Origin of the sequence: Rhodoplanes sp. P11, from assembly GCF_964266735.1 — a bacterium.
Lineage (GTDB): Bacteria > Pseudomonadota > Alphaproteobacteria > Rhizobiales > Xanthobacteraceae > Rhodoplanes > Rhodoplanes serenus.
Genome location: NZ_CAXWGY010000012.1, coordinates 114836 through 343200 on the forward strand (window position 1 = coordinate 114836; position 228365 = coordinate 343200).

At 68.3% G+C, this 228365-nt stretch carries 204 protein-coding genes, 3 tRNA genes and 1 pseudogene (2 of these 208 running past the window's edge); 82 read left to right on the forward strand and 126 right to left on the reverse strand.

The features are described from left to right. Both ACFQUV_RS09765 and hisN read right to left on the reverse strand, forming a co-directional pair. Positions 1-10 carry the start of a recombinase family protein gene (locus ACFQUV_RS09765; protein WP_129610950.1) on the reverse strand. The gene continues 293 nt to the left of window position 1, outside the view, so only the first 10 of its 303 coding nucleotides appear in the window; its start codon is at positions 8-10; its stop codon lies off the left edge, out of view. A 90-nt stretch (positions 11-100) separates the two neighbouring features. Then, a complete protein-coding gene (gene hisN / locus ACFQUV_RS09770) occupies positions 101-886 on the reverse strand; it encodes a histidinol-phosphatase (RefSeq protein WP_111383495.1) in 786 nt (261 codons plus the stop codon). A gap of 256 nt (positions 887-1142) precedes the next feature. Here hisN and ACFQUV_RS09775 point away from each other — a divergent pair, with 256 nt between their 5' ends. Next, positions 1143-2390, forward strand: a complete 1248-nt coding sequence (locus ACFQUV_RS09775; protein ID WP_129610911.1) for a nitrate/nitrite transporter — start codon at positions 1143-1145, stop codon at positions 2388-2390. Positions 2391-2816: 426 nt separating this feature from the next. Here ACFQUV_RS09775 and ACFQUV_RS09780 read toward each other — a convergent pair whose 3' ends face one another. After that, a complete protein-coding gene (locus ACFQUV_RS09780; RefSeq protein WP_129610912.1) occupies positions 2817-3704 on the reverse strand; it encodes an N-formylglutamate amidohydrolase in 888 nt (295 codons plus the stop codon). A gap of 508 nt (positions 3705-4212) precedes the next feature. On the opposite strand from ACFQUV_RS09780, the gene cpdR reads away from it, so the two are divergent. From cpdR to ACFQUV_RS09800, 4 genes are all read left to right on the forward strand, one after another. Beyond that, positions 4213-4575 (forward strand): cell cycle two-component system response regulator CpdR, encoded by a 363-nt coding sequence (cpdR, locus tag ACFQUV_RS09785; protein WP_111383498.1) that lies wholly within the window; start codon positions 4213-4215, stop codon positions 4573-4575. Positions 4576-4720: 145 nt separating this feature from the next. Next, positions 4721-4795 (forward strand) — tRNA-Val (locus ACFQUV_RS09790). A gap of 230 nt (positions 4796-5025) precedes the next feature. Then, positions 5026-5859, forward strand: coding sequence for a DNA damage-inducible protein D (gene dinD / locus ACFQUV_RS09795; protein ID WP_378394717.1), 834 nt, complete (start codon positions 5026-5028; stop codon positions 5857-5859). Positions 5860-6013: 154 nt separating this feature from the next. Then, entirely contained in the window at positions 6014-6955 is a 942-nt protein-coding gene (locus tag ACFQUV_RS09800; RefSeq protein WP_129610914.1) for a hypothetical protein, read from the forward strand. 44 nt (positions 6956-6999) lie between these two features. Here the strand turns inward: ACFQUV_RS09800 and ACFQUV_RS09805 are convergent, their stop codons facing one another. The 8 genes from ACFQUV_RS09805 to phnG are packed head-to-tail and all read right to left on the reverse strand — an operon-like array spanning position 7000 to position 13220. Next, the gene (locus ACFQUV_RS09805; RefSeq protein WP_129610915.1) at positions 7000-8154 is read right to left on the reverse strand and encodes an alpha-D-ribose 1-methylphosphonate 5-triphosphate diphosphatase; all 1155 of its coding nucleotides are present in this window, start codon (positions 8152-8154) and stop codon (positions 7000-7002) included. Next, complete coding sequence (phnL, locus tag ACFQUV_RS09810) at positions 8151-8846, reverse strand: phosphonate C-P lyase system protein PhnL (protein ID WP_129610916.1); 696 nt, start codon at positions 8844-8846, stop codon at positions 8151-8153. Before phnL ends, ACFQUV_RS09805 begins: the two co-directional genes overlap by 4 nt. Positions 8847-8857: 11 nt before the next feature. Continuing rightward, positions 8858-9640, reverse strand: a complete 783-nt coding sequence (gene phnK, locus ACFQUV_RS09815; protein WP_129610917.1) for a phosphonate C-P lyase system protein PhnK — start codon at positions 9638-9640, stop codon at positions 8858-8860. After that, the gene (locus tag ACFQUV_RS09820; protein ID WP_244601707.1) at positions 9637-10161 is read right to left on the reverse strand and encodes a GNAT family N-acetyltransferase; all 525 of its coding nucleotides are present in this window, start codon (positions 10159-10161) and stop codon (positions 9637-9639) included. The genes phnK and ACFQUV_RS09820 overlap by 4 nt, the downstream gene beginning before the upstream one ends. Further along, positions 10154-11029 carry an alpha-D-ribose 1-methylphosphonate 5-phosphate C-P-lyase PhnJ gene (locus ACFQUV_RS09825; protein WP_111383504.1) on the reverse strand — a complete coding sequence of 292 codons (876 nt, stop codon included), beginning with the start codon at positions 11027-11029 and terminating at the stop codon, positions 10154-10156. The genes ACFQUV_RS09820 and ACFQUV_RS09825 overlap by 8 nt, the downstream gene beginning before the upstream one ends. Continuing rightward, complete coding sequence (locus ACFQUV_RS09830; RefSeq protein WP_129610919.1) at positions 11026-12207, reverse strand: carbon-phosphorus lyase complex subunit PhnI; 1182 nt, start codon at positions 12205-12207, stop codon at positions 11026-11028. Before ACFQUV_RS09830 ends, ACFQUV_RS09825 begins: the two co-directional genes overlap by 4 nt. Position 12208: 1 nt before the next feature. Further along, positions 12209-12805 (reverse strand): phosphonate C-P lyase system protein PhnH, encoded by a 597-nt coding sequence (gene phnH / locus ACFQUV_RS09835; protein ID WP_129610920.1) that lies wholly within the window; start codon positions 12803-12805, stop codon positions 12209-12211. A gap of 1 nt (position 12806) precedes the next feature. Further along, on the reverse strand, positions 12807-13220 hold the full coding sequence (gene phnG / locus ACFQUV_RS09840; protein WP_244601710.1) for a phosphonate C-P lyase system protein PhnG: 414 nt from the start codon (positions 13218-13220) through the stop codon (positions 12807-12809). Between the two features lie 148 nt (positions 13221-13368). Between phnG and phnF the strand changes: the two genes are divergently transcribed. After that, positions 13369-14163, forward strand: coding sequence for a phosphonate metabolism transcriptional regulator PhnF (gene phnF / locus ACFQUV_RS09845; protein ID WP_129610922.1), 795 nt, complete (start codon positions 13369-13371; stop codon positions 14161-14163). 157 nt (positions 14164-14320) lie between these two features. On the opposite strand, the gene phnE (ACFQUV_RS09850) is transcribed toward phnF, so the two are convergent. The 4 genes from phnE (ACFQUV_RS09850) to phnC all read right to left on the reverse strand — a co-directional run bounded on the left by phnE (ACFQUV_RS09850) (position 14321) and on the right by phnC (position 18014). Beyond that, complete coding sequence (gene phnE, locus ACFQUV_RS09850; RefSeq protein WP_129610923.1) at positions 14321-15253, reverse strand: phosphonate ABC transporter, permease protein PhnE; 933 nt, start codon at positions 15251-15253, stop codon at positions 14321-14323. Beyond that, complete coding sequence (gene phnE / locus ACFQUV_RS09855) at positions 15250-16134, reverse strand: phosphonate ABC transporter, permease protein PhnE (protein ID WP_129610924.1); 885 nt, start codon at positions 16132-16134, stop codon at positions 15250-15252. The genes phnE (ACFQUV_RS09850) and phnE (ACFQUV_RS09855) overlap by 4 nt, the downstream gene beginning before the upstream one ends. Before the next feature lie 68 nt (positions 16135-16202). Then, the gene (gene phnD / locus ACFQUV_RS09860) at positions 16203-17138 is read right to left on the reverse strand and encodes a phosphonate ABC transporter substrate-binding protein (RefSeq protein WP_129610925.1); all 936 of its coding nucleotides are present in this window, start codon (positions 17136-17138) and stop codon (positions 16203-16205) included. A 60-nt stretch (positions 17139-17198) separates the two neighbouring features. Further along, on the reverse strand, positions 17199-18014 hold the full coding sequence (gene phnC / locus ACFQUV_RS09865; protein ID WP_129610926.1) for a phosphonate ABC transporter ATP-binding protein: 816 nt from the start codon (positions 18012-18014) through the stop codon (positions 17199-17201). Positions 18015-18304: 290 nt separating this feature from the next. Between phnC and ACFQUV_RS09870 the strand changes: the two genes are divergently transcribed. Genes ACFQUV_RS09870 through ACFQUV_RS09885 form a run of 4 tightly spaced genes read left to right on the forward strand, consistent with a single transcriptional unit; the run spans position 18305 to position 21552 of the window. Continuing rightward, the gene (locus ACFQUV_RS09870) at positions 18305-18970 is read left to right on the forward strand and encodes a chloramphenicol acetyltransferase (RefSeq protein WP_244601711.1); all 666 of its coding nucleotides are present in this window, start codon (positions 18305-18307) and stop codon (positions 18968-18970) included. Continuing rightward, the gene (locus ACFQUV_RS09875; RefSeq protein WP_129610928.1) at positions 18967-20184 is read left to right on the forward strand and encodes an alpha-D-ribose 1-methylphosphonate 5-triphosphate diphosphatase; all 1218 of its coding nucleotides are present in this window, start codon (positions 18967-18969) and stop codon (positions 20182-20184) included. Before ACFQUV_RS09870 ends, ACFQUV_RS09875 begins: the two co-directional genes overlap by 4 nt. Beyond that, complete coding sequence (locus ACFQUV_RS09880; protein ID WP_129610929.1) at positions 20181-20915, forward strand: DUF1045 domain-containing protein; 735 nt, start codon at positions 20181-20183, stop codon at positions 20913-20915. The genes ACFQUV_RS09875 and ACFQUV_RS09880 overlap by 4 nt, the downstream gene beginning before the upstream one ends. A 25-nt stretch (positions 20916-20940) precedes the next feature. Next, complete coding sequence (locus ACFQUV_RS09885) at positions 20941-21552, forward strand: pyridoxamine 5'-phosphate oxidase family protein (RefSeq protein ID WP_129610930.1); 612 nt, start codon at positions 20941-20943, stop codon at positions 21550-21552. A 24-nt stretch (positions 21553-21576) separates the two neighbouring features. Here ACFQUV_RS09885 and ACFQUV_RS09890 read toward each other — a convergent pair whose 3' ends face one another. After that, on the reverse strand, positions 21577-22428 hold the full coding sequence (locus ACFQUV_RS09890) for a DUF1206 domain-containing protein (RefSeq protein WP_129610931.1): 852 nt from the start codon (positions 22426-22428) through the stop codon (positions 21577-21579). Positions 22429-22708: 280 nt separating this feature from the next. Between ACFQUV_RS09890 and ACFQUV_RS09895 the strand changes: the two genes are divergently transcribed. From ACFQUV_RS09895 to ACFQUV_RS09905, 3 genes are all read left to right on the forward strand, one after another. Then, positions 22709-24535: a glycosyltransferase family 2 protein gene (locus tag ACFQUV_RS09895; protein WP_165364132.1), complete on the forward strand. Its 1827-nt coding sequence runs from the start codon at positions 22709-22711 to the stop codon at positions 24533-24535. Then, positions 24532-25377 (forward strand): NAD(P)-dependent oxidoreductase, encoded by an 846-nt coding sequence (locus tag ACFQUV_RS09900; RefSeq protein WP_129610933.1) that lies wholly within the window; start codon positions 24532-24534, stop codon positions 25375-25377. The genes ACFQUV_RS09895 and ACFQUV_RS09900 overlap by 4 nt, the downstream gene beginning before the upstream one ends. A 473-nt stretch (positions 25378-25850) precedes the next feature. Beyond that, a complete protein-coding gene (locus ACFQUV_RS09905) occupies positions 25851-28166 on the forward strand; it encodes a S8 family serine peptidase (RefSeq protein ID WP_165364133.1) in 2316 nt (771 codons plus the stop codon). A gap of 302 nt (positions 28167-28468) precedes the next feature. On the opposite strand, the gene ACFQUV_RS09910 is transcribed toward ACFQUV_RS09905, so the two are convergent. Continuing rightward, on the reverse strand, positions 28469-29224 hold the full coding sequence (locus tag ACFQUV_RS09910; protein WP_129610935.1) for a hypothetical protein: 756 nt from the start codon (positions 29222-29224) through the stop codon (positions 28469-28471). Positions 29225-29513: 289 nt separating this feature from the next. Between ACFQUV_RS09910 and ACFQUV_RS09915 the strand changes: the two genes are divergently transcribed. Next, positions 29514-29981: a tetratricopeptide repeat protein gene (locus ACFQUV_RS09915; protein ID WP_129610936.1), complete on the forward strand. Its 468-nt coding sequence runs from the start codon at positions 29514-29516 to the stop codon at positions 29979-29981. Positions 29982-30014: 33 nt separating this feature from the next. On the opposite strand, the gene ACFQUV_RS09920 is transcribed toward ACFQUV_RS09915, so the two are convergent. After that, positions 30015-30677, reverse strand: a complete 663-nt coding sequence (locus ACFQUV_RS09920) for an A24 family peptidase (RefSeq protein ID WP_165364134.1) — start codon at positions 30675-30677, stop codon at positions 30015-30017. Then, on the reverse strand, positions 30664-33054 hold the full coding sequence (gene gspD / locus ACFQUV_RS09925; protein WP_165364135.1) for a type II secretion system secretin GspD: 2391 nt from the start codon (positions 33052-33054) through the stop codon (positions 30664-30666). The genes ACFQUV_RS09920 and gspD overlap by 14 nt, the downstream gene beginning before the upstream one ends. Positions 33055-33102: 48 nt before the next feature. On the opposite strand from gspD, the gene ACFQUV_RS09930 reads away from it, so the two are divergent. The 13 genes from ACFQUV_RS09930 to ACFQUV_RS09990 all read left to right on the forward strand — a co-directional run bounded on the left by ACFQUV_RS09930 (position 33103) and on the right by ACFQUV_RS09990 (position 46901). Then, positions 33103-33408: a hypothetical protein gene (locus ACFQUV_RS09930; RefSeq protein ID WP_129610938.1), complete on the forward strand. Its 306-nt coding sequence runs from the start codon at positions 33103-33105 to the stop codon at positions 33406-33408. Positions 33409-33442: 34 nt separating this feature from the next. After that, positions 33443-35128, forward strand: a complete 1686-nt coding sequence (locus tag ACFQUV_RS09935) for a GspE/PulE family protein (protein ID WP_129610939.1) — start codon at positions 33443-33445, stop codon at positions 35126-35128. A 3-nt stretch (positions 35129-35131) separates the two neighbouring features. After that, on the forward strand, positions 35132-36340 hold the full coding sequence (locus tag ACFQUV_RS09940; protein ID WP_129610940.1) for a type II secretion system F family protein: 1209 nt from the start codon (positions 35132-35134) through the stop codon (positions 36338-36340). A gap of 5 nt (positions 36341-36345) precedes the next feature. Further along, positions 36346-36804 carry a type II secretion system major pseudopilin GspG gene (gspG, locus tag ACFQUV_RS09945; protein ID WP_129610941.1) on the forward strand — a complete coding sequence of 153 codons (459 nt, stop codon included), beginning with the start codon at positions 36346-36348 and terminating at the stop codon, positions 36802-36804. Between the two features lie 49 nt (positions 36805-36853). After that, complete coding sequence (locus ACFQUV_RS09950) at positions 36854-37255, forward strand: type II secretion system protein GspH (RefSeq protein ID WP_244601708.1); 402 nt, start codon at positions 36854-36856, stop codon at positions 37253-37255. A 40-nt stretch (positions 37256-37295) separates the two neighbouring features. Beyond that, positions 37296-37754 carry a prepilin-type N-terminal cleavage/methylation domain-containing protein gene (locus tag ACFQUV_RS09955; protein ID WP_378394729.1) on the forward strand — a complete coding sequence of 153 codons (459 nt, stop codon included), beginning with the start codon at positions 37296-37298 and terminating at the stop codon, positions 37752-37754. Positions 37755-37810: 56 nt separating this feature from the next. Next, positions 37811-38497 (forward strand): general secretion pathway protein GspJ, encoded by a 687-nt coding sequence (locus tag ACFQUV_RS09960; RefSeq protein WP_129610944.1) that lies wholly within the window; start codon positions 37811-37813, stop codon positions 38495-38497. Beyond that, positions 38494-39402 (forward strand): general secretion pathway protein GspK, encoded by a 909-nt coding sequence (locus tag ACFQUV_RS09965; RefSeq protein WP_129610945.1) that lies wholly within the window; start codon positions 38494-38496, stop codon positions 39400-39402. The genes ACFQUV_RS09960 and ACFQUV_RS09965 overlap by 4 nt, the downstream gene beginning before the upstream one ends. Further along, entirely contained in the window at positions 39399-40463 is a 1065-nt protein-coding gene (locus ACFQUV_RS09970) for a PilN domain-containing protein (RefSeq protein WP_129610946.1), read from the forward strand. Before ACFQUV_RS09965 ends, ACFQUV_RS09970 begins: the two co-directional genes overlap by 4 nt. Continuing rightward, positions 40460-41014: a type II secretion system protein GspM gene (gene gspM, locus ACFQUV_RS09975; protein ID WP_129610947.1), complete on the forward strand. Its 555-nt coding sequence runs from the start codon at positions 40460-40462 to the stop codon at positions 41012-41014. Before ACFQUV_RS09970 ends, gspM begins: the two co-directional genes overlap by 4 nt. Next, on the forward strand, positions 41011-41568 hold the full coding sequence (locus ACFQUV_RS09980; RefSeq protein WP_378394732.1) for a hypothetical protein: 558 nt from the start codon (positions 41011-41013) through the stop codon (positions 41566-41568). The genes gspM and ACFQUV_RS09980 overlap by 4 nt, the downstream gene beginning before the upstream one ends. A 291-nt stretch (positions 41569-41859) precedes the next feature. Further along, positions 41860-44766: a glycosyltransferase gene (locus ACFQUV_RS09985; protein WP_129610972.1), complete on the forward strand. Its 2907-nt coding sequence runs from the start codon at positions 41860-41862 to the stop codon at positions 44764-44766. A 287-nt stretch (positions 44767-45053) separates the two neighbouring features. Then, positions 45054-46901, forward strand: coding sequence for a glycosyltransferase (locus ACFQUV_RS09990; RefSeq protein ID WP_165364144.1), 1848 nt, complete (start codon positions 45054-45056; stop codon positions 46899-46901). Between the two features lie 38 nt (positions 46902-46939). On the opposite strand, the gene ACFQUV_RS09995 is transcribed toward ACFQUV_RS09990, so the two are convergent. Further along, a complete protein-coding gene (locus tag ACFQUV_RS09995) occupies positions 46940-47251 on the reverse strand; it encodes a hypothetical protein (protein ID WP_165364143.1) in 312 nt (103 codons plus the stop codon). A gap of 9 nt (positions 47252-47260) precedes the next feature. Here ACFQUV_RS09995 and ACFQUV_RS10000 point away from each other — a divergent pair, with 9 nt between their 5' ends. Beyond that, positions 47261-47797: a bifunctional 2-polyprenyl-6-hydroxyphenol methylase/3-demethylubiquinol 3-O-methyltransferase UbiG gene (locus ACFQUV_RS10000; protein WP_207211571.1), complete on the forward strand. Its 537-nt coding sequence runs from the start codon at positions 47261-47263 to the stop codon at positions 47795-47797. A gap of 352 nt (positions 47798-48149) precedes the next feature. Here the strand turns inward: ACFQUV_RS10000 and ACFQUV_RS10005 are convergent, their stop codons facing one another. The 7 genes from ACFQUV_RS10005 to rfbC form a co-directional block, all read right to left on the reverse strand. Then, positions 48150-48809: a class I SAM-dependent methyltransferase gene (locus tag ACFQUV_RS10005; RefSeq protein WP_129610969.1), complete on the reverse strand. Its 660-nt coding sequence runs from the start codon at positions 48807-48809 to the stop codon at positions 48150-48152. A gap of 74 nt (positions 48810-48883) precedes the next feature. Next, a complete protein-coding gene (locus ACFQUV_RS10010) occupies positions 48884-49966 on the reverse strand; it encodes a class I SAM-dependent methyltransferase (RefSeq protein WP_165364141.1) in 1083 nt (360 codons plus the stop codon). A 108-nt stretch (positions 49967-50074) separates the two neighbouring features. Beyond that, positions 50075-51046 carry a glycosyltransferase family 4 protein gene (locus tag ACFQUV_RS10015; protein ID WP_165364140.1) on the reverse strand — a complete coding sequence of 324 codons (972 nt, stop codon included), beginning with the start codon at positions 51044-51046 and terminating at the stop codon, positions 50075-50077. An 89-nt stretch (positions 51047-51135) separates the two neighbouring features. Further along, positions 51136-52185, reverse strand: coding sequence for an NAD(P)-dependent oxidoreductase (locus tag ACFQUV_RS10020; RefSeq protein ID WP_129610966.1), 1050 nt, complete (start codon positions 52183-52185; stop codon positions 51136-51138). Positions 52186-52193: 8 nt separating this feature from the next. Next, positions 52194-52964 (reverse strand): glucose-1-phosphate cytidylyltransferase, encoded by a 771-nt coding sequence (rfbF, locus tag ACFQUV_RS10025; RefSeq protein WP_129610965.1) that lies wholly within the window; start codon positions 52962-52964, stop codon positions 52194-52196. Positions 52965-53012: 48 nt separating this feature from the next. Continuing rightward, a complete protein-coding gene (locus ACFQUV_RS10030) occupies positions 53013-53948 on the reverse strand; it encodes an NAD-dependent epimerase/dehydratase family protein (protein ID WP_129610964.1) in 936 nt (311 codons plus the stop codon). Beyond that, positions 53945-54568: a dTDP-4-dehydrorhamnose 3,5-epimerase gene (gene rfbC, locus ACFQUV_RS10035; protein ID WP_307719474.1), complete on the reverse strand. Its 624-nt coding sequence runs from the start codon at positions 54566-54568 to the stop codon at positions 53945-53947. The genes ACFQUV_RS10030 and rfbC overlap by 4 nt, the downstream gene beginning before the upstream one ends. Positions 54569-54833: 265 nt before the next feature. Here rfbC and ACFQUV_RS10040 point away from each other — a divergent pair, with 265 nt between their 5' ends. The 3 genes from ACFQUV_RS10040 (at position 54834) to ACFQUV_RS10050 (ending at position 58480) form a co-directional block, all read left to right on the forward strand. Beyond that, positions 54834-55607 carry an ABC transporter permease gene (locus tag ACFQUV_RS10040; RefSeq protein WP_244601714.1) on the forward strand — a complete coding sequence of 258 codons (774 nt, stop codon included), beginning with the start codon at positions 54834-54836 and terminating at the stop codon, positions 55605-55607. A gap of 166 nt (positions 55608-55773) precedes the next feature. Continuing rightward, entirely contained in the window at positions 55774-57057 is a 1284-nt protein-coding gene (locus tag ACFQUV_RS10045) for an ABC transporter ATP-binding protein (RefSeq protein WP_244601713.1), read from the forward strand. Continuing rightward, positions 57035-58480: a methyltransferase gene (locus tag ACFQUV_RS10050; RefSeq protein ID WP_129610962.1), complete on the forward strand. Its 1446-nt coding sequence runs from the start codon at positions 57035-57037 to the stop codon at positions 58478-58480. Before ACFQUV_RS10045 ends, ACFQUV_RS10050 begins: the two co-directional genes overlap by 23 nt. Positions 58481-58529: 49 nt before the next feature. Here the strand turns inward: ACFQUV_RS10050 and cysN are convergent, their stop codons facing one another. The 5 genes from cysN to ACFQUV_RS10075 form a co-directional block, all read right to left on the reverse strand. Then, the gene (gene cysN / locus ACFQUV_RS10055) at positions 58530-60410 is read right to left on the reverse strand and encodes a sulfate adenylyltransferase subunit CysN (protein ID WP_129610961.1); all 1881 of its coding nucleotides are present in this window, start codon (positions 60408-60410) and stop codon (positions 58530-58532) included. Further along, the gene (cysD, locus tag ACFQUV_RS10060; RefSeq protein ID WP_129610960.1) at positions 60410-61318 is read right to left on the reverse strand and encodes a sulfate adenylyltransferase subunit CysD; all 909 of its coding nucleotides are present in this window, start codon (positions 61316-61318) and stop codon (positions 60410-60412) included. The genes cysN and cysD overlap by 1 nt, the downstream gene beginning before the upstream one ends. Before the next feature lie 116 nt (positions 61319-61434). Continuing rightward, entirely contained in the window at positions 61435-61968 is a 534-nt protein-coding gene (locus ACFQUV_RS10065; RefSeq protein ID WP_129610959.1) for a hypothetical protein, read from the reverse strand. Between the two features lie 30 nt (positions 61969-61998). Continuing rightward, on the reverse strand, positions 61999-63828 hold the full coding sequence (locus ACFQUV_RS10070) for a glycosyltransferase (protein ID WP_165364139.1): 1830 nt from the start codon (positions 63826-63828) through the stop codon (positions 61999-62001). A gap of 52 nt (positions 63829-63880) precedes the next feature. Beyond that, the gene (locus tag ACFQUV_RS10075) at positions 63881-64216 is read right to left on the reverse strand and encodes a multidrug efflux SMR transporter (RefSeq protein WP_129610973.1); all 336 of its coding nucleotides are present in this window, start codon (positions 64214-64216) and stop codon (positions 63881-63883) included. A 193-nt stretch (positions 64217-64409) separates the two neighbouring features. Between ACFQUV_RS10075 and ACFQUV_RS10080 the strand changes: the two genes are divergently transcribed. Further along, complete coding sequence (locus tag ACFQUV_RS10080; RefSeq protein WP_129610958.1) at positions 64410-65579, forward strand: acyl-CoA dehydrogenase family protein; 1170 nt, start codon at positions 64410-64412, stop codon at positions 65577-65579. A gap of 38 nt (positions 65580-65617) precedes the next feature. On the opposite strand, the gene ACFQUV_RS10085 is transcribed toward ACFQUV_RS10080, so the two are convergent. After that, complete coding sequence (locus ACFQUV_RS10085) at positions 65618-65959, reverse strand: hypothetical protein (RefSeq protein WP_129610957.1); 342 nt, start codon at positions 65957-65959, stop codon at positions 65618-65620. Positions 65960-66180: 221 nt separating this feature from the next. On the opposite strand from ACFQUV_RS10085, the gene ACFQUV_RS10090 reads away from it, so the two are divergent. The 6 genes from ACFQUV_RS10090 to tcmP all read left to right on the forward strand — a co-directional run bounded on the left by ACFQUV_RS10090 (position 66181) and on the right by tcmP (position 70901). After that, entirely contained in the window at positions 66181-67347 is a 1167-nt protein-coding gene (locus ACFQUV_RS10090) for an alanine racemase (RefSeq protein ID WP_129610956.1), read from the forward strand. Between the two features lie 111 nt (positions 67348-67458). Continuing rightward, positions 67459-67683: a hypothetical protein gene (locus ACFQUV_RS10095; RefSeq protein ID WP_129610955.1), complete on the forward strand. Its 225-nt coding sequence runs from the start codon at positions 67459-67461 to the stop codon at positions 67681-67683. Positions 67684-67905: 222 nt separating this feature from the next. After that, entirely contained in the window at positions 67906-68031 is a 126-nt protein-coding gene (ykgO, locus tag ACFQUV_RS10100; RefSeq protein ID WP_111359374.1) for a type B 50S ribosomal protein L36, read from the forward strand. A gap of 233 nt (positions 68032-68264) precedes the next feature. Then, complete coding sequence (locus ACFQUV_RS10105) at positions 68265-68939, forward strand: tetratricopeptide repeat protein (RefSeq protein WP_129610954.1); 675 nt, start codon at positions 68265-68267, stop codon at positions 68937-68939. Positions 68940-69175: 236 nt separating this feature from the next. Beyond that, positions 69176-70105, forward strand: a complete 930-nt coding sequence (locus ACFQUV_RS10110; RefSeq protein ID WP_129610953.1) for a DUF5131 family protein — start codon at positions 69176-69178, stop codon at positions 70103-70105. 4 nt (positions 70106-70109) lie between these two features. After that, on the forward strand, positions 70110-70901 hold the full coding sequence (gene tcmP, locus ACFQUV_RS10115; RefSeq protein ID WP_165364138.1) for a three-Cys-motif partner protein TcmP: 792 nt from the start codon (positions 70110-70112) through the stop codon (positions 70899-70901). Between the two features lie 29 nt (positions 70902-70930). Here the strand turns inward: tcmP and pyk are convergent, their stop codons facing one another. The 3 genes from pyk to ACFQUV_RS10130 all read right to left on the reverse strand — a co-directional run bounded on the left by pyk (position 70931) and on the right by ACFQUV_RS10130 (position 74295). Next, positions 70931-72361 (reverse strand): pyruvate kinase, encoded by a 1431-nt coding sequence (gene pyk / locus ACFQUV_RS10120; RefSeq protein WP_111388115.1) that lies wholly within the window; start codon positions 72359-72361, stop codon positions 70931-70933. Beyond that, positions 72358-72906: a DUF1036 domain-containing protein gene (locus ACFQUV_RS10125; RefSeq protein WP_378394880.1), complete on the reverse strand. Its 549-nt coding sequence runs from the start codon at positions 72904-72906 to the stop codon at positions 72358-72360. The genes pyk and ACFQUV_RS10125 overlap by 4 nt, the downstream gene beginning before the upstream one ends. 102 nt (positions 72907-73008) lie before the next feature. After that, entirely contained in the window at positions 73009-74295 is a 1287-nt protein-coding gene (locus ACFQUV_RS10130) for a glycerate kinase (protein ID WP_129609390.1), read from the reverse strand. A gap of 234 nt (positions 74296-74529) precedes the next feature. Here ACFQUV_RS10130 and ACFQUV_RS10135 point away from each other — a divergent pair, with 234 nt between their 5' ends. Next, positions 74530-74841, forward strand: a complete 312-nt coding sequence (locus tag ACFQUV_RS10135) for a DUF1244 domain-containing protein (RefSeq protein WP_207211489.1) — start codon at positions 74530-74532, stop codon at positions 74839-74841. A gap of 197 nt (positions 74842-75038) precedes the next feature. Then, on the forward strand, positions 75039-75323 hold the full coding sequence (locus ACFQUV_RS10140) for a DUF2312 domain-containing protein (protein ID WP_111384870.1): 285 nt from the start codon (positions 75039-75041) through the stop codon (positions 75321-75323). A 370-nt stretch (positions 75324-75693) separates the two neighbouring features. Here ACFQUV_RS10140 and ACFQUV_RS10145 read toward each other — a convergent pair whose 3' ends face one another. The 3 genes from ACFQUV_RS10145 to ACFQUV_RS10155 all read right to left on the reverse strand — a co-directional run bounded on the left by ACFQUV_RS10145 (position 75694) and on the right by ACFQUV_RS10155 (position 81757). Next, the gene (locus ACFQUV_RS10145; protein ID WP_165363920.1) at positions 75694-77589 is read right to left on the reverse strand and encodes a DUF882 domain-containing protein; all 1896 of its coding nucleotides are present in this window, start codon (positions 77587-77589) and stop codon (positions 75694-75696) included. Positions 77590-78020: 431 nt separating this feature from the next. Next, positions 78021-80027, reverse strand: a complete 2007-nt coding sequence (locus ACFQUV_RS10150) for a L,D-transpeptidase family protein (RefSeq protein ID WP_129609387.1) — start codon at positions 80025-80027, stop codon at positions 78021-78023. A 212-nt stretch (positions 80028-80239) separates the two neighbouring features. Further along, positions 80240-81757 carry a sigma-54 dependent transcriptional regulator gene (locus tag ACFQUV_RS10155; protein WP_129609386.1) on the reverse strand — a complete coding sequence of 506 codons (1518 nt, stop codon included), beginning with the start codon at positions 81755-81757 and terminating at the stop codon, positions 80240-80242. A gap of 177 nt (positions 81758-81934) precedes the next feature. On the opposite strand from ACFQUV_RS10155, the gene ACFQUV_RS10160 reads away from it, so the two are divergent. Next, positions 81935-83773 carry a M3 family oligoendopeptidase gene (locus ACFQUV_RS10160; RefSeq protein WP_129609385.1) on the forward strand — a complete coding sequence of 613 codons (1839 nt, stop codon included), beginning with the start codon at positions 81935-81937 and terminating at the stop codon, positions 83771-83773. Positions 83774-83922: 149 nt separating this feature from the next. Here the strand turns inward: ACFQUV_RS10160 and ACFQUV_RS10165 are convergent, their stop codons facing one another. From ACFQUV_RS10165 to tesB, 4 genes are all read right to left on the reverse strand, one after another. Beyond that, the gene (locus ACFQUV_RS10165) at positions 83923-85368 is read right to left on the reverse strand and encodes an ammonium transporter (protein ID WP_129609384.1); all 1446 of its coding nucleotides are present in this window, start codon (positions 85366-85368) and stop codon (positions 83923-83925) included. A gap of 28 nt (positions 85369-85396) precedes the next feature. Next, positions 85397-85735: a P-II family nitrogen regulator gene (locus ACFQUV_RS10170; protein ID WP_111387379.1), complete on the reverse strand. Its 339-nt coding sequence runs from the start codon at positions 85733-85735 to the stop codon at positions 85397-85399. A 440-nt stretch (positions 85736-86175) separates the two neighbouring features. Beyond that, positions 86176-86514: a P-II family nitrogen regulator gene (locus ACFQUV_RS10175; protein ID WP_111387381.1), complete on the reverse strand. Its 339-nt coding sequence runs from the start codon at positions 86512-86514 to the stop codon at positions 86176-86178. 236 nt (positions 86515-86750) lie between these two features. After that, positions 86751-87620: an acyl-CoA thioesterase II gene (tesB, locus tag ACFQUV_RS10180; protein WP_129609383.1), complete on the reverse strand. Its 870-nt coding sequence runs from the start codon at positions 87618-87620 to the stop codon at positions 86751-86753. A 191-nt stretch (positions 87621-87811) separates the two neighbouring features. Here tesB and ACFQUV_RS10185 point away from each other — a divergent pair, with 191 nt between their 5' ends. Further along, the gene (locus ACFQUV_RS10185) at positions 87812-88021 is read left to right on the forward strand and encodes a hypothetical protein (RefSeq protein WP_129609382.1); all 210 of its coding nucleotides are present in this window, start codon (positions 87812-87814) and stop codon (positions 88019-88021) included. A 20-nt stretch (positions 88022-88041) separates the two neighbouring features. Then, positions 88042-89259: a ubiquinone biosynthesis hydroxylase gene (locus tag ACFQUV_RS10190; RefSeq protein WP_129609398.1), complete on the forward strand. Its 1218-nt coding sequence runs from the start codon at positions 88042-88044 to the stop codon at positions 89257-89259. A gap of 28 nt (positions 89260-89287) precedes the next feature. On the opposite strand, the gene ACFQUV_RS10195 is transcribed toward ACFQUV_RS10190, so the two are convergent. The 5 genes from ACFQUV_RS10195 to ACFQUV_RS10215 all read right to left on the reverse strand — a co-directional run bounded on the left by ACFQUV_RS10195 (position 89288) and on the right by ACFQUV_RS10215 (position 92588). Continuing rightward, positions 89288-89920, reverse strand: a complete 633-nt coding sequence (locus ACFQUV_RS10195; RefSeq protein ID WP_129609381.1) for a glutathione S-transferase family protein — start codon at positions 89918-89920, stop codon at positions 89288-89290. 92 nt (positions 89921-90012) lie between these two features. Beyond that, positions 90013-90213, reverse strand: coding sequence for a Trm112 family protein (locus tag ACFQUV_RS10200; protein WP_111388168.1), 201 nt, complete (start codon positions 90211-90213; stop codon positions 90013-90015). 151 nt (positions 90214-90364) lie between these two features. After that, positions 90365-91039 (reverse strand): LON peptidase substrate-binding domain-containing protein, encoded by a 675-nt coding sequence (locus ACFQUV_RS10205; protein WP_129609380.1) that lies wholly within the window; start codon positions 91037-91039, stop codon positions 90365-90367. 34 nt (positions 91040-91073) lie between these two features. Next, on the reverse strand, positions 91074-91985 hold the full coding sequence (trxA, locus tag ACFQUV_RS10210; RefSeq protein WP_129609379.1) for a thioredoxin: 912 nt from the start codon (positions 91983-91985) through the stop codon (positions 91074-91076). An 84-nt stretch (positions 91986-92069) separates the two neighbouring features. Beyond that, on the reverse strand, positions 92070-92588 hold the full coding sequence (locus tag ACFQUV_RS10215; protein WP_129609378.1) for a prolyl-tRNA synthetase associated domain-containing protein: 519 nt from the start codon (positions 92586-92588) through the stop codon (positions 92070-92072). 214 nt (positions 92589-92802) lie between these two features. Between ACFQUV_RS10215 and ACFQUV_RS10220 the strand changes: the two genes are divergently transcribed. Both ACFQUV_RS10220 and ACFQUV_RS10225 read left to right on the forward strand, forming a co-directional pair. Then, positions 92803-92877 (forward strand) — tRNA-Gly (locus tag ACFQUV_RS10220). 400 nt (positions 92878-93277) lie between these two features. Beyond that, positions 93278-94177: a LysR family transcriptional regulator gene (locus ACFQUV_RS10225; RefSeq protein ID WP_245896992.1), complete on the forward strand. Its 900-nt coding sequence runs from the start codon at positions 93278-93280 to the stop codon at positions 94175-94177. Here ACFQUV_RS10225 and ACFQUV_RS10230 read toward each other — a convergent pair. The 20 genes from ACFQUV_RS10230 to ACFQUV_RS10325 all read right to left on the reverse strand — a co-directional run bounded on the left by ACFQUV_RS10230 (position 94150) and on the right by ACFQUV_RS10325 (position 116519). Further along, positions 94150-94338 (reverse strand): DUF2274 domain-containing protein, encoded by a 189-nt coding sequence (locus tag ACFQUV_RS10230; protein ID WP_107396102.1) that lies wholly within the window; start codon positions 94336-94338, stop codon positions 94150-94152. The two genes, ACFQUV_RS10225 and ACFQUV_RS10230, sit on opposite strands and share 28 nt — an antisense overlap. A 4-nt stretch (positions 94339-94342) precedes the next feature. Further along, on the reverse strand, positions 94343-95206 hold the full coding sequence (locus ACFQUV_RS10235; protein WP_107396101.1) for an exonuclease domain-containing protein: 864 nt from the start codon (positions 95204-95206) through the stop codon (positions 94343-94345). Positions 95207-95432: 226 nt separating this feature from the next. Then, positions 95433-95675: a DUF2274 domain-containing protein gene (locus tag ACFQUV_RS10240; RefSeq protein ID WP_107396080.1), complete on the reverse strand. Its 243-nt coding sequence runs from the start codon at positions 95673-95675 to the stop codon at positions 95433-95435. Between the two features lie 3 nt (positions 95676-95678). Then, positions 95679-96905: a TrbI/VirB10 family protein gene (locus ACFQUV_RS10245; protein WP_107396079.1), complete on the reverse strand. Its 1227-nt coding sequence runs from the start codon at positions 96903-96905 to the stop codon at positions 95679-95681. After that, the gene (gene trbG, locus ACFQUV_RS10250) at positions 96902-97951 is read right to left on the reverse strand and encodes a P-type conjugative transfer protein TrbG (RefSeq protein ID WP_107396078.1); all 1050 of its coding nucleotides are present in this window, start codon (positions 97949-97951) and stop codon (positions 96902-96904) included. Before trbG ends, ACFQUV_RS10245 begins: the two co-directional genes overlap by 4 nt. After that, positions 97948-98631 (reverse strand): conjugal transfer protein TrbF, encoded by a 684-nt coding sequence (gene trbF / locus ACFQUV_RS10255; protein WP_107396077.1) that lies wholly within the window; start codon positions 98629-98631, stop codon positions 97948-97950. Before trbF ends, trbG begins: the two co-directional genes overlap by 4 nt. Beyond that, complete coding sequence (gene trbL, locus ACFQUV_RS10260) at positions 98631-99977, reverse strand: P-type conjugative transfer protein TrbL (RefSeq protein ID WP_107396076.1); 1347 nt, start codon at positions 99975-99977, stop codon at positions 98631-98633. The genes trbF and trbL overlap by 1 nt, the downstream gene beginning before the upstream one ends. A gap of 5 nt (positions 99978-99982) precedes the next feature. Continuing rightward, entirely contained in the window at positions 99983-100282 is a 300-nt protein-coding gene (trbK-alt, locus tag ACFQUV_RS10265) for a putative entry exclusion protein TrbK-alt (protein ID WP_107396075.1), read from the reverse strand. A 22-nt stretch (positions 100283-100304) separates the two neighbouring features. Further along, positions 100305-101066 (reverse strand): P-type conjugative transfer protein TrbJ, encoded by a 762-nt coding sequence (gene trbJ / locus ACFQUV_RS10270; RefSeq protein WP_107396074.1) that lies wholly within the window; start codon positions 101064-101066, stop codon positions 100305-100307. Beyond that, positions 101063-103501: a conjugal transfer protein TrbE gene (trbE, locus tag ACFQUV_RS10275; protein WP_107396073.1), complete on the reverse strand. Its 2439-nt coding sequence runs from the start codon at positions 103499-103501 to the stop codon at positions 101063-101065. Before trbE ends, trbJ begins: the two co-directional genes overlap by 4 nt. Before the next feature lie 9 nt (positions 103502-103510). Next, a complete protein-coding gene (locus tag ACFQUV_RS10280) occupies positions 103511-103771 on the reverse strand; it encodes a VirB3 family type IV secretion system protein (RefSeq protein ID WP_107396072.1) in 261 nt (86 codons plus the stop codon). Further along, on the reverse strand, positions 103771-104103 hold the full coding sequence (locus tag ACFQUV_RS10285) for a TrbC/VirB2 family protein (protein ID WP_107396071.1): 333 nt from the start codon (positions 104101-104103) through the stop codon (positions 103771-103773). Before ACFQUV_RS10285 ends, ACFQUV_RS10280 begins: the two co-directional genes overlap by 1 nt. After that, complete coding sequence (gene trbB, locus ACFQUV_RS10290) at positions 104100-105032, reverse strand: P-type conjugative transfer ATPase TrbB (RefSeq protein WP_342749183.1); 933 nt, start codon at positions 105030-105032, stop codon at positions 104100-104102. The genes ACFQUV_RS10285 and trbB overlap by 4 nt, the downstream gene beginning before the upstream one ends. 294 nt (positions 105033-105326) lie before the next feature. Then, positions 105327-105872, reverse strand: a complete 546-nt coding sequence (locus ACFQUV_RS10295) for a DUF5710 domain-containing protein (protein ID WP_129609377.1) — start codon at positions 105870-105872, stop codon at positions 105327-105329. A 175-nt stretch (positions 105873-106047) separates the two neighbouring features. Further along, complete coding sequence (locus tag ACFQUV_RS10300; RefSeq protein WP_107396069.1) at positions 106048-106482, reverse strand: CopG family transcriptional regulator; 435 nt, start codon at positions 106480-106482, stop codon at positions 106048-106050. Positions 106483-106490: 8 nt separating this feature from the next. Next, positions 106491-108476 (reverse strand): conjugal transfer protein TraG, encoded by a 1986-nt coding sequence (locus tag ACFQUV_RS10305; RefSeq protein WP_107396068.1) that lies wholly within the window; start codon positions 108474-108476, stop codon positions 106491-106493. A gap of 267 nt (positions 108477-108743) precedes the next feature. Beyond that, the gene (locus ACFQUV_RS10310; protein ID WP_107396067.1) at positions 108744-110681 is read right to left on the reverse strand and encodes an ATP-dependent endonuclease; all 1938 of its coding nucleotides are present in this window, start codon (positions 110679-110681) and stop codon (positions 108744-108746) included. Positions 110682-110705: 24 nt separating this feature from the next. Further along, positions 110706-113414, reverse strand: a complete 2709-nt coding sequence (locus tag ACFQUV_RS10315; RefSeq protein WP_107396066.1) for an AAA family ATPase — start codon at positions 113412-113414, stop codon at positions 110706-110708. Next, positions 113411-114553, reverse strand: a complete 1143-nt coding sequence (locus ACFQUV_RS10320; RefSeq protein WP_207211486.1) for a metallophosphoesterase — start codon at positions 114551-114553, stop codon at positions 113411-113413. The genes ACFQUV_RS10315 and ACFQUV_RS10320 overlap by 4 nt, the downstream gene beginning before the upstream one ends. A gap of 226 nt (positions 114554-114779) precedes the next feature. Further along, positions 114780-116519, reverse strand: coding sequence for a VirD2 family relaxase/mobilization nuclease (locus tag ACFQUV_RS10325; RefSeq protein ID WP_107396065.1), 1740 nt, complete (start codon positions 116517-116519; stop codon positions 114780-114782). A gap of 255 nt (positions 116520-116774) precedes the next feature. On the opposite strand from ACFQUV_RS10325, the gene ACFQUV_RS10330 reads away from it, so the two are divergent. Genes ACFQUV_RS10330 through ACFQUV_RS10340 form a run of 3 tightly spaced genes read left to right on the forward strand, consistent with a single transcriptional unit; the run spans position 116775 to position 119584 of the window. Next, complete coding sequence (locus ACFQUV_RS10330; RefSeq protein WP_129609376.1) at positions 116775-117644, forward strand: IS66 family insertion sequence element accessory protein TnpA; 870 nt, start codon at positions 116775-116777, stop codon at positions 117642-117644. Next, entirely contained in the window at positions 117641-117994 is a 354-nt protein-coding gene (tnpB, locus tag ACFQUV_RS10335) for an IS66 family insertion sequence element accessory protein TnpB (RefSeq protein WP_129609375.1), read from the forward strand. The genes ACFQUV_RS10330 and tnpB overlap by 4 nt, the downstream gene beginning before the upstream one ends. A 60-nt stretch (positions 117995-118054) precedes the next feature. After that, complete coding sequence (locus tag ACFQUV_RS10340; protein ID WP_129609374.1) at positions 118055-119584, forward strand: IS66 family transposase; 1530 nt, start codon at positions 118055-118057, stop codon at positions 119582-119584. A 101-nt stretch (positions 119585-119685) separates the two neighbouring features. Here ACFQUV_RS10340 and ACFQUV_RS10345 read toward each other — a convergent pair whose 3' ends face one another. From ACFQUV_RS10345 to ACFQUV_RS10415, 15 genes are all read right to left on the reverse strand, one after another. Then, a complete protein-coding gene (locus ACFQUV_RS10345) occupies positions 119686-120447 on the reverse strand; it encodes a lytic transglycosylase domain-containing protein (RefSeq protein ID WP_107396064.1) in 762 nt (253 codons plus the stop codon). 4 nt (positions 120448-120451) lie between these two features. Then, complete coding sequence (locus tag ACFQUV_RS10350; RefSeq protein WP_107396063.1) at positions 120452-120799, reverse strand: DUF736 domain-containing protein; 348 nt, start codon at positions 120797-120799, stop codon at positions 120452-120454. A gap of 67 nt (positions 120800-120866) precedes the next feature. Next, positions 120867-121412 (reverse strand): S26 family signal peptidase, encoded by a 546-nt coding sequence (locus tag ACFQUV_RS10355; protein ID WP_107396062.1) that lies wholly within the window; start codon positions 121410-121412, stop codon positions 120867-120869. Then, positions 121409-121927: a DUF2840 domain-containing protein gene (locus ACFQUV_RS10360; protein ID WP_107396061.1), complete on the reverse strand. Its 519-nt coding sequence runs from the start codon at positions 121925-121927 to the stop codon at positions 121409-121411. Before ACFQUV_RS10360 ends, ACFQUV_RS10355 begins: the two co-directional genes overlap by 4 nt. Further along, positions 121928-122179, reverse strand: a complete 252-nt coding sequence (locus tag ACFQUV_RS10365; RefSeq protein ID WP_107396060.1) for a hypothetical protein — start codon at positions 122177-122179, stop codon at positions 121928-121930. It lies immediately after the preceding gene. Continuing rightward, entirely contained in the window at positions 122176-122814 is a 639-nt protein-coding gene (parA, locus tag ACFQUV_RS10370) for a ParA family partition ATPase (RefSeq protein ID WP_107396059.1), read from the reverse strand. The genes ACFQUV_RS10365 and parA overlap by 4 nt, the downstream gene beginning before the upstream one ends. Beyond that, a complete protein-coding gene (locus ACFQUV_RS10375) occupies positions 122811-123956 on the reverse strand; it encodes a replication initiator protein A (RefSeq protein ID WP_129609373.1) in 1146 nt (381 codons plus the stop codon). The genes parA and ACFQUV_RS10375 overlap by 4 nt, the downstream gene beginning before the upstream one ends. A gap of 11 nt (positions 123957-123967) precedes the next feature. Next, on the reverse strand, positions 123968-124249 hold the full coding sequence (locus tag ACFQUV_RS10380; RefSeq protein WP_034465387.1) for an AlpA family transcriptional regulator: 282 nt from the start codon (positions 124247-124249) through the stop codon (positions 123968-123970). 133 nt (positions 124250-124382) lie between these two features. Continuing rightward, positions 124383-124892: a DUF2285 domain-containing protein gene (locus ACFQUV_RS10385; protein WP_107396057.1), complete on the reverse strand. Its 510-nt coding sequence runs from the start codon at positions 124890-124892 to the stop codon at positions 124383-124385. A gap of 40 nt (positions 124893-124932) precedes the next feature. Beyond that, positions 124933-125157 (reverse strand): transcriptional regulator domain-containing protein, encoded by a 225-nt coding sequence (locus ACFQUV_RS10390; protein WP_129609372.1) that lies wholly within the window; start codon positions 125155-125157, stop codon positions 124933-124935. Positions 125158-125268: 111 nt separating this feature from the next. Continuing rightward, positions 125269-125532, reverse strand: coding sequence for a DNA -binding domain-containing protein (locus tag ACFQUV_RS10395; protein ID WP_034468224.1), 264 nt, complete (start codon positions 125530-125532; stop codon positions 125269-125271). 132 nt (positions 125533-125664) lie between these two features. Beyond that, positions 125665-125919, reverse strand: a complete 255-nt coding sequence (locus tag ACFQUV_RS10400) for a helix-turn-helix transcriptional regulator (protein ID WP_107396056.1) — start codon at positions 125917-125919, stop codon at positions 125665-125667. Positions 125920-126109: 190 nt separating this feature from the next. Continuing rightward, positions 126110-126436 (reverse strand): DUF736 domain-containing protein, encoded by a 327-nt coding sequence (locus tag ACFQUV_RS10405; protein WP_107396055.1) that lies wholly within the window; start codon positions 126434-126436, stop codon positions 126110-126112. A 635-nt stretch (positions 126437-127071) separates the two neighbouring features. After that, on the reverse strand, positions 127072-127512 hold the full coding sequence (locus tag ACFQUV_RS10410; protein ID WP_107396054.1) for a hypothetical protein: 441 nt from the start codon (positions 127510-127512) through the stop codon (positions 127072-127074). A 144-nt stretch (positions 127513-127656) separates the two neighbouring features. Continuing rightward, complete coding sequence (locus ACFQUV_RS10415) at positions 127657-127824, reverse strand: hypothetical protein (RefSeq protein WP_165363918.1); 168 nt, start codon at positions 127822-127824, stop codon at positions 127657-127659. 312 nt (positions 127825-128136) lie between these two features. Here ACFQUV_RS10415 and ACFQUV_RS10420 point away from each other — a divergent pair, with 312 nt between their 5' ends. The 3 genes from ACFQUV_RS10420 to ACFQUV_RS10430 all read left to right on the forward strand — a co-directional run bounded on the left by ACFQUV_RS10420 (position 128137) and on the right by ACFQUV_RS10430 (position 130394). Next, a complete protein-coding gene (locus ACFQUV_RS10420; protein WP_244601601.1) occupies positions 128137-128889 on the forward strand; it encodes a hypothetical protein in 753 nt (250 codons plus the stop codon). 75 nt (positions 128890-128964) lie between these two features. After that, on the forward strand, positions 128965-129714 hold the full coding sequence (locus tag ACFQUV_RS10425) for a PGN_0703 family putative restriction endonuclease (protein WP_129609371.1): 750 nt from the start codon (positions 128965-128967) through the stop codon (positions 129712-129714). A 164-nt stretch (positions 129715-129878) separates the two neighbouring features. Continuing rightward, positions 129879-130394 carry a hypothetical protein gene (locus ACFQUV_RS10430; protein ID WP_129609370.1) on the forward strand — a complete coding sequence of 172 codons (516 nt, stop codon included), beginning with the start codon at positions 129879-129881 and terminating at the stop codon, positions 130392-130394. A gap of 12 nt (positions 130395-130406) precedes the next feature. Here the strand turns inward: ACFQUV_RS10430 and ACFQUV_RS10435 are convergent, their stop codons facing one another. The 8 genes from ACFQUV_RS10435 to ACFQUV_RS10470 form a co-directional block, all read right to left on the reverse strand. Next, on the reverse strand, positions 130407-131330 hold the full coding sequence (locus ACFQUV_RS10435) for a DUF2493 domain-containing protein (protein WP_129609369.1): 924 nt from the start codon (positions 131328-131330) through the stop codon (positions 130407-130409). Between the two features lie 306 nt (positions 131331-131636). Beyond that, positions 131637-132680 carry a toprim domain-containing protein gene (locus ACFQUV_RS10440; protein WP_107394281.1) on the reverse strand — a complete coding sequence of 348 codons (1044 nt, stop codon included), beginning with the start codon at positions 132678-132680 and terminating at the stop codon, positions 131637-131639. Then, on the reverse strand, positions 132681-137036 hold the full coding sequence (locus ACFQUV_RS10445) for a strawberry notch family protein (RefSeq protein ID WP_129609368.1): 4356 nt from the start codon (positions 137034-137036) through the stop codon (positions 132681-132683). A gap of 124 nt (positions 137037-137160) precedes the next feature. Beyond that, complete coding sequence (locus ACFQUV_RS10450) at positions 137161-137805, reverse strand: antitoxin of toxin-antitoxin stability system (protein WP_129609367.1); 645 nt, start codon at positions 137803-137805, stop codon at positions 137161-137163. After that, complete coding sequence (locus ACFQUV_RS10455; protein ID WP_129609366.1) at positions 137789-138217, reverse strand: hypothetical protein; 429 nt, start codon at positions 138215-138217, stop codon at positions 137789-137791. Before ACFQUV_RS10455 ends, ACFQUV_RS10450 begins: the two co-directional genes overlap by 17 nt. A gap of 115 nt (positions 138218-138332) precedes the next feature. Then, positions 138333-140468 (reverse strand): ParB/RepB/Spo0J family partition protein, encoded by a 2136-nt coding sequence (locus ACFQUV_RS10460; protein ID WP_129609365.1) that lies wholly within the window; start codon positions 140466-140468, stop codon positions 138333-138335. 161 nt (positions 140469-140629) lie between these two features. Beyond that, entirely contained in the window at positions 140630-141157 is a 528-nt protein-coding gene (locus tag ACFQUV_RS10465; RefSeq protein WP_107394286.1) for a hypothetical protein, read from the reverse strand. Further along, positions 141157-142119 carry an ArdC family protein gene (locus ACFQUV_RS10470; protein ID WP_107394287.1) on the reverse strand — a complete coding sequence of 321 codons (963 nt, stop codon included), beginning with the start codon at positions 142117-142119 and terminating at the stop codon, positions 141157-141159. The genes ACFQUV_RS10465 and ACFQUV_RS10470 overlap by 1 nt, the downstream gene beginning before the upstream one ends. Before the next feature lie 326 nt (positions 142120-142445). On the opposite strand from ACFQUV_RS10470, the gene ACFQUV_RS10475 reads away from it, so the two are divergent. Further along, a complete protein-coding gene (locus ACFQUV_RS10475; protein WP_244601600.1) occupies positions 142446-142850 on the forward strand; it encodes a thermonuclease family protein in 405 nt (134 codons plus the stop codon). 4 nt (positions 142851-142854) lie between these two features. Here ACFQUV_RS10475 and ACFQUV_RS10480 read toward each other — a convergent pair whose 3' ends face one another. From ACFQUV_RS10480 to ACFQUV_RS10515, 8 genes are all read right to left on the reverse strand, one after another. Then, entirely contained in the window at positions 142855-143037 is a 183-nt protein-coding gene (locus tag ACFQUV_RS10480) for a hypothetical protein (protein WP_129609364.1), read from the reverse strand. A gap of 21 nt (positions 143038-143058) precedes the next feature. Continuing rightward, complete coding sequence (locus tag ACFQUV_RS10485; protein ID WP_129609363.1) at positions 143059-144291, reverse strand: patatin-like phospholipase family protein; 1233 nt, start codon at positions 144289-144291, stop codon at positions 143059-143061. Next, positions 144288-146552, reverse strand: a complete 2265-nt coding sequence (locus tag ACFQUV_RS10490) for a ThiF family adenylyltransferase (RefSeq protein WP_129609362.1) — start codon at positions 146550-146552, stop codon at positions 144288-144290. Before ACFQUV_RS10490 ends, ACFQUV_RS10485 begins: the two co-directional genes overlap by 4 nt. Before the next feature lie 3 nt (positions 146553-146555). After that, positions 146556-147689: a hypothetical protein gene (locus tag ACFQUV_RS10495; protein WP_107394290.1), complete on the reverse strand. Its 1134-nt coding sequence runs from the start codon at positions 147687-147689 to the stop codon at positions 146556-146558. A 144-nt stretch (positions 147690-147833) separates the two neighbouring features. Beyond that, the gene (locus ACFQUV_RS10500; RefSeq protein WP_107394291.1) at positions 147834-148397 is read right to left on the reverse strand and encodes a hypothetical protein; all 564 of its coding nucleotides are present in this window, start codon (positions 148395-148397) and stop codon (positions 147834-147836) included. A 22-nt stretch (positions 148398-148419) separates the two neighbouring features. Beyond that, positions 148420-149334: a sensor histidine kinase gene (locus tag ACFQUV_RS10505; protein ID WP_129609361.1), complete on the reverse strand. Its 915-nt coding sequence runs from the start codon at positions 149332-149334 to the stop codon at positions 148420-148422. Positions 149335-149475: 141 nt separating this feature from the next. After that, positions 149476-152898 carry an exodeoxyribonuclease V subunit beta gene (locus tag ACFQUV_RS10510; protein WP_129609397.1) on the reverse strand — a complete coding sequence of 1141 codons (3423 nt, stop codon included), beginning with the start codon at positions 152896-152898 and terminating at the stop codon, positions 149476-149478. Then, positions 152898-155555 carry a PD-(D/E)XK nuclease family protein gene (locus ACFQUV_RS10515; RefSeq protein ID WP_129609360.1) on the reverse strand — a complete coding sequence of 886 codons (2658 nt, stop codon included), beginning with the start codon at positions 155553-155555 and terminating at the stop codon, positions 152898-152900. The genes ACFQUV_RS10510 and ACFQUV_RS10515 overlap by 1 nt, the downstream gene beginning before the upstream one ends. Before the next feature lie 296 nt (positions 155556-155851). On the opposite strand from ACFQUV_RS10515, the gene ACFQUV_RS10520 reads away from it, so the two are divergent. The 8 genes from ACFQUV_RS10520 to brxL all read left to right on the forward strand — a co-directional run bounded on the left by ACFQUV_RS10520 (position 155852) and on the right by brxL (position 169804). Beyond that, the gene (locus tag ACFQUV_RS10520) at positions 155852-156733 is read left to right on the forward strand and encodes a WYL domain-containing protein (protein ID WP_107394295.1); all 882 of its coding nucleotides are present in this window, start codon (positions 155852-155854) and stop codon (positions 156731-156733) included. 135 nt (positions 156734-156868) lie between these two features. Next, positions 156869-157711 carry a hypothetical protein gene (locus ACFQUV_RS10525; protein WP_129609359.1) on the forward strand — a complete coding sequence of 281 codons (843 nt, stop codon included), beginning with the start codon at positions 156869-156871 and terminating at the stop codon, positions 157709-157711. Continuing rightward, the gene (locus ACFQUV_RS10530) at positions 157698-158243 is read left to right on the forward strand and encodes a DUF1788 domain-containing protein (RefSeq protein ID WP_107394297.1); all 546 of its coding nucleotides are present in this window, start codon (positions 157698-157700) and stop codon (positions 158241-158243) included. Before ACFQUV_RS10525 ends, ACFQUV_RS10530 begins: the two co-directional genes overlap by 14 nt. An 11-nt stretch (positions 158244-158254) precedes the next feature. Beyond that, complete coding sequence (gene brxC, locus ACFQUV_RS10535) at positions 158255-161677, forward strand: BREX system P-loop protein BrxC (RefSeq protein WP_107394298.1); 3423 nt, start codon at positions 158255-158257, stop codon at positions 161675-161677. A 4-nt stretch (positions 161678-161681) separates the two neighbouring features. Beyond that, a complete protein-coding gene (locus ACFQUV_RS10540; RefSeq protein WP_107394299.1) occupies positions 161682-165020 on the forward strand; it encodes a restriction endonuclease subunit M in 3339 nt (1112 codons plus the stop codon). Next, on the forward strand, positions 165017-165475 hold the full coding sequence (locus ACFQUV_RS10545) for a hypothetical protein (RefSeq protein ID WP_107394300.1): 459 nt from the start codon (positions 165017-165019) through the stop codon (positions 165473-165475). The genes ACFQUV_RS10540 and ACFQUV_RS10545 overlap by 4 nt, the downstream gene beginning before the upstream one ends. Next, the gene (gene pglZ, locus ACFQUV_RS10550) at positions 165472-167754 is read left to right on the forward strand and encodes a BREX-1 system phosphatase PglZ type B (protein WP_129609358.1); all 2283 of its coding nucleotides are present in this window, start codon (positions 165472-165474) and stop codon (positions 167752-167754) included. The genes ACFQUV_RS10545 and pglZ overlap by 4 nt, the downstream gene beginning before the upstream one ends. Before the next feature lies 1 nt (position 167755). Next, on the forward strand, positions 167756-169804 hold the full coding sequence (gene brxL, locus ACFQUV_RS10555) for a protease Lon-related BREX system protein BrxL (RefSeq protein WP_207211485.1): 2049 nt from the start codon (positions 167756-167758) through the stop codon (positions 169802-169804). A 32-nt stretch (positions 169805-169836) separates the two neighbouring features. On the opposite strand, the gene ACFQUV_RS10560 is transcribed toward brxL, so the two are convergent. The 5 genes and pseudogenes from ACFQUV_RS10560 to ACFQUV_RS10580 all read right to left on the reverse strand — a co-directional run bounded on the left by ACFQUV_RS10560 (position 169837) and on the right by ACFQUV_RS10580 (position 175205). After that, positions 169837-170586 (reverse strand): nucleotidyl transferase AbiEii/AbiGii toxin family protein, encoded by a 750-nt coding sequence (locus ACFQUV_RS10560; RefSeq protein ID WP_129609357.1) that lies wholly within the window; start codon positions 170584-170586, stop codon positions 169837-169839. Positions 170587-170718: 132 nt separating this feature from the next. After that, positions 170719-172254, reverse strand: coding sequence for a group II intron reverse transcriptase/maturase (gene ltrA / locus ACFQUV_RS10565; RefSeq protein WP_244601599.1), 1536 nt, complete (start codon positions 172252-172254; stop codon positions 170719-170721). A gap of 598 nt (positions 172255-172852) precedes the next feature. Next, a pseudogene (locus ACFQUV_RS10570) lies at positions 172853-173095 on the reverse strand (nucleotidyl transferase AbiEii/AbiGii toxin family protein); the annotation flags it as partial. Then, positions 173092-173880, reverse strand: a complete 789-nt coding sequence (locus tag ACFQUV_RS10575; protein WP_378394775.1) for a DUF6088 family protein — start codon at positions 173878-173880, stop codon at positions 173092-173094. The pseudogene ACFQUV_RS10570 and the gene ACFQUV_RS10575, both read right to left, overlap by 4 nt. Further along, positions 173877-175205: a site-specific integrase gene (locus ACFQUV_RS10580; RefSeq protein WP_129609356.1), complete on the reverse strand. Its 1329-nt coding sequence runs from the start codon at positions 175203-175205 to the stop codon at positions 173877-173879. Before ACFQUV_RS10580 ends, ACFQUV_RS10575 begins: the two co-directional genes overlap by 4 nt. Before the next feature lie 305 nt (positions 175206-175510). Here ACFQUV_RS10580 and ACFQUV_RS10585 point away from each other — a divergent pair, with 305 nt between their 5' ends. Continuing rightward, entirely contained in the window at positions 175511-175702 is a 192-nt protein-coding gene (locus tag ACFQUV_RS10585; protein ID WP_129609355.1) for a hypothetical protein, read from the forward strand. A gap of 49 nt (positions 175703-175751) precedes the next feature. Here ACFQUV_RS10585 and ggt read toward each other — a convergent pair whose 3' ends face one another. Further along, positions 175752-177506, reverse strand: a complete 1755-nt coding sequence (gene ggt / locus ACFQUV_RS10590) for a gamma-glutamyltransferase (protein ID WP_129609354.1) — start codon at positions 177504-177506, stop codon at positions 175752-175754. A 32-nt stretch (positions 177507-177538) separates the two neighbouring features. Beyond that, on the reverse strand, positions 177539-178123 hold the full coding sequence (locus ACFQUV_RS10595) for a peroxidase-related enzyme (RefSeq protein ID WP_129609353.1): 585 nt from the start codon (positions 178121-178123) through the stop codon (positions 177539-177541). A 174-nt stretch (positions 178124-178297) separates the two neighbouring features. Here ACFQUV_RS10595 and ACFQUV_RS10600 point away from each other — a divergent pair, with 174 nt between their 5' ends. Then, a complete protein-coding gene (locus ACFQUV_RS10600) occupies positions 178298-183121 on the forward strand; it encodes an NAD-glutamate dehydrogenase (protein WP_129609352.1) in 4824 nt (1607 codons plus the stop codon). A gap of 116 nt (positions 183122-183237) precedes the next feature. Continuing rightward, entirely contained in the window at positions 183238-184137 is a 900-nt protein-coding gene (locus ACFQUV_RS10605; RefSeq protein ID WP_129609351.1) for a radical SAM protein, read from the forward strand. 63 nt (positions 184138-184200) lie between these two features. Here ACFQUV_RS10605 and ACFQUV_RS10610 read toward each other — a convergent pair whose 3' ends face one another. From ACFQUV_RS10610 to ACFQUV_RS10630, 5 genes are all read right to left on the reverse strand, one after another. After that, on the reverse strand, positions 184201-185562 hold the full coding sequence (locus tag ACFQUV_RS10610; protein ID WP_129609350.1) for an amidohydrolase family protein: 1362 nt from the start codon (positions 185560-185562) through the stop codon (positions 184201-184203). A gap of 6 nt (positions 185563-185568) precedes the next feature. After that, entirely contained in the window at positions 185569-186369 is an 801-nt protein-coding gene (locus tag ACFQUV_RS10615; protein WP_129609349.1) for an ABC transporter permease, read from the reverse strand. Positions 186370-186446: 77 nt separating this feature from the next. After that, entirely contained in the window at positions 186447-187277 is an 831-nt protein-coding gene (locus ACFQUV_RS10620; protein ID WP_129609348.1) for an ABC transporter ATP-binding protein, read from the reverse strand. A gap of 85 nt (positions 187278-187362) precedes the next feature. Next, positions 187363-188358, reverse strand: coding sequence for an ABC transporter substrate-binding protein (locus ACFQUV_RS10625; protein ID WP_129609347.1), 996 nt, complete (start codon positions 188356-188358; stop codon positions 187363-187365). Between the two features lie 377 nt (positions 188359-188735). Then, entirely contained in the window at positions 188736-189584 is an 849-nt protein-coding gene (locus ACFQUV_RS10630; protein WP_129609346.1) for a LysR substrate-binding domain-containing protein, read from the reverse strand. 102 nt (positions 189585-189686) lie between these two features. On the opposite strand from ACFQUV_RS10630, the gene ACFQUV_RS10635 reads away from it, so the two are divergent. The 4 genes from ACFQUV_RS10635 to ACFQUV_RS10650 all read left to right on the forward strand — a co-directional run bounded on the left by ACFQUV_RS10635 (position 189687) and on the right by ACFQUV_RS10650 (position 195367). Beyond that, a complete protein-coding gene (locus tag ACFQUV_RS10635; RefSeq protein WP_129609345.1) occupies positions 189687-190094 on the forward strand; it encodes a 4-oxalocrotonate tautomerase family protein in 408 nt (135 codons plus the stop codon). Between the two features lie 216 nt (positions 190095-190310). Continuing rightward, entirely contained in the window at positions 190311-191474 is a 1164-nt protein-coding gene (locus ACFQUV_RS10640) for an efflux RND transporter periplasmic adaptor subunit (protein WP_111385565.1), read from the forward strand. Between the two features lie 15 nt (positions 191475-191489). Next, entirely contained in the window at positions 191490-194669 is a 3180-nt protein-coding gene (locus tag ACFQUV_RS10645; protein ID WP_129609344.1) for an efflux RND transporter permease subunit, read from the forward strand. A 125-nt stretch (positions 194670-194794) separates the two neighbouring features. Next, complete coding sequence (locus ACFQUV_RS10650; RefSeq protein ID WP_207211487.1) at positions 194795-195367, forward strand: TetR/AcrR family transcriptional regulator; 573 nt, start codon at positions 194795-194797, stop codon at positions 195365-195367. A 27-nt stretch (positions 195368-195394) separates the two neighbouring features. On the opposite strand, the gene ACFQUV_RS10655 is transcribed toward ACFQUV_RS10650, so the two are convergent. Together ACFQUV_RS10655 and ACFQUV_RS10660 are read right to left on the reverse strand one after the other, a co-directional pair. Then, positions 195395-197035, reverse strand: a complete 1641-nt coding sequence (locus tag ACFQUV_RS10655; protein WP_129609342.1) for a lysine--tRNA ligase — start codon at positions 197033-197035, stop codon at positions 195395-195397. A gap of 149 nt (positions 197036-197184) precedes the next feature. Next, positions 197185-198036 (reverse strand): transporter substrate-binding domain-containing protein, encoded by an 852-nt coding sequence (locus ACFQUV_RS10660; protein ID WP_129609341.1) that lies wholly within the window; start codon positions 198034-198036, stop codon positions 197185-197187. Positions 198037-198215: 179 nt separating this feature from the next. On the opposite strand from ACFQUV_RS10660, the gene ACFQUV_RS10665 reads away from it, so the two are divergent. Next, the gene (locus tag ACFQUV_RS10665) at positions 198216-200264 is read left to right on the forward strand and encodes a glycosyltransferase (protein ID WP_165363914.1); all 2049 of its coding nucleotides are present in this window, start codon (positions 198216-198218) and stop codon (positions 200262-200264) included. Here ACFQUV_RS10665 and ACFQUV_RS10670 read toward each other — a convergent pair. Both ACFQUV_RS10670 and ACFQUV_RS10675 read right to left on the reverse strand, forming a co-directional pair. Further along, positions 200153-200671 carry a hypothetical protein gene (locus ACFQUV_RS10670; RefSeq protein ID WP_129609339.1) on the reverse strand — a complete coding sequence of 173 codons (519 nt, stop codon included), beginning with the start codon at positions 200669-200671 and terminating at the stop codon, positions 200153-200155. The genes ACFQUV_RS10665 and ACFQUV_RS10670 overlap by 112 nt on opposite strands. Positions 200672-200746: 75 nt before the next feature. After that, a complete protein-coding gene (locus tag ACFQUV_RS10675) occupies positions 200747-201259 on the reverse strand; it encodes a GNAT family N-acetyltransferase (RefSeq protein ID WP_111387054.1) in 513 nt (170 codons plus the stop codon). Positions 201260-201415: 156 nt separating this feature from the next. Between ACFQUV_RS10675 and ACFQUV_RS10680 the strand changes: the two genes are divergently transcribed. Next, complete coding sequence (locus tag ACFQUV_RS10680; protein ID WP_129609338.1) at positions 201416-202402, forward strand: glutathione S-transferase family protein; 987 nt, start codon at positions 201416-201418, stop codon at positions 202400-202402. 17 nt (positions 202403-202419) lie between these two features. Here the strand turns inward: ACFQUV_RS10680 and ACFQUV_RS10685 are convergent, their stop codons facing one another. Next, a complete protein-coding gene (locus ACFQUV_RS10685; protein ID WP_307719461.1) occupies positions 202420-203007 on the reverse strand; it encodes an NUDIX domain-containing protein in 588 nt (195 codons plus the stop codon). A gap of 562 nt (positions 203008-203569) precedes the next feature. On the opposite strand from ACFQUV_RS10685, the gene ACFQUV_RS10690 reads away from it, so the two are divergent. After that, positions 203570-204358: a response regulator transcription factor gene (locus ACFQUV_RS10690; RefSeq protein WP_207211484.1), complete on the forward strand. Its 789-nt coding sequence runs from the start codon at positions 203570-203572 to the stop codon at positions 204356-204358. 54 nt (positions 204359-204412) lie between these two features. On the opposite strand, the gene ACFQUV_RS10695 is transcribed toward ACFQUV_RS10690, so the two are convergent. Then, entirely contained in the window at positions 204413-205111 is a 699-nt protein-coding gene (locus tag ACFQUV_RS10695) for a DUF1013 domain-containing protein (RefSeq protein ID WP_129609337.1), read from the reverse strand. 169 nt (positions 205112-205280) lie between these two features. On the opposite strand from ACFQUV_RS10695, the gene ispH reads away from it, so the two are divergent. From ispH to rnhA, 3 genes are all read left to right on the forward strand, one after another. Further along, positions 205281-206294, forward strand: coding sequence for a 4-hydroxy-3-methylbut-2-enyl diphosphate reductase (gene ispH / locus ACFQUV_RS10700; RefSeq protein ID WP_244601597.1), 1014 nt, complete (start codon positions 205281-205283; stop codon positions 206292-206294). Between the two features lie 177 nt (positions 206295-206471). Then, entirely contained in the window at positions 206472-207458 is a 987-nt protein-coding gene (locus ACFQUV_RS10705) for a homoserine kinase (RefSeq protein ID WP_129609336.1), read from the forward strand. Positions 207459-207538: 80 nt separating this feature from the next. Further along, positions 207539-208000, forward strand: a complete 462-nt coding sequence (gene rnhA / locus ACFQUV_RS10710) for a ribonuclease HI (RefSeq protein WP_129609335.1) — start codon at positions 207539-207541, stop codon at positions 207998-208000. Between the two features lie 762 nt (positions 208001-208762). Here the strand turns inward: rnhA and ACFQUV_RS10715 are convergent. Together ACFQUV_RS10715 and ACFQUV_RS10720 are read right to left on the reverse strand one after the other, a co-directional pair. After that, positions 208763-208839 (reverse strand) — tRNA-Arg (locus tag ACFQUV_RS10715). Between the two features lie 125 nt (positions 208840-208964). Next, on the reverse strand, positions 208965-210341 hold the full coding sequence (locus tag ACFQUV_RS10720) for a HAMP domain-containing sensor histidine kinase (protein ID WP_170300962.1): 1377 nt from the start codon (positions 210339-210341) through the stop codon (positions 208965-208967). 856 nt (positions 210342-211197) lie between these two features. Between ACFQUV_RS10720 and rpmH the strand changes: the two genes are divergently transcribed. The 5 genes from rpmH to ACFQUV_RS10745 all read left to right on the forward strand — a co-directional run bounded on the left by rpmH (position 211198) and on the right by ACFQUV_RS10745 (position 214932). After that, positions 211198-211332: a 50S ribosomal protein L34 gene (rpmH, locus tag ACFQUV_RS10725; RefSeq protein ID WP_111388455.1), complete on the forward strand. Its 135-nt coding sequence runs from the start codon at positions 211198-211200 to the stop codon at positions 211330-211332. Positions 211333-211362: 30 nt separating this feature from the next. Then, complete coding sequence (rnpA, locus tag ACFQUV_RS10730; RefSeq protein ID WP_129609333.1) at positions 211363-211824, forward strand: ribonuclease P protein component; 462 nt, start codon at positions 211363-211365, stop codon at positions 211822-211824. After that, complete coding sequence (yidC, locus tag ACFQUV_RS10735; protein WP_129609332.1) at positions 211821-213659, forward strand: membrane protein insertase YidC; 1839 nt, start codon at positions 211821-211823, stop codon at positions 213657-213659. Before rnpA ends, yidC begins: the two co-directional genes overlap by 4 nt. Before the next feature lie 246 nt (positions 213660-213905). Next, positions 213906-214523 carry a ribosome biogenesis GTP-binding protein YihA/YsxC gene (gene yihA, locus ACFQUV_RS10740; RefSeq protein ID WP_129607643.1) on the forward strand — a complete coding sequence of 206 codons (618 nt, stop codon included), beginning with the start codon at positions 213906-213908 and terminating at the stop codon, positions 214521-214523. A 40-nt stretch (positions 214524-214563) separates the two neighbouring features. After that, on the forward strand, positions 214564-214932 hold the full coding sequence (locus ACFQUV_RS10745; RefSeq protein ID WP_129607637.1) for a DUF423 domain-containing protein: 369 nt from the start codon (positions 214564-214566) through the stop codon (positions 214930-214932). Positions 214933-214948: 16 nt separating this feature from the next. Here ACFQUV_RS10745 and ACFQUV_RS10750 read toward each other — a convergent pair whose 3' ends face one another. Both ACFQUV_RS10750 and ACFQUV_RS10755 read right to left on the reverse strand, forming a co-directional pair. Continuing rightward, positions 214949-217285 (reverse strand): xanthine dehydrogenase family protein molybdopterin-binding subunit, encoded by a 2337-nt coding sequence (locus ACFQUV_RS10750; RefSeq protein WP_129607638.1) that lies wholly within the window; start codon positions 217283-217285, stop codon positions 214949-214951. Between the two features lie 77 nt (positions 217286-217362). Next, positions 217363-218169: an undecaprenyl-diphosphate phosphatase gene (locus ACFQUV_RS10755; protein WP_129607639.1), complete on the reverse strand. Its 807-nt coding sequence runs from the start codon at positions 218167-218169 to the stop codon at positions 217363-217365. Positions 218170-218513: 344 nt separating this feature from the next. Between ACFQUV_RS10755 and ACFQUV_RS10760 the strand changes: the two genes are divergently transcribed. From ACFQUV_RS10760 to mepA, 4 genes are all read left to right on the forward strand, one after another. Continuing rightward, positions 218514-219206: a glutathione S-transferase family protein gene (locus ACFQUV_RS10760; protein ID WP_111387255.1), complete on the forward strand. Its 693-nt coding sequence runs from the start codon at positions 218514-218516 to the stop codon at positions 219204-219206. Then, positions 219203-220432 (forward strand): tRNA epoxyqueuosine(34) reductase QueG, encoded by a 1230-nt coding sequence (gene queG, locus ACFQUV_RS10765; RefSeq protein ID WP_129607644.1) that lies wholly within the window; start codon positions 219203-219205, stop codon positions 220430-220432. The genes ACFQUV_RS10760 and queG overlap by 4 nt, the downstream gene beginning before the upstream one ends. A gap of 138 nt (positions 220433-220570) precedes the next feature. Next, complete coding sequence (locus tag ACFQUV_RS10770) at positions 220571-221476, forward strand: NAD-dependent epimerase/dehydratase family protein (RefSeq protein ID WP_129607640.1); 906 nt, start codon at positions 220571-220573, stop codon at positions 221474-221476. A gap of 51 nt (positions 221477-221527) precedes the next feature. Further along, positions 221528-222451 (forward strand): penicillin-insensitive murein endopeptidase, encoded by a 924-nt coding sequence (gene mepA, locus ACFQUV_RS10775; RefSeq protein ID WP_244601438.1) that lies wholly within the window; start codon positions 221528-221530, stop codon positions 222449-222451. Between the two features lie 38 nt (positions 222452-222489). Here the strand turns inward: mepA and ACFQUV_RS10780 are convergent, their stop codons facing one another. The 5 genes from ACFQUV_RS10780 to ybgF all read right to left on the reverse strand — a co-directional run. Next, a complete protein-coding gene (locus tag ACFQUV_RS10780; protein WP_129607641.1) occupies positions 222490-222819 on the reverse strand; it encodes an AzlD domain-containing protein in 330 nt (109 codons plus the stop codon). Then, positions 222803-223543, reverse strand: a complete 741-nt coding sequence (locus ACFQUV_RS10785; protein WP_129607642.1) for an AzlC family ABC transporter permease — start codon at positions 223541-223543, stop codon at positions 222803-222805. The genes ACFQUV_RS10780 and ACFQUV_RS10785 overlap by 17 nt, the downstream gene beginning before the upstream one ends. A 362-nt stretch (positions 223544-223905) precedes the next feature. Further along, positions 223906-225834, reverse strand: coding sequence for an ATP-dependent zinc metalloprotease FtsH (gene ftsH, locus ACFQUV_RS10790; RefSeq protein WP_129607871.1), 1929 nt, complete (start codon positions 225832-225834; stop codon positions 223906-223908). 204 nt (positions 225835-226038) lie between these two features. Continuing rightward, positions 226039-227250: a tRNA lysidine(34) synthetase TilS gene (gene tilS, locus ACFQUV_RS10795; protein WP_129607872.1), complete on the reverse strand. Its 1212-nt coding sequence runs from the start codon at positions 227248-227250 to the stop codon at positions 226039-226041. Between the two features lie 79 nt (positions 227251-227329). After that, positions 227330-228365, reverse strand: partial view of a tol-pal system protein YbgF gene (gene ybgF / locus ACFQUV_RS10800; RefSeq protein WP_129607870.1) — the 3' portion only. 188 nt of this gene lie beyond the right edge of the window; only the last 1036 of its 1224 coding nucleotides appear in the window; the start codon falls outside the window, past its right edge — the gene reads right to left on this strand; its stop codon occupies positions 227330-227332.

A 228365-nucleotide genomic window follows, 5' to 3' on the forward strand; every position in this document is an offset into this window, starting at 1 on the left:
CGAGGGGCATCTTAGGGGCCTCAGCGGTCACCGGGGCTCCCTCCGGGGCGTTTGCACAAGAACTATACGCTGAAAAACACCCCGAGGCCCGTATTCGCCCTCACCCCGCCTTCAGCATCTCCAGGGCGGCGGCGTGGACGCGGCGGTCGCCGGCCGCCACCAGGCGGCCGCCCTGCTCGGGCGCCTCGCCCTCCCAGGTGGTGACGATGCCGCCGGCCCCGGTGATGATCGGGATCAGGGCGGCGACATCGTGCGGCTTCAGCTCGGTCTCGATGACGAGATCGATGTGGCCGGCCGCCAGCATGCAATAGGCGTAGCAGTCACCGCCGTAGCGCGACAGCCGCACCTTCTCCTCGATCCGCGCATAGACGGCGCGATCGGCCTGGTTCATCAGCCGCGGGCTGGTGGTGAACAGCACGGCGCGATCGAGGCTCTCGCAGGGGCGCACCATGAGAGTCCGCTCGCTGCGCGGCCCGCGATAGCGAGCCGTCTTGCCGTCGCCGCTGAACCGCTCGGCGAAGAACGGCTGGTGCATCATGCCGAACACCGGGTGCCCGTGGCGGGTCAGCGCGATCAGCGTGCCCCAGGCCGGCATGCCGGCGATGAACGACTTGGTGCCGTCGATCGGGTCGAGCACCCAGACGTATTCGGCGTCCGGCTTGTCGGCGCCGAACTCCTCGCCGACCACCCCGTGGCTCGGAAAGGTGTCGCGGATGAGCGCCCGCATGGCGAGCTCGCCGGCCCGGTCGGCCGCCGTCACCGGATCGAAGATGCCGCCCGCGCTCTTGTCGTCGACTGTCAGGGCGGTGCGGAAGAACGGCAGGATCGCCTCTCCCGAGGCCGTCGCCAGACGGTCGATGAACGCCGAAAACTCGATGGCCGTCATGATTGGTGGTCCCCCGCCCCGCCGGGCCGTCCGGCCCCGTTCGCGGCGTCCCGCCGAGGTCCTGCCCCGGCGCACTCCGCGACCTCACCCCGATGCCGTATAAGACGCCGCGGCGGCGAGCAACCCGCCCGTTCGTCGCGTGCCGCGAGGGTCGCGTGCCGCCACGTCCGCCGGCCCACCGCCCGGCTTGCCTCGGCCCGCGACCGCGTGCGACGACAGGCCGGGCCGGATCGGCCGGCCACCCGCGGAATGCACCATGACCGAGACCACCTCCCGCCCGTCCGTCGACGGGCGGACGACCGTCGCCGTCGGCCTCGTCGCCACCCTCGGCGCCAGCTACGTGGTCAGCCAGTTCCTCCGTAACAGCATCGGCGTGCTGGCCCCCACCCTGACGACCGAGATCGGCCTCACGGCGCGCGACCTGGCCTTGATCTCCAGCCTGTTCTTCTTCGTCTTCCTGGCCGTGCAGATTCCGCTCGGCGTGGTGATCGATCGCTTCGGGCCGAAGCGCTGCATGCTGGCCTGCGCGGTCCTGGTGGTCGGCAGCACGCTGCAATTCGCGGTCGCCACCGACGCCGCCGAGATGCTGGCGGCCCGCGCCCTCATGGGGCTCGGCACCTCGTGCTTCCTGATGGGGCCGCTCACCTATTACGCCCGCACGGTGGCGCCGGAGCGGTTCGCGGCGCTCGCCGGGCTCCAGCTCGGGGTCGGCACCCTCGGCTCGCTGCTCGCCACCGCACCGCTCGCCGTCGCCACCGCCCTGGTCGGCTGGCGCGCCGCCTTCGTGGCCATCGCGCTGGCCATGGCGGTGATCGGCGTGCTCATCGCGCTGCTGCTGCGCGAGCCGCCGGCGCCACCCGAGGCCCGCCACGAGACGGTGGCGGAGGGCCTGCGCGGTGTCGCCGCGGTGTGGCGCCAACCCGACATTCCGCGCCTGTTCGTGATGCATCTCACCGCCTATGGCGGCTACGTGATGATCGTCGGCCTGTGGGGCGGCCCCTACCTGACCCATGTGTACGGCTACGACCTGACCGAGCGGGGCACGCTGCTGTTCATCCCGGCCCTGACCCAAGCGATCGGCATGATCGCCTGGGGGGCCGCCGACCGGGTGTTCGGCGGCTACCGGGCCGCCACCCTGGCGGGGGCGGGCAGCACGGCGGCGCTGCTGCTCATCCTCGGCGTGCTCGGCGCCCTGCCGGCGTGGGGACTGTGGGCCTGGCTCGGCGCCTTCGGATTCTGCTCGGCTTTTCTGCCGGCCGTCATCGCCCATGGACGGGCCTTGTTCCCCCCGCATCTGATCGGGCGCGGCATGACCTTGATGAACATGGGCACCATGGGGGGCGGCTTTCTGTCGCAGCTCATGGGGGGAATTCTGATCGATCGCTTCGATTCGGTCGGGGGCACCTATCCGCTGGCCGCCTACCAAACGGTATTTCTTGCACAATTCGTGTTCTGTCTGGCCGGACTGCTGGTTTATCGTGCAGTCCGCGAGCCCCTACGATAGTCTAATGCAACGAAGCAACGGTTGTAGAGAAACCCTCGGCAAGCTGATCAGCCATGACCCCGGCGTCTTGCATTTTGTGCGCCGCGATGACATATTTCGGCGGTGCGGTAGCGCGATGACTCGTGTTACCGCCGCCCTCCTTGGGCGTTTCCTCCCTAGACTTGGGCCGCTGGCACACGCTGGCGGCCTCTTTTTTTGTGGCTACACTTGGGCAGGTGGCCGCTAGATCTTTATCAACCATAGCTGGACGCTGGAATACAGACGGGCCGGTTATGGCGGATCAGCCCCAGGGCCAGTGGCCCCGACAAGAATCTATGGGCGCGTCGTCCCCGGTTATGAGCGCGACGGCGTGCGGGACCGAGAGGGCTGGACGGAATGCCGTCGCGCCGGCCGGCAGACGGACGCCGCGCCGCGCCATCCGGCACCTCACTCGGCGGCGGCGCGCCATGGCTTGAGCGACTCGACCGGGATCGCCGCCAGCCGCTCGACCACCACGGCGAGATCGGCCACCACCGCCCCGAAGCCCGGACCGCGAAGCTGGCGGCGCTCGTCCATGTAGAGGGCGCGGTTGATCTCGAACTGCACGGTGTGAAGCCCGGTGGCGGGATGGCCGTAATGCTCGGTGATGAAGCCGCCCGCATAGGGCTTGTTGCGGCCGACCGCATAGCCGAGGCCGCGCAGCGCCACCTCCAGCGTGTCGGTGACGACCGGGGCGCAGCTCGTGCCGTAGCGATCGCCCAGGATGACGTCGGCGCGGGGGCGCTCGTCGCGGGGACCGGCATTCGAGGGCATCGAGTGGCAGTCGACCAGCACCGCCACGCCGAAATCGCGATGGGTGCGGATGAGCAGGCGACGCAAGGCCCGGTGGTACGGCTTGTACAGCGTCTCGATGCGATCGAGGGCGTCGTCGACCGGGATGCGGCCGCCATAGATCTCCTGGGCGTCGCCGACCACCCGGGCCACGGTGCCGAGCCCGCCGGCGACCCGCATCGAGCGGGTGTTGGCATAGGACGGCAGCCGGCCGATGAACATCCGCGGATCGAGCTCGTAGGGCTCGCGGTTCACATCGACGTAGCAGCGCGGGAAGAAGGCCCGCATCAGCGGGAAGCCGCGCGCCACCACGCCGGCGAACAGCTCATCCACGAAGGTGTCCTCGGAGCGCCGCAGGGTCGGCAGGTCGAGCCGGGTCGTCTCCAGGAAGCGGCGCGGATAGATGAAGCCGCTGTGCGGGGAGTTGAACACCAACGGTCCGCGCCAGTGCGCCGGCTCCAGCACGTCGAAGGGGGGGTCGAGCTCGTCGTGCGGATCGGTCATGCGGCTCCGGCGGGATCGGGGGGCGACGGTCGGCGGGGCGGATGCGGCATCGAGGGCGGACGCGACTTCGAAGACGGACACGGCATCACAGGTGGACGCACCGACGGGATGGCGCGGCCGGGCAGCATTCGGCACGGCTCCGGGCGCGGGCACCCGGCGGCGAGCGCCCCGGGTGGAGGGCCGAGCGATCGCGCCGGGCCCGCCGCCCTGCTGGCGCGAGCGCCCCTATGGGCCCCCTGTGAGCCCGGACCGGCCTCCTCTGCCGAAACCGACCCGGCGGCCCGGAGTTCGGTCGACAGGACCTCCGCAGAAGCCCGGTCGGCGTGCCGACGGCGGGCGGCGCCTTCGGCAGGCGCTCATTGTCCATGATGTGACAGTCGCTGCCAAGATCGTCGACGGCTTCACCTCGTGTTTACCAGGACTCGCGCTTATGGAATCCTGAACAAGGGACCGGGGCACGACCGCGCCACAGCGCCGGGCGTGCGGAAACCACGACCGGGTGCGGGGCATGTCTAGAATTCTGCTGGCCGAGGACGACAACGACATGCGGCGCTTTCTGGTGAAGGCGCTCCAGAATGCCGGCTACGAGGTGACCTCGTACGACAACGGCCTCTCGGCCTACCACCGGCTGCGCGAGGAGCCGTTTCAGCTCCTGCTCACCGACATCGTGATGCCCGAGATGGACGGCATCGAGCTGGCGCGGCGCGCCTCCGAGCTCGACCCCGACATCAAGATCATGTTCATCACCGGCTTTGCGGCGGTCGCCCTCAACCCCGATTCGGCCGCCCCCAAGCACGCCAAGGTGCTGTCCAAGCCGTTCCATCTGCGCGAGCTGGTCACCGAGGTGCAGAAGATGCTGCCCGCGGCCTGAGGCCGCGGCGCACGACATCGCCATGGCGCCGGGCCGGCTCCTCACACCACACCCTTGCCCCGGCCGAAACGAGCCGATATAGGAACCGTCACCGTCGACCGGCGGCCCGGGACCTCGCGAAGGCCCCTCCGATCCGGACCGACACGGGCGCGTAGCTCAGCGGAAGAGCACTACCTTGACATGGTAGGGGTCACAGGTTCGATCCCTGTCGCGCCCACCATCCCGGTCCAGTCCCGTCATCTTACGATTCTTGCCAGCCGCCGACCCATTTGGCGAACGTCCGGCCCGTCAAAGGGGAACCATGCGCATGGCATCGCCGTGACAGCGATCGTGCCCGGCACGACAACCTGTCGTTGACGCGCTCGCACCAGACTTCAATACTGTCCTTTTGCATCGGCTTGATGGCTCTTCCTATGCCTTGATCATCTTGGGGCCGAGATGAAGTACGAAATGATCGCCCAGCTCACGGACGCATTCGAAGGACATGCCCAACAGACTGAAGCAGGCGTCGAATATTGGCTGGCTCGCGATATCCAACATCTTCTTGGATATGCCGAGTGGCGTAACTTTCAGAATGTCTTGTCGAAGGCAAAGACGGGCTGCGAAGTTGCTGGGCATACAGTTGCCCACCATTTTGTTGACGTCACCAAAATGGTCGAACTCGGTTCCGGCAGCCGCCGCGAGATCGACGATGTCCTGCTGACCCGGTTCGCCTGCTACTTGGTCGCCCAGAACGGCGACCCTTCGAAGCCGGAAATCGCCTTTGCCCAAAGCTACTTCGCCATTCAGACGCGACGCGCCGAGCTGATCCAGCAAAGAATGCTGGAGGTCGAGCGGCTCCACGCGCGGCGGAAGCTCACGGCAACAGAAAAAGACCTCTCCAGCCTGATCTACGAGCAGACAGGCGGGAACCAGGACTTTGCGCTCATCCGAAGCAAGGGCGACCATGCACTGTTCGGCCGATCGACCCAGGCCATGAAGGCTCAGTGGAAGGTCCCAGACAGTCGCCCGCTCGCCGACTTCGCCCCGACGATCATCTTGAAGGCGAAGGACTTCGCGACCGAGATCACCATCTTCAACGCCCGCGCTCACGCCATGAAGACCGAAACAGCCATCTCGGCGGAGCACGTTACCAACAACCGAGCCGTCCGCAGCACGCTGCTCGATCGCGGCATCCGGCCAGAATCGCTGCCGCCGGACGAGGACATCAAGAAGGTCGAGCGGCGCGTCGCGTCGGATCAGCGGAAGGCTATCGGTAAGCCGGATCGGCTCGACGAGGATTGAACGCACGAATCATCGGGGGCCCCGCATCGATGGCGGCACCACATACCCGCCCCCATGCGGGAAAACCCGTGGCCTGTGCCGGACGCTTGTGGGCGAGGCGGCCCGGTGACATAGGATCGAGCCGGGGCGGCGCGGATGCCGCCCGGGCCCGACCATGACCGACCTGCATCATCGCCTGCTCGACCGTCTCGGCCTGCTCCTCGGCGCCGCCGCCCTGCTGGGCGTGCTGTGGCTCGCCCTGCGGGGCGGCCTGCCGCCGGCGCTCGCCGCGACGCCCGGCACCGCGCTGGCCGAGCTCGCCGAGGCGACCGCGCTCCTCGCGGTTGCCGCGGTGCTGGCCGGCGGCGCCTTCGTGGTGCTGCTGCGCCTCACCGTGCGGCCGACCATGCGGCGGAGCTGCCTGTTCGGCATCTTCCTGCTGACCCAGCTCGACCGCTACCGCCCGGTCGCCGGGGCCCACTACGCCGCCCGCCACGCCGCCCTCGCCCCGTTCGGGGTGACGCGCGGCGAATCCGCCACCGCCGCCATGGCCGAGGCGCTGTGCCTGCTCACCGCGGTCGGCCTGCTGGTCGCCGTCGCGGCCGCCGCCGGGCGGATCGACTGGAGCCTCGGCCTGCGGGTCGCCTCCGAGTTCGCGCTGCTGACCACCGGGCTCGCCGGCGCCGCCCTGCTGGTGATGGTGGTGCTGCAACGCTCCGTCGTCGCCCGCCTGTTCGCGTCGCGCCGCGCCGTCGTCCGCATGCTGGTGGCGGTCGGCCACTATGCCGCCATGCTGGTGCTGACCGGCGCCGCCCTCCAGGGGCTGACCGCCCTGGTGGCGCCTGCGGCCCCGCAGGATCTCCTGGCGATGTCCACCATGGTGGCGGCGGCCTGGCTGGCCGGCCTGGTGATGCCGGGCACACCGGCGGGTCTCGGCGTGCGCGACGTGGTGCTGACCGCGCTGCTCGCGCCCACCACCGGCCTCGACGCTGCGGCCGCGGCGACCATCGGGCTGCGGCTCGCCGGCCTGCTGGCCGACGCGCTGGCGGCCGGCGCCGGCCTCGTCATGGTGGCGCTCGCCCATCCGAAGCCGTCGGTCGGCGTCGACGTTCGCTGACGCGGGCGGCTGACCCGCCGTGCGACCGGCCAGAGGACGGCCGCTCAGGCGACCCGCCGGCCCGCGCACCACACCCGGCGCACCGCCGCGACGCCGTCGACATCGCGCACCCGGATCAGGTCAGCCCGCTTGCCGGGCGCGATCTCGCCGCGGTCGGTCAGGCCCACCGCCTCGGCCGGCGTCTTGCTCGCGGTGCGCACCGCCGCGGCCAGGTCGATCTCCGGCGCCACCTCGGGCAACCGCAGCACCGCCGCCAGCAGGCTCGCCGGCACATAGTCGGACGACAGGATGTCGAGCACGCCCGTGTGCGCCAGGTCGACGGTGGCGACATTGCCGGAATGCGAGCCGCCGCGCACCAGGTTGGGCGCCCCCATCATCACCCGCACGCCGGCGGCGTGCAGGCCGGCGGCGGCCTCCGGCGTGGTGGGGAACTCGGCGATGGCGATGCCGTCGCGCACCGCGTCGGCCACATGGTCGAGCGTGGTGTCGTCATGGCTCGCCAGCGGCACCCCGCGGGCGCGCGCGAGTCCGACGAGGGCCCGGTAGTTCTCGTCCGCGTGGGCGGCCTGGAAGGCGATCCGCTGGGCGAACAGCGCGTCGAGCTCGGCGTCGGAGAGCCCCGCCTTCTTGCCGCGATAGTAGGTGCGCAGCTTCGTCTCGTCGCGGAACTGGCGCTGCCCGGGCGTGTGGTCCATCAGCGACAGGAGGCGCACGTCGGGGCGGTGGATCAGCTCCTCGGTCTGGGCCACCGCATAGGGCATCGGCACCTCGCAGCGCAGATGCAGGAAGTGATCGACCCGCAGGAGCCCGGCATCGCGCGCCGTGTCGATGGCGGCCGCCAGCGTCGCCGCCTCGCCGCTCACCTCGTCGGCGCCCTCCTCGCGCCACACCCGCAGCGAATCGAGCACTGTGGTGATGCCGCTCACCGCGATCTGCCCGTCATAGGCGACCACCGCGGCGGCGGCCGGCCAGGTGACGGCCGGGCGCGGCATGTAGTGCGCCTCGATGTGATCGGTGTGCAGCTCGACGAGGCCGGGCATCAGAAGCTCGCCGGCGCAGTCCTCGCCCCGCTCGGGCGCCGCGCCCTCGCCGACCTCGGCGATGCGGCCGTCGGCGACCGCGATATAGCCGCGCTCGATCACCCGATCGGCGAGCACCACGCGCGCATTGGTGAGAAGAAAATCGGTCGGGTCGCTCATGCTGCACTCTTCGGGATGAAGGCGGTGACGTCGACGACGCGGTCGGCGATCCGCTCGCGGACGTCGTCGTCGTGGACCACCGCGACGACCGCGGTGCCCTGGCGCTTCTTCTCGCCGATCAGCTCGACCACGCGGGCGCGGTTCTTGGCGTCGAGCGAGGCGGTGGGCTCGTCGAGCAGCAGGATCGGCCGCGCGGGCAGGAAGCCGCGGGCGATGTTGACGCGCTGCTGCTCGCCGCCCGAAAAGGTGGCGGGGGGCAGGCCCCACAGCCGTTCCGGCACGTCGAGCCGGCGCAGCATGGTCTCGGCGGCGCGCCGCACGGCGGGGTCGGCGGAAGCACCCACCGGCTCCGCCACCACATCGAGCGCGGCGACGCGCGGCACCACCCGCAGGAACTGGGTGACGTTGGCGATCACCCGGCGGCGCAGGCTCAGCATGCGACGCGGCGGCGCCGTGGCGACGTCGACCGTGTCGTCACCGTCGCGCACCAGGATGGCGCCGCGGTCGCACCGATAGGTGCCGTAGATCATCTTGAGGATCGACGACTTGCCGGCCCCCGAGGGACCGGCCAGGACGATGCATTCACCGGGCTCGACGGTGAACGACACGTCAGCCACCACCGGCAGGCGGAGCCCGCCACGCAGATGCATCGTGAAGGTCTTTTCGGCTCCGCAGAGCGCGAGCGCAGTCATCGGCGGTTCTCTCACGGCGGCAGGATCGAGGAGACGAGAAGCTGGGTGTAGGGCTCGCGCGGATCGTCGAGCACCTGGTCGGTAAGGCCGCTCTCGATGACGGCGCCACCCTTCATCACCAGGATGCGTTGCGACAGCAGGCGGGCGACGGCGAGATCGTGGGTCACCACCACGGCGGCGAGCCCCAGCTCGGCGACCAGCCCGCGCAGGAGATCGAGCAGGCGCGCCTGCACCGACACGTCGAGCCCGCCGGTCGGCTCGTCCATGAACACGAGGCGCGGGCCGGTGACGAGATTGCGGGCGATCTGGAGGCGCTGGCGCATGCCGCCCGAGTAGCGGGTCGGCGGCTCGTCGATACGGCCGGTGTCGATCTCGACCCGCGTCAGCCAGTCGAGCGCGGTGCCGCGGATGCGGCCGTAGTGGCGCTCGCCGATCGCCATCAGCCGCTCGCCCACATTGGCGCCGGCCGACACAGCCATGCGCAGGCCGGCGGCGGGGTCCTGATGCACGTAACCCCAGTCGGTGCGGAACAGGAAACGGCGCTCCGCCTCGGAGAGCGCGGCGACGTCGCGGGTGACGCCGTCGCGCATGCGGTAGCGCACGCAGCCCGCATCCGCCTCCATCAGGCCGGCGAGAATGCGCAGCAGCGTCGACTTGCCGGAGCCGGACTCACCCACGATGGCCAGCACCTCGCCCTCGTACAGTTCGAAGGAGACGTCGCGGCAGCCGAGCTGCCGGCCATACCACTTGCTCAGGCCCTCGGCGATCAGGAGGGGCGTGTCGACGGGTGTCATCGCACGCGCTCCTCACCGACGGCTGCGGCCTTGCTCGCGGCGACGTAGCTCACGGCGTCGTCGTTGCCGAGATCGACCCGGAAGCTGTAGCCGTGGCGCTCAAAGCCGAGCCCTTCATAGAAGGCGTGGGCGCGCTCGCGCCGGGCGTTGGAGGACAGCATCATCTTGTAGCAACCCTTGTGTCGGCTGGCGCCCAGCGCGAAGCGCATCATAGCGGCGCCGACGCCGCGCCCTTGCGCGTCCGGGGCCACGACGACATCCTCAACGATCGCCGAGGGCGCGCCGCGATGGCCGATATTGTCCATGACCAGCAGCGCGAAGCTGCCGACGATCGCGCCGCCGGCCTCGGCGACGAACAGCGTGTAGTCCGGATAGGCGGCAAAGCGATCGAGAAAGCCGACCGCCTCCGCCGGCGTCATCACGTCGCCGTCGTCGAAGTCGGGCTGGGCATAGAGTGCCAGCACGGCGGGAAGATCCGCCATCGTCGCCGGCCGGATGACGAGATCGGAGCGGTCAGCCACGGGCCACCTCCGCATCTTGGACGGTGGGCTGTGCCGGCGCGGCGCGGCGGCTCTCGCAATGGTCGGTGTCGGAGCAGACGAACATGCGGCCGCCGCGGTCGTCGGTGATCACCTCGTCGAGGAAGCTCGCATCGTCGCCGCACAAGGCGCACGACGCCGGATGCCGCCACTGCTCGAACGGATGATCCTCGAAGTCGAGCGACACCACCGCGGTATGCGGCGGGATGGCATAGATGCGCTTCTCGCGGCCGGCGCCGAAGAGCTGGAGGGCGTCGCTGTTCGACAGCTTCGGATTGTCGAACTTGGGGATCGGCGAAGGGTCCATCACGTAGCGACCGGCGACCTTCACGGGATACGCATAGGTGGTGGCGATATGGCCGTGGCGGGCGATGTCCTCGTACAGCTTCACGTGAACGAGGCCGTACTCCTCGAGCGCGTGCATGCGGCGCGTCTCGGTCTCGCGCGGCTCCAGGAAGCGCAACGGCTCCGGGATCGGCACCTGATAGACGAGGATCTGCCCGGCTTTCAGCGGCGTCTCCGGCACGCGGTGACGGGTCTGGATCACCGTCGCCTCGGTGGTGTGCGTGGTGGTGCGCACGCCCGCGGTCCGGCCGAAGAATTTTCGGATGGACACCGCGTTGGTGGTGTCGTCGGAGCCCTGGTCGATCACCTTGAGCACGTCGGCGGGGCCGAGGATCGCGGCCGTCACCTGCACGCCGCCGGTGCCCCAGCCGTAGGGCATCGGCATCTCGCGGCTGGCGAACGGCACCTGATAGCCGGGGATCGCGATCGCCTTCAGGATGGCGCGGCGGATCATCCGCTTGGTCTGCTCGTCCAGATAGGCGAAGTTGTAGGCGGGGGCATTCATTCGGCGGCCTCGCGGGTGTGGTCGGCAACGGTCGCGTCGGCAACTGTGGCATCGGACAGCGTCGCGTCGGCGGGGCTCTCGCCGCCGGCAGCGGTCCGTGCCGCGTGCTCGCGGCGCATCTGGCGCACCAGCCCCAGCTCGGCCTGGAAGTCGACATAGTGCGGCAGCTTGAGGTGCTCGACGAAGCCCGTCGCCTGCACGTTGTCGGAGTGCGACAGCACGAACTCCTCGTCCTGCGCCGGCGCCCCCACCTCCTCGTCGAGCTCGCGGGCCCGCAGCGAGCGGTCGACCAGCGCCATGCTCATCGCCTTGCGCTCGCAATGGCCGAACACTAGGCCGTAGCCGCGGGTGAAGCGCGGCGGCTCGCTCGCCGAGCCGTGGAACTGATTGATCGACTGGCATTCGGTGACGGTGATGCGGCCGACCGGCAGCACGAAGCCGGCATCCTCGGCGAACACCTCCAGCGCCACCTCGCCGAGCCGGATCTCTCCGGCGAACGGATGGGTGCGGCCGAAGCCACGCTGGGTCGAGTAGGCGAGCGCCAGCAGAAAGCCCTCGTCGCCGCGCGCCAGATTCTGCAAGCGCAGATCACGATCCGCCGGGAACGACAGCGCCTCGCGGGTGAGATCGCCGGGCGGCGCGGCGTCGTCGATCTCGCCGGCGCCCGGCGACCGCTCGATCAGGTCGTCGGCGGCGAGCAGGTCGGTGACGCGCGGCATCGGTGTGCCGGCGCTCTCGGCAACAATACTCTCCGCCGTGGCGGGCTGCGGCGGATCGGCGGCGGGCATCTCCAGCAGGCGGTGCGTGTAGTCGAAGGTCGGGCCGAGCACCTGGCCGCCCGGCAGATCCTTGAAGGTCGCCGAGATGCGGCGGCGCACCCGCATGGCGGCGGTGTCGACCGGCAGCGTGGCACCGAAGCGCGGCAGCGTCGCCCGGAAGGCGCGCAGCAGGAAGATCGCCTCGATCAGATCGCCACGCGCCTGCTTGATGGCGAGCGCCGCGAGATCGCGGTCGTAGAGCGAGCCTTCCGTCATCACCCGGTCGACCGCGAGGCCGAGCTGGCCCTCGATCTGGTCGAGCGAGATTTCCGGCACGGCGCGGTCACCGCGGCGCTCGTGCGCCAGCAGCCGATGGGCATTCTCGATGGCGCGCTCGCCACCCTTCACGGCCACATACATGTCAGCGCTCCGTCACCGGCATCACCGAGCGCGGCAGCGCCGCGACCGCGTGGCCGGCGGTGAGAATCAGATCGACGCCGCGCGGGAACAACGCCCGGTTGGCGGCGAGGCGCGCCACCATGTCGGGCGGCAGCGGCGCGGCGCGCAGCGTCGCTCGGTCCGCGATGCCCGGACCCGACAGCACCAGCGGCGCGCCGTGGTCGAAGCGCTCGACCTGGAGGATCAGGGTGGCGGAGCGGTCCGGATCGTCGAGGGTGCCGAGCGAAAAGTCCTCGAACGGCGGCGCCGCCGCCGGGTCGGCCAGGATCGCGAAGGCAGCATCGGCGGGCCGATCGACGAGCGGCGCGCCGGTGTGGAAGCGCAGCCAGGCGGCGACCTCGGGCGCAGCGGCGAGCCGCGGGTCGAGCCACACCGGGGTGTCGCCGTCGACGAGCATCAGGGCGACCGCCGCGGTGGCGGCGGCGAGCGGCGGCGGTGCCGCTACGGTGTCGATCACCGGCACCACGGTGCCGGGGCGGGCGGTCGCGTCCATCACGGCCCGGAAGGTCGCCTGGGCGGCGAGCACCGGATCGGCGAAGCCGGCGGTGAGCGTGTCCATCTCAATCCTCTCCGCGCACCAGGGTGAAGAAGTCGACCCGCGTCGCCGCCGTGCGGGCCTCCGCAAGGCGCTGCGCGGCCTCCTGGGCGGCGCGCAGCGGCGCTACCACGTCGCGCTCGACGGCATCGCCGTGCGTGGCGGTCTGCACCAGCGCGTCGCACAAGGCGACGAGCCTGGCCTTCTCGGCATCGCGGCCGAGCACGCAGGCGAAGCCGGTCTCGCCGCTGGCGAGCCGCACGGCGGCGCGCGTCACCGCGACCTCGCCGACATTGAAGGCGCGGCCATCGCCGCCCATGCGGCCCTGCACCATCAGGAGACCGGCCTCGGGCGGGCGAATCACGGTGTGATCGGGCGGCGCCAGCCGCGCCACATGGGTGGCGAGCGCGTCGGTCGGCGCCTCGACCAGCACCGCCATGGCGGTGCGGCGGATGGCGATGTCGCCCGCCAGGGCGGCGGAAGCGGGTGCCGTGGCGGCGGCGGAAGAGGAAACGGCGGTTTGCTGTGGCATGACCATGTTGTCTATGATACTAGACAACTTCATAAGGTCCACTCTTGACCGCAAGATGACAGCGACCACCGATCATCGACGTGCCCGAACCGGCCCTCCGGCCGCCGGCCACCGCGACGCTGCCGCGCCCGCCGGCGCGACGCTGCCGGGCGTGACCCTATGGCGGCGCGTCGCCGACCAGATCGCCCAGGCGATCGCCGTTGGCACCTATGGGACGGGCACGCGGCTACCGGCCGAGACCGAGCTGGCGGCGCATTACGGGGTCAACCGTCACACCGTGCGTCGGGCGCTGGCGGTGCTGCGCGAGCGCGGCCTGGTGCGGCCGGCACGCGGCAGCGGCACCTATGTGGAGGCGCCGCGGCTCGCCTATCCGATCGGCACGCGGACGCGGTTCTCCGAGATCGTCGGGGCGAGCGGCCGCCAGGCCGGCGGCCGGCTGATCGCCGGCGCCCAGGAGCTGGCATCGATCGAAGTGGCGCGGCGGCTCGGCCTGAAGCCCGGCGCCCCGGTGGTGCGGCTGGAGCTGATGCGAGAGGCCGACGGCGTGCCCCTGTGCGTCGCCACCACGTTCCTGTGCGCGACGCGGTTTCCCGGCGCCGACCGCGTCTATGCGGCGCGCCGCTCGATGACGCGCACCCTCGCCCAGTTCGGCATTGCGGACTACCGACGCGGTGCCACGCGGGTGACGGCGACGACCGTCGACCTCGGCGACGCGGCGCGGCTGGACGTGCGGCCCGACAGCCCGATCCTGGTGGTCGACAGCATCGACGTCGATGCCGACGGGCGCCCGCTGCTCACCACCCGGACGCGCTTCGCGGCCGAGCGCGTCGAGCTGGTGCTGGAGAGCTGACGGGAGCCCGCCGGCGCGGCACGCCCTCCGGGCGCCGCGAACCCGGAACCCAGCGGAACACGTCATCCCGCGGCAAACTCTGGACTCTCGGCTGGATTCCGGACAGCCGCTTCGCGGCTTCCGGAATGACCACCGAATCGATCAGCCGGACCTCGGATCAGTCGACGGCGATGGCGCTCCGCCCGATGATGGCGAAGCGCAGCTTGCCGGAGGCGAAGTCGATGATCGCCACCGTGACCAGGATCATCAGCACCAGGAACGCCACCTTGCCCCATTCGAGCACGCGGATCTGCTCGGCGAGGTGCAGCCCGATGCCGCCGGCGCCGACGATGCCGATGATGGTGGCGGAGCGCGTGTTGGATTCGAAGTAGTACAGCACCTGGCTGGCAATCACCGGAATCACCTGCGGCACCAGCCCGTAGCGGACCGCATGGAGCTGCGAGCCGCCGGTCGACAGCACGCCTTCCACCGGCTTGCGGTCGGCATTCTCGATCGCCTCGGAGAACAGCTTGCCGAACGAGCCGATGTCAGAGGCCGCGATGGCCAGGATGCCGGCGAACGGCCCGAGCCCCACCACGTTGATGAAGATCAGCGCCCAGATCAGCACGTCGACGCCGCGGATGGTGTCGAGCCCGCGCCGCACGGTGAAGTGAGCGAACACGTTGGGAATGACGTTCTTGGCGGCGAGCAGGCCGAGCGGGAAGGCGATGACGGCGCCGACCAGCGTGCCGAGCAGCGCGATGGCGAGCGTCTCGCCGAGCGCGTGCAGGAACACGGCGAGATGCGACCCCGGGGTCGGCGGAAACATCTGGCCCAGGATGGTCGCGATCTGCACCAGGCCGGAGCCGAGGCGCGCGAACGACACGTCGAGCCGCCATACGGCGAGCACCGTGAGGCCGACCAGGATGGCGACGATCGCGACCGGCCGAAGGCGGCGGACGAGCGGCGCATCGAACAGGGCGCGATGGCGGGCGCGGATCGCCGCCGGGTCGGCCTTGTCGCGCAGGTTGCTGCGCGGCTCCACCGGACCGGGCGGCGGAAGGGCGGACGGTGCGCCGTGATCCGGCGCGCCGACGGGCGGGACGCTCATGGCCGCTGCTCCAGTCCGATCAGGTGATGACGCAACCGCTCGGTGACGAGATCGATGATCATCACGGTGGCGATGATCATGACGAGGATGGCGGAGACGTCCGTGTAGTAGAACTTGCGGATCGCCACCATCAGGTCCTGGCCGATGCCGCCGGCCCCGACGAAGCCCATCACGGCGGCGCCCCGCACATTGATCTCGAAGCGCAGCAGCGCGTAGGACGCGAAGTTGGAGAGCACCTGCGGCAGCACCGCGTAGCGGATGCCGTCGAGCCGCCCCGCCCCGGTGGCGATCGCCCCCTCCACCGGCTTCATGTCGATGTTCTCGACCACCTCGGCGAACAGCTTGCCGAGCGCTCCCATGGTGTGGATGGCGAGCGCCAGCACGCCCGGCAATGCGCCGAGGCCGAACGCCATCACGAACAGGAGCGCGAAGACGAGCTCCGGCACGGTGCGGCAGAACTCCAGCGTGCGCCGCGCCAGGAACCGCACCCACCGGCGCTTCTCCAGGTTGGCGCTCGCCGCGAAGCACAGCACGAAAGCGCCGAGCGCACCGAACAGCGTGCCCAGATAGGCGATCAGCAGCGTGTCGCCGAGCAGCAGCAGCCAGCCGTCGAGATTCCAGAACCATTCGGCGAGATCGCGCCCGAGCGTCGCGAGGGCGAGCGGCGGCGTCAGGTTCCACACATAGGTGGGCAGCCGGTGGGCATTCGCCGCGAGCGTGCCGAGATCGACCTCGCCGCCGATGCCGGCCAGCACGACGGCGCCGGCCAGCAGCACGGCGCCGAGTGCGAGCCGCATGCGCTTGGCCGCGACGGCCTCGCGATAGCGGGCGAGAAGCTGCGCCGCCTGTTCGGGCGGCAGGCGAACCACGGTGGAGACCATGACGGAAACCGATGGACGAAAGCCCGGGGGCGGCGGGCCACCCCCGGGCAGAGACCGAAGCGAGAGTGTCAGGACGAGCGCTTCTTCTTGCGCAGCGCGTCGACGAACTTGATGAGGTCGACGACCGGCTCGTACTCCTTGTGGGTGACAGCCTGGAAGGGCAGCTGCTTGCCGTCGTAGATGGCGTTGAACGCCGCCGGGTCCTTGGTGGCGACATCGAGCACCGCCGTGCGGATCGCCGCCTTCAGGTCGGGCGGCAGGCTCGTCAGATAGGCCATCGGCGAGTTCACGATCAGGTCGGATTTGAAGATGATGCGGAAGTCCTCGGCCTTGGCCATGTTCTTGCGGGCCATGCGCAGCAGGTTCGATTCCTTCTCGTCGTTCCACCAGTTGAAGGCGGCGTCGCAGGTGCCCTGCTGCACGCCGATCACCGCGTTCTCGTGGCTGCCCGCATAGACGATCTTGCCGAAGAACGCCTCCGGATCGATGCCCATCTTGTCCATGGCGTAGCGCGGCACGTTGTTGCCGGAGGTCGAGTTGGGATCGACGAGGCAGAGATTCTTGCCCTTGAGATCCTGGATCGCCTTGTAGGGCGCATCGGCCTTCACGTAGAGCACCGAGTAGTAGCCCTTGGTGCCGTCGGCGCTGACCTCGATGGCGAAGGGCTCGACCTGGGCGCCGGTGAGATAGGCGCGCGCATAGGACGCCGGGCCGTACATGGCGATGTGGATATTGCCGGCGCGCTGGCCCTCGACCACGGCGGCGTAGTCGTTGGCGATGCGCAGCGTCACCTTCATGCCGAGCTGCTTCGACAGGTAGTTGACGAACGGCGTCCAGCGGTCGGTGGTGCCGGAGGCGTTCTCGTCCGGGATCTTGGCGAACACCAGCTCCGGATAGCGGGCCTTGTAGTCCTGCGCCTGCACGGTGCCGGCGAGCGACAGAGCGCCGGCGAGAACGGCGCCGGCCGCGAGGGCTCCGGCCACGAGGGTGCGACGGTCGAGCATCGGGTCTCTCCTGCTGAAGACGGGTCTTTTCTGTTTGATGGGCGGCGGACGCCGCCGCGGTCAGGCGGCGGCGGCTTCGCCGAGCGCCGCCGCGGGCAGCCGCGGACGCGGCGCCGCATGGACGCCGTCGGCGATCTGCTCGGAATCGAGGCCGTAGATGTCGCGGGCGATCGCGTCGGTGAGGTGCTCGGGCGCGCCGTCGAACACGATGCGGCCCGCCGCCATGCCGATCAGCCGGTCGCAATAGGTGCGGGCGAGGTCGAGCGAGTGCAGGTTGCACATCACGGTGATGCCGTAGTGCTTGTTGATGCGCAGCAGCGCGTCCATGACGACGCGAGTGTTGCGCGGATCGAGCGAGGCGATCGGCTCGTCGGCGAGAATCAGCTCGGGCTCCTGCACCAGCGCGCGCGCGATGGCGACGCGCTGCTGCTGGCCGCCGGAGAGGTGCTCGGCGCGCTGCGCCGCGAGCCCGGCGATGTCGAACTGCTCGAGGGCCGCGAGCGCGATCACCTTGTCGTCCTCCGGCCACAGGCCGGCGAGCGAGCGCCAGGCCGGCACGGTGGCGACGCGCCCCATCAGCACATTGGTGAGAACGTCGAGCCGACCGACGAGGTTGAACTGCTGGAAGATCATGGCGGCGCGGCGCCGCCAGCGGCGCAGCTCGGCGCCCGACAGCGCCGTCACATCCTCGCCGGCGAACCGGATGCGGCCCTCGCTGGGGTCGACCAGGCGGTTGATCATCCGCAGCAGCGTCGACTTGCCGGCGCCCGAGGGACCGATCACGCCGACGAACGAGCCGCGCTCCACCACGAACGAGGCATCCGCCACCGCGCGATGATTTCCGAAACGACGCGACAATCCTTCGACGTGGAGCATGGGCAGGTTCCTTTCGGAGCCATGCCTAGCGCCGCTGCTCGACAGTCGTGTGACAGCCGCGCGACGATCGACCGATCTTCGGCGCAATGGTGGCGCGTGCGGCGATCTGTCCGGCGCGCAGCGTCCTCGCGCCGTCCCTTCCTTGTCATCGAACCGACATCGTCGTGTCATCGAACCGTGTGCAGCGATGGCGTCCCGCTCACTGGACTCGATCTCTCATGCCCCAGCCGCTCGCGACCACGCCGCCCGTTACCACGCCGCCTGCGACCACGCCGCCCGCCACCAAGAAGATGCTCTCGACGACGCCCCTCGTGCATCCCACCGCCGAGCTGACCGACGCGCGCCTCGGCGCCTACACCGAGGTGGCGGCACGCACCAAGTTGCTGGAGACGAGCCTCGACGATTACTCCTATGTGATGAACGACAGCGACATCGCGTATGCGACCATCGGCAAGTTCTGCTCCATCGCGGCGATGACCCGCATCAACCCCGGCAACCACCCGATGCACCGCGCCAGCCAGTCGCACTTCACCTACCGGGCCAGCGCCTACTTCCCGGGCGAGACCGACGACGCCGCGCTGTTCGCGTGGCGGCGCTCGCATCAGGTGACCATCGGGCACGACGTGTGGATCGGCCATGCCGCCATCGTGCTGGCGGGGCGAAACATCGGCACCGGCGCCGTGGTGGCGGCCGGCGCGATCGTCACCAAGGACGTGCCCGACTACACCATCGTGGCCGGCAATCCGGCCCGTATCGTCCGCCGGCGCTTCTCCGAGGAGATCGCTGCGCGGCTGCACCGCCTCGCCTGGTGGGACTGGAGCCCCGCACGGCTGCGCGCTGCGCTGCCGGACTTCCAGACGCTCGCGATCGAGGCGTTCCTCGATAAGCACGAGGCCGACACCACGGCGGCCGCGCCGACCCGCGCGGTCGCGGCGAGCGCGGCGACCGCGCCATGAGCGGGATCGACAGCAGGCGCAGCGGCGGCGTGCGGATCGAGGGCGGCCGCGTCCTCGCCGACGGCGCTCTCGTCGCCGCCCCGGTGGCAGCGGCGGCGTCCGGCCTGGTGGCGCCGGCGCGCGGCGACGAGCCCTGCGTGCTCGATGCCGACGGCCTCCTGGTCCTCCCCGGCATTGTCGACATTCACGGCGACGCCTTCGAGCGTCAGCTCATGCCGCGGCCCGGCGTCGACTTTCCGATCGACCTGGCGCTCGCCGAAAGCGATCGCCAGGCGATCGCCAACGGCATCACCACGGTGTTCCACGGGATCACCTGGTCGTGGGAGCCAGGCCTGCGCGGTCCCGAGAACGCCGTCCGGCTGCTCGCGGCGGTGGAGCGGCTGCGGCCGCAGCTCTGCGCCGACACCCGCCTTCACCTCCGCCACGAGATCTTCAATCTCGACGCCGAGCCGACCCTGGTGGAGTGGATGGCGGCGGGACGCATCGACGTGCTCGCCTTCAACGACCACATGACCCTGACGGTGGAGGCGGCCGGCCGCCGCAGGAGCCTCGACCGCATGGTCGAGCGGTCGGGCCTCTCGCACGATGCGTTCTGCCGGCTCGCCGACGACGTGGCTCGACGGCGCGACGCGGTGCCCGCCTCGGTGGCGCGGCTCGCCGCCGCCGCCCGTGCCCATGGCGTGCCGATGCTGTCGCACGACGACACCAGCCCGGCCCAGCGCGCCCACTACCGCGCGCTCGGCTGCCGCATCGCCGAGTTCCCGACCACGCTGGAGACCGCCGAGGCCGCCGCCGCGGCCGGCGACGCCATCGTGTTCGGCGCCCCCAATGTGGTGCGCGGCGGCAGCCACACCGGTTGGACGAAGGCGTCCGACATGGTGGCGCGTGGGCTGTGCTCGGTGCTCGCCTCGGACTATTACTATCCGGCGCCGCTGGTCGCCGCGTTCCGCCTCGCCGCCGACGGCGTCGCGCCGTTGGCGCGAGCCTGGTCGCTGGTCTCCGAGGCTGCCGCCGCGGCGGTCGGCCTCGCCGATCGCGGCCGGCTCGCGCCCGGCCTGCGCGCCGACATCGTGCTGGTCGATGCCGCGGCGATCGACCGACCCCGCGTGGTCGCCACCCTGGTGCGTGGCCGCATCGTCCATCTCGCCGACGCGGCGCGCCTCGTCCGCCGCGACGCGCGACACGCCGTGCCGGTCCAGGGAGCCGCGTCGTGAGTGATGCCCCGCGTTACGCCGTCTATTTCGTGCCGCCGATCGACAGCACGCTGTATCGCCTCGGCAGCGCTCTCGTCGGCTACGACGCCTACACGGGCGCCGAGCTGGCGCCACCGGCCGACGCCGACGTGCCGGACGACTGGCCGGCCGTGACGGCCGAGCCGCGCCGCTACGGCTTCCACGCCACCCTCAAGGCTCCCTTTCGGCTCGCCGCCGGGTCCGACGAGACGGCGCTGCGCGATGCCGTCCTGGCGCTGGCCGGAGAGGCGCGGCCGCTGCCGGTGATCCGCCCGGTGGTACGCAGCCTTGACGGCTTCGTCGCGGTGGTGCCGGCCGCGCCCGATGCGGCGCTCGCAGGGCTCGCCGCCGATTGCGTCACAAGGCTCGACGGCTTCCGCGCCCCGCTCTCCGCCGAGGACCGGGCGCGCCGCGCCGGGGCGCTCGCCACCGCGCGGCAGCGCGAGAACCTGGAGCGGTGGGGCTACCCTTGGGTACTCGACGACTTCCGCTTCCACATGACGCTGACCGGCCGCATCGCCGACGAGCACCGACGCGCCACCGTCGCGGGCCGAATGGCGGCGCTCGTCGCCCGCCACCACGGCGACGGGCCGCTGGCGATCGACCGCCTCGTGCTGCTGCGCCAGGCGCACCCCGACGCGCGCTTCCGGGTGATCGCGACGGCACCGTTGCGCGCCACCATGCCGACCACCGCGCAGCCGGCGACCCCGTGACCACCGCCGCCGAAAGGACCACCCGATGGCCAGGATCACCACCGTCGAGGAGCTCGAAGCGATCTACGGACGGCCGGAGGCGGCCTCGACCGTCAAGGAGGTCGATCGGCTCACCCCGCACTATCGCGCCCTGATCGCCCACTCGCCCTTCGTGCTGCTCGCCACCGCCGGCCCCGACGGGCTCGACTGCTCGCCGCGTGGCGATCGCGGCCCGGTGGTGCGCATCGCCGACGACCGCACCCTGCTGCTGCCCGACCGCCGCGGCAACAACCGCATCGATTCGCTGCGCAACATCGTGGCGGACCCGCGCGTCGCCCTGCTGTTCCTCATCCCGGGCTTCGGCAACACGCTCCGGGTCAACGGCCGCGCCCACCTGACCACCGACGCCGATCTCCTCGCCTCGCTGGCGGTCGACGGCAAGCCGCCTCGCTGCGTCGTGGTGATCACGGTGGAGACGGTGTTCTTCCAGTGCGCCCGAGCGGTGGTGCGGGCGGCGCTGTGGAATCCGGACCTGCATGTCGATCCCGCGGCGCTGCCCACCATGGGGCAGATCCTCGCCTCGCTCAGCGAGGGCCGGGTGGGTGGGGCGGACTACGATCGGGCCTGGCCGGAGCGGGCCCGCCAGACCATGTGGTGACGGCGCCGCATCGGCTTGCGCATATCATCTCGCCCGCATCATCCGCCGCGCCCCGCGGGCGACGGCCTCGCCCAGCCGGGCGCCGGCCGGCGCATCGATGCGGCGGAACCGGGCGAGCGCCATCTGGAACAGGCCGAAGGCGAACAGCCCGGCGGCGGTGAGCGCGAGCAACGCCCAGCCATAGGGCTGCGCCTGCAAGCTGCGCAGCGCCCCGGCGAGGCCGTGCGCCTGGCGGGCGTCCACCGTCAGGGCCGCCATCACCAGGAACACGCCGATCAGCCCGAACACGACGCCGCGGGCCACATGGCCGGCACGGCCGAGCGGCACCACCCAGCGGCGCGTCGTCGGGTCGAGGGCGAGGTGCGCGTCGACCCGGCTGCGCAGGCCCTTGACCACGAACGCCACCCCGGCCGCCACCACCGCGACCCCGAGAGCCCCGACGATCCAGCGCCCGAACGGGGCCGAGAGCAGATAGGCGGTCCAGTCACGGGCCGACGCCTCGCCGTCACCCGACGCCCGGGCGAGACCGAGTGCCCAGGCGATGGTGCTGCCGGCCAGCACCGCATTGGCCCCGGCGCTGATGCCGAAGCCGGCGCGGCGCAGCATCGCCCGGCGATCGGTGCCGAGGCGGTCGGCGTCGAACACCGCCTGGAGCACCCGCCAGGCCGCGAAGCACAAAAGCCCGAGCGCCACGATCCACAACCAGGCCCAGCCGAGCGGCTGGCCGAGCAGCGTCTGCAACGCGCCCTGAGAGCCGGTGGTGCGGCCGCCGGTGCCGAACGCCGCCAGCACGGCGAGGCCACCGACCAGCAGGTAGACGACGCCGCGGGCCGCGTAGCCCAGGCGCGCCAGTCGCTCGGTGGTGCGGTGCTGCATGTGGGCAGGCTCCGGAGACGGCGGGATGGCGGCACAGGGCCGCGGCCCGGGTCAACGTGGGACCGCCGGCGGCGTTCCGTCCCGGACGGCCGCCGCCGTGCCCTCGACCATCGGCGGGTCCCGTGGCGCCGCGAAATGCTCTAGGGTCGGGATCATCGGGCGAGCAAGCGGCCGGACGAGGCGCGCCGGAGACGCGGACGATCTGCGGGTCATGACGACTGCGGCACCATCAGGGGCGGAGTGCAAAAGCTCGGCAGCGGCGGCGGCGCCGCGTTGCGCCGTGGTAGTTTGCTATCGTCCGGATGCCGCCCTGCTCGACCGGATGCTCGCCGCCCTCGTCCGACAGGTCGACCGCGTGCTGCTGATCGCCAACGACGGGGTCGCCCCGCCCGGCCCCCTGCCGCCCGGCGTCGAGATGCGGCTGGCGCCGTACAATCTCGGGCTCGCGGCCGCCTACAATCTCGCCGCTCGCTGGGCCGCCGAGGCCGGCGCGACGCATCTCCTGCTGCTCGACCAGGACAGCGTGCCGGCACCCGACATGGTGGATGCGCTCGCCGACGCGATGCGGGCCGCGCCGGCGCCGGTGGCGGCCGCCGGGGCGCTCTGGCACGACCGCGCCACCGGCCGCGCCGGGCGCTTCGTCCGCATCGGCCGGTTCCGACTCCGACGTCACCGGCCGCCGCCCGGCACCGTGATCGAGACCGATTTCCTGATGTCGTCGGGGTCACTGGTCACGCTGGCGGCCCTCGCCGCGACCGGCCCGTTCGACGAGGCGCTGTTCATCGACCATGTCGACACCGACTGGTGCCTGCGCGCCCGCGCCGCCGGCTGGGCGCTGCTCGGGGTCGCGGCGGCCCGGCTGGAGCACGGGCTGGGTGACGGGCCGCTCCCCGGCGGGGTCGGCCGCCTCCTTCCGGGTCTGACGCTGTACGAACCGGAGCGGCACTACTATCTCGTCCGCAACAGCCTCGCGCTCTGGCGCCGTCCTTACGTGCCGTGGCCACTGGCGCTGTCCGACCTGCGCCGCACCACCGCCCTGGTGATGGCGCATCTCCTGCTCGCACCGGCGCGCGGGCAGCGGCTGCGGGCCGTCTGGCGCGGCCTGCGTGACGGCATCGCGATGGCGAGCACGCCCGCCGGCGCCGCCCCGCCGGGTCCGGACCACCGCGCGCCGGCGCCGCTCGACTCGCCGCTGCCGTCCCGCTCTGCGGCCGCCAGCTCCGCGGCGCCGGGGTCGGCCTGCGATGTCGTCGTCGTCAACTACAATGCCGGGCCATTCCTGGCCGAGGCGGTCGACGCGCTGATCGGCAGCGCCGGCGTCGCCCGGGTGATCGTCGTCGACAACGCCTCGTCGGACGGCAGCCTCGACACCTTGCCCCGCGCGGCCGCCGGCGACCGCCTGATGGTGATCCGCAACGACGCCAATCTCGGCTTCGCAGCCGCCGTCAATATCGGGCTCGCGCGCATGAGCGCGCCGTTCGTGCTGCTGTTCAATCCCGACGGCAGACCGCTCGACGACGCCGTCGCGCGCCTGATCGCCGTGCTGGAGCAGCACCCCGAGGCCGGCATGAGCGGGCCGCTGCTGCTCGATCCCGACGGCTCCGAGCAGCCCGGTGGTCGCCGTGCCATCCCGACGCCGCGCCGAACTCTGGTGCAGGCGTTCGGGCTCCAGCGGCTCGCCCGCCGCTTTCCCGCGGCGTTTCCCGATTTCGGCCTGCACGATCGGCCGCTGCCGCCCGGGCCCGAGCCCGTCGAGGCGATCTCGGGCGCCTGCATGATGACGCGGCGCGACGCCATCGCGGCGGTCGGCCCGATGGACGACGGCTACTTCCTGCACTGCGAGGATCTCGACTGGTGCGTCCGCTTCCAGCGCGCCGGCTTTCGCATCCTGTTCGTGCCCACCGCCCGCGTGGTGCACCAGAAGGGTGTCAGCAGCCGCGGCCGGCCGGTCGCGGTGGAGTGGCACAAGCACCGCGGCATGCTGCGCTTCTATCGCAAGTTCTTCCGCCACGAGCAGTCGACCGTGACGACGCTGCTGGTCACCGTCGCGGTGTGGCTGCGCTTCGCCGCGGTGGCGACGCGCCGGCTGACGATGGGACGTCGATGACGCCCGCGATCGAACCCGCCGACGGACCGGCGGCGCCGGTCGGCGTGCTCGGCGCCGGCAGCTTCGTGGCCGACGCCCTGCTGCCGCGGCTCGCCGCCGCGCGGCCCGTGGTGGCGCTGTCGCGCCGCCGGCCGGACCCGCCGGCCGGATCGCCGACAGAGATTCCGGAGTGGATCGCCCTCGCGCCGATCTGGACGCTGCCGAATTGGTTCGACCGCCTGGAGACCCACGGGGTGCGGCGGATCGTGGCGCTGTCGTCGACCAGCGCAGTGAGCCGCGCCGCCTCGGCCGATGCAGGCGAGCGGGAGGTCGCGGCCCGGCTCGTCGCGGCGGAGGAGCGCCTGGCGGCCTGGGCCGATCGGCGCGGCATCGCCTGGATGGTGCTGCGCCCGACCCTGATCTGGGGGCGCGGCGACCGCAATGTCGGCGAGATCGCCCGGCTGATCCGCCGGATCGGCGTCGTTCCGGTGGCCGGTGCAGCTTGCGGACGGCGCCAGCCCGTGCATGTGGAGGACGTCGCCGACGCCTGCCGGGCGGCCCTCGCGCTGGCGCGGCCGGGCCGCATCTACACGGTTTCGGGCAGCGAGACGCCGACCTGCCGGGCGATGGTGGAGCGGGTGTTCGCGGCGCTCGGCCGGCCGCCCCGCATCGTGCCGGTGCCGGTGCCGCTGATCCGGGCCGGCGTGACGGCTCTCCGGCTGGTGCCGCGCTTCCGCGGCTGGTCGCCCGGGATGGCGGACCGCATGAATCGCGATCAAGTGTTCGACCATGAGGACGCCGCCCGCGACTTCGGCTTCGCGCCGCGCGGCTTCGCGCCGACGACGGCGGATCTCCCTGCTTGAGCGGTGAGCATCCGTCGGTCTCGGCATGCGGTCACATGCGACTTGGCAAGGATGGCCGTTCCAACCGAACCTTGTGAGCGGTCCCGGATACAAAAGTGACATGCGAGAGCGGACAAACCACCGATAACAGAGGGTACGCTCGGCGATCCCTGATCTGATCACGACGTCTATTTGCCCCGGACGGGGCCAGTGCTACATTGCCGCTCCGTGCAGAAGCCACCTCGCCGAGCCACCGGCAATACGAACTGCTTGATCGACCCGATCGTCGAACTCTGATTGGACTGAATGAACTGCTTGCAACGCCACAAGCCACGTAATGTGGCGACGAGGTTGGGAGCTCTCGCTTCCGCAGGAGAACAACCATGAAGTCTGGTTTCACGTCCATGGTTCGTCATTTCGCCTTCCAGAACCCGAGCAGCACGGCTCGAACAATGCCGCCGCCCGGAATGTCGCTCCGGATACTTGCATCTACTATGGCCGGCACCGCGCTCGTGTGGGCGATGGTCCTCGCCGATGCTTCGGCGGTGCGGGCTCAAGACGCCGCACTGCGTCAGAAGGCGACTGATTTCACGGCCATCTCTTCGACTCTCGACAGCACCGGCCACGCGGCCATTATTGTCGAGTTCGAGTCTCCGACCCCTCGCAGCGAGTTCAGGAACGATCCCGACTTCCTCGCCTCGCTGAAGGCCAGGATCGCGGCGCAGCAGGCGGCAATCATCAACACGCATTTCGGCAGCGTGGCGACCCCGCGGGCCGGCGTCGGTTTCAATCGATCGCTCCAACTGATGTCGATCAGCCCGATGTTCGCCATCAACGCCACCAGAGCCGAGATCGACGCGCTAGCTGCCGATGGACGTGTCGTCCGTATCCATCCCAACAGGCTCGACACGATCCGGCTCATCCAGAGCGTTCCGCTGGTCGGGATGACGGGCGCCGGCGGATACTCGTCCGGGGCGAGCGGCAACGGCCAGGCCGTCGCGATTCTTGATACTGGCCTCCAGACGAATCACGAGTTCGTGAGCGGCCGTGTCGTGGCGGAAGCCTGCTTCTCCAACGGAGGCAGTGGTGGCACGACCTTGTGCCCGAACGGCCTGACCAGCCAGACCGGGACAGGCTCGTCCAGTGTCGACGTCGCATCCTGCATCGTCGGCTCGACCCAGCTCTGCGATCACGGCACGCATGTCGCCGGCATCGCGGCCGGCTACAACACGTCGTCGAACGCCGGCGAGCCGTCGAACGGCGTGGCCAAGAACGCCAAGATCGTCGCCGTTCAGGTGTTCACGCGGTTTACTGGACCCGATGACGTCCGCGCCTATGTCAGCGACCAGATCCTCGGCCTCGAATGGGTCGCCGCCAACGCGGTGAATCTGGCGAACGGCGTCAAGCTCGCCGCCGTCAACATGAGCCTCGGCGGCGGAAACTACACGACATATTGCGACGGCGATTCACGAAAGACCGCCATCGATGCGCTGCTCGCGCTCGGTGTCGCCACCGTCATCGCCTCGGGCAACGACTACTACACCAACGGTGTCGGCGCGCCGGGATGCATCTCATCCGCCGTGACGGTCGGCTCCTCGACCAAGTCGGACGGGATCTCGAGCTTCTCCAATATGGGCACGCCGGTCGACATTATGGCGCCCGGATCGAGCATCCTGTCGTCGATCCCGACTGTGCCGTCGAGCACCACCACCTACGCCATCTTCAACGGCACCTCGATGGCGACCCCGCATGTCGCCGGCACCTTCGCGGCCATCCGCAGCGTTTGCCCGAGCAAGACCGTCGCGGAGATTCTCTCGGCATTGCAGAGCACCGGCGTCGCGATCAGCGACTCACGGAGCGGTGGTACACTGACTCGAAACCGAATTCGCGTCGGGCTGGCGGCGCAGCAGCTCGGCTGCGGTTCTTCGGTCGCCACCCACGATTTCAGTGCCGAGCAGCGGAGCGACATCCTCTGGAAGCACTCGGGCGGCAGCGTCGCCATGTGGCTGATGAACGGCGGCACGGTGACGTCGTCCCTCGCCGTCGCGACGGTGGGCGCCGGCTGGTCGGTGGTCGGCACCCGTGACTTCAACGGTGACGGCAAGAGCGACATCCTATGGCAGAACGGCAGCACGGTCGCAATGTGGCTGATGAACAGCGGAGCCGTCTCTCAGTCCCTCAGTGTCGCATCGGTCGGCGCCGGCTGGTCGGTGGTCGGCACCCGTGACTTCAACGGGGACAGCAAGGGCGACATTCTCTGGAAGCACTCCGGTGGCGGCGTCGCGTTGTGGCTGATGAACGGCGCCACGGTTTCGCAGTCGCTGACGGTGGGGTCGGTCGGCACCTCGTGGTCGGTGGCCGGCATCGCCGACTTCAACGGCGACGGCAAGGCCGACATCCTCTGGAAGCACGACACCGGCGCATTGGCGATGTGGCTGATGAACGGCGGGACGGTGTTGCAGTCCCTCGCCGTCGGCTCGGTCGGCACGGGCTGGTCGGTCGCCGGAACCGGCGATTTCGACGGTGACGGGAGGGGTGACATTCTCTGGCGGAACTCTAGCCACGTCATCGCCATGTGGCTGATGAACGGGGCCACCGTGACGCAATCTGCGGCGGTCGCCACCGTCGACGGCAACTGGACGATGGAGCAGACCGGCGACATCAACGGCGACGGCAGGAGCGACCTTCTCTGGCGTCACACAAGCGGCGTGCTGGCAGCGTGGTTCATGAACGGCGCGTCGGTAGCCTCATCCGCCGGGATCAGCACCATCGACGGCAACTGGGTCGTCCAGAAGGCGAACTCCATGTGAGAGGCAGCAACCTCCGCCCCACCGCCCCCAATCGGCGGCTCGCTGACGAGATTTGCGGGCTTGGAGAGTCTCTGGAACAAGCGGCTGGCGAGGGCAACTCGCCGGCCGCATCGCTTATATATTATCAAGGGCGCCAAAGGGCGTGCGCCCCCTGGTCCGGCGACGGCGGGCGAGGGCCGAGGTTCAACCCAGGCGAAACCTGGCGCTGCCACGCCGAAAGCGGACACTGCGATCAGCTCACGCTCGGAGGCTCGGGACGGGCTCGCCGAGGCCGAGGCGAGCTCATCGCCGAACCCGCCGGTCTACTCGCTGGCCAGCGCTGGAGCCGGGAGAACGATCCCCTCGGCGATCGGTCCGGGCATCGGCGGCTCGATGCTCTCCACCGGCGTACCCGGCATCATGGCTGCAATGCTGATCTCGACCGGATGGGGCTCGGGCACCAGCGCGGAGGGAGACGGATTCGCAACCGGGCTCCCCGCCGCAGTCTCCGGAAGCACTGCCGATCGCGGGTCGGCCGCCAGCCTGATCGGCAGATCGCTCGATAACCGCGAGGGCTGCGGTGGGGCCGCTGGCAGAGCGACAACGCGACTGGGCCGATCCAGAGTCGGATCGGTCGGATGGGGCGATGGCGCGCTGACGCCGCTCGCCCGGCTCGCCGGCCGCTCGTCCCGATTCGCGACCACAGGCGCCGCGGAGCCTCCCGGCTCTGCCCGGGTCTTGCCCATGACGACGAGACGAGACAGGCGGGGCGCTTCACCTGCGGTGTAGCTCATCACGTAGTTGGCCTCGCCGAGCAGCCGACGGGCGACCTGCGCCAGAGACCCCCGAAAGACGCCACTCACCGGCTCGGCCGCGAATGCCGGATCGTGCCACTCAAGCACCACGTTGCGCCCATCGAACAGGCGCTCGATGACCTCCCGCCGCGAGACACCGTCGACCCGGATGTGAACGGTGCGGCTGTCGGGACTCACCTCGAAACGGCTCTCGGGCGGCGCGGCCGTCGCGATCCCGGTCGACAGGCTGGCGGCCGCAGCGGCGACGGCTGCTCCGATCATCATCGCTCGCCATCGTGCTCGCCGCGATCCCATCACGCCCTCGCTACGGCGGCCCGGGCCACCGCCTCTGCCGCCTCGGCACCAGGCTAGCATTTCGGGCAGCCCACCGAAACGTTTCGCCACCCCCCAAAGCCTAGCGCCGGTTGAGTGGTCGAAGGCCCCATGGCATGCTTCTGAGACGCTGTCGCGGACGGGCGGTGGCCGCGACTCCGACGTGCCGACCGCAAGGCCGTCCCGGGTATACTGACGGCAGCTCTCGGAGGCAGGTGTGACGCGCACGACACGGCGGGGCATGCTCCGGATCGCCGCATGGACGGCCTCGACCGTGCTCGTCGCCCTTGCAGTGTCGGGTCCCGGACACGCGGCGTCAGATCCGACCGGCGGCATCGCTGGTCTCGTCCGGCGGGCCGAGCGAGGCGACCCGCAGGCTCAGACCCGCCTCGGATTCCTCTATCAGATCGGCCGGGGCGTCCCGCAGAACTATGTCGAGGCGGCGCGCTGGCAGACACGCGCAGCCTGCCAGGGCGAACCGCGGGCGCAATATCTCCTCGGGCTTCTCTACGACAAGGGCCACGGGGTGCCGCAGGACTACGTGCAGGCCTACATGTGGCTGTCGCTGGCGACCGCTAGCGCGCCGCCCGGCCAGGCCGAGATCAGCGCTCGCATTCGTGACGCGGTGGCGACCAAGCTCAGCCCCATCGCGCTCGCCCAGGCTCAGTTCCTCGCCGCCTCGTTCCGACCGCGGCGCGAAGGCTTCTGACTACCCGAAGGCGCCCGCAACCGCACCTCTCGGCTACAGCAGGCCGATGATTCCCTCGAACAGCCACCCCGCCCAGATGGTCGGGGCGAGAAACAGGCCGAACGGTATCCGGTCCATCATCGCCGGGCGACGACCTGCCGCGAGCCGTCGTCCGGCATAGACGGCCAACGCCGCCAACGCCGCCACCTCGAGCGTCAGTACCAGTGTGGTCCAGTCGAGCCACACCCCGGCAAGACCAGCGAGCTTGACGTCGCCGAGACCGAAGCCCTCGCGCCGGCGCACCACGCGGTAGAGTTCGCGAAAGACCAGCAGTGTCAGTGCAGCAGTACCGCCGCGCAGCAGCACCGCGCCAGCCGTGATCCACGGCTCCGCCGTTCCGATGCAGGCGGCGACGAGGCCGAGCGCCCCGCCGAGCACGATCAGCCTATCAGGGATGATGAAGTGCCGCGCATCGACCACCGCGATGGCGATCGCCACCACGCCCAGCCCAGCGCCGAGGACACCACCGAGGCTCGGGGCAACCACAATGCTGGCGGCGACGACACCACCGACCGCAATCGCGGCCGCAACCGTTTCGGAGCGCAGCACCGCCGCCGACTCGGGTGGCGCTTGGCCGAGACCGCCGGCGGCATCGTCCCGCCGATCGTCGATCCGCGGAGGCCCGGCGGGTTCCGCCGCGCCCTCAGCGGACCGCATCGGGGAACCAGTCGCCGACCACCCGCCCACCCATCTTGGCGCGCAGCTGCTCGGCGATGACATGAGCATCGACGCTGTCGCGGATGATCTGCGGCCGGATGAAGATGACCAGCTCGGTGCGCTTCTTGCGGTTCTTGCTGCTGGAGAACGCATCGCCGATCCCCGGCAGCGCGTCGAGCACTGGGATGCCATCCTTGTTGCGGCTGCTCTCGTCGCTGATCAGGCCGGCGAGCACCACGGTCTGACCGCTCGCCACCGAGATCGAGCTCTTGACCCGCCGCTGCGAGACGGTCGGGGTCAGCGTGGCGGCCGACGGGGTTGGCGCGACGTTGCTGATCTCCTGTTCGATGTCGAGCACCACCTGGCCGTTGTGGCTGATCCGCGGGATGACACGTAGGATCACGCCGGTGTTGCGATAGTCGATGGTGTTGACGATAGGCGGCGTGGTGGTTCCAGTCAGCACTGTGGCGGTGCCGGTGGCGATCGGAACCTGGTCGCCGACTTGAAGAATCGCGAGCTGATTGTCGAGCACCACCAGAGTCGGATTGGACAGCACCTTGACGTCGGTCACTTGGTGCAGCGCGTCGAGAATGAGGCGGGGCGCCGCCTCCGGCCCGAGCAGCAAGTTGAAGCCCGGTAGAGCCCGCTGCAACACAGCGCCCCCCACCGTCTGGAGAATCGAACCCTTGTTGGGACCGAGCCCGAGATTGGCGCTGTTGAGGAAGAACTGGACGCCGTAGTTGAGCTGGTCGTTGAGGGTGACCTCGGCGATGGTCCCCTCAATGGCCACCTGGCGCTGCGGACGATCGATCTGCTGGATGGTCTGTTCGATGATCCGGTACTGCTCCTGGTTCGCGTAGATCAGAATTGAGTTGTTGGCCGCGTCGGCGGTGATGCGGACATTCGGCAGAATGCCGGGTCCAGCCCGCACGGCGCCGCCGCCGAGCCCACTGCCGAGCGGACCGCTCGCCGGATCGATGATGCTCGGATCGCGGCCGCCCGCGATGGTGAGCCCGCCGGGCGTCATTCCGGAGCCGGTGCCCTGTCCGAGCGCCCCGAAGCCCGCCGCGATGGGATTTGAGACGGCGCCCGCCCCGCTTCCGGTGCCGGTCGGCACGGTCCCGCCAGCCGAGCGACCGAACGAGGCACCGAAGCCCGTTCCGCCGGCACTCGTTCCGCCCCCACCCGCGCCCTCCGCCGTCCCGGCTGCGGTCATGCCGCTGCCGGGCGCGACCGGACTGGCGGCATCCACCTCGCCGCCGCGGCCGACGAAGATCTCGTTGAGCAGCGACGCGATCCGTCGGGCGTTGCCATAGCGCACCCGGTAGACCTTCAGGCTGTTGGTGGCGGCGTCCGAATGGTCGAGCCGGGCGATCCACTTGCCAGCCACGGTGAGTAACCCCGGCTTCTTGGTCACCACCATGACGGCATTCATCCGAGCCACTGGCACCAGCTTGACGAGCTGCTGGCTGAGGCCGCCCTCGCCCGAGTCCATGATGCGCTCGAGCTCGGCGATGATCGGCTCCGGGGTGCTGCTGCGCAGCGGATAGATCCCGACCGACTGACCACGCATCCAGTCGACATCGAAGCTCAGCACCGTGTCGAGGGCAGCCCGGCGATCGCTGCTGGTGCCCTGGACAAGCAGCAGATTCCGCGTCGCCTCCGCCCGGGCAGCCCCCGATCGAACCGCGAAGCCGTCGAGCAGCCGCAGCGCCGTCTGGGCCGAGACGTGGCGCAACGGGATCACGGTGATGCCATAGCCGGCCTCGGCGCTTGCGCCGGTCTCGGCCGTGCCGGTGCCGAGGGCATCGCTGGCGGGGATCAGCCTGTACCCGGAAGCGTCCCGAACCATGACGACGCTGCTCATGCGCAGCGCGTTCTCAAGCACGAAGGGCAGCTCCGACCTGGGGATCGGCCGGCCGGAGGCGAGCGTCACGGTGCCTTGGACACGCGGATCGATCGTGTAGCCGACACCGAGAATGTCGCCGAGCACGGCCTTCGCCACTGTGGTGACCGGGGCTCCTTCGAAATTCAAATCATATCCATCGGTGCCCGCCGGAACGTCACCGCCGACCAGCCCGTCGGCGCGCTCCTGCGTCACCGTAACGGGCTCAGTGCCGGGATAAATCACCGGCCGAGGTGTTGCCGACATGCCCGAGGAACCGGAGCCGGCGTCGGTGGGCTGACGAGGTTGAATGTCAAGGCGGCGGATCGATTCGACGACGTCGGGGGGCCGCGTCTCGCCGCGATAGAAGGGCACGTCCGGCATGCTGCAACCGATCAGCACCGCGGCAACCGCGACGGCGCCGATGACTATGCTGATCGACCGGGCCGTCCAGTCCCTAAACGAGGCCCTCGCGGCGACCCGATCATCCATGGAGCGCAACACCTTCGTGCGCGTAACTCAAATTGACTCTGAGAATTTATGTTGGTAAATAAATCTTTAATTGTCAAGACGTTCCACACATACGAAGTCATCCTAAGTATACTTAGCTGCCCGGCCGGTTGTGGCGAGTCAACTCCGAATGTTGCAACCATTGAACTCTCGATCTTATGGCAGGAGCCGCCCCTGCTCGATCAGATCAGCATGATGCCATACGCAGCAGAGCCTACCGGCGGAACTCACGCCCCCATCGAGCTGCTGGTCGCGGGCCGGCAGATCAACGGCAGTGCGCTCGACCGTCCACATATGGCTGGCGGCAGCGTCGCCGAAGCGGCAATCTCCCCCTGAGCCAGCCCTCTTGCCGATGGCGAAACGAGCCGCCATGCCGATAGAGCAGACCTCAGCTGACTGCTTCCGCGCCCATATTCGGGCTGCCTTCGCGACGCGTGCGGATGAGCACGGCCAGGGTGCTCAGACCGGACCGACCCCGGTCGGTGCATCATCGCTGCGGATGCTGTGGGAAGCCACCGAGCTGTCGGCGCACGACTTTGCCGACGAGGTCGCCCGCTTTTGGAAGCTTTCGCGACTGAGCCTGCCCGAGCTTATGGCGTTGCCAGCCGCCACGTCCCAATTCTCCGTCCGCTTCCTTCAGGAAGCCTGCGTGCTTCCCGCCCGGACCGCCGACGGCCGCCATCTGCTCGTGGTCGCTGATCCGAGCGACGAGGCAGCCGTGCGGGCAGCTGCGATCGTCTTCGGCGCGCCGCCCCGTCTGGCGATCGCCTCCTTCGAGGACATCGCCACGGCATTGAGCGAGCACCTCGGTCGACAGACCGCGGCGGTTCAGCCGGCGGCGCCGACCGACGACGACGACGTCGAGAGCCTGCGCGATCTCGCCAGCGGGGCTCCAGTGGTGCGCGCCGTCACCGAGCTGATGGAGCGCGCCGTCGAGCTGCGGGCGAGTGACATCCACATCGAGCCGTTCCGCAACAGCCTCGTGGTCCGCATGCGGGTGGACGGCCTGTTGCGGCCTGTGCCCGATCGCATCGGTGCGCTGCCGCAGGCGCTGGTCTCCCGCATTAAGATCCTCGCCGGGCTCAACATCGCCGAGCGCCGGCTGCCGCAGGACGGCGCCGCCCGCCTGCGCGTCGGGCGCACCGAGATCGACATCCGGGTCGCCACCATGCCGACCCAGCACGGCGAATCGGCAGTCATCCGCCTGCTGCCGCGCGACCGCGGCGTGCTGGAGATCGGCAAGCTCGGCCTGTCGGTCGCCGACGAGACGAAGATCCGGCGGATGCTCGACCTGCCGCATGGGATGGTGGTGGTCACCGGCCCGACCGGCAGCGGCAAGACCACCACGCTCGCCACCATGCTCCACCGGCTGAACGAGCCGAGCCGGAAAATCCTCACTATCGAGGACCCGGTCGAGTACGAGATTCCGGGAATCAACCAGTCGCAGGTGAAGCCCGCGATCGGCCTCACCTTCGCGTCCGCGCTCCGCGCCTTCGTGCGCCAGGACCCCGACGTGATCATGGTGGGCGAGGTGCGTGATCCCGAGACCGCCCACATCGCCGTGCATGCGGCTCTCACCGGCCATCTGGTGCTCACCACCCTCCACACCGAGACGGCGGCAGCCGCCTTTGCGCGATTGCTCGATCTCGGCGTCGAGAGCTTCCTGCTCAGATCCACCCTGCGAGCGGTGATCGCTCAGCGTCTGGTCCGTGTGCTGTGCGAGCGCTGCAAGGTGCGGCAAACGCTCGACCAGGAGGACCTTGCCGCCGAGCCGCGCTACGGCCTGCTCGGCTTCGCCGCCGGCGACGTGGTGCACGAGCCGGGCGGCTGCGAGCGCTGCCAGGGCACCGGCTATCGCGGACGTCTCGGGGTGTTCGAGGTGCTGGAGATGAGCGACGCGGTGCGCCAAGCCGTCGGCCCGCACACCGACGCCGCCACTATCGAGGACGCCGGCCGCCGCGAGGGCATGACCCTGATGGTCGAGGACGCCGTCGCCAAGTGCCGTGCCGGCATCACGGCCGCCGCCGAGGTCCTGCGGGTGACGACGGTGAGGTGAGGCGTGCCGACGTTCCGCTATCGCGCCATCGCGCCCAACGGTGAGCTGGTCACCGGCTCGATCTCGGCACCGAACGCCGCCGAGGTGATGCAGCGCATCGAGTTCCTCGGGCTGGTGCCGATCGAGACCGTCCCCGAGGAGACGCCCACGCGCCGGCGCGGCGACGTCTCCCTGTTCAACCAGCCGCGGCCCGAGGACGTGACCGCCTTCACGCGCGACCTCGCGATGCTGCTCGACGCCGGCGCCCGCATCGACGAGGCGCTCGAGCTGATGACGACCGATCTGGACGTCGGCCGGCTTCGCCGGACGATCGCCGGGTTGCGCGCCGAGATCCTGGCAGGTGAGAGCTTCGCCGATGCGCTGTCGCGCTATCCGGGGCTGTTTCCTCCCGTCTATGTCGCGCTGGTGCGAGCCGGCGAGACGGCAGGCTCGCTCGAATCGGTGCTCGACACTATCGCGACCGAGCGGGTCCGCGCCGAGGCGCTGCGGCGGCGGGTGGCTGACGCGCTGCGCTATCCCGCTTTCGTGTTCTTCGCCGCGGCCTGCGTGCTCGTCTTCTTCCTGATGTTCGTGTTGCCGCAGTTCGCCGCCGTGCTGCGCGATTTCGGTGCCAAGGTCGATCCGATCGTCGCGATGTTCCTGTCGCTGTCGACGGCTCTCGAGGACGAGCGCGACGCCGTCGCGGCCTCCCTCCTCGTCGTGCTGCTCGGCGGCTGGCTGGCGTTGTCGCGGCCGGCTGTGCGGGCCGCCGTCATGGCGGCGCTGTCGCGGCTTCCGGGCATCCGCCCGATTGTGACGCTCCGGCGGGCCGCCCTGTTCAGCCGCAATCTCGGCATCTTGCTCGCCAGCGGGGTGCCTCTCACCGCCACGCTGCGGATTCTCGCCGACATCATGGCACAGGGCGGTGATCGCGCCGTGTCGGACGCGCTCGGTCGGGTCCGGCAGGGCGGCAAGCTCTCCGACGCGCTCGCCGACGGCGGCCTGCTGCCCCCGATGGCGATCCGCATGATCCGCATCGGCGAGGAGACCGGCAAGCTTCCGGCGATCGCCGGACGTATCGCCGATCTCTACGAGGCCAAGCTCCAGCGCAGCACCGAGCGGGTGGTGGCGATCGTCGGTCCGCTCGCCATCGTCGTGATCAGCATCGTGGTCGGCGGCCTGATCGTGTCGATCATGACCTCGCTGCTGTCGGTGACCCAAGTGATAGGATGAGACGAATGAGGTCCTGGTTCCTGCTATCCCGACGTGCTCGGCGGGCGCGGCACGCCGAACGCGGCTTCACGCTGGTCGAGATCCTCGTCGTCATCACCATCATCGGGCTAATCATGGGCCTGGTCGGCCCGCGGGTGCTCAACTATCTGACCGACTCCAAGGCCAAGGCCGCCAAGATCCAGATCGAGAGCCTCGCGAGCGCGCTCGATCTGTTCTATCTGGACACCGGCCGGTATCCGTCGACGTCCGAAGGCCTCGCCGCGCTGGTGCAGCGGCCCGGCACCGCGGCGTCGTGGAACGGCCCCTACCTCAAGGGCGGGGCAGTTCCCGCCGATCCGTGGGGCAACCCTTACGTCTACCGCTCGCCGGGGCAGCATGGAGCCTTCGACATTGCGTCGTTCGGCGCAGACGGCCAGGAGGGCGGGGCTGGCAGCGGCACCGACATCACCAGCTGGTCCCGTTGAGGCGGGGTCGGCCGGCTTCACGCTGGTCGAGACCGTCTGCGCTCTCGCCATGGTGGCGCTGCTCGCCGCACTGGTGCTCCCGGCGTTGCCGCGCGGCACCTCTCGGGCGCGGCTGGAGGCCTATGCGGTGGAGACGGCAGCACTGCTCAAGGCCGACCGCGCCGCCGCCATCCGTCGGCGCATCGCGGTCGCCACCCATGTGGACGCCGAAGCCCGCCTCGTCTCCTCGCCGGTGACCGGCCGCACCGTGCGGCTGCCCGCCGATGTCGACGTCCAAGCGATCCTGGCGGCGCGTTGCAATCAGCAACGCACCGAGCGCAGCATCCATTTTTTTCCGTCCGGCGTCTCCTGCGGCGGCGCCATCACCCTGCGCCGGGCCGGGCAGAGCTACCGGGTGCGGGTCGACTGGCTGACCGGAGGGATCGATGTCGCGCCGCTTCGTTCTCTCTAGAGCATTTTCCGGCGAAGTGGACGCCGGCTCACCGTCGACCATGCGATCACGCGAGGGCTTTCGGATGCTGCGGCCGGGGGCGCTGCGGCCGCGCCGGGACGGCGCCCGCCGCGACGGCTTCACGCTGGTCGAGGCCCTGGTGGCCCTCGCGGTGGTCGCGGCATCGCTCGCGGCGATCGGCACGCTGATCGCCACCACGGTGCGCAAGGCGGCCGGGCTGGAGACCCGGCTGGTCCTGGTGGAGACCGCGCGTGCGGTGGAGGCCGGGCTCGCGGACCGCCGGCGCCTGGAGCCGGGCAGCTTCGGCGGCATGCGCGCAGGCTATCGCTGGCGGGTCGACGCGGTCGCGCTCGCCGAGCCCCCGCCGGACCCCGCCCGACCAGCGGCGGAGCGCGGCCGCCCGGCGCGCCCGCCACTCGCCATCGTGATCCGGGTCGAGGCCCCCAACGGCCAGGTCCTCCGTGTCGACACCGCCCGGCTCGGCCGGAGGCCGGGGTGAACCGGCCGGCTGCCACACCCGGCGGTGGACGGTCCGGGTTCACGCTGATCGAGGCCATGATGGCACTCGCGCTCACGGCCGCCATCGTGGCGGCGCTGGCGACCGTCGCGGCCCAGTGGTTGCCGAGCTGGAACCGGGGCATGACGCGCGTCCAGCGCGGCGAGGCGATGGCGCTCGGGCTCGAACGGCTGGTCACCGATCTCGCCGCCGCCGAGATCGTGCCGATCGCCGGTGAGGCGGGCGATCTGCTGTTCGAGGGGACGGCGTTGGCCGTCACCTTCGTGCGCAGCGCCAGCGGCCCCAATACGGTCGGGCTGGAGATCATCCGCCTGGCGGAGATCGGCAGCGAGCGCGGCGTCACGATGGTGCGGGTCCGCGCACCCTACCGCCCAGCAGAGCGGGCCGCCATGGCGTCCCTGCAACCGAGCTTCCGCGATCCGGTGGCCCTGGTGACGGCCCCCTATCGGGTATCCTTCGCCTACGCGGGACCGGATGGCCGCTGGCGCGACGCCTGGCCGGCCGGCCGCGAGCTGCCACGCGCCGTGCGGGTGACGGTGCGAGACAGCGGAAGCGCCCGGGTACTGCCACTCTCCACCACGGTCGAGATCCGCACCGAGATCGCGGCCCGCTGCGCCAGGATGGAGTCGCTCGCCGCCTGCCTGGAGGGGCGGCCGGCCGCCCGGCGTGCCATCGACGGCATAGACGACGGGCTTTCGTCCCCGCGAGGAGGCTCACCGCAATGACGACGGCGACACGGCGATCCGGCCAAGACGGCTTCATGCTGGTCGCGGTGCTGTGGATGATGGCAGCGCTCGCCACGCTGGCGACCGTCTATGCGGTGTTCGTCACCGACACCGCGGCGCTCTACGGCACGCTCGGCGAGCGGCTGCGGGCCGAGGCGGCAGCCCGCGGCGCCGTCGAGCTCGCCGTCCACCGGCTGACGGCCGCGCCGCGCCACCCCTCGGCCTCGTCCTACACGTTCCGCATCGGCACCGCCGTGCTGCGGACCGAGGTGACGGCCGAGGCCGGCCGGATCGATCTCAACACGGCCCCCAAGGCGCTGCTGGCCGGCCTGTTCGCCGCCATCGGGGCCGACCCCCGACAGGCGGAGAGCCATGCGGATCGCGTCCTCGCCTGGCGCAAGGCGCCGAGCCGTCCCGAGGAGGGCGCCGAGGAGCAGGCGCTGTACCGCGCTGCCGGACGCGATTACGGGCCGCGGCAGGCCGCATTTCCCCATGTCGAGGAGCTCTGGCTCGTGCTCGACCTGCCGGACGCTCTCGTCGCGCGGGCGCTGCCCTTCGTCACCGTGCTGAGCGGTCAGCCGACCGTCAACATCCTTGCGGCCCCCCCGGGGGTCATAGCAAGTTTGCCCGGCATGACGGCCGAGACGACATACGCGCTGCTGGCGCAGCGGGGACGCGGCGTCGACGAGGCTCGCTTGCTCGCGCTGCTCGGCCCGGCGGCACGCTACGCCGGCGCCGAGCCCGGCCGGACTTTCCGGCTGATCATCGACGGCACGCTCGACAGCGGCCGCCCCATCGCGGTCGAGACTGTGGTGCTGATCGACCCGCAGGACGAGGAGCCCTACCGGACGCTCTCCTGGGCCGACCGCAGCGACGCGCCGGCTCGCCCGGATACACGCCGATGACCAGCCTGCGCCCCCTGCTGGCTCCGCTGTCGCGATGGATCGACTTGGTCGCGGCTACGCTGGTCGAGCTGGTCGAGCAGCTGTCGCGGCGCCGCGCCGTCCGCCTCGTCGAGCTCGAGCCGGGTGTGTTCGTCGCCGAGGACGGCGGCCGACCACCGCCACGGCTCGCCGAAACCGACCTCATGGGCGCACCGCCCCTGGCTCTCCGAACGCTGGCGAGCCGCAAGACCGTTGCGCTCGTGCTGCATCCGTCGCGATTCCTGTTCCGGCCTCTGGAGCTGCCGCGCCAGGCCGCCGACTTCCTCGACGGGATCGTGCGCTCGCAGATCGACCGGCTGACGCCGTGGAGCGTCTCCGAGGCAGCGTTCGGCTGGTCGCCGCCGGCCCCGCAGGGGGCCGAGCGGATCGTCGTCACCGTGGCGGCGACGGACCGCAGCCGGATCACCGCCGTGGTCGAGACCCTCGCGGCGGCGGGCGCCCGCGCCGTGACGGTGTTCGCCTCGCCGCCGGACCCGGCCGCCGACGGACCGGCCGTCCGGGTGCTGGAGCACCGGGCACGCGGTGGCTTCGACCACGGACGTGCGCGGCGAGTGCTGATCGGCGGGCTCGCCGGGGCGGCGGCGGCCGCCGCCGTCGGCATCGGTGCCGGCGCGACGGCGTCGGTGGTCCTCGGCGCCCGTCAGGACGAGCTCGCCCGCGAGGTGTCGCGGCGGCGCGCCGTCCTGATGACCCGTCAGAGCCCTGCCACCGACCCGGCCACCCTGGCGCGGCGCTCGCTCGAGCGCCGCAAGCACGAGACACAGCCGACCGTGCTGGTGCTCGAGGCGGTGTCGCGGCTCCTGCCCGATCACAGCTACGTCACCGAGTTCCGCATCGAGGGCAACGTCCTGCGGCTCACCGGCTTCACCCGGGATGCACCGGGGCTGATCCGGGCGATCGAGCAGTCCTCGGAGTTCGCCCGGGCGAGCTTCTTCGCCCCGACGACCCGCGGCCCCTCCGACCCCGGCGAGCGCTTCCATATCGAAGCCACCATCCAGCCGCGCCAGGGGCCACCGTCATGAGCGCCAGCCGCATCGCCCCCACGTCGGCCGCGGGCCGGCGTCTCGCCACCGCCGCCTATGCGCTGACGGTAGCCGGCCTGCTGCTGGTCGCGGCCGACAGCGTCGCCGGCATCCTCGATCGCATGCGCACCGTGGCGGTGATCTCCGACCTGCTGGACCGGCTGGAGGCGCGTCGCCCGACCACTCCCGGCACCGACATCGCGGCGACGGCAGCCGGCGACCCCTTCCTCGAAGGCACCACCATCGCGATGGCCGGGGCGGCCCTGCTCCAGCGGGTGACCAGCGCCGTGGCCCGGGCCGGTGGCACCGTCCAGTCTTCCCAGGTCGAGCTCCCGGGTGCAGGATCGGCTCAGGGCCTCGTCTCACTCACGGCCAGCTGCGAGATGCCCGAACGGATGTTGCAGGCTTTCCTCTACGACCTCGAGGCGGGAATGCCGTTCCTATTCATCGACCAGCTCGTCGTCCAGGCACCGCAGACCGCGGGGGGTCCCGAGCATGCGCCGACGCGCGTTCTGCTGTCCGTGACGGGGCGCTGGCGAGGGGCGTCATGACCGGCCACCGCCGAAGCTCGGTCGCGCTCGTGACCGTCGTCGTGCTGGCGACATGGGGCGGCGCCACCCTTCCGCTGGATGCCCGTACCGGCTTCGATCCATCCGCCTCCGTCTCGGCTGATTCCGTCTCTGCCGAGCCCGGCCGATCGGGCGGGGACCCAGCTATGCCGAGCGGCATGACCGGCAATCCCCTGTGGGCCATCCCGTTGAGCACGCTGCGCCAAGCCCGCGAGCGCCCGATCTTCCTGCCGTCGCGGCGGCCGCCGGCACCGGCCATCACCGGATCGGTGCCACCAGCCCGACCGGCACCGCCCCCGCCAGCCCCGACTCCACCCGCGCCGCCCCCGCTCTCCCTGGTCGGTTCGGTGGTGAGCGGCGACGACCGTGTCGCCGTGTTCCGCGACGACCGAACTAGGGCGTTCGTGCGGCTGCGTCCCGGCGAGTCACACGCCGGCTGGGTGCTGCGAGACATCGGCCGCCTGGAGGCGATCCTGGAGAACGACCGCGAAACCATCACCCTGGCACTGCCGAGGCGATCGGGCGGCATGCCTTGACGGGGCCATGCAAACCGTCTGTGATCCCCGGGAGCACGGGTGTAGCGCTGGCCGAGGTCGACGCGAGCGCGAGGGATATCGCCAAATGTCATTGACATACCATGAGCCTGATCGTCTTGGATGCCCCTGCAACGTGTTAAACAGCAGCACCCAACCGTCTTGGCTCGGATATAGCGCGACATCGGCTGGCACATTGCGCCAGCTCTTCGGCTTATCGACGAGACCCAGCAACCGCCCTACGGCATCGCCCAGCGGCGGCTTGTGCCAGGACGCGACATAACGGAATTCGACATGGATGCCACGGAGGCCCCCCCGGACAACGAATCGGCAGCGACACCGCCTCTTCCGATACCGACGTATTCTTCCGGCACGACTCCCCGGCCCAAGATCGCGATTCTCGTCGTTGGGATGCATCGGAGCGGCACCTCCGCGCTCGCCCGAACCCTGAACGCCTGCGGCTGCGACCTGCCCGAGAACCTCATTCCGCCCCTGCCCGGCAACGAGACCGGCCATTGGGAGTCGCGTGTGAGCGTGGCGCTGAGCGACGAGATCCTCGCCTCGGCGGGCACGACTTGGGACGATTGGGAGCCCTTCAACACGGCTTGGTACGATTCGCCCGTCGCCGACACCTTCCGGGACCGCGCCCAGGAGGTTCTCGCCGGTGAATTCGGAGCGAGCCGGCTGTTCGTCCTGAAAGACCCTCGCCTGTGCCGCCTGCTGCCGTTCTGGGTCGACGCCGTGCAGCGGTTCGGCGCCGTGCCGCTGGTGGTGTCGCCGATCCGCAATCCGTTGGAGGTCGCGGCCTCCCTGGCGGCGCGTGACCTGTTCGATCCCGAAGTCGGGAAGCTCATCTGGCTGCGCCACGTCATCGACGCCGAGGCGAGCTCGCGGGAGCTGAAGCGGGTTCATGTCCGTTACGACGATCTGCTGGTCCGGCACCGGACGGTGACCGACCTCATCGCCGACAGGCTCGGGATCGTCTGGCCGCGCCGATCGACTGCGGTCGACCTCGAGCTCGACGGCTTCCTGTCGCCGACTCACCGGCACCATCGCAGCGAAGACGCTCTGGTGATCGGCGACTCGGCCATGTCGCCTTGGATTCGCACCGCCTTCGCGATCCTCGACCGCTGGACCCGCGACGACGTGCGGGACGACGACACAGCCGCGCTCGACCGCATCCGCACCGCCATGGACGAGGCGGGACGAACCTTCAGCCGGGCCGTCATCGTCGGGCGCCGGGTCGCACGCCACGCTGGCGAGCTGACCGCGGCACTCGACTCGACCCGGCAGCAGGTCGCGCAACTCTCCGAGGCCGTCGCTCAGCGCGACGCACAGATCGGCGGCGATCGGGCCCGCATCGAGGCCCTGGAGGCGGCCGTTCGCGCCGCGACCGAAGCCGAGCAGGCCGCCGTGACGAACAGCGACGTTCAGAGGGCGGCGCTCGAGGCTCGCATAGCGGAACTGGACGCAGCGATCCGGGAGAGCGAGACGCAGCTTGCCACGCTCCACACGACCGTCGACCATCGAAATGCCGAGGTTGCTGCTCTCCACACGACCGTTGCTGCGCGGGACGCCGAGATTGCTGCTCTTACCAGGAGCGTCCACGATCGGAACGCCGAGATCGGTGCTCTTCATTCCGCGATCTCCAGCCGAAACGAGCAGCTCGTGGCAGCGGGGACCGAGCTGGCGAGCCGCAGTGACGAGCTGGCCCGTTGGACGGCGCGCGAGACGGCTTCGCAGGAGCGAACAGCCGAGCTCGAGCGGGCTGTCGCCTGTCGCGACGAGCAGATCGGTGCTCTCGAGACGGCCATCAGCCAGCGTGACCTCCAGATCGGCGCCATCCACCAGGCCGTCGCCGCGCGGGATGCCGAGATCGCCGCCATGCGGTCCTCGACCTCCTGGCGCATCACCGCGCCGCTGCGCGAGACGAGGCGGGCGGTCGCATCCTTCCCGTTCTCCGCCGTCGGCTTTCCGCTGATGCTCGGCGCCCGCGCGCTCCGTCAGGGACCGCGCGGGCCGCTGCGCGACTGGCGAGGTGCCCGCGCGGTGGCACGCTCCGACCTGTTCGACGCCGGCTGGTACCTCGCGACCTATCCGGACGTCGCCGCCGCCGGCATCGATCCGGCGCGACATTATGTGGTGTTCGGCGCCCGCGAGGGGCGCGATCCAGGACCTAAGTTCAGCACGCGCGACTATCTCGTGCGCAATCCCGACGTCGCGGCCGCCAGCATCAATCCGCTGGTGCATTTCCTGCTGTTCGGTGGGCGCGAGGGGCGATCCGCCCTTCCCCCGATCGCGCCGCCACACCGAGCGGAACGGCGATCGCGCGCCGAGCCCGAAAGCACCCCATTCGGTGACGTCTACGCCGGTTCCGACAATCTCGCACGAGCCGAACGGGTGATGGCGGCCCGCATGCCGGCCGCTCGCGCGTTCCTGCCCGGCGTTTCGGTCGTCATCCTCAACCTGAACCGTCCTGATCTGATCGTTCCCTTGGTCGACGATCTCAGCCGCGTGCGCGAGCGGTTCTTTCCCGACGGGAACTTCGAGATCGTGATCGGCGACACCGGCAGTCGCGATTCCGACGTGCAGGCCCTCTACGACGCGGCGCCACCCCATCTCACCGTGGTTCGGGATCTCGTTTACCAGTTCTCGCGCTCCAACAACATCTGCTTCTTCGGCCACGTTCATTTCGATAAGGTTCTGTTTCTCAACAACGACGTGCGCATCAGCGAGAACATCGCCTGCATCGCAGACATGGCGGCCGAGCTGGACCGCGACCCGAATGCCGGCGCGGTAGGGCTGTGCCTGTACTTTGAGGACGGCACCTTGCAGCACGGCGGAATCGACTTCTTCACGAACGGCCCGCTCAAGGGATTCTGCCACCATCCCGGCGCGCGCACCCGCCCGACCGATCGTCAGGATCGACGGCAGGTGCCGGCCGTGACCGGGGCGTGCCTGATGACACGTTCATTGCTGTTCGCACAGCTCGGGGGCTTCGACGAAGGCTACGAGGCCGAAGCTCAGGATATCGATCTTTGTCTGAAGATCGGCCGGCTGGGTCACGGCATCACTATCCTCGATCGCGGCCCCATCGTGCACCTCGAGAACGCAACGCGCCCGCGGGGTGACGAGCATTGGGATGATCGTCGGCGCTTCATGCGAAGGTGGTCGTCGTGGATCGAGACGTCGCTGCTCTGAGAACGGCCGAACCGCGGGTGACCGGCATGACGCCAGGAGATCGAGAATCGCCCCCGGGACTGCTAAACGCCGTGCGGCGCATGCTCGGCCGGCTTGCCGGCGGGCAGCGTACGCGCCCGCCCGCCGCCCCGAGCGATCCAACCCCGACCGAATGCTCGACAGAAGATCTTGCTCCCATCGATGACGACCGCTCGCTCGTTCGCCGCTCGGGGCTGTTCGACGGAGCCTGGTATCTCGCCCGCAACCCGGACGTGGCCGCGGCAGGTCTCGACCCGTTTGAGCATTTCATGGCGTTCGGCGCCCGGGAGGGACGCGATCCCGGCCCGCAGTTCGACATGCGGGGCTATCTCGGGAGCCGCCCGGAGCTGGCGACCGGCACCATCAACCCGCTCGCACAGTTCCTCCGGACCCACGGAACCGAGGGATCGATCGCCGACCGCCTGTACGACGCCTGGGTCACAGCCTACGACACCCTCGGTGAAGCCGACCGTGCCGTGTTCCGCGACGCGGTCGAGCATCTGACCGTGCGCCCGGAGATCACCGTCATCGTCCCGGCCGCCGGCGATGAGGCGGCGGCGATCGAGCGCACTCTCGATTCGCTCGTGCGACAGTTCTATCCGCACTGGGAGCTTCGTGTCGCCGTCCCGGCCGCTTGCAACGCAGACGTCGTGGCGATGGCGGCGAGGCGCGGCGAGCCGCGCCTCCGGATCATCACCGCGTCGGACGCCAATGTCGCGAACCTGGCCAATGCGGCGTTGGCTGCTACCGAGGCCCCGTTCGTGCTTCGTCTAGCGCCCGGCGACGTTCTGTCCGAGCACGCACTGTACTGGCTGGTCGATGCGCTCGCTCAGAATCCCGACGCCGATCTCGTCTATGCGGACGAGGACCGGATCGACGCCGCGGGGCACCGCCACGACAGCCACTTCAAACCCGACTGGAACCCGGCCCTGCTGCTGGCGCACGACTATGTCGGCCGCCCGGTCCTCTATCGCCGCACCTTGATCGAGGTGGTGGGAGGCTTCCGCAGCGGCCTCGTCGAACACGCGGACCACGATCTGCTGCTCCGATGCAGCGAGCACACGACGCCATCTCGCATTCATCACGTTCCGCGTGTGCTGTGCCATCGCGGGGCAGAGGAACACGGTGCCGACCCGGTATGGGAGATCGGTGCCCGCGTGGTCGCCGAGCACCTGGAGCGCCGTGGCATCACGGCCGACGTGCGGCCCGGCCCTGGCGGCGCCTATCAGGTCGCCTATCGGTCACGCGCGCCGCTGCCGCGCGTCAGCATCGTGATGCCGTCGGGTTGCAAGCTGCACCTGGTCGAGCCGTGCCTTCGGCATCTGCTGGAACGCACCACATACCCGGACTACGAGGTGCTGCTCGTCGTCAACGAGATCCGCCATTGGGTGCCGGAGCAGGCTCGCTTCCTCGCCACCCTCCGGCACGACCCGCGGGTGCGGGTGCTGACCTATCCGGACCGGCCGTTCAATTTTTCCTGGATCAACAACTGGGCGATGGGCCAGGCGGAGGGGTCGGTCGTCTGCCTGATGAACGACGACATCGAGGTGACGACGCCCGACTGGCTGGAACGATTCGTCGCCCGCCTGCGGCTCGACGGCGTCGGTGGCGTCGGGCCGATGCTCTATTATCCAAACGACACGGTGCAGCAGGCGGGCGTCGTGCTCGGCCTCGGCGGTCTCGCGGCGCATGCGTTCGTCGGGCTGCCGCGCGGGGAGGCGGGCTATCGCGGCCGCGCGGCGCTCGAGCAGGATCTGTCCTGCGTCACCGCCGCCTGCTTGGCACTTCGCCGCGAGGTGATCGACGCCGTCGGGGGCTTCGACGAGACCCTCGCAATCGCGTTCAACGATGTCGACCTGTGCATCCGGGTTCGCGAAGCCGGCTGGCGCATCCTGTGGACGCCGGACGTCTGGTTCTATCATCACGAGTCGGCCACCATCGGGCCGCACAACGCCGATCGGCAGCAGGATTTCGACCGCGAGGCCCGCCAGGTGCGGGAGCGATGGGCGGCCGTGCTGTCGCACGATCCGGCCTACAACCCGAACCTCTCGATCACCTCGCAGCACTTCGCGCCGGCATTTCCGCCGAGAATCGCGCGGCTGCCGACGATGTGTTAAGGCTATTCCGATCGTGCCTCGGCCCGTCCTCATGATCTCTAAAGATGCAGGATATCAATATGCGCTCGATCACGTTTTAGATCGCGAAAACCGCCGACGTTACCTTCGTCGATGCACTGTCGATTGAGCCGAGCGGGCTGCTGCGTGTCAGTGGCTGGACCAAGACGACCGATGGCTTTCCGGACCACATCCAGGTCCGCGTAAATGGTAGCGTCGCTCGCCGCATCGCCGGCTTCCGCGTCGTTCGCGAGGGCCTTGTACCACTCGGCCTGGAACTCGCGGGGTACACGATCGAGTTTCTCGCAGAGGGCACGCACATCCAATCCGTCGAGGTTCTTGCGGGGGACCAATCGTTGTTGGTGACGTCGACCGACTACAAGACGCAGACTGGGCACTACAACGGCCTGTTCACAGCCGGGAGCGTGCACCGTCGAGACGACATTTATGGCTCGGCCCCGATTCCGCCCCTCGAGGTGAATGGCGACATCCGCCGGCTTTCGTCGTTATTGACAGGCCGCATCCTCGACTTCGGATGCGGCCGCGGTGGCTTGCTCCGCGAGTTGCGCCAACGAGGTCTCGACGCGCAAGGCATCGAGGTGAAAAACGACCTTCTCCGCAGTTCGCTCGCTGAGGGTGTCGCGCCGCATGTCCGCTTCTACGACGGCTCGCTTCCCTTGCCGTTCGAAGACCGTGCCTTTGGCTCCGTCGTCGCAGCCGAGGTCATCGAGCATATCCCTCACTCTGAGGCGATCATCGCCGAGATCGCCCGCATCACCGCCACGACGTTTATCGCGACGGTGCCGGACATGTCCTCAATCCCTACGTGCTTTCCTCACTATGTCGTTCCCCTGGCATCTGCTCGAGCGCGATCACCGCAACTTCTTCACGCAGGATAGCCTGGACAAGCTGATGCGTGCACATTTCGACTTGGTCGAGTTCTTCCGGATCTGCCTTCACATCCTGAACGGCACAGCATTTAACGGAAGCCTGGCAGTCGTCGCCCGTAAGTGGCAGCTGACGATCTTGAAATATTTGGAGTCACAGCCGCTGGAGCCAAAGCGCACCACCGCTGTTCCTGAGGAGACGCGGATAAGTCTCTTCAATCAAGCGACGTTCCAGCTTGGCGAAATAGTCGTTGAAAAACAGAACGCGCCACGCCTTGTTGTCGCTCAGGAACGCCCTAACAGCATAAAGCTCATTCCAAGATCGATTTTCGTCAATGACCCATTGCCAAGGGTACTCGAAAGGTCAGAACATGTCGTGGAAGTGAACCAGGACTCCAGGGGAGAGTCGCGGCAGTATCTCGAACAGCTCCATGCATACATCACTGCCTGTCCGCAAAACATGCGTCGAGTCTATGAACAGAACATCTCCGTCCTGCAGGACGTCAAATGTATCTAAGGGAACATTTTGAACTTCCACGCCTAGCACAGTTACGGGCACCGATGTTTTTCCAATCAATCCCTGCACCAAAGCCGGATAAGGATCGATAAACGTGATTTGACACTCGCCATTTAGATAATGTTCGACCGTATCCAACGTGCAGGCCGACGACCAACCGCACCCAATCTCGATCATTCGCCGAGGGCGATATAGGCGAATCATAGCATGCAGGACACTTGCATCGCCCCAGGAGTATGAAGGATTTTCGAAGGCGTATCGGAAAGGAGAAGTCACCGCATCTGGAAACGGATTTGTTGTCAAGAATGGAAGAAGCCTTCCCCATAAATCGACCATCTCCGATCGCTCTATAGGAATATTCGGAATTGAGGCAGGTATTTGCTTCTCGCGAAGAGTAAGAAGATGCCGCTCCGCCTCAGACCGCTTTACGATAGGCGAGTAGAAGTGACCCGCTGGAACATATAGCTTCTCAGAAGAAGCTTGGCTTCTACGCTCTTCATCAACCATAATACCGCCTCTTCGACCCGCCCCACCGCCGGAGAGAATAGCTACACAATGGCAGAACTTAACTACCTGCCGGCTCAAAAGATCGCTGCATTGTGTAGCTCGAACCTTGCTCGGTCAGCAGACTCTGAAACCTCAACCTCAACTTCAAGTCGAGCCAACCCAGTCCACTCTGGGATTCCAGCTATAGCGACTCTTGCATAGGCAGAGTGGAGCCCGGTCCAGCCTACCTTCTGGGGTATGGTGACAATGTCGCTTTCGACAGAGCCGCGGCCTTCAGGAATAACAAGACGGAAGCAGGCCTTAGCTGTGCGGTAAAGATCGGGGGCTCCCACGAGAAACGTGATATTCCGTTCATTTCGCAAATTGATAGCCACGTTCGCTTTTGACGTCGAGCCAGTTACGGCAAAATCCAGTAGTCTAGGGATGAAGGTCAGATGACCTTCACCAATTTTGGAGACGACGTAAGTATCCTGGATACCCATCAACCCACTTCGGGGCTGATATTGCAGGATTCGAAATGGCGAAAATATAGTTTCGAAGACATGGGCTGTTTCCATCGTTCCTGTGGAATTCGGCCCATCCTCCGACGACGTGCATAGAAAGATCTGCTCGTCGATAAGGACGGTCTGTGTCCTCTTCGCGTTCTCGCCGCCAATGTTAGGCAACCACATCGGCAGCAGAGACGGACCGCAGATCGTCAGCACAGCTCGACCGCCGGGCTTAAGAATCCGCCACAACTCACACATCCACAGATACTGTGTCTCGAACGTGAGATGGGTCAGAACCGAGATCCCATACACCACATCGAAATGAGAATCAGGAAAAGGAAGAGGCGGCTTGACACCACAATCCATGAACGATCCAAAGCCGAGATTATCTCGGCACCAACCGACAACCTGACGATTGATATCGCATCCGTGGAAGTCCACCGAAGGAGAATGCGACTTCCAGTGTCTAGCGATCCGGCCGCATCCGCAGCCCCAATCCAATACCCTCAGGTCGCCTCCTCCCATATCGAGGCCAGCGCTGGTTAAGGCTTTGACAATCTGATGCTTATCAGCCTCGCCTGTCGCCAAGAACGTTTTGGCGTCTGGAGCCCCGACCGAGGTGACGATCAATTCGTCCGGAGGCACGGGAGTTTGATGATCTGTCAGCAATATGGCCTCCATTCTGGTCCCAGACTGCCGTGATCGACGGCCGTTCGTTCAACACCTTGGGGCAATACCCGTGGACAGCTGTGCCCACGTGGATAGACTAACCTGACATTATCCGCATAGAAGTTTAGACACATCCTCCGCCGCCCTCCCCCACGAGAAGCGATCACGGACGAAGTGATAGCACAGCCGCGAGTGGCGCCACAGCAGCTCTGGGCTGCCCGCATAACGCGCGATGGCGACGAGCAGCTCGTTGAGATCCGAGAAGACGAACGGCGTCACCTCGGGATGCGCTCCGGTGTCGAAGGCCGCACCGAGCGTGCCGGCCGCCTGCGCCTCCACCAGCGGCAGGTTGAAGCCTTCCCACAGGCTCGGGCTGACGAACACGTCGAGGCCGCGCAGATAAGCGAGTCGCTCGGCGTCCGAGCCGTTGAGCTTCACCGCAATGCCCTGGGCTCGCAGTGCCTCGGCGTCCTCCGGCGTGCCCCGCCCCATTGCCAGGAACTCCGCGCGTAGCCCGCCGGCATGGGCCCGTGCTGCCAGCTCGCAGAAGAGGGCGTTGCCCTTGTAGCTCGCCTCGCCTCGGCCCAGCCGCATCAGAGTTCCGACCCGCAGCGGCCGCCCTCCTGAGGACGTCAATTCGGCAATCTGCTTGCAGCCGCGATCGACGATATGATCGCAGCCATTGCTCACCACATGCGCGTCCGGCCACTCGATATCGTGACGAATGAACTTCGAAATGGCGACGACGCCGTCGATGGCCGGATAGACCTTCTCGATCTTGTGCAGGCGCGTGCGGAGCCGCTCAGAAGCCGAATCGGAAAACATTGCCGGAGTCGGGTCGCCGTGCTCCCAAACCCAGCGTCGGAACGTGGGCGGCAAGTGCGGTAGGAGCTCAATGAAGGGCGACGTATGTGCGACGACGGTATGTGCCTTCTTCTCCCGCAGCCAGGCCACGATGGCGGCCGGGGTAGGATCAACTTCCGTGATGTCGAGCCCGGCGATACTGCCGTCGTGCTCGACGCACCCGATCGCCATTCCGTGCCCGTTCTGGTTCCAATTGCGCGCCAGCTGATCGACCACGACCGACACCCCCCACCCCATGCTCATCCGAACGGCTAGATGCGCGACGATCACGTGAGCCCCCACGAAGCCAGGTCGGTCGGCGACATCTACGGCGCGGCACGACGGAGCGTTTGGTCGAGATATCCTGTCGCCATCAGCCGCTCCAGCGTGCGCAGCCGAATGAACTGCGAGGTCCTGAAATCGCGATCCGCAAAGGCGATCCGCTGCAAGCCTTCGCGCAGCCCGGCGATGGTGTCCGTGAGCGACCGGCGCGGCTGATGATCCGGCGCGAGTCGCGCGTAGAGGCCGAAATCGACCTTGTAGGAGCGCCGGTCGGGCGCCGCCGCCGTATTGATGCTCACCCGCGTGCCCGGCACCGCCGCCGCGACTGCTTCGGCAAGATCGCGCACCTGCACGTTCCAGTCGTCGCGACCAACATTGACGGCGACGAACCGCTCGGCATCTTCGGAGGTGGTGGCGGCCCAGTCGATCGCCCGGGCCATGTCCTCGACATCGATCAACGGCCGCCAGGGCGTTCCGTCACTCAGCACCGTGATTTCACCAGCCGCCAGCGCACCCGCCACGAAGTCGTTGAGGACGAGATCGAGGCGCAGCCGCGGCGACATCCCGCAGGCGGTGGCGAAGCGCAGGCAGCGCACCCGCATGGCGCCGAGATCGTCCTGCCGCAGCGACGCCTCGGTGGCGATCTTGGATCGCGCATAGGCGGTGAGCGGATTGAGCTCGTCCTGCTCGCAACGAGCCCGCCCGTCGCCGGAGGCGCCGTACACGCTGCACGACGACGCGAATACGAACGTCTTCACGCCCGCGGCCGCTGACTTGTGGGCGAGGTCGACGCTGGCCCGGTGATTGACGGCCTCAGTCACTTCGGCGAAGCGGTCGCCCATCGGATCGTTGGACACGGCGGCGAGATGCACCACCGCGTCGACGCCGTCCAAGAGTTCCGGTGGAAAGTCGCGAACATCACCGAAATGCTGACGGTCGAGCGCCGTCTCGGGCAGCGGGTCCGGGCTCGACAGACAGTGCCCGAACCAGCCGGCATCATAGCCGATCAGCACGGCGTCGGGATGCGTTCGCCGCAAGTGCCTCACCAGCACCGGCCCGACATACCCCATGTTTCCCGTGATCAGAATCCGCATGGCTCGATTCACCACACCTTCCAGGGCGCACGGCCCGTACTCCAGAACTCTTCGAGCTGGCGCTTGTCGCGCAAGGTGTCGACCGCCTGCCAGAATCCCGCGTGATGGTAGACCGAGAGGTGGCCCTCGGCCGCCAGCCGCTCGAGCGGCCCGCGCTCCCACACGGTGGCGTCGCCCTCGATGTAGTCCCCTACCTTGGGCGACACCACGAAGAACCCGCCGTTGATCCAGCCACCGTCGCCTGGTGGCTTCTCCTGAAAGCTGAGCACCCGGGCCCCCTCGGTGTGCAGGGCGCCGAACCGGCCGGGCGGCTGGACGGCCGTGATGGTGGCGAGCCGACCCTCGCGCCGGTGCAGCGCGAGCAAGGCGCCAATGTCGATGTCGGCGACGCCGTCGCCGTAGGTCAGGAAGAAGGCGTCCTCGTCCTTCACGAACGGGATGATACGCTTGATGCGTCCGCCCACCATCGTGTGCTCGCCGGTATCGACCAGCGTCACTCGCCACGGTTCGGCGTAGGCGTCATGGACCTCCATGGCGTTGCTGCGCAGATCGATCGTCACGTTGGACATGTGCAGAAAGTAGTTGGCGAAATACTCCTTGATCACATACCCCTTGTAGCCCAGACAGATGACAAAGTCGGTCACCCCGTGAGCGCTGAAAATCTTCATGATGTGCCAGAGCAGCGGGCGCTCGCCGACCTCCACCATCGGCTTCGGCTTGGTCGAAGTTTCTTCCGACAGCCGCGTGCCCAGGCCGCCCGCCAAGAGAACCGCTTTCACGACACTCTCCTCTCCGTCGAGCCGGAGTGACGCCGGCCACACGGTTTGTCAAGGTCGGAACTGGAACTCTCGATAGTATTCCACGAGCGCCTCCCATGCGGCGTTCTCGTTCCAGTCAGGGCAGTCCAATGCGGCGGGCTCGGTGTTGAAACGCGCCATCGGCTCGGCGAAGTCCGTCTGTGCCTTTGCCTCGACGACGCAGTCGTGGCCGAGTCGTCGGCTGAATTCCGCCGCAAACCGGCGGGCGAATACGTCCTGTCGCTCGACATACCCGCTCGGGTTGACGCCTGCGGGCCCGGCGCCCTGCGCGACTGCCGCGACCACCACGGCATAACGCTCGGCCAGCAACGACACGTGGATGTTGTCGCGCACATAGTCGGGCGTACGAACCTCGGCCGCCCGTCCTGCCAGAAACGAGCGGGCCAGATAGGCGGTGAACCGCTCCTCCTCGTACGGCCCGAATGGATTCGGAATGACGAACTTGGTCAGCGGCACCGCCATGATCTCGCACCAGAAACGAAACACCTGTCCGGTGAGGCCCTTGGAGAGGCCGTACGGCGAGAAGGCGCGCCTGCTGCCGTCGCCACGCCCCTCATCCGGCTCGAAGACACTGCCCGTCAGAACGACGCCGGCGAGCGTTCCGGCGCGATCGAGGACGGCGCGCAGCCGATGCGTGTTGGTCTGTACCGCCCCCATCACGTCGAAATCGAGACTACGGTAATTATTGACCTCGGCTGCATGGTGGCACAGCACGGCAGGTCGTGCCTCGCTGACAAGATCGAGGAACCGATCACTGCCGAATGGGCAATCCCATACCACCTCCGCGATATCCGCGAGCCGGCTCACGCGCGCCGCTCGCGCGCCGTCAGAATAGCCCCCGAACGGACGGCGCAGCGGCGCGACCACGTGGATGCCGCGGCGCGCCAGCACGGTCGCGAACCAGAACCCGGTGAACGAGCTGGCTCCCGTCAGAACGACCTTCACGGCAGCCCCCTCAACTGATCGCTGCCGTGGTATTTCGGATCGAAATCCGGCCAGGCTCGATCCTTGTCCGATACCTCCGCGGGCGTGATTGGCCAAGCCACCGCGAAGCGTGGGTCGTCGAAACGGACACCGCGCTCCTGAGCCGGCGCATAAGACGCATCGACCAGATAGAGAGCCTCGGTGTCGTCCCGCAAGGTGACGAAGCCATGGGCGAACCCGCGCGGGACATACATCATCAGCCTGTTCTCGTCGTCGAGTTCAGCCCCGAAGGATTGGCCGTAAGTGGGGCTATCGGGACGCAAATCCAGAATCACGTCGTAGAACGCGCCGCGGACACAGCGGACCAGCTTGGTCTCAGCGGCCGGCGGAAGTTGATAATGAAGCCCACGCAACGTCCCACGCTTAGCCGTAAGCGAATTGTTGACCTGGACGAACCGGCCGGACAGTCCCGCGACCGCGAACTCCTGCTCGCAAAACAAGCGCGCAAAAAAACCGCGCTGATCGCCCCGCCGATCGAGTTCGACCAGGAAGGCATCTTTCAAGGGCGTGGGATGGAACTTCATCGCTTTGTTCGTTTCGATTTGCAGGTTTTGCGCGTCAAGGGCATTTTTGGTGTGCACCCTATCACATCCTAGCGCACCTCCATCGCTGCGTCTCCTCTTCTATCGACTGGTCAGAATGGGCGAGAATTCTGACGGCTCGCGCTCGGCGGCTGCCTCGTCATATCTTGGATCGCTGCCTTCTGCATGATAATGGAACCCACGAGTCGCTGCTGACCCGGCAGTACTCGGCCAGCCGCAAGGACGCTGCAAGGACGAAGTCGTGTCGAGTCACCCTGCCGTTCCGTTCGGCATGCGCGTACGCCTGATCGGGAGCCGCCTCCGCTTGGCCGTCCAGCTCGCCCAGCGGGAGATTTCGGCTCGCTATCGCGGCTCGGTGCTCGGCATCGGCTGGTCGTTGCTGACGCCGCTGTTGATGCTGGCGGTTTTTACCTTCGTGTTCGGCACGGTGTTCAAGACCCGATGGACTCCCCCCGGAGGTAGCGAGGCGAGCCACTCGACCGCCGATTTCGCCGTTATCCTGTTCGCTGGGCTGAGCGTTTTCCAGCTGTTCGCCGACGTCGTCACCCGCGCGCCCAGCCTCGTCCTGTCGAACGTCAACTACGTCAAGAAGGTGGTCTTCCCGCTGGCGGTGCTGCCGCTGGCCGCGCTCGGATCGGCGCTGTTCGACACCGCCGTGCGGCTCGTGGTGCTGCTGGTCTTCGTCGTGCTCGCGCGCGGCAGCCTGCCGGCCACCGCGCTGCTGCTGCCGCTGGTGCTGGCACCCTATATCCTGCTCGTCCTCGGGCTGACCTGGTTTCTGGCGGGCCTCGGGGTCTATGTGCGCGACGTCGGCCAGTTTCTCGGCCCCCTGGTGACGGCGCTGATGTTCCTGTCGCCGATCTTCTTCCCGTCGAGCGCCTTGCCCGATTGGCTCCAGCCCTATCTCGTGCTCAACCCGATCGCGCTGCCGGTGGAGGGGACACGGGCGGTGCTTATCTGGGGAACCGCGCCAGACTGGACCGGCCTCGCCCTCTACAGCGCCATCGCGGCCGCGATCGCAATTCTCGGGCTCGTGTGGTTCCAGAAGACCCGCAAGGGGTTCGCCGATGTCGTTTGAGGAAACCGCTGGCGACGTCGCGATACGGGTGTGCGACGTGTCGAAGCACTTTCTGCTGTTCGACCGCCCGCAGGACCGTCTCAAGCAGTCGATCGTGCCGCGACTCCAGCGCCTCGTCGGACGCCCGCCGACACGATACTACCGCGACTTCGCGGCGCTGTCGGGGGTGTCCTTCGAGGTCCGCCGCGGCGAGACGGTCGGCATCGTCGGCCGCAACGGCTCCGGCAAGTCGACGCTGCTGCAAGTGGTCTGCGGCACGCTGCGGCCCAATGCCGGCAGCGTCGCGGTGAACGGCCGCATCGCGGCACTGCTCGAGCTCGGCGCCGGCTTCAATCCCGAGTTCACCGGACGCGAGAACGTCTACCTCAACGCCGCGATCCTCGGCCTGTCGCGGGAGGAGACCGATGCGCGCTTCGACGACATCGCCCGCTTCGCCGACATCGGCGATTTTATCGGCCAGCCGGTGAAGACCTACTCGTCCGGCATGTATGTGCGGCTCGCCTTCGCCACCGCCATCAATGTCGATCCCGACATCCTGGTGGTCGACGAAGCCCTGTCGGTCGGCGACGAGGCGTTCCAGCGCAAATGCTTCGCCCGCATCGAGCAGATCCAGGAGCGCGGCGGCACCATCCTGTTCGTCACCCACTCGGCGCAGCTCGTCGTCCAGCTGTGCAGTCGCGCGCTTCTGATGGATCGCGGCGAGCTGATCATGGATGGGAAGCCGAAGGCCGTGGTCAGCAACTATCAGAAGCTGCTGAATCTCTCCGGAACCGAGGCCGCGGTCAGGCGGGCCGCCATCCTGGCGACGAAACAACCCGGCAACGAGCCGTACGCCAACGCACTCGCCACCGGAACGGTCGGCAGGCCCGACTCGCCGAGTGCACCCGGCTGCGGCGGCGACTCGAACGAGGACTTCGATCCCTGCCTAGTCTCCAAGTCAGCCGTGGCCTATGTCCAACAGGGCGCCTCCATCCACAACCTCGGCATCACTACTCCGTCTGGTCGCCGTGTCAATATCCTGCGATCGGGCAGACGCTATGTGCTGGACTATCGTGTCGACTTCCACTCCGACAGCACCGATGTAATTTTTGGAATGCAGGTCAAGACAATGAGTGGAGTTGTGCTGGGTGGCGCAAACACCTCTCATCGTCGGGAGATGCAGGTTCGTCGGGCGAAGTCGGGTGACCAGCTGATCGTTCGATTCGACTTTCAGTGCGTTTTCCTGCCGGGTGTCTATGCGATCGACGTCGGGGCCCTCGGCCAAGTCGATGGTGACGTCCGTTTCCTACACCGGATCCTGGACGCGACAGTGTTTCGGGTCGCTCCCGAGGCCAACACCCTGAACTTCGGTCACATCGGGATTGATGCAAAGCTGACTATCCGGGCCGACGGCGCATCGACGGCGCCAAGCTGCCCCACCGACGTCGATGAATCCGCACAGGGCATCTGATGCCATGACCAGAATTAGCTTCTACTCCGATACGTCGAGCATCGATTCTGCTGTCGCGGCTGGAGATCACCGCACGATCGTCGGCGGGCTGTGGGACGAGATCGGCGCGCTTCAGCTCGACACCTTGGTCGCACACGGACTAAAACCTCATCATCGATTGCTCGACGTTGGATGTGGCGCCCTGAGGGGTGGAGTCCATTTTGTTCGCTATCTCGAATCGGCCCACTACTACGGGCTCGACATCAATCAATCGCTGCTCGATGCTGGATACAACCTCGAGCTTAGCGCTGCCGGCCTCCAAGATCGACTCCCCCGCTCACATCTGGCCGTCGATGCACAGTTCGACGCAACCGGATTTGGCGTCCCGTTCGATCGTGCGATGGCCTTTTCGCTGTTCACACATCTCCCGCTGGATCTGATCAGGATCTGCCTCGAACGAGTCGCGGATGTCATGACACCAGGCGGGATCTTCCATGCGACCTATTTCGAAGCGCCGGAACACCGACCGACGCGGCTCCCCATCCAGCACGCACCGACCGGGCTGACTACTTATGCCGGAAGCGACCCCTATCATCAGAGATTAAGCGATTTTGTGCATCTCGCCGACGGCCTCGCTTGGGATGTTGTCTACGCCGGCGACTTCGGACACCCGCGAGGCCAAAAACTGGTCAGCTTCGTTCGGCGACCCAGAACATCGGCTCAGCCATCCGAGACGACCCGGACCCTCGGTCTTGACGCCGCACGGTCATTGCTCGCCGGCGCCGAGCACTATCGCGCCTTCGTCGGCCCTCCCGAGCGTTACGACCTCATCGGCGCATCGCAGTTCGCACTGCTGTTCCAGCTCGGACTCAGGGATCATCACAAGGTCCTCGATTTCGGCTGCGGCTCGCTCCGACTCGGCCGGTTGCTGATTCCGTTCCTTCAGCCCGGCCGCTACCACGGGCTCGATCCGAACGACTGGCTGATCGACGACGGATTCACCCGCGAACTCGGTCACAGCGCTCTCGCCGTCAAGCACCCCCGCTTCTCCAACAACTCCGATTTCGACTGCGGTGTGTTCGGTACAAAGTTCGACTTCGTGATTGCTCAATCGATCGTCACACACACTGGTCCAGATCTGCTCGCGCGGTTGTTGCAGTCGGCCTCCAAAGTAATGACCGACACCGGCATCTTCATCTTCTCTTGCATCGAGACCCCGCAGCGGCAGGTCATCCCGCCCCCCGGCTGGCATTATCCTCATTGCGTCGGCTATGACGAAGCCCAGCTTCGCGACGCGTTATCTGCGGCGGGCCTTCATGGCGTGCGGTTGCCGTGGTTCCACCCGGGCGCTGTGTGGTGGCTGGCCAAGCGTCGCGAATCGGCCCTGCCGAACCCCTCGTTCCTGGAATCCCTGACAGGTCGCGTCCTGGGTGTGAGTCCCTGACCTTCTCCGATGACCGAACGCATGGGGGCGACCACCTGGAGCGCCGCAACTACCTCCTTACCCACCCCACCACCCGCTCGGCCAGCGCCTCGGCGGTCTCGGTGGCGGTGTCGAGGCGAAGGTCGGGCGCCTCGGGCGGCTCGTAGGGTGAATCGAAGCCGGTGAAATTCTTGATCGTGCCAGCCCTGGCCTTCGCATACAGCCCCTTGGGATCGCGCGCCATGCAGACGTCGAGCGGCGCGTCCACGAAGATCTCGACGAACTCGCCGGGCTCGACCAGGTCGCGCACCAGGCGGCGCTCGGCGCGGAACGGCGAGATCAGCGCGCACAGCACGATCAGGCCGGCGTCCACCATCAGCTTCGCCACCTCGCCGACGCGGCGGATGTTCTCCACCCGGTCGGCATCGGTGAAGCCGAGATCACGGTTGAGGCCGAACCGCACATTGTCGCCGTCCAGCATGTAGGTGTGCAGCCCCTCGGCATGCAGCCTCCGCTCGACCAGCCGCGCGATGGTCGACTTGCCGGCCCCCGACAGGCCGGTGAACCACAGCACGCAGGGGCGCTGCCGCTTCTGCGCGGCCCGCGCCGCCTTGTCGACGGCGAGCCGCTCGGGATGCAGGTTGTCGGCGCGGCGCAGGCCGAAATCGATCATGCCGGCCGCCACCGTGTCGTTGGTCTCGCGATCGACCAGCACGAACGCCCCGGTGGTGCGGTTGTCCGCGTAGGGGTCGAAGGCGACCGGCGCCGCGGTGGAGAGGTTGCACACCGCGATCTCGTTGAGCAGCAGACGCCGGGCAGCGAGCGGTGCCAACGTGCGCACGTCGATGCGATGCTTGATCTGGGTCACCGTGGCGCCGATCCAGCGGGTGCCGAGCCGCATCAGATAGGAGCGGCCGGGCAGCAGCGGCTGCTCGCCCATCCACAGGAGATGTGCCGCCATCTGGTCGCCGACGGTCGCCGGCCTATCGGCCGCCGCGAGCAGATCGCCGCGGGCGACGTCGACCTCGTCGGCCAGCACCAGCGTGACGGCGTCGCCCGCCGTCGCCACCTCGCGGTCGCCGTCCGCCGTGACGATGCGGGCGAGCCGCGCCCGGCGGCCGCCGGGTTGCACCACCACGGTGTCGCCCGGCGTCACGCGGCCGGACGCCACCGTGCCGGCGAGGCCGCGGAAATCGGCGTTCGGGCGGGCGACCCACTGGACCGGCAGCCGGAACGGCGCCGCGACGGCGTCGCTCTCGACGTCGGCGGTCTCCAGCAGATCGAGCAGCGTCGGCCCGCCGTACCAGGCCGCTGCCGTCGACGGCCGCACCACGTTGTCGCCGAAGCGCGCCGACAGCGGCACCGCCGCGATGCCGGCGAAGCCGAACGGCGCCGCGAAGTCGCGGAAAGCCTGGGCGATGCCGGCGAACACCGGCTCCGACCAGTCGACGAGATCCATCTTGTTGACCGCCAGCACCACATGTCGGACCCGGAAGAGAGCGCAGATCGCGGCGTGGCGGCGGGTCTGGTCGAGCAGGCCCTTGCGGGCGTCGATAAGCAGCACGGCGAGATCGGCGGTCGAGGCCGCGGTCGCCATGTTGCGGGTGTATTGCTCGTGGCCGGGCGCATCCATCACCACGAAGGAGCGCCGCGGGGTGGCGAAGAAGCGGTGCGCCACGTCGATGGTGATGCCTTGCTCGCGCTCGGCCTCGAGCCCGTCGAGCAGCAACGCGAGGTCGATGTCGTCGCCGGTGGTGCCCCAGCGGCGCGAGTCGCGCGCGAGCGCGGCGAGGTGGTCGTCGAACACGCGCCGGGAGTCGAGCAGCAACCGGCCGATCAGCGTCGACTTGCCGTCGTCGACCGAGCCGCAGGTGAGAAAGCGCAGCTGTCCGCGCGCCACCGCGGTGCCGGCATCGTCCACTTGGTCGGCGATCGGCGTCGGCTCCGTCATCAGAAGTAGCCTTCCCGCTTCTTGCGCTCCATCGAGGCGGCCTCGTCGCGGTCGATCAGCCGGCCCTGGCGCTCCGACGTGGTGGCGGCCTCCATCTCGGCGATGATGGCGTCGAGGGTCGCGGCGGACGATTCGATCGCGCCCGTCAGCGGCCAGCAGCCGAGGGTGCGGAAGCGCACGCGGCACGGCCGTGGCGTCTCGCCCGGCCGCAGCGGCAGGCGGTCGTCGTCGGCGACGATCAGCATGCCGTCGCGCTCGACCACGGGCCGCTCGGCCGCGAAGTAGAGCGGCACCACCGGAATGCCTTCGGCCCGCACATAGTGCCACACGTCGAGCTCGGTCCAGTTGGAGAGCGGAAACACCCGCATGGATTCGCCCGCCGCCAGCCGCGTGTTGTAGAGCCGCCACGGCTCCGGCCGCTGCCGGCGCGGGTCCCAGCCGTGGCTCGCCGAGCGCAGCGAGAACACCCGCTCCTTGGCGCGCGAGCGCTCCTCGTCGCGACGCGCCCCGCCGATCGCACAGTCGAAGCGATGCGCCGCGAGCGCCTGCTTGAGCGCCTCGGTCTTCATCACTCGCGTGTGGACCGCGGAGCCGGAGTGGAACGGATCGATGCCGGCCCGCACGCCCTCCTGGTTCACATGCACGATCAGATCGAGCCCCAGCTCCCGCGCGGTGCGGTCGCGGAACGTGATCATGTCGCGGAACTTCCAGGTGGTGTCGACATGCAGAAGCGGGAACGGCAGCGGACCGGGGAAGAACGCCTTGCGCGCCAAGTGCAGCATGGCGCTCGAATCCTTGCCGATCGAGTAGAGCATCACGGGACGCTCGAACGCCGCCGCCACCTCGCGGAGGATGGCGATCGATTCGGCTTCGAGCTGGCGCAGGTGAATCGGCAGCGATGACGACATGATCGGGATCACGGCGGGCGGCGACGAGCCGGGCTCGGGTCCGCAGCTATGGCATGGCGAGGCGGCGGGCGGAAGAGCGGGCTCCGCGGCCCGGCGCCCGTCGCCGCGCCCGCGGCTCAGCAGCCGCCGATTGCCACCTGCGAGGCGATCACGGCGTATTGGCGGTCCTGGGTCACCGCCACCGCATAAGGCCGTGCCTTGGCGGTCGCGCAGTCGATGCGGTGCTCGAAGGTCGCGTCGAAGCCCGGCGTCATGTAGCCGGGCGGAAACAGGAGCGCATCGGCGACATCGGGCCGGGCGTTGCCGGTTTGCACCACGAAAACGGCCACTCGCGGTGCGACGAGGAACACCCAGGCGGGCTTGCGGGTTTGCCGGGTGTCGACCGCCCAGCCCGCGAAGCGCAGGCGTCCGCCGTCGGCGAGCGCGACGATGTCGACCGCACCCTTGAGGGTCTCGGAGCGAGCCAGCCCGGCGGCCGCCGCCGCGCGTTCGAAGCTCCACAGGTCGACATTGCCGAGCCGGCCGATCTCGTCGGCGAGGTCGCCCCGACCGCGCACCTCGCGCCAGTACAGCGCCGTCTCGATCCGCTCGATGATCCGGTCGGCGAGCACCGCCCAGGCGAGCGCCGCACCGAGTCCGGCGAAGACCATCAGCAGCGTCCGCCGCGTCACGGCGACACCTCAACGCGGCGTTTCGGCCGGCCGCGGCCGGCCGGTGCGCGGCGGAAAGGCCGGCGCATCGGGGCGTGCGAGGCTCAGATTCGGGTTGTGGAACGGGTCCCGCTCCAGCGCGTCACCCCATCGCTCCCGCATCAGCCGCACATCCGTCGCCCAGCGTTCCGCATGGGCGACATCGTGCCGGCCGAGCGAGGCCGATTCGTGGTGGACGAGCGCCGCCGCCGGAGTCCACACGATGCGCCAGCCCGCGCCGCGCAGCCGCAGGCACAGGTCGACGTCGTTGTAGGCGAGCGGCAGCGCCGCGTCGAAGCCGCCGACGGCGCGGAACGCCTGCGCCCGGATCGCCATGCAGGCGGCGGTCACGGCGGAGACGTCGCGGTCGAGGACGAAGCGCCCGAACGGGCCGGGGCTCGCGCCCGGCTCCCGATGGCCCGTATGGCCGGCGATCCCGCCGAGCCCGAGCACCACCCCGGCATGCTGGATGGTGCCGTCGGGGTAGTGCAGCATGGCACCGGCGGCGCCGACGCCCGGCTGCATCACGCGGCCCACCAGCGCGGCCAGCCAGTCCTCGCCGATCGCTTCGGTATCGTCGTTGAGGAGGCACAGCACCGTGCCGGCGGCCACTTCGGCGCCGCGGTTGTTCACGGCCGCATAGTTGAACGGCTCGTCCGGCCCCCGCAGCACCCGCACCCGCGGGTCGGCGGCCAGCCGGTCCAGGAAGGCGGCGCGCTCCGGCATGGCCGCATGGGCAGCCGAGACCAGCACCAGCACCTCGAAGGGATCATACCGGGTCCGCCGCAACAGCGTGTCGAAGCAGGCCGCCGCGACGCGCGGACAGGCCGTAGTGGGCACCAGGATGCTGACCCGCGGGGCCGGCCGCGGCAGCGGTGGCACCACCCGCTGGCCCCAGGGCGCGGGAGCGACCTCGGCCGCCACCCCGGTGGCGGCGAGATGGGCGCTCACCGCCCGGCGGGCGGCGGCGGCACCGTCCGCGCTGCGCCAGCCCCCGGGATGGCGGGTGCCGGCGCGACGATGGTAGAGCGGCCAGGCGACATGGCGGAGAGCACCGGGCGGGGCGAACTGGGCGCAGCGCAGCACCAGGTCGTACTCCTCGGCGCCGTCGAAGCCCGGCCGGAAGCTGCCGGCCTGCTCCACCGCGGTGCGGCGGATCACGGCGAGCCGGCCGACCGCGTCACAGCCGAGCATCAGGGCCGGGTTCCAGTCCGGCTTGAACCATGGGGCGACCCGCCGCAGCGGGCGCAGGCGGCCGCCGGCCAGCAGGTCCTCGTCGGTGAAGGCCAGCACCGCGTTCGGATGCTCGGTGAGAGCCTGCACCGTGCAGGCGAGCGCGTCGGGCGCGAGCCGGTCGCCCTCGCCGATCACCGCGACGAGATCGCCCGGCGTCGCCGCCAGGCAGGCGGCGGCCGCCGCCGCCCAGGATCGATCGGAGAACCCGCCCTCCACGAGGGAAGCTCGCGGCTCGTCCCGCAGCATAGCGGCGAGCGCGGCCCGCCGGTCCGGCAGCGCCGTGCCGGGCACCGCGGCGCGCAGCTCCCAGTGCGGCCAGCTCTGGGCCCGCAGCGCATCGAGCGTGACGGCGAGGCGGGTCGGATCGGTGGCGTCCGGCAGCAGCAGCGAGACGCACGGTCCGCCGACCGCGGCCGACGCGCCTGGCTCGATCGCACGGGGGGCGGGGGGGCGGTCGAAGCGGCGAACCCAGGCCCCGTAGCCGTGCCAACCGAGCCGGCGGCCCAGCCGGCCGCCGATCCGGCGCACCAACTCGCCGGCGCCGTGCGCCCTGGCGAGCGCGACGGCCCGCCGCAAATCGCCCATGAGCCGGCCCGCTCTCACGCCACATCCCCCTCCCGGACGCGCCGGACGTCCGTCACCCCCGCACCGACTCCGAGAACACGTTGACCACCACGACGCCCGCCACGATCAGGCCGAGCCCGATGATGGCGGCGAGATCGAGCGTCTGGCGAAACCACACCCAGGCGACCGCCGAGATCAGCACGATGCCGACTCCGGACCAGATGGCGTAGACGATGCCGGTCGACATGGTGCGCAGCGTCAGCGACAGGGCGTAGAAGGCGATTCCGTAGCCGACCAAAACGACGAGGCTGGGCCACAGGCGGGTGAAGCCGTCCGACGCCTTGAGGGCCGAGGTGGCGATGACCTCCGCCACGATGGCGATGCCGAGATAGACGAGATCGGGTCGGATCGACACGGCTGGCTCCCTGCTGCTGCGATTCGCGCGGCCGCGCCCCGCCCGGTCCGCTTATCATCCGGGTGGAGGCGAGGCGAGCGGCGCTCGCGGGCGCGATCGCGCCAGAACATCGCTTGCGGGCCACCCTGGCGATGCGACACGGTACACCGGCCCCGCGATCCAACCCGAGCCTGCCCGAGCCCGCCCGATGCCCCTTTCGCTGCCGACCGCGACCGACCACGAGGACATCCGCACCGCGGTGCGCGCCCTGTGCGCCGACTTTCCGGCCGAATACTGGCGCCGGCTCGACGAGACGGCCGCCTATCCGGAGGCGTTCGTCGACGCCCTCACGCGGGCCGGCTGGCTCGCCGCGCTGATCCCGCAGGAATACGGCGGTGCCGGGCTCGGCGTCGCCGAGGCGTCGATCATCCTGGAGGAGATCAACCGGGCGGGCGGCAACTCGGGCGCCTGTCACGGCCAGATGTACAACATGTCGACGCTGCTGCGCGCCGGCTCCGAGGAGCAGAAGCGCCGCATCCTGCCGCGGCTGGCCGCCGGCGAGCTGCGCATGCAGTCGATGGCGGTCACCGAGCCGACCACCGGCTCCGACACCACCCGGCTGAAGACCACCGCGGTGAAGAAGGGCGACCGCTGGGTGATCGACGGCCAGAAGGTGTGGACGTCGCGCCTTCAACACTCCGACCTGATGATCCTGCTGGCGCGCACGACGCCGCTCGCCGCGGTGAGCAAGCGGTCGCACGGGCTCTCGGTGTTCCTGGTCGACGTCCCCGCGGCCCTGACGGCCGGCATGACGGTGCGGCCCATCCGCAACATGGTCAATCACGAGACCAACGAGGTCTTTTTCGACGGGCTCGAAATCCCGGCCGAGAACCTGATCGGCCGCGAGGGCGAGGGCTTCCGCTACATCCTCGAAGGGCTCAATGCCGAGCGCACGCTGATCGCCGCCGAATGCATCGGCGACGGCCGCTGGTTCGTCGACAAGGCGGTCGCCTACGGCAACGAGCGCGTCGTCTTCGGCCGACCGATCGGCCAGAACCAGGGCGTCCAGTTCCCCATCGCCCAAGCCCACATCCGCATCGAGGCGGCGAGCCTGATGCGCTTCAGCGCCGCCGCCCTGCACGATGCCGGCAAGCCCTGCGGGGCGGAGGCCAACATGGCCAAGCTGCTCGCCGCCGACGCCTCGTGGGAGGCCGCCAACGCCTGCCTCCAGACCTTCGGCGGCTTCGGCTTCGCGGCCGAGTACGACGTCGAGCGCAAGTTCCGCGAGACGCGGCTCTATCAGGTGGCGCCGATCTCGACCAATCTCATCCTCGCCTATGTGGGCGAGCATGTGCTCGGGCTGCCGCGCTCATATTGAGCGGCGGAGCGTGGCGACCACCGCGGCGCCGACGCGCCTCAGTCGATCTTGCGCAACGGGCCGAGATCGATCTGTTGCTTGGGCAGCGCCTTGGCCTCACCGGCGATCTGGAGGCAGGTGAGCAGCTCGACATAGCTCGCCATCTCGCGTCCGGCCTCGGCGATGCAGCCGCGCCGCTGCGCGGCCGGGAACTGGGCCCACTGGGCGACGAGCTGGGTGCGCGCCTCGGCCTCCGACTTCAGGCAGCTCTCCAGCGCCGCCGGATTGTCGGAGCCACCGCGGCAGCTCTGCCGCACGTCGAAGGTCGGCACCTGGTCGGCGGCGCCGACGGGTCCGGCGAAACCGAGAACGACGACGGCGAAGGCAAGCGGCAGACGCATCGGAACCTCCCAGACGGAACGATCCCTGTAGCGGATCGGAATGACCATATCCTTACGGTCGTGCTCCGGCGGGTTCCGGCGCAGCGTCCATAGGGCCGCCAGTGTGGCGCGCCGCCGCGACGCCTCCAATCACAAAGTCGCCGGGATGCCTGGGCGGCCGAAACATGCTTTATGTCGATGCCCTGGCCGCCGCGTCCCCGGCGGCCGTGCCGGACCCCGCCATGCCCGATCATCCGCCTGTCCCCGTGAGCGACGCGCCACGCTGGCGCGACGTCGTCCCGACGCCCGCCCTGGTGCTCGATCGCGATGCGCTCGATCACAACATCGCTCTGATGGCCGTAGCCTGCCGAGAGGCCGGCGTCGCGCTGCGGCCGCACGCCAAGACCCACAAGTGCAGCCGCATCGCGGCCCGCCAGATCGCCGCCGGAGCCTGCGGCATCGCCTGCGCCACACTGGACGAAGCCGAGGTGATGGTGGCGGCGGGCCTGCCCGGCGTGCTGATCACCTCGCCGTTGGTCGGCGCCGGCAAGCCCGAGCGGCTGGCGCGGCTCGCCGCACGGGCACCCGACCTGCTCGTGGTCGCCGACCATCCGGACGCCGTGGCGGCCCTCGACCGCGCCGCCGCGGCGGCGGGGGTCCGCCTCGGCGTGCTGGTCGACGCCGACATCGGCCATCACCGCACCGGGGTCGCCGGACCCGCCGAGGCGGTGGCGCTCGCCCGCGCCATCGCGGCCCGGCCGGCGCTGCGCTTCGCCGGGGTGCAGGGCTATGCGGGGCACATCCAGCATATCGGGAACGTCGACGCGCGGCGGAGCGCCGCCGCGGCGGCGGCCGGGCAGCTCGCCGCGGTGGTCACCGCGCTGACGGCGGCTGGGCTGCGCCCCGCCATCGTCACCGGGGCCGGCACCGGCACCCATCGGTTCGACGCCGCCGGCCCGTTCACCGAGCTGCAAGCCGGCTCCTACACCGTGATGGACGCCGAGTACGGCGCCGTCGACTACGCGGCCGGCGAGCCGTGGCCGTTCCGGCCGGCGCTGGCGGTCGCCGTCACGGTGGTCAGCGCCAATGTGCCGGGCCAGGTGACCACCGACGGCGGCACCAAGGCGTTCGCCCTCAACGGCCCGCTGCCGCGGATCGCCGACGGCCCCTTGGCCGGCGCCGCCTATGCGTTCAGAGGCGACGAGCACGGCTGCGTGACACTGCCGACCGGGGCGGCGGCGCCGTCCCCGGGCACGGTGCTGACCTGCACGGTGCCGCACTGCGACCCGACCATCGCGCACTACGACGCCGTCCACGTCGTCCACGGCGACCGCCTGGTCGACGTCTGGGCGATCGACGCCCGCGGCCGCCGCGCCGCCGCGGGGCTCGCACCGCACATGCTCCGGTAGTTTTCGCGCAACGCTCCACCGTTTACCGATTGGTCATCATCCGCTTTACCGGCGCCGCGGTTTGCGGTGGAACTGGCGCGGCCGGCTGGGGAGCCGGCGGGGACGTGACCGATGTTCTTCCGCACGCAATCGACCACGACGGCAGCCAAACGCACCACCTACTCCCGCGGCACGGTCCATTGCGGCCGCTGCGGCGCGCCTAATGATCTCTACCGGGTCGAGGCGGTGGCCGACGAGTTCTCGGTGCGGTGCGGAAGCTGTGGCCATCGCGGGTTCTACCGCAAGAGCGAGCTCGGGGTTTCGCAGCTTCCGGAGCGCCGGCGGCGGCCCCGCTGAGGGGGATCGCCGGGCCGGCGCGGCTCGACGGGCGCGGCTTGACCGGCGCGGCCGTCCTGCCTATGGTCCGCCGCGTTCGCGTGCCATGGGCGGCCCCGGGCCCTCTCGCGCATGCGTCCACCGTTAACCGCTCCCCGCACCGCCGGCTTTCCGGGCCGGCCGCGTCGGGGACGTTTGCGAATTCACCCGTGGTCTCGACCCACGGCGTGCCGAGGACGAGCCATGAAGATCCGCAACTCGCTGAAGTCCCTGCGCGGGCGCCATCGCGACAACCGTCTGGTTCGCCGCAAGGGCCGCGTCTACATCATCAACAAGACCCAGCGCCGCTTCAAGGCCCGCCAGGGCTGAGCGCAGGCGCGTCTGCTCGCTCCGGCAGCGCCGCCCGAACCCGGGCTGGCGTGTCGTCAGCATGACTCCCGCACGGCCGCGCTCGCGGCGGTGACGTTTCCATGCGGCTCTCTCGGCTGTGACGCTGTCCGCGCGGGTCGCGCGGTTCGGTCTTGCCGCGCTCGCGCGGCTGTGACGCCCCGCCGAGGTGGCCGGGCTTGTCGGCCCCGCCCCGCCGGCCCTAGATTGGCGGCATGGACCGCCGATCCGGCCACCCCCGCCTGACCACTCCTCGCCGCCTGGCCGCCGCGGCCACCGCCCGCGGCCGGCATCTCGCCTGCGCCCTGGCGTTCGTGGTCGCGCTCGCCACGCCCGGCGTCGCACCCGCCCAGGACACCGATTGGGTGGAGCCGCCCGCCAGCGTGCCGAAGGCGCCGCGCGGCGATCCGACCCGCAATCTCGACATGCTGTTCGGCGCCCTCAAGGCGGCGCCCGACGACACCACCGCCAAGGCGGTCGAGAATCGCATCTGGGCGGTCTGGCTCGCCTCCGACAGCGACACCGTCAACCTGCTGATGGCTCGCACCAAGGCGGCGCTCGACAAGGACGACCACGCGCTGGCGCTGCGGCTGCTCGATGCCATCGTCGAGATCCGGCCCCAATATGTCGAGGGCTGGAACCGGCGCGCCACGGTGGCCTTCCTGCGCAAGGACTATGCGGGCGCGCTCGCCGACCTACGCCAGGTGCTGCGCCGTGAACCGCGCCATTTCGGGGCGCTCGCCGGCCTCGGCACCATCATGCAGGAGATCGGCGACGAGACCAACGCGCTCGCGGCCTTCCGCAAGGCGCTCGACATCAACCCGCGCCTCAAGGGCATGGCCGACAAGGTCCGCATCCTCACCGACAAGGTCGAGGGCCGGCCGATCTGACGAGGAACCGACGTGCCCGCGCCGAGCCGGTCGGGGCCGGCGACGAAAGGCGTTCGCCTGCTACACCGCAACTCTGGCGCGTTTGTCGACCGCAAGCCGCGACCGGGCCGTTGGAGCAATCAGGTGGGCAGAAGACACCCGAAACGAACGCCCTTCGTTCATCTTTTGTTCCGTGTTAGAGTATCGGATGATCCTGCAATGGGGGAGTTGTTCAGCCCCGATGAAGGGCGGACTGCATGGCCGGCCGATCGAAGATCGAGTGGACCGATTCGACGTTCAATCCTTGGGTCGGCTGCACGAAGGTGGCTCGGGGTAAAGGCGCCCCGTCAGCCTGTGATTTCTGTTACGCGGAGAAATGGGCCAAGCGGAGTGGCCAAGTCGAGTGGGGCAACCATTCGCGCCGACGTACGACCGATGCCTATTGGCGCAGCCCGTTGTCGTGGAACGGTCGGGCGAGCGCGTTCCAGGCTGCATACCGGCGCCGGCAGCGCGTGTTCTGTGCATCCCTCGCCGACGTGTTCGACAATCAAGTCGATCCCGCGTGGCGGGCCGATCTGTTCAGCCTCATCCGCACATGCGACCAGCTCGACTGGCAGCTCCTGACCAAGCGGCCCCAGAACATCCTTAAGATGCTGCCCCCTGATTGGGGCGACGGTTATCCAAACGTCTGGCTCGGAACGACGACGGAAGACGCCCTCGCCTACAAGCAACGGGTGCCTTTCCTTCTCGATGTGCCGGCCGCGATTCACTTCGTCAGCTACGAGCCCGCGATCGGTCCGATCGAGCGACTCGTCGTTGACGGACGGTGTCCCGACTGGGTCATCATCGGCGGTGAGAGTGGCGTCCGCTCGGATCGCTTTCGCCCGACAAATCCGCAATGGGTGCGGGACGCGATCATCGAATGCTGCCGCGTCGGAGCCGCACCGTTCTTGAAGCAGTGGGGCTCCTACAAGAACAACCCGCTGGTTGTCGAGGAGGGCTTGATCGAGTCCCAAGCCATCGACATCGATCCGCCAGAGAATGGAAAAGGCGGCGGAAAACTAGATGGGGTTTTGTGGCGTGAGTTTCCTGAGGTAAAGTCCCGAAACAAGCAAGCGAGTGTCCTGCGACTGAGGGGCGCCCGGAATGCCTCAAAGGGACTTGGAGCGATATACGCTGGGCGATGACGGCTTGATCGCCGAAACGGTCGGCTCCTGGGCCGTCGAGAAACTCAAGCTCGTGACTGATTATGTTTACATATCTGGTGCGCCCCGCAAAGGTTTTTTGGGTACGGGCGCAGCCTACATCGATCCGTTTTGCGGGGCCGGCCGCTCACTGATCCGTGGCACGAAGACGTTTATCGATGGCAGCCCCGTCGCGGCATTCAAGCGATCGCTTCAATCGCCGGGACGGTTCACGTCGATCGCCATCTCGGACGGCGACGAAGAGCTTCTCGCCGCCGCGACGAAACGCCTGACGGTCTTGGACGCTCCGGTTCGTGCTTTTGGCGGAACCGCGAGCGAGTCGATGCCGAAGATCGTCCGGAGCTTGGACAGATACGGATTGCATCTGGCCTTTCTCGATCCGTACAGTCTCGGCGCATTGTCGTTCGATCTGTTCGAAGAACTCGCGAAGCTCAAGAACATCGACGTGATCGCCCATGTCAGCGTGTCGGACCTTCAGCGCAATGCGGACCGCTATACCGACAAGGCTTACGAACAGTTCGACAGATTTGCTCCCGGATGGCGCAGCAAGGTGAAGGTCGACACGAATCAGGCGGCGTTTCGTGCGGCCATCCTCCAATACTGGTCCGAGAAGGTGACGGCACTCGGGCTCCCGCAGGCGAAGCATCGGGAGCTGATCCGCGGCGGGAAGGGACAGCGTCTGTATTGGCTGATACTGCTGTCGCGGCATCAGCTCGCTCACAAATTTTGGGCAAAGGTGAGTTCGGCAGCGAGATCGCCAATGTTCGATGGCATCTAACGACGAGAACTCGATCCATTCGGCCGCACTTACTCCGCCGCCTTCGGCCCCACATAGGTGATGCGCACCATGTTGGTGGCCCCCGGCATGCCGAGCGGCACGCCGGCCACGATGATGATGCGCTCGCCGGCACGGGCGAAGCCGTGCGCGAAGGCGGTGCGGCAGGCGCGCTCCACCATGTCGTCGGGATCGCGCGCATCGGCGTCGACCACCGCGTGCACGCCCCACACCAGCGCCAGCCTGCGGCCGGTGGCGAGGCTGGGCGAGATCGACACCACCGGCACGGTCGGCCGCTCGCGGGCGACCCGGAACGCGGTGGCGCCCGAGGAGGTCCACGACACCACCGCCGACAGGTCCAAGGTCTCGGCGATCTGCCGGGCGGCGGCCGCGATGGCGTCGGCGCCGGTGCGCTCGGGCGGCGCCCGCAGCCCCTCGATCACCGTCGCGAAAGTGGGGTCGCGCTCCACCTCCTCGGCGATCCGGTTCATGGTGGCGACCGCCTCGACCGGATACTGGCCGGCGGCCGATTCGGCCGACAGCATCACGGCGTCGGCCCCCTCGAAGATGGCGGTGGCGACGTCCGACACCTCGGCGCGGGTGGGCACCGGGCTCGAGATCATCGATTCGAGCATCTGGGTGGCGACCACCACCGGCTTGCCGGCGCGCCGCGCCTCGCGGGTGATCTGCTTCTGAAGACCCGGCACCTTCTCCAGCGGCATCTCGACGCCGAGATCGCCGCGCGCCACCATCAGCGCGTCGGCGGCGTCGAGGATGTCGTGCAGGTCCTTGATGGCCTGCGGCTTCTCGATCTTGGCGAGGAGCCCGGCGCGGCCCCGGGTGATCTTGCGGGCGGCGGCCAGATCGGCGGCGCGCTGGATGAACGACATGGCGATCCAGTCGACGCCGGCGTGCAGGGCTGCCTCGAGGTCGCGGTGGTCCTTCTCGGTGAGGGCCGGGAACGCGATGGTGGTGTCGGGCAGGCTGAGGCCCTTGCGGGCGGTCAGCCGGCCGCCGACCTCGACCCGGGTCACGGCCCGTCCCGGCATCGCCTCCAGCACCGTCAGGCGCAGCTTGCCGTCGTCGAGCAGCAGGCAATGCCCGGGCTCCAGCGCCTCCAGCACCTCGGGATGCGGCACATGGACCCGGCCGGCATCGCCCGGGGTCGGATCGGCGTCGAGCACGAAGGTGGCACCGCGATCGAGCATCACTACCGGCTCCGCGAAGGTGCCGATGCGCAGCTTCGGTCCCTGGAGGTCGGCCAGGATGCCGACCGGACGGCCGAGATCCTCCTCGACGGCGCGGATCATCCGCACCATCTCGCGCATGCGATCCGGGGCCGTATGGCTCATGTTGATGCGGAACACGTCCGCACCGGCCTGGAACAGGCGGGCGATCGCCGCCTGGTCGGCGCTCGCCGGGCCGAGGGTGGCGACGATCTTGACGCGCCGCTGTCGTCTCATCGGGAGGTTCCGGGGAATTGCGGGGGAGCGGACGGGCGGCCCGGGGCGGGCGGCACCGTCATGAAGGGGGTGGGGCTGCCGGGCGTCGATCCGGCCGGCCGCTGCGAGGTCTGCTCGTTCGAGTCGGTCAGCTGAACCGTCCAGGTCTGCTGCTCGCCGGTGTCGACCTCGAAGAAGCCGGTCCGATCATAGCCGCGGGCCAGGCAGTCCTCGGTGCCGCGAATCGTGAACTCCTTGTCGCGCGTGCACATGTACGCCTGACCGGACCATTCGCCGCCACGGTCGTAGTCTACGGCATAGATGTAATAGTATCGTGCAACGAGGGTGCCGCGGAGCAGCGTCTCGCAGGTGCGGGCCGGCAGGTTCCACCAGCCCTCGGTCGCCCAGCCGTCGCCGTCCTTGTAGCCGACGGCGACGCCGACCCGTCCGGCCGTATTGTTGCACAAGCGGAAATCGGCATGCGCCGGTCCCGCCAGGCCGACGGCGGCAAGCCCCAGCGCCGCCACTCCCAGCCTGGCAAAGCCCAGCCTCGCGGCCGCCAGCACGGTGGCCGCGCCGGCTCTCCGCCGCCGCGCCGGGACCGGCGCGGCCGTCGTGTTCCATTCTGTCGCTCTCGCCATGCCGGCCAGCGTGCCCCGGAGGGCCGATCACCGTTCGACCAGGATGGCCCGAAAGTCGTTGATGTTGGTGCAGGTCGGACCCGGCCGCAACAGGTCGCCGAGTCGCTCGAAGAAGCCCGTGGAGTCGTTGTCGGCAAGAAACGCGGCGGGATCGAGGCCGAGGGCGCGGGCGCGGGCCACTGTGGTCTCGTCCACATAGGCGCCGGCCGGGTCGTCGGCCTTGCCGCCGCCGCCGTCGATGCCGTCGGTGTCGGCCGCGATCGCCGCCACCCCGGGCATGCCGTCGAGCGCCGCCGCCAGTGCCAGGACGTATTCCTGGTTCGGCCCGCCGCGCCCCTTGCCGCGCAACGTCACGGTCAGCTCGCCGCCCGACAGGATGACGGCCCGCCGTCCCTGCGCGGCGAACTCCTTGGCGATGGCGGCGTGCTGGGCCGCCACCGTGCGGGCCTCGCCCTCCAGCCGGTCGCCGAGCAGCAGGCAGTCGAGCCCGGAGGCCCGGATCTTGGCCTCGACCTGCTCGAAGGCAGCTTGCGGGCGGGCCACGATGCGGTAGTCGAGATCCGCGAAGGCGGGATTGCCGGGCTTGGGCGACTCGTTGGCCGGATTCTCCAGCGCCTGCCTGATCTCGTCGGGGATCTCCAGCCCGTAACGCGCCACGATGGCGCGAGCGTCGGCGAGGGTCGAGGGGTCCGGCACCGTCGGCCCCGAGCCGATGACGCTCGGGTCGTCGCCGGGCACGTCGGAGATGGACAGCGTCACCACCCGGGCCGGATGCGCGCGCGCCGCCAGCCGGCCGCCCTTGAGCCGCGACAGGTGCTTCCGCACCGTGTTGATCTCGCCGATATTGGCGCCGCAGCGCAGCAGCGCCCGGGTCACCGCCTGCTTGGCGGCGAGCGTGATGCCCTCGGCCGGCGCGATCCAGTTGGCCGAGGCGCCGCCCGAGACCAGCACCAGCACGAGGTCGTCGGGACCGGCCGAATCGGCGAGCTGCAAGGTCTTCTCGGCGCCGGCGAGACCGGCCGCATCGGGCACCGGATGGCCGGCCTCGACCACCTCGATCACCCGGCCGGGGCGGCCGTGGCCGTGGCGGGTCACCGCGACGCCGGCGAGCCGCGCCGCCGGCAGCCCCAGCCGGTCGAGATAATGGGCCTCGACCGCCTCGACGCTGGCGCCGGCGGCCTTGCCGGCGGCCAGCACGATCAGGCGGCCATCGGGAGGCGGCGGCGGCAGCTCCGGCGGCAGGCAGGTGGCCGGGTGGGCGGCCGCGACGGCCGCCTCGTAGAATCGCATCAGCAGATCGCGGGTCGGGCTCATGACAACCTCGAACTCTCTCGCGGGCCGCGACGGCGCCGCCCGGCCCAATCGCCTTATAGTCGCGAACGCACGATCGTGCCCCGGGCGACGACGCGCAGCCGCCGTGCGCCGGGCGCACTGGCCGGCCCGGCTGGTGGCACGGCCCGCCACGGCCTATCCTGGCCGCTCCGCGGAGGACCTCCGATGACCCCCGACCCGACCCCTGTCGACCCGACCTCTGTCGATCCGGCGACCTTGGACCCCACCACCCGCACCGCGCTGGAAGCGGCCGTGTTCCGCCGGCTGGTGGAGCACCTGCGCCAGCGCTCCGACGTGCAGAACATCGACCTGATGAACCTCGCCGGCTTCTGCCGGAACTGCCTGTCCAACTGGCTGAAGGAGGCGGCGGAGGCGCACGGCGTGCCGCTGTCCAAGGAGGCCAGCCGCGAGGCGGTCTACGGCATGCCCTACGAGGACTGGAAGGAGAAGCACCAGCGCGAGGCGACCGCCGCCCAGAAGGCGGCGTTCGCGGTCTCGCATCGGCACGAGCCGCATGACCACGGCTGAGCGCCCGGCCGGCCGAGGCCCGGCCAGCACGGTTGACGGAGCCTTAACGGGACGCCTGTAGTCCCAGGGCTCCGACTTTTTTCACTCGGGCATGTGGATGATGTGAATCGGTCGGGCCCTGCCCTGCCCTCGCCTTGACGGCCCGGCAAAATCGGACCGTATCACCCGCAGCCTTCCTGTTCCGCCGAGGACCGTCCATGCCGACCAGCGCCGCCGCCACCGACGAACGTGCCGAGAAGAATCGCGCGACGCGGTTCGCCCAGGACCAGCTCCGCGCCTTCGTGGAGCGCATCGAGAAGCTCGAGGAAGAGAAGAAGGCGATCGCCGACGACATCAAGGACGTGTTCGCCGAGGCCAAGGGCAACGGCTACGACGTCAAGGCGCTGCGCGCCGTCATCCGCCTGCGCAAGCAGGACAAGGACGAGCGCGCCGAGCACGAGGCGATCCTGGAGACCTACCTGGCCGCCCTCGGCATGGCGTGAGGACGCCGCCGGCCGCTCGCCGGCCGGCCGCCCGCCGCATCGATGCACATGAAAACAGCCCGGCCGCTGAGCCGGGCTTTTTTCATGGATGCGGCTTTCATGGATACGGCCGTGCAACGTCGGCCCCGGCTCCGATCCGGTTGGGCCGGGCCAGCAGCCGTGGTTGCGCGGGGGCCCCGCGCCTCACCTCTCCCCGCTGGCGGGGAGAGGTCGGATCGCAGGCCAAATGCCTGCGATCCGGGAGAGGGGGCGCCGCCACTCGTCGAGATACCGGGGCGGCCGCAACCGCCCTAGCCCTTACCTGGGGCGCCATCGCGCGCCTGCCCTCTCCCCACTCCACGGGGCGAGGGAGCACCAGACGTGCCCCGAGTCAGCGCAGGGCGGCGGTGCGGCGGAACGTGACGGTCGCCAGGAACACCACGGCGCCGCCGCTGAAGCGGTCGTTGGCCAGGCCCGGATAGGGCTCGGGCGCGAACGCCATCACCACGCTGCCGACCGGCTTGCCCATCAGGCTGCGCAGCTCGGTGTAGTCGGGATCGCCGGAGGGCGTCACCGTCAGGGCGGTGGTCAGGCTCGGCGCCAGCATCACGGCCCGCAGCCACGGATCGTCGAAGCGAGTCCCGGGCGCCACCGGGCGCACCGCCGCGGTCTGCGGCGCCGGCGCGGAGGCTGCCGCCACCGGGCGCTCGACGGGCGCCGGAGCCGGGGCCGGCTGGCGTCCACCCACCGGCACGCGGGCGGCGGTCTTCTTCACCACGGTGAGGGGATCGGCGTCGGCCGCAGCCGGGGCCGTGGTCGGCGCGACGGTCGGCGGCTCGGCGGTCAGCCGGGCGCGATCGACGAGCGAGCCCATGGCCGGCGTGCGGGCGACCGGCGCCGGAGCGGCGCGGCGGTCGGGCTCGGACGCATAGGCGAGGGCCAGCTCCAGCGGCACGCGATCGGCGGTGTCGCCGCGCTGGCGCGACCACAGCGAGCCGGTCTCGCTCGGCGTGCGGTCGCGGCCGGTCGGCACGATCACGTCGCCGGCCGAGGCGGTGCGGTAGGGCTGATCGCCGGCGGCGATCTGGCCGGGCGCCGCGCCGATCGACGCCGGCGGACGCGGCGGCTCGCCGATCAGCTCGACCGCCGTGCTGGTCGAGGCGGCGAGCTGGAACATCTCGGGCTCGGGCGCCGGCGCGGCGGCAGCAGCCACGGGGGCCGCCGCGGCGGCGCGCGACGGAGTCGCCACCGCGACCCGGACAGTCTCCGGCTTGGCGACGACGGGCTTCGCCGGCTCTGCCTTGGCGGTCTCGGCCTTGCGGGCGTCGGTGCGGGTCGTGTCGGCGCGGGCGAGATCGAGCTTGACGTCTACGCGGGTCGCATCGGTGGGGGCGGTGTCGGCCTGCGCGACGCGAGTGCGCCCGGCACGCGCGGTGTCCGGCTTGGTCGGGTTCGGCTTGGCGCCGGCTGCCGGCGTGGCCCGCGCGGCGTCCTCGTCCTCCTCCGGGTCCTTGGTGCCGCCGAACAGCGCGGTCAGCAGGTTGCGGCCGGACTTGGCGGGCGCCGCCGTGTCGAGACCCGCGAAGGCCGACGACGAGCCGCGCTTCTGGATGTCGGCCAGCGCGAGCTGATAGCCGGGCAGCGGCTTGCCGTTGGACGGGACGTGGACGGTGCGGCCGTCCGGGAACACGCGGGCGAGCTGATCGTAGCTCATCTTCGGCCAGTGGCGGACGCTCGCCACGTCGACATGGATGAACTGCGAGCCCGGATAGTAGCCGACGCCGCCGCGATGCAGACGCAGCGCCGCCTCGCGCTGCTTGTCGAGCGGCACGTTGCGAATCTTCAGGTCGATCGCCTTGCCGAGCATGTGCTGGCTAAACTGGGCGACGCCGCCGCTGCGCCGGCGCAGCATCGAGTTGGTCTCGGGCGCGCGGTAACCACAGATGATGTCGACCTCGCCGCCGCCGACCGCGCGGGTCAGCTCCCACACCGCATCGATCACCAGCGGGTCCATGCGGACCGACTGGTTGCGGCGCCAGTCGCGCATCACCCAGTCGATCTTCTTCATCGCGTCGGGATCGTAGCGGCCGTCACGCTTGTAGGTGACGGTCAGCGTCTCGCCCGTATGGGTGTGGTGAAACGAGAGCGTGCGGGTGTCGCCCACCGCCGATGCGGTCTGCAAGCTGCCGCAGCCGATGACGATCAGCAGGGTGGCGAGGCCGACCCGGCGACCGGCACGCGATACGATGCCGGTCGCCGTGTCGCGGCGGACGTCGCTGACAGCCACGTTCGATCTCATTCAGACAAAGCTCCACCGTCTTCGCGAACGGTGTTCGCGAAGCGTGCCGTCATGCCGCGCCCCCGTGCACGGCACGACCGCAGGGCCATTTTCGTCTTTATGGGATCGGTTAACGCAGCGTCGCTGCCCCCCTCTCCCCCATCACGACAACTTCACTAAACTGTGAGTATGGCGAAAAGAAGCCACCTGTCGCCCCCGCATCACGCCCGCGATAAATCTGAAGTTCCAGGGGTTTTTCCAGACTTGCGCAATGCGCGCAACCGCGGCAGCCGAACGCGAATCAGCCGACCCTCGTGATCGGACGCCGTCGCGGACACGCACGCGCCGGCGTCACACAGACTCCGCTCCACACACGACGACGGCCGGGCTCGGGCCCGGCCGTCGTGATCACGATCAGACTGAGCGCAGCGCGCCAGCGCTCAGCGGAAGATGTTGAACAGCGGGAAGATGCTCGCCCGCGGCTCCTCCTGGGGCAGCCGCACATTGGCGCGACGCGGCGCCGCCGACGCCTCGCGGCGCTGCTCCACCGGCGTATCGGCGACCTTGCGCTCGTCGCTCTTGAGCGCCGCGATCACCCGCGAGTCGCGCCCGTAGACGTCGTCGCGCAGCACCAGCTTGCCGGCGTCGTCGACGAAGGCGGTCTGATAGGTGAGATGCACCGGGATCGGCGTCGGGAAGGTCAGGTTGACCTCGCCGCGCCCATACATGCCGCGGATGCGATCGGCCGAGTAGCTATCCTTCGGCAGGGCGATCGACAGCAGCACCTCGGCATACTTGTCGGGGTCCTTCACCCGCATGCAGCCGTGGCTGTAGGCGCGGCGGTCATGCCCGAACATGTGCTTGTCCGGCGTGTCGTGCTGATACACCAGGAACTTGTTCGGGAAGTTGAAGCGGATGCGGCCGAGCGCGTTGCCGGCGCCGGGCGGCTGGGAGATGTGGATCGAGCCGTCGCGGTTGCGCGACACGTTCAGCCCCATGCGGGCCAGCACGGTCGGGTCCTGCTGCATCGCCGGCAGATACTCGTTGTAGACGATCGACGGCGGCACGTTCCAGGTCGGGTTGACCGTGATGAACTTCATCGTCTCGGTCAGCAGCGGCGTCGGCGTCGACGGCTTGCCGACCACCACGCGGGTCGACCACAGGACGTCGTCGTCCCGGTAGACGCGCAGCATGAACTCCGGGATGTTGACGACGACGTGCGACTTGCCGAGATCGTGCGGCACCCAGCGCCACCGCTCCAGGTTGGCGGCGATGATGTCGGCGGTGCGATCGTTGCGCGGACCGTTGAGCGCATCCACGGCGGCCGAATCGAAGGTGCCGGTCGGCTTGAGGCCCTTCTTCTTCTGGAACGCCTTGACGGCGTCGGCGAGCGCCTTGTCGTAGGTGGTGCCGGTGCCGGCGGCGCCGAGGCGCTCGCGCAGCTCGGGCACCCGCTCGTCCTCCATGCCGACCTTGAGCGACGGACCGTAGGCGACCCGCTTGCTGCCGTCGCCCTTGACGCCGCGGATCTCGGCGAGCTTGGCCTTGAGGGCCTTGTAGGCGCGATGCTGCGGGAGGTAGCTGTCGAGGGCCGCACGGGCATCGGGCGCCGTGGCGAGCCGGCCGAGCACCTCGGCGGCCTCCGGCGGCTTCACCTCGTAGACGATGTCCTTGGCGATGCGCGACCAGTGCACGCGGCCGACGGCGGCATGGCGCGCATAGGTCAGCACCGACTGGTCGAGCTTCAGCTCGAACTCGGCGATCTCGTCGGGCGAGGCGTCGGCCTTGAGCTGCGGCACCGGATAGTCGTCGGGATCGAGACCGTCGGCGGCGGCCGCGGTGAGCTGCGCCATCACGGCGCGGGCGCGGGCGTTGACGGCGCCGTTGTCGGTCCACAGCGGGGCGCGGTCACGCGCCGCATAGAAAGTGTCGAGCGCCGCGCGCGTCTTGGCGTCGAAGCGCCGGTCGGTCTTGCGGCCGAGCATCTCGGCAAGCTTCTCGCCGACCTGCTGGTCGAGGGTCAGAACCTTGTTCAGCGGAGCGACCGGGATGGCGCCGGTCGCGGCCGGATCGCTCGCCGCCGTCTCGGCCTTCGGGCTTTCCGTCTTCGGGCTCTCGGGCTTCGCCGCCGCATCGATCTTGGCGGTATCGGCCGGCGTCACCACGGTTTGAGCCGGCGTCGTGGGTGGCACCGCGGCCGTCTCGGTCGCCGGCGCAGCCGGCGACGGGGGAGCCGCCGCGGCAGTGTCAGGCTTCGGCGCCGCGGCTGGCGCGAGGTCGTCGGCCGTCACCGTGACGGGCGCCGGCTCGGTCGCCGGCACGAGCGCCTCGACCGCTGCCGGGGCGCCAGTGTCGGACACCGCCGCTTCGGTCGATTGGGCGTTGGCAGCCCCGACCGCGAGAACCAGCGCGAGGGCCGTTCCGGCCAGCAGACGATCGAAGCGCATAGGCGATGTCCTCCCCAGGGCAAACGTCAGCACCACGTCGGTCGAGTTGTCGCGACCCTCGGTTCACGAGAACCGAACTCGGGCCTGATGCCGGGGCGACTCGCTCGCTTCCGGCAACGCGCGGAACCGCGCCTTCGGTCCAAGACCTTAGCCCAGCCGTCGCCGGCCGAGCCCCAATTTCCAAACCATGGCGGCGCTTTTCGAGCCGCCTGTCACCGGACGGCCACGTCGCCGGCCAGCGCCTCGCTCTCGGCGCCATCGCCGAGGACGTCGCCGAGGCCGTCGAGCTTGCGGTAGAGGGTCGACCGGCCGATCTTCAGTTTTCGAGCGACTTCAGACATTTGGCCGCCGTAATGGGCGACCGCGAAGCGGATCGCCTCGGCCTCGATCTCGTCCAGCGGGCGGACCTCGCCATCACTGTCGAGCAGCCGCAGCAGGCCCGCCCCGGCAGGCGGCTCCGTCACGTCCAGCGAAACGAAGGGGGTCTCGGCCGGGCTGGTTTGCGGCAGATTCGCGGCAAGATCGGCCGCGGCGTCGACCGGCGGATTCGCCGCGCCGGCGATCTGCGGGAACTCGGCGAGCCCCACCTCCTCGCCGTCCGCCAGCACCACCGCACGGAACACCGCATTCTCGAGCTGGCGCACATTGCCGGGCCACGGATGACGCGACAGCACCGCCAGCGCCTCCACCGAGACGCGCCGCACCCGCCGCCCCTCCTCGGCCGCGAAGCGCAGCACGAAGTGGCGGACGAGATCCGGAATGTCCTCGGCGCGCTCGCGCAGCGGCGGCACCGTGACGGGGAAGACGTGCAGCCGGTAGAACAGGTCCTCGCGGAAGCGACCGGCCGCGACGTCAGCGATCAGATCGCGATTGGTGGCGGAGATCACCCGGACGTCGACCTTGACGGCACGGCGGCCGCCGACCGGCTCGACCTCGCCCTCCTGGAGCGCCCGCAGCAGCTTCACCTGGGCGGCCGGCGGCAGCTCGCCGACCTCGTCCAGGAACAGGGTGCCGCCCGAGGCTTCGACGAACTTGCCGAGATGGCGGTCGGAGGCGCCCGTGAAGGCCCCCTTCTCGTGGCCGAACAGGATCGACTCGACCAGCGTGTCCGGCATGGCGCCGCAGTTCACGGCGACGAACGGCTTCGCCCGCCGCTCGCCCGAGCCATGGATGGCGCGCGCCACCAGCTCCTTGCCGACGCCGGATTCGCCGCCGATCAGCACCGGAATGGTTGAGGCGGCCGCCTTCTCGGCGGCGCGCAGCACCGCCCGCATGCGCGGGCTGCGGGTGACGATGTCGCGAACCGTCAGCGTGCCGGCGCGACTGCGCTTGAGCCGCGACAGCTCGCCCGCCAGGGCACGGGTGGCGAGCGCATTGCGCAGCGAGACGAGCAGCCGCTCCGGGCCGACCGGCTTGACCACGAAGTCGACCGCGCCGGCCCGCATCGCCGACACCACATTGTCGATGCCGCCATGGGCCGTCTGCACGATCACCGGAACGGCGTGGCCGGCCTCGCGCAGCTTGGCCAGCACGCCGAGGCCGTCGAGATCCGGCATCACCAGGTCGAGCACCACGGCGTCGATGGCCGGCGCGTCGGGATCGGCGAGCAGCGCCACGGCGGCGTCGCCGCCCGTCGCCACCACCGGCTCGAACCCCAGCTTGCCGACCAGACCTTCGAGCAGGCGGCGCTGCACCGGGTCGTCGTCGACGATCAGAACGCGCTCCGGCATGGCGAGGACTTCGGCCCGACTGTCTCGATTTGGGGCATTGTCCGGGCTCAGGATTAACGCCGGCTTACCCGGCCGCAGGGCCGGCCGGAGGCGCGGCGGCGAACACCGCCATTGCTTTGCCATGTCGGCACCGGATACGACCGGACGTCCCGTTCACAGGTCCGGACCCTCGCCGCCATGCAGCCTTCGCCCGTCCGCTCGGCCGTCGCGACCAGCGATCCCGCTCCCGCCGCCCTCGGGGCGTTGCCGGAATGGAACCTCGCCGACCTCTATCCGGGGCTCGATTCACCCGAGGTGCGGCGCGATCTCGACCGGGCGCGGGCCGAGTGCATCGCGTTCGAGGAGACCTACAAGGGCCGGCTCGCCGAGATGGCGGCCGCGGCCGATGCCGGGCAGGCGCTCGCGGCGGCGATCCGCCGGCTGGAGACGCTCGACGACCTGCTCGGTCGCCTGATCTCCTATGCGAGCCTGGTCCACGCCGGCGACACCACCGACCCGGTGCGGGCGAAATTCTACGGCGACGTGCAGGACCAGATCACCGCCGCGTCCTCGCACCTGTTGTTCTTCGCGCTGGAGCTCAACCGCATCGACGACGCGCTGATCGAGGCGGCCATGCAGGACCCGGCGCTCGGCCACTTCCGGCCGTTCATCGAGGATGTCCGCAAGGAGAAGCCCTATCAGCTCGAGGATCGCGTCGAGCAGCTCTTCCACGAGAAGTCGGTGACCGGCTACGCGGCTTGGAACCGGCTGTTCGACGAGACCATCGCGGGCCTGCGCTTCAAGGTCGCCGGCAAGACGCTGCCGCTGGAGCCGACGCTGACGCTGCTCCAGAACCCGAGCGAGAAGACCCGCCGGGCCGCCGCCGAGGCGTTGGCCGACACCTTTCGGCAGCATCTGCGCACCTTCACGCTGATCACCAACACGCTCGCCAAGGACAAGGAGATCTCCGACCGCTGGCGCGGCTTCGCCGACATCGCCGACTCGCGCCATCTCGCCAACCGGGTGGAGCGCGAGGTGGTGGAGGCGCTGGTGAGCGCGGTCCGCGATGCGTATCCGCGGCTGTCGCACCGCTACTACGCCCTCAAGGCGAAGTGGTTCGGCAAGGAGCGCCTCGCCCATTGGGACCGCAACGCGCCGCTGCCGAAGGTGGCGACGCCGACGATTCCCTGGGAGCAGGCCAAGGACGCGGTGCTCTCCGCCTATGGGGCGTTCTCGCCCCGGATGGCCGAGATCGCCGAGCGCTTCTTCACCGAGCGCTGGATCGACGCCCCGACCCGGCCCGGCAAGGCGCCGGGCGCCTTCGCGCATCCGACGGTGCCGTCGGCGCACCCTTACGTGCTGCTCAACTACCAGGGCAAGACGCGCGACGTGATGACGCTCGCGCACGAGCTCGGCCACGGCGTCCACCAGGTTCTCGCCGCCAAGAACGGTCCGCTGATGGCGCCGACGCCGCTGACGCTCGCCGAGACCGCCAGCGTGTTCGGCGAGATGCTGACGTTTCGGAAGCTGCTCGCCGCCACCAAGGACAAGAAGCGCCGCCGCGCCATGCTGGCCGGCAAGGTGGAGGACATGCTCAACACGGTGGTGCGGCAGATCGCCTTCTACACGTTCGAGCGCATCATCCACAGCGAGCGTCGCGACGGCGAGCTGACCGCCGACCGCATCAGCGCGATCTGGATGCAGGTCCAGGGCGAGAGCCTCGGCCCGGCGATCGAGCTGCATCCCGGCTACGAGACGTTCTGGGCCTATATCGGCCACTTCGTCCACGCGCCGTTCTACGTCTACGCCTATGCGTTCGGCGACTGCCTGGTGAACGCGCTGTACGCGGTCTACGAGAACGCCCACGAGGGCTTCGCCGACCGCTATCTGGCCATGCTGGCGGCGGGGGGCACCAAGCCGCATGCCGAGCTGCTGGCGCCGTTCGGTCTCGATGCGCGCGATCCGGGCTTCTGGCAGGGCGGGCTCGGGCTGATCGCCGCCATGATCGACGAGCTGGAGGCGATGGAGGTCCGGTAGGGCGAGAGCCGATCCAGCCGGATCGGAGTCCGCTCGCGTCAGGCCGCAAAAAAGAGGCCCCGACACGAGGTCGGGGCCTCCCACCGGCCGGAGCGGTGCCGGGTCTCCGCTCCGTCCGTGAGCTCGTCACCTCACCTCGTCGCGTCACCTCACATGGTGTAGGCGCGCTCGCCGTGATCGGCGAGGTCGAGGCCCTCGCGCTCGGCTTCGGGCGTCGGCCGCAGGCCGACCACGAGGTCGACGATCTTGTAGAGCACCAGCGAGCCGACGCCGGACCACACGATGGTGAGGCCGACCGCCTTGGCCTGTGCCAGCACCTGGGTGACCATGTCGTAGTCCGCCACCTTGGCGGCGACGTAGTCGTAGACGCCGGTGCCGCCGAGCGCCGGGGCGACCAGGATGCCGGTCGCGAGGGCGCCGACGATGCCGCCGACGCAGTGGATGCCGAACACGTCGAGGGCGTCGTCGTAGCCGAAGGCGTTCTTCACCACCGAGCAGAAGAACAGGCAGACCACGCCGACCACGAGGCCGAGCACGATCGAGCCCATCGGACCCGCGAAGCCGGCCGCCGGGGTGACGGCGACGAGGCCGGCGATGCAGCCCGACAGCGCGCCGAGCAGCGACGGCTTGCCCTTGACGACCCACTCGGCGAACATCCACGACAGCGCCGCCGCGGCGGTGGCCACGAAGGTGTTGGTCATCGCCAGCGCGGCCGCGCCGCTCGCCTCGAGGGCCGAGCCGGCATTGAAGCCGAACCACCCCACCCACAGCAGCGCGGCGCCGATCATGGTCTGGGTCAGCGAGTGGGGCGGCATCAGCTCCTTGCCGAAGCCGATGCGGCGGCCGACCAGCAGCGCCCCGACCAGGCCGGCGATGCCGGCATTGATGTGCACCACCGTGCCGCCGGCGAAGTCGAGCGCGCCCCACGAGAAGATCTGACCCGCATCGGCCATCACCTCGTCGAGCTTGGCCTGCGCGGCGGCCTTGGCGGCCGCGTCGGTCGCGGCGGCGACGGCCGCGGCGGCATCGGCGATCGCGTCGGGGCCGGCCCAGTACCAGACCATGTGGGCGATCGGGAAGTAGATCAGCGTGATCCACAGCGGGATGAACAGGGCGAGCGCCGAGAACTTCATCCGCTCCGCGAAGGCGCCGACGATGAGGGCGGGCGTGATCGCCGCGAAGGTCATCTGGAAGCAGACATAGATCAGCTCCGAGATGTTGGCGCCGACCGAGAAGGTCGCCGCCTTGGTCTCGGGCGTGACGCCGGCGAGGAACAGCTTGGAGAAGCCACCGATGAACGGCGAGCCGCCCGTGAAGGTGACGCTGTAGCCGTAGATCGCCCACAGCAGGATGGCGACGCACACCGTGTAGAAGACGTGTGCCAGCACCGACAGCATGTTCTTGCTGCGCACCAGGCCGCCGTAGAACAGCGCCAGCCCGGGAATGATCATCAGCAGGATCAGCACCGCCGAGGTCATCACCCAGGCGTTGTCACCCTTGTTGACGGTCGGCTCGGCCGCTAGTGCGGGTACCGCCGCCAGCATCGCGACCGCGAAGGCCGTGATCCCGGCACGAATCGGAAGTCTGAGTGTCATCGTTTCGCTCCTGTCCGATGGGTGCGGGTCACAGCGCCGCGTTGTCGGTTTCGCCGGTCCGGATGCGGACCGCCTGGTCGATGCCGAGGACAAAGATCTTGCCGTCGCCGATCTGGCCGGTCTTGGCGGCACCCGAGATGGTCTCGATCACCTTCTCGACTTGATTGCTCGGCACCGCGATCTCGACCTTCACCTTGGGCAGGAAGCTCACGGCGTATTCGGTGCCGCGATAAATCTCGGTGTGGCCCTTCTGTCGGCCGTAGCCCTTCACTTCGGTCACGGTCATGCCGTAGACGCCGATGGACGTGAGCGCATCGCGAACTTCGTCGAGCTTGAATGGCTTGATGACCGCCATGACGATTTTCATGAATTCGATCCCCGCTGGTGCCCCCCTCGCGGAGGACGGGCTGAAATGAGCGGCTCCGCACGCGAGATCGCCCCCCGCAGGCTTTGCCTGGGCTCTCCAAATCAAGCCGCGTGCCAACACTGATCTGATGGCGCGAAAGCGCGATTCCGCGCCGCTTTGCCGCGGCTTGGCGGTGACGCAGGGGGACGCATCGGCGCCAGGCGGGCGACCGTCGGCCGGCGCGTGAGCTAAGAGGTGTGCGCAATCAAAGGGCGCGGGCTGCCTGAATCTTGGTCAGACGTGCACGTGGCCCAGGGGGCCGGCAGCCGCGCCGCGAGGCGACAGGCGGGGCTCGGCGACCGCCGGGCCTGCAAGGCCGCTGAATGGACGAGGACACGATTCGACCGGCGCGGCCACAGGCGTCGCGCCGGGACCCGGGACCGGATCAGACGGCGCCGTGCCTACAGCGCCTCGGCGTCGGCCTCGCCGGTGCGGATGCGCACGGCGCGCTGAATGTCGGTCACGAAGATCTTGCCGTCGCCGATCTGGCCGGTGCGGGCCGCGGTCGAGATCGCCTCGATGACGGTCTCGACCTGCTCGCTCGGCACCGCGACGTCGATCCGCACCTTGGGCAGGAAGCTGACCGCGTACTCGGCCCCGCGATAGATCTCGGTGTGGCCCTTCTGCCGGCCGTAGCCCTTGACCTCGGTCACCGTCATGCCGCTGACTCCGATGCGGGTCAGCGCTTGGTGCACCTCGTCGAGCTTGAACGGCTTGATGACGGCGATGACGAGCTTCATCCGGCCCCCCTTCCACAATGTTCGGCGATGCGCCACAGCCCTATGGCCACAGCCCTATGCCATAGTCCCGCGGCGCCGGGACCGACGACGCCGGCATCGACGACGCCGGCCCCCTCGATCCCTCGCTGTCGGCGCGCCGGCCGGATGCCGGCGACGCAACGACGCGCCGCACCCTACGACAAGCCGCGGCCGCCGTCAGCTGGCGCGTCGCCGGTGCGGACCGGCCGATCGCCGGCTCAGCGGGTGCGGGTGCGGATGACGCCTTCCTGCGCCACCGACGAGATCAGCGTGCCGTCGCGGGTGAAGATCAGCCCGCGGCCGAAGCCGCGGCCGCCGCCCCCGCTGGGGCTGTCCTGGCAGTACAGCAGCCAGTCGTCGGCGCGGAACGGCCGGTGGAACCACATGGCGTGATCGAGGCTCGCCGCCATGATGTCCTTCTCGAACAGGGTGCGGCCGTGCGGGATCATGGCGGCGTCGAGCAGCAGCATGTCGGACGCATAGGCGAGCACGCAACGGTGGATCGCCGGCTCGTCGGGCAGCCGCCCGGTGGTGCGAATCCAGACGTGGAAGCGCCCTTCCGGATGCGCCTTGCCGAGATAGCGCTCGAACTCCACCGGCCGCAGCTCGATCGGCCGCTCACGCTCGAAATAGCCGCGGACCGGATCGGGCATGCGGGGCAGGATGCGCTCCTTCAGCTCGGCCTCGCTCGGCAGGCTTTCGGGCGGCGCCACGTCGGGCATCGGGAACTGATGCTCGATGCCGTTCTCGGCGCCGTGGAACGACACCATGGTGGAGTAGATCGGCCGGCCGTGCTGAATGGCCGTGACCCGGCGGGTGGTGTAGCTCTTGCCGTCACGCAGCCGCTCGACCTGGTAGATGATCGGCACCTTGGGGTCGCCGGGCAGCAGGAAGTAGGCGTGCAGCGAATGGGGCGGCCGCTCGGCCAGCTCGTCGACGGTGCGGCAGGCGGCGACCAGCGCCTGGCCGATCACCTGGCCGCCGAACACGCGCTGCCAGCCGGACTGGGGCGAGCGCCCGCGGAACAGGTTCACCTCGAGCGGCTCGAGATCGATGACGGAGAGCAGGTGCTGGACGGCGGACGCCATGAGAGAAGGTCCTGGACGGCGGAGGCAAAGGATGGTGGGAAGCTCCCGTCAGTGACGCCGCACCTCCGGCAATGTCAAGGCGAGCCACAGCGAATCCATGTAACGTGAGCTGACTTAAAAGCAGCCGCCCTCGTGAGGCGGAAAGTCTGTCGACGAAGACATCGGGATACCGATTACAACCGAGGCTAGACATGGTCGCATACGAAGAGACCCATTGGGCTGCGAGCGATCGAGAGATCGCTGTTTTCGAAAAAATGTACAAAGAAACTTCCCGCGAGGAGCGGTTGGAAATCGCTTTGAAGGAAGTGGTAATTCAGCTCATGCGGTTAAATGCAAATACTGAGGAGATCGGCAATGTCCTCAATCGCATTGCCGAAGGCCTCCCGTTTGAGTGTAAATAATGTCCTGGACTGGTGAGCATCTGACCAAGCGCATCGCCGTTCTCGTCGCCGGCGGCGGCTTCGCCGGCCTGGCGCTGGCGATCGCGCTGCGCGAGGCGCTCGGCCCCGCCTTCGGCATCGTGGTGGCCGACCCGGCGCGCGACCGCCCGGCGCCGGATGCGCGCGCCTCGGCGATCGCGGCGGCGAGCCGGCGCATGCTCGAGTCGCTCGGCGCCTGGGGCGCGGTGGCGAGCGCCGCCCAGGACGTGCTCGACATGGTGATCACCGACAGCCGGCTCGACGATGCCGTGCGGCCGGTGCTGCTCACCTTCGCGGGCGAGGTGGCGCCCGGCGAGCCCTTCGCCCAGCTGGTCGAGAACGGCGTGCTGCTGGCGGCGCTGCGGGCGCGAGCCGAGGCCGTCGGCCTCGATCTGCGCGCCGTCGCGGTCACCGGCTACGAGGCCGGGCCGCACGGCGTCACGGCGCAGCTCTCGGACGGCACCACGATCGCGGCCGCCCTGCTGGTCGCCGCCGACGGCATGCGGTCGCGCCTGCGCGATCTCGCCGGCATCGGCACGGTCGGCTGGGAGTACGGCCAGTCCGGCATCGTCACCACGGTGGCGCACGAGCGCGATCATCACGGCCGCGCCACCGAGCACTTCCTGCCGGCCGGGCCGTTCGCCATCCTGCCGCTGACCGGGCGGCGCAGCTCGCTTGTCTGGGTCGAGACGACCGACGAGGCGAACCGCATCGTCACCCTGCCGGACGACGGCTTCCTGGCCGAGCTGGAGACGCGGTTCGGGCTGCATCTCGGCGCGCTCTCGCTGGCCGGGCCGCGCCAGGCGTTCCCGCTCGGGCTGACCATCGCCCGCAGCCTGGTGGCCGACCGGCTGGCGCTGATCGGCGACGCCGCCCACCGGGTGCATCCGATCGCCGGCCAGGGCCTCAATCTCGGGCTGCGCGACGTCGCGGCGCTGGCCGAGACCATCGCGGACGCGGCCCGGCTCGGCCTCGATATCGGCGCCGCCGACGTGCTGGAGCGCTACCAGCGCTGGCGGCGCTTCGACGCGATGACCATGGGGCTCGCCACCGACGGCCTCAACCGGCTGTTCTCGAACCATTCCGACGTGCTGCGCCTGGTCCGCGACCTCGGCCTCGGCCTGGTCGACCGCGCCCCCGCCCTCAAGCGCCTGTTCGTCCAGGAGGCGGCCGGCGTGTCGGGCGCGGTGCCGCGGCTGATGCGCGGCGAGGCGCTGTAGCGCACACCGCTGTCACCCGGAAGCAGGATCAAACCATCGGAATGCCGCCGACATGCTCGCGGAAGGCCGGGCGCGCCTCGATCGCCGTGTACCAGCGCTCGATGTTGGATAGGCTCGGCCGCTCGACCACCAGCTCCAGGAAGCGCCGCACCAGCACGGCGAGCGGGATGTCGCCGTACGAGAAGGTGTCCCCGGCCAGATACGCCGAGCCGGCCAGCGCGGCGTCGAGGATCGTCATGGCGGCGATGCTCGTCTCGGTCGCCGCGGCGATCGCGGCGGCGTCGCGCTGCGCCGCCGGCGTGCGCACCAGGCCGATGAACACCGGACGGAACACCGGCGAGGCGACCGTCAGCTCCCAGTCCATCCACTGGCTGGCGCGGGCGCGGTCGCGGCGATCGGCCGGCTCCAGCGTCGCGCCCGCAGACCCCGCGGGATTGGCCGCCAGATAGCGCAGGATGGTGTTGGATTCCCACAGCACGAAGCCGTCGTCCTCGATGGTGGGGACGAAGCCGTTGGGATTCTTGGCCAGATAGTCGGGCTCGCGGTTGCCGCCGAACGGCCCGCCGAGATCGACGCGCTCGTGCGGCAGGGCGAGCTCGCCCACCGCCCACATCACCTTCTGGACATTGGCCGAGGTGGTGCGGCCCCAAATCTTCAACATCACGAGCGCTCCGGATGGTCGGTGTCGGGCGAGCCGGCGCGCCGTGCGGGTCCGGAGGCCGGGGACGCGGTCGGGAGGGGGACGCGAAACCGTCAGTCGAGACGGCGCGCCTCGTCGACCAGCATGATCGGGATGCCATCACGGATCGGATAGGCGAGCCGGGCGGCGCGCGACACCAACTCCTGGCGCGCCGCATCGTATTCGAGCGGCCCCTTGGTCAGCGGACAGACGAGGATTTCGAGAAGCTTGGGATCGACGGAGCCGGTCGCACGGTCGGAAGGAAGCGAGGTCATGCCGAGTACTGTCCGTTGCAGCGAGGGCGGGCGACGACGACGCCGCCACCAGAGCGCCTCCGCGGCGGCGAAGACGCCGGCGCGGAGGATAGAGCATTTCGGCCGCCGCGGCACCCCGGCTCCGGCGCGCCGCCGCCGCGGCACCGGCGGATCATTGCAGCGGCGCGTCGCCGGGAGTGCGGCCCTTGGCCAGCTCGATCTCGGTGACGGCGACCAGGATCTCGGCCCGGGCCTTCAGGTCCGGGGCCTCCAGCATGGCCTGCTTCTCGGCCGGCCCGTAGGGCGACATCATCGCGAGCGCGTTGACCAGCGCCTCGTTGGGGGCGTTCTCGATGCCCTCCCAGTCGGCCTTCAGCTTGTTGGCCTCCAGGAAGTCACGCAGCGCCCGCAGCAGGGCGGTGCGGTCGACCTCCCGCTCGCCCTTGCGGGCGACGAAGTCGTCGGCGAACGGGGCGTAGCTGACCAGCGCCTGCCGGTACGGCGTGTCGGCGGCCAGCTCGTGCTCGACCCGGAAGCGGGCGACGCCGGTGAGCTGGATCAGGTAGCGCCCGTCGCCGGTCTCGGCGAACTGGCTGATGCGACCGACGCAGCCGACCCGGAACAGGTTCGGCTTGTCGTCGGGCCCGGGATGGGCGCTGTCGGGCTGGATCATCCCGATCAGGCGGTGGCCGTGCCGCAGGGCATCGTCCACCATGGCGAGATAGCGCGGCTCGAAGATGTTGAGCGGCATCTGGCCGCGCGGCAGCAGCAGCGCGCCCGACAGCGGGAACAGCGACAGGGTCGACGGCAGATCCGCGGGGCCCCGGTAGACCGCGTTCATCGGCATGGCGGCTCTCCCTGCGACCGGCGGGGCCGGCGCCTCAGGCGAACAGGATCGAGGACAGGCGGCGGCGCCCGGTCACGGTGGCCTCGTCGGTCGGCCCCCACGCCTCGAACAGCTGGACGAGCTGCTTGCGCGCTCCGTCGTCGTTCCACTGGCGATCGCGGCGCACGATCTCCAGCAGGTGGTCGACCGTCTCGGCACGGCGCCCCTTGGCATTGAGCGCGAGAGCCAGATCGAAGCGAGCCTGGTGGTCGCGCGGATCGGCGGCGAGCCGCTTCTCCAGCTCGACGATCGGCCCCAGCGAGGCGGCCTGCTCGGCCACCTCCAGGGCGGCGGCCGCCGCCGTGACGGCGGCCTGGTTGCGCTTGGCGGCCGGCACCTGGTCGAGGATCCGGCGGGCCTCGTCCAGCGCGCCGGTCTCGATGTGGCAGCGCGCCAGCCCGGCCATGGCGTGGACGCTTTCGGGATCGTGTTGCAGCACCTCGGCGTAGATCTCGGCGGCGCCGGCGGCGTCGCCCTCCACCAGCGCCGCGTCGGCGGCCTCAAGGGCCTGCTGCACGGCGTCGTCGGGGCCGCCGAGCTTGCCGCGGGTCAGCCGCTCCAGGAAGGCGACCACCTGGCTCTCCGGCAGGGCGCCCATGAAGCCGTCGGCCGGCTGACCGTTGACGAAGGCGATCACCGCCGGGATCGACTGGATGCCCATCTGCTGCGGGATGGCGCGGTGCTCGTCGATGTTCATCTTGACGAGCTTGACCTTGCCCTTGGCGGCGCGGACCACCTTCTCCAGAATCGGGGTGAGCTGCTTGCAGGGCTGGCACCAGGGCGCCCAGAAGTCGACCAGCACCGGCTGCCGGCGCGACTCCTCGATCACGTCCTTCATGAAGCCCTGGGTGGTCGTGTCCTTGACGAGCCCGTCCGCGGCCACCGCCGCTCCGCCGTTCTGCAACATCTGGAATCCGTCCTCTACCGGGCTGCCGCCGCGCCCCTTCGCCCGACTACATGGGGAAGCGCGGAACTCATTGCAATCGCGACCTCAATCGGACCCGCCGGGGGCCGGCCCGGAGACCGCGACAAGGCGCGGCTCGTGGCCGGTGTGGCGCAGAAAGCGGACGAGATCGTCCGGCGCGACGGCGGTCGTCATGGTGTTGACCAACGGATGATAGTTCAAGGGGCTCGTCGCCATCATCGGACGGTCCAGCACCACGGTGACACGCGCGTCGGTGTCGTTGATGGCCGCGAACGGGGTGACCGAGCCGGGCTCCACCCCGAGGGTCTCGCGCAGCAGATCGGCCGAGCCGAACGAGAAGCGGCCCGAGGCGCCCAGCCGCCGATGCAGGCCCTTCAGGTCGATCGCCGCATCCTCGAGCGCCACCACCAGGAACAGCGCATCGCGCTTGTCCTTGAGGAACAGGTTCTTGGTGTGGCCGCCGGGAATCTCGCCGCGCAGCGCCGTCGACTCCCGGACGGTGAAGACCGGCGGGTGCCGCACCGTCCGGTGCGCGATGCCGAGGCGGTCGAGGCAGGCGAACAGGTCGTCGGGGGTGGCGGGCATGACGGTGGTCGGCGATCGGGTTCGGTGGACCGGGCTCGGCGATCGAGGCGCCGCACTGGAGCCTGCCGGCCGGCGGCCCGTCAACCCTGTCCACAGGCGTGAGAGCCTGAAACCATGGTATCGCGACGGCCCGCCATGTCGGTGTTTCACGACGGTTGCCAAGCCGATCGAGTTTGGGTAGAGATGCGCCCCGGTGGCGGTGCCGCCGCAGGATGCGGGTGTAGCTCAGGGGTAGAGCACAACCTTGCCAAGGTTGGGGTCGAGGGTTCGAATCCCTTCGCCCGCTCCAATTTTCCAAAGAAAAATCAAGCGCTTGAAGACGGCCCTTCGGGGCCGTTTTTGCTTAGAGCGGCCCCTGTCGGTTGTGATCTAGGTGCAATCTAGGCAGCAGGACGAAAGTCGCCGGATGCCGTAGCGCGCAGACGGCGGTCTGCTGACAAGCGAACCAACCGTCGCCGACATATGCGAATGCTTCTCATTAGCGTTCGGAGACTCATCGGATTATACTCCTGTCAGCGGCTGACGATCCGAGTCGGTTGCGCAGTCCGGGTGCGACACAATTCCGGCGTGTCTAGGGCATACCGTTGAAACGGTCGCGCATCGGCCGAACATCAGTCTCCCGGTGACGCCAGGCTGGGCGGGGCCGGAAGCGCTAGGAGGAGTTCCGATCGCTGGCAGCGGGTATCGAACTGAGACATCTACGCTATGCGGTCGCCGCTGCTCATTTCAGGAGCTTCAGACGCGCGGCTGAGGAACTTGGTGTCAAGCAGTCGACACTGAGCCGCTGCATTCGGCAGATGGAAGACCGTCTGGGCGTCAAAGTGTTCGAGCGAACCAGCGGCGGTGTGCGCCTGACGACCGCCGGCGCCGAAGTGCTGCGGACCTCCCGCCATCTTGTCGAAACCGTCGACCATATGGCGGCGACCGCCAAAGACATGGGCAAGGGCGAATCCGGCCAGCTCACCATCGGGTTTTACACGTCGCTCTCGGCCGGAAATCTTCGTGCCAGCCTGATGGAGTACGCGGCCCGCTTCCCGAAGGTGGACATTCAGACGATCGAGGGAACGCGGAGGAGCCTGTTCGCCGGCCTGGAGCGCGGCACGCTCGACGTCGCCATCGTCACCGGAGAGCCGACCGCACGCAATATGAAGGCCATGCCGCTGTGGAGCGAGCGCGTCATGGTCGCGCTGCCCGAAGGCCACCGGCTGGCGAGCAACAACATCGTCTACTGGACGGATCTCAAGGACGAGACCTTCCTCCTCAGCCAGCGCGATCCGGGACCGGAGATCCAGGACATCCTTTTGGCGAAACTCGCCGCGCCCGGCGAGCGGCCGAAGGTCATCAGCCATGACATCAGCCGCGAGAACATCAAGAGCCTGGTCGGCGCGGGATTCGGCGTCAGCCTGATGTGCGAGGCATGCATTGGCGCCAGCTATGTGGGCGTCGTCTATCGCGAGGCGCGCGACGGTAACGGCCCGAGCCGGATCAGCTACGCCGCCTACTGGCAAGGCGACAACGACAATCCGGCGCTGGCGCATTTCCTCAAGCTGCTCGAAGAACGCTATCCCTTGCTGTCCAATGGCGACTGAGGTTTTCGCCGCGCCTTCGCGAACGCGCGATCGGTCGCCGCGAAGCGTTCCACCATCGGTGCGATCAGCTTGGCCGGCCCACCAACAGGCTGGCCCGTCTCCCGGCCCAGGACCTCGGCATAGACGACGATGTCGCGATGCTCCGCGGCGGGAAGCTCGATGGGCTCAGGCCAGGGCCACGAGCTCGCGGAAGTCCGTTTCTCGGATGATGCGGATGGGGAAGCCCTTGCTGGCCAGCTCCTCCGCCTTGCGATGTTTGGAACTCTTCTCGTGCCCAGCGAGGCGTTGCACGTCGGTGTCGCCCACCACCAACAGCGTCGTCTTCTTCGTGACGCCGGAATCAACCTCGCACCCTACCGATGCAGCTAGATCGGCGGCTTCACGACGCGGAATCGCAAGCGCCCCGGTGAACACGATCACTTCCCCAAACAGCGGACCGTCCGGGTTGCCGTCGCGCCGGATAGCAGCGCCAGCGCTACTGGAGGATGGATCGATGGGCTGCCGAACCCGGGATAGCCAGCCGTCGAGGTCGAGGCCGGTCTTCTGCATCGCAGTCAGAAGGATGTGTCCGGCCGCCTTCGCATCCTCCAGGGCATGGTGGTGCTGGAACTCGTATCCGATCAGCCTGCAAACGTCCGCGAGACCGTAGCCGCTGCTGGCGCACTCCGCCCAGGTGCGACGGGCAACACGGGCTGAGTCGAGCCATGTGCAGGTTGGCTCTGCAACAGCCCATCGGTTTGACGCTTGGTGCGTGGCGACCCGGTCGAAGTGGGTATGGGTGACGGCAACGGCGTCCCGAAGCATGTCGTGAAGTGTCCGCGACGCTTCCGCATAGGTCGGCGCGCCCCTCACCATGTCCACGTCGATGCCATGGATAGAGACATTGATGCCGTCGAAGTAATCTTGCGGATCGACCAGCGAGTACCATTCGCCGACAATCTTGCCACGCTCGAATTTCACGGCTCCGATAGAGCAGATTGACGCCATATCTGCATTGGCGGTTTCCACGTCTATTGCCACGAAGTTCATTGGCACGTCCCCCTCGCTATTCTCCGCCTGTGACTTGAGAAATATACACATGCTGGACCGGCCTCAAGGATAAGACCTTCCTTCTCAGTCGTATCAGCCTGATGTGCGGCGCGGGCGACGGCGACGGCGACGGCGACGGCCCGAGCCGGATCAGCTATGCCGCCTACTGGCAAGACGACAACGACAATCCGGCGCTGGCGCATTTCCTTAAGCTGCTCGAAGAACGCTATCCCTTGCTGTCCAATGGCGACTCAGGTTTCCGCCGCGCCTTCGCGAACGCGCGATCGGTCCCCATGAAGCGTTCCACCATTGGGGCGATGAGCTTGGCCGGCTCGCCGACAGGCTGCCCCGTCTCCCGGCCCAGGACCTCGGCATAGGCGACGAGGTCTCGATGCACCGCGGCGGGGAGCTCGATGGTGAGCTTGACCGGTCGGTCGTCGGCGATGGGGCCGAGTTTCAGTTTCGCCATGGATCATCCGCCATAGGGTTCGAGGACAAGGTCGCGCGTAACGACCACGCGGACCGGAAAGCCAGGCCGGATGGTCAGCGTCGGCGCCACATTGAGCTGGCGCCGAACGATCTGCTGGCCGGCATCGTTGATCGTGTCCTGCGCGCCGCCGCGAATGGCGCTGATCAGGCGATCATTGTCGTCGGCGGCAAGTTCCGCGCCGACGCCGAGCAGGGTCGAGAGCGCGGCCGCCTTGGCGATGTCCCACCAATGATAGTCGACGCCGTCCTCGAGGCCGGCATAGCCTTCAGCGTCCGCACCCGGCTGGCGCTCGAGCACGATTGAGCGGCCGTTCGGCATGATGAGGCGGTTCCAGACGAGGAGCACGCGCCTTTGGCCGAAAGCGACGCCGTTGTCGTACTGGCCGATCAGTCGGGTGCCCTGGGGCACGAGTAGCAGCCGGCCGGTTGGGCTGTCATAGACGTTCTCCGTCACCTGCGCGGTGATCTGGCCCGGCAGGTCGGAGCGGATGCCGGTGATCAAGGCCGCCGGGATGACGGCGCCCGCCTGGAGCACATAGGGAGACGCAGGCGCGGCGATGCGGTCGGGCGAGACGGTGCGGCGGTCGACCGCCGCATTGAGGAAGGCGAGCTGCCGCTCCTGCGCCGAGGGTGTCGCCGGCTGCGGCGCCAGGCCCAGACTGGCGAGGTCGGGCAGGACCGGCTGATTGGACGATGCGGGATCGGAACTCGCGGCTGAAGGCGGGCGGGTCTCGGTCGCAGCAAATAGCCGGCTCGTGCGAGCGGCTTCGATCTCCTGGAGCCGCCGCTGTTCTTCGGCGCTGATGCCCGGGCCCGGCGCCGCCGTTCCGGGCACCGGGACGGTCTGGCCGCGGTTCTGTGCGTCGAGGATCGGGCGGCCGAGATCGCCGGGCAGCGGTTGTCCCAGGATCGGACCGGTATAGTCGCGCGGCAGCCCGGCAAGGCCATCCGCCGTCGTGCGGTTCTCGGTCGAGTAGAGCTCCTGCGCTCGGCTGCCGTCGTCGCGGGTCTGGAGCGCGTAGATCAGCGCGCCGCCGATGCCGGCGCAAGCGATGAGACCGATTCCGGCCAGCACCTTCGGCGACAGCCGCGTGACGCGCGGCGGCTCGGCGCGCAGACGCATGGCGGGCGGCGCCGCGGGCTCGCCGGTCAGCGGCCGAGCCTCGTCAGGCTCTGCCCCTTCCTCTTTCTGGGGATCATTGTCACTCACGACGCGGGCCTCCCATCGGTGCGCACGATGCGGACGCGCTTCTGGGAACTACCGGCGCCGAAGCGCAGTTCGGCGGCGGCGAACAGCCGGTCGACGATCATGTAATTGCCGCGCACGCGGTAATTCACCAATTCCGAGCTGTTGCCCTCCGGCCCGACGACGAACAGCGGCGGCATCTCGCCCTGGCCGATCCCGCGCGGGAACTCAATGAAGACCTGCCGGCCGTCGTCATAGGCGCGCAACGGTCGCCACGGCGCCCGGTCGCCTTCGACCGCATAGCGGAAATTGATGTTGGCAAGATCGACCCCGGTCGCGACGGGCTGGGTGGCCTTGGCCTCGGCATTCTGCCGGCGGAGCGCAATGAGCTGGTCCTGCGGATATTGCCAGGAGACCGAGGCCATGTAGGTCCGCTCCGTTGAGCGCAGTTCCATATGGTAGGTGCGCCGGTCGGTGTTGATGACGAGATTGGTGGTGAGGTCGGCGCGTGTCGGCTTCACCAGGATGTGGATCTGTTTCGTCGCGCCCGATCCGCTCTCCGTATCGCCGATGATCCAGCGCACGGTGTCGCCGGCGGCGACGGGACCGGAGCCGACGAGCTGCTCGCCCGGCTGCAAGGCGATGTCGGTGATCTGGCCAACGGCGGTATAGACCTGATAGAGCGCTCCTCCCGTGAAGGGATAGACCTGCATCGCGTTGATGAAGCCGTCGCGTACCGGCTGCACGCGCGCGGCCGCATTCGCTTGGTTGACCCGCGCGGCGGGATCGGCCGGCTCGGGCGTGCGCCGCGCCTCATCCACCGGCTTCATCTGCCCCGGCAACGGCAAGGGCTTCGGCAGTTCCACCACCTGCACCGGCGCGGGCGGATCGGTGCGCAGCGTCGCCGGTGCTGCGTCGTCATAGGAAATTTCGGGCGGCCTGTGCGTCGTCGCGCAACCGGCGAGCGCGGTCGTGCAAAGCAGCAGAAGCGGAGCCACGGATTTGCGCAAGGGCGGAAATGCGATTGTGGGGAAAGCCGTGTTTCCGGCTTTGTGGAAATGCCGCTTCATTGCCCAAGCTCCCGTGACCAGTTGATGGCGTTGACATAGATGCCGAGCGGGTTGGCCCGGAGTTTCTCGGTGTCGCGCGGCGGCTGCACGACGACGGTGAGGATGGCGGTCCAGCGCGAGGTCTCGGCGAGCGAGCCGTCCTGATAACGGCGCTCGGTCCAGGCGACGCGGAAAGACTCGGGCGATGCCCGGATAACGCTGGAGACGTCGACGGCGACCTGCTGCTTGCCGACCCTGGTGAAGGGGTCGTTCGAGCGGGCGTAATCGTTGAGCGCCATCGCGCCCCGGTCGGTGGTGAAGTCGTAGGCGCGGAGCCAGTTCTGCCTCACGATGATTGCGTCGGCGGGAATCGAGCGGACCTGTTCGATGAAGCGGGCTAGGTGCCAGGCGATCTGAGGGTCGGTCGGTCGATAGTCTGCAACCGCCGGGGCCACCGCCTGCGCCTGACCGAGATTGTCGACCTGCACCACCCAGGGGACGATGGTGCCGCGCCCCGATTGCCAGACGAGGGCCGCGGCGAATCCGGCCGAGAGGATCAGGCAGCCGAAGGCCATCAGCCGCCAGTTCCTCGCCTGGATGCGCGCCGAACCGATGCGCTCGTCCCACACCTGCGCGGCCTTCTGGTAGGGCGTTTCCGGCGCGGGCGTCCTGCCGTAATGGGTGGATGGTCGTTTGAACATCAGCGATCACTTTCGGAGAGATTGATGGAAGAGCCCGAGCCATGGCTGTCGCCGGCGCGGACGGCGTGCGCGGCGGCGGAAACGCCGTGACTCATGGTCTGGGAGCGCCTCATCCGCCTGGCCCAATCCGGCGGACCGTCAGCTCGTGCGGGCGGCTCGGCCGCTCCCCCGCCGATCGTGCCCATGGTGGAAGTGCCGCCCGTGAATTCGAGGGCTGACTTGCCGCCCTCGGCGAAGCTCGATTTCACGGCTTGGGAGGCGCGCGTTGCCGCGCGGCGAAGGGGCGATATGGCCGCGCCGCCCGCCGCGTGGGCAACGGCGCCAAGGCCGGAAGCCACACTCGCGGCGCCCGTCTGGCCAGCGGCGCCGAGGCTGTAGGCGGTCGATGCGCCGCCCGCGAGCGCGGCCCCGCCCCGCGCGGCGGCGGCTCCACCGGACAGGGCGGCCGCGCCTCCGCGAAGCGCCATGCTGCCTGCCGCTCCCGCCGCCACCATCGCACCGCCGGCGGCGAGGCCGGCTCCGACTGCGGCGCCCGCGCCGAGTTGCGGGCCGCCGGAGACGAGACCATTGGCGATACCGGGGCCGAAGATGCCGAGGCCGAGCAGCGACAGCGCGGCGAGCACGATCGCCATCGCCTCGTCGATGGTCGGCGTCGCGCCGCTGAAGCCGGCGGTGAATTCGGAGAAGAGCGTCGAGCCGATGCCGATGATGACGGCGAGCACGAGAACCTTGATGCCCGACGAGATGATATTACCGAGCACCCGTTCGGCCATGAAGGCCGACTTGCCGAAGAGCCCGAAGGGAATGAGCACGAAGCCGGCGAGCGTCGTCAGCTTGAACTCGATGAGCGTGACGAAAAGCTGGACGGCGAGGATGAAGAAGGCGAGCAGCACCAGCGCCCAGGCGAGGAACATGCAGGCGATCTGGATGAAGTTCTCGAAGAACGACCAGTAGCCCATCAGGTCGGAGATCGAGTCGAGCAGCGGCCGGCCTGCATCGAGGCCGGTCTGCGCCACCCTGCCGGGACGCAGGAGATCGGCGGTCGAGAAGCCGGTGCCCGAGGCTTTGAGGCCGAGGCCGGCGAAGCTCTCGAAGACGATGCGGGCGAGATTGTTCCAGTTGGAGATGATGTAGGCGAAGACGCCGACGAACAGGGTCTTCTTGACGAGCCGGGCGATGATGTCGTCGTCGGCGCCCCAGCTCCAGAACAGCGCGGCCAGCGTCACGTCGATGACGATCAGCGTGGTCGCGATGAACGCGACCTCGGATCCAAGCAGACCGAACCCGCTGTCGATGTAGCGGGTGAAGACCTCGAGGAAATGGTCGATGACGCCGGTCCCGCCCATGATGCCTATCGCGTCTCTGAAGGTGATGCCGACGGCGGGACGGCGGGCGATGAGCCGGGTGCGAGAAAGCGCTCGCGGTTATCCGCCCAGGCGCGCAGGCAGGCGGGGTCGCGGGTCGCCGCCTCGCCGAGGCGCTGACAGCGCCGCAATTCGTCGCGGAGCGGATCGGCCGAGGATGTCCCGGCCGGTCTCTCAGACCGGGCGGCCGGCTCTTCCTCCTCACGGGTCAGCTCGATCGCCGTCGCGGTGATCGCCACCGCGACGAACACGATGGCGCCGAGGCGGGCCAGCATCTTGCCGTCCATGACACGATCCTCTTGCTGGGCCTCAATTGCCGTTCTGGAACATGCGGGCATTGCCGGGTTGGTAGCCGACGCCCGGCGTCAGGAACCGCCGGCGCTGCTCGCGGCCCTGTTCGGCGGCTGCGGCACGCTCGGCTTCGGAGAGTGCCTGCGCCCGCCCGTTGGCGACGACCACGGCGGTCAGGTCGGCGAGCTGCTGCGCCTGGAGCGCAAGAAGCTGGTTGCCGGCCTGAGTTGCCTGCAGCGCGCCGGCAGCATTCTGGCTCTGGCCGACGAGCGCCGACATCTGCGCGCGGTTGGTGTCGATATTGCCGACGACACCCGCCTGGACGCGCATCGCATCCTGAAGCCCGGCGACGGTATTCTGCCAGCGCTCGCGCGCCTGGGTGACGAGTTGCTGGTCCGAAGCCGTGAGCGAGGCGTTGCCGTAGGTCGATTGGAACGCCTGGTCGATTTGGCTCACGTCGAAGGCGATGTTCTGGGCCTGATTCAGGAGCTGCTGGGTGCGCTGCACCGATTGCTGGAGCTGCTGGAGCGACGAATAAGGCAGGCTGGCAAGGTTGCGCGCCTGATTGATCAGCATCTGCGCTTCGTTCTGAAGCGAGGTGATCTGGTTGTTGATCTGCTGCAGCGCCCGCGCTGCCTGCAGCACGTTCTGCGCATAGTTGGTCGGATCGTAGACGATCCAGGCGGCGGCCGCCGGCTGCACGAAAATGGGAGAGGCGGCGATGGGCAGCGCCAAGATGGTCGCGGCGAGAAACACCGCGCGGGATCGACGGATAATCATGGCTTGATCTCCAGGTTGGTGAGGTCGGGAATGAGGTCGGCGGCCCAGGCGACGCCGCTGTGGCGCAGCCACGCGGCAAGGAAGCCGTCGCGGCCTTCGCTATCGAGGATGCGCGCGATGGCGGCCTGGTCGGTCTTGGATGACGCGGCGCAGAGCGCGAGCGCGACCTCACTCAGGCCCAGCTCGAACAGCCGGTTGCCGCGCCGCGACTGGCAGTAATAGTCGCGCTTCGGCATGGCGCGGGCGAGGATCTCGATCTGCCGGTCGTTGAGCCCGAAGCGGCGATAGATGGCCGCGATCTGCGGCTCGATCGCCCGCTCGTTCGGCAGCAGCAGCCGGGTCTGGCAGCTCTCGATGATCGCTGGCGCGATCGCCGAGCCGTCGATGTCGGAGAGCGATTGCGTGGCAAAGACGACGGAAGCGTTCTTCTTCCTCAGCGTCTTCAGCCACTCGCGGAGCTGACTGGCGAAGCCCTCGTCATCGAGGGCGAGCCAGCCTTCGTCGACGATCAGCAGCGTCGGGCTGCCGTCGAGACGGTCCTCGATGCGGTGGAAGAGATAGGCGAGCACGGCCGGCGCCGCGCCGGTGCCGATCAGTCCTTCGGTCTCGAATGCCTGTACCGAGGCATGCCCAAGATGCTCCGCCTCGGCGTCGAGCAGCCGCCCGTAGGCGCCGCCGACGCAATAGGGCCTGAGCGCCTGCTTCAAATCGTTCGATTGCAGCAGCACGGCGAGCCCCGTGATCGTCCGCTCGCCGACGGGTGCGCTGGCGAGCGAGGTCAGCGCCGACCAGAGATGCTCCTTGACTTGCGGATCGATGGCGATGCCCTCGCGCATCAGGATCGCGACGATCCAGTCGGCCGCCCAGGCGCGCTCCGGCACGTCCTGGATGCGCGCGAGTGGCTGCAGCGAGACGGACGTCTCCGCACCTTCGGTCAACCCGCCGCCGAGGTCGTGCCAGTCACCGCCCATGCCAAGCGCCGCAGCACGGATCGAACCGCCGAAATCGAACGCGAAAACCTGGGCTTGCGCGTAGCGCCGGAACTGGAGCGCCATCAGCGCCAGCAGCACCGACTTGCCGGCGCCGGTCGGGCCGACGACGAGGGTATGGCCGACATCGCCGACGTGAAGGGAAAACCGGAACGGGGTCGAGCCCTCGGTCTTTCCGAAGAGCAAGGGGGGAGCAGCGAAGTGCTCGTCCCGTTCCGGCCCCGCCCATACCGCCGACAGCGGGATCATGTGGGCGAGGTTGAGCGTCGAGACCGGCGGCTGCCGGACATTGGCGTAGACGTGGCCGGGCAGCGAGCCGAGCCAGGCATCGACGGCGTTGATCGTCTCCGGCATCGCCGTGAAGTCGCGGCCCTGAATGACCTTCTCGACGAGCCGCAGTTTTTCGGCAGCGATCCGGGGATCGTCGTCCCAGACGGTGACGGTGGCCGTCACATAGGCTTGCCCCGCGAAATCCTGCCCGAGCTCCTGCAGCGCGAGATCGGCATCGGCGGCCTTGTTCGCCGCATCGGTGTCGACCAGCGCCGAGGCCTCGTTGGTCATCACCTCCTTGAGGATGGCGGCGATCGACTTGCGCTTGGCGAACCACTGCCGCCGGATCTTCGTTAGCAGCCTGGTGGCGTCGGTCTTGTCGAGCAGGACGGCGCGCGTCGACCAGCGATAGGAAAAGGCGAGCCGGTTGAGTTCGTCCAGGATGCCGGGCGTAGTTGCGGTCGGGAAGCCGACGATCGTCAGGACCCGCAGATGCGCGTTGCCGAGGCGCGGTTCGAGGCCGCCGGTGAGCGGCTGATCCGCTAGCAGCGCGTCGAGATACATCGGAATTTCGGGGACGCGGACGCGGTGGCGCCGACATGAGACGCAGCCATGCAGGTAGGTCAGGGTTTCGGCGTCGTCGAGCCAGGCGCACTCGGGCATGAAGCCCTCGATGAGCTGAAGGATGCGGTCGGTGCGATCGACGAAGCCGCGCAGAACCTCGTGAGGGTCGATGCCGGTCTGTTCGCGGCCCTCGTAGAGCCAGGTCTCGGCGCGCGCAGCGTCCTCGGCCGGCGGCAGGTAGACGAGGGTCAGGAAGTAGCTCGACTCGAAATGCGCGCCGTCCTCCTCGAAATTCGCCTTGCGCTCGGCGTCGACCAATGCCGATGCCGGATCGGGAAAGCGGCTCGCCGGGTAAGCGCCAACGGGATGGCGCTCGGCTTCGACGAAAAGCGCCCAGCCTGAGCCAAGGCGGCGAAAGGCGTTGTTGAGCCGCCCTGCGACCGCGACCAGCTCGGCCGGGACGGCGCTGTCGAGATCGGGACCACGAAAGCGCGCCGTGCGCTGGAAGCTGCCGTCCTTGTTGAGGATGACGCCTTCACCCACGAGCGCGGCCCAGGGCAGAAAGTCCGCGAGACGGGCGGCGGTGCGACGATATTCTGCGAGGTTCATCATGGGCCGGCCTCACACGCTCAGATGGCCGGGGATGCGCAGATGCCGGCGCACCACGTCGACGAACATCGGATCGCGTTTGGCCGCCCACACCGCAGCGAAATGGCCGACGGCCCAGAGGCCGATCCCGACCAGCCACAGGCGCAGGCCGAGGCCGAGCGCCGCTGCCAGCGTCCCGTTCAGGATGGCGATCGAGCGCGGGGCGCCGCCGAGCAGGATGGGCTCGGTCAGCGCCCGGTGGACCGGGACGGAGAATCCGGGGATCTCGTCCATCAGACGAGCGCCCCGCCGCCGAAGGAGAAGAAGGAGAGGAAGAACGAGCTGGCCGCAAACGCGATCGACAGGCCGAACACGATCTGAATCAGCCTGCGGAAGCCGCCCGAGGTATCGCCGAAGGCCAGCGTCAGGCCGGTGACGATGATGATGATGACGGCGATGATCTTGGCGACCGGCCCCTCGATCGACTGAAGGATCGACTGGAGCGGCGCCTCCCATGGCATCGACGAACCGGAGGCATGGGCGGCCGGCGCCAGCATCATGCTGAGGAAGGCGACGGAGACCGCCGTCGCGACGGGACGGCGGATACGCGAAAGGCAGTGGATCATGCGGGATCTCCTGTGGCTTGGACTGCGGGGGTGACGCGGTAATCGCCGTACGCATCGAGCCCATCGACGCGGGCGAGTTCGGCGAGGCGGCGGGATGAGCCGCGGCCAGCGAGGACGGCCACGAGATCGATAGTCTCGGCAATCAGCGCTCTGGGCACGGTGACGACGGCTTCCTGGATGAGCTGCTCGAGCCGGCGCAGTGCGCCGATGGCGCTGCCGGCATGAATGGTGCCAATCCCGCCCGGATGGCCGGTACCCCAGGCTTTGAGGAGATCCAGCGCCTCGCTCCCTCGCACCTCGCCGATCGGGATGCGGTCGGGGCGCAGGCGCAGCGACGAGCGCACGAGATCGGAAAGCGAAGCGACGCCATCCTTGGTGCGCAGCGCCACGAGGTTCGGCGCGGCGCATTGCAGTTCGCGTGTGTCCTCGATCAGCACCACGCGGTCGGACGTCTTCGACACCTCCGCCAGCAATGCGTTCGTGAGCGTCGTCTTGCCGGTCGAGGTGCCGCCGGCGACCAGGATGTTCCGGCGTTCGGCAACGGCCCGGCGCAAGATCGCGGCCTGATCGGCGACCATGATTCCGCCGGCGACATAGTCGTCGAGCGTGAACACGGCGACGGCGGGCTTGCGGATGGCGAAGGCGGGCGCGGCGACCACGGGAGGGAGCAGCCCCTCGAACCGTTCCCCCGTCTCGGGCAGTTCGGCCGAAACGCGCGGAGCGCCTGGATGGACCTCGGCGCCGACATGATGGGCGACGAGCCGGACGATCCGCTCGCCATCGGCCGGCGACAGCCGCTCCCCTGTATCAGAGAGACCCTCGGAAAGCCGGTCGATCCAGAGCCGCCCGTCGGGGTTGAGCATCACCTCGACGATCGACGGGTCTTCCAGGAAGCCTGTTATGGCGGAACCGAGCGCGGTGCGGAGCATGCGCGCACCCCGCGATATCGCCTCGGATCTTGCCTGAGAAACCGCCACGTTGTCCCCGTTCTTTTGCGGGGCCGCAGACGCGCGGCCCTGGATCGGGGATGATTAGAAGAGGCAGAAGTTGGGCCACGGCAACAAGGCCGTGGGCGTAGTAGTGATGTGGCGAAGAAAGACAGGGAAACGGCGAGAGCACCTATCGCGCGAGATCAGCACCTGACGTCTTTCGCGATGGAAGGATGGACGCGCGCGCGACCGAATCCGGCAATGTTAGTTCCGAAAGCCCCGCTTGCCGTCTGTTCAGATGTTGCCGGGAAGAAAACCCAAGGCACGTGCTTGGGAGAGTGCCGGTTCGTTGCTTGCCGGAAGCCACCAAAGCTTCTCCGCCGGTGACCAGCGCGCCCCGAGTTGCTTGGCCTCCTCCTTGCGCGAGAAGGGCACCGAAAGAAACACTCGTTCCTCCTCGCTTTGGGCCTTTCCCGATGCTCTATGGCGTTTTCTATCCAGGGCTTGGAGACCCGCGTCGATGGCGGGGTCGTCGAGCGACCGCAAGTCGCCTTGCCCGGCCCACGGCGGCGCAAGAATTCTTCGCCAGGTTTTGTATGTGCCTGGCACCGGTACTTGCGCCAGACCCTCTTTCAACTCACCGACCAAGCTATAGACGTCCATCAAAACGGAAGGGTTGCCGAAGTATGGGCCGGGCTTCGTCATGGGACCAATACCGACAATGCGCGCACAGGTCGCGCCCCATGTCGTCCGGCGTATCCAGAAGCCGGGGCCTCCATTGGCGACACACATCTCGTAGACGTTTTGATCGGTGCTGTTTCGCCAGTCGTCGCTGCCCATCTCGTCAAGTCTTCATCATGCTTTCGATGCAGAGTCGTTCCCCATTCTATCGGAAAATCCAGATACATCGACACTTGGGAATCAAAGAGACGACTATCGGCCTGAGACATGGAAACGTCAGCGCATCTCGTGGGGCGGCCCGACTGGATGACCAGCGCGATGATCGCCATCCCGACTATTCCGTTTCTTGTGTGCCGCCAACGTCCTCCGAAATCTCCTGCCGGAGCTTCGGCCCCTTGGCTAAACGCCGGCCGAGGGCGGTCACAAAGGCGTCATAGCGCTCGCCGGCCTTGGCACGGGCGGCCGCCTGTGCCGGCTCCGGCAGTGGCGGGTTGGTCGTCAGCCAGAAGCGGACAAAGACCGCGAGCGTCTCGACGGCGATGCCGAGGTCGCGTTCCATCCGGGTCATCCGGCGGTCGAGCTGGTCGAGGCGTCTGGTGGTCGCGGCTTCCTGCCGCTCGGCGGCGTCGGGCGACAGGAAGGAGGCGATCGCGGCCTCGGCGATCAACGAACGGGAATGGTCGCGCCGCGCGGCATAGTCGGCGAGGTTCTTCATGACGTCGGGATCGAGATAGACCGACAGACGCTGCTTCTTCGGAGGCTTCTTCATGGGCGGTCTCACATCTCGATGCCGTCGCCGGGATCGAGCGAGGCCTGGCGGGCGACCTGACGCATGCGCTGGTTGATCCGGCTGACGCGCGCGGCATCGTCCTCCATGTCATCATCCGGATCGGGCGCGAATTCGTTGTCGATCGGCTCTTTCTTCTCAATCGTCTTCGCCTTGCTTAATTCGGGCTGATGCCGGCGTTCCGATCCGGTCGGATCGTCATCGTCCCGGGTGTCGCGCGGCGGCGCCTCCTCGATTTCGGGACGCGGCGGCAGTGGCAGCCTGCTCCATTCGTCGACCTTGGCCGCCTTGGGCCTCTCCAGCGCCGGTGGCGGCAGGATGCGTTCCTGGAATCGGGCATCCTCATAGTAGCGGGCCTTCTTCGCCCGAATCGGTGGCGTGCCCGCGACCATGACGATCTCGTCGGCAGGCGGGAGCTGCATCACCTCGCCGGGCGTCAGCAGTGGCCGTGCGGTCTCCGAGCGCGAAACCATGAGGTGGCCGAGCCAAGGCGATAAACGGTGTCCGGCATAGTTCTTCATCGCCCGCATTTCCGTCGCCGTGCCAAGAGCATCGGACACGCGCTTTGCCGTGCGCTCGTCATTGGTGGCGAAACCGACACGGACATGGCAGTTGTCGAGGATCGAGTTGTTCGGGCCGTAGGCCTTCTCGATCTGATTCAGTGACTGCGCGATCAGGAAGCTCTTAAGGCCGTAGCCTGCCATGAAGGCGAGTGCGCTTTCGAAGAAGTCGAGGCGGCCAAGGGCGGGGAACTCGTCAAGCATCAGCAGCAATCGATGCCGTCCGGCCTTGGCCTGCAGGTCCTCCGTCAGCCGCCGGCCGATCTGGTTGAGGATCAGTCGGATCAGCGGTTTGGTGCGGTTGATGTCGGAAGGCGGCACGACGAGATAAAGCGTGGTCGGCTGCGCGCCGCCGACGATTTCGGTGATACGCCAATCGCAGTGGCGCGTGACCTCGGCGACGACAGGATCGCGGTAGAGGCCGAGGAATGACATGGCGGTGGACAGCACGCCCGAGCGCTCGTTGTCGGATTTATTGAGGAGTTCGCGCGCGGCGCTGGCGATCACCGGATGCGGACCGGCGTCGCCAAGGTGTGGGGTTTTCATCATGGCTGCTAGTGTCGACTCGATCGGCCGCTTCGGGTCCGAGAGGAACGCGGCAACGCCCGCCAGCGTCTTGTCGGGCTCGGCGTAAAGCACGTGCAGGATCGCACCGACGAGAAGCGCGTGGCTGGTCTTTTCCCAATGGTTCCGCTTCTCCAGCGAGCCTTCAGGATCGACCAGAATGTCGGCGATGTTCTGGACGTCGCGCACCTCCCATTCGCCGCGACGGACCTCGAGCAACGGATTGTAGGCAGCCGACTTCGCATTGGTCGGGTCGAACAGCAGCACCCGACCGTGTCGCGATCGGAAGCCGGCGGTGAGCTGCCAGTTCTCGCCCTTGATGTCGTGGACGATTGCCGAGCCCGGCCAGGTCAGCAGTGACGGCACGACGAGGCCGACACCCTTGCCGGAACGGGTTGGCGCGAAGCAAAGCACATGCTCCGGACCGTCGTGACGCAGATAGGCGCGATCAAGCTTGCCGAGCACGACGCCGTCGGGTCCGAGGAGACCGGCGGCCTTCACCTCTTCCGGTCGCGCCCATCGGGCCGAACCGTAGGTTTCGACATTCTTCGCCTCGCGGGCGCGCCAGACCGACATGCCGATCGCCACTGCGATCGAGATGAAGCCGCCGGACGCGGCGATGAACGCGCCCTCGACGAAAATCTCCGGCGCATAGGCGTCGTAGAAGTACCACCACCAGAAGAAGGCAGGCGGGTAGTATACAGGCCACCCGGCGAGTTCGAACCACGGCCGACCGAGCTGCGGCTGGAAGCCGAGCTGCCAGGCCGTCCACTGCGTCGCGGCCCAGGTCGTGGAGAGCACGATGAGAAAGACGACGAGAATCTGACCCCAGAGGATTTTGGTCGCGGACACCCTTCTTTCTCCTTCCGGAGAATAGGTCGGGCGCGGGACAGGATGGTTTCAAGACGATAGCAACGATGATTGGGTCGTAGCGTGCCGGGGCGAAGAAATACAGGAAATGGCGTAGAACGATGCTATTGTCGATTGCATCTTCGCAGTCAGTCCTGCGACAAGCCATGACCCAATGCGAACCTCGTCGGGTCGCATCCGCTTCATGACCGGCCTTCAATGCGGCCGCTACCCACGGGGTCCCTCTAACTGAGTTCAGCGCCCATTCACTTACACATTTGGAAGAAAGTCAGCGGCGTCGAGAATGTGGGTACATAGCTGCTCAAGGCTTGCTGAGCGCTGTCCTGCCTCCCAAGCGAACGCGAGACTTGCCCCGATATGGAGGGAATTCTTCCGCAGGCCCCCAGCATGGCCGTAGCGCTTGTCGGCTTCGGCACGGTACGTGGCCCAATCGGCCGCGCCGATTTCGGATTCGACGACTGTCCCGATATCGGAGTGCCACATTGTGAACCCCTTACCCAGCACGGTCGCAGGCGGCATCGGGTCCGCGCCGGGATTGCCGGCAAGCGTAAGAAGCGCCCTGTTGTCCTTCTCATGCTTAGCCTTGCTGCCGTTCTTATCAGGCTTGTCGGCATCCGAATCGAAAACAAGGTAAGTCGGAATCCGCATGTGCCTGGCGATGACGAGTGGCTGTAGCAGCTCGCTCTTCCCATTGGCTGGCACGATGTGGCAGCCGAGGCGTCGATAATCATCCGACCGGTCGAGAAGATTGAGGTAGGCCAGTATGTAGGCCACATCCTCCAGCCCTTCTACCAGTACAAGACGGCGGGTGAAGAACATTTCGTTCAGGCCCGGTTGCAGGGCCTGGTGTATCTTGGCAAGAGCGCCGGCGGGCTTGGTCGGCTGCTCACCCGTGGCGCCGGCGACCGCTGCAGCGATCTCCGCAAACGTCATGTGCGAAACGGTGGAACACGGGTCGCCCTGTTCTTTCCTTACCATCCGTACGTCCTCGAATCCTTCGCCCGACACAAATAGTGGATTATGGGTGCACACGATGACCTGAGAGTTGCCGCGGCTAAGCTTGTGAAGAACGGAAGCCAGATGGCGCGCCTGCGGCGGATGCTGGTAAAGCTCGGGTTCTTCGCATGCGAGGATGAGCGTAGGGGCGCCTTCGGCGTCCGTGCCGGCGAGTTCCTGTAACAGCGCAAGTAGATACGAGCGCTGAAGGCCGTGACCGAAGCGCGCCAGCTCGCCTTCAAAATCGCCTTCGCCGGCGAGAATGTGCGCCCACGGCTCTTCGACGCGAACGGATTTATCCGGGTCCTGCTTCCATTGCAGGCGCAGACGCGCGTCCGGATGCGCCCATTCGGAAAGCCGCGTCTGAAGAGCTGTAGAGATATCATCCAAGGCGTTCTGGTTTTCGTCGAGAAGCGCCTGGTATTGCTGCTGCATATCGGAGCGAAGGGTCTTCACCCTCTCATCGAAATTCGTCTTTGAGCGGACGGTGCGAGCGAGAAGCTTGCCAAGCGCCGAGTTCCGCGCCTCGACCTGCTCGGAGGTCGCGTCCTTCACGGCCGGCACATAGACCCACTGGATGTGTTTCGCGAGGCGGTTCGCGCCCTTGGAGAAGCCATAAAACTGATCCTCGCTCTGAATCAGCTCGCATTCGCCGGGCCGTGCCGCTTCATAATCGCGCAGGGCCTGGACCATGGCGTCTTTCGTACCGGGCGCCGGCAGGTCGGCATAGGTCTGGCGCAGCTTGGAATAGATGTCTTTCAGCTCCGCCACCTTCTTGCCCGCGTCGGCAGCCTCGAAGAAGGGCGCGAAGGCGCGCATGGCAAGCCGCTGCCCGTATTGCTTCACCTGCGCCTTACCTGTGGCGGCATCGAACGTGGCGACAGCCGAGACGATAAGCTGATCCTGCCGCACGTAATCGGCAAAATCCTCCTTTGCTCCGTCGCTGAGATCGCAGAAGGTGAGCGTGATCTTGATCGGCTCACCTGTCTTCTTGCAGTGGAAATCCTCCTGGTCCAGTTGACTCAAGTCCGTCGGCAGGTTCTCTGACTCGCGGAAGAATACATTGAGGGCGGTGAGCACGGTGGATTTGCCAGCCCCGTTCGGACCGACCAGACAGCCGTAATCGTTGAAAGGAATGGTGGCGTCCGCGAAGGACCGGAAATTCTCGATTCTGACAGACGCTATCCTCATTGATCATTGCCCCCCTTTGCATCATCACGCCGACAACAGCTCTTCGCTGTTGCCGGGCGTCAGCGACAGCGCCCGTCCCCCAAGCTCTTCGAAAAGCTGCTCGCGGCAGGTGAGGATGAGTACCTGTACGTTGCGCGCCGCCATATTGAGAATGTCGAACATGCGTTGCATGCGGCGGTCGTCGGAAAACACAAGTGCGTCGTCGAGAATGACCGTCGCTGGATGGCCTTGTTCGACAAGCATTTCGGCAAATGCCAGCCGGATCAGCACCGCGATCTGTTCCTGCGTCCCCATGCTGAGGTGACTAAAGGCCTCCTCGTAGCCGGCCTCGCGCACAACGCCGGCAATCCGGAGATCCTCGTCGATCCGGATGTCGGCACCGGGAAATAGAAGCTGCAAATAGGGACGGACGCGCCGCAGAACAGGCGACAAGTACCGCTCCTTGGCCTCCTGCTCCGCGCTTCGGAGGGTCGTCAACAAAAGTCCGAGAACCCTGACTTCGCGGTCAAGGCGCTGGCGCTCTTCCTCGCACAGCGCTAGTTCGCGGCCTTTTTGGGCGATTGCCTCATCAAGCCCGGTCGCTTCGGCCGCCTCGACACGCGATCGCAAGCCCGCGATTTTCTCCTTGAGGGTGGCACGCTTGTCGCGGCGGTCCTGTAACGCTTTTTCAAGGCGCCCAATTCTGGCTTCTAACTGTGGCAGCGTTTCATCGGTCCGCTGCCCTTCGAGGGCCGCAATGGCGCGCTCCTGTTCGGAAAAGACGTTGCGGGCAGCCTCAATCGCGGCTGCAAGCTGATCATCGGCACATGCGGCCTCGGAGTCCGTGAGCTGACGACGGAGTTTTTCGACGCGCTTTTCGGCTTCCTTATGCCGGGCGTTCACGGTCGCAAGTTCACTCTGAAGCCGTGTCAGGGCTTCTTCCGGGCCAGTAAGGACGGCACGCGCCGTTTGCAGTGAATTGCGCGCTTCTGCTGCCTGCTCCCTGGCCGTCCGTAAAGCTGCCTCCGCTTCGGAGCGCGCCGGCAACCGCTCAAGGTGAAGCTCGGTCTTCTCACGCTCCAGGATCGTGCGCGTTCCCTCGATATAGTCAGAAAGAGACTGGGCGCCCGCATCATGGTCTTCCGTTGCCGGGGCGTGCAGCGCCGCTTCCTGGCGGGCAAGCTCTGCCTCCTGCAAGAGGCTCTGGCGCGTGGCGTATTGGTCTTCGGCGTCGGTGGCGGCGGCGATGCCAACCGCCGCGAGGGCGTCTTTAAGTTTTGCCGTTGCGTCACGTTGTTGGCGGAGTAATTGATCCCGGTCCTTGATCGCGGGCTCTACCGTGATCCGGCCGCGATCGGGAATGAAAATGGTGGTGGGCTCGACCGCCTGAACGGATGACTGCCCAGCCTTGAGAGGCTGCCCGTCAATCTCGATGTCGGCTCGTCGTTCCGGTGCGATGTCGAACGAGACGAGCGTGGCCGCGGCGCTTAGCCGGCTGGCGACGGCTTGCAGATCCTTATCGGCCTTGCGGATTGCCGCAAGTAATTTGTCTGTCACCAGAATGGCGGCGGCTTTCTGCTGGGCCTGCCGCTGGCGGTCCTCGGCCGCCTGCGCCTTTGCGCAGCGGCCCTCAAGTTCGCGAATACGGGCTTCCCGATCGACGATGGCGGTTATGCGCTGCGCGCGTGAAACGGCATCGTCGGCCTTCGCAACCGCTGCTTCAGATTCCCGCACTTGCGCGCGCAGTGCATCAAGCTGCGACCGGGCTTCCTTCTCCTGGCTGCGCGTTTCGGAGAGCTGCTGCCCGGACTCTTTAAGTGCAGCCTCTTCGGACTTGATATCATCCTTGAGACGTTGCCGGTCTTCGGCCGCTTTCTCGGCCTGGGCGAGATTTCGCTTTTTCAGCTCGAGCTCGGCGGACGCCGCGCTTATGCGCGCCTCCAGCTCGGCAAGTCGGCTATGACGCTGCCGGGCTTCACCAAGCTCCTTCTGGTCTGCCTGGTCGCGGTCAACGGCAATCAGCCGCGCGAGGCTCTCTTCGGCCGTTTCGAGGTCCTCAAGTGTCTGCGCCAGTTCCTGGCGCCGCCCTTGGAGATCGCCAAGCTCGTTCTCCAGAGCATCGATGCGGTCGAGCAGGTCCTTATAGCTGCCCCGCGGCTTGCCGCCGCTGGTCACCAAAACGCCGAGCTGAGCTTCCACGGCTTGCGGCAAGGCCCTGCCGCGCCGGCCGCCCAGGACCGTGCCAACTTCCGCTTCGAGGGCGCTGTGGAGGCTGGACCGGGCGGTACTCGGAATGTCCAGCGCGCCGAAAGACTGCCCCTGCTGCACCCAAAGGACATTCCACATGCCAAGCGTTTCCGCTTTGGCGCCGGTCTTGCCAGGTTCATCGAAGCCCAGCAAGGTGCGCAGCGTGTCCTCTGCGGCATCGCCTTCCAGCGTCCGTCCGTCCGGGCAGGACAGGCGCGCGTAAGGCTTTTTGATGAAGCGCTTCGTGATCCGGTACAGCCCGTCATCAAGCTCGAAAGCAAGTTCAACCACGGGCGCGGCCTGATTGCGGTCGTTCTGCAAGGCAGTGATGGGCTGCGCTCTAGAGCTGTATTTCTCGAAGAGCGCCGCGCGGAGCGCATCGAGCAAGGTTGACTTGCCCATCTCGTTCGGGCCGACGACTACATTGAGGCCGTCGCCGAGGCCATCGAGCCGAACGGGGCTGGTGAACTTCTTGAACTGATTGACGGCTACGGATCGCAGCTTCATTTCTGCGCCGCCTGAAGTTTCATGTGCTCGATGTAGAGCCGCTGAAGCGCCTCGGCCGCGATGGCGCGCTCGATCTCGCCGCCCCCTTCTGATTGCCGCTTCAACTCTTCTGCCGCTGCCCGCACAAATCCGCCGCGGTCGATCTGATCGAGGTCCTCCGGAGTAGGACGCGGAAAGAGGCGACGATCATCGACACGCAGAAAGCACAGCGCAGCCGAAACGCCTTCGACTATCCGTTCCTCGAAATAACGGCGGTCTTGCAGAGACAATGCACCTTCGATCGCAAGATGAACGAGCACGCTATTGAGGTCTTTGGCGACACCGCGCAGCTTGCCGTCCAGGAAGTCGATATCTCCGCGGGTGTTGATCTGCTGGGACAGGCTAATCCAAGTGTAATGGCCCGTGGTCACCGGCGTGACCGTGGGGGGAGCACCCAGCCCCTCGATTTCGACAAGCAACGCCTGTCCGCCGTCGATCACGTCGAAGGCGTCGGGCTCGGGCGTGCCGCTGTACCAGCACCGGTAATTGATCTTCTTCTGGCCGTGCCAGTCGCCGAGCGCGAGATAGGAAAGCCCCGCCTTGTCTGGGCGATCCGGCGCAATGTAGTTGGGCACGTCCCGGTCATCGGAGCCGAACCCGGTAATGGTGCCGTGGGCGAGTCCGACCCGAATCAGCCCATCCGGAACGGTAGCGTCGTCCATATAGGTGGTGGGATCGCCGATGGCGCGCCGATGCTGCAACGGCGCCGGTAAGAGGACGGCACGGTCGTCTTCCAAAATTGCGGGCTCGGGCGCGGCGTGAACGTGAACGTTGTCGGGCAGGCCCCTGCGAAGGATTTGATCCCAGAGACCATTCGGACGATGCGGGTCGTGGTTTCCCGGCAGAAGATGCCAGCGAAGATCAGGAAAAGCGCGCATGCGCTCGATCGGCTGGTTGATCGAGCGCGGTGAGAGTGCCTCCATGTCATAGACATCGCCGGCGACCAGCACATGTCGCGCGCCGTGAGCGGTCGCCAGTTCGCCGAGGCGGGTAATCGCCCGCAGGCGGGCATCCTGGAGAAGCCCCATATTGGCGTTGTCTAGGAACCGGAAAACCTTTCCGATTTGCCAGTCCGAGGTGTGGATTAGCTTAATGCTCACTCCCGGCCCCTTTTTGCCGCTGATGCAATGAATGTAGCGGAACTGCTTCAGGAGCGCATCCCAATGCCGAGGAAACCTCTACACAGCAGGCCGTGACACTAGCTGGTGCTCCGAAATCACCCGAGAATACAGACTCGTCGAAATGTCTGCTGGTGGGATTTTCTCAAGCGTCCACTTATGGCACAACCTACTCGTTCCGATGGTTAATCCATCGAAGACGCCGTGCCTATAGGCCGAGCCCACGCTTGCGGCCAAAGCCCCAGTCGATACCGCCGTCGCCGCGCGCGACGCCGGAGACGTGGCGGCCGAGCTGCTTTTCCAGCGATGGTGACCAAGGGACCAGCTGGAACCCGAGGCCGTCGTCGATCATGGCGAAGCGGCCGGAGGCAAGCGCGAAGCGCTGCCGGTAGGTGCCGGCGACATACTCGCCGGTCCCGGATTGGCTGAACGGCCGGCCGGTCTCGACGGCGAGCTTCTCGCTAAGCGCCTCCACCTCACGACGGCGCAGCGTATCGATCAGGTTGCGCGCGAAGATCACGCTGCGGCCCTGCCGCTCCGCGAGACCCTGTTCGATGAGATGCTCCGCCCGGGCGTTCATCGCCTCGCGCACCTCGGCGCCAAACCCGCCGCCGCCCAGCGCGACCGGCTCGCGGGCGATGGCCTGACGGTCGAGCCAGGTGGCGCCGGTCGCCGTCACCTGTTGTTCGATGGAGAGGTCCGAGCGCACAGCGAGCGCCACCCGCCGCCGCCCTCGGGCGTCGTCGAACTTCCGCAACTCGACGATTGAGCCCGGCGCGCTGTCGCCGGCGGCGTCAAGGTCGGGCAGCTTGATGTGGTGGGTCCGTCCATCGACGCCATCGACCACGGCAAAGGCGGTGCCCTTCAATTCGTCGTCGAGGCCGCGGTCGACCAGCCGGCCGATGACCGGATCGTCGAGGCTCTCGCCGGCCAGCACATAGGCCGCCGCGCCGCGCTCGATGCCCCGCTCCATCAGGCTGCGATGAATGCGCTTGATGATGTCGCCACGCTCGCCGAGTTCGCGCAGCGTCGCCTCCGCGTTCTCGGACAGGACCCATTGGCCCGGGCCGATCTGGTCGGCAAGCCCTAGGGATTCGAGCTTGCGCAGGCGGCCAACCTTCAGCGCGTGGAATTCGTCGGGTTGCCGGCCGGGGTGCGGCGCCAGGTCGATGACGCCGGTGCGATAGCCATCGCGGGCGAGCTGTCGGTCGAGCTGTGTCCAGCGCTCGGTATCGATCTGGCGTTCGAGCGTCCGGCGGATTTCGTGATCGGTGCGCGGTCCCAACTCCTGCGTGATCAGATCCTGGGCGCGGGCGCGCATCCCTTCCTTGATGTAATCGCGGGAGATGACGAGGTCCTGGCCGTCATCAGCGCGGCCCCGCACGATGACATGTACATGAGGGTGCTCGGTGTTCCAGTGATCGACGCCGACCCAGTCGAGCTTCGTGCCGAGATCCTTCTCCATCTGGCCCATCAGTTCACGGGTGAAGGTCTTGAGATCGGACATCTCCACCGCGTCCTCGGGCGAGACGATGAAGCGGAAGTGATGGCGATCGTCCTGGCAGCGCTCGGCGAAGGCCTTGGGATCGGCGTCGTCGGTCTCGGGACCGAACAGCCGGGCCTTCTCCCCGTCCCGGGTGACGCCCTCGCGCCGGAGGTAGCCGAGATGCGCCGCGAGCGGCGCGGACCGTGCCGTGTGGCGCACGACGCGGGTCTTGATGACCGCGCCGCGCGAGCGGCCGGTCAGCAGACGATTTGCCTGCACGCTGGCGCGCACGCCGCGCCCGAAGCGCGAGCGGTTGCCGGATGTGATCCTGCCCGAGCGCGAGACGCGGCCGCCGGCCTTCTGGGCGGCGGCGAGCGCCTGGGCGATGAAGGGCCTCGCCCGCTGGGAGCCGGAGGAGCGGATGCGACCAGGGCGGATGCGGAAATCGTCCTCGCCGCTCATGGCCGGAGCACCGCACATCGCATCAACGCACGGAAATTCCTGTGAAAACGCCGAATACGCGAGGCCCGCCGATGAGGCGCACCTCGCGTATTCTCTGCCCAAGCCTTTGAAAATCCACGACCGGACCAAGCCGCACCTCGCGGCCTTTTATCCCGCCATCGTCCGGTCGTGTTGCCGTAACCGTCCGATGTTCGCACATTGTTCGCTCCTGATGGTGAGGTCATGTCGTGTCCTTTCTGGACGCGAGGTGAGTGGATGCGGCGGCGAGTTTTCGACAATCCGGCGAAGCGGGCATGGTGGCAGGTGCATGTCGACGCGCACCGGAAGAGCGGCCTGACGATAGCGCGCTATTGCCGGCACCACCGCCTGACGGTGGATACATTCAGGAAGTGGCGGCGCGAGCTGACCGACTGGGAAGAGGAAAAAACCAAGCGAAACCTGAAGCGTAGAAAGCGCTACCACCCGATCTCGCCGGACAAGCGGCGGCGGGCGACGCAGGCGTTCTGGGCGATGCATGTGGAAGCCTGCCAGTGGTCGGGGCTGCATCTGCGCGAGTATTCTTCGGCGCTGCAGCTGTCGCCCTACAGCCTCAAGCGGTGGCGCAATCTGATCGAGGCGGAGGAGGTCGTGATCGACTGGCGGGCGCTTTTGCATCCGTCGGCGCGGCCACCGATAAGCACAAAAACAAGCACTAGTGCTAAGGAAACGGAGCGCGTTCGGGCCTTGACAGAGGCGATCGAAGCTGAAGCGGGACCGCCCAAACGGGCGCGGCGACGGCGCTGGTCCACCGAGGAAAAGATCGCGCTGCTGCTGGAGGCGGAGCGTCATGGCGAGACCATCTCCTCTGTCGGGAGGCGGCATGGAATCTCGACCAGCGTGCTGTTCCGCTGGCGCGACCAGTTCGGCCTCGGGCAAGAAAAGCCGATGACGCTGGCGCCGGTGCAGGTGATCGAAGGGCGTGCGAAGCGCGACAGCGGAGAGCCGTCGTTGCTGGCCGGCCTGCTGCCTTGCCCGGACGGCATGAAGGAGGTCGAACTGGCCGATGGACGGCGGGTGTTCGCACCGATCGACGCCGATCCCGATGCTGTCCGGCGGGAAGTTGCAGAGCGGGAGATGCGGTCATGATGATCGTGCCGTCGAACGTGAAAGTGCATATGGCGCTGGGCGTCACCGATATGAGGAAGGGCCTCGATGGGTTGGCGACGCTGGTCCAGGAAACGCTCAGGAAGGACCCGTTCTGCGGCCATATCTTCGCCTTCCGGGGCAGGCGGACGAACATGGTGAAACTGCTGTTCTGGGACGGCACGGGGCTGTGCCTGTTCAGCAAGCGGATCGATCGCGGCTACTTCGTCTGGCCGCGGATGAGCGTGGAGGGAGGAACGATCCCGCTGTCGCCGGCGCAGCTCGCGATGCTGCTCGAGGGCATCGACTGGCGTCATCCCGAGCGCGTCTGGAAGCCGCAAAAAGCGGGCTGAAAATGCGCTGAATCCGCCGGAAATACTTGGGTTTAGCGGCGCTATCTGGTAGTATCGGGCATGCGGCTCGATCTCGACAATCTGCCGTCCGATACGGCGCTTCTGCGCCAGTTGGTGCGCGACATGGCGGCCGTCGTCGAGCACCGCGAAGGCGAGATCGAGCGGCTCCAGGCGATCATCAAAAAGCTCCAGCGGATGCAGTTCGGGCGCAGGTCCGAACGCCTCGATCCCGATCAGCTCGCGCTGGGGCTGGAGGACCTCGACGCCGACATCGGCCGTATCGAGGAGAGCCGCCCGGTGATCGTCGGCGCGACCGTTGAACCGCGCCCGCATCGCAAGCCGCTGCCCGATCATCTGCCGCGCGAGGACGTGATGATCGACACCGATCACGATGCCTGTCCGGACTGCGGCGGCGCGCTGCACGGCATCGGCGAGAGCGTCAGCGAGATGCTCGACTGGGTGCCCGCGCAGCTTCGCGTGGTGCGGATCACCCGGCCCAAATATGCCTGCCGGACGTGCGGAACGGTGGCGCAGGCCGCCGCGCCGGAGCGCCCGATCGCAGGCGGGCTGGCGACGCCCGCGTTGCTCGCCCAGGTGCTTGTCAGCAAATATTGCGATCACACGCCACTCTACCGGCAGTCGCAGATCTTCGCCCGCCACGGCGTCGATCTGGCCCGTTCGACGCTGGCCGGATGGGTCGGCGGCGCGTGCTGGTGGCTCGAAGCCCTGCACGAAAAACTGTGCGCCGATGTGTTCGCATCGGACCATCTGTTCGCCGACGACACGCCGGTTCCGGTGCTCGATCCGGGGCGTGGAAAGACGAAAACCGGCCGCCTGTGGGTCTATGCCCGCGAGCAGCGCGGGTGGAACGGACCCGCGCCTCCGGCCGCCGTCTATCTGTTCGCGCCGGACCGGAAAGCGGAGCGCCCGATCGCGCATCTCCAGCACTTCGAGGGCGTGCTGCACGTCGATGGCTATGCCGGGTTCGAGCGCGTCGCCGCGCGCGATGACGTGACGCTCGCCGCCTGCTGGGCGCATACGCGGCGCAAGTTCTACGACGTCGAGCAGCAGACCGGCTCGCCGATCGCGGCCGAGGCACTGCGCCGCATCGCCACACTCTACGAGGTCGAGAAGAAGGCGCGTGGACAATCCCCGGCGCAGCGCATGGCGTGGCGGCGTTCGCTCTCCCGGCCGCATCTCCAGACGATGAAGGGCTGGCTGGAAGCGCAACTGGCGCTCGTTCCCGCGCGCAGCACGCTTGCCGACGCGATCCGCTATGCGCTCGGCCGCTGGACTGGCTTGACCCGGTTCCTCGACGACGGCCGCATCGAACTCGACACCAATCCGGTCGAGCGCGCCATCCGTCCGGTGGCTCTCGGCAGGAAGAACCATCTGTTCGCTGGCAGTGACGGCGGCGGCCATCGCTGGGCCGTGATCTGCTCGTTGATCGAGACGGCGAAGCTCAACAGCGTCGAGCCCTACGCTTGGCTCAGCGACGTGCTCACCCGCATGGTCGAGGGCCATCCGGCCAGCCGACTCGATGAACTGCTGCCGTGGAACTGGGCGCTCAATGATCACGCCGCCGCCTGACGTGCAACGACCGGACGCATACGTGTTGCCTGCCTCCCACCGCCGCACCCTCCATGATGCGCCGCGCCACGCCAGACCGCGATTGCGGGAGAACACCGTCATCACGGTTCTCCCGCGCTTGACCGGGCGACGAACAGTCCGCTCGACTGCGGGGCGATGGTCGAAGCATCGCGTACGCCAAGCGCATCGGAAGCGTCACCGGAACGATCGTCGGACTGCACAGGACCGGCAGCCGGCGTGGCATCCGCGCGGGCGACGAAGAGCGGCGCGCTGGTCCATGACAACGGCTCTGCGGTGGCAACGATGACGGGGCCGGCGATGTCCCCGCCGCCGACAAGAGGCGCGAGCGCGGCGACATAGGCGCGGGTTTCGGCTGGCAAGGAGCGCGCTCCTGCCAGATATTCCTCGTAGCGGCCGGGGCCGGCATTGTAGGCGGCGAGAAAGCCCGGCGAGCCGTAGCGGTCGTGCATTTCGCGCAAGTAAGCCGCGCCCGCCAGGATGTTGTCGCGCGGATCGTAAGGATCGCTGCCGAGCCGATGGCGGACGCGCAAGTCCGCCCAGGTATCGGGCATGATCTGCATCAGGCCCATGGCGCCGGCGGACGAGATCGCGCGCACGTCGCCCGCACTCTCCGCGCGCATCACCGCCCAAATCCATGCGGCCGGAACGCCGAAGCGCTGCGAGGCTTCGGCGACATGAGCGGCGTAGGGATCGGCCGGCGTCGGCCGTTCCAGCGGCGCGATCTGCGCCAGCGCGGCGGTCGGCGGCGCGACGGCGAATGCGAGGCCGGAAAGGAGAAGGAGGGTGATGCGGCGGGCGGCGTGAAGCCGCCCGGCGACATCGTGACTGCGGAAGATCGGCATGGCCTCACTCCCGCTCGCCGCGTCTGGGCGGCCGGTTCCAGTGCAGCGACCAGGCCGACTTGTCGTCGCCGGACTGGAACAGGTTGGCGCGGATCGGCTGCAGGAAGGCGGGATCGTCGATGAGCAGCGAGACATAGTCGCCCGCCTTCTCGCCGGTGCGTTTCCAGGCGGCGCCAACTTCCGGACCGACCTCCGGCCCGTCGACATCGCCGAGATGGATGCGATAGTCGGGCGTGTTCTCGGCATCGGAATGCTCGGCGGGAACGAGCACCAATTCGACATCGAGCGTGAGCGTATGGATGCGCCCGGAATAGCCGGATTTGGTGCGAGTGAATCGACCGATCTGCGACATTGTGGTTTCCTTTCGTCGGGGGTGGGTGAACAGGTTCGGCGCGAACGGCACGCCGATCAGGGGTCAGTCATCGGGTTGGCGCGCGCCACTCGTAGCGGCCGGAGCCGTCTTCATCGGTCCACAGCGGGACCGCGCGGCCGATGATCGAACTCATGGGAAGCGGGCCGAAATAGCGGCCGTCGAGGCTGTCCTGGATCTCCCAGTTCATGAGGAACACCTCGCCGTCGGCGATGCGGTGGCAGCCCTGCCAGACGGGCAGGTCGCGGCCACGCCGGTCGCGCTCCAGCGCGTTGCCCATTGCGATTCGGTCGACGGTGATGGCGAGCCCCGAGCGGCAGACCCGTTGTCCCGGCAGACCGGCGATACGCTTCATCAGCGGCACACCGGGAGGCAGGTAACCGCGCTCGGCGAGGAAGCGCGCCAGCGGCTCGGGCGCATCGACGGCGACGAGGTCCGTCACCTCGAGCCGGTCATCCGGTTCGATCGAATAGAGCCCGATCGGTGCGCTCGCCGAGGCGTTCCAGATCAGCTTCTTCGGCGTTTCGATGAGCGCCGAAGCGGCGACGCCCATGGTCATAAGACAGGTGAGCATCACATAGCCGAAGCGGCTCATGGCGCGGTCCTCCGGCGCAGGAGGAAGGCCCGATGGTGCTGGGCGGTGTAGGCGCGCGGCTCATGACCGGCGGCCAGGCGGTTGTGGACGTGCCGCCAGTGGTCCGGCGAAACATCGGCCGGATCGATGCCGAGCGCCTCGATGGCATCGATGATCCGGAGCACGTGCTCGACCCTGGGCCATCCCTCGATCTTCAGGAGGATGTCGCCGCCGGGCCGTACGAAAGGCAGCGTCTGATAGGGCTCGCCGCGGCCGATGGCGCGCACGATGTCGATGCGCGAGATGATCGTGCCGTAGTCGTTGGACGCCCAGCGGATGAAGGCAAAGAGGCTGTTCGGCGCGAAGCCGACGACACGGCGCCGACGGTCGAGGATCTGCTCATGGACTTCCCGGCCGAAGCGGATCCAGTGTTCGATCCGCTTCTCATGCCAGGTCAGCTCGACGAGCGTCGTGAATGGTGCGGGGTGGGCCGGCGAGTGGCCGCCGCGCATGCGGGGGTCCGCGATGCCGGTCATTTACGTGTCTCCTTGGTCTGGCGGGAATTCGCGAACGAGCAGGTCGCGGAGCATGTCGGCGACGGTCTGCCCGCGCCGGAACGCCGCGATCTTGATCCGGCCGCGCAGCTCTGGCGTGACGTCGATCGTCAGCCGGGCGGTGAAGCCGGCGGCATCCGCGTCGCGCGGGGGCGATGCATCCGACGCCTTGATCCAGCGTTCGGGATCGGCGGGGCGCGACGCAAAACCGCGTTTCGGAGCGCGCCCGCTCATGACGCGAGCCTCCCCACCTCGGCCCCGATGGCCGCGATCTCGCGTGTAGCCGGACTGTCCTCGTCGATCTCGAAGACGAGCCGCCCGGATTGCGCGGTATCGGCGAAAGCGACGCGCTGACCGATCCGCGCCGCCAGCACCGGCGGATCATGATCTGCGAGCGTCTCGGCCGTCTCGCGGGCGATGACGGTGCGCGCGCCGCAGCGGTTCAGAACGAAGCGGGCGGCAAGCTGCGGGCGATAGATGCGCGCTTCCTGGAGGAGCGAGAGCATCTCGGCCGAAGCCCAGCCATCGAAGGGCGACGGCTGCACGGGGATCAGCACCAGGTCGGCGGCGAGCAGCGCCGAGCGCATCAGCGAGGCGACACGCGGCGGTCCGTCGATGACGATGTGATCGGCATCGCGCGCCAGCTCTGGCGCCTCGCGGTGCAGGGTGTCACGGGCGAGGCCGACGACACCGAACAGGCGTGGAAGGCCTTCGCGCGCCCGCTGCTGCGACCAGTCCAGCGCCGAGCCCTGCGGATCGGCGTCGATCAGGGTGACGGGCCTTCCCTGCCGCGCCCATTGTCCCGCGAGATGCAGCGCCAACGTCGTCTTACCGACGCCGCCTTTCTGGTTGAGGAACGCGACGATCATCGTGCCCCTCCCGGCTTGCGCCCGAGGGAGAGTCGCGATGGGCGAGCGGTTTCGCTGCCGGATGGCCGCGCCCTGGATGTCTTTCGGAGGAGTCCGTCGATGGCGGCAGCGACGGTGTTTTCCACATCGCTCCGCGCAACATAAGAGTTAGATTCTCTGTTAGATTCTAAGTTAAGGCTCGGAATCGTCGTTTCCGGCCAGAGACTTAAGTGCGATCTCTGCGTGCGAAGTCCCGATGGTCCTGCGTGCGAAATCCCGATACCGCTTGCGTGCGAAGTCCCGACCGCGTCCACAGCGCCATCCACAGGTCTTGTGGATGATTTCGCCGGCAGGATGCGCAATAGCTCGCGTCGGCCTTCGCGCTCGATGTGCAGCCGATAGCCGGGCAGCGGCTGGCGCGGGACGATGCGCCGGAGCTGGAGCGCGAAGTCGGAGACGCGCATGAGGCTGCCGGACTTTTCGTGGAGATGGGCGAACTCGAAAATCCAGCCCCGCGGCTGACGGCCGGCGTGCTTGCGCGCGACGCGGTAGAGCCAGCGTTCGATGCCACCCGTCAGCCGGAAATAGGCCGGGTCGATGGTGAGAACCAAGGAGCGGTCGGTGACGCCGCGATAGAACCAGTCGGGCAGTACGAACTCCATGCCCTCGACGCGGCCGTCGCGCGTGACGCATTCCTCCCATTCGTTGATCCAGGAGAACTGGTGCCGCCGCCAATGCTCGCCCTGGCGGATGGTGGTGCGGATGACGGTCGATTGCAGGCGGGTGAGCGCGCCCTTCAGCAGCTTGTAATCACGCTGGCCGGTTTCCCGGCCGATCGACATCAGGAGCTGATAAGGCGTGAAGCGCAGGAAGCGCGAGGTCTTGAACCCCAGATTCTCGGCCTCGACGATCTGCGAGGCGGCCCAGATGAGGATGTCAGCGTCCCAGATCGTCGCCATGCCGTGCTCGGGCACGGCGAAGACCTCGACGCGGACTCCGCCGGCCTCATAGAGGATCGGCGCGATGCGCTTGGCCTTGGCGAGTGAGAAGAACGGCCGTTCCATGAGATCGCGCTGATCGCGCGGACTGGCGTCGCCGGTTGCAACGATGAAGGGATCGAGCCTGGCCCGCTCGGTCGAGGTGATGAGGCGACGCCGCTTCATGATCGGACGTCTCAGCGATGGGAGCGGCCGGCGGGGGCCGCCGGCATCGGGTCGTGGCGCTTGGCGGGCAGCACAGACCCACGCGGATCTGAGGTCGAGGTGACGGCACCCCGGTCGGCCCAGGCCTGAAGGTCCTCGATCGCATAGACGACGCGGCCGCCGAGCTTGCGATAGGCCGGGCCGGTGCCATAGGTGCGATGCTTTTCCAGCGTCCGGCCCGAGAGGCCAAGGAAACGCGCGGCTTCTGGGGTTCTGAGAAAGCGCGGCGGCAAGCCGGCGAGATTGGGCGACATGATCGGGCCTCCGTGGGTTTGTTGAGGCCGCTGGTAGTGAGCGGCGGACGCAGGTCACGGTGGCGAAGGAGAGCCGCGAGGGGGGAGTGCGAAGAAGGGCGCGCCAAATTCGCACCCCCCTTCCGACATCGGGTCAGGATCGGCGGCGATGACGAAGGAGCGCGCGATAGCCCCCGGCGATCATGGCGAAGGCATCCTTGACAAGGTCCATGGTCGCGTCGCGCAGCGCCGAGGACTTCCAGGGATCGGATGCAACGCGGGACACACCGTAAATGACGCCAGCGATCTCGCGATAGCTCGCGCCGTTCATGCGTCCGTCGACCGCTTGCAGCATGTGGCGGATGCGCCGGCGTTGCTGCTTGGTCAGCCGGGTGTCCGCGGGCACGGCGCGACCGAGCATGGACTTGAGCAGACGCTGGACGGCTTCGAGCCGGTCGAGGCCGTCAAGGTCGAGCGGGATCAGCGCGGCGAGCGGTTCGCCGGCTGCGACGCCGGCCAGCCGCAGGAGATGGAGAAGCTGCCCGTCTCCGGGGTCGTGCAGGAAATGAACGCCCTGCTCGTCGGCGCGGGCGGCGGTCTCCCGGATGGCGGAAAAGAGATTGCCGTCGGCAGGAAGGATGGACGGCGCGGCGGCCAGCAGCACGGTGCCGGTGTCATCTTCCGGGCACCAGAAGACCGGCGCTTCAGTGGCGTTGAGCGACGGACGGGCAACGAAATTGCAGCCCCCAGCGTTTCCGCACCCGGTTCGTCAATTCCCGGAGATCGCACGCCGAATGCCTGGTCTCGGCATAATCACGCTGATAGTCGCCGTTGCGCCGCAGCCATTCCCAGCCAAGATCGGGCGATGCGAGGTCGTCGAGATAGTCGTAGGTCGATGTCGACCGCCACCGGGATATGTCAGGGGTCATGGGCGTCCTCTGCGCGTTGGCTACCGGGAGGAGCACCATCCCCGGTTGCAGAGGCCGCCGGAAGTCCCGAAGGTGGCAACGCGCGATGCGGCCGAGGCATCGCAATTCTGGCTAGTGGGCACGGCCCTCGCGGACGAGCAGGCGATAGCCATGCTCGGTCATCCAGCGGGCGCGGGCGAGATGGGTGTCGTGGACATGGCGCGCGCGGTCCGGCTCGCGGTCTGGATCGAGGCCGAACAGGATCGTGACGGCCTCGCGCCAGTCGGCGCCATCGGTCGCCGCGTCGAGCAGCCGCATATAGAGCTTCATGTGCTCACGGTCATAGGTCGTGAGCGCCGCGCTTTGCGGCGGTTCATCGAGGAAATGTACTTGCATCACGTCAGCCCCCAGCGCCTTACCATATCCGCCCCCGCCCCATTTGTTAACCGGGCGTTCGACGGGCACAGGGAAGGCCATTGGTGCATCGCGCGATGCACCGGAGGCATCGCCGAGGCACCATACGGGATGTCAGGGTGATCTGCGGCTGTCGATTTTCGCACGAACGAACATCACTCCTTCCCCCTGATCGGAGTTGAGGAAGACGATGCCGTTGGCCTCGAGCGCCCGGCGCACCTGATCGTGCGTCGTCTCATACACCTTGAGTCCGCTCTCGGACTCGAGGCGCTTCAACGCGGTCAGGGATACCAGGGCCTTTTCAGCGAGCGTCTCCTGCGTCCAACCAAGCAACGCGCGTGCGGCCCGCGTCTGTCGGGCGGTGATCATGCATGATCACCTCCCACCGGCACGAACGCGCACGCCAGAACTACGACTATATTAGTCGTTCTATGGGCGGGCGGCCAGACACAAAACGCTGTACCAGCGTCCTTCGGAGTTATCGGCGTCGTGACTGATTCGGTCGCCCCGCAATGAAAGAGGCCCCGCCCGGATCGTCCGGGCGGGGCGTCGCGGCGCCTCAGTCGCCGTTGCGGCGGCTGGGGCGGGACCAGATGAGGCTGTAGCCTTCGCCGTCCTCGTCGTCGAAGAGGTTGGCGAAGATCGGGGCGGTGAAGCTCGGATCGTCGAGCTTGAGGCCCAGATAGTCGCGGCCCTCGTTGGAGCGCTTGGACCAGGCGGCGCCGATCTCGGCGCGGCCGACGAAGACGCGGTGGCTGGGGGCGTTCTCGCCGGTGGCCCGGGTCTCGGGGACGATGCGCACGCCCTTGGCCTGGACGCTGAGGGTGACGATTTCGCCGGCGAATTCGTTGTTGCCGGTCTTCTTGAAGGTGCCGATGGTCGCCATGTCAGTTCTCCTTGATCACTGCTTCGAGCCCGCACCATTGCGGCCTCGATGGCGATCGACGGGCCGGAGGCGATCGACGCCGCACCCCCCGGGGTCCCCATTGCGCTTGCGCAATGGGGTGGGCTCGTCAGGGCCGCAGCGCCAGCGGAGGATGGCAGCCAGGCGACTTTGTTGTTTCGCGAGGAATGACGGCGAAGCCGGCAGGGGAAGAAAGTCGATCGGCGCCATTGCGGCATAGGCGATCGAGGCGCAGCCGGCCTTCGGCCAGATCAGCCCATTGAAGAGGCCGTGTTGGAGCGGTCGACCTGACAGAAAGATCAAGGGAGAACGTGGTGGCCCCGCGAAGCCGCCGGAATCCTGGCAACGAGTCCCTGCCGGCGATGTCGTCCCACCTGTCCTGGCGATGATCGCGATGGGCTTCCCGCAGGCATCGGCTCGTGAGACGCCATCCGCGCCTGCGTCATCGAGTGGCTGTGCCGGGGCTGACTACCGGTTCAGCGCCGCTTCAACGGGCCTCACGCTATGTCTGGCCTCACATCGCAATCTCTGCTTGACGGTCGGCTTCGTCCAACTTCGGCGTCGAGGATGGCAGGCGTGCCGGCCTGCTGGCCATGCCTCCAACGGCCGTGTCGGTATCAGCCCCGCACCATCCCCCGTCCGGCCGGTTCGGGCGCGGCCATCGCTGCTATCCGCAGGAATGCCGCAATGCCGACCGCGATCGCGCCGACGACCGAAAAGGCGATCTGCCAGCCCTCGGACGGCATAGTGTGCTTCACGATGCCATGGGTCGCGTGATAGCCCGCGATCGCCGCCGGGGCTACGAAGGCAAGTGCAATGCCGACGCGCAGCCAGAGCGGGCGCGCGAAGGCAAGCAGCAGTTGGCCGACGCCGAAAATCAGCCCGGCCGCGACCAGGCCGATCGCGATGCCGCCCGGCCAGCCCGCGCCGGTGTCATAAGCCCACATGCCGGCGGTGACGCCAGCAAAGGCCGGGAGCGCGTAGATAGCAAGCGTGAACAGCAGCCAGCAGAGAACGCCGATAGCCGCGACGCTGAAGATGATGCCAAGGAAGATCATGGTGGTGGCCTCCGTTAGAAAAGGTCTGACGGTCGCGCCTTCCACCACCACCACGGCACGGCATGAAGCATAGCCGAAGATGAGCGGCCACGGGAGCGGAAATCGGCTAGGAAGTTCCGCTCGCCGGACCGGGCGCTCCCTTCGTCAGGGTTGGAAGGGATCGATTTCATGGATGATGGCGGCGGTGTCGCCGTCGTATTCGTTGGCGGGAACGACCGACAGGCTGCCGTCGCCGGCCCGGAAGACGACGATGGCGACCATGAGGGTGGTGGCGAGGCTGAAGGCGAAGGCATGAGCGTCGTTGAGGGACATCGTTCCGGCTCCTGTCTTGGAGGCGGGGGACCATCCCCCGCGCGACAGGCGCCCGATGTGTCCGGCCGAGGGCCGCAATCACCGCGGAGGCGAAGCCTCAAGGCCGCACGCTCGCGTAGCGGACCCTTCACGGGTTGATGGCGTCAGGCCATCGGCTGGACCAAGGATCAGCGCAGAGGAAGCGGGGGTGGTGCTTCGCTTTCCGGAGATGGTAGAGAAACGATCTCTTCAAACAGCTCTACCGCTCAGGACTCACGCTCAAAACTGTGGTCAGCCTTCTTGCGGCGGGGGCAGATGACAGGGGGGCGGCAAGTGGCGGAAGGCTTCTTCATTCCAGACGGTAACGAGGCGTTGAGGGACGATATCCCGGCGGTCGTCGAGCTGATCGAGCGCACAGCGCGGTGGGTCAATCCGGAAACCTTCCGGCGCTTGCCGGTGTGGGCGCCGCACACGGCGCGGGGTCGACCGCTTTATGACGCGCAGTGGAGTCGTCGCTATACCAACACCCGAAAGGCTACCGGGGTTACAGCCGACAAATTCGAGGGCAACGTGGCGGCTCTGAACGCGCTGGTCGCTGCCCTGGATGTGGCATCGCCCAAGCCGAAGAATTGGACCGTCTGCCACATCTGGGGCTACGACGATCCGTCCTTTGCGCAACAGAGCAGTGTGGTTCAGGACCCCCGTTATTTCTCCTGCGTCGCCAACATGGTGTGGCTGCCGACACCGCTCAAAGGCTTCACCGACACGCTTCCCGAGATCAAGGCCATGCTGCGAGTCTGCGCATTCCATCTCTATGGATGGGCCTGCGAGCATCCGTCGGTCGCGGAACAGGCCACCAAGGTCAGGTCGGGTTGGATTCCCAACGGCTATCCCAAGAGTTGGCCGAGCCCGGATAATCCCGGTGCATTGCCGCCCGGTGTCGCACCATTCAGCTTGCGCATCGAGCGGGAAATCGCCAAGCGCAAACAGAAGATTAAGACCGACCTCGCGAACGCGGCTTTCCTTCATTATCCCAAGGACGACGTGGTCGGCGTCCTGAAATACTGGAACATCGATCTGGGTTAGGCGGCGCTCACGCGAAACTACAATTGTGAAGTGCGAGAGACTTCGGCACGGTCCTAGACTTGGGGGGAACGACGAGTGAGTGACCCGAAATTTCTACGCGGCATTCCCGCTGGCCACGTGCTTAACCGCCTTGCAAAGGCCGGCGGCAAGGAAATTGAGTCTGGCAAACTTTCAAGCCCGGAGAGTTCCGCAGCACTCGCGGTCAATTGCTTCGGCTGGTTCATCGAGCGGCCGGAACTTCTTCCACCTCTGAGCGGCCTTGAGGCCGCTGGCGTCCCTGAATTGGTAGACGTGGAGTTTTGCGCGCGGTTTCCCTGGTCAGGCGGTCGGCATCCTTGGCTCGACGCTGTGGTGCAGACGCCGACGACGCTGATCGGGGTTGAAAGCAAGCGCTTTGAGCCCTTCCGGGACGTGAAGTCTGTCAACCTTTCGGACGCTTATGACCGGCCCGTTTGGGGCCGGGACATGAAGGGTTATGAAAGGATGCGAGACCGCCTGCGTTCAGGGGAGGAGCGGTTCACTCACCTTGATGCCGCGCAACTGGTCAAACACGCATTTGGCCTGGTGACCGAAGGCCGCCGCCGAAATCGGGCACCGGTACTTTTCTACCTCTTCGCTGAACCCGCAGCGAGGAACGGCCATCCCATCGCGCAGGATGACCTCATGCGGCATCGGAACGAAATTGCCCGTTTTGCCGGAGCGACCGCGGGCGATGAAGTGACATTTCACTTCGCGAGCTACCGGGAGTGGCTCGGAACCTGGCGTGGGCTCGATAACAACATTGCGGCACATGGACAGGCAATCATTGAAATGTTTGCGCCGTGAGTGGCGCAGTCGGGACTGAGGATGTCACGACCGCCGCCGAAATGGCGCGGTCCCACGGCGTTGATCCCAAGCGGTTCCGGGCTGCGCTTCGCCGAGCCAGTCTGCGGTGGCACTCCCATAGTGAGCGCTGGGAAGTCCGCATTGGCAGCCCCGAACACAGGGATATGGAGCGCATTCTAGCCACCTTTGCGCTGGCTGCGAATGTCGCCCCGGCGGTCGAACAGGTGCGGAGCAGACCTCCATCGGCTGCCAGGTCTTCGAGCGACGAAGCATGGATCATCGACCTGTGCGATGCTGTTCTGGGAAAGAAGGCGATACGCCAGCACCGTTTTCCATTTCTATTAGGGGATGCCGGGCCTTCGGGACGAAGGGTGTTGCTTCCAGTCGACGCCTTCTATCCGGAGCTTGGGCTGGCGATCGAATATCACGAGCGACAGCACAGCGGACGCGTGCGCTTCTTCGATGATCGTCCAACCGTTTCGGGCGTTTCGCGCGGTGAACAGAGACGTCGTTATGACGACTATCGGCGAACCTTGCTCCCTCTGCATGGCTGCGCGCTGGTGGTGTTCGACTACTCGGAATTCGAGCACACCAGTGCTGGGCGCCTTCTTCGCACAGAACGAGATCGAGAAATCATCACCGCGCGGCTGCGCGATCATGTGACCATCGCCACGGTATGAGGGCGGCGGCGCTCACGCGCCGCCGAACCTCCAGACCGGGATACCGAGCTTCTTCGCCTTGTCGGCGAGATTGTCCTGGATGCCGGTGCCGGGGAAGACCATCACGCCGATCGGCAGCACTTCGAGCATCTGATCGTTGCGCTTGAAAGGCGCGGCGCGACCGTGTTTCGTCCAGTCGGGCGCGAAACCGATCTGCGGCACGCCGCGGTGGTCGGCCCAGCGGGAGGCGATCTTCTCGGCACCCTTCGGCGATTTGCCGTGCATCAGAACCATGTCGGGATGCTTGGCGTGGACCTGGTCGAGCTTCGCCCAGATCAGCCGGTGATCGTTGAATTCGAGCCCGCCCGTGACTGCGATCTTCGGACCGGGTGGCAGGAGAACTTCTTGCTCGGCGCGCTTTCTGGCGGCGAGGAAGTCGCGGCTGTCGATCATCGCCGAGGTGAGATTGCGGTGGTTGACCTTCGAGCCGTTGCGCGGGAGCCAGGGTTTGCCGGCGTGACGCTCGTAGTGCTCGCCGGCCTGGTCTCGCATCAGCTCGAACGCATCCTGCCGCTCGACCAGCGTCCTGCCTTCCGCGATGAGGCGCTCGAGTTCGACCGATTTGACCTCGGTGCCATCCTGCTCCCGCTGGGACCGGCGCTGCGCCTGCTCATTGTCGTCGAGGTCGCGGGCAATCCGCTCGGCGGCGCGGTGGAAGACGTTGACGGTAGACCAGAGGAGATCGTCCAGGTCGGGCTCGAGGCGGGTGTCGCCCAAGGTGACGATCAGGGCGTCAAAGATGTCGGCGATGGCGCCGGCGACGATATTGCCCTCGGGGAGCGGTCGCGGATCGGGTTCGTCCGCGAAGGGACGGTAGCCGTAGAGCTGGAGTTCGGTCAGGACGTGGTCGGTCGAGGAAGAGGTGTGGTGCGGTTCATGGTCGTCATGCTCGCTCATGGGATGCTCCGTCGGTTGGACCGCGACCGTCGCGGCCTTCATGGCGACGAAGCCGTCGGGCGGGCCGGACTGGCACCCGGAGCGACAGCGCAGGGCCGAAGCGCAGCGGAGGGCCGAAGGGGCCGACTATTTTGGCTCGCGATGGAAAGGCCCGAAGGGCCGCCGGAAAATAGTCGGCCCCAAGGTTGCCTGGCCGGACCGTTTGACGGCCGATCGCCCTCTCGAAGGCCGAGGCGCGGTCCTCTTTCGATGGGTGAGCATCCGGCGACGCGGTTGACGGCGGGTCGCCCCGCACCCCCGTTCCGGCTACGCTGCCAGCCCCATGAAGCGGGCGACGTCCTGCGGCGCGATCTGGAGGCGGATTCCTGCCTGCAGCGCATCGATGCCGAGCACCCGCAGATCCTCGTTGAAGTCCCCGAGCGCTGGCGAGAGCACGATCGCCTCGATCCCGGCCTGTTCGGCTCGGTCGATCAATGCCGCCATCGCGCCGTCGCCCGCCGGATCGTCGTCGCGCGCGATGTAGAGCCGGCGCAGGATGTCCGGAAAGAGGATGGCTGAGAGATGGGCGGCCGAGAGCGCGGCCACCATCGGCATGGTCGGCAGGACGCATCTGAGCGACAGCATGGTCTCGATGCCTTCACCTGCCGCCATCACGTCCTGCGTCACGCCGAACCGGACCGCATGGCCGAGAAGGTCGCCCATTGCCCGCCTCGGCGTGTCGATCGGCGCCTTGCCGTCGCCATCGGGAGAAAGCCAGGTGCGATGCGCTCCGGTGATCCGGCCTGCGAGGTCGGTGACGGAGGCGATCATCGCCGGCCAGGTCTCGGTCGGCAAATACTCGTCGGGCCGATAGTAGCAGCGCGGGTGGAAGCGGAGTGATCCGGTTCCGTGCAAAGCCGTGATGCCGCGTTTCCGTAAGTACGCTTCTGCGACTGTGCCCGTAATCGGCTGCGACATGGCGAAGAGCCGTCGCGCGGCCTCCGACGATCCGGTGGGCGCCGTCGTTGGCCGCCGTTGACGGTCCGGTTCGGGTTCGGGACGCGGCAGGCTCAGGAAGGCCCTGGCCTCATCGGCAACGTCTTTGAAATCGGTGAGACCGCAGCTTTCTCGGATGACGTCGAGCAGGTCGCCATGTTCCGCGCTTGCGGCATCGGTCCATTTCCCCGCCGCGCCCTTGCCGGACTCCGGCCCGGTGAGTCGGACGAACATGGAGCGGCCGGGCGTGTTGCGCACATCGCCGACCAGCCAGTAGCGGCCCTCGCGATGACCGGCGGGCAGATAGTGCCGGCACACCGCCTCGGCCTGGCGGGCAAGTCGTCGCGCCAGTTCGGATGCGTCGTGGCGAGCCATTTACGCAGCCTCCCGTTCGGAGACGCGCTCGACCGGGTAGCGCTCCAGCACCTTCGCCAGCACAACGGCGCCGCTCGCATCGGTCGGTACGAACATGCGCAGCTTCCACGAAATGATCTCGTGGAACAGGCCGTATGCGCCGAGCCGGTCACGCATGGTGTCGGTGAAGCCCGACAACTCGATGCGATGGGCGCCCATGACGCGAACCCGGCGCAGTTGAAGTCCTTCAGCAAGGTCGAGGATCGTCCTGCCGTCGATCAGGGCCGCGAAGGCATCGTCCGGCGTCAGCGTCGTGGCGCCGGTGGCGGTCGCTTCCGCAACCCATGCCCGTGAAACCCGGCGGCCGACGATGCGCTCGCCGTCATCGGTCTGAAGCCGATAGACGCGCGTCGACTCGTGCGGCAGGCGCTTCCAGATCGGCAACAGCAGGCCGGCGACGACATGGATGGTGCTGTCGGAGAATTCCGGCACCTCGGCCAGCTCAGCGTTCCAGGCCTTTGCGAACGTGCCTTCATCGGCCTCGATCCAGTGCGTCTCGCCCATCATCTTCACCGGGATGTTGTGCGCCTCCATCGGCCGGATCAGGCGGACGCGCCGTTCGATGTCGCCATCGTCGAGCATCACGCTGCTGGTCGGGATCCGAACGGCCGCCCGGCCCGAACGCTCGTTGACGAGCAGCACGGCGCGACGATCCGAGAGATGAGCCAGGGCCTGGTCGAGCGCGACCGGCCGGTTGCGTTCGCGCTGGGTGATGGTCAGCAGCCGGGTTTCCGCGCCGGTGCCGGGATGGACATGGATGGTGCGCCGGCCGGTGACGACGAAGCTCTCGGCCTTGAGCGTCTCCAGCCCCATGTCATAGGTGCCAGATGCAATGGCGCCTTCGATCCTGGCATTCAGAAGCTGCTCGAATGCTGTGAACAGGATGCCCTGAAGTTCGATGGTCAGCGCCAGCAGGCGATTGAGGAAGGTGGTGATCGGCGGTAATTCGTCCTTGATGCCGTTCGCGTCCATGAGCGAGAGGCCGGTGGCATCCTCGAACATCTGAAGCGAACAGCCCTCGACCTTGCCACGCACCAGCAGCAGGTAGAGCTGCCGCAGCGCGTCGCGCGCATAGGGGCTTTCCAGATTGTCCTCGGGCCGGAACAGGCCCTGGCCGCCGGTCTGGCGCTGGCCGCGCGTGATCGCGCCGAGGGTGTCGAGCCGCCGCGCGATCGTCGACAGGAAGCGCTTCTCGGCCTTCACGTCGGTGGCGATCGGCCGGAAGAGGGGCGGCTGCGCCTGGTTGGTGCGGTTGGTCCGCCCCAGGCCCTGGATGGCGGCGTCGGCCTTCCAGCCCGGCTCGAGCAGATAATGGACCCGCAGCCGCTGGTTCCGCGCCGACAACTCGGCATGGTAGCTGCGGCCCGTTCCGCCCGCGTCGGAGAAGACGAGCACACGCTTCTGGTCGTCCATGAAGGCGGCCACATCGGCAAGCGAGGCCGAAGCGGCGCGATTCTCGACCATCAGGCGGTCGATACCGTTTGCGCCGGTCTTGCGCACGATGCGGCGGGAGCGGCCGGTGACTTCCGCCACCGTGTCGGTGCCGAAATGCTGTACGACCTGGTCGAGCGCGCCGGGAACGGGCGGCAGGGAGGCGAGCTTCTCGATCAGGCGATCGCGGCGGGCGACCGCCTCGCGGCTTTCGACCGGCTGGCCGTCACGGAAAACCGGCCGGGACGACAGGTTGCCCTCGCTGTCGGTGAAGGGTTCATAGAGCTGCACCGGGAAGCTGTGCTGCAGGTACGACAGAACATATTCGCGAGGCGTGATGTCGACCCGGACGTCGTTCCATTCCTCGGTCGGAATTTCCGCAAGGCGCCTTTCCATCAGCGCCTCGCCGGTCGAGACGATCTGGATGACCGCGGCGTGACCCTGCTCGAGATCGCGCTCGATCAAGCGGATCAGCGTCGGCGTCTTCATCGAGGTCAGCAGATGGCCAAAGAAGCGCTGCTTGGTGGATTCGAAGGCCGAGCGCGCCGCCGACTTCGCCTGCCGGTTCAGCGTGCCATGCTCGCCGGTGATGTTGGCGGCCTGCATCGCCGCATCGAGATGGTTGTGGATGATGGCGAAAGCCCCGGCATAGGCGTCATAGATGCGGGTCTGCTCCGGCGTGAGCTGGTGCTCGACCAGCTCATATTCGATGCCGTCATAAGAAAGCGAGCGGGCCGTGTAGAGACCGAGCGCCTTGAGGTCGCGCGCCAGAACTTCCATTGCCGCCACGCCGCCGGCCTCGATCGCCTCGACGAACTCGGCCCGGGTCGTGAAGGGGAAGTCCTCGCCGCCCCAGAGGCCGAGCCGTTGCGCGTAGGCGAGATTGTGGACGGTGGTCGCGCCCGTGGCGGACACATAGACCACACGGGCATTGGGCAGCGCGTGCTGGAGGCGAAGGCCCGCACGTCCCTGCTGGGAGGCGGCCTGCTCGCCGCGTTCGCCCTTGCTGCCAGCGGCATTCTGCATGGCGTGGCTTTCGTCGAAAATGATCACTCCGTCGAAGTCGGCGCCCAACCATTCGATGATCTGTCGGACCCGCGAAAGCTTCTCGCCGCGCTCGTCGGACCGCAGCGTGGAATAGGTGGTGAATAGGACGCCTTCCTGGAGCGTGATGGGCTTGCCCTGCGGGAAGCGGGACAGCGGCGTCACCAGCAGCCGCTCCATGCCGAGCGCCGACCAGTCGCGCCGCGCGTCCTCGATGAGATCGGCCTTGGAGATCCAGACCGCCTTGCGACGCCCTTGCATCCAGTTGTCGAGGATGATGCCGGCCGACTGGCGGCCCTTGCCGGCGCCGGTCCCGTCGCCGAGCATGAAGCCGCGCCGGAATCGCACGGCATTCGGCGCATCGTCACGCGCGGCCGAGACGATGTCGAAGGTCTCGTCCACGGTCCAGGACCCGGCGAGGAAATCGCCATGGGCCTCGCCCGCATAGATCACCGTCTCGAGCTGGGCGTCCGACAGCAGGCCATCGGTGACGATGTTGACCGGCAGGCGCGGCCGATAGCTCGGCTTCGGCGGCGCGACCGAGGCCATCGCGGCCGACTGCACCAGCTTGGTGGGATGGGCCTGAGAGCCGGGAATACGGATCGACTGAAGAGCGTATTCCTCATAGATCGCGTCCGTCAGGCGGGCGCCCTCGGGCGGTGTCCAGTCCACCGTCTCATAATCGAGCTCGACCGCATCGGGGTCGGCGAGGTTGGCCGGAACGGGAGTGGATGGCCGTGCGGCATATCCCCGAACGAAGCGCGGGGCGGTGGTGTGCGTGACGGCGGGAATGACGGAAACGCCTGCGGAAACGGCGACCGGCAGCCGTACCGGAACATGCGTGTCGATCCAGCCAAGCAGCGTGGCGACGTCGGGCGCGACGCCCGGCGAGACCGGGAACACCGCCGGATCATCGGCAGGCAGCTTGTCGATGACGGTCAGGCGCGTGTCGATGGTGGTGCCGTGCCTGGCATAGACCGAGCCGTCGATGGCGGCGGTGAACACCACACGCCCGCGCGTCTGCAGGCGGGTGAACGCCGCCACCCAGGCCAGGTTGTCGGGAGAAAAGTTCGCACCAGTGATCGCGACCAGCCGCCCGCCGTCGGCCAGGCGCGCCAGTGCCGAGGCGACATGACGACAGGCGGCATCGGCCATCCGGCCCGAGACGTTCGCCATCGCCGAGAATGGCGGGTTCATCAGCGCGACGGACGGCACGACGGCCGCATCGAGATGATCGTCGATCTGCGCGGCGTCGAAACGGGTGACGGGAATGGCCGGAAAGAGGTGAGAGAGAAGACCGGCGCGGGTCTCGGCCAGTTCGTTCAGGATCAGTGATCCGCCTGCTATCTCGGCCAGGATGGCAAGCAGGCCGGTGCCGGCAGAGGGCTCCAGCACGCAGTCGGCGGCGGTGATCGACGCCGCAGTCGCGGCCGCGAGGCCGAGCGGGATCGGAGTGGAAAATTGCTGGAAGGTCTCGCTCTCGGCCGAACGGCGCGTATGGGTGGGAAGAAGGCCGGCGATCTTCGCCAGCATCGGCAGCATGGCGGCCGGAGAGCCGGCTTTGCGGTAAAGCGCCTTTCCGTATTTGCGCAGGAACAGCGCGGTCGCCACCTCGCAGGCATCATAAGCGGCCTTCCAGTCCCAGGCGGCGGTCGCATCGGAGGCGCCGAAGGCCGTCTCCATGGCGGTGCGCAGGACGCCTGCGTCAATGCGCTGGCCGCGTTCGAGATGGGGGAGAAGAAGCCGCGCCGCCTCGGTGATGCGAGCGGCCGGGTCGGTGACAGGAACGAGCGGGAGGGACGTGGCCGCAAGGGCGACCGCGGAAGCGGAGACAGTGGTCATGGAGGGAACCTCGAGGAGAGCGGGAACGGGACGAGCCGGCTGGCGCTCTCTCTCGACCGCACCGGCTCAAACCCGTCCCGGCCGACCTCTTCCTCTGAACGGACCGATGATGGACCCTTGGCGCTCAGCCGAAGCGGCGCCCAGAAGCGGTGAAGGTGTAACCGTTGGCGATGATCGCCTCGTCGACCACGGCGTCCGAGGTCTGATACTCATATTCCCGCTCGAGCTGGCGGTAGAGCCAGCGGGCGAGATCGCGCAGCGCCTCCGTCACGGCTTCCTCCGCATCGGCGGTCATGTCCTGGCAGGTCGGACTATCGCGCTCGACCGAGATCGCCATGCAGTATTCGTGATAGTAATGGCCGCGATGGCTGGCATCGGCGCGAAGCTGATAGAAATTCCGCTTCTGAACCGCCTGCAAGGCGTCCGCGATCCGATGTAGCTCGCCATCTTGTGGCGCATGCGCCCTGATCTTGTGGGGAGCGCTTCTCGCATGGGAATAGAAGGCCTCGAAGCAGGCGCCATCGCCCTGCGACCAGAAACCGCGAAAATAGACGCACGGCTTCTGCCGCGTGCCGCCACCATGGAGTCGGACGGCGCGGGTCTTTAGCCGTACCCCGAGAATGGCGCAGATCGCCTCGAAGTCCTCGTAGACAAATTCGTACCAACCATCGGTGTCCATGCTTTCGCGGAACCAGGCGCGCGCCTTCTCCTTTGCCTCCGTGGACAGCTCGCCGAGCTGATAGACGGTGGTTTCAACGATCCTCGGCATCGTCCGACCCTCCCGTCGCAAGCATGTCGGCGAGCCATCCGTGCGTGCCGATCCAGGCGACGGATTGGCCGGCGCCGAGATCGACCACATGCGCGCCGCCGCTGAAGGCATCGATGCGCGGACGCGAGCAGGTGTTGGCGTATTGGAAACCCCAGCGGCCGGTGAGACCGAAGGTCTTCGCGCAGAGCAGCACGAAGTCGATGACGCGCTGCGGGTCGCCCGTTACGTCATCGCGGATCCAGAGCTGCGTTCCGCCATGCTCGGGCTGGATCGAAAGCAGGAAGCCGTCGGACGGCGGGTCTTCCGCCGCGCCGTCTTCGGATAGCCTGTTGTAAAGGTCGAGCGCGCGAGCGGCGTTCTGCGGCGTGCCGACATCGAGCAGGCATGAGAAATGAGTGAAATAGTCGGCCATGTCAGGCTCCTGAAACGAGAGGAGCCCGGCTGTTCCCCGTTGCGGAGGGCCGGGCTCGGATAAGCGGATGGGGTGAAGGGATGCGAGGCGGCCAGGGCCGCCCCGCGCGGTTCGGCTATTCCGCGGCGATCATGCGGGCCGGGTCATCCTCATCGTAGGCGTTGGTGGGAGATTCGTCGTCGTCGCCGGCGAGGAAGTCCGGCAACGCCTCGGTTTCTCCCTCCGTCGTCGCCACGTCAGGAGCCGGCTCGGCATCGGCAAGGCGCAGCGGCTCGGGCAACCAGCCGGTGTCGGCGAGCAGCCGCTCGGCTTCCTTCGCCATATCGCCCTTCTTCAGATGGTCGATGAGCTGCGCGGCCCGTTCGCCCGCGCCTTCGCGCACGGCTTCGAGAATGCGCGCCTTGGTGACGCGGCCGAGATAATTACCGACGGTCGGACGCCAGCCCGCCACGGCCATGTCGAGGCCGGTGGCCCCGGCAAGGTGATCGGCCTCGGCAAGGCGTGCCTGAACCCCATGCGCGGAGATCGCGCCGCCACCATAGCGGTCGGCCCGCTCATAGAGCGCATTGACGCCGAACGATGCGCAATGGGCGAACAGTTCGGCCTGCTCGGTGCCGGCGAGCGCGGCAAGCGCATCCCAGAGGTCGGCGACGTCAGCCGGCAGGCGCGCTTCCCAATCCTTGTGGCGCGCCTCGATCGCACGCGCATAGGGCGTGTCCCGCAGTTCCGGCGACTGCGCCTGAAACACCGTGCCGCGCACCGAGACTTCCATCGCGACGCCGTGGGCGCTGTAACGCGAGAAGACGTCGCGGCAGAATTTGTGCAGCACGGCCAGGAAGGCGGTCGCCGGGTCGTTTGCGAGCTTGTCCCTGAGCGCCAGCGTGCGCTCGGCGGTCAGCTCCATCACGAGCCGGTCCGGCAGGGGCTTGATGGCGTCTTCCTCCTCGTCATCCGTCTCGACGGGCTGTCCGCCGATGCTGATGATCGTGCGCTGGCTGGAACCGTCCCCGTCGGGATCGCCCGCCGTCTTCCCGTCACCATCCTCGCCGCCGTCGGTGGCCGGAGCCTCGTCCTCGGGCTTCACATAGGCGCGGTCGACGAGCAGCGAGCCATCGGAATCGATGCTGACGAAAACGCCGGCGCGCGCAATGTCGGCTGGATCGTAGCGGACGGGACGGGTTTCCAGGGCGTCGATCGCGGTCTCGATCTCGCCCAGGCGCTCATCGACCTCTTCCGGCAGCTCGTCCGCATCCTCATATTCGGCCTGGAGCTTGTCATACTCGGCGCGCAGGGCAGCGAGCGTCGACTGTTCCTCGGTCGTGCGATCGATCGGCGTGCCTTCCAGTTCGCGCAGGCCATGGGTCACGCCATAGGGGAAGCTGACGGCAACCTCGATCCACTTCCAGCCTTCATTGGCGATCTCGTTGGCCATGACCTTCAGCTTCTCGGCGGCCAGCCGGTCTAGCAGCGCCGCATCCTGCAGCCAGCCGCCATCGTCGGACTGGAACAGGTCGCGCAGGACGATGCCGCCAGCCGCTTCATAGGCATCGACGCCGACGAAGACGGCGCGCTTGTCGGAGGCGCGCACCGTCGATTCAGTCAGCATGCGACGGATCTGATAGGGCTCCTTCGACCAGGAGCCGGAGATGGTCTCCCAGACCTGCTCCTGGCGGGCATGATCGGAGCTGACGGTGAAGGCCATCAACTGCTCGAGCGACATGCCGTCCTCGGCGTAGATATCGAGCAGCTTCGGCGAGACGCTGGCGAGCCGCAGGCGCTGCTTCACCACATTGGTCGAGGTGAAGAAGGCCGCTGCAATGTCCTCCTCGGACTGGCCCTTCTCGCGAAGGGTCTGGAAAGCGCGAAACTGGTCGAGCGGATGAAGCGGGGCGCGCTGGACGTTCTCGGCAAGCGAATCGTCTTCGGCGAGGCTGTCGGTCGCCGCATCGCGCACCACACAGGGCACGGGCGCGTTCTTGGCCAGGCGCTTCTGCTTGACCAGCAATTCGAGCGCCCGGTAGCGGCGGCCGCCGGCGGGAATCTCGAACATCCCGGTCTCGGCGCCCTCGGCATCGAGGATCGGCCGGACGTTGAGGCTCTGGAGCAGGGTGCGCCGGGCGATGTCCTCGGCCAGCTCCTCGATAGAGACGCCGGCCTTCACGCGCCGCACGTTGGATTGGGAGAGCACCAGCTTGTTGAAGGGAATGTCGCGCGAGGACGACAGGGTGATCTTCTGAACGGCAGTAGCCATCGGGATTTTCTCCGCGACGGGCGGCCGAAAGCCTCTCTCCCGGCCTCCAACCCGTCACGAAAATTCCCTCGGCCCTCTTCCTCTCGCGGCGGCGAATGCGAAGACCGAGGGGTGAAGGAGGAAGGAACCGCAGCCCGTGCGCTACAGACACCGGCATCCGGTCAGCCCTTGGGACGGGGACGCTCCGCCACGGCGGCCAGGACATCGTCGAGCAGTCCCTCGGCCGCCCGCAGCGCCCGTTCGGGCGAGATCGGCGCCGGGTTGCGCTTCGCCAGCTCGCGGATGCGATGACAGCGATAGTAGGGCGACAAGATCCGCGTCAGCATCCGCACCTCCGGGTGGCGCCGATGCAATCCGAGCCGTTCCGCGGCGGCCAATGCCTTGACCAGATCGTGCCGGACCTCATGGCGGCACCGGTCATCGTTCCACCCCCGGAAATGCAGGTAGGATTTCAGCGACAGTTCGACGGCGCATCCGATGAGATGAAAAAGGACCTCGCGCGAATGGGAATCGCCCGCCGCACGCAGGCGATGCGCCCCGGCGAGGAACTCAGCCGCATTGTCGAAGAGATATTTCCCTCGCCAGCGTGTCGATGGCTTGCGCGCCCGCGCGGATGCATCACCGGCCGCGGGGGATGACGCAGCCTTCTGCCGGTGGCCTCGCCGGCGCGATGGAGACGGCGCGCGCATCAGGCTGCCTCCCGCTCGTCGGCGTCGGCGGGCACTGGAGCAGGCCGCCCATCTTCGGGCACAAACTTTAGCAGCCAGTCGGCCGCCTTGCTGGCCTGCGACGCCGCACGGACGATGGCGCGATTGTCCTCGCGCAGGACCTCGGCCCAGGAGCCGATGTAGTCGGCGTGGCGCACGGTCGGCACGATGCCGAGCGCAGCACAGCAAAATGCCGCTGAAATCTCGGCTATCATCTCCTCGAAGGCGTACTTCTTCGTGCCAAAGGAACCGGAAAGATCGCGATTCAGGCGATGCGGCGCCCCGCTGGCATGGGAGCATTCGTGCAGGGCCGTCCGATGCCAGTTGATGGGCTCGAAGAAGGCCTGGGGCGGCGGGACCATCACATAATCGTGCGCCGGCACATAGAAAGCACGGTTACCTCCGATACGGAAATCGATCCCGCTCGCCTTGATCAGCGCCTCCACCTTCGGCTCGATCAGGCCGGGTTCGGGCGGCGGCGCGACAATGGCGAGGTCGTCGGGCAGGCCCTCGCATTGCGACAGGTTGAAAACCGTGAAGCGCTTCAGGAACGGGATCGCCTGGGCTTCTTCGCCGGTCTCCCGCGACCGCTTCTTCTCGTCGTCGGGAATGAATCGATCAGCATAGACAACCGTCGTTCCGCGCTCACCTTTACGCACATTCCCGCCGAGAGAGAGGGCCTGACGGAAAGTCAGCCAGCTCTGGCCGGGGAAGCCACGCTCGATCACAGCACCCCAGAGGATCAGCACATTGATGCCGGAATAAGCTCGGCTGGTGGCGGCGTTTTTCGGCATGGCGAGCGGCGCTTTCGCCGCTGCCGTGCCCCAGGGCTGGATCCAGGGTAGCCGGCCGGCCTCCAGCTCGGCGAGGATCTTTCCGGTGATTTCGTCATAGAGGCTCGTCCGGTCGGAGCCGGAACGGGCGCGAACAGCATGTCTGGACATCGCAGGTCTCCGCGACGGGCGCCGGAGGCCTCTCCTCCAGCCCTCAACCCGTCACGGCAAACCCGGTCCGCACTCTCACTCTCGCCCGTTCAAAGGCGTAGAGACGCAGAAACGTATTCGCGGCATTTACGACTTGCCCCTATTCTCGCGTCAGGGATGGAAGCCCGGAGGGGGAAGACCCGCTTGTCGGGGCTTCAGCTTTGCCGACAGCCCGGCCCGAAGGGCGACGTCCACCCCCTCATGGTGGGGCGCTCGACGAGGCAAACGGAATTGTCTTCGCAGCTTGAACCGACTATCCGGATCAATCCGGCGGATCGGTCGGGATCGTGTCGGTCGGTGTTCCGCAAACTCTGCAGATGATGATGAACAGCCACATTGTCATTCAAGTCATGCTTTGCGTGCTGTCCTGCGAGCCGGCGGAAATCCGGGTCTGGGACGGAGATTCTATACGGCTGGGGCTGACCAGCCGGGCGGAGTCCGTGCGCATTTTCAACATCGACGCTCCTGAGATCGACGGTCAATGCACTTACGAATCCGAACTGGCCCAGCAGGCGAAGCATAGGCTCGCCGAGATCATGGAAGGTAGGCGCGTCGAGCTGTTCCGGCAGGGGAACGATCGATACGGCCGCACGCTTGCGGTGATTCAGGTCGACGGCGCGGACGTCGGCGACCAACTGGTTCGAGAAGGTCTCGCCCGGACATGGAGCGGCAGGCGAGAGGCGTGGTGTTAGCTCCTCAATAGGCTGCCGCAAGGCTGCCGCAGCAGCCGGACCCCTTGCGATCGATTGCCAGTTTCATGTCAATGATGGCTCGCTCGACGCAGGTCGGATCCGACGGGGCAAAGTTGATCGTCGTAATCTTGCCATTCAGCACTTCAGCAACTGTCGGACGGCAACTGCATTTCGCGCTGAAGATCATCTAGTCCCTTGATTGTGAAACTCATGGGTTTCCTGCCCGCGAAACGTTGCGACCGCCTTTCTGTCCGGAGTACTGTGCCAGATTCGCTGCATCGATGTTTGCGGCGGGCGCTTTCGTTACAAGACCTGCAGCGCGCAGGCTGGCATCGGCCCCGGCGTAGCCGACCTTTAGCAACAGTTCGATTTCGGAAGGAGAAAAGGGATTGAGGCGGGTCCGCAGGCGGGCTGCCAGCAATGCGGCGTCGTCCGGAAGCGAAACCGCATCCTCGAGGCCGTAGGCGCTGATCGGGGTCTCGATGCTCCAGAAGGCAACATGACGCTGTTTGAGATTGTGAACGCCAAAGAGCAGGCGCTTGCGGGAGTTTTCCGCCTGCTGCTGGACGATGTTAAGGACCCGATAGACTTGGCCGAACCAACGGCCCGTCGGTGAGCCAAGTTCAGGCATGGTGGCGCCGGCATTGCTGACCAGAACGGTGCGGCAGCGGCGCCAGATGCGTTCCAGACCGAGATTGTCGTACACGCCGCCGTCGGTCAGCACGGCCTGCTGCGTGAAAGGTGCCTTGTGTAGATCGGCCCCGTCCATCGGTTTGACGCTGCCGCTCTCAAAGTTGAGCCGGACGGGCGATAGGAACGGCGGAAACGCGGACGATGCAGCAATGACGCAGGATAGAGCCAGACGCGGATGGTCGATCCGACCGACGCGGTGATCAGCGGCGTAGTCCTTGGCAAACCTCCATCCGCTTCCGGTCTGAAGATTGGTTGCCATGAACGTGAAGCGCGGCTTATCGGGGAGGTCCTGCAGGGTCGCTCCACCGAACAGGTGGCGGTCATAGGCTTTGGCCACTTCGCCTGCTGCGGTGAAGCTTGGAAGGAGACCCAGAAGAATCGCCTTCACATCGACGCCGACGGTCGCAAAGCGGGCGATCGGACCGATGACCTGTTCATCCAGGTTCATCGCGCGACCATTCGCGTCAAAGTTCAGCCGGGACCATGCCGTGCCGAGTACGCCTGCCGTGATGGAGCCGCCCGAGACGCTCGCGATCTCACGCAGGCGCGGCAGGAAGCCGAACTCATTGAGCCGCACCAACGCGCCCGCGTGATAGAGCATGGCACGGTAGCCGCCGCCGGACAGGCACAGACCGATGACATCCTCGACTTTGCCTCCGGTCAGAAAATCGTTGCGTCCGGCCTGGGCCTCGAAAAGGCCCTGAAGATCACTACGCTGTGGTGTCGCCGGAGCATCCGCTCCTGTCACGACGCGCCTCCAGCATCCGTGAGACCTGCACCGCTGACGGCAAACGTAAAATGCCCATCCTGCGCCGCAATCGCCATGAGCCCCGGCAGACCTTCGTTCTCCAGTTCCTGCCCGAGCCAGAGAAGCTGGACGATGTCGGTGCTGCTGGGCATGGCTGACGCGCGGTCGGGGTGCGAATGCCATTCCCCGACATAGCGAAGTTGATACAAGGTCGCGGCAACCGCCGCGCTGACCTGTCCGGCTAGATCGGCGACGCCGCGTTCAAATCCGGTTTGCGAGGCGCGGCTGTCCTCCGGGGCCGGGAGCGCGTGTGCGATGTGGACCGATTGACGGCTCATATCCGCGATTCCCAGGAGAACCCCGCCCGTTTCATTCGGCAGCTTCGCGTGCCGCATGGTGGCAAGACGATCAAGGAGGTCTGCGTCATAGGAGACGGTCCATGCACCGAAGGAGACACGGGTGACTGCCGCGCCCTTTCGCTGAACACGCTGGACTTCCCCCGTGGTGGACAGAGTCCAGATGGTGATGGCGGCACCATCGTCCGCCAGCGCTGACGCGATACCCTTGGCCGCGAGCGCGCTCAGGATGGCGGCATTGCTTGCCGGAATGCGGTTGGTCAGAGCTCGGCAGGATCCGGTGTAGCGCACGCCGGGACCGTCTGTGCCGAGATGTCTCGCCAGAGACGGCTCCGTCAGTATGAACCGGTGATACTGTGCCTCCAGATCGCGCAGGGTGAGCGCGCGGTCAGCGCTTTCGGCGAGAAGGACGACTGCGGTTCCGGCGGGATTGAAGAAAGCGCAGACGCGGCGCGCCGTCACATCCGGCAGATCGGACAAGTGCCGGGAGACCGCAACGGACGCGGAAGCATCAATGATAATATCGGCGTCCTTCAGTGCGGCCGCGAACTTGGGCGCAGCCTGGTCATCCGGCTTCAGCACGTTGCAGGCAATGGCCGCCACAGGTTCGCCGAGGAGCCCCGAAAGCCGGTGTGCGAGCGCGGCGGCCTTTGGTGCGCCGATATCTGTGGCAAATAGGGCGTGGCGCACGAGATTGTGCGGCAGGAGATGATCCTCATCGATGATCGTCCATTCAAACGCGCCCTCGCGCGCGAGATCGGCAGAGAGCTGAGAGCCGAGAGAACCTGCACCGATCAGGACCGCACGACGGCGGTCGGGCCCTGCGTGACCCGCAACGGCTGCGGCGAGATCGCGGTTCAGCGCGAAATGCACCTGAGCCGGCTCGATGCGTGACGGGTCGGAGCTGGCTGCTCCTTCCGGAAAGGCCAGCATGTAGCCGCGCTTATCACCGACGCCGGTATTGTTGGCATAGAGCACGCCGAGCGCGACCCCGATGTCCCCGGCGGTGTCGTAGGTCAGGAACGCGCGGACGTCATTGACGCCGGGCCGCTCTCCGACAGCGATCGGAAAGGCGACCACAATGGCGAGCCGCGTTGAAAGGCGGCGCACATGGTCCGGACCAAGGCCTTTCCATGTCTTCAGGCGCGATTTCAGTTGGTCAATGAGGCGGATGCCGTGCGGCTCAAGCTCGGCAGCAAGTGCCGTGAGCGTGTCCGGCGCATGACGAAGCCGGGCCATGGCCTGCGGCTCGGCCTGAAACGCCAGCACCGTGAAGGCTGGGGGATGAGGATCATTCGGCACGGCGGGGCGCGAGATGATAAGGTTCTCGTTGTCGGGCCGTATCATGCCCGCTAGTTCGATAGGCTCCTGTCCTTCGACCAGCGCGGCGGCAGGAAGTATCAGGCCGATTTGCGAGCTGAAGAACAACGGATCGGGTGGTTGCGCCGGGTCGTGCAATTCGCCCCGCGCTGCCCTGGCGAGCCAAAGCTGAATACGACGCGCGATGTCCTGGGCGGACACAGTCAGTCGGGCTTCAGCCCATGGGCGGTCATCTATGCACAGGGCACAAGGGCCGCCCGGCGGCGACCAGTTCTGATGCAGCGTATCGGGGAAGTCCGGACGCAGCGATACAACGCTGAACGGACCCTCGGTGAAGGGGAATACGACGGCAACGGGTTCAACGGCCTTGATCGGGTAGGCCAGGTCCTGTGGACGTTCGACATCGACATCCAAGGCTACTGCGGCGTGGCCGCTTTCGGATGACTGTCGCAGGCCAGCAAGGGTGATACCGGGCAGCGATCCCTGCACGGCGAGGGACGCCAGTTCTCTTGAGAGAACCGGCGTCAGTTCACCGATGTCGGCGACTTCAGCACCGAAGCTGGTCCACCACGCGTGCAAGGTCATGCGCTAGCCCGCCCGCGCCGGGGTCGAGATCACGCTGGCCGCACCGACCGTTGCCGACACCGACAGCAGCGTCGCGCCCCGCTCGGTGATTTCGATGGTCGAGGGCTTGGGCTTGCTTGATGAGGGCAGGTCCATCGTGACCTTGAAGGCTCCGTCCTTCATATTGGCCACACGCTTGTAGTAGTTGGCCGCTTCTCGGTGCGGCGGCTGCACATCTTTGTCTTCAGCGCTGCCCTTCACCGGGATCGACTTGCTGGTGGACATCATCGTGCAGCGCGGCTGACCCTGTGCTTCGTACAGCCATTTCACGTCGGGGGTGGGCTTGGTCTCGTCCTCACCTTTCTCGGGGCCAATTGACAGGTACGAGCAGTGATGCGGGATCTTGAAGATATCCCAGCGCAGCCGATCTTCCCGCTTGTGACGCCTTGTGGTCTGCACGATTTGATCGATGGAATCGTAGTTGATGTCGGACATGAACAGCGCGTGAGTTTCACGCGAACCTTCAAGGAAGGTCGCCTGGAACACGACGCTGTCCTGGTTGCGGTCGACGATTCCGTTATCATCCTGCCGCCAGCCGAACGGGCTGTGGATGAAGAACTGCACCCGCTCCGGCCCGGCAGTCGAGAACCCCGGCACGAGCTGCCCTGCATCGGTGATAAGATGCGCGCGCGATTCCAAGGTCAGGCCGTTCTTCTCCAGCCACTCCTTCAGTTTCGCGGGTCGGGAGAACACGCGGATGCCGTTGCCCTCCTTGAGGCGGTAGCGGGCCTCCTGCCGGATGATGCGCGCGCTGTCCTGGCAACCTTCTTCGAGGATGGCGGCAGCAGGGACCCACAATTCCCGGATTTTGATGCGGCCTTCACCCTGATACTTGGCGGCATGGTCAAGCCAGAAGAAATCCCCGGACCCGCAGCAATGATCGTCGTCGAGGTGGGTAAACAGCACGACATCGTAGTAGTCGCGCTTGGCAGCGCGCAGGTCAGACTTCAATTCGGTCGGCAGATCGATGCGCCGATCCCATGGGTCTTCGGGGTTGCGCATGTCGGCATAATCCACAAGCAGCTTTCGGCCGTCGGCAAGATCGAAGCGCGTGCAGTCGGCATTGCCGAGCGGATGAAATGTGAGTTTAGCGGTCATGGGGTCCTTCTTCCTGCTCTGCCCTTGCGGGCGTTGTGATGCGCCGCCTGGGCTTGCGCTTGTGCGGCTCGGTTGTGTTTGGCATTTGCATCGTCCTCCCTTTCGATCTCGTTCAATGAATCTGTTTAACGGCTCTCAAAAAAATTACCCGACAGGGCAGTAGACAAATTCGACGCCGCCAGTGTCGGCGGCGCTTTCGCGCCTGAGAAGAAAGCCCTGTTCCCAGAGTTGCTTGAACTTCATGCTGGCATTCGCGATCGAGAGGTTCCTTTGCGCCGCAAATTCTGCCGCGCGTGTCTGCGGACGGCTCATCGCGAACTGAAACGCCTCACGCGTGCCTTCACTCGGCTGAAGGCCAATCAGTGTTGCGTTCTTTCCCTGCCACACCAGCACTGGCTGTTCCTTCTTTTCGCCTGCCGCATCGATATTCTCGATCATGTCGGGATCAGTCAGATCGACTAGGCAGAACCCCTTGGTACGGCGAAATCGCCGGGCCAGTTCGATGATGGTTTCGGACGCGAAGGATATGTCCACGCGCTTTACATCCTTCATCGATACGCGGAAGACGACCGTGCCGGCGTGGTCTTCCACAAAGCCGAGCAGACGCTGATAGACTTCTCGTCCCTGGCTGCGCCCCCATCCTTCAGGGCGGTCCATGTATGAAATCAGGGGAAGCACCCGCGTCGTCACCTCGTTCATCGGGTTCATTTAATCAGATTCGGGTGAGACGTCAAGCACCCAGCCCAAAGGCAAAGGCAATATGTGTGCCCCACAGCAGCGGCAGGCCTTCGTAGCAATAGGCGCGGTTTGGTTCATAAGCGCCACGGGCTGGCTTTAGCAGGACGCGCTGGTTTGGAAGGCGCACGTCCAGCGACGCATCGAATTTGATCGCTTTGGCAGCGCAGCCCTTCAACCCGCAACCCCGGTCGGCCCCATGACGGGAAAGCCCTTGGCGGAAGACCTCCACAAGCAGGTCCGTATCCGAGAGCTGTGCCAGCTTGGGGAACTCGGTGCGCAAGGACGGTCGCAGCGTCTGCATGATGCCTAGGCCGCTGTCGGAGACGGCCACAGAAAGACGGTTGCCGCCCGAGTAAACTTGAAGAGCCGCATAGCCGTCCAGTTGCGTGGCACTGTGCGAGAAAATGTTGTCGATAAGTTCGGCGAAGATCGTCCAGGTGGCGCCTTTGAGTTCCTCCACGTCTAGACGGCTGCTGCATGCATAGGAAATGGCGTCGCTCAAGCGGGTCGGTAACTCCTCGTCGCGCTCATCCTTGTTGATTCGGGCGATCTCGACCAACATGCTGTTACCGCCCCGATGAAGGCGCGCCCCGGAATAGAACGGCCTTGAAGGCAGGATTTCGACATCGGTTGAGAGGTGATCGAAGAAGCCCATCCGGTTCAGGTAGCCCATGGTTCCGGATTCGCCCTCTTCGAAATTCAGGCGCACGCGGCGTGTCGTGTAGGCGAGCTGGTTGGCAAGTGAAAGCAGACGGATCGCGCCATCGACCATGATCTTGCAACCGACAGGAAACGCGAAAACGACCTCTGTCGTGTTGTTGTTGTGTGGTCCGCACGAATCCCGCAGCGCCGCTTCAAATCGTGAGGCATTGATCCAGTTTGCGGGGAAACTCACCGTGCAGAGCATACAACACCTTTCGCGAGTCACATGATCGAAAGATCGCCTGCTGCCAGATTAGGCTGGTCCCTTCGGTAGAAATATATACGGCCAACGTTGTTCAAAAAGGGCTGTCGGTCTTTCGAGCTGGAGCTGAAGGAAACAGGCTCACTAGGCACCTGAGGTCTGCTGTCGGGCGTCAATGACCATTGTTGGAGCCGAGGGCGCGACGGTGATCACGGCGCCCGCGGTCATCAGCACGATCAGCCCGCGCTCGGCGCCGGTCATGTCGAGATAGGCGCGAACTTGCGAGCGATAGTGATCGAGCGTCTGCGGATCGGGGTTCACGTCGCTCTTCCAGTCGACGACGACGCCGGGGCGACCCTCGGCAGTCAAGGTCAGCGCGTCCGCGATGCCAGCGGTCGCGGTCTCCTCGCCATCATCCGCGCGGGCGGCGTAAACGGGAAACTCGGCTAGCAGTGCCGGGCGCAATGCCGCGATCTCGGGCAGAGCCAGGGTCCGCATGACACAGCCCGCCAGTTCCTCGGCCGAAAGACCTGTCGCCGGATCGGCAACCGGCGAACGGCCGAGCGCCCGAATGAGCACGTTGGCGCGTTCGGTGAGGGCCGGCGTGACCGCATCGGTTTCTCCGGTCAGGACTTCCTCCATGAGCTTATGGAGGATCAGCCCGCGCTCGCGGCCGCCCTGGACCGCGACTGCCGCTTCAAGTTCACGCGGCTGGTCATCGCCCGAGCCCATCCAGATTCCGGCCTCTTCCTCCTGGAGCAGGGCGCCGGACGTGCTCTCGTCGCGGCTCGGCGCCAGCCAGGTGAGGCGCGTCTGCCGGGCGGCGATGGCCGCAGCCTCGGCCGCGAAGGTGTCGCGCGTCTGGGTATTGCCCGCGCCAGCGCCGGCGACTGCCTCCCCGAGCGGCAGATGCGAGACATCGAGGCCGGGCAGATCGGCAAGCGACAGATCGACGAGACCAATCCAGGCCGATCTCGAGGGCGTTGTATCGAGCCGGGGCAGAACGAGGAGCTCGCGGGCACGCGTCGCCGCGACATACCAGAGCCGGATGCGTTCGCAATCCAACTCGTCCTTTTCCGCCTGGCGCGCGGTCTCATACCCCTCAGGCGCGACGCCGAGAACCGGGCAATAGAACGTGTCGGTCTGACGGTCGATCACCGCGCTGTCGGGCGCCATGACGCCCGTCATGGTGTTGACGGGGATGACGATTGGCCATTCGAGGCCCTTGGCCGCGTGCATGGTGAAGAGCGCGACGGCTTCTTCCTGCGCGTCGGGCCGGCCTTCCACGGCGCGCGCCTCGTCGGTCCAGGCTGCGGTCATCGCTTCGGCGAGGGCGCGAAGCCCGCGCACGGCGTAGCCCGTCGACAGGCTCAGATAGAGATCGACATTGGCGAGCGCGCGTTCGGCCTGACCGCGATGGCGCTCGAGAAGGATGGGACGAACCCGCATCACGTCTACGGCCTGCGAGAGAAGCTCGTGCGGCGTCGTGCTGTTGCTGCGGCGGTAGAGCGTCTGCAGCTTTTCGATGATCTCGCGTGCGAGCGGATGAGCGACGGTGGTGGGATCGACGCCGAGATCGAGACGGGGAATCCTATCAGGCTGTTCCTCGGAGCGCGGCAGCGTCCAAACGATATCCAGGAGCTCCTCTTCGGTGAGGCCGACCAGCGGGCCGCGCAGCAGCGCGCCGAGCGCCAGCGTATCGCGCCGGTCGGCGAGAACGCGGGTCAGCGCGATTAGGTCCTGGACCTCCTGGCGGCGGAACAGCCCCTTGCCGGCCTGTGTCGCCACCGGAATGCCGCGACGCTCCAGCGCCTCCTCATAGCGCCACAGTTCGGCGCCGGTCGGCGCCAGCAAGGCAATGTCGCCCGGCTGGCAAAGTCGTTCCGCACCACTGCGCCGGTCGATGATGGGCTGGCTGCCGATCAAGCGCGCGCACAGTTCGGCCACGGCGTCGGCTTCGGCGTCGCGCTGCTGCTCGGCGCTGGCCTTGCCGTTTTCGTCGGCAACAGCGATGTCGAGCGCCGCGACGCACAGGCCGTCGCCCGGGTCGTCGTGGAACGGGTCGAGGGCCGTGAATCCGGGTTGGCCATCCGCCGACAGCACGGTCTCGAAGCGCTCGTTGACGAAAGTGAGGATCGACGCGCAGGAGCGGAAATTGGTGGAGATCGACAGCAGGCTGTCGGGATCCTGAGCGTGAAAGGCCTCGCGCGCCTGCACATAGGCGCTGACGTCGGCGCCGCGGAAGCGATAGATCGCCTGCTTGGGGTCGCCGACCAGGAAAAGCGCGCCCGGCCGGATCAGGAACCGGGTCCAGTCAGGATCGCCATCGACCGGATCGCCGCACAGCCGCCAGAAGATTTCGGTTTGCAGGGGATCGGTGTCCTGGAACTCATCAACCAGGACGCGCGCAAAGCGCTGTCCGAGTGCGCGGCGGACATCATCATGGTCGCACAGCAGATCGCGCGCGGCAAAGACTAGATCATCGAAGTCGAGCTGGGCGCTCGCGCGCTTGTGGTCGCGATAGCGCTGCAGGATCGGACGCGCCTCCTCGATCAGCGCCGCCAGAACCTGGCTGGCCGCCGCCTGAAGAAGCGAAGTCCAGGCATCGCAGCAGGCGGTGTAGTGGCCTTCGGCGGCGATGTTCAGCCGCTCGCCATCTGCCTTGGAGAGGCCCGCGTGCTTCGCCGCCTCGGTCCATTTGCCCTTCTTGCGATAGGAAGCGAAGGTGCCTGCCTTGGTGCAAAGGTCCGGGTGCGGACGCGAGGTCAGAAGCCCAACCAAGCCCGAGGGTGTCGTGGGATCGGGACCGGCCGCGAGCGCGGTCGCCATCTCGGCCAGCCGCTCGACGATCACGACAGTTTCCGGCTCGGTCGCCGCCGCTCCACTCATGAAGGCCGCGAAATCCGCTGTCGCCTGCCGGAACGCCGCCAGATGACCGTCGAGCGGGGAGACGGGCGGCGCCGCGAGGGTGCGGCGGCGCCGCATATTCTCGGCGATCTTATGGACGAGCGCCACGGTTTCACCGGGGCTGTGCAACACCATTTCGGCAAGGATGCCGCCTTGGTCGCCGGACAGACGCTCCCGCAGCCAGCCATCGACGATCTCAAGGAAGGTGAGATCGGCTTGATTGCGGTCCATGACGCCGGCGCCGGGATCGATGTCGGCTTCGGCTGGGTAGGGCTTGATCAGGCGCTGGCAGAAGCCGTGAATGGTCGAGCAGGTGATTTCGTCGATCGCGGCGCTCGCGGTCGCGAGATTGTCGCGCTGCGCCTGCGACAGGCCTTCGGGCAGCGCCACGCGCAGCTCGGTCGCGACGTCGCCGGCCGAGAGGTCGGCGACAATTTCGCGGACGCGCGAGAGAAGCTCGCTGGCCGCCAGCTCGGTGAAGGTGACGGCGGCGATGGCCCGCGGAGCGACGCCCTCGGCGAGCATGACGGCGATGCGTCCGGCCATGACGGCGGTCTTGCCAGAGCCCGCACCGGCTTCGACGAGGATCGACCGATCATGGAGGCTGATCGCGTCGCGGCGCGCGCCGTCATCCTTGAGGGCCTTTGACACGCTGCTCATCATTCCGCCTCCCAGATTTGAGCGACTTGACCGAGCCGTTCGGTCGCAGCCGGCAGCTTGCGTTTGCAGTAAGTGGCGCTGGCGTTCGCCGGCAGGGCGAAGGCGAGGTCGTCATAGTCGCCGCCCGTGTCGGGGCCTGGCAGTGCGGCGCCGCCGGCGAAACTGATCCTGGCCGCACTCAAATAGCCGGTGATCTCAGCGAGCACCGCCTCGGGATCGTCGAGCTGGAGGTCGACCTGTTCGCGCGGGAACAGCAGTGAGGCGCTGATCGCGATGTCATCGCCCAGCAGCGCCTTCACCGCGAAGGCGTAGAGGCAGCGCTGAAGCTCCCGTCCGCCGTTCAGCCGGATCGCGGCCCGGGGAGCCCGGCCCGTCTTGTAGTCGCGAACGAGCGCGCGCTTGCCGTCGCCCGCGATGTCGAGCCGGTCGATATAGCCGGCGATATTGAACCCGGTATCGGGGATCGTGACTGGTACGCCAGGATCCCACGGGGTCGCCGCGTCCGACTTGGGCTCGGCCCCGCCGAAGGGCACCTCGCCATAGGAGCGGGCACCCGGCAGATGCGCATCGCCATATGCAAGAGCCCGGCCTGCCAACAGCCGGGCATCATCCAGGGTGCGCCCCCAGATGACGGCCGGCGGGACCGCGCGTTCGCTCTCCCAATCGGCGGCGACAACCCCTGCGGCCCGGTCCACAGCCGCCGTGACCTTTTCGGCGTCGGCGGATGCCAATCCACCGGCGCTTTCCAGGTCGTGCAAAGCGCGGTCGAGAACCACGTGAACCAGATCGCCGACGCCTAGCGCATCGAGCACGAGCGGCTCGGCGCTGCTTTCGGGCACGCGCCAGCCAAAGGCATAGACCCAGGTGAAGCTCAGCGGATTGCGCAGCAGACGCCGGAGCGAGCTGGCCGACTGGGTGCGGGCCAGGATTGCCAGAATGAGCGGATGATCGGGCCGGATGAGCCCGTCATGCGCCGTGATCTCGGTGCGCCGCCAGTCGCGCCAGCAGCCTTGCGCGCTGACCGCCTGCGGATCGGCGCTGAACTCCTGCGGCCGGGCCATGAGGCGGTCGGTTTCGCTGAAGGCGTGGGCCGGCACGGCGTTGCGGCGGAGATAGACCTCCTCGCCATGCCCGGCGAGCAGCGGGCTGCGTCCCAGCAGGCGCCCGTCGCTGTCGCGCCGGGCGCGCGAGAGGACGACTTCGCCGTCCGTGGTCGCCAGGATCGTCTCGAAATCGCGGCGATCGGCGAGGCTCACCGGCAGCGGGTCGAGCTCGGCGGTCGGGATGATATGGTCCGGGATCAGCCGGTCTTCGGCGATTCCGCGCGGCCAGCGCGAGGAGTTGAGGCCGATCAGCCGCACGAAGCGGCGCGGCGAGGCCGCGAGCGCACTGGCCGGCATCCAGGCGACGGACACGCACGCCTCCAGCCCGTCGTCCTGCTTCAGGGTTTCGAGGGTGGCGTCGATCGAGGCCGCCGGCCCGGCGAGAAGGGCCTTGCGCCAGATGGCGAGCGCGCGGCCAGTGAGGAAGGCCTCACCGATCTCGGGCGCTGTGTCCGGCCCCTTGTCGAGCAGGTCGATGGCTGCGCGCAAGGCCGGGGTGTGATCAGCGCCATCCGGCCAGTCCTCGGACTTCAATCGCCCCAGCAAGCGGTTCCAGGCGTTCGGCGTCGACATCGGCGCATCGGCCGGCAGGACGCGCAGCCAGCCTTCGGGAAGCGACTCAAACGGCGCGGAGTCCCGACACAGGGCGGCGAGGCGGCGGAGCCGGGACTGCGACAGGCCGCGAACCGCGATATCGGCCAGCGCGGCGGCCGCCTGGCCTTCACGGGTGGTGACGGCCCTGACGCCATGGACGAAGTGCAGGTCGATATTGGCGTCCGCGCGCAGGGCGAGAAAGTGATCGTCATAGTCGGCGGGCGAGGCAGTGGCGATCGCGATGTCAGACGGCGCCGCCCGCCCGGAGGCGAGGAGCGACCGCGCCCAGCGCATGGCCTCGATGGCTTCGTGATAGGCCGTCGCGGCGCTGACCGCGCTGACCTCCGGGGTTTCCGAGGGTGCGCGCAACACCGCGACACCGGTGCCTTCCAGCCAGGCTGGCGCCGGCCGCGGCCCGGCCGTCCATTGCACGGGAATATGCGCGGTGAGCGCCTCAAGGAGCGGCCGCCAGATGGGCGAGAGCTCGGTGAGGCCGGCGATCTCCATGGGGCCGAGAACGGCGGGCGCATGGGCGATACGGCTGGTCGCGGCGGCGACGATGTCGATGGGCCGGATCACGCCGGCGGGAAGCTGCGCCAGGACTGCCGCCTCCAACCGCGCGATGGCCTCGAGTCGCGGATGCTCGTCCGCGCGCGCCGCAAGGTTGATACCGGCGCGCCAGGCCTTGTGCAGGGTGTCCGCGGCCGCATCAATCATGCCGGGCAGCGACTTGATGCCTTCGAGCTCGCCCATCGGCGTCGTTGTCAGCACGGCCTGGATCGCCGCGCGCAGGCTTTCGTCATCGATCGGCCGGACAAAACCTCCGGCCAGCCGCACCGCCGCCTGCTCGAAGGACATGACCTGCAGGCCGTGGCGGCCGGCGCGCGCCGCCGCCAGGCGGCGTTCCCGCATGGCGAGGCGGCCGTGAACCACGAGGGTGGATCGACTCGCGACGGACATGGCCGCTTTCCTTTCCGGGGGGGTTACTTCTTGTTCGGACGCTGGGTGAGCGCCGATGCGGCTGCTGTCTTTGCGGCCTTACTGCTCTTGGGATTCCGCAGCACCTTGGCGGCAGCGCTCGCCGCCCGCTTGCTGGTGACTTCGCCCTTTGAACCACGTTTCGGCATCGTCTTGCCCCCGTGAAATTCGCGCCGATCACCATTGACTGGCGCGGTAGATGGGAATAATAATTACACGGATCGCGTCGGTATGTCCATATACTTTTTATCCCCATCGACGCACGGAGACGAAAAGCAATGTTGGAAGGCGCCGCGGCGTTGAAATGGGGCGTGGAGCGCCGGCTCGAGTTCATCGAGTTCCGGCTGTTCTGGGAGGGCGGCGTCAACCGCTCCGACATCATCGAGATGTTCGACGTGTCCGTGCCCCAGGCGTCGAAGGACCTGACGCTCTATCAGGAGCGCGCGCCTCAGAATGCCATTTATGATAAGAGTGCCAAGCGTTACGTCGCCAGCGATAAGTTTACGCCCTGCTTCCTGAAGCCCGACCCCCATGGCTATCTCAATCAGCTTCGCTCGATCGCTGACGGCATTCTTGATCCTTCCCATGCATGGCTCGGTCATCTTCCGTCATTCGGCGTCGCCCCAAGCCCTGCTCGGGGTATTAGGGCCGAAGTGCTGAGGTCGGTACTATCGGCGATACGCCAGCACGCGGCAGTGGAGATCCGGTATCAATCGCTGTCGAGTTCTAAACCCAGATGGCGCTGGATATCTCCGCACGCACTCGGTTTTGACGGTTTTCGATGGCATGCTCGCGCGTTTTGTGGTGCCGATCGGAGCTTCAAGGATTTCCTCCTGTCTCGCATCTTAGAGACGCGGGCCTCGAAACCCTGCGAAGCTGACGCAAGCGAAGACAAGGATTGGCAACAAGAGATCACGCTGGAGATTGGACCACACCCCGGGCTTTCTGATACGCAGAAGAAGGTTATCGCGCTCGACTACGGCATGCGTGACGGGAAAGCGCATGTAAGGGTTCGTAAGGCTCTTCTTTATTACACGCTGAAGCGCTTGGGCTTGGATGTTGATCCAAGCACACGTGCCCCACAAGACCAACAGATCGTCCTTCTGGCGTCGCCGACGTCTGCTGAAGGTCAATCGCGAAATGCTGAAGGAGCCGTCTGATGCCCGACTCGAATCTGAAACAGGAGCTTAGGCGGCGATTGTTCAAAGGGATATTTGTTAATATTGCCCATGAAGTGAATACGGGCGTGGTGTGGGTTGGATTGCATTATGCTCGCGCTTCGAACTAGGACTGATATGGCGAGCAATGGCGGATCGCTCACCCGAACTGAACAAAAGACTACACTTTGGTGCGGCGCACGTGCCGAAGACGCTAAGCTTTCCTTGTTCGGCATGAAGCTCTCAGGGGGCGGAGCGCATCAATCCAAGACGATGATGTTCCGCGAACTCGAAGCCCTGATCGGCACTGGCGCATCGACGCCGGAAGAGTTTCGATCGGCCGCTATCGATGAGAACGCAATCGGCAAGGCGACGAGCAACACAAGGCGGCTGACTTTTAGGCATTTGGCCTCGCTCTATGGGCTCGTTGATCAGCCGCCTTTGACGAAGGCGCTCATGAGGACGTGGAAAGGCGACATTCAGGGCCGCCGCTTGCGGGCATTGCTCGTTGCTTTGGCGCGTGACCCGCTGCTGCGGGAGACAGCACCTGTCGTCATGACAGGTTCCGTGGGGCAAAGCCTGCAACGGCCATTGTTTGAAGAGGCATTCGTCGCAGCCTTTCCCGAACGCTTCAGCGAAAAGATGCTGCGGTCTCTCGCTCAGAACTGTGCCTCGTCATGGACCCAGAGTGGGCATCTGAAGGGCGCTGTCAAGAAACTACGGCAGCGAGTGACGCCCACTCCAACGACAGTCGCTTTGGCCGCACTCATTGCGACTGCATCCGGCTTCGGCGGGCCGGCTATCCTGAGCTCCGGCTGGATGATGGTTCTGGACCTGTCGCCGGAACAAGCTCTTGACGCATTGCGGCGAGCCGAAGCTATCGGGCTAGCTCGCGTCCGCTCAGCCGGCGATGTGACCGAAATATCCGTCCGCCAGCCGATGGCGACCGCATTGGGGGTGCCGGAACTTGAATACGTTTGACGACATCCTCGCCGCCTACAGCAAGCAAGTCAGGCTACCTTGGGCCGAAGACGCGCCTCCCGCGGGCCGCGTCTGGATCGTCTGGTACGACAAGTCGCTCCAACGTCGTTTCACGGGTCGTCTTGCGGAGTTCGAGCATGCGACGCTCAAGGCCGGGCACGGTTGGCGACAAGTCTCCCTCTCGGGCTGGTTCGGTTCCTGGATTGGGCAGCACGAATTCTTCGATGCGCTGGTCGAGCAACCTGCTGAAATCCGAGGGCTCCTGCCTGAAATTGAGAACAGTCTCGTTAACGAACTGAAGGATGCCCTGCGCTCCTGCACCGCGAATGACATCCTGGCCGTGGACGGCTGCGGTGCGCTGTTCGGTGTCGCGCGGGTCTCGACTTTGATCAGCCGTGTCGCGGACTCCATCTCTGGGCGGCTTCTTGTCGGATTCCCCGGCAAACACTCCGCCGGCGTGTACCGTCTGCTCGATGCACGGGACGGATGGAATTATCACGCCATCCCGATCCCGGCTGACAACGCATTGTGAGGGGCGACGCCATGCTTAACCGTGAAACTTTCCATACCGATCCGGCAGAATACAGACTGGCCAATCAGGGTGTCGCCAAGATTTCGTTCCCGCCGGCTTCGGAAGCTCTGGAAACGCTGCGCGGAGAGCTCACTACCTTTGTATGCGACGGCGCTTATGCCAACGGCCTCGCTCGAATCCTGGAGGCATTCCTGGGGTCCGTTGGCCGAGGCGGCAGCGCGCCGGCGGTATGGATTTCCGGGTTCTATGGCTCCGGCAAGTCCCACCTTGCGAGCATGCTCGCCGCATTGTGGACGAACCTGGAGTTTCCCGACGGTGCCACGGCCGAAGGGCTGATCCATCATTTACCGCCAGAGGTGGCAGCACCGTTGAAAGAGTTGCGCATCGCGGCGAAGCGGGCGGGCGGTGTTGTGGCAGCGGGCGATACGCTCGGCACAGGTCCCTCGGATCCGGCCGAGGCCACGCTTGGCATCGTGCTGCGGGCAGTTGGGTTGCCAAGCGATCTTCGCGCGGCCCAGGTCGCGTTCTGGCTGGCCGATCTCGGCATACTGGACAGTGTTCGCAAGGCGCTGGGCAGCACGTTTGATACCGACATTCGCAACTTCATTCTGTCGCCCCGCTTCGGCGCCGCAGTGCTGAAAGAGAAACCGGATCTCGCGGGCTCGCCAAAGGACCTAAGCGGACTGCTCCGTTCGCAGTTCCCCGAGCCGCCAGCGGTCACCGTCGATCTCCTCGAAACGATGGTTCGGCAAGCCCTCATGCTGGGTCGAACCGAGTTGCCATTGACCTTGATCGTGCTCGACGAAGTGCAGCAATTCATCCGGCAAGACCCTGGTCTGACGCTGAAGATTCAGACGATAGCTGAACGGCTGGCCGGTCGGTTCGACGGCCGCGTGCTTCTCGTCGCGACCGGTCAACAGGCTCTGAGCGACGTTCAGGATTTGCAAAAGCTTCTCGACCGGTTCCCGGTGCAGATCGCGCTCGGCGAAGCGGATGTCGATGCGGTCATCCGAAAAACCGTCCTGCGAAAGAAAACGGGCGCCGAAAAGCCCATTCGCGGCATGCTGAACGCTAATGCGGGCGAGATCAGCCGGCACCTGCGCGGCAGCCGTCTGGCGCACACGGTGCAGGACGACGACGACGCAGTGCTCGACTGGCCGCTGCTTCCTTCTCGTCGTCGGGTCTGGGAGCGCATCCTGCGCGAACTCGACCGCACCGGTCTTGGCGGAACGCTGCGGGGGCAACTGCGGACCACGCTCGACGCGGCGCGCACCTATGGCGATAAGCCGCTCGGTCACGCGGTGCCGGTCGACTTCCTCTACGGACGGTTCTCGACCGAGGCGTACAACGCCGGGCTTTTGCCGGGCGAGACGCGGAATCGCATTGAATCCCTGCGCAGTGGACCGGACAAGGATCAGCTAAAGGCGCGCATCCTCATGCTGGTCTACATGCTCGGCCGCATCGCGCCGGAGGCGGACCACCATGGCGTCCGTGCGAAAGCGGAGACCATCGCCGACCTTCTGATCGTCGACCTCGCCGGAGAAGACGAACTGCGCCGCAAAGTGCCCGACTTGTTGCATGAACTTCAAGCCGACGGGGCGGTGATCGAGGTCGGCGGTGAATGGCGCTTGCAGACGAAAGAGAGCGCGGAATGGGAATCCGCGTATCGCAGCGAAGAGAAGGCCATTCTGGCCGATCAGTCGGGACTCACCCGGTCACGACGCGAGCTGCTCGAGGAGGCGATCGAGACCGCCTTGGCAGGCGCCGCTGGCGTGACGCACGGCTCCAGCCGTCAGCAACGGCGCATCCACCGACTGCGTCCCGACGACAAGGCTCCGGCAGATGGCATCCCATTGCGGCTGAGGAGCGGGTGGAACGAAGACCTGACGACGGTGGAGAAAGACATCGCGGCGGCATCGACATCGGATCCTTCCGTTCATCTGCTTATCCCGCGTCATCCGACACGCGACAACGAACTAACGACGGCGCTCACGACTTGGCGCGCCGCTGAGCACGTCCTGCAAGTGCGCGGGGTGCCGCAGACCGACGCTGGGCGCGAGGCCCAATCCGCCATGCAATCCCGTGCGAACAAGGCGCAGGCCGTCGCCAAGGAAATTGTCCGCGAAGCGGTGGCGCAGGCCCGTGTCTATCAGGCGGGCGGCAAGCTGATTGCCGGCGCGCCGGGCGAGGCGGTGAAGGAAGGGGCGACCAACGCGCTTGCCCGCCTTTACCCGCAGTTTGCCGACGGCGATCACCCCGGCTGGGACAAGGTGCGCGACCGGGCGATGCGCAAGGACCCGGACGCCATGAAGGCGGTGGATCACGCCGGCGCGCCGGAAAACCACCCCGTGTGCAAGGCGCTGCTGGCCGAGCTCGGCCCCGGCCGGAAAGGCTCGGACCTGCGCTCGAAGTTCACCAGCCCGCCCTATGGCTGGTCGCAGGACACCGTCGACGGTGCGCTCATCGTCCTGGCCAACGCGGGGCTGGTCCGCGTCACCGGTGACGATGGGAAGCCCGCTTCGCTTCCCGATCTGCCGCGCCAGAAGCTCGGCACCTGCACTTTCCGCGGCGAGACGACGATCATCACCATCGCGCAACGTATGCCGGTACGTGGCCTGCTGACCGACGCGGGCATCGCGTTCGAGAACAACCAGGAACACTTGGTGCTGACGGCGCTTCTCGAACGCCTCGAAACGGCCGCCCGACAGTCCGGTGGCGAGCCGCCCGCGCCGGAGCCGGAGACGGTGCCGAACATTGCCTCCTACAAGGGGCTCTCCGGCAATGACCTCCTTGCCGCCCTCGCGGCGGACGCGGCAACGTTGCGCGACAAGCTGAAGGCATGGAAGGCGGCCGCCCAGAAGATCGGCGACCGGTTGCCCAACTGGCGCCTGGCGGAACGTCTGGTCGCCCTGGGCGCCACGGAACAACAGGGTGATCTCGACGACCTGCGGGACGGACGGCGGTTGCTCGCGGACCCCGATCCGGTCCCGCCCCTGATCTCGGCGGCGGCGGAGACGTTGCGGGCGAAGCTCAACGCCGCCTATGCGGCCTGGGAGGCGGCATGGCAGAAAGGTGAGCAGCGGCTCGCCGACGACCCAACCTGGGCGAAGCTGTCGCCGGAACAGAAGCATAGCATCCGCCAGGAATGCGGGCTGCTGATGGTGACCAAGCCGACCGTAGACACGCCACGGGCGATCGCTGAGGCGCTGTCGCAGCGTGGACTGTCGGAATGGGAGAACATGGTGAAGGCGCTGCCGGCGCGCATCGAAGATGCGCTGGCCGCCGCCGCCGCGTTGCTGGAGCCCAAGGCGCGCGCCGTGAACCTGCCGGGCGCGCTACTGAAGAGCGAGGCGGAACTCGACGACTGGCTCGCCAGGGTCCGCGAGCGGATCGCCAAGGCGCTGGGCGACGGTCCCGTGATCCCGAAGGTGTGACGAGATGAGCGACCGCTACCTCCCCACCCCCCTCCGCCGCGCGCTGGAAAAGGCCGTGCGGCAGGCACGCGACGTAGCCGAGGAAGGTGCGCGCGATGCAATCCAGCGGCTAGGCGTCGCCGACGGCAAGGCGCCCCCCTACCTGAACGATGCGGAGAAGGATCTGCGTCGGCGGCTGCGAGCGCACGCCCGCGCTCTCGGCAATGGCTTTGACCGCGCGGCCGAAACACAAGAGACCAAGCGCCTGGTCGAGGCGACGGCCTATGCTCATTGGCACCGCATGCTGTTCGCGCGGTTCCTGGCCGAGCGGGACCTGCTGCGCCATCCCCAGCATGACGTCCCGGTGACCCTCGCGGATTGCCGCGAACTTGCCGAGGAAGAAGGGCTGCCCGATGGTTGGGCGGTGGCGGAACGCTATGCGGCCGCCATGCTGCCCGGCGTGTTCCGGCTGGACGACCCGGTGCTTGCTGTCGAGTTCGACCCGGTCCACACGCAGGCCCTCAATCGGCTGGTGACGGACCTCGATGCGTCCGTTTTTGAGGCTGAGGACAGCCTCGGCTGGACCTATCAGTTCTGGCGTGCGGCGGAGAAGGACACGGTCAACAAGTCGGGGGTGAAGATCGGGGCAGACGAGCTCCCGGCTGTCACGCAGCTCTTCACCGAGCCCTACATGGTGCGCTTCCTCCTGCACAACACACTAGGCGCCTGGTGGGCGGGCAAGGTGCTTGCGGCCGATCCGGCGCTTGCGCAGACCGCGGCCGACGAGATCGAACTGCGCGCGGCGTGTTCGCTGCCCGACTACAATTTCGAGATGCTGCGCTTCGTGCGTGAGGGCGACGATGGTCCTTGGCGGCCGGCGGCGGGCACCTACCCAGGCTGGCCGAAGGAGGCCAAGGCGATCACAATGCTCGACCCTTGCTGTGGGTCCGGGCATTTCCTGACCGAGGCGCTGGCGATCCTCGCGGCGCTCAGGCAGGCCGAGGAGCATCTGTCGCCCGCCGATGCCATCGCTACCGTGTTGCGCGACAATCTTCATGGGCTGGAGATCGACGGGCGGTGCGTGCAGATCGCGGCCTTCGCTGTGGCGCTTACAGCTTGGCGCATTGGCGGATGGCAGACTCTACCGTTGCCACACATTGCGTGGGTCGGGGCTCCGCCACCGCTGCCGAAGCGGGATTTCGTTGCGCTTGCAGACGGTGATGCGGAACTTGAATATGCTCTAGCGGCACTCCACGACCTATTCGCTCAAGCGCCGGTGCTCGGAACCCTCCTAGAGCCTGCCGGCGGCGATCTCTTTGAAGCAGAGAAGCTGCGGATGATAGAGCGGCTTCTCACACCGTTGCTGGCAAAGGCACGAAAAGCTGAGCCTGAGCAGGTTGAGGGCGTCGTTGCAGCTCGGGGTATGGCTGACGCCGCCGCGCTACTGCATCGTACATACGTTCTTCAGTCGACAAATGTCCCCTATCTTGGTCGCGGTAAACAGGACCAAGCGTTAGCGGACTACATCTCGCGCCGCTTCGAAGCGGCAAAAGCCGATTTGGCTTCGGCAATGATCGCTCGCATGCGAGGACTCGCGTCCAAAGGCGGAACGTACTGCGCGGTGACGCCACAAAGTTGGACGTTCCTAGGCAGTTATCAACTTTTCCGCATACAGATACTTGATCAACAAAAACTCGATTTCATGTGCGCTCTGGGATCGAAAGCGTTCGAGACGATTTCTGGCGAAGTCGTTAACACAGTTCTTGTATCAATTTCGAATCACAACCCCACATCTGATGCTGTTTTTATTGGAATTGACTGCAACAACGAGGAGAGCGCTACAGAAAAACAAATCAATCTGAAGCTCGGCCGAACATCCGAGCTCAAACAGTCCCAGCAAATCAAGAACCCAGATGCGAGAATTATCCTGGGAGAGTTCAATAGTGGCCGATTGTTAGAGACATTTGCGCAGAGTTACCAGGGAATAAAGACGGGAGATGATCCACGATATCGTCGCGTGTTTTGGGAGCCCCTTCTTCCATCTGACAAATGGCGCTTTATTCAGACAACTGTTGAAAGAACAAAATCGTTTGGCGGTCTCGACGGAGTAGTCGATCTCAGCAATGGCGGGCGCCATATAGCGCGATTGCAAGGATTGGGGGCTCACGGTCGCGCTGGATGCGTGGTGAGCCAAATGAGTAGCTTGCAAGCTTCGATTTATCTTGGCGAAGCTTTTGACAGCAATGTCTCAGCTCTCGTCGCAATTGACCCAAAACATGCAAGTGCGATTTGGGAGTTCTGCGCATCACCGGAGTACGAAAAGCTAGTGAGAAGAATAGAGCCCAGCATGAAAGCAAACAATGCTGTGCTAGCAAAAGTACCGTTTGATATAAAGCATTGGCAGAAGGTGGCCTCTGACCGCCATTCCAATGGGCTTCCCAAACCCATTTCAAACGATCCTACACAGTGGATCTTTCACGGGCATCCGAAGCCTGCAGAGCATGGCACAACGCTTCTTACTGCGCTCGCGCGTCTCGGCGGTTACCGCTGGCCCGCAGAAGCTGATCCCGACATGCGCCTATCCGACGAGGCGCGAGCGTGGATCGCGAAAGCTGCAGAACTCCCGGCTGGCGACAATGACGGCCTGCTTGGCGTCCCGGCCGTCGCCGGCGAGAAGCCGTTGGCAGACCGTCTGCGCGCCTATCTCGCCGCCGTATTCGGCACCGACTGGTCCGACGCTCTGGAGCGCCGCCTGGTCGCAGAAGGAGACGAGGTTTTGGACAAGAAGCAGGCCCGTGACGGCTCGCTCGAAGCCTGGCTGCGCGACCGCGCCTTCCGCCAACACTGTGCCCTGTTCGGCCAGCGCCCCTTCCTTTGGCACATCTGGGACGGGCTGAAGGACGGCTTTTCGGTCTTCGTCCACTACAACCGCTTCGACCAGGCCGCCCTGCGCAAGCTGACCTACACCATGCTCGGCGACTGGCTGGCACGCGCCCAGGCGGAGGGCAACCAGCTCCGCTACGAGAAGGGACGAGAGCTGCAACAGAAGCTGGAGAAGATTCTGGAGGGCGAGAAGCCCTACGACATCTTCGTGCGCTGGAAATCGCTCGCCCAGCAGCCGCTCGGCTGGGACCCCGACCTAGACGATGGTGTGCGCCAGAATATCCGCCCCTTCATCATCGCGGGCGTTTTGACCCATGACCTATCGAAGATCCTGAAGGACAAGGATCGCGGAAAGGATGTCCCCTCAGCCCCCTGGTACGACGTGTTCAACGGTGAGCGCCGCAACGACCATCACACCACACTGGCCGAGAAGCGCGCCGCGCGTGAGGCCGCAACGAAACGGGTGGAGGCGGCGAAATGAATCGGTGGGAGGGCTGGCCCCAAGACGAGGCGCTAAGAAACCTGCTGCTAGGGTACTTCCTGAACTTTGCCCGTTTGGAGTTCGCCATGAAGGCCGGAGGCTTCGGGGCGATCCAATACGGCGCCTATCAGCCATCCTGGCGCGCCTTCAAAGAGGCGATGAGAGGGCAGCCTCTTCCCGACGGTTTGAAGGCCGCGCACCAGTATCTATGGGACTCTCCGCCCAACAAGCAAACGGACCGGCACGAATGGAGGCCAATAGAGCCGCGGGACGATTGGGCATTCGTGATCGACTGTGTCAAGACCGTGCGAAACAACCTCTTCCATGGTGGAAAAATCCCGTTCCGCCCCAATCGCGATCCCGAGCTGATCTCCCAATGCGACCGCATCCTCTTGGCGCTGGTAGCGCATGGTCCTGAGGATGTCGCACGCCAGTTCGAGGTTGCCGCCGCATGACGACGCCTCTCGATGCCCTCGTCACCGCCTTGCATGACGCCGCGAGCTACAACGCGGCGGCCGAGGCGCCGCCGGAGGCGGTGGTGTGGTGCGACGCGAACCGGGAGTTCGAGCCACTTCTGCCCACGCTGCGAGAGCGGCTTCCGGAGCTGCTGACTTACGGCGAGTTCGATTCGGGGACACGGACGGGACCGGCGGTCTGGCTGCGAGCTGCCGTTGCCGGGGCCGTTCCCGCCGTCAATATTCCCGAGGGTACCACGGCGATTCTTTATCTGCCCGGCGTCGCCCGCGAGACGCTGAAGGGCGCCGACGACTGCCCGCCTCTCCTACAGCCGCTGGTCTGGTTCACGGTGGCAGGCACCGTGTTCGGGCATGTCAACGGCAAGGACTGGACTTTGCGTGGATTCCTCACCTCCGAACGTGGACCGCTGAAACTCAGCATTGCCGACGACAACGCGACCCGTGCAGCGCTCTCGCACGCGGCGCTGCGCTTTTGCACTCGCCCCGTCGAGGAGCTGCGCGGCCAACGCTGGAGCGCAGACCAGCTCAACGCCCTGCTTGCCCCTGACCTCGCCGCCGACATGCTCGACTGGATCGACGGCGCCTTCACCGAGATGGGCGATCCGGCGCGTTTCGCGGCCTTCGCCACCATTGCCGAAAAACAATTGAAGTTTGATCCGCGCAAGCTGTCCCCGCAAGATGCCGTGCGGCGTCTAGCCAAGCGCGCAGGGCGGTGGGCGGAGGTGTGGGCGCGCTTCGCCGCCTCTACCGGGTTCGAGAACGTCGTCACCTATCTCGGTCTCGAAGAGCCGGGAACGCTGTTCGACCGTTCTGAGAACCGGGATTCCTATCCGCGCCTGAATGCTCAGGACGAGAAGAAGCTGAGGGAAGCGCTTCTGTCGCTTGCCGACCTATCGCCAGAAGCCGCGAGGAAGCAGCTTGCCGGGCTCGACGAAGAACATGCCTGGCGGCGAGAGACGGTCTGGGCGCGGCGCGGCGAAGCGCCCCTGGCGCAGGCCCTCTCCTTCCTCGTGAAGGTCGCGGCAGCCAGGCCTCTGCCGGGCCATGAGGGCAACGCATTGGCCGAAGCCTATGTCGCGGCAGGCGCCGATGTGGATTGGGCCGCGATGCGCGCGCTCGCAGCGGCGCCGCGCGAGCTCGACCGTGAGGCCATAGCCGCCGCACTGCGTGCGGTCTATCTGCCCTGGATGGAACAGGGAGCAGTCGCGCTCCAGGAGCTGATCCGGGTCGGCAAAGTGAAGCTCGCCGCTCCGTCCGAGCCTGGTCCTGACGCCACTACGATCTTGTTCGTGGACGGTTTGCGCATGGACCTTGCCCGCGAGCTCGTCCGCCGCCTCGAAGCCGAGGGCGTGAAGGTTTCGCTGGGCTGGATGTGGTCCGGGTTTCCGACCGTGACCGCGACGTGCAAGCCGATGGTCTCACCAGTGGCGTCCCTGCTCAACGGTCCGCCTACCACATCCGACGTTCTGCCGCTCTCCCCGGAGGGCAAGCCGGCAACGAAACCCGTGCTCTTCAAGCTGATGGAAGCGGATGGCTGGGAGACAGGTAACGCCCTCCTTCCCGACGTGAAGCTCTGGGCGGAGACAGGGCGCTTCGACGAAGAAGGGCACGCGCTGGGTGCGCGCCTTGCCGAGCGGCTCTCGGCCGGCATCCGCGATGCGGCCGACCGCATCCTTCAGTTGGTGCGGTCCGGGCGGAGCCTTCGCATCGTCACCGACCATGGCTGGCTGCTGATGCCGGACGGATTACCCCACGCGGCACTTGATGTCGGTCTGGTGGAGCCCAACGGCAAGCGAACACGCTGCGCCTTGGTTAAAGCGAAGGCGCAAACGTCCTATCTCCAGGTTCCGTGGACCTGGAACCCCGAGGTCTCGGTAGCGACGGCGACAGGGGCGCGGTCCTTTTATGCGGGCTATGAGTACGCGCATGGCGGCGTCAGCCCGCAGGAATGCATCCTGCCCGTCCTGGAGGTGGCGAGCGATGGCGCAAAGCGGGCAGTCAATGTTGGGCAAACCAGATGGGAGGGACTGCGCCTGCGCGTCGAAGTCACCGGCGGTGCCGACCTCCGCATCGATCTGCGCCTCGGTTCGGAGACCAGCGGACCGAGCCTGATCAAGGGCGGCCGGGTCTTGGACGAGCGCGGCCGCACGTCCTTCCTGGTCAGCGACGAACACGAGCGTGAAGCCGCATGCCTTGTCGTGCTGGATGATGACGGTCGGGTATTGGCCCACCGTACACTGACGGTCGGGGAGGATTGACGTGATCGAACTCGACGACCTTGATCGCAAGGCGGCGGAAGCCTTCCCGGGCCACATCGTACGCAAGGATCTGGTGCGCCGTTTTCGCGGCCAGTTCCCCGTGCCGACCTATGTTGTCGAGTTCATGCTCGGCCGCTACTGCGCCAGCACCGTGCCCGAGGAGATCGAGGAAGGTCTCCAGATGGTGCAGTCGCAACTCTCCGACCGGACGGTGCGCGCGGGCGAAGAGGAGCTATTCAAGTCTAAGGCGCGCGACCGCGGCTCCGTCCGCATCATCGACATCATCACTGCCCGGCTCGACGCCAAGACCGACAGCTATCTGGCAACGCTGCCTAGCCTCCGCCTGAACGACGTGCGCATCTCGGACAAGATCGTCCTGGATCATGAGCGGATGCTGACGGGCGGCTTCTATGCCGAGATCGAACTCGGCTACGACGCGAGTATCGCGCAAGAGAAGGGCGGCAGGCCGTTTGAAGTCCTCAGCCTCCGTGAAATTCAGCTATCGACACGCGACATTCTGGAGAAGATCGCCGCTGGCCGCGGCCAACTGACCACACGCGAGTGGAAGGACTTCCTCCTGCGTAGCATCGGCCTAGAGCCCGCTGCTCTGAGCACCCGCGCCCAAGACGCGACGCTGCTCCGCATGATCCCGTTCGTGGAGCGGAACTACAATCTCATCGAACTCGGCCCGCGCGGCACAGGCAAGAGCCATCTCTTCCAACAGGTCTCTCCTTATGCGCACCTCGTTTCCGGCGGAAAGGCCACGGTCGCGCGCATGTTCGTTAACATGGCGAATGGGCAGCGCGGCCTTGTCTGCCAGTACGACGTCGTCTGCTTCGATGAGGTGTCGGGCATTTCCTTCGATCAGAAGGACGGCGTCAACATCATGAAGGGCTACATGGAGTCGGGCGAGTTTTCACGCGGCCGGGAGAGCATCCGCGCCGAAGGCAGTATCGTCATGGTCGGCAATTTCGATGTGGACGTGCAGCACCAGCAGCGGGTGGGGCACCTGTTCGGACCTATGCCGCCGGAGATGCGGAACGACACGGCCTTCATGGACCGCATCCACTGCTACCTGCCGGGATGGGACGTGCCCAAGATAAGCAAGGAGCTGTTCACCGACCGCTTCGGCCTCGTCAGCGATGTTCTCGCGGAGTGCTTCTCGGGCCTTCGCTCGCAAAGCCGCGTCAACGTGCTCCAGGGGCGCGTGCATTTCGGCGGCGCCCTTTCCGGCCGCGATCAGAATGCGGTCAATAAGACCGTCTCCGGCCTGTTGAAGCTTCTCTATCCCGATCCGACCGTCGCCGTGCCGGACGACGATTTGGAATGGGCAGTACGTCTCGCCCTGGAAGTTCGCCGTCGCGTGAAGGAGCAGCAGAAGCGCATCGGCTCGGCCGAGTTTCGCAACACGCAATTCAGCTACGTGATCGGCTTGGACGGGGTGGAGAAGTTCGTCTCGACTCCGGAGTTGCAGAGTGAGGACAGCATCGGCTCCGACCCTCTACCTGCCGGCCAGGTCTGGGCGATCAGCCCGGGCGGCCAGGATGAAAGTACGGGATTGTTCCGTATCGAAGTGACCGAAAGCCCCGGCGGTGGCGTTCGCATCCTGAACCAGTCTCCCCCCGGCCCGTTCCGGGAAAGCGCGCGCATCGCGGAGCAGAACCTCTATGCAAGGTCACGGGAACTCGTCGGCGAGCGCAATCCACGCGAGCACGAATTTGCTCTCCAGCTTCGATCCTTCGACGCCGCGAAGAGCGGCGAGCAACTTGGCGTCGGCGTCCTCGTCGGGCTTTGCTCCGCCTTGCTCGGCAAGCCCTTGAAGGGTGGCTTGGTCATCGCCGGCGGAATTACCCTGGGCGGCTCTATCGAACCGATCCACAACCCGATCGACGTAATCGAGCTCGCAATGGAGAAAGGCGCCAACGCCGTCCTCGTGCCCGTATCCAGTCGCAGGGCCTTGATCGACTTGTCGGACGATGTAGCCACCAAGGTTCAAGTTCTCTTCTACGCCGACGCGCCGGATGCCCTGCGCAAAGCACTGCATGACTGATATCTTCGCAGGTTGTAGTGCAATCGGTTTGACTAAACGCGGCTGTTTATGACCCGCTCAATTTGGAAGGCGGAAGCCGATATCTGCGCGAATCCAGGAGCGACCCCAAAGATCATGGCCGTGGTGTTTGCATAGTCGCGACTGAGCGCCTCGACCATTCCGTTGATAGGTGCGATAGCGAATGAGCCCGGGGTGGCGGAGGCCAGATCATAGTCGGGGCGGTCGAAGAACATGCGCGCGTGGCGCACGCAGTCTGCGCCAAGATCGCGATCTGCAAGCGCCGCTTTTCCGACCTCCGAGCCAAGCAGGCAGTGGAGGTCGTAATAGTGTCGCGACACGCGCTGGCCTTCCTGCCGGAGAACACCGCGCCGTTCGTACCAGCGGCGCAAGCCATGGGCAATCACCACCTTGTCCCAGAAGGTGCGGGTGGCTTCGATCGTGGTGACGCCGGCGACGGTTAGGTCGAGTCCATCAGCCTCCTCGCTGACATAGGGTCGAATCGTAGTGGGACGGTTGGGATCGAGCGCTGACTTTGCGCCGGATTCGATGCGCACGGCCGGTCGCACATAGGTGCCGTCGCGCGGCTCGACTTCGGGATACCAGACGAGCAATGTCTGTCCGTCTGGATCGGCTTCGTCGATCTCGACGCGCCCGGCGCCATTGGTTGCCTCGGCGAGCCGCGCGCTAAGAAGTTCGTGGAGCGGGCCTGTGATATAGGCACGGCACGCGTCCCGGATAGCATCGAGCCTGGCGCGACGTTTCTTGTTCGACAGAGCCTCCAGTTCCTCGACCGAAGCGGCCTCATTGAGGTCGTCGCGGAAGACGGTGACGTGTAGAGTAGGTGGCGAGCGCGGTGCCGTCTCGCGACGGTCCGTTTCTCACCACCCCTCGCAGAACCGGACATGCACCTTTCGTTATGCATCCGGCTCGCCAGAAGACATGGCGAAGTGTGGCGTTCCCATCCACGCAAGGCGGAACCGACTGACAGGTGTCCATGCGAGCATATATTGCTCGACAGGCCCATCGCGCCACAGCCGAACGGTTGGGCGGCGACGGCTGCGTTGTCGGCCTTTTGCAATTTCACCTGCGTTGGCGTGTGGACGAAGTTTCCGCTGCCACCGCCAGAGGCGATCGCCGGTGTACCAGTCGAGACCGGTAAACACCTTGCTCGCCCCGAAGCAGAAACGGAAGTAATTCGCCCATCCGCGCAGGACGGGGTTGAGTTCCTGAAGCTTGCTGCCAAGGGTGCCGAAGGTGCAGTTGCGCCCCGTGCGTTCCTTGACCTTGCGACGAAGGTCGCTGGACTTGGCTTTTGGTATCAGCACGCGTGCGCAGTAACCGTAGCGTTTGTCCCACTGCACGACAAAACGGAACCCGAGGAATTCGAATCCCTCCGTCATCGCAGTGACCTTCGTCTTTTCCGGTGACAACTCAAGGCCTGTTACCTCGTGAAGGTATTGCGCCAGCGCGGATTTCTCCGCGAGAGCATCTTCCTCCGATCCCGAGATCAGCACCACAAAGTCGTCCGCGTAGCGTATGGGAAAACAGACACAGCGTCCTGCTTTGCGGTCCCACAAACGTCTACCCGATGCCGCCGCGAGTATTGATTGTCTGGTCGACGGTTTACCCTTCGGATCCGGATACACCCACCGCTGATATCTCTCCTCGATCGCGCTGAGCGCAATGTTGGCGAGCAACGGCGAGATGATTCCACCCTGCGGGGTGCCGGCTTGCGTGCGGAAGAACTGCTCTTCTGCCAGCACGCCGGCTTTCAAGAATTGCCCGACCAACCCGACCACCTGCCGGTCAGCCACGCGCTTGCGCAGCCTTTCCATCAGATAGTGATGATTGATATTATCGAAGCAGCCCTTGATGTCGCCTTCGATCACCCACGGATATGGCATCCCGTGCCGCCGGCTATCCCTGCCGCGTTTGTGCGGTTGGGCTGCCCTGCGGATGTGCTCCAAAGCGCCGTGCGTGCTCCGTCCGGGCCTAAACCCATAGGAGACATGCCAGAACTGCGCCTCGAAGATTGGCTCCAGAAGTATCTTGACCGCGCTCTGAACCACGCGGTCCTTGACCGTGGGAATGCCCAAGGGCCGGAACTGCCCCGGTTTACCGGCTTTGGGGATGAGCTTGCGTTTCGCCGGGCTGGGCCGATATGCGCCGGAGCGCAGTTCAGTCCGAAGTCCATTGAGAAAGCCCTGCTCTCCCTTCTTCCGGATGCGTCCTACGGTCATCCCGTCGATGCCAGCAGTGCGGCCGCCCTTATTGGACGACACGCGATGCCAAGCGCAGCGCAACATGCGCGGGTCTGTCAACCAGCCCCACATGTCCCGCCATTGATCGCCGGGATTTGCCTTACTCCACTGATATAGTCGGCGCTGCACGTCGAGTACCCAAGCCTCATCAGCTCGATGATCTGTGTCCACAAATCGCTTCCCCGTCATGCCAACCAATCGTCTTCCTGCCTCCCTTCGCCATGTGTCCGGCTTTCCCGGACTCCGACTACTACGAAGGCTCCGCCCCTGAACGCGCCCGTCTCCGGTCGTCGCGGCTAGCCCGGTTCCTGCCGGGCAGACGGTTCAGGTTCCCGTGTTCCGATTTCCAACCTTTGTGTCTGCAGGTGGTGCGCTATACCCCTGGCGATACGGAGAACGGTCTCAAAGAAGCTCGCCCGTTCCGAGTGCGTATTTCCGCACTCCTCAGCAGGGAACATTGAGCCCTGCCATGTCTGATCGCATGTTTGTCGCCCCCGCCATCACGGTTGGGAGACTTCTCGGATATTACAGAGGCTTCCACCACGCACTTCGTTGTCTCACCATGGACACTGCGGTAGCCCGACCCGGTAGTGATGGTTCCCGTCCGGTACAGTTCAGACCGATCTGCTTATGACACCGGATCGGCGACACCCGACCCAGCTTTTCGGTCCCCTTCCTCTCGTTGCTTCTACGAGAGGGACGGCATTCCAGCCGTCGGTCGAAAATCAGCAAAGCTGAGAGGGTTTTGATTATGTCATTTCACCCTCCCGCGCCGTCACGGCGCACCGATGTCCTCGGAAAAGCGCTCGATCAGGCCATAGGCTTTCGACAGCGATGTGCCGCCCTTGAATAGGAGGCGAGGTCCCCCAGCAGGTCGCTCGTGATAGAGCGCATTCAGCGTCCAGCAGACCCAGAAATCCTTCTCCACATTGCCGACCGGCGTGCCGAGCCGATTGGCGGTGGTGAGAAACAGATCGAGCCGGTCACCCGGCGACGCGGCGATGACCTGCCTGTACGCGGCGTCGGTCATGGCTGGCCCTCGTCCGCATCGGTTGCGCTGAGCAGGCCTCGCAGGAACTCCTGCATCCAGATCGGCAGCGCCGATAGTCCGGCGCGCAGATCGTCGCGGATAGGCTGCCCGTGCTTCGGGTCGGCAAAAAGGCGGCGCAGCGCGGTCCGGACGCGGGCGCGCTCGTCGTCCTGCGCAAGCATGTCCTGCATCCAGTGCAGTGCCTGGACAACGCGCATGGCCGGCCGGCCTGCCCAATAGAGGCGGCTGGGTGCGGCGAACTTGAAATGAATTTCCTGCTTGCCGAGCTTGATCGGCTTCAGGCGTGCATCAACCAACACCTCGATGCGCGCGGGCACGGCGGTGGTGAGGCCGAGATCGTTGGCGGCGGTCATGCCGTCCACCACGGCGCGCGCCTGGTCGCGGCGGGTGACGGCGCGGATGACGGCGCGATAATCGGGCACGGCGGGGCGGCCAGTCAGCTCATTCTTGCGGGGCTGATCGTAGAGACCGCGGTCGATCCGACGCAGATCGCCTGCGGCGGCGAGGCGTTGCAGGGTCTTGTCGACTGCGGCGCGGCTGCCAAGGTCGGCAAAATCGCCGGGCGTCCAGACCTCGTTCGGGCTGGAGGCGATCCGGGCGAGCAGCCGGGAGCGAAGGTCGGTATCATGCGCTAAGGTCGTCATGTCCGAAATATGATACATTTTTCGGACAAAGGCAAGATCGTGTCCGAAAAGTGCTACATTCTTCGGACAAACAGGGCTTGCTTTGGTGTCCGAAGTTTGCCGCAAACTTCGGACACTCATGCCCCGGTCGCCTCCAGCGTCTGCTTCTGCTGGGACCGATCACGCCGTCCGGAGCGAGAACGCGATGGCGTCGCCCGCCCATCGAGCAGGTCGGCCATTTCGTCGGCCACCCGGTCAGCCGTCATCCTGAGCGCTTCGTCGATGTGGACATAGCGCTGTGTGACGCCCCTGGCGGAATGGCCGAGCAGCGCCGCGATCGTCAGCTCGGAGAAGCCGAGATCGCCCGCGAGGCTCGCAAAGGTGTGGCGCAACGTGTGCGGGGTGATGTCCGCCAGCCCGGCCTTCTGACAGACGCGATCGAGAACACGCACCACGCCGATGAAATGCCCTTCGCCCCAATCGGCCGGAAAGAAGAAGGGGGACTTGGTTTTGGGCTGATCGAGAAGCAGATCGATGGCGGCCTGGCCGATCACACGAATCTGCGCGCCGCTTTTGGTATCCGGAAAGCGGATGGCGCATTCCTCTTCGTCCAGCCAGGTGCGCTGCAGCCCGAGCGCTTCCATGCGCCGAAAGCCGGCCAGGAGGAGGAAGCGAATGGCGGCGAGCCCCGTCGGATGCTCGCCCTCCTCCGCGGCCGCCCGCAGCGTCTTGCCCAGCCGTTCGATCTCGCTCCGGCTGAGCCGGCGCTCGCGCGGTGCGCTGGCGAGCCTGCGCACACCCTTCGCGGGATTGGCTTCGATCTTCCCGAGGCGAACCGCATGCTCAAAAATGGAATGCAGCGTCGACATGGTCCTCGCGGCCACGCCTTCGCCGCCGGTGGTGGCGCCGCCGCGGCTGCCCGCGCGAGGCTTCGAGGTCTTGCCGGCCGCAATGTCCGCCTGCGCACCTTCGACATCGCCAAGCTTGAGGGATGCGACCTGGCGGCGACCGAGGAGCGGCTTGATGTGCGCCTCGATGCGGCTGCGGTCCATCGCCAGCGTGGACGGCTTGATCGGCCGCCGACGGCGGCCGAGGATCCGCCCGGCTTCCGCCTCGGCCAGATACCAGTCGCAGACTTCGGCGACGGTGAGCAGGCCCGCTGCCTTGGCTTCCTCGGCGACCGGATCGACACCCTTGGAAACCGCCACCAGCTTCTCATGGGCGAGCTTGCGAGCTTCTTCGACCGTCATCAGCCCATAGCGCCCGATGACGGCTCTCCGGTTCCTCCCTTCCGGGGTGCGATACTGGATGACGAAGCTCTTGAGACCCGACGGCATGACCTGCACGCCGAACCCGCGCAGCTCGCGATCCCACACGAAATGCTCCCGAACCTTGACCCCATCTCTGGAAGGTTTCGGAGCCTTGAGCGCATCCACGATCCGCTTCGTGATCTTTTCTTTCGCCATATCAACGCCTTGTCGAGTATTTGCTTAGAATCACCCTACCATACCCTCTATCGAAGCCGATTCCAAGCATTTCGAAGCAAGTCGGTGGTCACCTCCCGGATAGGTTCGGCGGAATCGAAGCTTGATAACTGTTTGATTTATCGTGCAGAATAGCGTCATAGCGTGAAGGCGGACAAGATGGCGAAAGCGTGTCGGGCACCTTGCCAAGGTTGGGGTCGAGGGTTCGAATCCCTTCGCCCGCTCCAATTCCGCTCGGTTTCGGGCGTCTCCGCCGATATTTTTTCAGGACGAGTAGGATGTTGCCGGTGGTATTGCGCCGTTTGGGCATCGATCCCGTCGCCTCCGAGCCGGTCGCCGGACGCTTCAAGACCGCGCCGCTGTTCGTCCCGCTCTATCGCAGCAACACGTCGATCCGCCTCAACGCGCGGCCGCCGCACCATGCGCTGGCCCGCCGCCAGCTCGGCCGCCTGGTCGAGCCGCGCCGCCGCGTCTCCTGACGACGGGCACGTCCGGCGGACGAGCGGAAGGACGGACGCTCGGCGTCAGTCAGTGCCCCGCCGCCCCGGCGCCGCGCGAGCGCCCATCCGCCACCCCGACGAGACCGTCCGGCGTCGCCGCGATCGTGTGGGCGGAGCCCGACACCGGCCCGACACGCACCGGATGCCCCATGGCGGCGAGCGCCCGCACCGTCGCGTCCGGCAGCGTCGGCTCCACCAGCACCTCGTCGGGCCGCCACTGATGATGGACGCGCGGCGCCGCCACGGCGTCCGCCGGCGACAGCCCGAAGTCGAGGCGGCCGAGCACCACCTGGAGCACCGCCGAGATGATTCGGCTGCCGCCCGGCGCCCCGGTGACCAGCACGGGCCGGCCGTCCTTCAGCACGATGGTCGGCGTCATCGACGACAGCGGCCGCTTGCCGGGCCCCGGTGCGTTGGCGGCGCCGCCGATCAGCCCGAAGGCGTTGGGCGCGCCCGGCTTCGCCGAGAAGTCGTCGAGCGTGTTGTTGAGCAGCACGCCGGTGCCCTCCGCCACCAGCCCGACGCCCCAGTTGAAGTTGAGCGAGGTGGTCAGCGCCACGGCGTTGCCGTCGCGGTCGACCACCGAGAGGTGGGTGGTGTCGGGGCCGCCCGCCCCGAGCGCCGGGCTGTCCGGGCGAATCGCCGCCGCCGGGGTCGCCCGCGCCGGGTCGATGCCGGCCCGCAGCATCGCGGCGTAGTCCTTGGCGAGCAGGCGCGCGAGCGGCACGTCGACGGTGTCGGGATCGCCGAGGAAGACGGCGCGATCCGCATAGGCGCGCTTCATCGCCTCGATGGCGAGGTGCAGCGCCGCCGGCGAGCCCGCCCCGAGCGCCGCGAGGTCGTAGCCCTCCAGGATGTTCAGCATCTGCACGAGATGCACGCCGCCCGACGAGGGCGGCGGCATGACCACGAGATCGTGGCCCTGGTAGGTGCCGCGCAGCGCCGGCCGCTCCACCGCCCGGTAACGGGCGAGGTCGTCGCGGGCGAGGACGCCGCCGGCCGCCCGCACGGCGGCGACGATACGCTCCGCCACCAGCCCCTCGTAGAAGGCCGCCGGGCCGCCGGCCGCGATCGCCGCCAACGTGTCGGCGAGATCGACCTGGACCAGCCGGGCGCCCGCCGCCGGCGGCCGGCCGTCTCCCCCGAGGAAGATCCGCGCCGACGACGGCCAGCGGGCGAGCCGCGGCGCCCCGAGCAGCAGCGAATCGAGGAGATCGTCCTGCACCGGCACGCCGTCGCGGGCGAGCCGGATCGCCGGCGCGATCAGGTCGGCGAGCGACAGTCGGCCGGAGCCGTGGCGCGCGTGCGCCAGCGCCAGGCCGGCGACGCTGCCCGGCACCCCGATGGCGCGGGCGCTGAAGCGCGACGCCTGCGGGTCGGCCCGCCCCTCGGCATCGAGGAACATGTCGGCGGTGGCGGCGGCCGGCGCCGCCTCGCGGAAGTCGATGGTCACCGCCTCGCCGCCGGCCCGGTGCAGCACCAGGAAGCCGCCCCCGCCGAGATTGCCGGCCCGCGGCAGGGTGACGGCGAGCGCGAAGGCGGTCGCCACCGCGGCATCGACCGCATTGCCGCCCTGCGCCAGCACGGCGGCGCCGATGCGGCTCGCCTCCGCCTCCTGGCTCGCCACCATGCCGTGGCGGGCCGTCACCGCCTCGACCCGCACGGCCCCGGCATGAACGCTCGGCGCCGTCGCCGCGTCGCGGACGGATGGCTGAGCCGGCACGGCGACCGGGACGAGAGCGAGCAGAAGGGCGGCAGCGGCGCCGAGCGCAGGAAGACGCATGACTGATCTTTCGGGAGGCGGGCGCGGCGCGCTCAGCGAGCCTGCGCGTGGTACTCGGGATTCGGCCGCATGTCGGTCGCCGACGCCAGCCGGTTGGTCATGTTGAAGAACGCCGCGACGGCCGCGATGTCCCAGATGTCGCGATCGGAGAAGCCGACGGCCCGCAGCCCGGCGCGATCCTCGTCCGCCACGGTCCACGGCGATTCGGTCAGCTTCACGGCGAAGTCCAGCATGGCGCGCTGGCGCGGCGACAGCCGGGCGGCGCGGTAATTGGTCACCATCTGCTCGCCCAGCACCGGGTCGCCCGACAGCGCCCGCACCGCCGCCCCGTGGGCGACCAGGCAGTAGTAGCAGCGATTGTGAGACGACACCGCGACCGCGATCATCTCGCGCTCGAGCTTGGTCAGGCCCGACGCCGCCAGCATCAGGTCGTTGTAGACCGCCACGAAGGCTTCGAGCTTGGCCATGTCGAACGCATAGGCGCGCAGCACATTGGGGACGAAGCCGAGCTTCTCGTCGCATTTTGCGAAATACGCTGCCATGGCATCGCTCAGCGGCGCGGCCGGCAGAGCGAGCGCGATCACCGGGTCATCGTCGCGGCGTGCGGTCTCGTCCATAAAACTCTCCTGTCGTCTGTCGACGGCGCCGGCGGCCGCCTCGATGCGGCGCACGACCCTCGCGGTGGTTGCATAGCCGCCATCACCCGGTCCGTCCGCTGCGCGCCACGATTGCGTGCGCTAGAGTAGCGCGTCCCCGGCCCAAGGGGAGCCGGGGCGCGCAAGGAGAGCACGATGGACGCCCAAGCGGCGAAGCCGGCTGTCGACGATCAAGTCACGCAGCAGGTGGTGGCGGACGCGGAGGCGATCATGGCGGCGCAGGTAGGCGCCGCGGATGCGGCGCTGGTCGGCGCGCTGTTCGCCGAGGTGGCGCCCGAGGATCTCGCCGCCTACACGGCGGCCGAGCTGGCCGGCTTCGCGGCCGCGGCGCGCGACTGGCTCGCCGAGCGCAGCCCCCGCACCCCGAAGCTGCGCATCGTCACACCGGACGATCCCGCCGCCACCGTGTCGGTGGTCGAGATCGTCAACGACGACATGCCGTTCCTGCTCGATTCGGTGCTCGGCGGCCTGCGCGAGCGCGGCCTCGATCCGCTGCTCGTCGCGCATCCGATCCTCGCGGTCGAACGTGACGAAGGCGGCCGGCTGCGCAGCTTCCGTCCAATCGCGCAAGGCGGCGCCGGCGCGGCGCGCGAAAGCCTGATCCATGTCCATGTCGAGCGCGTCGGCGACGCGGCGCGACGGGACGAGACCCTGGCGGCGCTCGACGCAACGCTCGCCGACGTGCGCCTCGCGGTCGAGGACTGGCGCGCCATGCGGGCGACGGTCGACGACGTGATCGCGACGCTGGAGCGCGAGCAGCCGCCGCTGCCGGCCGGCGAGCTGGCCGAAGCGATCGCCTTCCTGCGCTGGCTCGCCGACGACAACTTCACCTTCCTGGGCCTGCGCGCCTACGCGCTCGACGGCACCGAGACCACCGAGAACGGCGCCGCCCAGCCGCTCGGCATCCTGCGCCGGAGCGACGTCAAGGTGCTGCGCCGCGGCCGCGAGCTGGTGACCGTCACGCCCGAGCTGATGGAGTTCCTGCAAGAGCCGAAGGCGCTGATCATCACCAAGGCGAACGCGCGCTCGCGCGTGCACCGCCGCGTCCACATGGACTACATCGGCATCAAGCGGTTCGACGCCGAGGGCCGCGTCGTCGGCGAGCTGCGCCTGCTCGGCCTGTTCACCGCCACCGCCTACACCCGCTCGGCCCGCAGCATCCCGTATCTGCGCCGCAAGATCGACGCCGTGCTGGCGCGGGCCGGCTTCCCGCCGGCCAGCCATTCGGGCCGCGCCCTCGCCAACGTGCTGGAGACCTATCCGCGCGACGAGCTGTTCCAGATCGACGAGGAGACGCTGCACCGCTTCGCGCTGATCGTCATGCATCTCGGCGAGCGGCCGCGGGTGCGCGTGCTCGCCCGGCCCGACCGCTTCGACCGCTTCGTCTCCGTCGTCGTCTACGTGCCGCGCGATCGCTACGACTCGGCGGTGCGCGAGGCGATCGCCGATCATCTCGCCGCGGTCTATGCGGGCCGTATCGCCGCCTACTATCCGTGGTTCCCGGAAGGTCCGCTGGTGCGGGTCCACTACATCGTGGCGCGCTACGCCGGCGAGACGCCGCGGCCGAGCCGCGCCGCCCTCGAGGAGGCGGTGTCGGGCCTGGTGCTGACCTGGCACGACCGCTTCGCCGCCGAGTTGGCCGCCACCACCGAGCCGCAGCGCGCCCGCGCCTTGCGGGAGCACTATGCCGGCGCCTTCTCGCGCGCCTACCGAGCGGCGTTCACGCCAGCGGTCGCGGTCGACGACATCCGCGCCCTCGAACGGCTGACGGCCGAACGCCCGCTCGGCGTCGGCTTCCATCGCAACGCCGGCGACGCGCCGTCCTGCGCCCGCCTGCGGGTGTGGAGCCTGGGCCGGCCGATCCCGCTGTCCGAGCGGGTGCCGGTGCTGGAGCACATGGGCTTCCGCGTGGTGGAGGAAAGCTCGTTCCGGGCCGACCTGCCGTTTGCCGACGACGCCCGTGCCTGGCTGCACGACATGATGCTGGAACGGCTCGACGGCGGCGCCGTCGATCTCGACGTGCTCGGCCGCCGGCTCGAAGCCGTGTTCCTGATGGCCATGCGCGGCGTCGTCGAGGACGACGGCTACAACGCCCTCGCTCTCGTCGCCTCGCTGCCGTGGCGCGAGATCGCGCTGATCCGGGCGCTGTCGCGCTATCTGCGCCAGATCGGCGTGCGCTACTCGCAGGACTACATGTGGGCGACGCTGGCGCGCCACCCGGGTCTCGCCGAGAAGATCGTGGCGCTGTTCCACGCCCGCTTCGAGCCGAAGGACGGCATCGACGCCGCGGCGCGCGCCGCCGGCCAGGCCGCGATCCTGAGCGAGATCGAGACCGCGCTCGATGCCGTCGACAGCCTCGACGAAGACCGCATCCTGCGCCGCTTCGTCAACGTCGTGCAGGCGGCAGTGCGGACCAACTTCTATCAGCTCGACCGCGACGGCCAGCCGAAGGCGGTGATCGCCCTCAAGCTCGACAGCCGCCGCCTCGACGCGCTGCCGCTGCCGCGCCCGCTCTACGAGGTGTTCGCCTACTCGCCCCGGCTCGAAGCCGTGCATCTGCGCTTCGGCAAGGTGGCGCGCGGCGGCATCCGCTGGTCGGACCGGCCGCAGGACTTCCGCACCGAGATCCTCGGGCTGGTCAAGGCCCAGCAGGTCAAGAACGCCGTCATCGTGCCGGTCGGCGCCAAGGGCGGCTTCGTGCCCAAGCAGCTTCCCGCCGGCAACCGCGAGGCCGCCCAGGCGGAGGCCGTCGCCTGCTACCGCGCCTTCATGGGGGCGCTGCTCGACGTCACCGACACCATCGGGCCGGACGGCGCCCTGGTGGCGGCCGACGCGGTGCGCCACGACGGCGACGATCCCTATCTGGTGGTCGCCGCCGACAAGGGCACCGCGACCTTCTCGGACATCGCCAACGGCATCGCCCAGCAGCGCGGCTTCTGGCTCGACGACGCCTTCGCGTCGGGCGGCTCGGCCGGCTACGACCACAAGGCGATGGGCATCACGGCGCGCGGCGCCTGGGAGGCGGTGAAGCGTCACTTCCGCGAGATGAACGTCGACATCGGCACGACGCCGTTCACGGTGGCGGGCTGCGGCGACATGTCGGGCGACGTGTTCGGCAACGGCATGCTGCGCGAGCGCACCACGAGACTGATCGCCGCCTTCGACCACCGCGACATCGTCATCGATCCCGATCCCGACCCGGAGACGAGTTTCGCCGAGCGGGCGCGGCTGTTCGCGCTGCCGCGGTCGAGCTGGCAGGACTACGACCGCGCCCTGCTGTCGCCCGGCGGCGGCGTGTTCTCCCGCACCGCCAAGGAGATCGTGCTGTCGCCGCAGGCCCGCGCGGCGCTTGCGATCGACAAGGAGCGGGTCACCCCGGCCGAGCTGATCAGCGCCATCCTGAAAGCGCCAGTCGATCTCCTGTGGTTCGGCGGCATCGGCACCTATGTGCGCGCGCCCGAGGAGACCAACGAGCAGGTCGGCGACCGCGCCAACGACGCGGTGCGGGTCACCGGCGCCGAGCTGCGCTGCAAGGTGGTGGGCGAAGGCGCCAATCTCGGCATGACCCAGCTCGGCCGCATCGCGGCGGCGCGCGCCGGCGTGCGGCTCAACACCGACGCCATCGACAACTCGGCCGGCGTCAACACCTCCGACGTCGAGGTGAACCTGAAGATCGCGCTCGGCCGGCCGCTGCGCGAGGGCCGGCTCGACCGCGCCGGCCGCGACAGCCTGCTCGCCGCCATGACCGACGACGTGGCACGCCTGGTGCTCGTCAACAACTACCAGCAGACTCAGGCGCTGTCGCTGGCGCAGCGCCGCGGCCTGGAAGACCTCGGCTTCCAGCAGCGGCTGATGCAGACGCTGGAGCGCCGCGGCCTCTTGGACCGCGCCGTCGAGTTCCTGCCCGACGACGTCGAGATCGCCGAGCGGCGCAGTCGCGGCGAGCCGCTGACGCGGCCCGAGCTCGCGGTGCTCATCGCCTACGCCAAGCTGTCGCTCGGCCACGACCTGCTCGAATCGGCGATCCCCGACGACGCCTATCTGGGCCGCGAGCTGGGCCGCTACTTCCCGGCGGCGGTCGCCGAGCAGTTCCCCGATGCGCTGGCGCAGCACCGGCTGCGCCGCGACATCATCGTGACGCGGCTCGCCAACTCGATGATCAATCGCGGCGGGCCCACCCTCGTGGTGCGCATCGCCGACCAGACCGGCGCGGCGCCGGATCGTATCGCGGCGGCCTTCGCGGCGGTGCGCGACTCCTTCGAGATGGTGGCGCTCAACACCGAGATCGAGGACCTCGACAACCGCATCGACGGCGATCTCCAGCTCGCGCTGCTCGAATCGGTGCAGAACCTGCTGCTCGACCGCATGGTGTGGGCGCTGCGCCGGCTCGACTTCTCGGGCGGGCTCGCCGGCCTGGTGGCTCACTACCGCACCGGCATCGCCACCGTCGAGGCGGCGCTCGACCGCCTGCTGCCCAAGGAGGCGCGCGCCGCCCGTGCGGCCCGGATCGTCGAGCTGACGGCGGCCGGCGTGCCGGCGCCGCTCGCCGGGCGCCTCGCCGACCTGCCGCAGATCGCCGGCGCCACCGACGCGGTGCTGGTCGCCGACCGCATCGGCCGGCCGGTCGACGAGGTCGCCGCCACCTGGTTCGCGGTCGTCGCCCATTTCGAGATCGACCGTATCGCGGCGGCGGCGCGCTCCATCGTGGTCACCGATTATTTCGACAGGCTGGCGCTGGACCGCGCCCTCGACCAGATCGGCGACGCGGCCCGCCGCATCACCGCCGAGACGATGGCGGACCGCCAGTTCGGCGAGGCCGCCGTGATGGCGTGGGCGAAGACCCGCGGCGGTGCCGTCGAGCGGGTGCGCAGCGGCGTGCAGGAGATCGCCGCGTCCGGCCTCACCCTGTCGCGGCTGGCGGTGGCGGCGAGCTTCCTGGGCGACCTCGCGCCGGGTTGATCGCCTCCGGCCGATCCGGGATGCGAGCGGTGGCGTCCGGCCCTTGCCGGGCGCCGCGCTGCAACGCACAATGCGGGCCGCCGTCTGCGTCCCGCATTCCGCGCTCCGATGACCCGATGAACCTCGCACCGCTCCAATACGACGAGCCGCTGTACCGGCCCCCCAGCGAGGGCCGCAATCTGATCATCCAGGTGACGCTCGGGTGCTCGTTCAACCGCTGCACCTTCTGCGCCATGTACAAGTCGAAGCACTATCAGGCGCGGCCGCTCGGCGACGTGTTCGCCGACATCGACGCCGCCGCGCGGCGGTGGCCGGACGCCGACCGGGTGTTCCTCGCCGACGGCGACGCCCTGGTGCTGCCGACCGACACGCTCGTCGCGATCCTCGACCGCCTCGCCGCGGCATTCCCGCGGCTCGACCGGGTGTCGAGCTACGCGACGCCGATGAACATCCTGCACAAGACCGAGGACGAGCTGGCACGGCTGCGGGCCAGGCGGCTGACGCTGGTCTATGTCGGGGTCGAGTCGGGCGCCGCCACCATCCTGTCGCGCATCCGCAAGGGGGCGACGCCGGAGCGCATCGCCGCCGCGATCGAGCGCGCCGAAACGTCGGGCCTCGCGGTGTCGGCGACCGTTATTCTCGGGGTCGGCGGCCGGCGGCTGTGGCGCGAGCATGTCGCGGGCACCGCCGCCGTCATCAACGCCGCGCCGCCGCGCTACCTGTCGACGCTTCAGCTTCGTCTCGGCCCGGAGGAGATCGACGAGTTCATCGCCCGCTTCCAGCGCGACGGCACGCCGTTCGAGCCGCAGGACGACGACGGCGTGCTGGCCGAGCAGGAGGCGCTGCTCGCCACGCTCGATCCGCCGCGGCCGGTGGTGTTTCGCTCCAACCACGCCTCGAACTGCCTGCCGCTCGCCGGTATCCTGCCGGCCGACCGCGACACCCTGCGCGAGATCGTCGCCGCCGCCCGCCGCGGCGCTCCGGTGCTGCGCCCGGAGTTTTTGCGGGGGCTGTGAGGGCCTCGTGCCCCGGACGCGGCGCCTTGCGCCGCCGCCGGGACACGGGCCGCGACGACCTGATCACATCACCATCTTGGCGACCGCCGCACGCGCCTCGGCGGCGAGGCGGGCGAGATCGAGACCCGGAATCCGGCCGTCCTCCACCACCAGGCGGCCGTTGCAGAAGCCCCACCTCACCTGCGCCTGCCCGCCGCCGACCACCGGCGCGATCGCCGGGTCGTGCAGCCCGGCATAGCGCGGGTGATCGAGCCCGTAGACCATCAGGTCGGCCGCCATGCCGGGCGCCAGCGTGCCGACCCGGTCGAGCCCGAGCACGGTGGCGCCCCCCGCCGTGCCCCAGGCGATCACCTCCTCGACCGTGGTGACCGCGGCACCGTCGCGGGCACGATGGACCAGCCACGCCATGTGGGTCTCGGCGATCATGTCGGCGGCTTCGTTGGAGGCGGCGCCGTCGACCCCGAGCGACACCCGCCCGCCGAGGCGGGCCAGCGCCGGCGCCGGCGCGATGCCGGAGCCGAGCCGGCAGTTCGACTGCGGGCAGTGCGCCATGCCGGTGCGGGTCTCGGCCATCAGCCGGACCTCGGCCGGGTCCATGTGGACCAGATGGGCGAAGAACACGTCCGGTCCCACCCAGTCGTGGCGGGCGACGAACTCGAGCGGCGTGCAGCCATGGACGTCGCGGCAGAAATGCACGTAGTCGGCCGTCTCCGACAGGTGGCTGTGCATGCGGATGCCGAGGCGGCGGGCCGCCGCGGCGAACTGCGGCAGCTCGTGCGGGTGCACCGACCAGGTCGGCGTCGTCGGCGCCATCACGATGCGCCGCATGGCGTCGCCGTCGCTCTGGTGGAAGCGCGCCACGTCCGCCGCAATGCTGGCCAGCATGCCGTCGAGGGTCTCGGGCCGCGCCTCCGGCGGCGGATCGACATCGATCTCGCGCACCCGCGTGGCGCCGCCGCGCATCAGCACGAAGCGCACGCCGAATCGCTCCGCCACCTCGAACAGCACGGCGCTGCCGTCGAACCCCATGTCGGGCCAGTAGGCATAGTGGTGGTCCGCCACGGTGGTGCAGCCGGACAAGAGCAGCTCGGCGATCCCGATGGTGGCGGCGAGCCGCAGCGTTTCCTCACCGACGAAGCGTCGGTAGGCGACCGGCACGGCGGAGAGCCACGGCAGCAGCGGCAGGTCGATGCCGGCCGGAATGCCCTTGAGCAGCGACTGGAACAGGTGGTGGTGGGTGTTGATCCAGCCCGGATAGACGACGCAGTCGGTGGCGTCGAGCATGCGCTCGCCGGGCTCCGGCGACAGCCGGCCCATGGCGGCGATGCGGGTGCCGCGGATGCGGATGTCGGGGCCGGGGGCGCGCGCGTCGGGGCCGGTCCGCCCCGTCATCACGGCGGCGGCGTTGCGAATGAGACAGTCCATGGGATGTCAGGTCTCCGGCACCAGCTCGCTCTCGTGCCAGTCGCCGAGCGCCAGGCGGGAGAGCGTCACCATGATGAGGAACAGCGCGACGCCCGTCAGCGTGATCAGGAACAGGGCGGCGAACAGGAGCGGGATGTCGAGCTGGAAGCCCGCTTGGAGGATCTGATAGGCGAGGCCGGCCGAGGTGCCCCCGGTGCCGGCGACGAACTCGGCCACCACGGCGCCGATCAGGGAAAGCCCCGAGGAGATGCGCAGCCCACCGAAGAAGTAGGGCGCCGCACTCGGGATGCGCAGCCGCACCAGCTCCTGCATGCGGGTCGCCTTGTTCATCCGGAACAGGTTGAGCAGACCCGGATTGACGCTGCGCAGCCCCAGGATGGTGTTGGAGATGATGGGGAACAGCGCCACGATGGTGGCGCAGACGACCAGCGCCGCCGTCGGCTCCTTGACCCAGATGATGATCAGCGGGGCGATCGCCACCACGGGCGTCACCTGGAGAAGCACCGCATACGGAAAGAACGACATCTCGATCAGCTTGCTCTGGGCGAACGCGAAGGCGACGAGCGTGCCGATCAGCACGGCGAGGAAGAACGCCATGAAAGTCACCTTTAGGGTGACCAGCAGCGAGCCGAGCAGCAGCGGCCATTTCTCGACCAGCGTCTCGGCCACCAGGAACGGTGACGGCACCAGATAGCGCGGCACCTCGTAATAGCGCACAAGGCCCTCCCACAGCGCCAGCATGACGATGCCGACGGTGACGGGCATGACGACGCCGAGCACACGGTTGTTGGGATCGATGATGGCCATGGGAGCCTTGCTGAACAAAGCGTGGTGTGAGGAGGAGGACGGCGCGCGGCCGAGCGCCGCGACGAGACCGACGACGGTCAGGGCTGCGGCGTGCCGGCGGTACTCGCTTCGGCGAGCAGCACCTGAAGCTCCCGCGCATAGGCGGCGAACGCCTGCGACACCCGGAAGGCATCGTCGCGCGGATAAGGGGCGTCGATCCTCACCTCGCGTAGCACCCGCCCGGGCCGGGCCGCCATCACCACCACCCGGGTGGACAGGAACACCGCCTCGTAGATCGAGTGGGTGACGAACACGACGGTCAGCTTCTTGGCGAACCAGAGGTCGAGCAGATCCTGATCGAGCTTGTTGCGGGTGATCTCGTCGAGCGCCCCGAACGGTTCGTCCATCAGCAGCAGGTTGGGCTCGGTCACCAGCGCCCGGGCGATGGAGACGCGCATCTGCATGCCACCGGAGAGCTGGCGCGGATAGCAGTGATCGAAGCCGCCGAGGCCGACCAGCGCGAGGGCCGGGTCGACGCGGGCGTCGGCCTCGGCCCGCGGCACGCCGGCGAGATCGAGCGGCAGCCGCACATTGGCCCGCACCCGCGCCCACGGCATCAGGGTGGCGTCCTGGAATACGAAGACGAGCTTCTTGCCGGGCTCGCCGACATGGCCGTAGTCGCCACCCCACCAGCGCAGCCCGCCGCTGGTCGGCGTGATGAGATCGGCAATCATCTTGAGGAGCGTCGACTTGCCGCAGCCCGACGGACCCAGGAGGGTGACGAACTCGCCCTCCTCGATGGTCAGATCGATGGGCTCCAGGGCACGGACGCCGTTGCCGAACATCTTGGTGGCGGCGAGCACCTCGACCGGCGGCGGACCGGCGGTCCTGGGCTCGAGGTCCGACAGACGCATCAGCTGGGCCGTCATTCTCCTGTTTCCCGTGTCCCACCGGCCCGCGGGGGTCCCCGCCCTCCGGCCCGTCGCTCGCGGCCGCGCAGCCGCGCTGCGGTTCTCAGGGCATGATCTTCAGGTCTTTCACGAACTGCAACGTGTAGGCTTGCTTGAGGTCGACCTCCGGCTTGAGCAGCTTTTCCTTGACCATGAAGTCGTAGGTGGCCTTCCAGCGCTCGTCGCTCATCACGCCGATGCCCTGGGTGGCCGCATCGCCGCCGATCAGCACCTTGGTGGCGCGGAGCTGCTCGATCGCATAAGCGATGTTCTCGTCCTTCATGTTGGGGTTGTCTTTCTTGATGAGCGCATTGGCGGGCGACGGATCGCCGTAGAGATAGCTCTTCCAGCCCTCCATCGAGGCGCGCACGAAGCGCTGCACCAGGTCGGGCTTTTCCTTCACGGTCTTCTGGAGCGCCACGATGGTGGTGCCGTAGGGCGGATAGCCGTCGTCGGCGAACAGGAAGAAGTTGACCTTGGCGCCCGACTGCTTGGCGGCGAACGGCTCCGACGACATGTAGGCTTGCTGCGCGGTGTTGCGGTCGGCCAGGAACGGCTGGAGATTGAACGTGTAGGCGCGCGTCTGGTCGTCCGTGTAGCCGAACTTGGCCTTCATCCACGGCCACCAGTTGGAGCGGCCCGCGGTCGCGACCAGGATGGTCTTGCCCTTGAGATCGGCGAGACTCTTGACGTCGTCATGGGTCATCAGACCTTGCAGGTCCGACTGGAACGAGGTCGCCACGGTGACGGCCGGCACGCCCTGCTCGATCGCCTTGAGCACCGAGAAGTCGTAGCTCATCAGGAAGTCGGCCTGGCCGGCGCCGAGGATCTGCATGCCGTTGACCTGCGGCCCGCCCATGCGGATCGTCACGTCGAGGCCGTACTTCTTGTAGATGCCGGTGGCGACCGCCTGATAGAAGCCGCCGTGCTCGGCCTGGGCGTACCAGCTCGTCAGCATCGACACCTTGTCGTCGGCACGCGCCGGTGCGATGGCCGGGCCGATCACGGCGGTGACGGCCAGGCCGGCCACGACGACCGACGAACGCACGAATGAAAGCATGGCAACCTCGTTCTGTGGCGGACGACCGGCCCGGGCGATGCCGGTCACGGAAAGTCGAAGACGACGAGACACCAAGACAGCAAGGTTCGGGCCAGAAGCCACGGAGCATCGCGGCGAGACCGGCATCGGCGAGGCACGCGGACAGCGATCACGCGAGACTCCGGATTTGTCACGGCCTCCGTGGTCCGCGCGCGTTCGGATGCACCAGAAATTAGGCGGCGCGCCGCAAGGAATGTCAACCGACGCGCCGCCGCGTTTCTGAGCAACTGCGCAAAGTTTGGACCACGGATCGCCCGCGTCCGTTTGATCGGCGTGCCGATGTGCCACCTTGACATACAAGGTCGGTCGGGCAGCGATCGCGCCGGGCCGGAGCGCGCTCAGGCCGCGCGGGTCTCGTGCAGCAGGCGGGCGAGATCGGCGGCCGCGGCCGATGCGCCTGCCCGCAACCGCACCGCGAAGACAGCCTCGCCTGCATCGGGGAGGGCGAGCGTCGCGGTCGTCGTCGTCAGATCCGGTCCGGCGAAGCGGGCGGTGCGCAGCGTCACCGCGAGCCCGGCCAGCACGGCGGCCTTCAGGCCCGCGAGACTGGGGCTGGTGGCGGCGATCCGGTAGTCGCGGCCGGCCCGGTTCAGTGCCGCGAGAGCGGCAGTGCGGAACCCGCAGGGCGGGTCCAGCAGAGCGAGCGGCAGCGGCGCCGGCGCCACCGCCAGCCCGCCGGCGGCGGCGAGCCACACCATCGGCTCGTGGATCAGCCCGATCTCGTCGGCGGCCGGTTCGCCGCGCATCGCCAGGAGCACGTCGATCTCGCCGGCCGCGAAGTCCGCCGCCAGCGGCACGCTGCGGCCGATCCTGAGCGCGATGCGCAGGCGCGGATGGGTGGCGGCAAATCGGCGAAGCTGCGCCGGCAGGCCGCGCTCCGCGAAGTCCTGGGTCGCGGCGACCGAGACCTGGCCGTCGGCGCGGGCGCCGCGCAGGCTCAGCACCGCCTGGCGGTGCGCCTCGAGGATGCGGCGGGCATGCCCGGCGAGCTCCTCGCCGACCGGCGTCAGCGCCCGGCCGCGACCGGCGGCGACCATCAGGGGCTCTCCCACCTGCTCCTCCAGGCGGCGCATCTGGGCCGTCACGGCCGACGGCGAGCGGCCGACCGCGGCGGCGGCGCGAGCAAGCGTGCCGCTATCCACGAAGGCCACGAAGGTGCGCAGGAGGTCGGGGTCGAGACGATCCATACTTCAAGATTATCGAAGCTTACTTTCCAAACAATTCCATTTTTTAGAAACACTGCTCCGGGCACCCTGGGGCCGTATCCATCCAGGCTCACGGAGCGCCCCATGCCGATCATCAACCTGCACGTCACCGCCACGCCCGATCCCGCCCTGTCCGCCCGCCTGGCCGCGACCGTCACGGCGCTGACCGCCGAGCGGCTGCGCAAGGACCCGGCCGTCACCGCGGTCGCGGTGCACTATCACGACCCGCGCCACTGGTTCGCCGGCGGGCGCTCGCTCGCCGACCAGGGCCTCGCCACCTTCTGGCTCGACATCAAGGTGGTGGCCGGCACCAACCTGAAGACCGAGCTGGCCGACTATCTCAACGCCGTGTTCGCCGCGGTCGGCGGCGAGATCGGGCCACTCCACGGCGAGAGCTACGTGCTGGTGCACGAGGTGCCGGCGGCGGCCTATGGCTATGGCGGCCAGACGCAGGAGATGCGCTTCGTGGCCGGCCGCCTGGCCGCGGCATGACCGAGGCGCCCGGTGCGGCGTCGATCCGGCCGCCGCGCCGGGACTCCCCCCGCGGCGGCCGCAAGCCCTGGCGGAAACTCTTTGTAAATCTTAGCGGTTGTTTAGGGCCGCCAGGCGGCCGCGGCTGCGACCTTCGTCGATGAGGGAAACCGGACCTTGACTTTTCCTGATGTATGACGATTTTCAATAATCGTCACTCGTCAGCGGTCGGTTCCCATGGCTCGGCTCCTCGGTCCTCTCCATCGTTTTCTTCCGGCCCGGCCCGGCGCGCGCCGGGCGCTGTCGGCCGCCGTCGTGGCCATCGTCCTGGTCCCGGGCCTCCTGGTGGCGCTCCTGCTGTCGGGCTGCGACACCGGCGCCAGCACCGGCGACAAGGCGGCGGCGCCGCTCGACCGCCCGGTCCTGGTCGCCCCGGTCCACTTCGAGGATCTGGCCGAGACCCGCACCTTCGCGGCGACCATCCGGCCCCGCATCGAGAGCGACCTCGGCTTCCGGGTCGGCGGCAAGGTGGCCCGCCGGCTGGTGCAGAACGGCGACCGTGTCCGCGCCGGCCAGCCGCTGCTGCTGCTCGACACCACCGACCTGGAGCTGCAACGTCAGCAGGCCGAGGCCGAGGTGCGGGCCGCCACCACCAGCCGCGCCCAGGCGGAAGCCGAGGAGGCGCGCGCCACCGAGCTGCAACGCAAGGGCTGGGCCGCGGCCGCCACCCTCGACCGCGCCCGCGCCGCCGCCGAGGAGGCCCGCGGCCGCCTGACCCGCGCCCAGCGCTCGCTCGATCTCGCCCGCAACGCGCTCGACTACGCGACGCTCGAGGCCGATGCCGACGGCGTCATCACCGCCACCCCGGTGGAGCCCGGCCAGGTGGTCGCCGCCGGCCAGCCCGCCGTGCGGCTCGCCCGCCTCGCCGAGGTGGAAGCCCAGGTCGCCTTCCCGGAGACCTTCGTGGAGCGCGCCCGCGGCGCCAGCGGCCATCTGACCCTGTGGTCGCTGCCCGGCCGCAGCTACGAGGTGCGGCTGCGCGAGCTGTCTCCCACCGCCGACGCCGCCACCCGCACCTACGCGGCCCGTTACACGATTCCCGCCGCCGACGACGCCGTGCGGCTGGGCATGAGCGCCACGCTGACGCTGCGCGAAGGCGGCGGCCAGCACGCCGCCCGGCTGCCGCTCACCGCCTTGTTCAACCACGGCCGCGGCCCCTGCGTCTGGGTGGTGGAGGACGGGGGCCGGCTCGTCGCCCGCCCGGTCGAGATCGTCCGCTACGAGGGCTCCGGCGTGCTGATCGGCTCCGGCGTCGCCGAGGGCGAGAAGGTGGTGACCCTCGGGGTCGAGAAGCTCGATCCCGGTCTCGTGGTCCGCCCGGTCGCCTCGCTGTCGTTCTGACCGGCGGAGACGAGGATGCGCCGCTTCAATCTCTCGGCCTGGGCGGTCGCCCACCCGACTCTCGTGCTGTTCCTGATCCTGATGGTGGCGGCGTCCGGCGCGCTCGCTTATCGCCAGCTCGGCCGCGCCGAAGACCCCTCCTTCACCATCAAGGTCGCGGTGGTCACCGCGGCCTGGCCGGGCGCCACCACCGAGGAGATGCAGTTCCAGGTCGCCGAGCGGATCGAGAAGAAGCTTCAGGAGCTGCCCTGGTTCTACAAGGTCGTCACCTACTCGAAGCCCGGCTTCATGGCGGCCCTGATGGAGTTCCGCGACACCACACCGCCCGGCCAGGTGCCGTGGCTGTTCTACCTTGTGCGCAAGAAGATGGCCGACCTCGCCCCCGACCTGCCCGAGGGGGTGATCGGCCCGTATATCAACGACGAGTACGGCGACGTCGACTCGGTGCTCTACACGGTGCGCTCCGACGGCGCCGACTATGCCCAGCTCAAGCGGGTCGCCGAGGCGATGCGCAAGCGCCTGCTGAAAGTGCCGAACGTCACCAAGGTGGTGATCTACGGCACCCAGGAGGAGCGCATCTTCGTCGACTTCGATCACGTCAAGCTGGCCACTCTCGGGATCGCCCCGCAGGCCATCTTCGACAGCATCGCCAAGCAGAACGCGCTGACGCCGGCGGGCGTCGTGCAGTCGGCGGCGCCGCGCATCCCACTGCGCGTCACCGGCGCGCTCGACGGCGTCGAGACCGTCAAGGAGACGCCGGTCGCCGGCCCCAACGGCACCGTGTTCCGGCTCGGCGACATCGCCACCGTGACGCGCGGCTTCGTCGACCCGCCCGAGCAGCTCATCCGCCAGCGCGGCGTGCCGGCGCTCGCCGTCGGGGTCGTCATGCAGCGGGGCGCCAACATCCTGCATTTCGGCCGCGACATCGACGCCGCCATGGCCGAGATCGAGCGCGAGACGCCGGTCGGCTTCACCTACGAGCGCATCGCCAACCAGCCGACCATCGTCGAGGACGCGATCGGCGACTTCATGAGCTCCTTCGTCGAGGCGCTCGCCATCGTACTCGCCGTCAGCTTCCTGTCGCTCGGCTGGCGCACCGGCGTGGTGGTCGCTCTCTCGGTGCCGCTGGTGCTCGGCATCGTGTTCACCATCATGCTGATGATGGGGCTCGACCTACACCGCGTCACCCTCGGGGCGCTGATCATCGCGCTCGGCCTGCTGGTCGACGACGCCATCATCGCGGTCGAAATGATGGTGGTGAAGATGGAGCAGGGATTCGACCGCGCCCGCGCCGCCTCCTTCGCCTGGGTGTCGACCGCCTTCCCGATGCTCACCGGCACGCTGGTGACGGCGGCCGGCTTCCTGCCGATCGGCTTCGCCGCCTCGGCGACCGGCGAGTACGCCGGCGGCATCTTCTGGGTGGTGGCGATCGCGCTGCTGGCCTCGTGGGTGGTGGCCGTGGTGTTCACGCCCTATCTCGGCGTCAAGCTGCTGCCGGACTTCTCGCAGCACCACGGCGGCGATCCCGACGCCATCTATCAGACGCGCCTGTACCAGCGGCTGCGGGCCGCGATCGCCTGGTGCGTCCACCGCCGTGTCGCCGTGGTGGTCGGCACGGTCCTCATGTTCATCGCCGCGGTGATCGGCTTCGGACGAGTGTCGCAGCAGTTCTTCCCGGTGTCGGAGCGTCACGAGTTGTTCGTCCAGCTCCGCCTGCCGGAAGGCACCGCCATCGGCGCCACGCTGGAGACCGCGAAGCGCGCCGAGGCGCTGCTCGCCGGCGACGAGGACGCCGCCACCTGGACCACCTATGTGGGCCAGGGCCCGCCGCGCTTCTGGCTCGGCCTGTCGCCGGCGCTGCCCAACGAAGCCTATGCCGAGATCGTCGTGGTCGCCAAGGACGTGCCGGCGCGCGAGCGGATCAAGGCCAAGATCGAGCGGGCCGTGGCGGCCGGCGCGCTCGCCGAGTCACGGGTCCGGGTCGATCGCTTCAGCTTCGGCCCGCCGGTCGGGTTCCCGGTGCAGTTCCGCGTCGTCGGGCCCGACCCCAACACGGTGCGCGGCATCGCCTACCAGGTCCGCGACGTCATGCGGGCCGACCGCGACACCATCGAGCCGCAGCTCGACTGGAACGAGCAGATGCCGACAGTGCGGCTGGTGCTCGACCAGGACCGCGCCCGCGCCCTGGGGCTCGATCCGCAGACCGTCGCCCAGACGCTCCAGACCCTCGTCACCGGCTACCGCGTGACCACCATCCGGGACCGCACCGAGAAGGTCGGCGTGGTGGCCCGCGCGGTGGCGCCGCAGCGCGGCGACCTCGGCGCCATCGGGGATCTCACGGTGATCTCGCGCAACGGCGTGCCGGTGCCGCTGTCGCAGGTGGCCCGCATCGAGCAGGGCCACGAGGAGGCGATCCTGTGGCGCCGCAATCGCGACATGGCGATCACGGTGCGCACCGACATCCGGGACGGCGTCCAGGCGCCCGACGTGTCGTCGCGCATCTGGACGGCGCTCGCCGATCTGCGCGGCCGGCTGCCCGAGGGCTACCGGCTGGAGATCGGCGGCGCCATCGAGGAATCGAGCAAGGCCAACGAGGCGCTCATCGCGGTGTTCCCGCTGATGATCGTCACCATGCTGACGATCCTGATGGTGCAGCTCCAGAGCTTCTCGCGCCTGCTGCTGGTGCTGCTGACCGCACCGCTCGGGCTGATCGGCGCGGCCGCCGGGCTGCTGGTCTCCGGCATGCCGTTCGGCTTCGTGGCGCTGCTCGGGCTGATCGCGCTCGCCGGCATGATCATCCGCAACACGGTGATCCTGGTCGACCAGATCGAGCACGACGTCGCCGCCGGCTCGACCCGCGGCCAGGCGATCATCGACGCCACCGTGCGACGCGCCCGCCCGGTGGTGCTGACGGCGCTCGCCGCCGTGCTGGCGATGATCCCGCTGTCGCGTTCCGGCTTCTGGGGGCCGATGGCGGTCACCATCATGGGCGGCCTGCTGGTCGCCACCGCGCTGACGCTGCTGTTCCTGCCGGCCCTCTACGCCCTGTGGTTCCGCCGCTCGCTGGACGAGCGCGGCCCCGGCCTGGCGGACGACGATCCGGCGAGCGCCCTGGCCGCCGACCCGGCGGCGCACGATGAGGCGGCCGCGCCCGCCACTGGGCGGCTGCCCACGCCGGAGCCGCACAGGCCATGAGACAGCCGCACCGAATTCCCGATACACTTGCCGCAACGGCGCGTCCGGCGCCGACCCGGGGAGGCGGCACGGTGAGCGACGCGGCGCGGACCGACGGCACACGGACCGACAGCACACGGACCGAGATGCGCGAGGCCGACACCCGCGGCCGCATCGTCGCCACCGCCGAGCGGCTGTTCCGCGAGATCGGCTACCAGAAGACGACGGTGGCCGACATCGCCCGCGAGCTCGGCATGTCGCCCGCCAATGTCTACCGCTTCTTCCGCTCCAAGACCGAGATCAACGAGGCGGTCGGCCGCCTGCTGCTCGGCGAGGTGATCGGCGCCGTCGAGGCGGTCGCGGCACGCGACGCCCCCGCGTCGGAACGGCTGCGGGCGCTGCTCGGCGCCCTCGAGCGGATGAACACCGAGCGGTTCACCGTGGAGCAGAAGCTGCACGACATGGTGGCCGTCGCCCTGACCGAGAACTGGGCCATGGTGCGCGACTACGTCGAGGCGATGGACCGACTGCTCGCCCGCATCATCGCCGATGGCATGGCGGCCGGCGAGTTCCAGCCCGGCGACCCGATGCTGGCCGCCCGCTGCGTCCACACCGCCATGATCCGCTTCTCGCACCCGCGCCTGATGGTCGAGTGCGGCGACTTCCCCGAGCCGAGGCTCGACCAGATGGTCGACTTCTGCCTGGCGGCGCTGCGCTGATGCCGTTCGGAAAACGCGCGGCGCCGGTCAGGCGCTGCGGGCGAGCGCTCCGTCGATCATGTCGATGGTGTTCTTGAGCCCGTAGATGGCCGCGAAGGAGCCGAAGCGCGGTCCCTTCTCCTGGCCGAGCAGCACCTGATAGAGCAGGTTGAACCAGTCGAGCGAGACGCCCGGCTGGCCGTCCTTGCCCTTCTTCTTCTGGTCGAGGAAGGGCTCGCGGCGGCCGACCTCGTAGACCACCTCCTGGATCGCCTCGGCCGAGGCGTCGGCGGCAAGCTGGGAGAGCGCGTCGCGGAGATCCAGCAGCGCCGCGCGCTCGGCGTCGGTCGGCTCGCGGAACCGCTTCGCCGGCAGCACGAAGTCGCGGAAGTAGTGGATGGCGTACTGGACCTGCTGGTCGAGCTTGGGGTGCGACTGCGGCGTGACGCCCGGCCAGTAGCGGCCGATGAAGCCCCACAGGGTCTCGGCGTTCTCGGCATTGGAGGCGGACACCAGATTGAGCAGCATCGAGAACGAGATCGGCACCTCGACAGCGGGCGGCCGACCGGCATGGATGTGCCACACCGGATTGGCGAGGCGCTGCTTCATGTCCTGCCGCTGATAGCCGTCGAGATACTGGGCGTACTCGTCGACGTGGCGCGGGATGACGTCGAAGTAGAGCCGCTTGGCCGCCTTCGGCTCGCGATACATGAACAGCGACAGGCTCTCGGGGCTCGCGTAGCGCAGCCACTCGTCGATGGTGAGCCCGTTGCCCTTGGACTTCGAGATCTTCTGCCCCTTGTCGTCGAGGAACAGCTCGTAGTTGAAGCCCTCGGGCGGGGTGCCGCCGAGCGCCCGGCAGATCTCGCCGGAGAGCTTCACCGAGTCGATCAGGTCCTTGCCGGCCATCTCGTAATCGACGCCGAGCGCCACCCAGCGCATCGCCCAGTCGGGCTTCCATTGCAGCTTGCAGGCGCCGCCCGTCACCGGCACGGTGACGCGCTCGCCGGTGTCCGGATCGTCGTACGAGACGGTGCCGGCGTCGACGTCGCGGGCGACGATCGGCACTTGCAGCACCACGCCGGTGCGCGGGCACACCGGCAGGAACGGCGAGTAGGAGGCGGCGCGCTCCTCGCGCAGGCTCGGCAGCATCACCGCCATCACGGCGTCGAAGCGCGCCAGCACCTTGCGCAGCGCCGCGTCGAAGCGGCCGGACGTGTAGCACTCGGTCGACGACAGGAACTCGTAGTCGAACCCGAAGGCGTCGAGGAAGGCGCGCAGCCGCGCATTGTTGTGCGCCCCGAAGCTGTCGTGGGTGCCGAACGGGTCGGGCACCCGGGTCAGCGGCTTGCCGAGATGCGCCGCCACCAGCTCCTTGTTGGGGATGTTGTCGGGCACCTTGCGCAGCCCGTCCATGTCGTCCGAGAAGGCGATCAGGCGGGTCGCGATCTTGTCCTCGGTGAGCACCCGGAAGGCGTGGCGCACCATGGTGGTGCGCGCCACCTCGCCGAAGGTGCCGATATGGGGCAGCCCCGACGGCCCGTAGCCGGTCTCGAAGATCACCTCGTCCTTGGGCTTCTTCTTCAGCCGCGCGACGATCTTCCGCGCCTCCTCGAACGGCCAGGCGGAGGCGTTCTCGGCGAGGGCTCGCAGAGCGGCGGGATCGAGGGGGGCGGCGGACTCGGGCATCGGCAATCTCCGGACGGCGTGGGCGGCGCGGACGAGCGCGCGGCGGACCCGCGTCCGCCTCGTCTAAGGACGGCGGGCGACCGGGTCAAATCCCGCCGGACGGCGGCGCGCGGGCCGCGCCGTCGGCGATCACGCCCCCTGCCGCGTGATCAGAATGGATTGACGGGGAAGTATTTGAGCCAGAGGTCGGCGAACTTGCCCTTCTCCCACAGGCGGAACAGCGCCCAGTTGAGCGCCAGGCGGAGCTGGTCGTTGCCCTTCTTCACGGCGATGCCGACCCCCTCGCCGAAGTAACGGCTCTCGACGAACGGGCCGCCGACGAACACGCAGCAGCCGCCCGCCTCGGTGCCGTTGAGCCAGAAGGCGAGGCTGTAGCCGTCGCCGAACAGGAGATCGACCTCACCTTTGGCCAGCGCCGTCCGGGCCTCCTCGGCGGTCGGATAGGGCTTTGGCGCCGCCTCGGTGAACAGGGCGCGCAGATAGGCTTCGTGGGCGGTGCCGGCCACCACCGCGACGGTCTTGCCCTCGATCCGCTCGGGCAGCACGGTGTCGAGCCCGGCGCCGCGGCGGGCCGCGAAGCGGGCGACCGGCCGGTAGTACGGATCGCTGAAGTCGACCTTCCTGCGCGTTTCGGCCGACACCGCCAGGGAGGCGATGGCGGCATCGCCGCGGTTCTCGGCGAGCGACTCGACCAGGGTGTCGAAGCGCCGCATCTGCATGGTGCAGGCGATCTTCAGCTCGTCGCAGATGGCGCGGGCGAGATCGACGTTGAAGCCGGCCGGGTTGCCGTCCGGCCCCGCATAGTTGAACGGCGGGTAATCCACCTCGCTCATGAAGCGGATCAGGGTCAGCCGCAGGTCGGGGCGCTCGGGCCGCCGCCGCGGGTCCCAGAAGCCGGGAATCGGCAGGCCCGGCGCGGCCGTCTGGGCGGCGGCCGGGGACGCGGCGAGCGGCGCCGACGGCGGGGTCAGCGCCGACGCGAGGGGCGCCGCCAGGGACATAGCCGCGACGACAAGCCATCGGCGCAGGAGCTTCGGCGGGACTCGCAACTTTAAGCTGTATTGGCTAGTCTGTATGATCATCCGGCGGTCCCGGTGCTGGCGCCGCGTTCTTATAGACCAAGTCGCCGGCCGGTGGACCATGGATGTCGTCATCGATAGCCCTGGGTGGGGGGACCGACTTGGCCGATCGCAGCGACAGCCCGCGACCGCGCGAGCGGTCGTTCTCCACCGCTTGGCTTGGTGGCGGTGGAGGTCCGGCCGACCGGCGGCCGACCGGCCCGTCCCGGCGCGACGCCCGCCGCGCGCTCGATTCCTGCCCGGAGATCGACTGTGTCCGTCACGTCCTGCCGCCGGCCGTGGTGGCGGTCGCCGAGCGCCGCGCCCGCCGGATCGGCGTCACCGCCGACCGGGTTCTGGTGGCGGCCGGGCTGCTCGACGAGGACACCTATGCGCGCGCTCTGGCGCGGCGACTGGGGGTGCCGTTCGAGCCGCTCGACGGGCGCGCCCGGGCCGCCTGCCCGCTGCCGGACGACCGGCTCATCGAGGCGGCGGCGGCGGGTCTTCTCCCGCTCGCCGATCGGGATGGCCACAGTCTCGTCGTCGCCCCTCGGGGCGCCGCGGCGCGGCGGCTGGCCGAGCTGGCCGGCAGCCCGGTGCTTCCGCCCGGCCTGCGCATCACCACGGGGGCGCGGCTCGGACGGTTCGTCCGCCGCACGGCCGCCACGGCACTCGGCCACCGCGCCGCCTTCGATCTCGCGACCACCCGTCCGCACCTCTCGGCGGCCCCCCGCCCGCTCCGTCTCGCCCGCCTCGGCTTGGCACTCACGGCCGTGATCCCGCCGGTGATCGCCTGGCCCGACGCCGCCGTGACGGCGCTCGGGGTCGTTCTGGCGGTGCTGTTCCTCACCTGGACAGGATTGCGGCTGATCGCCCTCGCCCGCCCGGCCCTCGCCGCCCCGCCGCTCGACCGCGTCGCCGACGATGCCCTGCCGCTCTACACCGTGATGGTCGCGCTCTATCGCGAGGCGGCGAGCGTGAGGCGGCTCGTCGCCGGCCTCGATGCCCTCGACTACCCGCCCGAGAAGCTCCAGATCATCCTGATCCTGGAGGCGGACGACCTCGCCACCCGGGCCGCCCTGGAGGCCGAGCGGCTCGGGCCGCCCTACGAGATCCTGGTGGCCCCCGATATCGGTCCGCGCACCAAGCCGAAGGCGCTCGATGCCGGGCTTCCGTTCGCGCGCGGCTCGCTCCTCGCGGTGTTCGACGCCGAGGACCGGCCCGAGCCCGATCAGCTCCGCCGCGCCGTCGCGGCGTTCTCGGCCGGCGGCGAGCGCCTCGCCTGCGTGCAGGCGCGCCTCACCATCGACAACACCCGGGACGGCTGGCTGACCGCGCTGTTCACGGCCGAGTATGCCGGGCTGTTCGACGTGTTCCTGCCGACCCTCGCCTGGCTGCGCTTGCCGCTGCCGCTCGGCGGCTCCTCGAATCACTTCCGCACCGCCGCGCTGCGAACGGTCGGCGGCTGGGACCCGTTCAACCTCACCGAGGACGCCGATCTCGGCATCCGGCTCGCCCGCCACGGGCTGCGCAGCGACGTCATCGCCTCGACCACCCACGAGGAGGCGCCGGCGCGGCTGGGGCCGTGGCTGCGCCAGCGCACCCGCTGGTTCCAGGGCTGGATGCAGACCTGGCTGGTGCATATGCGGCAGCCACGGCGGACGCTGCGCGATCTCGGCCCGGCCGGCTTCGTGACGCTGCACCTCGTGGTCGGCGGCACCGTGCTGGCGGCGCTGGTGCATCCGCTGGCCGGGCTTGCCGTCCTCGTCTCGCTGCTCGGCGCGGCGTCGCCGCCCGGCGACGGCGTGCACGGCGTGGTGCTGACCACGTTGTTCGCCGTCACCTTCGTGTCCGGCTGGGCCGCCTCGGTGCTGCTCGGCCTCGCCGGGCTCGCCCGCCGCCGGCTGCTCGCCACCGCCTGGGTGCTGCTGCTCGTTCCGGTGCATTGGCTGCTGCTCGCCACCGCGGCGTGGCGGGCGCTGATCAAGCTCGTCCGCGATCCCTATCGCTGGGACAAGACCGAGCACGGGCTGGCGAAGACCTCGCGCAGCGGGGCGGCTCAGGGCGGCGGCGGGCGGTCGACGCCGGCGATCTCGCCCGACGGCGGCCGCGCCGGACGCTCGCGCCAGGGCCGGAAGAAGCCGGAGGTGGAGCCGGCGACCAGCCAGTAGGCGAGGCCGCCGGCGAGCCCGGCCGCCACCAGGGCGGTCGGGTCGGTGATGGCCCGCAGACCGTCGTCGGTGCGCCCGGCGAGCGACCAGCCGATCCAGGCGGCGAGCCCGCCATTGGCGGCGTGGAAGATCCAGGAGCGCAGCGCGAAGGCTTCGGCGATCAGCACGCCGACCGCGGCGACCGTGAGGGTCAGCGTGGCGACGGCGGAGAGCAGCAGCATCAGCTCCGGTCCTGCCGCCACCAGGGCGAGCACGTAATCGCCCTGTCGCTCGACATCGGCCGCCGCGAGCGCCGTGACGGCGCGCCAGTTGGCCATCGCCACGACGGCGACCGCTACCAGAATGGCCAGCAGGGCGCCGAGCGGCACCAGGAGAAAGCGCAGGAGCAGGCGGCCGACGGAGTCCATCGCGCCGTTATACACGAGCCGTCGGGACCGTGACCCATCGAAGCGGCATCGCGCGCCCGCGTTCGGACGGATCGGTCAGGCGGCCGCGTCCCATTCCGGCCGGATCGCTCCGGCGACGGTGTCGGCGGCGCCGGGCACCAGCTCGGCGATCAGCAGGCGAGCGGGATCGACCGGCCCCGGCATGGTGATGCGGCCCTTGGGGACACGCTTGAACCCGGCGCGGGCGTAATAGGGCTCGTCGCCGACCAGCACCACCAGCCGATGCCCGCGCGCCAGCGCCTCGGCGTGGGCGCGTTCGATCAGCGCCAGGCCGATGCCGCGATCGCGGAACGGCGGCTCGACGGTGAGCGGACCGAGCAGCAGCGCCGGCGTCTCGCCGATGCGGATCGCCGTCAGCCGCACCGAGCCGACCAGCAGCGTGCCGATGCGGGCCAGGAACGACAGCGCGTTGCAGTGCTCGGCCTTCTCGCGAATGCGGAAGGCGGTGCGCGCATAGCGGCCCGGACCGAAGGTGCGGGCGTGCAGCCGCTCGACGGCGGCGGTATCGGCGGGCGTCTCCGGCGAGATGGTGAGCGACAGGTCGGTCATGGTTCGGCATCCGCGCAAGCAGAACAGGAAATGTCCGGGGAACGACACGCGGAACGCGACGGCAGCCGCGAGATTCACGTCGGCCATCGCGAAACACGGGGTGTCCGGCGCCGCGCGGCATCATAGATAGCAGCCATCGGCCGACCGGAGAAGCACATGGGACTGCTCGTCGAAGGAGTCTGGCAAGACCGTTGGTACGACACGGGCTCGACCGGAGGTCGATTCGTGCGCGCGGAGTCGCACTTCCGCAACTGGGTGACGGCGGACGGAGCGCCGGGCCCGACCGGCGATGGCGGCTTTCCGGCGGAGCCGGGGCGCTATCATCTGTACGTGTCGCTCGCCTGTCCGTGGGCCCATCGCACCCTGATCATGCGGGTGCTGAAGAGGCTGGAGTCGGTCGTCTCGGTCTCGGTGGTGTCGCCCCTGATGGGGCGCTTCGGCTGGACCTTCGACACCGGCGAGGGCTCGACCGGCGATGGCGTCGGCGGCGCCCGCACGCTGGCCGAGATCTACGTGGCGGCCGACCCGCGCTACACGGGCCGCGTCACGGTGCCGGTGCTGTGGGACAGGGCGCGCCACACCATCGTGAGCAACGAATCCGCCGACATCCTGCGCATGCTCAATCGCGCCTTCGACGCCTTCACGCCGGTGACCACCGACTACAGCCCCGAGGCGCTGCGCCCGCAGATCGACGAGATCAACGCCTTCGTCTACGCCAACATCAACAACGGGGTCTATCGCACCGGCTTCGCCACCACGCAGGTCGCCTACGAGGAGGCGTTCCGCGCCCTTTTCGCGGCGCTCGACGAGATCGAGGCTCGGCTCTCGGCGCGGCGCTGGCTGCTCGGCAACCGGATCACCGAGGCGGACTGGCGGCTGTTCACGACGCTGGTGCGCTTCGACGCCGTCTACCACGGGCACTTCAAGTGCAACCTGCGGCGGATCGTCGACTACCCGAACCTGTCGAACTACGTGCGCGATCTCTACCAGGTGCCCGGCATCGCCGCGACCGTCGATCTCGACCACATCAAACGCCACTATTACGTCAGCCACCACACCATCAATCCGACCGGCATCGTTCCGGTGGGGCCGGCGCTCGACTTCGCGGCACCGCACGACCGCAGCCGCTTCGGGCCATCCTGACGCGGCGAGCTCCGATCTCACCAATGCTCGGTGACAGGGGCACCGTCGAGCACCTCGGCGAGGCGGGCGCGGGTGCCGCGCGTGGTGTCGGCCGGCAAGGCGTCGACAGGGAAGAAGCCGGCGGCGACGATCTCCCGATTGGGCCGCGGTGGCGCCGGCTGGACGAAGTCCCGCACCACGAACAAGGCGACGTGATCGCGGCGCGACACCCGGGCGTTAAGGTAGACGCCGTGCAGCGTGGCCGCGCCGGTGAGATGCAGGTTGCCTTCCTCGCTCAGCTCGCGGACGAGCGCCTCCCCCAGGGTCTCGCCGATCTCGACGCCGCCGCCCGGCAGATACCAGCCCGACACGTAGCTGTGGCGCACCAGGAAGACGCGGCCCTCCGGGTCGATCACCAGGGCGCGAACGCCGAGCGTCAGGCCGCGGCTGAGCCGCCACCACAGATGCAGCACGCGCCGCAGGACCGGCTCGCCGGCGCGGCGCAGCCGGGCGAGACGCCCCGGCGCGGACGATCGCGAGGCCGGCGCGGCCGCGTCGGATTCGGACTTGGGATCGGCCATGGCCTGCACGTCACCCTTCTGGTTCGAGTCGGACGCCGGAACCATAGCGGCAATCGCGTCGGCTCCCCCTCCGGGTTTCCGGTTCGGCGGGTCCGAGCGGGCCGTCGGGCCGATCTCGGCGCGGGGGAGAGCCCGGTTTCGGACCGCGGAAACGCTCGAGAATTTGTGATAGAGATCGCGACAGGCCGTTCCCCACATCGACACAGGACTGGCTCTCGGTCGTGTTCGAGGCCCTCGAGGGTAAGCGCATGGCGGATCTGCGGCCGGCGCCGGAGCACCACCATGATGCCGATTGATTCGAGTTCGAATTTGCGATTGTGTATCTTAATAATATAAAAACCGTTGAGGACGTACCAGGGAGAGCTTCTGTTCCTAAAGAATAGTGAGCTACGTGCTGCTCTGGGCTGGAATATCGAAACTATAGTCGGGCTAGTCTAAGCTAGTGATTAATAATCTTGGTACTAGTCCGAATGCGGTGCCTTAAGATCTCGCCAAATCGTCGAACGCCCAGCCACATGCAACCAGCTTTTTATCTCGACCAAGAGGCGAGCCGGACGAATTCGGTCGTGGAGAGGCGATCAGCCCCGGCCGGTATTGGGGGGCTCGCGTGATTAGCTCTGAGCTACTTTTCAAGGACCTGCCCGTCTATGTCGCGTTGCTGGATCGTTTCGGCTTCGTATTGACGGTTAACAGGCAATGGAAATCGTTCGTCGATTCCGGCGGCGCCGTGCTCCCTTACGAGGATCGAGCCACCGAGAACTACGGAATCGGCGAGAATTACTTGCGCTTCTGCGCCTTTGCCGATCCATTGTCGCCGCGTCTGATTACCGGGATTTCCCAGCTTCTCGCCGGACAGACCAACAGCGTCGCGGTGGTCTATCCGCGCCGTTCTCCTGGAAGGAACTCCTGGTTCCTGCTGATCGGCTTCCCGTACCGGGAGCACGGCAGCCGCGCCGCCCTGCTGCATGTCGACATCGGCATCGCCGTCAGCGCGATGATCGAAAGCCGCACCCGGCCGGACGGCACCCTCGACGACAGCCCGCCCGATCTCGATCTCGCCCGCATGGCCGGCGCGCTCGAACAGGCTGTTTTGGGTCAGAACACCCTGGCCCGCCACATCGAGCGTCCCGTGGCGGTCCGCAGCCTCCCGGCGGAGCCCTATGACGAGCGCCATCCGCCGCTGAGCAAGCGGCAATGGGAGGTGCTGTCGCTGATGACCCACGGGCTGACCAATGTGGAGATCGCCCGCCGCCTGGGCCTGTCTCCCAACACGGTGAAGATCCATGTGTCGGGCATCCTGGCACGGCTCGGCCTGCCGTCCCGGACCCAGGCGGTCCACTGGGCCTTGAGCCAGACCGAGGACGACACCGCCACCGACCAGCCCGACCGTACCTGAACGGCCGCATCCGACGGCCGGCGTCACGCGATCGGCGGCCGCGGCCGTCGCCGCTTACTCCTCGTCGGACTTGCCGCCGCCGATCTGCTTGAGCTTGGCGAACACCGCCTCGACGTCGAGCTCCTCGCTCGGCGTCCGCTCCTCGTCCTCCATTGCCTCCTCGGCGCCCGGTCCGGTGGTGACGTCGGCTGGCAGCAGGGTAACGCCGGTCTCGGTCTCGATCGGCTTCTCCTTGGCGGCGCGGCTGACCTCCATGTCGAGATCGATCTGCGAGCACAGGCCGAGGGTGACCGGGTCGAGCGGCGTGAGGCTGGCCGAGTTCCAGTGGGTGCGCTCGCGGATCGCCTTGATGGTCGCCTTGGTGGTGCCGACCAGGCGCATCACCTGGCTGTCCTTCAGCTCGGGGTGGTTGCGCACGAGCCACAGGATGGCGTTCGGGCGATCCTGCCGGCGCGACACCGGGGTGTAGCGGGGACCGCGCTTGCGCTTGGCCTCCGGGACCCGCACCTTGGACTCGAGCAGGCGCAACCGCACGGCGGTATCCTTCTCGGCCCGCGCGATCTCCTCGCGGCTGAGCTGGCCGGTGACGATGGGGTCGAGCCCCTTGATCCCCTGGGCCGCGTCCCCGTCGGCGATAGCCTTCACCTCCAGCGGGTGAAGCTTGCAGAAATCGGCGATCTGATCGAACGACAACGCCGTGTTCTCGACCAACCAGACGGCGGTGGCCTTGGGCATGAGCGGCTGGGTGGACATGGATAAAGCTCCTCTGCGCTTCGCCTGCCCGGAGGCGAAGCCCGTCGCGTTCGAGATTTGACGGAATTCGCTCTTATATAGTCGACAGTGCCGTGCCGAGGCAACCCGCCGTGGGCCTGCTTGACAGCGCTTCGGGCCGAGGCCACACCCGACCGACGAGGAGACCCCCATGACGCGCCAGGATGCCGCCATGACCACCCCCGCCGCCGAGAAGCCGCCCCTCGAGGTCCTGCTGTGCTCGCCGCGCGGCTTCTGCGCCGGGGTGGTGCGCGCCGTCGACACGGTCGAGCGGGCGCTGGCGCTGTACGGCCCCCCCGTCTACGTGCGGCACGAGATCGTCCACAACCGCTACGTGGTCGAGAGCCTGAAGGCCAAGGGCGCCGTCTTCGTCGAGGAGCTCGACGAGATCCCGGATACCGACGCCCCGGTGGTGTTCTCGGCCCACGGGGTGCCCAAGGCGGTGCCGGAGGCGGCCGCCAAGCGCAACTTCTTCGCCTTGGACGCCACCTGCCCGCTGGTCTCCAAGGTCCATCGCGAGGCCGAGATCCACCACAAGCGCGGCCGCGAGATCGTGCTGATCGGCCATGCCGGCCATCCCGAGGTCGAAGGCACCATGGGGCAGCTCCCGCCCGGCGCCATGACGCTGGTGGAGACCGTCGCGGATGTCGAGCGGCTGACCCCGCGCGACCCCTCGAAGCTCGCCTATGTCACCCAGACCACGCTGTCGATCGACGACTGCACCCAGATCATCGCGGCGCTGACCCGCCGCTTCCCCGAGATCGTCGCCCCCCACAAGGAAGACATCTGCTACGCCACCACCAACCGCCAGGAGGCGGTGAAGTCGGTGGCCCCGCGGGTCGACGCGCTGATCGTGGTGGGGGCGCCGAATTCCTCCAACTCGAAGCGCCTCCAGGAGGTCGCCGAGCGGGCCGGCTGCCCGCATGCGCAGCTCGTCCAGCGCGCCGGCGAGATCGACTGGACCAAGCTCGCCGGCATCCGCCGGCTCGGCCTCACCGCCGGCGCCTCGGCCCCCGAGGTGATCGTCGAGGAGATCATCGACGCTTTCGCGGAGCGCTACGCCGTCACGGTCGAGGCGGTGTCGGGCGCCACCGAGAGCATGTTCTTCCCGCTGCCGCGCCAGCTCCGCGAGCTCGACAAGGCGGCCGACACGGCCGCCGAGTGACCGACGGACTCCGTCGTCAGCCTCCGGCGTCGGCGCCGGCGCGACCCGGCCATTCCATCACGTGCGATAGACATCGTCGCCTCGAGGATGGATACGCGGATGGCGCCCGCCTATGACGGGCCATCGGTCGGCGGGCATCGGTCTCGATGACCGGCGACATTTCATCTCGGGGGATCGATGGCCGTCTACACCGACGTCACGGCCGACGAGTTGCAGGCGTTTCTCGGTGACTACGATCTCGGCGATCTCCTGTCCTACAAGGGAATCGCCGAGGGCGTGGAGAACTCGAACTTCCTCCTGCACACGACGCGCGGCCACTTCATTCTGACGCTCTACGAGAAGCGCGTTGCCGCCGGCGATCTGCCGTTCTTCATCGCCCTGATGGAGCACCTGGCGGCGCGCGGGCTCGACTGCCCGCAGCCGGTGAAGACCCGGGCCGGCACGGCGCTCGGCCGCCTCGCCGGACGGCCGGCCGCCATCGTGACCTTCCTGGACGGGGTCTCGGTGCGCCGCCCCACCGTCGAGCATTGCGGCGCCCTCGGCGGCGCGCTGGCGGCCCTCCACCGCGCCGGCCTCGACTTTCCGATGGAGCGCCGCAACGCCCTCTCGGTCGACGGCTGGCGGCCGTTGTTCGAGAACGCCCGCGAGCGCGCCGACAGCGTCGCCCCCGGTCTCGCCGGCACCATCGCGACCGCCCTCGCGGCGCTCGAAGCCGGCTGGCCGACCGAGCTTCCGCGCGGGGTCATCCATGCGGATCTGTTCCCCGACAACGTCTTCTTCCTCGACGGACGGGTCTCCGGGCTGATCGACTTCTACTTCGCCTGCACCGACACCCTCGCCTACGACGTGGCGGTCTGCCTCAATGCCTGGTGCTTCGAGCCCGACCATGCCTACAACGTCACCAAGGGCCGGGCGCTGCTCGACGGTTACGCCGCGGTGCGGCCGCTGTCGGCGGCCGAGCGCGCCGCCTTCCCGGTGCTGTGCCGCGGGGCCGCGCTGCGCTTCCTGCTCACCCGGCTCGTCGATTGGTTCGCGGTGCCGGCCGGCGCGCTGGTGCGCCCCAAGGACCCGACCGAGTACTACCGCAAGCTGCGCTTCCACCTGGCGGTCGACGGCCCGCGCGACTACGGCTTCGACACCGTGCCGGAGCGCGTGACGTCGTGACGGAGGCGAGGACGGGCACGGGCACGGGCACGGGCACGGGCACGGGGACGGGGACGGCCGGCGCCGACGGCGCCAAGCGGGTGACGATCCACACCGACGGGGCCTGCTCGGGCAATCCGGGGCCGGGCGGCTGGGGCGCCATCCTGGAATGGGACGGCCGCTCGCGCGAGCTGAAGGGGGCCGAGCCGCAGACCACCAACAACCGCATGGAGCTGACCGCCGCCATCATGGCGCTGGAGGCGCTCCGCCGCCCCTGCGCGGTCGACCTGCACACCGACAGCCAGTATCTGCGCCAGGGCATCACCGCCTGGATTCACGGCTGGAAGCGCAACGGCTGGAAGACCGCCGACAAGAAGCCGGTCAAGAACGTCGACCTATGGCAGCGGCTCGATGCCGCCATCGGCCGCCATCAGGTGCGCTGGCACTGGGTGCGCGGCCATGCCGGCCACGACCTCAACGAACGCGCCGACGCGCTCGCCCGCGAGGCGATCGCCGAGCTGCGCGCCGCCGCGCGGGAGCGGGCGGCGGGCAGCTCGGGGTGACGACGCGGCGGACGGCCGCCCGGGTCCGACGCGGACCCGCGACGCGGCTCGCCCCCTATGAGATCCTCGTCGACCACGGTGCCCCGCACCCAGCGGCATTCGAGCCGCCCGGTGTCGGGATCGATCCGCCACGCGGCGATCAGCCGCTCGCGCTCGGGCCGGCGGCGCACCGTCAGCCGGATGATCTCGGCCGTGGGACGGTCGGTCGCGGAACGCACCGCGGCACGCCACCGGGTGGTCGGCCCGATATAGCGGGGAAACCGGACGATCCGGTTGCGATCGGTCTGGGTCATGTCTCACCTCCCGGACGCCCCGACGGGCCGGGAGGCGAGCCGGACGGGTCTAGGCCCTGCCGGGTCGCGCTCGCCGGCGGGCGCCGGTAGCGGTCCTGCTCGACTGTGTCGGCGTCCGACGCGGCCCGCACGGGCGCGCCGGACTGCGACTAGGGTCGCCGTCCATGGATCGATGTCTCGGGTTGAACGGCTCCGACGACCGGAGCCGGATGCCGGGATGCGCCTGCCGGCGGCGGCTGTCAACCCCGCAGAGAGGCCGGCGCAGGCCGGGGCGGAGGCCGCCGGCGAGGCGGCATTTGCGACACTCGGAGCACGACATTTGGAGCACGAGACCTGGACCCCCGACACCTGGGGGCGAGACACCTGGGGGCGCGACACCGCGCGACCTCGGCGCCCTGGTCGTGGCGAGGCCACGGCGGCGCGCCCGCATTGAACCCGTCACGAACAACAGAGGCTTTGAAGAACAGAATGGCGCGCCCGGAACGATTCGAACGTCCGACCCCCAGATTCGTAGTCTGGTGCTCTATCCAGCTGAGCTACGGGCGCTTGCCGTGCCGCCCGCATGGCGTCCGAGGGACACCGGGGCGCGGCGACGCATAGCTAGCGACTCGCCGCGGCCTTGGCAAGCCGTCGATGACGAATGCCTGTCGGCCGGGTGAAGAGAGGCGGCCTCACGCCCGGGCGCGCTGGTCGCGGCGGTCCTGGAGGTCGACCGGGCGGTCCGGGATGGCGATCCGGAAGGTCGCCCCGAGCGTCCCCTCGACGAGACCGATCTCGCCGCCGTGCAGCCGCACCAACTCGGCCGCGATGGCGAGGCCCAGCCCGGTGCCGCCCGAACGGGTGGAGCCGCGGAACGCCTCGAACAGGTGCTCGCGCGCCCGCGTCGTCAGGCCGGGGCCGGTGTCGGACACCTCCAGCACCACCACGCTGCCCTCGCGCCGGCCGCTGATGCGGATCTGGTCGCGGGCCGGATCGTTGGGGGCGCGGCCCTCCAGCGCCTGGACGGCGTTGCGCACCAGGTTGATCAGCACCCGCAGCATCTGGTCGTAGTCGACATCGAGCGTCAGGCCGCGCTCGACCGCCGTCACCCAGCCGATCGGCCCATCCGGCGCGACGCCGAGCGAATCACGGACCTCCTCGACCAGCGCCTCCACCGACACCGGCTTGCGGTCGGGCGCCGGCTCCTGGGCGCGGCCATAGGCGAGCGTCGTCTCGCAAAAGGCGATCGCCCGCTCCAGGGCCAGCACCAGCTTGGGGGCGAAGCGCTGCACCTGCGGGTCCGCGATGGTGGCGAGCCGATCCGAGATGAGCTGCGCCGAGTTGAGCAGGTTGCGCAGGTCGTGGTTGATCTTCGACACCGCTAGCCCGAGCGCCGCCAGGCGATAGCGCTCCGCCAGCATCGAGGCGAGCTCGGTCTGCATGGCGGCGAGCTCGCGCTCGGCGATGCCCAGCTCGTCGGCCCGGGTCGAGCGGCGGACGATGCGGTTCGGGTTCTCCGGATTGGCCCGGAACGCCGTCATGTTGGCGATGATCCGGTGCAGCGGCTGCACGAACAGAACGTGCAGGGTGAGGTAGACCAGCGCCGCCGTGATGCACGAGATGATCAGCGACACCAGCAGCACGTTGCGCGAGTACCGCCACATCGCCTGCTGGAGCGGACCGGCCTCGACCACGATCTCGACGAACTCGCCGCCCATCGGGGCGGCGCCGGCGGCCCGGATCAGGTCGTCGGGATCGATGACCAGAAGCGTCGCGAAGGCGTCGACGATCGCCGGCACGACGCCGACCTTGCGGATGTCGACGTCCTGGCTCACCGCCTCGGGCACCTCGCGGGTGGCCAGCAGGCGGCGCTGGCCGCCGATCTTCATGGCGACCGCCCTGGCCCCGATGCTGTCGAGAAGCTGGCGGCCGAGGCTGTCCGGCACCGTGCCGCTCGGCGCCGCCTCCAGCACCAGGGCAGCCGTATGGGCGGCGGCGAGCCGGTCACTGAGCCAGCTCAGGCGGAAATTGGCGATCGAAGGGAGATAGATCAGCACCTCGGCGATCATCACGAACAGGATGGTCAGGACGAGGAGGCGGGCCGACAGGCCGAACCGCGGCGTCACATCATCGGCCGGGCGCCCGTCGTCGGCCGCCGCCCCCGCCGCCCCCTGGGGGGGCGTCGTCACGGCGTCCGGAACCGCCCGGTCACGCGCCGGGAGGCCGTGCGCAGGGGAATGCGCAGAACCCTCCCGCGGCAGCCCCTCCCGGGGATGCGGGTCGCGCCCGTGCGGAGACGTCTCGGCGTCCATCAGTCCAACCGACCCAACGAGCCGACCGCCCGGAGCACCCCCGGAAGCGGTCCCCTCCCCCACCGGCGTTTGCGAGCGGCCGTGTCCCGGTGCGACAGAAGCCCGGTGCGACTGCGTCCGCCTACCGTCCGCCGGCACGGCACGCGCGTCCCCGGTGAGGCGGGTCCCGATCGAAGCGAGGATGCTCGGCACCGCCCAGCGGGGCGCGACGCGACGTGCTGAAGATCCCGGGTCGACTCGGGACCCATCGGGGGGTGATCCGCGTGGGTGCCCACAAGATTAACACTGTGATTACGGCCGCGCCGTGTCGTCGGTTCAGAGCCGCCAGGATTTTCGGCGCGGCGCAACCATTGTTACCGAGAGGCGGCGAAAATGCGATACCACGGAACGCGCACGACATGGTTGCATGACGAACTCGATTCGCGAAGAGGTTATCGTCTCGGTCCGGCACGGCGGCCACCCCTCGCATTGACGGGGCTGGCCCCCTCCCGTATAAGCCGGCCTGAATTTTCGGCCGCGCCGATCCCCGAACAGCGCCGATCTTGCGGACCGTAGCCGATCAGGCGCCGGCGTCCGAAGCGTCCGGCCGACACGAAAAGCGGAGTGAAGACCCGTGAAGCGGACCTATCAGCCGAGCAAGTTGGTGCGGAAGCGCCGCCACGGCTTTCGTGCCCGGATGGCCACCAAGGGCGGCCGTCAGGTCCTCAACGCCCGGCGCGCGCGCGGCCGCAAGCGGCTCAGCGCGTGAGCGTGCCGATGCCGACCGAGCGTCCCCGCGATGCAACGGTTGCGGCAACGGTCCGACTTCCTCGCCGCCCGCGACGGCGCCAAGGCTCCGACGCCCGCGTTCGTGCTTCAGGCACGGGCGCGCGGTGACGACGGCCCGCCACGGGTCGGCTTCACGGTCACCAAGAAGGTGGGCACCGCGGTGGAGCGCAACCGCGTGCGTCGTCGTTTGCGCGAGATCGTGCGGCTTTGCGCCGCGGATCGACTGCGGGACGGCAACGACTACGTGATGATCGGCCGGCGCGCTGCTCTCGACCGGCCATTCGACCGTTGCGTCGCGGACTTCGTCGGCGCCGTCAAGCGGGTGCACGGGCCTCCGCGCGGGCCCGGCCGGCGCTCGCCGGCGCCGCGAGACCCGCCGTCCGACGATGCGCGCCCGCACGACCGGCCCCCGGATGACGGCGGCCACAGCCAGAAACCCGATCGGCGGCCGACCGCCCGAGCTCTCCCATGAACGAACAGAAGAACGTCCTCCTGGCCATCGCCCTGTCGGCGGTCGTGCTGATCGTCTGGCAGTACTTCTTCGGCATGCCGCAGATCGACAAGCAGCGGCAAATCCAGCAGCAGCAGGCCCAGCAACAGGCTCAGCCGGGCACGCCGGCCCAGCCCGGCAGCCCGCCGGCCCCCGGCAGCACGGCGCCGACGCCCGGCGCGGCCGGCGCTCCGCCGGTGCCCGGCCAGGTGGCGCCGACGGCCGAGCGGTCGCGCGAGCAGGTGCTCGCCGCCGGCCCGCGCGTCTCCGTCGAGACCCCCAACATCCGTGGCTCCATCGCCCTCAAGGGCGCCCGCATCGACGACGTGTCGCTGACCCGCTTCCGCGAGACCGTCGATCCCAAGTCGCCCGCCATCGTGCTGCTGTCGCCGTCGGGCACGCCGCACCCGTTCTACGCCGAGTTCGGCTGGGTCGCCGCCGCCGGGGGCGCCGTGAAGCTCCCCAACGCCGAGACGGTGTGGCGCCAGGACGGCACCGGCCCGCTGACCCCGGAGCGGCCCGTCACGCTCGTCTGGGACAATGGCGAGGGCCTGGAGTTCCGCCGCACCGTCACGGTGGACGACCGCTTCCTGTTCTCCGTCAAGGACGAGGTGGTGAACAAGACCGAGGCGCCGGTCACGCTCTATCCGTACGCCCTGGTGTCGCGCCACGGCACGCCGCAGACGCTCGGCTACTACATCCTGCACGAGGGCCTGATCGGCGTGCTCGGCGATCAGGGCTTGCAGGAGGTCACCTACGCGACCATCCAGGACAAGAAGGTGATGCCCTTCAAGGTCACCAATGCGTGGCTCGGCATCACCGACAAGTACTGGGCCGCCACCCTGCTGCCCGACACCAGCGCGAGCCTGCAAGCCAAGTTCTCGGCCGGCTCGATCGGTACGCTCAAGACCTTCCAGACCGACTACCTGCTCGACCCGCAGACCATCCAGCCGGGCCAGACCGGCAGCGCCTCGGGGCGGCTGTTCGCCGGCGCCAAGGAGGTCTCGACCGTCGACGCCTACGACAAGGCCCTCAAGCTCAACCGCTTCGAGCTGCTCATCGACTGGGGATGGTTCTACTTCATCACCAAGCCGATGTTCTGGACCATCGACTTCCTGTTCCAGTGGACCCACAATTTCGGCATCGCCATCCTGCTGGTCACGGTGCTGATCAAGCTGGTGTTCTTCCCGCTGGCCAACAAGTCCTACGCCTCGATGGCGAAGATGAAGGCCGTGCAGCCGCAGATGCAGGCGCTGCGCGACCGCTATCCGGACGACAAGGTCAAGCAGCAGCAGGAGCTGATGGAGCTCTACAAGCGGGAGAAGATCAACCCGATCGCCGGCTGCTGGCCGGTGCTGATCCAGATCCCGGTGTTCTTCGCGCTCTACAAGGTGCTGTTCGTCACCATCGAGATGCGGCACGCGCCGTTCTTCGGCTGGATTCAGGACCTCTCGGCGCCCGATCCGACCACCGTGTTCAACCTGTTCGGCCTGCTGCCGTTCGACCCCACGGTGGTGCCGGTGATCGGCTCGTTCCTGCATCTCGGCGCCTGGCCGCTCATCATGGGCGTCACCATGTGGGTGCAGATGAAGCTCAACCCGGCGCCGCCGGACCCGACCCAGAAGATGATCTTCGACTGGATGCCGATCATCTTCACCTTCATGCTGGCGAGCTTCTCGGCCGGGCTGGTGATTTACTGGGCGTGGAACAACCTGCTGTCGGTGATCCAGCAGGCGGTGATCATGCGCAAGAACGGCGCCAAGATCGAGCTGTTCGACAACATCAAGGCGATCATCCCGAAGCGGAAGGCCGAGTAGGGCGACGCCCTGCTCGCTTCATCGACTGCGTCGTCATGGCCGGGCTCGTCCCGGCCATCCACGTCTTGCGGGGCCTGCGTCGAGCAGGGGCGACGACATGACGGCCCGGCACGCCGTCGGGCTCGATGTTGCCGGGCTCGACGCTGCCGGGCTCGACGCCCCCGAGGCTGGATCACCACCGCCATGTCCGACACCCCCGACGCCCCCATCGCCCCCGCGGCGCCCGCGCCCTTCACGCCGGCCGAGATGTCGGCCGGCCGCAAGCTGTTCGCCGGCGACTGGCGCTTCATGGCGGCGGCCGCCGGGCTGGAGCGGCTGCCCAAGATGTTCGGCGTCGAGATCGCCGTGGCGGGCCGCTCCAATGTCGGCAAGTCGAGCCTCGTCAACGCGCTGACCGGCCGCGACGGCCTCGCCCGCACGTCGTCGACGCCGGGCCGTACCCAGGAGCTGATCTTCTTCACCGCCGACGAGCGCCTGCGCCTCGTCGACATGCCGGGCTACGGCTACGCGGCCGCCCCCAAGGCCAAGGTGGCGGCGTGGACCGAGCTGATCCGCGCCTATCTGCGCGGCCGCGCCAACCTGGCCCGCGTCTATGTGCTGATCGACGCCCGCCACGGCCTCAAGGACACCGACACGCCGGTGCTCGACCTGCTCGACGAGGCGGCGGTGAGCTATCAGATCGTTCTCACCAAGGCCGACCAGCCGAAGCCGGCGGAACTCGCCGCGGTGCTCGACGCGACCGCGGCGGCGGCGAAGAAGCGCACCGCCGCCTATCCGCAGATCCTCACGACCTCGGCCCGCACCGGCGCCGGCATCGGCGAGCTGCGCGCCGCCGTCGCCCGCCTGCTCGACGAGACGCGGTAAGGCCCGGCACCGACACGTCCTCCATTTGCGGAGCCCGGACATGACCCTCCCGTTCTTCGTGCTGATGGCCGGCCTGATGGGTGCCGCCGGGGTGGCACTGGCGGCAACCGCCGCCCATGCGGCGCCCGGCGCCGGGCTCGACAGCGCCGCCCAGATTCTTCTGGTGCACGCCGTGGCGCTCCTCGCCGGCAGCGCCGCGGTCGCGGCCGGTCTCACCTGGCGGCCGATCGCGATCGCGGCGCTCATGGGCTTCGTGCTCGGCGCGCTACTGTTTGCCGGCGACGTGACGCTGCGCGCCTTCGTGGGCCACCGCCTGTTCCCGATGGCGGCGCCGACCGGCGGCAGCATCCTGATCCTGAGCTGGATCGCCCTGTCGGTGGCGGCCGCGGTGCGGCTCGTCCGCGGCTGATCGCCCTCGTGCCGCGTCAGCCCGGCGCCGCCGCCCGGCAGGCCGCCCACACCTTCTCGGGGGTCGCCGGCATGTCGAGCGCGGCCCCGGCCGGCCCCGGGATGGCGTCCGCGATGGCGTTCATGATGGCCGCGAGCGACCCAGTGGTGCCGGCCTCGCCGACGCCCTTGACGCCGAGCGGGTTGGTGGTCGCCGGCGTGTTCGACTCCGCCGCCGTCACCGGCGGCATGTCGGCCGCCCGCGGCATCGCGTAGTCCTGGAACGAGCCGGTGACGAGCTGGCCGCTGTCGGCGTCGTAGACGGCGTGCTCCAGCAGGGCCTGGCCGAGCCCCTGCGCCAGCCCGCCATGGAGCTGGCCTTCCACCAGCGTGTGGTCGAGCACGGTGCCGCAGTCGTCGACCGCAGTGTAGCGCACCACCGCCACCGTCCCGGTCTCGGGATCGATCTCCACCTCGGCGACGTGGCAGCCGTTCGGGAAGGTGTGCGGCGTGTCGGTCGCGACCACGGTGTCGAGATCCTCGGTGATCTCGCCAACCTGCTTGCGGGCCCGCGCCACCTCGGCGAGGACGAACAGCCCGATGCGCCGGTCGGTGCCGACCACCCCGAAGGCGCCGTCCGCATAGGCGATGTCGGCCTCGGCGCTCTCCAGCGCGTCGGCGGCCAGGCGCCGGCCCTTCTCCAGCAGCACCGCGACGGCACGCACGATGGCGCTGCCGGCCGCGCTGGTGGTGCGCGACGCCACCGTCATGCCGCTGACCACCCCGATGGCGCTGTCGCCCTCGACGAAGCCGACCGCCTGCCGCGGGATGCCGAGCGTTTCGGCGACGACGCGCGGGAAGATGGTGGCGTGGCCCTGGCCGGTCGCCTGGGCGCCGAGCGCCAGCACCATCCGGTCGCCGCCCGGGAAGGTCAGCGCGGCGCCCTCGGTCGGCATCCCCCCGGCGTGCTCCAGCATGCAGGACAGGCCGATGCCGCGCCGCCGGCCGCGCGCTTCCGCCTGGCGCTTGCGGGCCGGCGCACCCGGATAGTCGGCGAGCCTCAGCGCCGTCTCGAACAGCGCCGGGAAGTCGCCGCTGTCGTAGACGGCACCGAGCGGCGTCCGGTGCGGGATGGCGGCCGCCGGCACCAGGTTGCGGCGGCGGATCTCCGCCCGGTCGAGGCCGGTGAGCCGCGCCGCCTCGTCGACCAGCCGCTCCATCAGATAGTTCGCCTCGGGTCGCCCGGCGCCGCGATACGGCCCGGTGGGCGTCGTGTGGGTGAACACGCAGCGCACCCCGATGTCGACGCGCGGAACGGCGTAGAGCCCGGGCACGCAGCGCGAGAAGTTGCCGGTGGCGAGCCAGGCGCCGACCTGGCCCACATAGGCGCCGAGATTGACCAGCGTGCGCAGCCGCAGCGCCAGGAAACGGCCGTCGCGGTCGACCGCTAGCTCGCCGTCGAGAATCGAGTCGCGCGCATGGGCGTCGGTCAGGAACGCCTCGGACCGCGTCGACATCCAGTGCACCGGCCGGCCGGTCAGCCGCGCCGCCACCATCAGGGCCGGGTACTCGGGATAGGGGCCACTCTTCATGCCGAAGGCGCCGCCGACATCCTCGGTGATCACCCGCACCCGCGCCCGGTCGACCCCGAGGATGCGGGCGAGGTGGTCGCGCAGCGGGCCGGCGCCTTGCGAGCAGGCACGCACCAGATAGGTGCCGCTCTCCGCGTCGTAGGCCGCGGTGGCGCCGCGCGGCTCCAGGCTCGCCACCATGATGCGCTGGTTGACGTGGCAGACACGGGCCACATGGGCGGCCGCCGCGATGGCGGCGTCGACGGCGGCCGCGTCGCCGCCCTGCTCGGGCGGCGGCGCCGCCCAGTCGAGCGCGATGTTGCCGGGCGCCTCCGGCCACAGCTGCGGCGCGTCGGGCAGGACCGCACGCTGCACGTCGGTGACGGCGGGGCGCTCGGCGTAATCGACCACGACCCGCTCGGCGGCGTCCTCGGCGGCCTGCGCCGTCTCGGCCACCACCAGCGCCACCGGCTCGCCCGCATGCATCACGGTCTCGGCGAGCACCGGGCGGACCGGCATCGCCAGCGGGGTGCCGTCGCGGCCCGCCATCGGCTGGTGCCAGGCGAGGCTGCCGAGCCCCGCCATGTCGGCCGCGGTGAGCACGGCGAGCACGCCGGGCGCGGCGCGGGCCGCGTCGGCGTCGATCGACACGACGCGGGCATGGGCGTGGGGGGAGCGAACGAACACGCCGTACGCCTGCCCATCCTGCGGCACATCGGCGACGAAGCGGCCTGCGCCGCGCAGGAGCGGGCCATCCTCGACCCGGTGCTGGCGCCCGCCCGGGCGCGCCGTGGTGTCGTCCATGGGGGTCCTCGTGCGCTGGCTCGTCGTGCCGACAGCCTCACCGTCCGGCCGGCCGGAGACGATAGCGCACCCGGCGCTCAGCCGAACAGCGCGAGGCCGATCAGCCCCAGGGTGCCGACTGCGACACGCCACCAGACGAACAGGCCGAAGCCGTGCCGGGACACGAAGCCGAGGAACGTCTTCACCACGATCCAGCCGAACACGAACGAGGCGACGAAGCCGACCGCCACCAGGATCATGTTGTTGGTGCTCATCTGGGCACCGTTCTTGTAGAGATCGTAGGCGAAGGCCCCCACCATGGTGGGCATCGCCAGCCAGAACGAGAACTCGGCGGCGGAGCGGCGGTCGGCGCCGAGCAGCATCGCCCCCACGATGGTGGCGCCCGCCCGCGACACGCCCGGAATCATCGAGACGCACTGGATGAGGCCGATGCCGAGATAGACCGGCAACGGGAACTCGGTCGCCTCGTCGTAGCGCGGCTTGAGGTCGAGGTGATCGACGAGATAGAGCACGGCGCCGCCGGCGATCAGCGAGAAGCAGATCACCCACGGGTTGAACAGCACCGCCTTGATGAAGCCGTGGGCGATCGCACCGACCACCGCGGCCGGCAGGAAGGCGATGAGCACGCCGATGACGAAGCGGCGGGCGTACTCGTCGCTGAAGAAGTGGGTGGCGAGGAGCAGAATCTTGCGGAAGTAGATCGACAGCAGGGCCGCGATGGCACCGAGCTGGATCAGCACCGCGAAGGTCTTGCCGAAATCCTCGTCGTCGAAGCCGAAGAAGTGCTCGATCAGCAGGAGATGCCCGGTCGACGACACCGGCAGGTATTCGGTCAGACCTTCGACCAGGCCGAGAAAGGCGGCCTTGAACAGATCGAGCAGCATGCCAGGCTCCGGGAGGGCGGACGGTCGCGAACGGCGCGGCGCGGTGCGAGGTCGGCGCACGGCTTTTCGCAGATCGCGCCCCCGCCCCGCAAGGCCGCTCTGTCGCGAGGCCGGACGCGCCCGCGCCCTGCCCGCATTTCGGCACATTGGCGGGCGATCAGTCGAGACGGGCGGGCGCCTGCCTCGGCCATCCGGGCCGACGCGGCCGATCGCCGGTGCGCCGCTCCCGTCCGGGGGCTTGCCCGTCGCCGGTGACGGCGGCAAGGTCGGGTCTGCCGCGGCCGGATCGCCCGGCCCCTCTCGGGCCTTCGCCCGCTGTTCCTTTATGGCTTTCGCAACCCATGATGCTGACGCTGTTCCACCAGCCGCTGTGCCCGCAGTCCCGATTCGTCCGCATCGCCCTCGGCGAGTACGGCGTCATCCCCAATCTGGCCGACGAGCGGCCATGGGAGCGGCGCCAGGAGTTCCTGGTGATCAACCCGGCCGCCACCACGCCGGTGCTGGTGGAGGACGGCCGCCCGCCGGTGTCGCACCCCGCCATGATCGCCGAGTATCTCGACGAGACCCGCGGCGGTGATCTCGGCGAGCACCGGCTGCTGCCGCGCGAGATGGCCGCCCGCATCGAGGTGCGGCGGCTGACCATGTGGTTCCTGGAGAAGTTCCACACCGAGGTGTCGGGTCCGCTGGTGCTCGAACGGGTGTTCAAGCGCCACATGACGGTGAAGCAGGGTGGCGGCTCGCCCGACATCGACGCGATCCGTGCGGCGCTGTCCAACATTCGCTATCATCTCGCCTATATCGGCTGGCTGGCGCGCACCCGCGACTGGCTCGCCGGGCCGCGGATGACCTACGCGGACCTGGCCGCCGCCGCGCATCTCTCGACGGTCGACTATCTGGGCGACGTGCCGTGGAACGAGGACGAGTCCGCCAAGACCTGGTACGCGCGGGTGAAGTCGCGGCCGTCGTTCCGACCGCTGCTGGTCGAGATGCACGCCGGGATCGCGCCGTCCAAGACCTACGCCGACCTCGACTTCTGACCGGCCCGCCGGCGACCGACCCGTCCGCACCCGACCTGTCCGCCCTCGTCACCGCCCTGCGCGCCGAGGCGGCGGCGCTCGGCTTCGACGCGCTGGCAATCACGGCGCCCGACGCGATCGGCCCCGCGGCTGCGCGGCTCGCCGACTTTCTGGCCGCCGGCCACCATGGCGACATGGACTGGCTCGCCGACCGGCCGGAGCGCCGGGCGAGCCCGCGCGGCCTGTGGCCGGAGGTCCGCGCCGTCGTGATGCTCGGCGTCAACTACGGCCCCGCCGACGATCCGCGGGCGGCGACGGCGCGGCGTGATCGCGCCGCCGTCTCGGTCTATGCGCAGGGCGACGACTATCACGAGGTGATCAAGCCGCGGCTGAAGGCGCTGGCGCGCTGGCTGGTCGCCACCGCGGGCGGCGACGTCAAGGTGTTCGTCGATACCGCCGCCGTGATGGAGAAGCCGCTCGCCGCCGCCGCCGGGCTCGGCTGGCAGGGCAAGCATACCAACCTCGTCTCGCGCGACTTCGGCTCCTGGCTGTTTCTCGGCGCGGTGTTCACCACGCTGCCGCTGCCGCCCGACATGCCGGCCGCGGACCATTGCGGCGACCATTGCGGTTCTTGCCGGGCCTGCCTCGACGCCTGCCCCACCGCGGCGTTCCCGGCCCCCTATCGGCTCGATGCGCGGCGCTGCATCTCGTATCTCACCATCGAGCACAAGGGGCCGATCCCACGCGACCTGCGGCTGGCCATCGGCAACCGCGTCTATGGCTGCGACGACTGCCTCGCCGCCTGCCCGTGGAACAAGTTCGCGAAGGCCGGCCGCGACGCCAAGCTGGCGGCACGCCAGGAGCTGACCGCGCCGGCGCTGGCCGACCTCGCCGAGCTCGACGACGCGGCGTTCCGGGCGCTGTTCCGCAAGACCGCAGTGAAGCGCGTCGGCCGCGACCGCTTCGTCCGCAACGTGCTGGTCGCCATCGGCAACAGCGGCGATCCGCATCTCGCCGGCGCCGCCGCGGCCCGCCTCGCCGACGCCTCGCCGCTGGTGCGCGGCGCCGCCGTGTGGGCGCTGGCGCGGCTCATGCCCGCGGCGGACTTTTCGAACCTGGCGGACCGCCACGCGGCCGGCGAGACCGACCCGCAGGTGCGGGAGGAGTGGGCCGCGGCGCTGCTCTTCACCTCTCCCCGCTCGCGGGGAGAGGTCGATATCCATGCCGCAGGCATGGATATCGGGTGAGGGGGCGCTTCGGCTCGAACCTAAGCGCCGTCGCCCCTCACCCCCACCCTCTCCCCGCTGCGCGGGGCGAGGGAGTCTAGGCGCTGTGCGATGGAGCAGCAGGCGGATGCTGACACTCCGCTGGAAGGGGAATGACACATGACCACGCTGATCTGCTTCGGCTTCGGCTACTGCGCCCGGCACTACGTGGCGGAGTTCGGCGGCCGCTTCGACCGCATCGTCGGCACTACCCGCACGGCCGAGAGCGCCGCCGACCTGGCGGCGCGTCGCTTTGGCGGAAGCGAGGTCGAGATGCTGGTGTTCGACGGCACCACGGCGAGCCCCGAGCTGACCGCCGCGGTCGCCGAGGCCGAGGCGCTGCTGATCTCGTCGCCACCGACCGAGACCGGCGACCCCGTGCTCGCGGTGCTCGCCGACGGGATCGCGGCGGCCGCCGCGGCCGGCACGCTGCGCAGCGTGGTGCTGCTGTCCACGCTGGGGGTCTACGGCGACCACGGCGGCGCCTGGATCGACGAGACCGCGGCGCTGAAGCCGATCAACCCGCGCAGCATCGAGCGGGTCGAGCAGGAGGCGGCCTGGATGGCGCTCGGGGCACGCGCCGGCGTGCCGGTCGCCAGCCTGCGGCTGGCCGGCATCTACGGGCCGGGCCAGAACGCCCTGATCAGCCTGGAGCGCGGCCGCGCCCATCGCATCGACAAGCCCGGCCAGGTGTTCAACCGCATCCACGTCGCCGACATCGCCCAGGCGATCGAGGCGGCGTTCGCGAAGCGCATCGCCGGCGCCGTCAACGTGGCCGACGACGAGCCCTCGCCCCCCGGCGATCCGATCGTGTTCGCAGCCGGGCTGCTGGGGCGCGAGCCGCCGCCCGAAATTCCGTTCGCCGAGGCGGCCCGCACCCTGTCGCCCATGGGCCTGAGCTTCTACGCCGAGTGCAAGCGCGCCCAGAACGACAAGCTCAAGCGCGAGCTGGGCGTGACGCTGCGCCATCCGACCTATCGCGAGGGCCTGCGGGCCGAGTTCGCGGCGCGCCAGCCGGCGGCGTGAGGGAGCGGCGGGGCGTTTCGACCGCACGACGGTTGCGATAGAATCGATGGCATGATGCCGAATCGCCTCGCTGCCGTCGCCGTGCTGCTCCTCCTCGCCGGTCCGGCGGCCGCCCAGGACCGCGGCACGGTCGATCCCAAGCCGCTGCCGCCGCTCGCCAGCCCGGACGATCCGAAGACCCCCGCCAAGGCGCTGTTCGGCCGCAAGGCGACGCCCACCCACATGGAGGCGCGGGCGATCGGCTTCTACTCCAAGGGCTGCCTCGCCGGCGGCACGGCGCTGCCGGTCAACGGGCCGGCCTGGCAGGTGATGCGGCTGTCGCGCAACCGCAACTGGGGCCATCCCGAGCTGGTCGCCATGCTGGAGCGGCTGGCCGCCGAGGCCCGCAAGGCCGGCTGGCCGGGCCTGCTGGTCGGCGACATGTCGCAGCCGCGTGGCGGCCCGATGCTGACCGGCCACGCCAGCCACCAGGTCGGGCTCGACGCCGACATCTGGCTGACCCCGATGCCGGACCGCGAGCTGACCCGCAAGGAGCGCGAGGAGATGTCCGCCACCATGGTGGTGGCACGCGACCGCACCGACGTCGATCCGGCCGTGTGGACGCCCGGCCACGTCGCGGTGATCCGCACGGCGGCGAAGCGGCCGGAGGTCGACCGCATCTTCGTCAACGCGGCGATCAAGAAGGCGCTGTGCCGCGACGCCGGTGCCGATCGCGGCTGGCTCGCCAAGGTGCGCCCCTACTGGGGGCACGACTACCATTTCCACGTCCGCATCCACTGCCCGGGCGGCGATCCCGGCTGCACCCCGCAGCCGCCGGTGCCGAACAACGGCGACGGCTGCGGGAAGGAGCTCGACTGGTGGTTCCAGGACTCGGTCCTGCATCCGCCGCCCCCCAAGGAGCCGCCGAAGCCGCGGCCGCCGCTCACTTTGGCGGAGCTGCCGCCGGCCTGCCGGATGGTGCTCCAGGCGCCGTGAGGCGCCGGCACGTCACACCCGGCGATGACGTGCCCGCATCACGGGAGCCCGCCGGCGCGGGCGAGCGCGGCGACGCCCATGCCGGCCGCCACCGCCAGGAAGTCGTTGCGGGTCGCCATCATGACGGCGCCGCCGGCGCCGACCGCCAGCGCCGCCACCGGGCCGCCGTTCACCACCAGCGGCAGCACCGTGGCGGCGACGATCGAGCCCGGCAGCGCCGCCAGCATGCGCTGCACCCGCGCCGTCAGCGGCACCCGCCCCATGATCCAGAAGCCGCCGGCCCGCATCGCATAGGTGGCCGCCGCCATCGCGGCGATGGCCGCGTAGACGCCCCAGTCGGCGGCGAGAGGATCAGTCGCGCCGGTCATCCATCAGCCCTCCGGTGACGGCTCCGGCGATCGCGCCGGCGACGATGAAGCTCCAGCCGCCGACCAGCCGCTCGACCACCAGCGCCACCGCGCCCGCCACCAGCCAGGGCAGCGCGGCCCGCCGCCCGCGCCACAGCGGCACCACCATGGCGGCGAAGAACACCGGCATCACGAGATCGATGCCCCAGCGCTTGGGATCGGTGACCAGCGCGCCCAGCAGATAGCCGACCTGGGTCGAGGCCAGCCAGACGCTCACCAGCAGCACGCTGGCGCCGAAGAATACGCCGGCGTCGCGGCCGCCCTCGTTGCGGTAGCGCATCGAGACGATCCAGCTCGGATCGCTGGTGATGTGCAGCACCGGATAGATCCAGCCCGGCAGCCCGCCCATCCAGGGCCGCAGCGTGGCGGTGATCAGCAGCATGCGGGCGTTGATGGTGAGGGCGATCAGGGCGAGCGCCAGCACGGCGCCGGGGGTGAAGCGCTGCGGCCACAGCTCCATCGCCACGAGCTGCGACGAGGACGCGAACATGGTGGCGCACATCACCAGGTTCTCGATGGCCGACAGGCCGATGCGGGCCGCGGTGGCGCCGGTGGCGAGCGCGATGGCGATCATGCCGGGGGCGACCGGCAGGGCCAGCCGCGCCCCGAGCAGGAAGCCGGCGCCGGTGACCGGCACCGGGCCGGCGGGAGGATCGGACAGCGGGGGTGGCGGATGGGTCGTCATGTCATGATGGGCCGGAGCGTCGCGGCGAAAGGCTAGCGGCGGGATCGAGAGATAGAGATGCCGCGGAGAGTTCGGCGCGTCACCTCTCCCCGCAGGCGGGGAGAGGTCGACGGCTGCGCGCATCAGCGCAGTCGTCGGGTGAGGGGCGTCGCCGCGAGTCGGTGACTCTCGGCGTCGAGTGGGCGCCCCCTCACCCGACCCGCCGCTCCGCGGCGAGCCACCCTCTCCCCGCAAGCGGGGAGAGGGAAGCAGCGGCGCCGGGGCTTCGGCTCGAGTCGCTGCGAACGATCCTGGCCGTATGCCTGCCCCAAAAGAAAACGCCCGCGACGGGCGGGCGTTCTCGTGTCGCGAGGGTCGGGGCCTCAGCCGGTCGGCTGCGGCTCCATGTCGCCGGCGCTGGGCGGCTCCGGCCGCGGCCGCGGCTTGCCGGCGGTCGGCACCGCCGAGCCGCGCGGGCCGGACGGCTCGATCACCGATTCGCGCGACGGACGCTTGCCGTTGATCAGGTCCTTGATCTCGTCGCCCGTCAGGGTCTCGAACTCCAGCAGGCCGCGGGCGAGGATCTCCAAGTGCTCGCGCTTCTCGGTGAGGATGCGCTTGGCCTCGTCGTGGCCCTCCTCGACCAGCCGGCGAACCTCGGCGTCGATCGTCTGGGCGGTCGCCTCCGAGACGTTCTGCTGGCGGGCGACCGACATACCGAGGAACACCTCGTCCTGGTTCTCGCCGTAGGCGACGGTGCCGAGCTTCGGCGAGAAGCCCCAGCGCGTCACCATCATGCGGGCGAGGCGGGTGGCCTGCTCGATGTCCGACTGCGCGCCCGAGGTGACCTTGTCGCGGCCGAAGATCATCTCCTCGGCGACACGCCCGCCCATCATGATAGCGAGGCGGGAGGTCATCTGCTCGAAGCTCATCGACAGCTTGTCGCGCTCGGGGAGCTGCATGACCATGCCGAGCGCCCGGCCGCGCGGGATGATGGTGGCCTTGTGGACCGGGTCGGTCGCCTTGACGTTGAGGGCCACGATGGCGTGGCCGCCCTCGTGATAGGCGGTGAGAAGCTTCTCCTCCTCGGTCATCACGAGCGACTTGCGCTCGGCGCCCATCATCACCTTGTCCTTGGCGTCCTCGAACTCGACCTGAGTGACCATGCGCTTGTTGCGCCGAGCCGCCATCAGGGCCGCCTCGTTGACGAGGTTCATCAGGTCCGCACCCGAGAAGCCGGGGGTGCCGCGCGCGATGGTCTTCAGGTTCACGTCGGGGGCCAGCGGCACCTTGCGGACATGGACCTTCAGGATCTGCTCGCGGCCGACGACGTCCGGGTTCGGCACCACCACCTGGCGGTCGAAGCGGCCCGGGCGCAGCAGCGCCGGATCGAGCACGTCGGGCCGGTTGGTGGCGGCGATCAGGATGATGCCCTCGTTGGCCTCGAAGCCGTCCATCTCGACGAGGAGCTGGTTCAGCGTCTGCTCGCGCTCGTCATTGCCGCCGCCGAGGCCGGCGCCGCGATGGCGGCCGACGGCGTCGATCTCGTCGATGAAGATGATGCAGGGCGCGTTCTTCTTGGCCTGCTCGAACATGTCGCGGACGCGCGAGGCGCCGACGCCGACGAACATCTCGACGAAGTCCGAGCCCGAGATGGTGAAGAACGGCACGTTGGCTTCGCCGGCCACCGCGCGGGCGATCAGCGTCTTGCCGGTGCCGGGCGGGCCGACCAGCAGCACGCCGCGCGGAATCTTGCCGCCGAGCCGCTGGAACTTGCCGGGATCACGCAGGAACTCGACGATCTCCTGGAGGTCCTGCTTGGCCTCGTCGACGCCCGCCACGTCCTCGAAGGTGACGCGGCCATGGGCCTCGGTGAGCAGCTTGGCCCGCGACTTTCCGAAGCCGAGCGCCTTGCCGCCCGCCCCCTGCATCTGCCGCGACAGGAAAATCCAGACGCCGATCAGCGCGATGAAGGGCAACCAGGAGACCAGCAGGGAGACGAACCAGGGCACGTTCTCCTGCTGGGGCCGCGCCGTGATGGTCACGCCCTTCTTGTAGAGCTTGTCGATCAGGGTCGGGTCGCTGGGCGCGTAGGTGTTGAAGCTGCCGCCGGTGGTGTAGGTGCCGTGGATCTCGGGCCCCTGGATCACGACGTCCCGCACGCGCCCCTGCTCGACCTCGTTCAGGAGCTGCGAGAAGGCGATGTCGGTGGAGACCGAACGCTGCGCGGGATTCTGGAACAGGGTGAACAAGGCCAGCAGCAGCAGGACGATGATCACCCACAGGGCAAAATTCCGCAAATTGGCGTTCATCAGGCGTCCTCGTGCCCCGTGGCTCGAAAGTCCGGGTGACGGTGGTCCGGGTGACGGTGGAACGACGGCGGAGAGACGCCGCGCCCTCTCGCCCACGCCGGTTGTCGGGGCATACCTCGGCCAATGTAGGGGCCTCGCCCGCGGCTCACAAGCGCGGTCACCCCGGAAGGGCTGATTCGTGGCGCCGTGGTGAACGGGTTTTCGTCACGTTTCCGTGGGGTTCGGCCCTGCCGATGCGGCGTTTCCGCCGCTTCGGCGCGGCGGCGCCGGAGCGACCGACAGACGCCCCCCGGCCAGCGTCACGGTGGCACCCGCCAGCGTGCGGCGAAACCGCGCAGCCGATTCGGGGCCACCGCCGGCCGCTGTGATCGCCGTGGCCACCACGGCCGCCGCGAGGGCATCGGCCACGGTTTCCAGCTTGCCCAGCTCGACCGGCCCCTCGTGGCCGACGCGGTCGATCAGCCGGCCGAGCAGGCGCAGCCGCAGCTCCGCGGGCGCCCGCGCCCAGCCGGCCGCGTCGAGCCGCACCACCCCGTCGCCGCCGGCCAGGCCGAACCCTGCCAGATCGGCCACGGCGAGATCGGCGGCCAGCCGCTCGACGGCCGCCTCCAGCGCCGCATCGGCCCGGCGCATGCGATCGGCGAGCCGCGCGAGGCGCGGCGCCGTCAGGCCCTCGGCCGCGAGGCCCGGCAGCAGCGCCCGCAGCCGCGAACGGGTGAACCGCGGATCACGATTCGACGGATCGTCCGCGCAGGCGATCCCGGCGGCCGCGAGCGTCGCCACCAGCCGTGCCTTGGGGATGTCGAGAAACGGACGGACGAGCAGAAGGGCGGGCTCCCGATCGTCGCCTGCGGGGAGAGGGTCGGGGTGAGGGGCCGCAGTCCGGGCAGTCGTTTCGAGGCGCCCCCTCACCCGCCGCGCTTCGCGCGTCGACCTCTCCCCGCCAGCGGGGAGAGGTAAAGGCGCCACCCGCGCCATGCCGGCGAGGCCGGCGAGGCCGCTGCCACGGGCGAGGCGGAACAGCACCGTCTCGGCCTGGTCGTCGCGGGTATGGCCGGTGAGCACGTGACGGGCGCCCGCCTCGCGCGCCGCCACCGCCAGCAGCCGGTAGCGCGCCGCGCGGGCCGCCGCCTGGAGCCCGGCCGCCGGCTTCTCGCCGGTCCAGCGCAGGATGTGGTGGGCGATGCCGAGCTCGCCGGCGAGCCGGCCGACCGCCAGCGCCTCGTCGCCCGATCCGGAACGCAATCCATGATCGACGGTGGCGGCGACCAGCCGCGGGCCGGCCGCGAGGGCGGCACGCCAGCGGGCTGCCAGGACGAGGAGCGCGGTGGAATCCGGACCGCCCGAGACCGCCAGCACCACGGCCGGCAGCGCCGCGAGATCGGCGAACAGGGTGGCCGCCTCGGTGGTGGTCAGCGGCGCATCGTCGTGTCGCGCATGTGCGGTGGCGGGCGGCGGAGCGTCGTCGGCCGCAGTGTCCTCGACCGTCGGGTGGTCAGCAGCGGACACGCTTCTGTTCGCGCTCGACCGCCTGCTTCACGTTGACCGATGCCCGCGGATAGCGCCGCAGAACCTCGGCAAAGCTGGAACAGGCGAGTTCCTTCTGGTTGAGGGCGGCGAGCGACTGGCCGAGCCGCAACATCGCCTCGGGGGCCTTCGGGTTGGCGCCGGGCCGCTGGGTCACCGCCAGGAACGCATCGGCCGCGTCCTTGTAGGACTTGCGCAGGTACAGGCTCTCGCCCAGCCAGTACTGGGCGTCGCCGGCGAGCCGGTCGTTCGGATGCTTGCGCAGGAACTCCCGGAAGGTCTGCTCGGCGAGCGCATAATCCTTGCGCAGCACGTAGCCGTAGGCGAGGTCGTACTCGTCCTTGGGGCTGCCACCGGGCGGCAGGCTGGCGACCTGGCTGCCCTGGCTCTGGGCCCCGTAGCCGCCCGGAGCCGGCCCGCCATGGCCGGTCGCGCTCGGGTTGCGGGGCGGGGGCGGCGGCAGGCCGCCGGTGGCCGCCGGACCGCGCCCGAGGCTCGGGTCGGCGGCGGCGGCGCCCGCCATGCTGCCGAGATCGAGCGGCGCTCCGGCGGCACGGCCGGGCACGGGCGTCGACTCACCCTGGATGGAGCCGAGCACCCGCGGGGCGCCGGGTGCGCCCGGCGTCTGGCTCGGATCGAAGGCGTCGCCGCGGCGACCCCGCCCGCCCGGGGCGGGTGGCGCGACGGCCGGAGGCCCCGCGTCAGCGGACGCATAGGCGGGACCGCCTCCGTAGGCGGGCGGAGGCGGCAGCTCGGTGGCGCCGGCCGGCGGCACATAGGGAGGTTGGGCTTGAGCCTGGGGCGCCGCGACCGGCGCCTCGCCACGGCGACCAGGCGTGGCCGGCGGAGGCGCCGCAGGCGCCCCGCGGCTGCCGCCGCGGCCGAGCTCCTGGAAGCGGAACTCGTAGTCCTCCTGCATGCGCCGCAGCTGCTGCTCGAGCTGCTGGTTCCTGAACTGCGCCTGCTCGAGGTCGCCGGTCAGCCGGCGCATCTGGCTTTCGAGT

Excerpts from the sequence above, each read along its gene's own strand:
- ACFQUV_RS10685 (WP_307719461.1), bottom strand. The coding sequence starts at position 203,007 with ATGGTTCCGGCGTCCGACTCGAACCAGAAGGGTGACGTGCAGGCCATG.
- trbB (WP_342749183.1), bottom strand. The coding sequence starts at position 105,032 with ATGCTCCGCACCGCGCTCGGTTCCGCCATAACAGGCTTCCTGGAAGAC.
- ACFQUV_RS10205 (WP_129609380.1), bottom strand. The coding sequence starts at position 91,039 with ATGCCGATGAACGCGGTCTACCGGGGCCCCGCGGATCTGCCGTCGACC.
- phnF (WP_129610922.1), top strand. The coding sequence starts at position 13,369 with ATGACAGCGACCACCGATCATCGACGTGCCCGAACCGGCCCTCCGGCC.
- ACFQUV_RS10720 (WP_170300962.1), bottom strand. The coding sequence starts at position 210,341 with ATGATCGCCGAGGTGCTGATCTATCTCCCTTCGATCGCCAATTTCCGC.
- ACFQUV_RS10410 (WP_107396054.1), bottom strand. The coding sequence starts at position 127,512 with ATGATCTTCCTTGGCATCATCTTCAGCGTCGCGGCTATCGGCGTTCTC.
- ACFQUV_RS10705 (WP_129609336.1), top strand. The coding sequence starts at position 206,472 with ATGGCCGTCTACACCGACGTCACGGCCGACGAGTTGCAGGCGTTTCTC.
- dinD (WP_378394717.1), top strand. The coding sequence starts at position 5,026 with ATGATCGCCCAGCTCACGGACGCATTCGAAGGACATGCCCAACAGACT.
- pglZ (WP_129609358.1), top strand. The coding sequence starts at position 165,472 with ATGACGACGCCTCTCGATGCCCTCGTCACCGCCTTGCATGACGCCGCG.
- mepA (WP_244601438.1), top strand. The coding sequence starts at position 221,528 with ATGATGCCGAATCGCCTCGCTGCCGTCGCCGTGCTGCTCCTCCTCGCC.
- ACFQUV_RS10580 (WP_129609356.1), bottom strand. The coding sequence starts at position 175,205 with ATGGCGAAAGAAAAGATCACGAAGCGGATCGTGGATGCGCTCAAGGCT.
- ACFQUV_RS10405 (WP_107396055.1), bottom strand. The coding sequence starts at position 126,436 with ATGGCGACCATCGGCACCTTCAAGAAGACCGGCAACAACGAATTCGCC.
- gspD (WP_165364135.1), bottom strand. The coding sequence starts at position 33,054 with ATGGATGATCGGGTCGCCGCGAGGGCCTCGTTTAGGGACTGGACGGCC.
- ACFQUV_RS10175 (WP_111387381.1), bottom strand. The coding sequence starts at position 86,514 with ATGAAGCTCGTCATCGCCGTCATCAAGCCGTTCAAGCTCGACGAGGTG.
- phnK (WP_129610917.1), bottom strand. The coding sequence starts at position 9,640 with ATGACACCCGTCGACACGCCCCTCCTGATCGCCGAGGGCCTGAGCAAG.
- ACFQUV_RS09825 (WP_111383504.1), bottom strand. The coding sequence starts at position 11,029 with ATGAATGCCCCCGCCTACAACTTCGCCTATCTGGACGAGCAGACCAAG.
- ACFQUV_RS10315 (WP_107396066.1), bottom strand. The coding sequence starts at position 113,414 with ATGAAGCTGCGATCCGTAGCCGTCAATCAGTTCAAGAAGTTCACCAGC.
- ACFQUV_RS10695 (WP_129609337.1), bottom strand. The coding sequence starts at position 205,111 with ATGTCCACCCAGCCGCTCATGCCCAAGGCCACCGCCGTCTGGTTGGTC.
- ACFQUV_RS09985 (WP_129610972.1), top strand. The coding sequence starts at position 41,860 with ATGGATGCCACGGAGGCCCCCCCGGACAACGAATCGGCAGCGACACCG.
- ACFQUV_RS10355 (WP_107396062.1), bottom strand. The coding sequence starts at position 121,412 with ATGAGCCGCTTCGGCTATGTGATGCTCACCTGTCTTATGACCATGGGC.
- cysD (WP_129610960.1), bottom strand. The coding sequence starts at position 61,318 with ATGTCGTCATCGCTGCCGATTCACCTGCGCCAGCTCGAAGCCGAATCG.
- ACFQUV_RS09890 (WP_129610931.1), bottom strand. The coding sequence starts at position 22,428 with ATGCAGCACCGCACCACCGAGCGACTGGCGCGCCTGGGCTACGCGGCC.
- yihA (WP_129607643.1), top strand. The coding sequence starts at position 213,906 with ATGTCGGCCGGCCGCAAGCTGTTCGCCGGCGACTGGCGCTTCATGGCG.
- ACFQUV_RS10785 (WP_129607642.1), bottom strand. The coding sequence starts at position 223,543 with ATGACGACCCATCCGCCACCCCCGCTGTCCGATCCTCCCGCCGGCCCG.
- ACFQUV_RS10640 (WP_111385565.1), top strand. The coding sequence starts at position 190,311 with ATGGCTCGGCTCCTCGGTCCTCTCCATCGTTTTCTTCCGGCCCGGCCC.
- ACFQUV_RS09970 (WP_129610946.1), top strand. The coding sequence starts at position 39,399 with ATGACCAGCCTGCGCCCCCTGCTGGCTCCGCTGTCGCGATGGATCGAC.
- ACFQUV_RS10435 (WP_129609369.1), bottom strand. The coding sequence starts at position 131,330 with ATGAGCGAGCATGACGACCATGAACCGCACCACACCTCTTCCTCGACC.
- gspG (WP_129610941.1), top strand. The coding sequence starts at position 36,346 with ATGAGGTCCTGGTTCCTGCTATCCCGACGTGCTCGGCGGGCGCGGCAC.
- ACFQUV_RS10365 (WP_107396060.1), bottom strand. The coding sequence starts at position 122,179 with ATGAGCGGGCGCGCTCCGAAACGCGGTTTTGCGTCGCGCCCCGCCGAT.
- ACFQUV_RS10195 (WP_129609381.1), bottom strand. The coding sequence starts at position 89,920 with ATGTTGAAGATTTGGGGCCGCACCACCTCGGCCAATGTCCAGAAGGTG.
- ACFQUV_RS10235 (WP_107396101.1), bottom strand. The coding sequence starts at position 95,206 with ATGAACTTCGTGGCAATAGACGTGGAAACCGCCAATGCAGATATGGCG.
- ACFQUV_RS10050 (WP_129610962.1), top strand. The coding sequence starts at position 57,035 with ATGAATCCGCACAGGGCATCTGATGCCATGACCAGAATTAGCTTCTAC.
- brxC (WP_107394298.1), top strand. The coding sequence starts at position 158,255 with ATGCTTAACCGTGAAACTTTCCATACCGATCCGGCAGAATACAGACTG.
- trbL (WP_107396076.1), bottom strand. The coding sequence starts at position 99,977 with ATGGGCGGGACCGGCGTCATCGACCATTTCCTCGAGGTCTTCACCCGC.
- ggt (WP_129609354.1), bottom strand. The coding sequence starts at position 177,506 with ATGCGTCTTCCTGCGCTCGGCGCCGCTGCCGCCCTTCTGCTCGCTCTC.
- ftsH (WP_129607871.1), bottom strand. The coding sequence starts at position 225,834 with ATGAACGCCAATTTGCGGAATTTTGCCCTGTGGGTGATCATCGTCCTG.
- trbJ (WP_107396074.1), bottom strand. The coding sequence starts at position 101,066 with ATGATTATCCGTCGATCCCGCGCGGTGTTTCTCGCCGCGACCATCTTG.
- cpdR (WP_111383498.1), top strand. The coding sequence starts at position 4,213 with ATGTCTAGAATTCTGCTGGCCGAGGACGACAACGACATGCGGCGCTTT.
- ACFQUV_RS09960 (WP_129610944.1), top strand. The coding sequence starts at position 37,811 with ATGATGGCACTCGCGCTCACGGCCGCCATCGTGGCGGCGCTGGCGACC.
- ACFQUV_RS10215 (WP_129609378.1), bottom strand. The coding sequence starts at position 92,588 with ATGCCCGCCACCCCCGACGACCTGTTCGCCTGCCTCGACCGCCTCGGC.
- ACFQUV_RS09780 (WP_129610912.1), bottom strand. The coding sequence starts at position 3,704 with ATGACCGATCCGCACGACGAGCTCGACCCCCCCTTCGACGTGCTGGAG.
- ACFQUV_RS10345 (WP_107396064.1), bottom strand. The coding sequence starts at position 120,447 with ATGCCGATCTTCCGCAGTCACGATGTCGCCGGGCGGCTTCACGCCGCC.
- ACFQUV_RS09990 (WP_165364144.1), top strand. The coding sequence starts at position 45,054 with ATGGCGTTCGGCGCCCGGGAGGGACGCGATCCCGGCCCGCAGTTCGAC.
- ACFQUV_RS10490 (WP_129609362.1), bottom strand. The coding sequence starts at position 146,552 with ATGACCTTGCACGCGTGGTGGACCAGCTTCGGTGCTGAAGTCGCCGAC.
- ACFQUV_RS10340 (WP_129609374.1), top strand. The coding sequence starts at position 118,055 with ATGCGGCTCGATCTCGACAATCTGCCGTCCGATACGGCGCTTCTGCGC.
- phnE (WP_129610923.1), bottom strand. The coding sequence starts at position 15,253 with ATGAGCGTCCCGCCCGTCGGCGCGCCGGATCACGGCGCACCGTCCGCC.
- ACFQUV_RS09775 (WP_129610911.1), top strand. The coding sequence starts at position 1,143 with ATGACCGAGACCACCTCCCGCCCGTCCGTCGACGGGCGGACGACCGTC.
- ACFQUV_RS10445 (WP_129609368.1), bottom strand. The coding sequence starts at position 137,036 with ATGACCACTGTCTCCGCTTCCGCGGTCGCCCTTGCGGCCACGTCCCTC.
- trbE (WP_107396073.1), bottom strand. The coding sequence starts at position 103,501 with ATGATGAACCTCGCAGAATATCGTCGCACCGCCGCCCGTCTCGCGGAC.
- ACFQUV_RS10310 (WP_107396067.1), bottom strand. The coding sequence starts at position 110,681 with ATGAGGATAGCGTCTGTCAGAATCGAGAATTTCCGGTCCTTCGCGGAC.
- ACFQUV_RS09900 (WP_129610933.1), top strand. The coding sequence starts at position 24,532 with ATGACGCCCGCGATCGAACCCGCCGACGGACCGGCGGCGCCGGTCGGC.
- ACFQUV_RS09875 (WP_129610928.1), top strand. The coding sequence starts at position 18,967 with ATGAGCGGGATCGACAGCAGGCGCAGCGGCGGCGTGCGGATCGAGGGC.
- ACFQUV_RS10380 (WP_034465387.1), bottom strand. The coding sequence starts at position 124,249 with ATGTCGCCCAATCTCGCCGGCTTGCCGCCGCGCTTTCTCAGAACCCCA.
- ltrA (WP_244601599.1), bottom strand. The coding sequence starts at position 172,254 with ATGACGGGGAAGCGATTTGTGGACACAGATCATCGAGCTGATGAGGCT.
- ACFQUV_RS10545 (WP_107394300.1), top strand. The coding sequence starts at position 165,017 with ATGAATCGGTGGGAGGGCTGGCCCCAAGACGAGGCGCTAAGAAACCTG.
- rnpA (WP_129609333.1), top strand. The coding sequence starts at position 211,363 with ATGCAACGGTTGCGGCAACGGTCCGACTTCCTCGCCGCCCGCGACGGC.
- ACFQUV_RS10650 (WP_207211487.1), top strand. The coding sequence starts at position 194,795 with ATGCGCGAGGCCGACACCCGCGGCCGCATCGTCGCCACCGCCGAGCGG.
- ACFQUV_RS10495 (WP_107394290.1), bottom strand. The coding sequence starts at position 147,689 with ATGACCGCTAAACTCACATTTCATCCGCTCGGCAATGCCGACTGCACG.
- ACFQUV_RS10635 (WP_129609345.1), top strand. The coding sequence starts at position 189,687 with ATGCCGATCATCAACCTGCACGTCACCGCCACGCCCGATCCCGCCCTG.
- ACFQUV_RS09935 (WP_129610939.1), top strand. The coding sequence starts at position 33,443 with ATGCCGATAGAGCAGACCTCAGCTGACTGCTTCCGCGCCCATATTCGG.
- ACFQUV_RS10085 (WP_129610957.1), bottom strand. The coding sequence starts at position 65,959 with ATGCGTCTGCCGCTTGCCTTCGCCGTCGTCGTTCTCGGTTTCGCCGGA.
- ACFQUV_RS10660 (WP_129609341.1), bottom strand. The coding sequence starts at position 198,036 with ATGTCCCTGGCGGCGCCCCTCGCGTCGGCGCTGACCCCGCCGTCGGCG.
- ACFQUV_RS10430 (WP_129609370.1), top strand. The coding sequence starts at position 129,879 with ATGGAGCGCATTCTAGCCACCTTTGCGCTGGCTGCGAATGTCGCCCCG.
- trbG (WP_107396078.1), bottom strand. The coding sequence starts at position 97,951 with ATGAAGCGGCATTTCCACAAAGCCGGAAACACGGCTTTCCCCACAATC.
- ACFQUV_RS10090 (WP_129610956.1), top strand. The coding sequence starts at position 66,181 with ATGCCCGATCATCCGCCTGTCCCCGTGAGCGACGCGCCACGCTGGCGC.
- ACFQUV_RS10170 (WP_111387379.1), bottom strand. The coding sequence starts at position 85,735 with ATGAAAATCGTCATGGCGGTCATCAAGCCATTCAAGCTCGACGAAGTT.
- ACFQUV_RS10005 (WP_129610969.1), bottom strand. The coding sequence starts at position 48,809 with ATGGTTGATGAAGAGCGTAGAAGCCAAGCTTCTTCTGAGAAGCTATAT.
- ACFQUV_RS10400 (WP_107396056.1), bottom strand. The coding sequence starts at position 125,919 with ATGATCACCGCCCGACAGACGCGGGCCGCACGCGCGTTGCTTGGTTGG.
- ACFQUV_RS09920 (WP_165364134.1), bottom strand. The coding sequence starts at position 30,677 with ATGCGGTCCGCTGAGGGCGCGGCGGAACCCGCCGGGCCTCCGCGGATC.
- ACFQUV_RS10675 (WP_111387054.1), bottom strand. The coding sequence starts at position 201,259 with ATGACCGACCTGTCGCTCACCATCTCGCCGGAGACGCCCGCCGATACC.
- ACFQUV_RS10450 (WP_129609367.1), bottom strand. The coding sequence starts at position 137,805 with ATGCCGAGGATCGTTGAAACCACCGTCTATCAGCTCGGCGAGCTGTCC.
- ACFQUV_RS10515 (WP_129609360.1), bottom strand. The coding sequence starts at position 155,555 with ATGTCCGTCGCGAGTCGATCCACCCTCGTGGTTCACGGCCGCCTCGCC.
- ACFQUV_RS10185 (WP_129609382.1), top strand. The coding sequence starts at position 87,812 with ATGGTCGCATACGAAGAGACCCATTGGGCTGCGAGCGATCGAGAGATC.
- ACFQUV_RS09805 (WP_129610915.1), bottom strand. The coding sequence starts at position 8,154 with ATGAGCGACCCGACCGATTTTCTTCTCACCAATGCGCGCGTGGTGCTC.
- ACFQUV_RS09955 (WP_378394729.1), top strand. The coding sequence starts at position 37,296 with ATGCGATCACGCGAGGGCTTTCGGATGCTGCGGCCGGGGGCGCTGCGG.
- ACFQUV_RS09950 (WP_244601708.1), top strand. The coding sequence starts at position 36,854 with ATGGTGGCGCTGCTCGCCGCACTGGTGCTCCCGGCGTTGCCGCGCGGC.
- ACFQUV_RS10300 (WP_107396069.1), bottom strand. The coding sequence starts at position 106,482 with ATGAAGAAGCCTCCGAAGAAGCAGCGTCTGTCGGTCTATCTCGATCCC.
- phnD (WP_129610925.1), bottom strand. The coding sequence starts at position 17,138 with ATGCTCGACCGTCGCACCCTCGTGGCCGGAGCCCTCGCGGCCGGCGCC.
- ACFQUV_RS10540 (WP_107394299.1), top strand. The coding sequence starts at position 161,682 with ATGAGCGACCGCTACCTCCCCACCCCCCTCCGCCGCGCGCTGGAAAAG.
- phnG (WP_244601710.1), bottom strand. The coding sequence starts at position 13,220 with ATGGCGGTGCTGGTCGAGGCGCCGACCGACGCGCTCGCCACCCATGTG.
- ACFQUV_RS10505 (WP_129609361.1), bottom strand. The coding sequence starts at position 149,334 with ATGCTCTGCACGGTGAGTTTCCCCGCAAACTGGATCAATGCCTCACGA.
- ACFQUV_RS10655 (WP_129609342.1), bottom strand. The coding sequence starts at position 197,035 with ATGCCCGAGTCCGCCGCCCCCCTCGATCCCGCCGCTCTGCGAGCCCTC.
- ACFQUV_RS10160 (WP_129609385.1), top strand. The coding sequence starts at position 81,935 with ATGCAGCCTTCGCCCGTCCGCTCGGCCGTCGCGACCAGCGATCCCGCT.
- ACFQUV_RS10110 (WP_129610953.1), top strand. The coding sequence starts at position 69,176 with ATGGCCGGCCGATCGAAGATCGAGTGGACCGATTCGACGTTCAATCCT.
- ACFQUV_RS10280 (WP_107396072.1), bottom strand. The coding sequence starts at position 103,771 with ATGGACGAGATCCCCGGATTCTCCGTCCCGGTCCACCGGGCGCTGACC.
- ACFQUV_RS09885 (WP_129610930.1), top strand. The coding sequence starts at position 20,941 with ATGGCCAGGATCACCACCGTCGAGGAGCTCGAAGCGATCTACGGACGG.
- ACFQUV_RS10610 (WP_129609350.1), bottom strand. The coding sequence starts at position 185,562 with ATGGACTGTCTCATTCGCAACGCCGCCGCCGTGATGACGGGGCGGACC.
- ACFQUV_RS10415 (WP_165363918.1), bottom strand. The coding sequence starts at position 127,824 with ATGTCCCTCAACGACGCTCATGCCTTCGCCTTCAGCCTCGCCACCACC.
- ACFQUV_RS09980 (WP_378394732.1), top strand. The coding sequence starts at position 41,011 with ATGACCGGCCACCGCCGAAGCTCGGTCGCGCTCGTGACCGTCGTCGTG.
- ACFQUV_RS10130 (WP_129609390.1), bottom strand. The coding sequence starts at position 74,295 with ATGAGCCCGACCCGCGATCTGCTGATGCGATTCTACGAGGCGGCCGTC.
- ACFQUV_RS09915 (WP_129610936.1), top strand. The coding sequence starts at position 29,514 with ATGCTCCGGATCGCCGCATGGACGGCCTCGACCGTGCTCGTCGCCCTT.
- ACFQUV_RS10780 (WP_129607641.1), bottom strand. The coding sequence starts at position 222,819 with ATGACCGGCGCGACTGATCCTCTCGCCGCCGACTGGGGCGTCTACGCG.
- ACFQUV_RS10575 (WP_378394775.1), bottom strand. The coding sequence starts at position 173,880 with ATGAGTGTCCGAAGTTTGCGGCAAACTTCGGACACCAAAGCAAGCCCT.
- ACFQUV_RS10395 (WP_034468224.1), bottom strand. The coding sequence starts at position 125,532 with ATGCAAGTACATTTCCTCGATGAACCGCCGCAAAGCGCGGCGCTCACG.
- ACFQUV_RS10615 (WP_129609349.1), bottom strand. The coding sequence starts at position 186,369 with ATGGCCATCATCGATCCCAACAACCGTGTGCTCGGCGTCGTCATGCCC.
- ACFQUV_RS10140 (WP_111384870.1), top strand. The coding sequence starts at position 75,039 with ATGCCGACCAGCGCCGCCGCCACCGACGAACGTGCCGAGAAGAATCGC.
- ACFQUV_RS10510 (WP_129609397.1), bottom strand. The coding sequence starts at position 152,898 with ATGAGCAGCGTGTCAAAGGCCCTCAAGGATGACGGCGCGCGCCGCGAC.
- ykgO (WP_111359374.1), top strand. The coding sequence starts at position 67,906 with ATGAAGATCCGCAACTCGCTGAAGTCCCTGCGCGGGCGCCATCGCGAC.
- trbK-alt (WP_107396075.1), bottom strand. The coding sequence starts at position 100,282 with ATGGACGGCAAGATGCTGGCCCGCCTCGGCGCCATCGTGTTCGTCGCG.
- phnE (WP_129610924.1), bottom strand. The coding sequence starts at position 16,134 with ATGGTCTCCACCGTGGTTCGCCTGCCGCCCGAACAGGCGGCGCAGCTT.
- ACFQUV_RS10600 (WP_129609352.1), top strand. The coding sequence starts at position 178,298 with ATGGACGCCCAAGCGGCGAAGCCGGCTGTCGACGATCAAGTCACGCAG.
- ACFQUV_RS10455 (WP_129609366.1), bottom strand. The coding sequence starts at position 138,217 with ATGGCCGACTATTTCACTCATTTCTCATGCCTGCTCGATGTCGGCACG.
- trbF (WP_107396077.1), bottom strand. The coding sequence starts at position 98,631 with ATGTTCAAACGACCATCCACCCATTACGGCAGGACGCCCGCGCCGGAA.
- ACFQUV_RS09930 (WP_129610938.1), top strand. The coding sequence starts at position 33,103 with ATGTTGGTAAATAAATCTTTAATTGTCAAGACGTTCCACACATACGAA.
- trxA (WP_129609379.1), bottom strand. The coding sequence starts at position 91,985 with ATGTTGCAGAACGGCGGAGCGGCGGTGGCCGCGGACGGGCTCGTCAAG.
- ACFQUV_RS10605 (WP_129609351.1), top strand. The coding sequence starts at position 183,238 with ATGAACCTCGCACCGCTCCAATACGACGAGCCGCTGTACCGGCCCCCC.
- ACFQUV_RS10390 (WP_129609372.1), bottom strand. The coding sequence starts at position 125,157 with ATGACCCCTGACATATCCCGGTGGCGGTCGACATCGACCTACGACTAT.
- ACFQUV_RS10460 (WP_129609365.1), bottom strand. The coding sequence starts at position 140,468 with ATGGCTACTGCCGTTCAGAAGATCACCCTGTCGTCCTCGCGCGACATT.
- ACFQUV_RS10645 (WP_129609344.1), top strand. The coding sequence starts at position 191,490 with ATGCGCCGCTTCAATCTCTCGGCCTGGGCGGTCGCCCACCCGACTCTC.
- ACFQUV_RS10165 (WP_129609384.1), bottom strand. The coding sequence starts at position 85,368 with ATGACACTCAGACTTCCGATTCGTGCCGGGATCACGGCCTTCGCGGTC.
- ACFQUV_RS10760 (WP_111387255.1), top strand. The coding sequence starts at position 218,514 with ATGCTGACGCTGTTCCACCAGCCGCTGTGCCCGCAGTCCCGATTCGTC.
- ACFQUV_RS10285 (WP_107396071.1), bottom strand. The coding sequence starts at position 104,103 with ATGATCCACTGCCTTTCGCGTATCCGCCGTCCCGTCGCGACGGCGGTC.
- ACFQUV_RS10755 (WP_129607639.1), bottom strand. The coding sequence starts at position 218,169 with ATGCTGCTCGATCTGTTCAAGGCCGCCTTTCTCGGCCTGGTCGAAGGT.
- ACFQUV_RS09965 (WP_129610945.1), top strand. The coding sequence starts at position 38,494 with ATGACGACGGCGACACGGCGATCCGGCCAAGACGGCTTCATGCTGGTC.
- ACFQUV_RS10350 (WP_107396063.1), bottom strand. The coding sequence starts at position 120,799 with ATGTCGCAGATCGGTCGATTCACTCGCACCAAATCCGGCTATTCCGGG.
- tnpB (WP_129609375.1), top strand. The coding sequence starts at position 117,641 with ATGATGATCGTGCCGTCGAACGTGAAAGTGCATATGGCGCTGGGCGTC.
- ACFQUV_RS10200 (WP_111388168.1), bottom strand. The coding sequence starts at position 90,213 with ATGACCTCGCTTCCTTCCGACCGTGCGACCGGCTCCGTCGATCCCAAG.
- yidC (WP_129609332.1), top strand. The coding sequence starts at position 211,821 with ATGAACGAACAGAAGAACGTCCTCCTGGCCATCGCCCTGTCGGCGGTC.
- ACFQUV_RS10670 (WP_129609339.1), bottom strand. The coding sequence starts at position 200,671 with ATGGACTCCGTCGGCCGCCTGCTCCTGCGCTTTCTCCTGGTGCCGCTC.
- ACFQUV_RS10680 (WP_129609338.1), top strand. The coding sequence starts at position 201,416 with ATGGGACTGCTCGTCGAAGGAGTCTGGCAAGACCGTTGGTACGACACG.
- ACFQUV_RS09870 (WP_244601711.1), top strand. The coding sequence starts at position 18,305 with ATGCTCTCGACGACGCCCCTCGTGCATCCCACCGCCGAGCTGACCGAC.
- ACFQUV_RS10105 (WP_129610954.1), top strand. The coding sequence starts at position 68,265 with ATGGACCGCCGATCCGGCCACCCCCGCCTGACCACTCCTCGCCGCCTG.
- pyk (WP_111388115.1), bottom strand. The coding sequence starts at position 72,361 with ATGAGACGACAGCGGCGCGTCAAGATCGTCGCCACCCTCGGCCCGGCG.
- ACFQUV_RS09830 (WP_129610919.1), bottom strand. The coding sequence starts at position 12,207 with ATGTATGTGGCCGTGAAGGGTGGCGAGCGCGCCATCGAGAATGCCCAT.
- ACFQUV_RS10525 (WP_129609359.1), top strand. The coding sequence starts at position 156,869 with ATGGCGAGCAATGGCGGATCGCTCACCCGAACTGAACAAAAGACTACA.
- ACFQUV_RS10325 (WP_107396065.1), bottom strand. The coding sequence starts at position 116,519 with ATGAGCGGCGAGGACGATTTCCGCATCCGCCCTGGTCGCATCCGCTCC.
- ACFQUV_RS10620 (WP_129609348.1), bottom strand. The coding sequence starts at position 187,277 with ATGACGGCCCAGCTGATGCGTCTGTCGGACCTCGAGCCCAGGACCGCC.
- ACFQUV_RS10240 (WP_107396080.1), bottom strand. The coding sequence starts at position 95,675 with ATGGCGAAACTGAAACTCGGCCCCATCGCCGACGACCGACCGGTCAAG.
- hisN (WP_111383495.1), bottom strand. The coding sequence starts at position 886 with ATGACGGCCATCGAGTTTTCGGCGTTCATCGACCGTCTGGCGACGGCC.
- ACFQUV_RS10480 (WP_129609364.1), bottom strand. The coding sequence starts at position 143,037 with ATGATCTTCAGCGCGAAATGCAGTTGCCGTCCGACAGTTGCTGAAGTG.
- ACFQUV_RS10625 (WP_129609347.1), bottom strand. The coding sequence starts at position 188,358 with ATGCTTTCATTCGTGCGTTCGTCGGTCGTCGTGGCCGGCCTGGCCGTC.
- cysN (WP_129610961.1), bottom strand. The coding sequence starts at position 60,410 with ATGACGGAGCCGACGCCGATCGCCGACCAAGTGGACGATGCCGGCACC.
- phnC (WP_129610926.1), bottom strand. The coding sequence starts at position 18,014 with ATGCTCCACGTCGAAGGATTGTCGCGTCGTTTCGGAAATCATCGCGCG.
- ACFQUV_RS10500 (WP_107394291.1), bottom strand. The coding sequence starts at position 148,397 with ATGAACCCGATGAACGAGGTGACGACGCGGGTGCTTCCCCTGATTTCA.
- ACFQUV_RS10020 (WP_129610966.1), bottom strand. The coding sequence starts at position 52,185 with ATGCGGATTCTGATCACGGGAAACATGGGGTATGTCGGGCCGGTGCTG.
- ACFQUV_RS10295 (WP_129609377.1), bottom strand. The coding sequence starts at position 105,872 with ATGGGCAGCGACGACTGGCGAAACAGCACCGATCAAAACGTCTACGAG.
- phnH (WP_129610920.1), bottom strand. The coding sequence starts at position 12,805 with ATGGACACGCTCACCGCCGGCTTCGCCGATCCGGTGCTCGCCGCCCAG.
- ispH (WP_244601597.1), top strand. The coding sequence starts at position 205,281 with ATGACGCGCCAGGATGCCGCCATGACCACCCCCGCCGCCGAGAAGCCG.
- ACFQUV_RS10520 (WP_107394295.1), top strand. The coding sequence starts at position 155,852 with ATGTTGGAAGGCGCCGCGGCGTTGAAATGGGGCGTGGAGCGCCGGCTC.
- ACFQUV_RS10095 (WP_129610955.1), top strand. The coding sequence starts at position 67,459 with ATGTTCTTCCGCACGCAATCGACCACGACGGCAGCCAAACGCACCACC.
- ACFQUV_RS10630 (WP_129609346.1), bottom strand. The coding sequence starts at position 189,584 with ATGGATCGTCTCGACCCCGACCTCCTGCGCACCTTCGTGGCCTTCGTG.
- gspM (WP_129610947.1), top strand. The coding sequence starts at position 40,460 with ATGAGCGCCAGCCGCATCGCCCCCACGTCGGCCGCGGGCCGGCGTCTC.
- ACFQUV_RS10770 (WP_129607640.1), top strand. The coding sequence starts at position 220,571 with ATGACCACGCTGATCTGCTTCGGCTTCGGCTACTGCGCCCGGCACTAC.
- parA (WP_107396059.1), bottom strand. The coding sequence starts at position 122,814 with ATGATCGTCGCGTTCCTCAACCAGAAAGGCGGCGTCGGTAAGACGACG.
- ACFQUV_RS10155 (WP_129609386.1), bottom strand. The coding sequence starts at position 81,757 with ATGCCGGAGCGCGTTCTGATCGTCGACGACGACCCGGTGCAGCGCCGC.
- ACFQUV_RS10360 (WP_107396061.1), bottom strand. The coding sequence starts at position 121,927 with ATGACCGGCATCGCGGACCCCCGCATGCGCGGCGGCCACTCGCCGGCC.
- ACFQUV_RS10375 (WP_129609373.1), bottom strand. The coding sequence starts at position 123,956 with ATGAAGCGGCGTCGCCTCATCACCTCGACCGAGCGGGCCAGGCTCGAT.
- ACFQUV_RS10440 (WP_107394281.1), bottom strand. The coding sequence starts at position 132,680 with ATGGCTCGCCACGACGCATCCGAACTGGCGCGACGACTTGCCCGCCAG.
- ACFQUV_RS10745 (WP_129607637.1), top strand. The coding sequence starts at position 214,564 with ATGACCCTCCCGTTCTTCGTGCTGATGGCCGGCCTGATGGGTGCCGCC.
- ACFQUV_RS10330 (WP_129609376.1), top strand. The coding sequence starts at position 116,775 with ATGCGGCGGCGAGTTTTCGACAATCCGGCGAAGCGGGCATGGTGGCAG.
- ACFQUV_RS10595 (WP_129609353.1), bottom strand. The coding sequence starts at position 178,123 with ATGGACGAGACCGCACGCCGCGACGATGACCCGGTGATCGCGCTCGCT.
- phnL (WP_129610916.1), bottom strand. The coding sequence starts at position 8,846 with ATGACTGCGCTCGCGCTCTGCGGAGCCGAAAAGACCTTCACGATGCAT.
- ACFQUV_RS10750 (WP_129607638.1), bottom strand. The coding sequence starts at position 217,285 with ATGGACGACACCACGGCGCGCCCGGGCGGGCGCCAGCACCGGGTCGAG.
- tesB (WP_129609383.1), bottom strand. The coding sequence starts at position 87,620 with ATGGCGTCCGCCGTCCAGCACCTGCTCTCCGTCATCGATCTCGAGCCG.
- ACFQUV_RS10465 (WP_107394286.1), bottom strand. The coding sequence starts at position 141,157 with ATGCGCGCGCCGTCTCCATCGCGCCGGCGAGGCCACCGGCAGAAGGCT.
- ACFQUV_RS09905 (WP_165364133.1), top strand. The coding sequence starts at position 25,851 with ATGGCCGGCACCGCGCTCGTGTGGGCGATGGTCCTCGCCGATGCTTCG.
- ACFQUV_RS10070 (WP_165364139.1), bottom strand. The coding sequence starts at position 63,828 with ATGGGCGATTTGCGGCGGGCCGTCGCGCTCGCCAGGGCGCACGGCGCC.
- ACFQUV_RS10080 (WP_129610958.1), top strand. The coding sequence starts at position 64,410 with ATGCCCCTTTCGCTGCCGACCGCGACCGACCACGAGGACATCCGCACC.
- ACFQUV_RS10470 (WP_107394287.1), bottom strand. The coding sequence starts at position 142,119 with ATGTCCAGACATGCTGTTCGCGCCCGTTCCGGCTCCGACCGGACGAGC.
- ACFQUV_RS10065 (WP_129610959.1), bottom strand. The coding sequence starts at position 61,968 with ATGGTCTTCGCCGGACTCGGTGCGGCGCTCGCCTGGGCGGTGCTCGCC.
- ACFQUV_RS09910 (WP_129610935.1), bottom strand. The coding sequence starts at position 29,224 with ATGATGATCGGAGCAGCCGTCGCCGCTGCGGCCGCCAGCCTGTCGACC.
- ACFQUV_RS09800 (WP_129610914.1), top strand. The coding sequence starts at position 6,014 with ATGACCGACCTGCATCATCGCCTGCTCGACCGTCTCGGCCTGCTCCTC.
- ACFQUV_RS10150 (WP_129609387.1), bottom strand. The coding sequence starts at position 80,027 with ATGCGCTTCGATCGTCTGCTGGCCGGAACGGCCCTCGCGCTGGTTCTC.